Origin of the sequence: Marinobacter vinifirmus (genome assembly GCF_002258215.1) — a bacterium.
Lineage (GTDB): Bacteria > Pseudomonadota > Gammaproteobacteria > Pseudomonadales > Oleiphilaceae > Marinobacter > Marinobacter vinifirmus.
Genome location: NZ_NEFY01000002.1, coordinates 1 through 230,686 on the forward strand (window position 1 = coordinate 1; position 230,686 = coordinate 230,686).

The window sequence follows — 230,686 nt, forward strand, 5'->3', positions numbered from 1 at the left end:
ACCTGAAAGCCACCGTTTACGACTTCGCCCCAAGCCGGGCGGGTGAACACGCCCGTACCTTCCTGGGTGACTGGCAGGGCAAATTGGTCTGTGACGACTACGCCGGCTACAAGGCCGGGTTCGGTAACGGGATCACCGAAATCGGCTGTATGGCCCACGCCCGACGCAAGTTCTACGACCTGCACGAGGCCAACAAGAGCGAACTGGCGGCCAAGGCCCTGGAATACATCGGCGGACTCTACGAGATCGAACGGGAACCCAAAGACCTGCCGCCGGATAAGCGTCGGGACATCCGACAAGCCAGAGCTAAACCACTGGCTGAGGCACTGCATCAATGGATGCTGGAGCATCGCCAGAAAGTGCCGGATGGTTCCGGCACGGCCAAAGCACTGGATTACAGTCTCAAACGTTGGGAAGCGCTGACGCGCTACCTGGACGATGGCGCGGTGCCCATCGACAACAACTGGGTGGAAAACCAGATCCGGCCCTGGGCACTGGGCCGCAGCAACTGGTTGTTCGCGGGATCACTACGCAGTGGCCAACGGGCGGCTGCGGTGATGACCCTGATCCAGTCCGCCAAGCTGAACGGGCATGATCCCTATGCCTATCTGAAGGATGTGCTGACCCGCTTGCCGACGCAGAAGAACAAAGCCATCGACGAGCTGTTGCCCCACAACTGGACGCCGGCTACACCTGACAAGGTGTGATGGGCGGACGCTTACGTTTCAGCAAGTTATGGATACAAAAAACGGCTTATCGGGATTGGTAACCGCCGCTGTGTTCTCGGTGTGCCTGTTTGCGTTTCCTTCAGGTGCAGAGACGCTATGGGATGGACAGCCTGCGGTCGTGGAGTTTTCTGTGCCCGTCGAACGGGTGGAGAAAGCGTCGATCTCGGAAGACGGACTTCTATGGATTGTTCTGGACCAACAGGGCCGAGCTGAGCTCCACGAAATGACCAGGGCAAACCTGGGCCAGCCCGTGCAGATTGTGATGGCCGGCCAGGTTGTTCTGCATTTTACCGTTATCACAGAGTTGGAAAGTGGCCGGCTGCGTGTGCAGAATCCCCACCAAGGCCTGATTGAGGCTTTAGAGGCATTTCTGTGAAATGCGGCGGGGCCTGTGGTTGCCATTCTGACGACATGAAGGGCTTACCTGTTTGAACAGATACCCCCATACCGTACTGCGTATAATGTATATTATGTTAAATACGATATCTGACTGGGAGACTTTGTGATAAGCGCCATACAGGTTTAGAATCGCCAACGACTTTCCCGGCGGCTCATTCAGGGGCAGCTATTCCTTTTCTGCGGTTCAGGATCCTAATATGCCTGTTCTTGATGCTGTTCTGATTGCGGTTGCGGTACTTGCGCTTCTTGGCGTGATTTTCGAAGAAGTCATCCACGTTAATAAGGCAAAGACGACCCTGTTTTTTGGCACCCTGAGTTGGGTGTTGCTGTTTCTTTTCAGTGTCAGCCCGGATGAAACTGCCGCGGTCTCTGCCGGGCTGTCTGAAAGTATTGCCGAGATTGCCGGGCTCTGGTTGTTCCTGGTGGCGGCGATGACCTTCGTGGCTTACCTGAACAAGAAAGGCATGATCGAGAACATGATCTATCTGATCATGCCACGCAAAGTGACGGAACGCCGGTTGCTGTTTCTCACCGGGCTGTTCTGTTTTGTGTTCTCGTCCCTGGCGGACAATATCACCGCTACCCTCGTTTCCTGCTCACTGATCCTGTCCCTGAACCTTGAACTCAAGAAACGCCTGCAATTTATTGTTCTGGTTGTGTTTGCGGTGAACTCCGGTGGTGTCTCGCTGATTACCGGCGACGTAACCACACTGATGATCTTCCTGGCCGACAAGGTGGAAATTCTGACATTGCTGACGCTGGCCATTCCGGCCTCGATCACGGTGTTTATCCTGGCGGTGTTGCTCTCCGGCGGGCTGTCCGGAACGGTGACGCTGCAAGCCAGCTCCAATGAAGTGCGAAAGGTTGATGTGATCATCGCGATTCTGTTCCTGGCGACCATTATCGGCACCATCAGCGGAAATGCCCTGTTTGGCATCCCGCCGGTTCTTACCTTTCTGTTCGGTCTTTCTATCATGTTCCTGGTGTCCCGGTTCATGAGCAGCGACGAAGACCTGGACCCGATCCTGGAATACATCCGGGTGATCGAGTTCGAAACCCTGCTGTTTTTCCTCGGTATTCTGTTGCTGGTGGGTATGCTCAAGGAAATCCACGCGCTGGATTCGCTGGTAGCCATCTATGACGTACTGCCGCCAATCTACGCCAATTATCTGATGGGCATTTTCTCGGCGATTATCGACAACGTTCCGTTGACCGCTGCGTTGCTGAAATCCGGGATTGATATGAGCCCTGCGGAATGGATGGGGCTTACCTACGCCGTGGGCGTGGGCGGTTCTTTGCTGGTGATCGGCTCTGCCGCAGGCATTGTGGCCATGAGCAAGATTCAGGGACTCACCTTTGGCACCTACATGCGCTACGCCCTTCACTTGCTGGCTGCCTATACGCTGGGCTATGGCGGGGTGTTGTTACTCGGATCCTTTATTAACGGCTGAGCATGAAAAAGCCCGCGGGAAGAGGCTTCCGGCGGGCTTTGAGCCGTTGGGCGCGGGGTTAGAAATTGACCTGCATGCCGATGCCCAGGCCGTCCACGGTTACATCGTTATCATCGTAGTAACGCATGTACTCCAGGTTCGCGGACAGGTTCGGGGCGAAGGCGAAGTTTACGCCAGCGCCATAAGAAAAGTCGGAGTCGTCGTCCTTGGCATTACCCGCCTCAGCTTCGATACGGGTGAAACCCAGTACGCCGTAAGGCGTAATCGGGCTCTCATTCACCATGTTGAAGGTAGCGTAGCCGCCGAAGAAGTTGTCCAGTTTAACGTCAACGCCCCGAACGGTATCGTCATCTACACCAAAGCCCGCGCGTGCTTCCAAGCCAAAGTATTCGGTGGCCATTACGCCCACTTTGCCGGACAGTGTGCCCGCGTCGGCATCACCAATTCCGTCAAAATCCGCGTTCATAAACGTGTAATTCGCACCCGCATACAAACCTCCAACGCCAGATTTGTACATATCCTGGGCCGATGCGGCACCAGCCATGGCAATGCCGGCCGTAGCCACAGACGCAATCAGAACATTCTTTTTGATAGTCATAGCGTTTCTCCTTGGTGAAAAACGGAGCTGTGTTGCACTCCTGTTATCAACTTGCACCAACTCAACGGCACTGACCATAGTAAGGTTCCGCATTTACCCGGAATTTACAGTGTTTTAATTTGCCGGTAATCCTGCGCCACGCGGGCTGTTACCTTGCGGATACAGGGCACCGCGGGTATCCTGACGGCCTCTCACTGTCAGCTGGTACGGGCGCACCTTGAGAAATCTAAATCCTGTTATTTTTATTGTCAGCGTGATGTTTGTACTTTTGAGTGCTTTCATGACGTTACCGGTGTTTCTCCTGGCCGGAACTCCCTCCGGCGCGCCTAATGCCATGGCGTTTGCAGAGTCTGCTGCGATCGTCTGTGTGCTGGGTATTCTGGGTATCCTGCTTACCCGCAACAATAATCGGGAGCTCAAGCCCCGATACATGTTTGTTCTGACCGTATCCAGCTGGTTTATTATCGCCCTGCTCTCGTCCCTGCCTTTTTATCTGAGCGATAACGGTATTTCTGCTGCCGATGCGGTGTTTGAAGGCACCTCCGGCATTACCACCACGGGCGCTACCGTGTTCAGCGGGCTGGACAACTTTGACCGGGACCTGCTGCTCTGGCGCTCCATTCTGCAATGGCTCGGTGGCATCGGGATTATCGGTATGTTCGTTGCCGTTCTGCCGTTCCTGCGGGTGGGCGGTATGCGCCTGTTTGCGACCGAATCCTCGGAGTGGACTGACAAGGCCCTGCCCCGGATGAAAACCCTCAGTCGTGGCCTTCTGTTCGTTTATTTGGTGTTCACCGTCATCGCAGTAACGACCTATTGGTTATCCGGTATGAGCCTGTTTGATGCGTTCAACCACGGTTTGACCAGTATCGCTACCGGTGGCTTCTCCACCTCCGACATGTCCATGGGCAAGTTCAACGACTTGATCCTTATGGAAGCAACCTTCTTTATGATGCTCGGCAGCTTGCCGTTCTTCCTGTTTGTGCGGGAAATGCACGGCCAGCACTTTGTGCTGTTCAAGGATCAGCAGGTACGCCTGTTCCTGGCGATTCTGCTGGTAGTGCCACTGTTGCTCACGCTGCACCGGTGGTGGGTATCGCCGGTAGCATTCGACCCCTTCCATAACTATGTTTCCACGCTGTTCAACGTTACCTCGGTGGTGAGTACCTCCGGTTACGCCTCGGAAGACTATTCAGCCTGGGGCCCGCTGGCGTTCGTCGCCTTCTTCTTCCTGATGTTTGTCGGCGGTTGTTCCGGCTCTACGGCCGGCGGTATGAAGATTTTCCGCTTCCAGCTGTCTCTGATCATCCTGCGGGAGCAGCTGATGCGCCTGTTGCACCCCCGCGCGGTGTTTACCCGGAATTACAACGGCCGGGCGGTCAGCGACGAGATTATCTCCTCGATGATCGCCTATACCTTTATTTTCCTGCTGTGCCTGCTGATTATTACGGTACTGCTGGCATCCCTGCAGCTGGACTTTGTCACTTCGCTGTCGGGCGCGCTGACATCGCTCACCAACGTTGGGCCTGGACTGGGCGACATTATCGGCCCGGCCGGTAACTTCGGCCCGCTGCCGGATGCCGCCAAGTGGATTCTTTCGGTGGGTATGCTGATGGGCCGGCTGGAGATTCTCAGCGTGGTGATTGTGTTATCACCGGGATTCTGGCGCGGCTGATTCTATCGGTACCAAAGGATGTGGCTGTCTTCAAGCGGCAGGTTCAGGCGGGCATCCTTTACCCGGATTCTCGGAGTGAAGTGGCCTGCCGGGCGCGGGGGCACGGTTGCCCGATACAGATAGCTGTCTTCTGATCCCTCCAGTGCATGCTCCATAGCCATGGGTTGCACCAGTCTTGGCCCGAACTCCGACGCTTCCGCCACCAGTTCCACCGTCAGTTGTTCATGGCCCAGGCCATCCAGGTAAACGCAGAGTGAAAAGGTCTGGCTGTTGTCACCCGTCTGTTCGGTCAGTTCGCCAAACCTGAGTTTTGGCCAGTGCCGGCAGACGTTCTTTCGGTTGGCGACCAGCTCGGCCGCGATTTCCGGAGTGCGCTCGTTACCCTGGGCCGCCATCGGCAGGTAAAAGTCGGAAACATACTCCCGCACCATGCGGTTTGCCGAATAGCGGGCGGTCAGCTGGTCCATACTGGCACGGATGCGTTGCAGCCAGGTACCGGGCAAGCCCTTGTCATCCAGGTGGTAGAACTCCGGAATCACCTGCTGTTCCAGCAGTTCATAAAGTTCCCGGGCATCCGAGTCGTCATGGCTGCCATCCAGTGCCAGTTCTTCAAAGCTGGCCCCGGGCCGTATCGCCCAGCCAACCTGATCGTTCCAGGCTTCCGCCCACCATCCATCAAACTGGGAAAGGTTGAGTCCGCCGTTCACCAGAACTTTCATGCCACTGGTGCCACAGGCTTCCCACGGGTGGCTCGGGGTGTTCAGCCACACATCAACGCCCTGAATCAGCTGGCCGGCCACGGCAAGGTCGTAGTCTTCAATGAACACTACCTTGCCTTCCACTTCCGGGCGCTGTGAAAAGGCTTTCCAGCGCCGGATCAGTTCCTTGCCAACCTTGTCCTTCGGATGTGCCTTGCCAGCCAGCACAATCTGCAGGGGCTGGTCACGGTTGGTCAGCAACCGGACGAGCCTTTCCGGGTCTTTCAGCAACAGGTCCGGGCGTTTGTAGGCCGTGAACCGCCGTGCGAAACCCAGTGTCAGGGTTTCTGCATCCAGCAACAGGCCGCAGGCGGCGTCCGGGTTGCTGCCGTAGTTGTGTTCGCAATGTTGTGCGTGCAGGCGTTTGCGCAGATAACCCACGAGCCGGCGGCACTGACTGCGGCGCATTTCCCAGATAGACAGGTCATCAACGTCGCACATGGGTTCCGGTTCGAGCATTGGCTGGCGCCAGCGGTCCTTGCCACAGGCACGAGTCCAGAGCTGGTCGGATTCCGGAGAATCCCAGCTCGGGGTGTGGATTCCGTTGGTCACGTAGTCTGCAGGGATATCCGGCGTGGGCCAGCGACCAAACCAGGGCTGGAAGATGGTCTGGGTCACCTTTTGGTGTATTCGGCTGACACCGTTGAAGCGGCCGCTCATACCCAGGGCCAGCCCCGCCATATTCAGGTCTGATGTGCCACCATTGGCGATGCCCAGCAGGTTCTCCAGGCGGTTGCCCTGCCCGGACAGCCAGGGTTCCAGGTACAGGGCCGCCAGTGCACGGGGAAAACGGTCGAACCCGGCGGCCACGGATGTGTGGGTGGTGAACAGGTTAGTGGCCCGGGTGGCAAAGCGGGCGACTTCGAAATCGGTTTGCTGGCTGCGCTGCCACTGGTGGGCCCGCTCTACCAGGGCCAGGGCACTGTGGCCTTCGTTAATGTGGCAAAGTGCCGGTTTCCGGTCCAGAAGCTCCAGCAAACGCCAGCCTCCGATGCCCAGAACCATTTCCTGTTGCAGACGCTTTTCCGGGTCGCCACTGTAAAGTTCGCTGGTGATACCCCGGTCGCCGGGTTCGTTGCGTGGGTCGTTACTGTCCAGCAGCAGGAGCTCGCAACGCCCCACCTGGCCTTTCCAGCCCCGAAGCCGAACCTCCCGGCCCGGAAAAGGTACGGTTACCCTCGCCCATTCGCCGTTGCTGTCCCGTAAGGGCGATACCGGCAACATGGTGGGATCGTTGTAGGGATGAAATTCGATCTGTTCACCTGCCGTGTTCAGGGCTTGCCGGAAGTATCCTTGCTGATACAGCAGGCCCACGGCCATCACCGGAACACCGAGGTCACTGGAAGCTTTGAGGAAATCGCCAGCGAGTACTCCAAGCCCGCCGCTGTACAGAGGCAGGGATTCGGAAACGCCATATTCCATGCAGAACCAGGCGATTCCGCCATCGAGTTTGTTATTGCAGGAATCCGAATACCAGGTCGCAGCTCGGGTAAACTCTTCGTGCCGGCTGACCTGCTCCTGATAGAGCGTCAGGAAATCCGGATCCTGGGATAACGCCTGCAGGTGCTCCACTGCAACCCCGTTGAGCACCAGCCAGGCATTATGGGTGGCTTCCCAGGCTTCTTCGTCCAGGGCCCGCCATAACTGATCGCCGCCGTGATGCCAGGTCCAGCGCAGGTCCAGTGCCAGGGAGATAAGCCCCGACAACTGGTCTGGCAGGGCCCGCATGGAATAGGCGGCAAGTGTCATGGGCTGGTCTCAAGCCGTTAGTGTGCGGTGTAGCCACCGTCGATCACCAGCTCGCTGCCGGTTACAAACTTGGATTCATCCGACGCCAGGTAAACCACACCCCAGGCTATATCGTCAGGCTCGCCCATATGGCCCAGCGGGTGCAGGGCGGCGGTGGCCTTTTTCGCCTCTTCCGGATCCACTCCGGTGGTTTTCATGTGGCCCTCTACCATCGGTGTCCAGATAAAGCCGGGGTGTACAGAGTTCACCCGGATTCGGTCTTTGGCGTAGATCATGGCGTCAGTCTTGGACATCAGCCGCACCGCACCCTTGGAGGCATGGTATGGCGGTGCGTCGGGTGCCCCTACCAGGCCATAAATGGAGGATAGGTTGATGATGCTGCCGCCTCCGGCTTTCAGCATGTGCGGAACCGAGTGCTTGGTGCAGAAAAACACACCCTTTACGTTAATATCCTGAACTTTGTCCCATTCTGCCTCGGTCACTTCGTGGGTCGGCTTGTTGGCACCGGAGATACCGGCATTGCTCACCATAACGTTCAGCTTGCCAAAGCGCTCTGCCACGCCATCCAGCGCTGCTTTCACCTGGCTTTCATCGGCCACGTCACAACGCCAGTAAGCCACCCGGAAACCTTTCTTGGTGAGTTCCTGCACCAGGGCTTCGCCTTCTTTATCAAGCACGTCGAGCACACCTACTGCCGCGCCCTGCTCTACCATCCGTTCCACCATGGCCCGGCCCAGGCCCAATGCTCCGCCGGTTACCGCTGCTACCTTGCCTTCCAGTCTAGCCATTACTGTTTCTTCCTTTCGTTTCGGGTTTTCAGTGAATCTTGCGATGTCTGAGGGCTGCGCGGCCGTCTGCGTCTTTGTGGTCTTCCAGCCAGAGTATCAGCTCGGAAATGACCCTTGCGTCATTCTCTGCGCTGTCAAAATCGACGCCGAGCCCCTGGTCGGCCCTTCGAACCACATGGGCCTTCAGTGTATGGTGTTTCTCGGGTTGCTCGGGAAACCGGAACGACAAGTGCAGGGCCTGGTTCAGCCGCACATCATCAAAGCCGGTGACAATAAAAAGCCCCCGCCTGGACGCATCTTTTATCGCCCCGATAGCTACAGGCATACCTCGCTTGTACACCAGTATAGGCAACTCCCCTTCAATTCGCTGGCTAAGACGGTGTTCCATTCGAGCCCCCTTTCACAAACTTTTGTTTTCTGGCGGATACAGGTTAGACCTGTTCATTCACCAGTTATATCTGTTTGTTTATTGATCAACTTGACTCTGATCAATAAATAACCGGAGCAACATTACCGCCCGTATAGCTGAACCGTTTCCCTGAGCCGGGCAATATCCACAAGCTCCTGATAATGCTCTGGAAGCTGCCATATCCAGTTGTTCTCGATGGTACCGGGGGTGTTGAATCGGGCATCAGAGCCCAGGCCCAGCAAGTCCTGTACGGGCACAACCACCAGCCCGGAGACCGATCCCATGGCGGCCTGGATAATTGGCCAGGGCATCTGCGCTGCCTCTTCGCCGGTAATTCTCAGGTAGTGGTTTACGTGTTGCCGCGTGCGCTCATCAAGGCTGTGGTACCAGCCCAGGGTGGTGTCGTTGTCGTGGGTTCCGGTGTACACCAGGTCTTCCGCCCTGTGGTTATGCAGCAGGTGTGGATTGCCCGGGCTGCCGTCAAAGCCGAACTGCAGAACCGTCATACCGGGCAACCGGAAACGGTGGCGCAACTGCTCCACATCGTCGCCGATAATGCCGAGATTCTCGGCTACCAGGGGAAGGTCCGGCAGTTCCCGGAAACAGGCCGACAGAAAGTCATCCCCCGGGCCGGGCACCCAGTAGCCGTTCACCGGCCGGGGGTCACTGGCAGGAATTTCCCAGAACGCCTGCAGGCCCCGGAAATGGTCTATCCGCAACAGATCAAACTTTTCCCGCTGGCTGGCCAGGCGGCTGAGCCACCACCGGTAACCATCCCGCGCCATGGCCTGCCAGTTATAAAGCGGGTTACCCCAGTGCTGGCCGTCCGGCGAAAAATAATCCGGCGGAACGCCAGCCACTGCCAGCGGCTGACCGTTTGCATCCAGCTTGAACTGCTCCGGATTGGCCCAGACATCGGCGCTGTCATGGGCCACAAAGATGGGAATGTCCCCGAACATCAGCACGCCCCGGTCCCGGGCGTATTGCCTGAGCGCATGCCATTGCCGGTGGAACAGGAACTGTTCGTATTTCACCTGTTCGATGGCTGATTCATTGGCCCGGGAAAACTCTGCCAGTGCACTGGAGTCGCGCCGTCGCAGGGGGTCGGGCCAGTCCGGCCAGGCTGTTCCCGGGTATCTGGCCCGGATGGCCATAAACAGTGCGTAGTCATCCAGCCAGTGGCTGTGGCTGGCCAGAAATTGTGGCCAGGCATCGTCAATCTCCCGGCTTTCCAGCTTGCCGGGCAGTTCCCTGAAGTCGATCAGCTCCGGGTTACCGGCGTGGGCCGACAGCGACTGATAGGGTGAAAGATCCGGATGGGTCGGCCCGATAGGCAGCGTTTGCCACACCGTTACACCGGCCGCTGCAAGCCAGTCCACAAACCTGCGAGCGCTTTCGCCCAGCTTGCCGTGGCTGCCCGGCAAGGCTGTCGGGTGCAGCAGCACACCGGCACGGCGGCGGGAAAACACAGAAACGGGCGGCAGGGCTTGAGTCATGCACCCTCACCCGATTCGTGCCCCGGCCGCATGGCGCCGCCCCGGGCTGGCTCGCCACCGCCCTGGCTCAGGGGCTGGAACAGGCTCGGTGGTGCCGGGTATCCGATGGCATCGTACAGGTTGACCAGGTGGCGCCGGTAAAGGTGTTCGAAATCTTTCACCACCGCAGCCGGGTTGTAATCCCCGAACCACCAGAACCAGTCCGAACCCTCACACAAGCCCAGCTGCCGTGCAGCCGCCGCCTTCTGTTCTGCGTTTAACGAGCCGTTGTCCATCACCTTGTCGTAATGCTGCTTGGCTTCACACAGCAAATCCCAGGCACGGTTTTTGTCGGGGTCGCCAATCCAGGTTGAGAAGGTTCCGTAAATCCAGCTGCCGGCAACAAGGTGAGGCAGGCCCTCGGGCTGGCAGTCAGGAGTATCCAGGTAATCCCGGTAGGTGGTCAGTTTCAGATCCGGATGGTTCTCCAGAACCCGGTACAACTCGTCCAGAAAGTAGTAGCCGTTCTCCGGGTAGTATTCCCAGGCATTCTCTCCGTCCAGAATCACCGAAATCACCGCATTGGCATTGTTATGGTTGTCCTTCGCAATATTCTCCATGTGATGTACCAGGTCACCCACGGCATCCCGGGCGTGCCAGTCGGCATAGGTAAAGCCGATCAGGTCAGACAACCCGTCATCACGGAAAAACACGGTCAGCGGCTGTTCAGCGAACCGGAATGGCCGGTGGATACTGCCGCCGCCATCGTCGGCACCTTTGTTTCGGGCCAGCTTCATGCTGTTATGGATCACGGAATCGCCACTGGCGGTCCAGCGGAATCCATGGTCATTCAGAAGGGGTAACAGTGACTGGCTCAGCGCGCCTTCGGAAGCCCAGCAACCGGTGGGCTGTTTTCCGAAAAACCGCTGGAACACTTTCTTGCCCTCTTCCAGGTGCCATCCCGCCCGCTGATCTCCCCCGGGGTAGTGCCCGTGTTCGGGCAACCGGATATCAGGAATCGCTTCACTGGCGGATTTCAGGTCCAGCAGCAGCGGCATGATGGGGTGCGCCCAGGGGCTCATTGCCAGTTCTACCTGCCCGTTCTGCTCCAGGTGCCGGTATCTCGGGCCGATGCCTGCCAACAGCTCGGCAATGACATCCAGCACGGCCAGCCGGTCTTCCCGGGAATACTGATGGCCTTTTTCCTGCAGGCTGCGGATAACGGGGTGAGACCGGCGAACGGTTTCTCCCATCCAGCCAAGGTGGTACCACACCAGCAGGTCTTCCAGGAACTGGGCGGAGATATAGCGCTGTATATCCGGCCGGGCGCGATAGAAACCGGCCAGCTCAGACAGCCTGCGGTACGGGGGGAAACGCTTTATGATTCGGTCGGCATTGGCCCGAAGACACTTGTCCATCAGATCCAGGAAGCCGGGCGAACCGGGCTCCAGCAGGGACTCGCTCACCAGGGCTGCCAGTACCGGATCACCAATACCGGTGCCTTTATGTCGCCAGCACTCGATCTGCACCAGGTATTCTTCAATCTGTTCCAGCAGCACCGGCGCAAAGTTCACCACGGCCCGGGCATCCGGGTGGGCTTCCAGGTGGGCGGCCATGTCGGCGTAGTCTTTGATGCAGTGCAGGTACACCCAGGGGAACAGGAATTCGCCAGTGCTCTGGTCCTGATAGTCCGGCTGATGCATGTGCCAGCAAAGCACGACCGGTGTGCGGTGGTCAGAGGCCATGGGGGTAGTCCTGCTCCAGCATCTCCGGGGTTACCAGCACAATGCCTTTGGGTGATACGTAGAAACGTTTGGCATCCTGTTCTGCGTCATAGCCGATACGGGTCCCTTCCGGAATGCGACAGCCCCGGTCGATGACGGCCCGGCGGATTTTGCAGTTTCGGGCAATATCCACATCGGGGAAAATAACTGTGTCTTCTACAGTACAAAAGGAATGGACAATCACCTTGGAAAACAGCAGTGAACGCTGCACCTGCGCGCCGGACACAATGCAGCCGCCGGCCACCATGGAATCTACGGCATAGCCCCGCCGGTTATCGTCATCAAACACAAACTTGGCCGGGGGCATCTGTTCCTGGTAGGTCCAGATGGGCCATTCCGAATCGTACAGGTTGAGTTCAGGGCTGACGCCGATCAGCTCCATATTCGCCTGCCAGAGCGAATCGATAGTGCCGACATCCCGCCAGTAGGCCGGTTTATTGTTGACCGGGTCCCGGAACGGAAACGCAGACACCCGAAGGCGTTCGATAATTGACGGGATAATGTCCTTGCCGAAATCGTGGGATGACAGTGTGCTGAGTTCGTGGTCCCGCAACAGCTCATCAAACAGGATTTTGGTACTGAACACATAGATGCCCATGGAAGCCAGGGCTTTATCCGGCTGCCCGGGCATGGGTTTGGGATTGTCCGGCTTTTCAACAAACTCGGTAATCCGGAGCTTGTCGTCCACCGACATCACCCCGAAGGCCCTGGCGTCTTCCAGGGGCACTTCTATACAACCGACCGTAACGTCTGCCTCCTGCTCCACATGGGCGGCCAGCATGGTGCCGTAGTCCATCTTGTAAACGTGGTCACCCGCCAGGATCAGCACATACTCCGGATTGTGGCTGCGGATAATGTCGAGGTTCTGCAATACCGCGTTGGCGGTGCCTTCGTACCAGGAGGTTTCGATGCGCTGCTGGGCTGGCAGCAGCTCCACAAACTCCCCCATTTCGCCCCGCAAAAAGCCCCAGCCCCGCTGGATATGTCGCATCAATGAGTGGGACTTGTACTGGGTAATCACACCCACCTGGCTGATGCCGGAGTTGATACAGTTGGAGAGTGGAAAATCGATAATCCGGAACTTGCCGCCGAAAGGCACTGCTGGCTTCGCCCGCCACTTGGTGAGGTCTTCCAGCCGGCTGCCCCGGCCTCCGGCCAGCACCAGGGCGAGGGTTTGCCGCGTCAGGCGGCTGACGTAACGCTTTGCCATTTGCATAGTTCTGCTTCCCTGAAAACCCGCTTGGTCCTCTGCCCGTCCTGAGCGAACGGTAATAGACACTGCATTGACGATTTATAAGATTCTAGAACACTACCATCCAATTATGACGTAAAATTGTCTCAGGTCATTTTTCGATCAGCGGCAAAAACGTCCAATGGTCTAACCTCCAGCCGTACCATTCTGAACGGGAACCCGAGGACTATGGAAAGCCCCACCCTGAGCGAGTTCGACCTCTACCTGCTGGCCGAAGGCCGGCACTGGCATATCTATAATGTGCTTGGCGCACATCCCATGACCCATGAAGGCATCGAAGGTGTGCGTTTTGCGGTCTGGGCCCCCAATGCCAAGGCTGTCAGTGTCGTCGGTGATTTCAATCACTGGCAGGCCGACGCAGACGCCATGCAGCTGCATGAAGGCTTTGGCGTATGGTCGGCGTTCATACCTAACGTCCAGGTTGACGCCCTGTACAAGTTTTCAATTACAACCCGCGACGGTCACCAGCTCAGCAAAACGGATCCTTACGGCCAGGCCTTCGAACTCAGGCCGTCAACCGCCGCCCGGGTTACCGAGCGCCGGGGCTATTGCTGGGAAGATGGCGACTGGCTGGAAAGCCGCAACCGGTTTGACTGGCAACGCAGCCCCATTTCCATTTACGAGGTGCATCCCGGTTCATGGCGCCACCACGGCTCCGGTCGCTGGCTGAGTTACCGGGAGCTGGCAGAGCAGCTGATTCCCTATGTACTGGAGACCGGCTTCACCCATATTGAATTGCTGCCGGTAACAGAGCATCCCCTGGATGAATCCTGGGGCTACCAGACCACCGGCTACTACGCGCCCACCAGCCGCTATGGCAGCCCGGATGACCTTCGTTACCTGATTGATCAGTGCCACCAGCACAATATCGGGGTAATTCTGGACTGGGTTCCCGGACACTTTCCGGACGACGAACACGCCCTGGCAAAGTTTGACGGCACCGCCCTATACGAACACGAAGACCCGCGCCGGGGCCGGCACCAGGACTGGGGCACCCTGATCTACAACTACAGCCGCCATGAAGTAAAAAACTTCCTGATTGGCAGTGCCCTGTTCTGGCTGGATACCTTCCATGTGGATGGCCTGCGGGTAGATGCCGTTGCCTCCATACTGTACCTGAATTACTCCCGCAATGAAGAAGACTGGTTGCCGAACGAATACGGCGGCAACGAGAACCTGGAGGCTATAGCCTTCCTTCGGGAGCTCAACCAGGTGTGCCAGGGCCGGTTCCCCGGGGTGCTGATGATGGCGGAGGAATCCACCTCCTGGCCCCAGGTTACCCGGCCACCGGAAGTCGGCGGGCTGGGCTTCAACCTGAAGTGGAATATGGGCTGGATGCACGACACCCTGCACTACTTCCAGCAGGACCCTGTTTACCGGCAATTCCACCACGACAAGCTCACCTTCGGGCTGCTGTATGCCTTTTCCGAGAACTTCCTGCTGCCGCTGTCCCACGATGAAGTGGTGCACGGCAAATCCAGCCTGATCCAGAAAATGCCCGGAGACGACTGGCAACAACGGGCATCGCTGCGGCTGCTTTTCAGCTACATGTTCACCTACCCGGGTGCCAAGTTGCTGTTTATGGGCGGTGAGTTCGGCCAACGGCAGGAGTGGAGTGAAAAACGGGAGCTGGACTGGCACCTGCTGCAACACGAAGGGCATCAGGGCATCCACAAACTGGTGCAGGACCTTAACCGCCTGTACCGGGAACAACCTGCCCTGCACCGGCTGGACTACAATGCAGCCGGTTTTGAATGGATTGATTGCCACGACTCCACCCAGTCGGTGGTCAGTTATCTGCGCAAACCGGACCAGCACGGTGGCGAGGCCCTGGTGATCGTGGTCAACTTTACCCCCGTGCCACGGCATCACTACCGGATTGGTGTTCCCCTGGCCGGCAACTGGCAGGAGATCTTCAATTCCGACTCCACCTACTACGGTGGCAGTAATCTGGGCAATCCGTTTACCCTGACTGCCACCGACACCCCCTGGATGGCCAGGCCGGCGTCGGTGGAGGTTACCCTGCCACCCTTGGGGCTGATTATTCTGAAGGCCGATGCATGACCCGAATTCTGTTTGCCACCAGCGAAGTCTTTCCCCTGGTAAAGACCGGGGGCCTGGCCGATGTGTCCGGCAGCCTGCCGGAAGCCCTGTGCCGGCTCGGCTACGATTGCCAGATCCTGCTACCGGGTTATCCCGCTGCACTCAAGGCGGCCCGGGACGCCGGTTCTCAGCGCAAGGCCCGCTTCCGTTTCGGCCAATACGATGTATCACTCTGGCAAACCCAGGTGCCGGAGACCCAGGTACTGCTCTGGCTGGTGGATTGTCCGGCCCTGTTCGACCGGCAAGGTGACAGCCCGTACCAGAACGAAAACGGTGAAGACTGGTGGGACAACGCCCATCGTTTTCACCTGTTTGCCCGTATCGGGGCCATGATGGCGCTGGGGCAACTGGGGTTATCCTGGAAGCCGGATATCGTGCATTGCAACGACTGGCAAACCGGTCTGATCCCCGTGTTTCTGCACAACGACAAGCACGCGCCCGCCACTGTCTTTACCATCCATAACCTGGCGTATCAGGGCCTTTTCTCCCATGAAACGTTCAGGGCGCTGGGGTTCCCAGATCATCTCTGGCGTTTTGACCAGCTGGAATTTCACGGCCAGTTTTCCTTTCTCAAGGGCGGCCTGGTGTTCAGCGATGCCATCACCACTGTGAGCCCGAGCTACGCCCGGGAAATCCGCACGCCGGAGTTTGGCTATGGGCTCGACGGTTTGCTGGAGCACCGGTCCCATGCCTTGACCGGCATATTGAACGGCATCGATAACCGTTACTGGAACCCGAAGTCAGACCAGCACCTGGATTTCCACTACAGCCCGGACGATACCTCCGGAAAAGCCCAGTGCCGGGCAGCCCTGCAGCGCAAACTGGGGCTGGAAGTCAACGGCGCTCCGGTGCTGGGATTTGTCGGGCGTCTGGTAGAACAGAAGGGGCTGGACTGGCTGCTGGAAGCACTGCCGACTTTACTGGAAAAGGGTTGTCAGTTTGCCATTCTCGGTTCCGGAGAGGCCCGTTACCAACAGGCGCTGCAACACCTGGCCCGGGACTGGCCCGAACGGTTGTCACTTACGCTGGGTTATAACGAGGCCCTGGCCCACGAAATAACCGCCGGCGCGGACATCTTCCTGATGCCATCCCGGTTTGAGCCCTGTGGCCTGAACCAGATGTACAGCCTGCGCTACGGCACTATTCCGGTGGTGCACGGCACGGGCGGGCTGAACGATACCGTACTGGACCCCGGCGAGGTGCCGGTACGGGACGCCAACGGATTTGTTTTCCGGGAGCCCAACGCCCACGGGCTGAAGCGCGCCGTGAACCGGGCGCTCGAGGCCCGCAAGCACCGGAAAACCTGGCAACAGCTGCAGCAAAATGGCATGACCGCAGATTACTCGTGGAAGCACCGGGCCGGCGAATACGCCGCCCTCTACAACAAGCTCAGGCATAACCAGTAACCACAGGGAGGTTCTGAACATGCACAAGGCTACGGAATTCCGGCTTGAAGCCCGCCCCCAACTGCCCGAAGCCCTGCATCGGCTGGGGGAGCTGGCAAACGACCTGTTTTACAGCTGGAACCACGGCGTAAGGGGGCTGTTTGCCCGTATTGATCTGCGCCTGTGGCAGAAAGTGGAGCACAACCCAAAGCTGTTTCTGCGGCGGGTATCCCAGCACCGGCTCGAAGAAGCCGCTGCCGACCGTGCCTTTCTCGCCGAATACCGTCGGGTGCTGTCCAGTTACGATGCCTACGTAGAGGCCGGGCCGGGTGCAGAAGTAGTGGAGCTGCTCAACCCCGAAACCAGCCTGGTGGCCTATTTTTGCGCCGAGTTCGGGTTTCACGAAAGCTTTCCGATCTATTCCGGTGGCCTGGGCATCCTGGCCGGTGACCACTGCAAGGCGGCCAGCGATCTCGGCTTGCCCTTTGTGGCCGTCGGGCTACTGTACCAGCAGGGCTATTTCATGCAGACCATTGATGCCCAGGGCCAGCAAGTAGCCCGGTATCAGTGCCACGACAGCGACGAGCTGCCCATCAGCCCGGTAGAACAGGATGGCGAGCAACTCAAGATTTCCGTGCCCTTCCCGGGGCGGGAGCTGTGGGCCCGGGTCTGGCAGGCGCGGGTTGGCCATATCCGCCTGTACCTGCTCGATGCCAATACACCAGAGAACAACGAGCAGGACCGGGAACTGACCCTGCAACTGTACGGCGGCGATTCAGACACCCGCATCAGCCAGGAAATCCTGCTGGGCATCGGGGGCACACGCGCGCTGGCAGCACTGGGCATCAAGCCCACCGCCTGGCACATTAACGAAGGCCACGCCGCCTTCCAGATCCTGGAGCGCTGCCGGATGGCCATGGAACATGGCCTCAGCTTCGAGGCCGCCCTGGAATCCGTTGCCGCCTGCACCCTGTTTACCACCCATACGCCGGTACCCGCCGGCCATGACATTTTCCCCCGGGACCTGGTTGCCCATGCCCTGGGCCCGTATACGGAAACCGCAGGGCTGGATTTTGACCGGGTTTTCGAGCTGGGCGCCAAGAACGGCGATGGCACCTTCAACATGACCAGCCTGGGCTTGCGGGGCTCGCGGTTCCACAACGGTGTCAGCCGTATCCACGGCGGGGTCGCCTCAGAAATGGAAGGCAGCATCTGGCCGCAAATTCCTCCGGAAGAAAACCCCATCGGTTACATTACCAACGGCGTGCATGTTTCTACCTTTCTGGCGCCGGAATGGGCAAGCCTGTTTGAAATGCAGGCGCCCACCTGGAAAAGCGAGCTGAGAAACCCGGATTTCTGGAATTTTGTCGACAGAATTCCGGATTATCACTACTGGAGCGTGCATAAAGCCCTGAAACAACAGATGGCAGAATTCATCGTGCGCCGGTTGAGGCGCCAGCATCAGCGCAACGGTACCGGCCATTCGGTCACCGAGCGCATGACCCGAAAGCTGGTATCCCCCGAAAAAGACGCCATGGTGATCGGCTTTGCCCGGCGCTTTGCCACCTACAAGCGGGCCACCCTGATATTTTCCGACCTGCCGCGGCTGGAACGGTTACTGACAGACCCTGACAACCCCGTAGTCCTGGTCTTCGCCGGCAAGGCCCATCCCAAGGACAACCCGGGGCAGCAACTGATCAAGGTCATCCATGACCTGTCCATGCAGCCTTCCCTGATGGGCCACATTATTCTTCTGGAAGACTACGACCAGGCCATGGCGAGGCGGCTGTTAAGCGGCGTGGATGTCTGGCTGAATACGCCGGAATATCCAAAAGAAGCCAGCGGTACCTCCGGCGAGAAGGCCGCCATGAACGGCGCCCTTAACCTGAGTGTGCTGGATGGCTGGTGGGGCGAAGGTTACGACGGCAATAACGGCTGGGCCATTGCCCCCCGGGATATCCGTCTGGACCAGGAATTCCGCAACCGTGAAGAAGCCCGGGACCTGCTCGACCTGCTGGAAATGGAAATTATCCCGCTGTACTACAAACGGGAAGCCCAGGGTTACTCGAAAGACTGGGTCGCCCGCTCCAAGGCGTCCATGAAAACCATCACGCCCCGGTTCAATTCCCAGCGCATGGTGATGGATTACGTACGGAACTATTACCAGCCGGCCAGCGCCCAGGGCCACCGCCTGGCAGCAAACAAAGGCGAACTGGCCAATGAGCTGGCGCAATGGAAGGCGCGGATACGGGCAGCCTGGCACGGGGTGAACATTCAGATGCACGGTTGTGTCACAGACCGCTGCAACTGGGATGAAGAAGTGGAGCTGAGCGTAGAAGTGGCCCTGAACGGGCTGGCACCAGAGGATATCCGGGTGGAATGCGTGGTGTCACCGGACTGTACCGGTAGCCATGGCGAGCCCGGGCCGGACAGTTTCATCCTGGAACCGGCAGGTGACCAGGATGGCAAAACCCTGTTCTCCGCGCGCATCAAAGCGCCCTACCCGGGCCTGCAAACCCTGCGATTGAGGGCCTATCCCTACCATGACGCCCTCACCCATCCGCTGGAGATGGGCGCCATGCTCTGGGCCTAGGCTATTCTTCGGTTGGCGTCAGCGCCTCGCCGTTGTTATTGGCGGCCAGGGCGTTGACCACCGGATTGGCGTACATATCCAGCAGGTACGGCCGGATAGCCGGATCACAGGCTTCCAGCCTGCGCTCCATTTCCGCCCGGGCCGCTTCCAGGTCCGCCGGCGACCAGGTTTCTGCCGTCACCACGTTTTCGCTGACACTGCCCGGCGTTTCCCGGGCTTCCGGGTGAACGCCCCGCATCTGGTAAGCCACCAGGTTGGATGCATGCAGATGGTAATTGGCGTGCATTTCGTGGTCGATGCGGGCAGCCAGGGCTTTCGGATTGTCCGGTGCATCGGCAATAGGCGCACCGAAGTGCACATGCACATGCCCCTTGTAACCGGTCAGGCCTTTTACAATCTGCTCGGAATCTTCCCCTTCGGTTTTCTGGTAGCTGCCGGTACGGGCCTTCACTTCCAGCTCCCGGGCCTTGTCGGCATCGCAGGGGTCGTACTCGTAGGCAATAGACACCGGCACAATATGCAGCCGGTTCATGGCCTCGCCAAAGTCCAGCCCGGATTTTTTCCGGCTCATGTAGAACATCTTGATGATGGCAGGGTCCGTGGCGTCTATACCGTCCTTCGCGCGGCCTTCACGCTGGGCTATCCAGATGCTGTGGTTGGTGTCGATGCTGTGGTTGATAAACCCGGACAGCGTCAGGTAGGCATCGCGCATTTCCCGGGGGCTGGTCATGTTACGACGCACCACAAAGCTCTTGTTCAGGCGCATCATCTCTGCAAACACCCGGTTCTGCAGCAGATTGTCGCCAATGGCAATGCGGGTGGTCAGGAAACCGTTCTGGAACAGCAGGTAATTCACCACCATTGGGTCAAACACGATGTCCCTGTGGTTGGAGATAAACAAATGGGCGTTGGTCTTGCTCAGGTTCTCCAGGCCGCTGTGGGTTACCCGGGAGGTGGTGCTTTCAACCAGTTCGCCCACGTACTTTGACAGCTCCGCCTGCAGGTCATCCACCCGGTGGTAGTGGCCGAAGTTGCCAACCAGCCAGCGCCGTACAAACATCCGCAAGACCGCCGGCGCCCACTTCGCCGCCAGGGGGGACTTGAAGCGGCCCACCATGTCGAGGAACTCCCGGTCATTAACCAGGCGTTTGATGGCCGGCGCTGTTTCTTCATCCGAATAGGGACGGATTGCGTCAAATTCCTGCATGCAAGCCCTGTTGTTGTTCGAAGCGGTTAATCAAGTGGTTGGAAATTGGCGGTATTCTATCCTGTCTTGGCACTCATTTCCTCCACCGAAATGGCGGGGTTAACCAATCCCGCCGGCGGATCTGTTATCATCCCCGCCCTGAACATTTCCCGCCCACAGGCAAAGACCAGCATGTATCCGGACCAGGATTTTGACCAACTGACCCGCGAACCCCCTTCTGCCACCGGCCGAAGCCCGGAGCAGGTTCTGCACGAGGTATTCGGTTACGAAAGTTTCCGGCCGCTGCAGGGCGATATCGTGCAGGAAGTGGTGGGCGGTGGTGATGCCCTGGTACTGATGCCCACCGGCGGCGGTAAGTCCTTGTGTTATCAGGTGCCGGCCCTGGTTCGACCGGGTACGGCGGTGGTCATCTCGCCGCTGATCGCCCTGATGCAGGACCAGGTGGCCGCCCTGAAACAACTGGGCGTGAGAGCGGCGTTCCTGAACTCCACCATGGATTTCGAGCAGGCCCGGGCCACCGAATATGCCCTGATGACCGGCGAGCTGGACCTGCTTTATTGCGCACCGGAACGGCTGATCCAGCCTCGTACCATTGAACTGCTGCACAACGCGTCGCTGTCGCTGTTTGCCATCGACGAAGCCCACTGTGTCTCCCAGTGGGGCCATGATTTCCGGTCTGACTACCTGCAGCTGAGCATGCTGGCGGAAGAATTTCCCGGCATTCCCCGAATTGCCCTGACCGCAACCGCCGATGAACGTACCCGAAAGGAAATTGCCGAGCGCCTGTCGCTGACCCAGGCCCGGCACTTCATCAGCGGTTTCGACCGCCCTAACATCCAGTATCGAATCACCCCGAAAACCAATGCCAATAAACAGTTACTGGACTTTATTAAAGCCGAACATGAAAGTGACTGCGGCATTGTTTACTGTCTTTCCCGGAACAAGGTAGACGCCACTGCCAAGCTGCTGGCCAGCAAAGGCTACCTGGCACTGCCCTACCACGCCGGCCTGACTGCCGAGGAACGAGCCAGGAACCAGGAACGCTTTCTGCGCGAAGATGGCGTAATCATTGTGGCGACCATCGCCTTTGGCATGGGCATCGACAAACCGGATGTCAGGTTTGTTGCCCACCTGGACCTTCCCAAGAGCCTGGAAGCCTACTACCAGGAAACCGGCCGGGCCGGTCGTGACGGCAAACCCTCGACGGCCTGGATGGTTTACGGCCTGCAGGATGTCATCAAACTGCGGCAGATGCTGGAAGCGTCCCCGGGCAACGACCAGTTTAAACGTGTCGAGCGGCAGAAGCTGGATGCCATGCTGGGCCTGTGTGAAGTCACTCAATGCCGCCGGCAGGTTCTGCTGCGCTACTTCGGTGACACCCTCGAACAGCCCTGCGGCAACTGCGACACCTGCCTGAACCCGCCGGAAACCTGGGATGGCACGGTTGCAGTACAGAAAGCCCTGTCTTGCGTGTACCGCACCGGCCAGCGCTTTGGCGTTAACTATGTCATTGATGTGCTTCGTGGTTCAGAGAACGAACGTATCCTGCAATCCGGCCACCAGGCCATTTCCACCTATGGCATCGGGCAGGATTTATCGGCGACCGAATGGAAGTCGGTATTCCGGCAACTGGTGGCTAACGGATATCTCCGCGCAGATCCGGAAGGCTACGGCGCCCTGCAACTGACCGAACGCTGTCGCCCCTTGCTGAAAGGTGAACAGCCTATCCAGCTGCGTAAAGACCCGGTGCAGAAGAAGGGCTCTGGCAGCAAGTCATCCGGCAGTCGCGCCAGCGGGCAGGATATCCGGGACCAGATCACCGACTATGCTGGCTGGGACGCCTTGCGGGCCTGCCGCAAGGAGCTGGCAGACAAGCAGGGGGTGCCGCCCTATGTGATCTTCCACGACACCACCCTGTTCGAAATGCTCCAGCGCCGCCCTGGCAGTATCGAAGAGCTGGGCGAAATCAGCGGTGTTGGTGCCGCCAAGCTGGAAAAGTACGGCGAAACTTTCCTTCAGGCCATCGCTGAACTGGGCGCTGGCTAACCAAGCGAGGGCAGATTATTCCGCCTTGAAGCCCTTTTTCCGGACCCGGTCCGGCCGAACCTCCTCTATACTGTCGATCAAAGCCATGAATTTGGTGGCCTGGTTCCAGTTACCGCGAATTTGCGTTGCAAAATTGCCCGTAAAGCAACAACAATGCAAATCAGAACAATACAACGACATTTCACGCATCTTCCAGAAGGAAAGCCGACTTGGGTTGTACTCCCCTTTTCCGCGTCGTTTCTTTCGCGGCCTGCCTGCTGGCAAGCCTGGTGCCCGCTACCCATGTAGTTGCCGAAACAACAGACAACCACCGGGAGCTCACCCTCTGGTACCGCAACTACGACAGCCCGGCAATTCGCAACCTGGTGTTGCTGGCCCTGGATAAAACCCCCGAGTACGGCAGCTACGAGTTACTTCGCAGTTTGGAGGTCAGCCAGGGGCGGGCATTGCTGGAGCTGACCAAACGTAACAACCGTATCCTTGATATTGCCAACGTTGCCACCACGGCTGATCGGGAAGACAGCCTGAACCCGATCCCGGTTCCGGTAGATGGCGGCTTGCTGGGTTTTCGGGTTTGCCTGGTAATGCCGGAAAACCTGCCAAAGTTCAAAAATATTTCCAGCCTTGAAGACCTCAAAGCCCGTAAAATCAGTATTGGCCAGGGAACGCACTGGCCAGACACCCCGATTCTCGAGGCCAACGGGCTGAGGGTCATCACCAATCCACGTTTCGAAGTGCTGTTCGGGATGCTGCTGAACCAACGTTTCGACTGCTTTGCCCGGGGCATCAGTGAAGTGCTTTTTGACCTCGAACAGCCTCGCGCCAGTGGCCTGGTGATTGAACCCGATCTCCTGATTGCTTACCCGTTACCTTCTTACCTGTTTGCCGCAAAACACGATCACGACACTGCCCACCGGCTCCAGCTCGGCATTGAGCGCGCCATCAATGATGGCAGTTTTGCGGACTATCTGAACCAATACTTCGGCCGCGCGATGAACGAACTTAATCTGAAGCGTCGCACCATCATCACCCTCAAGAATCCGTACCTCAGTGATGAATCCAATGGTGTTGGCCGGAAAACGCTGGAAGAGCTGAGCCGGCGTATTAAACACCTGGACCAATAGTCCCGGGCGAAGTATTCAGGAACCTCTGTTAAACTGATGCATCTTGAACCGTGCATCCGCTCGTCAAAAACGGAGAATCTCTGAATGGCCCACGAAGAACTGCACCTGAACCTGCGCAACCTCACCCTCGAGGATTACCCACAGCTCCAGGAACTGATGGACGATGTTTATGACGACATCGGCGGTGCATGGCCAAAAGAAACCATCAAGGCGCTGGTGGAACAATTCCCGGATGGCCAGATCTGTATTGAAGACAATGGCCACCTGGTAGCCGTAGCACTAACCGTAAGCGTTAAGTACGAGCGGTTCAGCAACCCCCACGCCTACGACGACCTGATCCTTCGCAACGAAAAGATCTGGCACAACCCCAATGGTGATTCCCTGTATGGGCTGGATGTGTTCATCCACCATGAATATCGCGGCTATCGTCTGGGCCGGCGCTTGTATGAAGCCCGAAAGGAACTGTGTCGCTCCATGAACCTGCGGGCCATCCTGGCCGGCGGCCGCATTCCCAACTACTTCAAGTATTCCGAGCAGTACACACCGGAAGAGTACATCCAGCGGGTAGACCGCAAAGAGATCTACGATCCGATTCTGAGCTTCCAGCTCTCCAATGACTTCCAGGTTACCCGGCTGATGCACAAATACCTGCCGGAAGACGAGAAATCCATGGGCTATGCCACGCTGCTGGAGTGGCGAAACATCCTGTATACCCCGCCCTCCTCAGTACTGGACGTGAAGAAAACCCAGGTGCGTATGGGTGCAGTTCAGTGGCAGATGCGGGAATTCACCTCGGTTGAGGAAGTGCTCAAGCAGGTGGAGTACTTCGTTGATGCCCTGTCGGACTACAAAAGCGATTTCGCCCTGTTCCCCGAGTTCTTCAACGCGCCGTTGATGGGCCTGACCGACCAGATGGACCAGACCCGCGCCATTCGCTTCCTGGCCGGCTTTACCGAACAGTTCCGTAACGAAATGTCGGAAATGGCGGTCAGCTACAACATAAACATCATCACCGGCTCCATGCCGCTGATCGAGAACGACCGGGTATACAACGTCTCATACCTCTGCCACCGGGACGGTCGGGTTGATGAGCAGCGCAAGATTCACATCACACCCCATGAACGCCGTGACTGGGTGATCGAAGGAGGCAACAGCTTCGAGGTGTTCGAAACAGATGCCGGCCGCGTGGCTATCCAGATCTGCTATGACATCGAATTCCCGGAATTGGGTCGTATTGCAGCCAGCCAGAACGTCGATATTATCTGTGTGCCCTTCTGGACAGACACCAAGAACGGCTACCTGCGGGTACGCCACTGCGCTCAGGCGCGAGCCATTGAAAACGAATGCTATGTGGTGATCACCGGCAGCGTGGGCAACTTGCCCAAGGTGGAAAACCTGGACGTTCAGTACGCCCAGTCATCCGTATTCTCGCCTTCGGACTTCGCCTTCCCCCACGATGCCGTGATGGCGGAAACCACGCCCAACACCGAGATGATCATGTTCTCGGATATGGACCTGGAAAAGCTGAAACTGGTGCGTAACGAAGGTTCTGTCACTAATCTTAAAGATCGCCGTGTTGATATGTACGAAATCAAAACCCGTTCACGGTAACGGATCTGGCCCGGAATCACCGGCCAGGCTCTTGAACCATTCCCTGAAAGGGTTACCGTAGACGGCTGACAGCATTGCCATAATTGCTTTCGCCGTCTATTGTTTGATCTATATACACATTCTGATGTACTGAAAAACGCAGAGATACAGGTTAATGAACGACCCACTACCGGATCTGGTTGCCCGCTTCCGTGTTCGCCAGGGACTGTTTCGTAAAGAAACCGTCGAGGCCCGCGTGTACGAGCTGGACAGCTATGGCTGCGTGATGAAAACCGACAAGGTTTTCGAGCCGGGCGATACCCTGGTTCTGGAGCTGGTAATGGATATGCCGTTTGAGGAAATCAGGGCCGAGGGTGTCTCCGGCCTGGTCACCGAAAAGAGAAAGCACTGTAGCAATTTCTTCTATTCGATTGATTTTTCTGACCTTAACACCAAAGACGCATCTCCCCTGTCAGAAAAACTCCGGCGCATTCACGAAGTACTTCTGAAAAAACAAAGCCTCAAATCCCGCCGTGGCCCGGGCCCCGTCGCGAGCATGAGGCAACTGGCCTGATACCCCGTAGTACTTACCAAGCATCCGTCTGCAAGGAGACGTCCCCATGGCAAAGAAAGCCAAACCGAGCGTAGATAAGATCGTCAAGAAGGTGAACAAGGAGTTCGAGAAAACCTCTGCCCAGATCGAGGGGCTGATTAGCGATGCCCTGCAACAGTTCGACCACCTGCAGCACCAGATTCAGGACCCCGTGCGCAAGCTGCTCAAAGACATGGACGAGCTGCGTGACCGGGAAATGAAGCGCTTTAACGAAGAGTTCGAGCGCCGGATGAACGAATTCCACGAATTGCAGGCCACCCTGCTGGAGCGCGTGGGCATTGCCTCCAAGGAAGCCCGCAAAGCGGCGGACGAAACAGCCAGCAAGGCCAAGTCTGCGGCCAAATCCGCTACAGGCAGCAAGCCGGCTGCAAAAAAGGCGCCTGCCAAAAAGCCTGCCGCCAGGAAAGCTGCTACTCCGAAGGCAGCCAAGCCTGCGGACAAGTCTGATCTTACCCGCGTGAAGGGTATCGGACCGGCGACTGCGAAGAAGATGAAAGAAGCAGGCATTACTTCCATCGAGCAGATTGCCAACCCGAGCGCCGAAGACAAGCAGAAGCTGGAAGCCTTCAAGAGCATGAAAGGCTACAGCCAGCTGACCGCCGAGGCGAAAAAAGTACTGTAAAACGTACCTTAGCCTCGAATGTCGAGTACCCGCGCCAGAGCCTCGTCCAGGCTCTGGCGTTCTTTTTCAGGAGTGAAGGTTTCAGCGAGCGCCGACACAGCTGCTCTCAGTTTTGCCAGGTACTCCGGTTCCCGCTCTGCCCGGCTCATCAACTGGGCCAGTGCCTTGTCATCCCCAACCGGGAAATAGCCCGGATAATCCTCACCCAACAGCCCCTTGTTGCCCGGAATATCCGACGCCAGAATTGGCAAGCCTGCCCTGCAGGCTTCAGAGACCACATTCGCGCCACCTTCCATCACCGAGCTGATGACCATCACACTGCTCACGGCCATCAGATTTTCCAGGCCCGGCTTATCTAGCTCCCCTAACCAGTGAAAGCGCGGGTTATCCTTGCTTTCTGACAGAGCTTTCTCGCGCCACTCCTCGGTGTGCGGGCGGCCGGCACAATTAACGACAATGCTTGAATCTTCCGGCAGGTGGCGCGCGGCAAGGGCGGCCCGAAGGCTGTCTTTTTCATCACGCAGGTGGCCGATCACACAGATATTGAACTGCCCTGGTTCCGGCCGGGAGCCGCCACGCACGGCAGGCTGCGCCGCAGACTGGCGAAGGGTAACCAGTTTGTCGCTGAACGATTCCGGAATGTCCCGGGCTACCAGGTCGTGCAGGCCTATCAGCAAATCCGCCGTGTCCATCGAAGCCAGGGTAACCCCGGGATATTCATGCTGGTGATGATAGATATCGGTACCCGTCAGCACGACAATTAATGGCTTGTCCGGATTTTGCTCTCTCCATGCCTCTACCGCATGCGCACTGCGCCATGCGTGAAGGGCGATCATAAGATCAGCCGTTTCTCCTTCATACCCGGTCAATACCTGGACCTGATGGCCGGATTGCTCCAGCAGTACCTGCCAGCGCAGGGCCGTGGCTCGATTACCGGCCTTGGAGTCCGGGCCGGCAGGAGTGATGATCAGAAGATGCATAAAGGGTGTCCGATAAATTTACCGAAATTCTGCACGGGCCAGTGCTCCGGGTAAAGGATTCCTGCGTATACCGGTTCAGACTTATGGCAATTCACGGTATCCTGAGGCTGCCTTCGGCGCTCGCCGGGCCACCCAAAAGCTCCCCGACAAAAAGGAATGAATCATCATGGTCATCAAACATCTACGGAAATGGCTGGTTTCCGGCCTTCTGTCTTTTTCTGCCGTAACTGCCGTACAGGCACAAACCTTCGTGTTTACGGCTATTCCTGATGAGGATGAAACCAAGCTGGTAGAGCGCTTTCGCGGCGTGGCTGATTACCTTTCCGAGCAGCTCGACGTAGACGTTCGTTATATCCCGGTGAAATCCTATGCGGCCGCGGTATCCGCCTTCCGCAACAACCAGGTGCAGCTGGCCTGGTTTGGCGGGCTGTCCGGTGTGCAGGCACGGCGCCTGGTGCCGGGTTCTGAGGCCATCGCCCAGGGCGTGGAAGACGAAGCCTTTGTCACCTATTTCATCGCCAACACCAGCACCGAAATCGAGCCGGCAGGCAGCCTGGCGGACCTTGAGGACAACCTGCGTGGCAAAACCTTTACCTTTGGTTCCAAGGGTTCCACCTCCGGCCGCCTGATGCCCGAGTTCCACCTGCGCGACACCTTTGGTGAGGCACCGGAATCTGTATTTTCCCGTGTTGGTTTCAGCGGTAACCATACCCGTACTCTTCGCCTGGTAGAGGCTGGCACCTATGAAGTGGGCGCGCTCAACTTCCAGGTCTGGGAAAAAGAGCTGGCAGATGGAAACATCGATACCGATGCCGTTCAGGTTATCTGGAAAACCCCGGCGTACCCGGATTACCAGTGGACCATCCGCGGTGACGTGAACGAGCGGTTCGGTGAAGGTTTCAAAGACAAGGTGACCAAGGCCCTGCTGGAACTGGACGATCCGGCACTGCTTGAAAGCTTCCCCCGTTCCGGCTTTATTCCGGCGTCTAACGATGATTACGAGCCCATTCGCAAGACCGCTGAAAACATCGGAATCCTCGATTGATGCCAGGATTTGATTTTCATGGTCTGACAGCCAGCTTTAACGGAGAGCGGGTGATTGGCCCGCTCTCCCTGCACGTAAATGAAGGCGAGCATGTGGCGCTGGTCGGCAAAAGTGGCGCCGGCAAGTCTACGCTGATCCGTTTGCTTTATGACCGGCTTGAGAGTGAGGCATCCCTGATTCCGCAAGGCCTGGGGTTGGTGAACGCGCTGCCGGTATTTCATAACGTGTTTATGGGACAACTGGACCGACATCCCGGCTGGTATAACGCCCTGACCCTGATTCGCCCGTTCCGTCGCGACCGCGACACCGTAAAGGCCTTGCTCAAAGAACTGGAAATTCCCGAGAAACAGTGGATACCGACGGCTGCACTGTCTGGCGGGCAACGCCAGCGGGTGGCCATTGCCCGGGCCATCTACCGGCAGGCCCCTGTGCTGTTAGCGGATGAGCCCATTTCGGCACTGGATGGCCCCATGGCGCACCTGGTCATGAAAACCCTCACCAACCGGTTCTCCACCTCGATTATTGCTTTGCACGATGTGGACATGGCACTGCGTTACTGTAACCGGATCATCGGCATTCAGGACGGCCAGGTAGCGCTGGACGAAGCGGCTTCCTCGCTTGTCGCATCCGACATCATGTCTCTGTATTAACGGGCCAGAACCAGTTTATGTTTTCCTACCCCACCGTCAGAGCCAGTTTCATATTCCTTGCCATTGCGCTCGGCGGTTTGCTGGTGGCCGATATTGCCATCACCACCGCCAACCCCTGGCAGGATCTTGGCCGGTTCTTTCTGGGCGTAGCTACCCCCAACTTTTTCAGCACCGAAGGCCTGATGACCGCCCTGCTGCGCACGGTGGCGTTCGCCTTCGTGGGTGTAACCATCGGCAGCCTGGCAGGATTTCTGCTGGCGCTGGGTTATCGGTTTCTGCCGGTTCGAATCTTCTGTGCCTTCATCCGTTCGATTCATGAGTTGTTCTGGGCGCTGATCTTCTTACAGTTCTTCGGTTTCCACCCACTGACCGGCGTGCTGGCCATTGCCATCCCCTATTCGGGTATCTTCGCCAAGGTGTACTCGGAGATCTTTGAAGAGTCTGATCCGGAGCCCGGCCGCCTGCTGCCTCCCGGCACCGGTTCGGTGTCAGCCTTTCTGTATGCCCGTATTCCGGATTGCTGGGAACAGATCCGCACCTACACCTCTTACCGCCTGGAATGCGGCCTGCGCTCCTCGGCCATTCTCGGTTTCGTGGGTTTACCTACGCTGGGGTTCTACCTGGAATCGTCGTTCTCCCAGGGCATGTATTCCGATGCCGGCGCCATGCTGATTCTGTTCTATATCCTGATTGCCACCCTGCCCCTGTGGGTTCGGCCGAAATTGCTGCCGTTCTACATTCTGGCCGCTCCGTTCTTTCTGGGAGACGGGTTCCCCATTGTCTGGGGCAACGTGGAGCGGTTCTTCACCGAAGACATCATCCCGGCGCCGCTGCGTGATGGCGAGGGGCTTGCCGGCCTGTCTGCCTGGTTCGGGGATGTAATGGTCACCGAGGCACTGCCGGGCATCTGGAACACCATTGTCCTTACCCAGATTGCCCTGGTGGCTACGGGCATTATTTCCCTGCTGGCATTCCCCCTGATTTCCAACCACTTCGGTGGCCCGGTGCGCCGTACCTCCGGCCATGTGTTGCTGGTGATTGCCCGCTCCACGCCGGAATACATCCTGGCCTACATTCTGTTGCAACTCTGGGGGCCGTCTATGCTGCCGGCGGTGGTGGCACTGGCCCTGCACAACGGTGGCATTATCGGCCACCTGATCGGTCGCCAGACCAACACCATTCAGTTGCGCCCGGATTCGCCCACCGGCTTCACCCGGTACAGCTGGGAACTGGTCCCCCGGGTTTACCGCTCGTTCCTGGCTTTTCTGTTCTACCGCTGGGAAATCATCATGCGGGAAACAGCCATCCTGGGCATCCTGGGCATCTACACGCTGGGCTTCTATGTCGACAGCGCCATACAGAACATCCGTTTCGACCGGGCCATGGTGCTGATACTGATCACCGCGTTGCTGAACATCGGCGTTGATGCACTGGGCCGCTACATTCGCCGGAAACTGGCCCTGCAGACCATGCAAACCTGCTGATCAGCTGAGACCAGCATCACAATTCCCGCGCCTGAAATGCCGGTACCGCCAGAATTGGGAAGCCGGTTACCTTGCCGATCGTTACATATCGTTACAATGCCTTATCGTTCTAATTTCAGGAATGCGAGGCAAGATACCCTTCATGGTCAACGGACTGGTCACAGTTACTGAACTCGGCTTGCTGGCACTGGTCGGCATTCTGGCAATCCGGATGGTTGCCCTGTCCCGGGGAGAAGCACTTCAACTGGCAGGTGGTATAGCCGAACCGGAAATACCCGGCCCGGTGGCAAGGCGCACGGCGCGTACCGGCAAGCGGGTGAAAATTGCCTCCGCCCATGGCACCGAACTGCGCACCCAGCTGCACATTCTGGCCGGGCTCCAGGAGCGGGATTGTCGGGACAAGGGGCTTTTGCTGGCCGAGGCGCCAGAGGCAGTGCGGCTGTACGCAGCCGCCTGGTTGTATGGGGCCGGTTGTGCACTGAGCCGCCAACCGGTGCGCCATTCCGATGCCCTGGCAGGCATGGTGGCACGCATTGTCAGCCGTAAAACAGGCATTCGCCAACCGGAAGCATTGCAGGCTATCAGCACCCTCACCTCCAGTTCCGTGTTACTGGCCTGCTACCGGGCCGGCCTTGAAGGCGCTGAACACTGGCAGCAACATCAGTATGTGCCGGCTCACTCCAGCCTTTATGATGCAGCCACCAGCAACGCGTTTATCTGACGGCTTCAACTTCCCAATTACTACCAAGGTTAATCGCTGTGGTGCCGGTTTCATCCTCTGCAGGCACTCCGGCGATCACCGGCCGGGTAAATCCGCCGTCGTCAGTGTGCTGCATGGAGTCGACATCCACAGACCGTACCAGCCATGATTTCCCGCCTGCGTTCACACGCGCCCGGTGGGTGAGCCCGAAGACAAAGCGGCAGTAATCGAGTTTCAGCTGAAGCAAATCCTGTTCTGCCTTGAGAATCTTTCTGAGCAGAACCTTTTGAACACTTTCTCCGTAATCCATCACATTTCCCTGGAGATTGTTGTATTTTCCAGGAATTTAACTACTTCTCCGCACGAAAGACCAGTGTTGACGGCACATTTTCGATTAAATCCTGGCCATCCTGAAAATCGATTCTCCAGATCATTTCACTGCCCGTGGTACAAAACGGCGCGGTAAACCTGGCCCGGTATTCCAGCGACTCTTCCCGTACCAGCGGCACCGGGTACTCGCCCATGTACATGTTTTCGCCCCGCAGCACCGCCAGAAAACGATCAGGCGCCTCGGGCACGGTCACCTGAAGCTGGTACTCCACGCCCTGGTCTCCTTCCGGGCCGGGGGTCAGCATGACCTGCCACTGGCCTTGATCCGTTTGCCAGCTGCAAGGGCCTGCAAGCAGGTCGCACGGTGGTTTCTGCTCCTCGTTGCTGGCTTCGTTCAGGTAGTCGGGAGCAAATGCCAGTATCGCTACAGCAGCAATCAGTAAACCCCCTGTTACGATGGCTCGTATCATATCAGCAGCCTCTCATCCCCTTTTTGAAGGGGGCATTATGGGCATAAATGCCGACATGGCAAAGGTTTCTAAACCGCGGCCAGCATGAGAAAATGCCCGGCTTTCAGGCTTGAATCACCCAAGAAACAGGATACCGCTGTGCAACCGGACATCTCCGTAAAGCACCTGAACAAGATCTACGAAGACGGCTTTCAGGCCCTGAAAGACGTTAACCTGGAAATCTACCCGGGAGAGATCTTCGCCCTGCTTGGCCCCAATGGTGCGGGCAAAACCACGATGATTTCCATCATCTGCGGGATAGTGAACAAGAGCAACGGTGAAGTAACCGCTGCCGGCCACGATATCGTTAAAAACTACCGCAAGGCACGCGAAGCCATCGGCCTGGTACCTCAGGAGTTGAATACCGATTCCTTTGAAACCGTATGGGATGCGGTGTCGTTCAGCCGTGGCCTGTTCGGCAAGGCCCCGAAACCGGCCCACATAGAGAAGGTACTGAAAGACCTCTCCCTGTGGGACAAGCGCAACAACCGCATCATGTCGCTGTCTGGCGGCATGAAACGCCGGGTGATGATTGCCAAGGCCCTGTCCCACGAGCCTCGCATCCTGTTTCTGGACGAGCCCACGGCCGGCGTGGATGTAGAGCTTCGCCGCGACATGTGGGAGATGGTCCGGAAACTCCGCGAGAACGGCACCACCATTATCCTGACCACCCATTACATCGAAGAAGCCGAGGAAATGGCGGACCGCATCGGGGTGATTCGCCAGGGCCAGATTATCCTGGTGGAAGACAAGGACACCCTGATGTCCAAGCTGGGTAAAAAAGAACTGCGTCTGCAGCTGCAGCACAAACTCGACAAGGTGCCAGGCGAACTCACCCTGGAGCCCATCGAGCTTTCGGAAGACGGCTACGAGCTGATCTACACCTTTGACTCCCAGCAACAGCAAGCCGGCGTTGCCCGCTTACTGCGGACCCTGGGGGATCTGGGCATCGAGTACCGGGACCTGCAAACCCGGGAAAGCTCCCTGGAAGAGATTTTTGTGGGCCTGGTGCACGAATAAGCCGCCCGAACGGAGAGTGCAAAATGAATCTTTACGGTGTAAAAGCCATCTACAAGTTCGAAATGGCGCGCATGAAGCGGACCATCATGCAAAGCGTGCTGTCGCCGGTGATCTCAACCTGCCTGTACTTCGTGGTATTCGGTTCTGCCATCGGCTCCCGCATGGGCGATATCGACGGCATCGACTACGGCGCCTACATCATCCCGGGCTTGCTGATGCTGTCCCTGCTGATGCAGAGCATCTCAAACGCCTCTTTCGGCATCTATATGCCAAAGTTTTCCGGCACCATCTATGAAGTGCTGTCTGCGCCTGTGTCCTATGCCGAGATCGTTCTGGGCTACGTCGGCGCTGCGGCCACCAAGGCGGTTATTCTGGGGCTGATTATCCTGGCGACCGCACGGCTGTTTGTCGACTACTCGGTACTGCATCCCGTGTCGATGCTGGCCTTCCTGGTGCTGACGGCAGTGACCTTCAGCCTGTTCGGGTTCATCATCGGCATCTGGGCCGACGGCTTCGAGAAATTGCAGATCGTGCCCATGATGATCGTAACCCCGCTGGTGTTCCTTGGCGGCACCTTCTATTCCATCGATATGCTGCCCCAGGTCTGGCAAACCATCAGCCTGTTCAATCCGGTGGTGTATTTGATCAGCGGCTTCCGCTGGGCTTTCTATGGCGTATCTGATGTGCACGTGGGCATCAGCGTTGCCATGACCCTGATATTCCTGGCCATGTGCATGACCACCGTCTGGTGGATCTTCAAAACCGGATACCGGCTGCGTTCGTGATGTTTCGTGTATTGCTGGCAACCTGCGCCCTGGTGGCGCTGGCCGCCTGCGGCGCGGCAGACGCCCGGGACGAACAACCCTTGCCGGTGATTGAGGCCTGTTTTGTAACCGCTGATCGCTCCTACCCGGTCATGCTTGAAGTAGCCAGTGAACCGGAGCAGCGGCGCCGGGGCCTGATGGGCCGGGAACACCTGCAGGATAACGCCGGCATGCTGTTCGAGTACCAACAGCTGCGACCGGCCGACCACGGATTCTGGATGTACCAGACCCTGATCCCACTCGACATCGCCTATCTAGGTGCACAGGGCGAGATAGTAAGCCTGCGGCAAATGCACCCCTGTGCATCCTCCCGCAGCAGCGACTGCCCGGCTTATCCGGCCGGCAAGCCCTTCCTGAGTGCGGTGGAAATGAATGCCGGCTACTTCCATGAACGCGGCATTGGCACCGGTGACCGGCTGGTATGGCCAGCCAACGGTGCCTGCAAGCCCTGAAACAACTCCGGCTATTTGTGCTGCCAGTTCGGGTCCCGCTTATCCAGGAACGCTGAAATACCTTCCTGTGCATCTTCGGCTGTCATAGTGGTGGCCATCACCCTGGCGGTGTAATCGTAGGCATCGGCCAGGGGCATTTCCAGCTGCCGATAGAACGCCTCTTTACCGATCTTGAGGGTGTGGCCAGATTTACCGGCAATGGTTGCGGCCATGTTGTAGACGGTCTCATCCAGGGCTTCCGGTTCCACTACGCGGTTCACCAGCCCGATATGCTCTGCGGTATCCGCATCAATCATTTCGCCGGTTAACAACATTTCCATAGCATGTTTGCGGGAAACATTGCGCGACAGCGCCACCATCGGCGTGGAGCAGAACAGCCCGATGTTCACACCCGGCGTGGCAAACCGACTGCCCCGCTCCGCTACCGCCAGGTCACAGCTGGCCACCAGCTGGCACCCTGCCGCTGTTGCCACACCGGCTACCCGGGCGATCACCGGCTTCGGCAGGTTCACAACCTGCTGCATCACCTTGCTGCACTGCTGGAACAGGGCCAGCTGAAATTCGTGGCTGTCGAATTTATCCCGCATCTCCCGCAGGTCGTGGCCGGCGCAAAACACATGGCCGGCGGAAGCCAGCACCACTACCCGGCTGCTGTCATCCCGGGCGATTTTCTCAAGGGCTGAAGACAACCCTTCCAGCATGGCCATCGACAGGCTGTTCCGGCGTTCCGGCTGGTTCAGGGTCAGCGTGGTAATACCATTTTCTGTACGGACTCGCACTGGGCGTTCTTGCGCGGCGGACATAATTCAGAACTCCTTGATGGCTATCGTCCCAGTATTGCCAACAGCTGCCAGCCTGTCGAACAGACTTTGGGCGTATACAAATAGTTGCAATTTGCGGCTATTACCGAGTATTCGCAGGCAACCCCGACCGGTACGATGAATGTTTAAAACAAGCAAGCGGGCCAGGAACTCGCGCGCATCGAAAATTCGTTGGAGCAGAACCACAATGCGCTGACAGCCCAAACCCGGGACTGGGCGCACTGGGATGACACTTACCAGTTCATCCAGGATGCAAACAGCGACTACGCCACCAGTAACTTCAGCCAGGAGATGTTCGAAGACCTGCACGATCAGGCCATGATCTTCATCAGTGAAGACCAGCAACCAATGTGGATTGCCGGCATTGATCCGGATACGAACACCTACGACACCTGCACCTCGGCAACGGGCGACTGCAGCTGGGCGGCACCGCTCATCGCTGAGGTTCAGCCGTTTCTGGGCGAGGTAGAAGCAACGGGGCTGTCACTGAGCTTTGCCTCCCCGTGGCCTGCACTCGCTGCGATAGCACCAATATTGCAAACCGACAGGACAGGCCCGTCCCGGGGCTGGCTTATCAAGCTTCGGCTTATTGACGAACGGCTGACGGATTTGCTCGAGGAGCAGACCGGGCTACCGGTACAGATTTCCACACGGCCAGCCCCAGCCGATACGGAACGGAAAATGGCTCTTGAGCGAGGGCCAGAACTGCTGCATGCCGCCAAGCCCCTGTTAACCCATTCCCGTGGGCCCGAGCTGGTGTTGAGTACTGAAATTCCGAGAGACCGCGTAAAAAGGGCGTCGCGAAATTTTCGCTATTCACTCGCCTGGACGGCCGTTTTGCTGGCCGTTTTGCTGGCCGTTGTGATCGGGGTGGTACTGGCACTGCTGTATGGTCTGGTACTGAAGCCACTGGGCCAGTTCACCCGCTTTGTTACCGGGAAACAGGGCGAGAATTCCCTTGCCCAGCGCGAGAACCTGGCAGACGTACCAGGCAGCCTGTCCCAGCACGACCCCCTGACAGGCCTGGCCAATCGCCGACTGTTCGATGCCAGCTTGCAGCAAAGCCTGTCGGATGAACCGGAAAAGCCGACCTCCGTGTTGATGCTGGATATCGACCATTTCAAACTTTATAACGACCGCTATGGCCATCCGGAGGGTGACAGGTGTCTCGCCAGAGTTGCGGAGTGCATGGAGCAAACCGTCAAGCCCCATGGCTTTCTGGTTGCCCGTACCGGGGGTGAGGAATTCAGTGTGCTGATGCCCGAAACAGGTTTGGAACAAGCCAGAACCTGTGCCGAAGAACTCCATAAAGCCATCGCAGGCCTGAAACTGCCCCACGCAGACTCTCCGGTCAGCGATGTCGTTACCGTGAGTGCCGGTGTTGCCAGTAGTGTAAACGTGGACAATGTTTCCGGCTCCACACTCATGCGCAGCGCAGACCTGGCGTTGTACGAAGCGAAGGATCAGGGCCGGAACCGGGTTGCCTGCTTTGGTGAGGATGCGGCAAACATTTTCGGCTGAAGGGCCGGGGAAATCAGGATGGTGCTCCGGGCCGGAATCGAACCGGCACGACCTTACGGTCGAGAGATTTTAAGTCTCTTGTGTCTACCAATTTCACCACCGGAGCATCGGGGGAAAACTGAAGGCCGGAATTGTATAAGGCCCGGATGGCTAACGCAATTCCGCTGTCAGAATCGCTCAGTAATTGAACAGTTTTCGGCCAGGGCTCAGGTTAGTCCGGCTTGGTTGCCCTGCCCTTGTAAATATAGCCGGCAATTTTCGGTGCATTGGGCATATACAGATTCTCCAGCTCCTGGATCTCAAAGCCGGCGTGTTCAATCAATTCCGCAATGTGCCGGTTCAGGTGACAGCCGCCGGCCAGCTTTCGCCAGCTTGGTGTTATCCGGTGCTGCCATTTGCGCGTGGTGTCGTGTGGGGCTTCTCCGTGTTCCAGGAACAGCAGGTCGCCACCGGGCTTGAGTACCCGCTTCATCTGCAGCAAGGCCGTGTGCCAGTCCGGAATGGTGCACAGGGTGAAGGTAAGCAGAACGGTATCAACCGAATTGTCCTGCAGCGGAATCTTCTCACCGGGCAGATCCAGCCATTCAACCCGCACCGGTGACCGGCCCAGGTTCGACAAGGCTTTGCGCCGCATGCCTTCCGATGGCTCCAGCCCGTACACCATTTCCACCTGGTCCTGGTTATAGAATTCCAGGTTAATACCCGAGCCCATTCCCACTTCCAGCACACGGCCGCGAGCCCTTGGCACAAGTTGGCTGCGCAGTTTCATTACCTGGCCCATGGAGCAGGCCTTGTCGATAATGTGGGGAAGAATCCGGTCTTCGTAGAAGCTCATAGGTTCACCGTCATTGTTTTATATCAAGGGTGCGACAAACTGCCCTATTTCTTTCTGCTACAATTCCCGTAGCATCATAATTAACTGCCGGTAATAACAACATAACAAAATCGCCTAAGGCAGCGGCCGGGCGGGTTAGCACCTGTCTGTTGTGATTTGTGAAAGTTACCGGAGGTTCCTGTGGAACTAGATCCCCTCATCCTATCGCGAATCCAGTTCGCGTTTGTCGTGTCATTTCACGCCATTTTCCCGGTATTTACCATCGGGCTTGCATCTTATATAGCCGTTCTGGAAGGCCTTGCCTTCAAAACCCGTAACCCGGTATGGACGAAGCTTTCCGGATTCTGGACAAAGGTCTTCGCCGTTGTCTTCGGGATGGGGGTGGTCTCCGGGATCGTGATGTCGTTCCAGTTCGGTACCAACTGGAGTAACTTCTCCCAGGCTTCTGCCAACTTCCTTGGCCCGATTCTGAGCTATGAGGTTATCACGGCCTTCTTCCTGGAAGCGGCGTTCCTCGGGGTTCTGCTGTTCGGGCGCAACAAGGTTCCTGCGGGCGTTCACCTGTTTGCGGCCATTATGGTTGCCACCGGCACGTTCATTTCCTCGTTCTGGATACTGTCGGCCAACAGCTGGATGCAAACTCCGGCGGGCACTGAGCTGCGTGACGGCGTGTTCCATGTGGTGTCATGGAGCGAAGCCATCTTCAACCCGTCATTCCCCTACCGCTTCATGCACATGGGGCTGGCTTCATTCCTGACCGGCAGCTTTGTGGTAGCCGGTGTGAGTGCCTGGTACCTTCTCAAGGGCCGGGAGGTAGAAGCCAACCGCAAGGCGCTGTCCATGTGCCTGTGGCTGCTGCTGTTTATTGCCCCGGCCCAGTTGGTGGTCGGTGACTTCCATGGCCTGAACACACTGGAACACCAGCCTGCGAAAGTGGCTGCTATGGAGGGCAACTGGGAAACCTCTTCCAATGTGCCGCTGTTGCTGTTCGCCATTCCGGACCAGGAAGCACAAACCAACCATTTTGAAATCGGCATCCCCAGCCTGGCCAGCATGATTCTCACCCACGAGTGGGATGGTGTGGTACCTGGCCTGAAGGATGTTCCCAGAGAAGAGCAGCCTCCGGTGGCGATTGTGTTCTGGTCGTTCCGGGTGATGGTTGGCCTGGGTATGCTGATGATCCTGTTCGCGGTAACCGGGCTGGTGCTTCGGGCCGGCGGCCGCTACTACAAGGCCCGCTGGTTCCTGCAGGGGCTGCGCGCCATGAGCATTGCGCCCTTCTTCGCGGTACTGACCGGCTGGTTCGTAACCGAAGTTGGCCGGGCTCCCTGGCTTGTATACGGCATTATGAACCAGGCTGATTCGGTAACACCCTCGCTGACCGGGGGCATGGCGCTGTTCACCCTCATCGGTTACATCCTGGTGTACGCAGCGGTATTCTCCGCCGGTGTTTACTACCTGATGCGGGTGTTGTTCGTCGGCCTGGAAGGCGATGAAGACGATACCGACCATGAAGCCGATCGCCCTGCCCGCCCGCTCTCGGCGGCCCATGTTCCGTTCGAGATCGAATCCGGCAAGGGTTCGGTTAACCACGCAAAACCCGTTAACGAAGGAGGGCAATCCTGATGGAACTGTTTGATCTGGCCCTCATCTGGGCGTTTATTATCGGCTTCGGCATCATCATGTATGTGCTGATGGACGGCTTCGACCTGGGCGTCGGCATTCTCTTTCCCTTCGCCCCCTCTGAAGAAGACCGCGACACCATGATGAACTCGGTGGCACCGGTTTGGGACGGCAACGAAACCTGGCTGGTACTGGGCGGTGCCGGGCTGCTGGCCGCCTTCCCGATGGTGTACACCATCTTCCTGCCTGCGCTCTACATTGGCGTGTTCCTGCTGCTGGCCGGGCTGATTTTCCGGGGTGTGGCGTTCGAATTCCGGTTCAAGGCGCGCACGTCCCGCTACCTGTGGAACTGGTCGTTTGCCGGCGGTTCCACCGTCGCCGCCTTCGCCCAGGGGGCGGTGGTTGGTGCCTATATCCAGGGTTTCAACACAGTTGATGGCGTGTATGTGGGTGGCGCGCTGGACTGGCTTACCCCGTTCACCGTATTGACCGGCCTCGGCACACTGGCAGGCTATGCCCTGCTCGGCTCCACCTGGCTGATCCTGAAAACCGAAGGCCGCCTGCAGGACTGGGCTTACCGGGTAACAACGCCGCTGCTGTTCGCCGTGCTGGCCATCTTCGCCATTATCAGCGTGTGGACACCGTTTGTGGACGACATGGTGCGTGAACGCTGGTTTGACCACATCGGTATCATCTGGATCCTTCCGGCCCTGACACTGTTGTGCGCCTTCCAGATCTGGCGCTCTGTGCGCAACCGCTTCGAAGGTATGCCCTTCGTAGCCACCATGGGGCTGTTCATCACCACCTATCTGGGGCTTGTGGTCAGCCGCTGGCCCTATATGGTGCCGCCCAACTACACCCTTTGGGATGCAGCGTCTGCCTATGAATCCCAGCTGTTCCTGCTGCTGGGCCTGCTGTTCGTAATTCCCATTGTGCTGGTATACACCGCCTGGACGTACTGGGTATTCCGCGGCAAGGTGCGGGCCGGCGAAGGGTATCACTGAGTGGCAGAACCGGCACAAGCTGATATCAAAGGCTGGCTGGCCGGGCTTGCCCGGACCAGCCAGCGCTGGATAAACGCCACAGTAGTCGCCGGTACCCTGGCCGGGCTGGCCACCATCGTGCAGATGGTGTTACTGGCCTGGCTGGTTTATCAGGGGGTAATTGCCGGTGAGCCGGTCTCTGCCCTCACCCCCTGGTTTCTGGTTTTGGTGGGCATGCTCGTTGTGCGGGCAGTTTGCCAGGGCCTGCAAACACGCTTTGCGGCGCGCTGCAGCGAACAGGTACGCCGGCATGCCCGTCGCCAACTGAATGACCACTGGCAAGCTGCCGGCCCCGTAGCTCTGTCGGAAGCCTCTGCCGCTTCCCTGGCCCGAGAATGGCTGGACCACGTGGAAGCCTTGCACGGTTATTTCGCCAGGTTCCTGCCCCAGATGATCCTGGCCACCGTTATCCCTCTGATGATTCTTGCGCTGGTGTTCTGGCTCGACTGGCTGGCCGGCATCTTTCTGTTGTTATCCGCGCCCCTGATCCCTCTGTTCATGGCCCTTGTCGGTATGGGTGCAGAGAAAGTGAACCAGCAGCATTTCGAAACCATCAGCCGGCTGTCCGGGCAGTTTCTGGACAAGGTTCGAGGCCTGACGACCTTGCAGCTGTTCGGCCAGACCGCCCAGGCCAGCGATACCCTGTATCAACGCTCGGATCAGTACCGGCGTATCACCATGAAAACCCTGAAGGTGGCCTTTCTGTCGTCGGCGGTACTGGAGTTCTTTTCCTCGGTCGCCATTGCCGTCATCGCCATTTACATCGGTTTCGGGTTGCTGGGCTATATCACCTTTGGCCCCAGCGATCAGCTCACCCTGTTCTCCGGCCTGCTGATCCTGCTGCTGGCACCGGAGTTCTTTCAGCCATTACGGACATTATCCCAGCATTATCACGACCGGGCCGCCGCCCTGGGCGCCGGAGCAGAGATTCTTGCCCGGCTTCAGGAGCCCGTTTCCGGCGCCGGAAATGTCCAGGCACAAACCAAACCCACCGCCACGGCGGACACGATCGCCCTGAGCGGCGTATCCCTGCGCTATTCCGATAGCCCTCCAGTGTTTGATCAGTTGAACATGCAGGTAAAGCGCGGTGAAGTGATCGCGCTCACAGGGCCGTCCGGTGGCGGAAAGTCGTCGTTACTGCACCTGTTAGCCGGGTTTATCCGCCCCGATGCCGGAACAATATCGGTGTTCGGACAATCTGCGGGCTCATCCCCTTTCGGCTGGCTGGGCCAGAAAGGCTTCTGGATTCAAGGTTCCTGGGCGGACAATCTAAGGCTGACCAGCCCTGACGCATCCGACATAGCCATTGAGAATGCCCTGCGCAGGGTCGGCCTTGCCGAGTTGCTCGACAGCCGGGAACAGGGCATCAACAGCCGTATTGGCGAAGATGCCCAGGGCTTGTCCGGCGGCCAGGCCCGGCGGCTCAGTCTTGCCCGCATTTTTCTGGCGGATCATGAGCTGGTTCTGCTGGATGAGCCGACCGCCGGCCTGGACGCCACCAGCGAAATCTGTGTTCTGGAAGCTCTGCACAAGCTTTCCGAAGCCGGCAAGACCGTGATTTTCTCTACCCATCACCAGGCGCTGCTGGCACTGGCCAACCGGGTTCTGATCGTCTCCGGCGCAGAGGTGCGCAATGCGTGAACTCAGGCCCTGGTTACAGCTGATTCTTCGCCGCCGGGGTCGGCTGGTGGCGGGCGGTGCCCTGCTGCTGGCAACACTGATATCCGGCATTGCCTTGCTGGCCCTGTCCGGATGGTTCCTGACCGAAACTGCCCTGGTGGGATTGCTGTTTGCGGCGGGCGTTCAGGCGTACATCAATCTTTATGTGCCCGGCAGCGGGATTCGATTCTTTGCGGTGTCCAGAACGGTTTCCCGATACCTGGAGCGGCTTTACAACCACAATACGGTGCTGAGCCTGCTTACCGATATTCGCGTAGCGCTGTTCAACCGGCTGGCGCAGGCGGGTAAACGCCAGCGAGGCGATAAAACCGGAGCCCAGTGGTTGTCACGCCTGACTGCCGATGTAGACGCCCTGGACACCCTGTACCTGCGCCTGATTGCCCCTACCGCACTGGCGGCGCTGGTTACCCTGATGATTGTCGGCCTGGCCTGGCTGCTGTTCAGCGGCACCATTGCGCTGATACTGCTGGGTATTCTGGCAACAGCCTTCGGTCTCGCCACCTGGGGGCTGTATGTTCGCACCCGGGCGCTGTCGGGACAGTTAAACGAACGGCAGGAACAACTTCGCGGCCAGGTGATTGAACACCTCGAAGGCTTTGCAGAACTCACCGCCGCCGGCCGTACGGGCAAACATTCGGGCCGGCTGATGCGCCACGCCTTTGCGCTTTCACAAAGCCAGGCGGAGGTCGATGCCAGGGTGGGCTGGCACCTCTCGGTAACAGTGTTGCTTGTAAACCTGTCAGCGGTGATCGCCCTGTGGGCCGGCTTTGGCTTGTTCCAACAGGATCTCGTATCCGGGCCGGTTCTGGTGCTGCTGCCCATTGCCCTGCTTGGTCTGGGAGAAGTTTACGGCATGCTGCCTGAAGCCTTTGGAAAGTTTGGTGCAACACTGGCAGCCGCCAGGCGTCTCAATGAAGATGTACAACCCGCAGATGAACAGCCTGGCTTCCAGAAGAGGCCGGCCGGACAGGGCGCAAAACAAAGCGCGCTGACCGCGAGCGACCTGGCCGTTGGCCACCCGGGGCAGTCTTCGGTTATCACCCACTTCTCGGTAGCGGTCGAACCCGGAGATCGCCTGGGCGTAGTCGGGGTGTCTGGCAGCGGAAAATCATCCCTGGCAGATACCTTTGCCGGTTTGATTGATCCCGTTGCAGGTTCTCTGGAGTCCCTGCCCTGCACCTACCTGACTCAAACTACGGTTGTGTTCGACGACACCGTCAAAGCCAACCTGTTGCTGGGTAATCCAGAAGCAACGGACGGCGAACTCTGGCATGTACTGGAGCTGGTGGAACTGGCCGAGCGCTTCAGCCGTGAGGTTGCAGGCCTGGATACCTGGCTGGGGAACGGCGGCAGCCGCTTGTCGGGCGGTGAAGCCCGCCGGCTGGTATTGGCCCGGGTATTGTTGAGTAAAGCACCGCTGGTGATTCTGGATGAACCCTTTACCGGCGTGGATGCCGATACCCGGGGCCGCATAGCTCCCCGGATTGATCAGTGGCTGGACGGGCGCGCAGTGATTTCATTGGGCCACGGGCCGGAGGCATTGCTGCCATCCGGCCACATTCTGCATTTGAACTAGCGGCTCAGCGGGTTTCGAGCAGTTCGAAAGTCAGCCCCGCCCTGGTAGTCAGGCGCTCAAGCAACTTACCGTTAAGCGCAGAGGCCGGAGTCCAGAAACCACCAGGCACTTCGTCTTTCACATCAAAGGCCAGGCACATACCGGATTCACCCAGCATCTTGCCGGTAGAGCCGTAGCCCGGATCCCGGTCGCCCGTCACCTTGGTGATCAGGGTCTTGCCATCTTCTGTACGTCCGACAAAGCGGATGTCGTAGAAGCCTTTTTCCTGTGATTCCGGGCTTGGCCCCTCACCCGGCTTGGGCACCAGTTTTTCCACCACCCAGCGGGTTGGCTTGATGGCCGATGCGGTAAAGAAGGCGCCCAGGGCGGCCACAATGCCATAGGCCGTCAGGCGTCCCTTGGTGCCTTTGCCGGTCATGATGGCTTCGTCGTAGGTGAATTCCTTGCCGTAGCGGGCTTGCTGCAGGGCGTTAGAGCGATGAACCACCCGGGTATTGATGGCACCCATCACAAACGGTGCCAGCCAGGCATTGAAGGTTTTATCGAATTCCGCTGTTTTAAGGCTCGGCTGGCGCGTGCTGGAACGATGTTCCGGCGGGCAGATGGAGAACGGGTTAGCAAGCTCTTTCCGGAGCTTCGGGTCTGCCCCGGCCTCTTTGGCTACGTTGATCATGGAGGCTACAGTTCCGCCGGACAGCCCGCCCTTGGCCACTTTCACACGCATACGCACATCGCGACAGGGCTGGCCGAAGGTCTCTTCGGATTTCTGCTGCAGGAACCAGACGCCCATATCGGAAGGAATCGAGTCAAAACCGCAACAATGAACAATCCGGGCTCCGGTCTGCCTGGCCTGGTCTTCATAACGCTCTATCATCCGGCGAATCCACTGCACTTCGCCGGTCAGGTCGCAGTAATCGGTGCCGGTGGACACGCAGGCTTTCACCAGCGGCTCGCCATACAGCGCATAGGGACCAACGGTAGAAATAATCACCCGGGTCTGTCGGCACATGGCGGCAAGGGCGTCGTCGTCAGAGGCATCTGCCAGAATAACCGGCAATGCAGAGGCGTTATCCCCCAGCTCAGCCTTCAGGCTGGCCAGTTTGCTCTCGGAACGGCCGGCAATGGCCCAACGGACTTCACCACCGGTGCCGTAAGTCTCCATCAGATACCGGGAAAGAATCTGGCCCACAAAGCTGGTGGCGCCAAATACGACCAGATCAAACTCTGCCTGTGTGGTGTTGGTCATTATCTATCCTTATTCAAACGGGTGTTGGGTTACGATGGTAACAGGTTTGAACACAGGTTCTACTTTCCTGTTTACGCTGTCCGGGGCGTCCTCCCGGCCAATCGTTTGTCATGCAGACTGGGGCACACTCTGTACATGCACACAAGACACCCGGGAGGTGCCCTTTGAACACGTTGCTTGCACTCACCAGCCTGATTCTTCTGGTGTTCAGCGCCCTGCTGCTCTGGCAATTCCTCGAGCAGAAGAAGATGATCGCCCAGATGCTGGAGAACGAAGGTATCCCAGAGACCAGCCAGGATCCGGAATTGATACTGACCCTTCGGGTGCTGGACCCGATTTCCCTGGCCAAGCGGGAATCCCGGACCGGCCGGCTGCTTGCCGATCGCTTACCGGTAATGACCCGGAAAATGGTCTATCAGGAAGTCATGAAAGAACTCGAAGTGGAACTCGAAGAGCGTGATATCGATGTCGAAATGCACATTGAATACCGCTGAGGAGCCTCGGCCATGATCGCCCAGATTCTTGTTGCCCTGAGCCTTGCCGCCACCGCCGGCTGCCTGTTTGCCGGTTTTCGTGTATCCGGCGATAACCGCCGTGATCTGAGGATTCTTAACACCCACCGCATCAGTGCCCGCAGTGCCGTCCAGAAAAGCCGTATGGAACTGCTGGAAGTCCGTAACCGTGCGAAATTGCTGGAGGATACGGTCTCTGGCGGCGCCATGGCGGTCGAGAAAGTGCACAAGGCCATCGCCAACACCACGTTTGGCCTGATCGACATGTTTTCCAGCGATGAAGAGTTTCGCAACAGTACCAGGAAGGTCCAGCAAACCCATCACGAAAAAACCGAGCAGGTGTACAAGGCGGTCCGTACCACCAACCGGGCCCTGCATATCCTCGCGGATACCCTGATTATCGGTAAAGCCGAAAAACACATTGTTTCAAAAACAAAAAAGGCACCCTGAGGTGCCTTTTTTGCTAAAGAGATCCGAAAGTTACAGAACTTTCTTCAGCTCTTCTTCGAACTGCGGAACTGCTTCAAACAGGTCCGCAACCAGGCCGTAATCAGCAACCTGGAAGATCGGCGCTTCTTCGTCCTTGTTGATCGCAACGATCACCTTGGAGTCAGACATACCCGCCAGGTGCTGGATGGCACCGGAGATACCCACCGCAACGTACAGCTGCGGAGCAACGATCTTACCGGTCTGACCAACCTGCATGTCGTTCGGTACGAAGCCGGCGTCAACTGCGGCACGGGATGCACCAACAGCGGCACCCATCAGATCAGCAACCTGCTCCAGCATCTTGAAGTTGTCGCCGTTCTGCATGCCACGACCACCGGAAATTACGATACCGGCAGAAGCCAGGTCCGGACGGTCAGACTTGGCCAGCTCTTCGCCTACGAAAGAAGACAGGCCGGCGTCTTTTACAACGTCCAGCTGTTCTACCGAAGCAGAACCGCCTTCAGCAGCAACCGGGTCGAACGCGGTCGGACGTACAGTGATAACCTTGATGCTGTCGCTGGCCTTTACGGTCGCGATGGCGTTACCGGCGTAGATCGGGCGAACGAAGGTGTCGTCAGACTCAACGCGGATAATGTCGGATACCTGGGCAACGTCCAGCAGCGCAGCAACGCGCGGCATGAAGTCTTTACCGGTGGTACCGGCAGAAGTCAGGATGTGGCTGTAGCCCTTACCCACTTCAGCAACCAGGTCACCCAGGTTCTCACCCAGGAAATGACCGTACGCGGCGTTGTCTGCAACCAGTACCTTGTTCACGCCTTCTGCCTTGGCAGCGGCTTCAGCGACGGCGCCTACGTTCTCACCGGCAACCAGCACGTCGATGTCGCCACCGATGGCCTTGGCAGCCGCTACAACGTTCAGAGTAGCCTGCTTCAGGCTGCTGTTGTCGTGTTCAGCAATTACCAGGATGCTCATTTAGATCACCTTCGCTTCGTTCTTCAGTTTATCCACCAGCTCAGCTACGTCTGCCACCTTGATACCAGCCTGGCGTGCAGCCGGGGCTTCGACCTTCAGGGTGGTCAGGCGCGGGGCGATTTCAACACCCAGATCGGCGGGGCTCATGGCGTCCAGCGGCTTCTTCTTGGCCTTCATGATGTTCGGCAGAGAAGCGTAACGCGGCTCGTTCAGACGCAGGTCAGTGGTAACAACCGCCGGCAGGTTCAGGGCAACTGTCATCAGACCGCCGTCTACTTCGCGTGTTACGTTAACCTTTTCACCGTCAACAACCACTTCGGAAGCGAAAGTGCCCTGGCCCATGCCAGTCAGAGCGGCCAGCATCTGGCCAGTCTGGTTGTTGTCGGAATCGATGGACTGTTTGCCCAGAATAACCAGCTTGGGCTCTTCTTTCTCGACAACCGCCTTCAGCAGCTTGGCCGCTTCCAGGGACTGTACTTCTTCGTCAGTCTCGATGTGGATACCACGGTCAGCGCCAAGCGCCAGTGCAGTACGAATCTGCTCCTGGGAAGCCTTCGGGCCAATGGATACAACCACGATTTCACTGGCAACGCCCTTTTCCTTCAGACGAACCGCTTCTTCAACTGCGATTTCGCAGAACGGGTTCATTGCCATCTTGACGTTGGCGAGATCAACGCCGGTGTTGTCCGGCTTGACACGCACCTTCACGTTGTAGTCGATAACTCGTTTTACAGCGACCAGAACCTTCATAGATTCCTCGTTCTTCTACGATGGGTTTAATGAGTCTTCACAGTCAAAGGACCGGGTTGACCCGACCTGACAATGAGACGATACTAAAAATCGACTCAAAACACACGATATTTCGGTGTATACGTACAATGCCAAAGGTAAGGGCAGATTTCAAACAAACGTTTGTTTGATTCTTGAAATGCGCTATCCTTCGGGTTAATAACATTCATTAGAAGCTGTTTGAGGAGACCAACGTGGAACGCGAATCGATGGAATTTGATGTTCTGATCGTCGGCGGCGGCCCTGCTGGCCTGTCTGCAGCCTGCCGCGTCATGCAACTGGCGCAGGAAGCTGGCGAAGAACTGACTGTCTGTGTAGTAGAAAAAGGTTCTGAAATTGGGGCGCACATCCTCGCAGGTACCGTATTCGAGCCTACTGCCCTGAATGAACTCTTCCCGGACTGGAAAGAAAAAGGCGCTCCCCTGAATACGCCGGTTACCCGGGACGACATTTTCCTGCTCAAGAACCAGGAAAAAGCTACCAAGGTTCCCAATGCCTTTGTGCCCAAGAACATGCACAACCACGGCAACTACATTATCAGTCTGGGCAACCTGTGCCGCTGGCTGGCCGAACAGGCCGAGCAGCTGGGCGTAGAGGTTTACCCGGGCTTTGCCGCCTCTGAGACCATCATTGAAGATGGCCAGGTTAAAGGTATCATCACCGGCGACATGGGCGTGGCCCGTGACGGCTCCCAGAAAGATGGCTACATGCCGGGTATGGAGCTGCGCGCCAAGTACACCCTGTTCACCGAAGGCTGCCGCGGCCATCTGGGCAAGCGCCTGATCAGCGATTTCAAGCTGGATGAAGGCAAAGACCCTCAGCACTACGGCATCGGCATCAAAGAACTGTGGGACATTGACCCGGCCAAACACGAGCCGGGCCTGGTGGTTCATACCACTGGCTGGCCGCTGAATGAGTCTGGCTCTACCGGCGGTTCTTTCTTGTATCACCTGGAAAACGGCCAGGTTTATGTTGGCCTGATCACCGATCTGTCCTACAGCAACCCGCACCTGAGCCCGTTTGAGGAATTCCAGCGTCTGAAGCACCACCCTGAGGTGAAGAAGTACCTGGAAGGCGGCAAGCGTGTTGCTTACGGCGCCCGCGCCATCGCCAAGGGTGGCTACAACGCCCTGCCGAAAATGAGCTTCCCGGGCGGCTTGCTGCTGGGTTGCGATGCCGGCACCCTGAACAGTTCCAAAATCAAGGGCTCCCACACTGCCATGAAATCTGGCCTGCTGGGCGCCGAAGCGGTGTTCGAAGCTCTGAAAGAAGGCAAGTCTGGCGAAGAGATCACCAGCTTCCAGAAGCGCTTTGAAGACAGCTGGTTGTACAAAGAGCTGTACGCCGAGCGTAACTTCGGCCCGGCCATGCACAAGTTCGGTAACATCGTAGGCGGCGCCATTGCCTTCTTCGAGCAGAACATTCTGCGTGGCAGCCTGCCGATCACGTTCCGCGATACTACCCCGGACTACGCCACCATGAAGCCGGCATCCGAGTGCAAGAAGGTCACCTATCCGAAGCCCGATAACAAGCTGACTTTCGACCGCCTGTCCTCGGTGTTTATCTCCAACACCAACCACGAGGAAGACCAGCCGGTTCACCTGAAGCTGACCGATCCGGACATTCCGCTGAAGGACAACCTGCCCAAGTTCGACGAGCCCGCCCAGCGCTACTGCCCGGCCGGCGTGTACGAAGTGGTTGAAGCGGAAGATGGCAGCGGCAAGAAGTTCCAGATCAACGCCCAGAACTGTGTTCACTGCAAGACCTGCGACATCAAGGACCCTGCCCAGAACATCACCTGGGTAACGCCGGAAGGCGGCGGTGGTCCCAACTACCCGAATATGTAAGCGGGTGTACTGACCAGAAAATGCCGGAGCTCGTCTCCGGCTTTTTTGTGTCTTTTTTCGTGTTTTTTCGTGGATTTCGTGGCAAAAAACCAAAAAAAACGGCCCCCGCAGGAGCCGTTCTTTGATCAACCTTTCGGAAGAGATCAGTGCACGTGGCCGTGCTCTTGCTCTTCGTCGGTTGCTTCGCGAGCTTCTACTACTTCAACGTCGAAGTGCAGAGTCTGGCCAGCCAGCGGGTGGTTGGCGTCGATGGTGACGGTCTCGTCACTGACTTCAACAACGCGAACAACCTGGGGGCCGCCCGGAGTCTGGGCCTGGAACTGCATGCCCGGCTCGATGGTGTCGACGCCTTCGAAGGCAGAACGCGGAACCGGCTGGATCAGTTCTTCGTTAACTTCGCCGTAGCCTTCAGCAGGAGCTACAGAGACTTTAACCTGGTCGCCAGCGCTCTTTTCGTTCAGTGCGTTTTCCAGTCCACCGATAATGTTCTGTGCACCTTCCAGGTAAGACAGCGGCTCACGGCCTTCTACGCGGGAGGAATCGAGTTGCTCTCCCTGGTCGTTAGTGAGCGTGTAATGGATGGTGACAACACGAGGTTGGGCCATGTGATCTCCTTGCGTGTCGCAATGACTGTGTATTTAAGATGTAGGTAATCGAAAGTAATCTTGAACAGCCATACTGCACAGAGGGACTAACGACCACCGGGCCTCGTTAGAGAGCCAGGCTCGATAACAAGTAAGAAAAAACAGTTTAACAAGTGACAGACTGCGTTTTCTACCTCATTCATTGGGGTGGTCAGGGGCTTTTCAACCGCCCTGCCCGATTTTCCAGAATTTTCCGTGGCTAAAAACTCCCAGCACGGTTTCGCCGTTTACCGTTTGCTCTTCAACAAACTCTGCCAACTGGTAAAAGGCATTGGTCACCAACCGTGCTTCCACGCCGTGCCTGACGGCGACAACTGGCCGGGGCTCGTCGCTGTCGGGATAGGCCCCCACCTCAAGCGGATGGTCCGGGCCGATTTCCAGGGTTTCGCCCATATTGGTGGTCACCGAAATCACCTGGCTATCACCCTCTCCCGTGGCCTCTGCCGAGTGGGCCAGCAGCGGCGTGTCTTCTACCGCAATCCGCCACTTCTCAACCGGGGTGACCAGGTAGTAGGCGCCGTCCTGCTCTTTTCTCAAAATCGTGGAAAACAGTCGCACGATCGCTTCCCGGCCGATGGGTTTGCCCTCGAACAGCCAGGAGCCGTCCCGGGTGATCAGCAGGTCCATGTCCCCCAGCAGCCCCGGGTTCCATTGGTCTAGCGGTGGCAAGGCCTTGCCACCGGCATTCTGTTCAACAGCTGAGGCCAGTTCATCAGGCTTTCGGGTCATAGTGATCTACTCCGTTTACAGTCCGCGCATCCACTCGGGGCGCAGCGCCGCCGCACCGGGATTGCTGATGGCCAGGTTGACCTGCTCCAGCATTCGCTGCTTGTCCCGGCCCAGGGTGCCCTTGAGCACCAGGTAGTTGGAGGCATGGTCACTGCGGAAAATGGTTTTCTCCAGTTCCAGGTGCTCGAGGAACAGGCGGATTTCCTCAAATAAACCTTGCTGGCTCAGGGGTACGAAATCATCACCAAAACCCTCCCGGAAACGCTCTTCGCCCTGGGGAAAGCTGACAACCAGTGTCGACAGGTAATCCGGCTGGGTTTCGTTGCACAGGGTGGCGGTGTTGATGGCATGCTGGCGCGACAGGGTTTCACCACCCAGGCCGTTAAGCACCATCACAGAGCTGGTCAGGCCTGCCTCGCGAATCTTGGTCAGGGCGGAACGGGTGGATTCCCAGCTTTCACCTTTATTGATGCGTTTCAATACTTCGTCGTCGCCGGATTCCATGCCCACGTACAGGATGCCAAGCCCGGCTTCGCGCAACTGCACCAGGTCTTCAACAGATTTCTTCGCCAGGTTCCGTGGCAGGCAGTAGCTTGAAACACGCTGGAGTCCCGGAAAGGCGGCTTTCAGGTCGCTCAGGATTTCCAGCAACCGGCGGGTTGGCAGCACCATGGCATCGCCATCGGCCAGAAACACCCGGCGGACGTCACCGAAGGCCTCGGCAGCCTTTGCGATATCGGCCCGGATGTCCTCAGGCTTCCTGGCCCGGAATTTCTTCTGGGGCTGGGTGTACATTTCGCAAAACGTACACTGGTTCCAGGAGCAGCCGTTGGTCACCGGCAGGATCAGGGACTTTGCCTCGCTCGGCGGGCGGAACACGGGTTCGATATACTCGATCGGAAAGCTGTACATGGCGTCTCGAAACTTGAGAAATGGAATGACAGGGTAAAGATCAGGGCAGAAACTGCTCTTTCAAGTCAGCGCAGCCCGGGCCCACCACCGGCATATCCAGCACCACGGCCTGGGCGGTCATAAAGGGAATGCCCTTGCGATGGCCGTCCACCAGCAAGGTAGACAGGCTGCCCACCAGGGGCATGTGGGACACCAGCATCAAACGGGAAATATCGGTTTCCAGTAAAGCGTCAAGGCAAAGCCCAGGATCATCGTCCGGGGTAATGAACGGCTTTTCGTCTACCGGGCAATTCAGCACTTCAGAGACAATCGCTGCGGTTTGCCGGGCCCGGGTGTAGGGGCTGCACCAGATCCGGTCCGGGCGCCAGGAGGATTTGCCGATTGCCGCGGCCACGGCTGCAGCCCCGTGCCGACCCACATCGGTGAGCTCCCGTTCCTGGTCCAGGCTGTGCCAGCCGGCTTCGCCATGGCGCATGATGATCAGTTGCATAAGCGCTCCTCGTTCGCAGAAGCCTTTACTGGGTGATAGTCCGGGGCAGAATAAATTCTACGTCAGAGTTCTGTACCGCCATCATCAGGCTGCTGATGACCGCGTTGATCGAAGCACCGTTGTACAGAATCTCGTAAAGCCCCCGCACCAGCGGCATGTAAATGCCGATGGATTCCGATTTCTCCCGCACCAGTTTCAGGGTGTAGATGCCCTCGGCTACCTGGCCCAGCTCTTTCACCGCTTCGTCCAGTTGCTTGCCCTTGCCCACGGCGTAACCAATCCGGTAGTTCCTGCTTTTGTTCGATGTGCAGGTAGCAATCAGGTCGCCAACGCCCGCCAGCCCCATAAAGGTCATCGGGTTGGCCCCAAGGCTTACGGCAAAGCGGCTCATTTCCGCCAGCCCTCGGGTAATCAGCATGGCCCGGGCGTTTTCACCCATCTCCAGCGCCGAGGCCAGGCCGGCCACAATGGCGTAAATGTTCTTGAGGGCGCCGGCCAGTTCTACGCCATACACGTCTACGTTGGCGTATACCCGGAAATACTCGCACCCCAGTAGATCCTGCACCGTGCGGCGAACTTCCGGATCCTTGGCGGCAATGACCGTGGCGGTCAGCTCACGATTGACGATCTCGGCCGCCAGGTTCGGGCCGCTGAGAACCCCGGAGCGACAGCGTGGAAGCTCCTCCATCAGGATTTCGCTCATCAGCTTGAAGCCGTGTTCTTCAATACCCTTGGTCAGGCTAACTACAATCTGCCCCTCCCGGAATGCGTCGGCATTCTCGCGGATCACAGAGCGGAACGCCTTGGAAGGGATAGCGACCAATACCACTTCGGCCCTGGCAACTGCTTCGGCCAGATCTGTGGTGGGCTGCACGTCGCCTTCAATGGTGACATCCGGCATGTAGCGCTTGTTCACACGGGTACGGCGAACTTCCTCCGCCTGGGCTTCATCGCGCATCCAGAAATGGACGGTGTGGCCGTTTTCGCCAAGAACCTTGGCCATGGCGGTACCAAAGCTACCGCCACCCAGCACTGCAACGTCGTAAGACTTCGCCCCGTCTTTCGGGGGAGTGGTGTTTTCAGGCATATCATTTCCGTTTTATTGCGTACGGGCAGCGCACCCGTGGTGTTCTGAAACCTAGCCGGTTTCTTCACACTCGAGGGCACGCACCAGATTCTTGAATTCTTCCCTGTTCTTGCTGTTCATACCCATCAGGATTTTATGGGCGTCCAGAACCTTGTCTCTCACCTGCTGCTCGCTGGCCTTGAGTACGGGAATTTCTTCGAGTTCTTCTATCCGGGAAGCGGGCTCGCGCACAATGATAAAGATCTTGTCGAAACCCATTGAGGTAATAATGCGGGTAATATCAGGGTTGGTCGAGATCAGAGTCGGCAGGAAGCGGCTCTGCTTTCGGGCAGCCAGGGCAATCTTGGCCAGCAACCCGAGGGTGGTGCTGTCGATAATTTCGGTCTCTGTCAGATCGATAATTACCGTTTTGAACTGCGGGTTACCCGTGATGGTCTCAACCAGATTGTCCAGCGTCGAACACAGGTTCAGCCGGATTTCCCCAATAAACTTCAGGACGTAAATTCCCTGCTTTTCTGCTTGCAGGATCTTATAACCAGCCATTTTTCACACTGCCACTACGTCGACGACGTGTTATCTGGCCCGTCAAGGGCATCAGTTACCGAAACTATCGCGATATCGTCGGGCAACTCGGAGATGGTATCCAATCCCAGAGCCTCACTCAGCGATGCGATAGTGTGACTACCTCCAGACACGAGTTCAAGTAGTGTTCGTTCCTTTTCATCCAGCGATTTCGGAGCAATTACTTCCAGAATGCCGTCTGAAAACATCAACAACCTGAACGGCCGGTCCAGATGAACCTGATACACCTCCCATTCGGGATCTTCGAATAACCCCACCGGCAGGCCATTGCCTTCCAGAAACCGGGTTTCGCCGTCTTCAAACGACAAAATCGGCATCGGGAAATGTGCACCCACCGCATAACTCAGTATACGTTCAGATATGGAAATTATCCCCACAAACACGGTTACGTGTTTACCCAAACCGGTATCGAGCAGTTCCGAGTTGATCCGCTCGAGAAAGCGCTCCGGGTGAAGGATGTCGTCGCTGGACTGCCGTTTGAGGTTGCGCTGCAAACGATTGGTCAGGTTTTTCAGCAAGACGGTGACAAAGGCAGAGCTGGCACCGTGGCCGGAAACATCGGCGATGTATACCAGCACCTTGTCTTCGGAGATGCGGAAATAATCGAGGAAATCGCCGCTCAGGTAGAGCGAGGGTTTGATCTTGTGGTCGACCTGCAGCCCGGAAATCTGCAAATCGTGGTCCGGAAGCATTCGCAGCTGGACTTTGCGCCCGGCGTTCTGGTCTGCCCTCAGCTCCGCAATACCGCTACGCAGCTCCCGGTTGGTTTCTTCCAGCTCCTGTCGGTACAACTGGTTCAATCGGTTAACCCGCACCCGGTCGAACAGTTTGCCGATCACATCATCCAGTGCGCCTTTGTCGTCGTTGCAGGGCTTGAGCACCACATCGGCGGCACCGGCCCGCAGCGCCTGGATAACATCGGTACTGGAGTTACTGGCCGTGCAGGTAACCACCGGAATAAAGCTTTCCGAGTCCGCCAGCCGGGTGGTGAGATCACGGATGGCGTCGGCGGGCAGGTCTGCAAAGATGACGTCCGGGAGTTTATCTTCGAACAAGCCGCGGGCGGACTGGATATCGGGATACCCGGTCACGTAGAAACCCCTCGCTTCAAGGTAGCGTGACAAATCGTTTCGAGCCTGTTCGTCGGCATCGATAATCAGTATGCGCTCGGTGCGCGAGTTCATGTTGATTGCCTTAAACTACCAGCGATAAAAGAGAAATTCGGGTCATATCGCCTATTCTGGCATGCCCCTGTGATATAACAAGGTCGCTGTCATCATTTTGGGAGAATTGTAACCATGCGACGTGCCGTCAACGACCTGCTCGGAGCCTACGACAAGCTGATCATGGATCCGGTTCACGGGGGTATTCCCCTGTACCGCCATGAAATACAGGTTATTGACCACCCGCTGTTCCAGCGTTTACGCAACATTTGCCAGAACGACATTCTCAGCCTGGTGTTCCCCGGTGCCACCCACTCCCGGTTTCTGCACAGCATTGGCGTAATGCATGTGGGCACCCGGATGTTCCGCTCGATGATCGATGCCTACCTGCGGGAGCGGCAACTGAGTGAGCGCATGGACCTGAGCCTGAGCCAGCTTGATGCCATCGACTACCTTGCCAAGACCATCCGGCTGGGGTGCCTGCTGCACGACAGTGGCCATTCCAGCTTTTCCCACCAGTTTACCCAGGCCCGGCGCATCCGGGAGCTGATGTCCCGCCCCGGACGGTTTGCCGACCTCTGGCAGGGCGTGGATTACTCGCGCTATCACCGGGGCGAGCCGGACGAACTGGAGCATGAGCATTATTCTGTGCGGGTGGCGCACGAAGTGCTGACCTCTGTCGACCTGGAAAGCGCCGGCCTGGATGGGGTGGATGTGATCGGCATTATGGAGACCACAGACGTCACCCCCAGTGACACCTTCTGCCGCCACGCACGCACCTTCTGGGATTTCATCGCCGGCGACGATGCCGTTGCCGGGGCGATTCCGGAACGCGACGTACCCGGGCTGGTCACGGGACTGTTGTCGTCTATTGTATCAGGCGAGATTGATGCCGACCGGGCCGACTATATGCTGCGGGACGGCTTCCACAGCTCCGTCACCATCGGTGGCTTTAACCTGGACCACCTGCTCAGCAACCTGCGGTTTGGCTGGGACGTAACCGAACCCTGGATGGGGCTGGCCATTACCCAGAAAGGCCTGGGCGCGCTGGAAGACTTTGTGTACAGCCGTTACCAGATGTACCGCAAGGTCTATGCCCACAAGACCGCCCTGGGCTTTGACTGGCTGCTGCGCGAGGCAATCAACGAAGTCCTGGAAGACCCGGAAAGTTTCGAGTGGATCGATACCTGCCTGAGCGATATGAACTACTTCGCCGAACTGACCGACAGTTTCTTCTGGGAGGCGTTCCGGAAAGTGGCAAGACGGCAGCCGAAGAGCTATTCCTTCAGCATTGTGAACCGGGTGAAGCTCAAGCACCTGGACACCCGGGAGAACATGGCCAAGGCAGAGATTACCCAACACGGCAACTGGCTGGCCGGAGAGCTGGGCCTGAACCCGGTGGATGTGGTCACCTGCTCCATGCGGGCCCGGTTTTCCAACATCCAGGACAATTTCAACGGCATCAAGGTACTGGTGAAGAACCCCGTCAGCCGGGAGCGGTCGCTGCGGAAGATCACCGATGTCAGCGCGTTCTTCTCCAAGTTTGGCGATGGCACCATCACCCACTTCTACCACCGGCCGGAAGTCACCACCCGGGCCCCTTCCGACCTGATGGAATAATCAGCCCAGGGCTTCAACCAGTCGGGTCGCGCTTTCCCAGGCGCCCTCTACCCGGCCGCCATTGAGCCAGTCTCCTGCCAGGCCTACGCCCAGCCCGGGTTCCAGCAGATAACCCGGCTGTTCCTGCTGCACCGAGCGGGCGTAAAGCCACCTGTGCGCTACGGCATCGGTCGCAGCGCCCTGATACCCGGTCAGTTCGTAAAAGGCAGCCAGCAGCTGCTCCGACACTTTTTCGGCGGGCTCCTCTACGTGGGCCTGCGTCCATTCCGGCGTGGCATGCAGCACCCACCACTGGCCCTGATCGTTGCGCTCCGGTTTAGAGGAGTTGTTAGCCACCCAGTAAAGCACGTCGGAATCCGGCCGCATGGCATCAAAATCATCGCTCGGCGCTTCTTCAAAGTGCGCGGCCACCGCCCAGCAGGCCAGAATACTGTCTTCAGAATGGCCAAGACCGCCGGCAAGTTCGTTCAGCCCACTGGCCTCCAGCAGATCCCGGGCCTGGGCCGGAGGCGCTGTGATGATCACCTGGTCGTAGCTGCCGTGGTCGTTGCCTTCGGTGCAGATCAAGCGCCATTGCTCCCCGACCCGCTCCAGTTTCGCAATCCGTACCTGCGCGGTTACCGGAACGTGTTCGGACAACGCCCGGGTAATGGCGGTCATTCGGGGTACGCCTACGTAGCGGGTTTCCTCGGGGAACGCCTGCCACTGTTTATCGTCGCCCTGAAAGCCGAAACGGCCCTGCCAGGGGGCAAAATTGTCGGCTCCGGCATACGCCTTCAAAAACGCCAGAAATTCCGGGTGACGGACCGTGAAATACTGGGCTCCGATGTCCGCCGAGCTTCCGGAAACCCGTTTAGACGACATACGGCCACCGGGGCCACGACTTTTCTCGAAGACCCTGACATGATGGCCCTTTCGGCCAAGCAGAATTCCTGCGGTAAGGCCCGCAAGGCCTGAACCAATAATCGCGATACTTCGTATTGATGGGGTGTCTGACGTTACATTGAGCATGGTTATTTATGACCCGAGTGAATTACTGGCTGACAAATATTCTGAGATGGTTCGATTCCGAAGCGGGATCAGATCACCTAGATACCTCGTCCCGAACCTTTAACTGGGTACGGGTACTCCCGTTTATTGCATTGCACTTGGCTTGTCTCCTGGTATTGGTGACCGGCACAAGCACCTTCGCGATGGTGTTTGCCCTTGGATTTTTCCTGGTTCGGATGTTCGCGATTACCGGCTTCTATCACCGCTACTTTTCCCACAAATCCTTCAAAACCAGCCGGCCCGCGCAATTTGTGTTTGCCGTTCTGGGCGCCAGCGCCGCGCAGCGCGGTCCTCTCTGGTGGGCGGCGCACCACCGGCACCATCACCAGCATTCAGACCGCGAGGAAGACCTTCACTCCCCCCACCAGGGCGGATTCTGGTGGTCCCACGTGGGATGGTTTACCTGCGATGCCGGTTTTGCCATGAACGAGCGCCGGGTAAAGGACTGGCTCAAGTTCCCGGAACTGCGCTTTATCAATCGCTTCGACTCCCTGGTGCCTGCCGCCTTCGCAGTCGCCATTTACCTGCTTGGCGAAGCCCTGGCTGCCTGGGCGCCCGGGCTGGGCACCAACGGCCTGCAACTACTGGTTTGGGGCTTCTTTATCTCCACCGTGGTGCTGTTTCACGCCACCGTCTCTATTAATTCCCTGTCCCACGTGTGGGGCAAGCGCCGCTTTGAAACCAGCGATGACAGCCGCAACAACTTCTGGCTGGCACTGATCACGCTGGGCGAAGGCTGGCACAACAACCACCATCGCTGGCCGACGGCGGTTCGCCAGGGCTTCCGCTGGTATGAAATCGACATTACCTGGTACGGCCTGTGGGTATTGTCGAAACTGGGCATTATCTGGGACCTGAATCCGATCCCCGACCATATCCGTAAGGAAACCCTCGAACTCGACCGCAACCGTACCGGGAGGGCAAGCCAATGAGCCAACACCTTTCCAGCGTAGACACCAGCACACCGGTTGCTGAATTACCGGAAGTGCTTGAGCGCTTCTGCACACTGTACAACCAACTCGACAAAGGCAACCTGAGCCAGCTCAAGGACGTGTACAGCCAGGACATCCACTTCCAGGATCCGTTCGGCCAGGTGTCCGGGTTGAACGAGCTTACCGAATACATGGCCGGGGCTTATGGCAACGTACTCCATTGCCGGTTCCGTTTCAGCTCGCCGGTTATCCAGCAGCAATGGTGCACCATCCCCTGGGTAATGGAGCTGCGCCACAAGCGCATCCGTAACGGAAAGACCGTGTTCGTAGACGGCATCAGTCACCTGGAAATCAGCAACGGCAAGGTGCGCTTCCATCGGGACTATTTCGATGCCGGGCAACTGCTTTACGAAAACCTGCCGGTGGTCGGTGGCGCCATCCGCTGGGTGAAGAGGCAGGCAGGATGAACAAACGACTGCAATCCGCATCGAACATCTGGCTTACCGGCGCTTCTTCCGGAATCGGCGAGGCCCTGGTGAGTGAACTGGCAAACCGCGGCCACAACCTGGTCATTACCGGCCGGCGGGCCGAGGCGCTGGACAAGCTGGCCAGCCAGCACCCGAACCGGATTACATCCGCCGTGGCAGACACCACCAGCCTGGACGATTTGTCTGCCATTCAGGGCGATCTCCAGCATTTTGGCGACTTGGACATGGCCATTCTGAACGCCGGTACCTGCGAGTACCTGGAAGTCGCCAACTACAACAGCCAGGTTATCGAGGCCAATATCACTACCAACGTGCTGGGCACCGCCCGCAGCCTGGATATCGCCCTGCCCGCATTGCGGGCCACCCGGGCAAAGGGCAAGCCAGCAACCCTGGTGATTGTCAGCTCGTCGGCCTGGTGGTTTCCGTTTGGCCGGGCCGAAGGTTATGGCGCATCCAAGGCCGCCCTGACCTACTTTGCCCATGCCCTGCGGGCAGACCTGGCTGCCGAAGGCATTGATGTGGTGGTGGTCTCACCGGGTTTTGTAAAAACGCCGCTGACCGATCGGAACGACTTTCCCATGCCGTTTATGGTGACCGCGGATGATGCCGCACAAAGGATTGCCAACGGGCTGGCCAAAGGCCGCAACGAGATTGCCTTCCCGCGGCGGTTTACCTGGCTGCTGAAAGTGCTGGGCGCCTTGCCTCAGGGCGTGGTGGATCACATGGCAGCATCCATGGCCCGCAAAGCCGACCAGAATTCCTGACCAAACCTATTTTGTGAACAAACCGCTTAAGGAAAACCATCAATGAATCAGGACCGTCAGCGCATTGCAGTTATTGGCGCCGGTGTTTCAGGACTGACCGCCGCCTGGCTGCTCAGTGAACACCACGACGTAGAATTGTTCGAAGCCGCCGACTATGCCGGCGGCCACACCAACACCGAGCTGGTACAGGCCGGGGGTCGTACCTGGCCGGTCAACACGGGCTTTATCGTCTTCAACGACTGGACCTACCCGAACTTCATCAAACTGATGGACCGGCTTGGCGTGGCCTCGGAAGTCAGCGATATGAGCTTCAGCGTGGACTGCCACACCAGCGGCCTGCAATACAACGGCACCAGCCTGAACACCCTGTTCGCCCAGCGAAAAAACGTCCTGAACCTGCATTTCCTGAAAATGATCCGGGAAATCCTGCGCTTCAACAAAGAAACCCGGGCAGACCTGGCCGCCGGTGACATTCCCGAAGGCGAAACCCTGGGCGAGTACCTGAACCGCAACCATTACAGCCGATACTTCCGCAACAACTACATCGTGCCCATGGGGGCGGCCATCTGGTCCGCGCCGGAAATCGTGCTGGAGCAGTTCCCGATCCGGTTTTTCCTGCAGTTCTTCAACAACCACGGCATGTTGTCGGTAGATGACCGGCCCACCTGGCGGGTCATTTCCGGCGGTTCCGCCAGCTATGTCACCCGCATGATGCAGAGACTGGGCGACAAAACCCACCTGAACAGTCCTGTCTCCGCCATCCAGCGGGATGACGACGGCGTAACGCTGGTTGTTAACGGGAAAAACCACCGCTTCGACCAGGTTATCCTGGCCTGCCACAGCAACCAGGCACTGGCCATGCTGAGCGACGCGAGTGAACAGGAGCGGGACATTCTGGGCGCCATCGGCTATCAGAAGAACGACGTGGTGCTGCACACCGATGCCAGCGTGCTGCCCTCCAACCGTCGTGCCTGGGCGGCCTGGAACTACATGATTCCCGAGCACAGCACCCATCCGGTATCTGTCACCTACAATATGAATATCCTGCAGAACTTCGACGACGCTCCGGAGACATTCTGCGTAACCCTGAACCGCAGCCGGGATATCGATCCGGGCAAAGTGATCAAGCGGTTCGAATACGACCACCCGGTGTTCACCCTGGAAGCTGTTGCCGCCCAGCAGCGCTATGACGAAATCGGCAACCATAACCGCACGCACTTCTGCGGTGCGTACTGGTTTAACGGCTTTCACGAAGACGGCGTGCGCAGCGCCCTGCGGGTGACACAGGCCTTTGGTGTGGAGCTTTGAGCATGGCCAGCCAGTGGCTAGAAGGCACTATAAGACATCGCCGTAAGTTGCCGGTACAGCATGATTTTCTGTACAACATTGGCATGCTGGCACTGGACCTTGAGGAGTGGTCTTCTGTCACTTCCATCAGCCGCTTTTTTTCACTGGAACGGTTCAACTGGCTGGGGCTTTGCCGGAAAGATTATCTGGACCCTCACATTCCGGACCTGCAACAGGCAGTGGTGCAGCGGGTTCAGATCGCCACCGGCTGGCAGCCGGACGGTCCGGTTCAACTGATCACCCACCCGCGGTATCTGGGGTATATTTTCAACCCGGTCAGCTTTTACCTGTGCTACGAAAAGGGCCAGGACCCGGCCCTGGGTGACGTGCCCCGGGTGATTCTGGCCCAGATTACCAATACCCCCTGGAAGGAACGCCACGTGTATTGCCTGGAATGCCGAAATCACGGGCCGGGGGATGCAAGCAACTGGCAAACCGAGCGTTTTTCCTTCAGCAAGCGTTTCCACGTGTCGCCGTTTAACGGCATGAACCAGCACTACCAGTGGCTGTTCAGCTTCCGGGGCCCGGAACTGCGGATCCACATGAACGTGGAACAGGAAGATCACAAACATTTTGATGCCACCCTGGTAGTCCAACGGCAGGCACTTGATCGTAAAACCCTGCATCGAGGCCTGAGACGTTTCCCCCTGGAAACCCTCAAAGGCACCGCCGGTATTTACTGGAACGCCCTGAAACTGAAACTCAAGGGCGCCCCGTTTTACACCCACCCGGACAAACTGGAGCCACAGGCACCTGAGTTCCGCCGGGGAGTGGAAGATCAGGGGTTTGATGTCAGTGAACCGGCCATCAACGCGTCAAATGAACAATCTTCAGGAAGGGTAAGCTCATGGAGAACCTGAATACCTCCGTCAACAGCCAGGATTCCGGGGTTGCCAACACCGGCACCATCAGCCGGGTTGCCCGCAAGCTGGTATGCCATCAGTTGTCCATGCTCGGGCACGGCAAACTGGTGGTACGTGAACGCGGTTACGACGACCAGGTATTCGGCGACAACGACCAGCGTTACCCGACCGCAGAACTGGTCATTCACAACCACAGCACCTGGCGGGACCTGGTTACCGGTGGCAGCGTGGGTGCCGCGGAATCCTACGTGGCTGGGGACTGGAGTTCACCGGACCTGACCGCCCTGTTGCGCTTCTTCACCCGTAACCTCGATACCATGAATGCCTTCGAGGACAAGTTCAGCTGGATCAGCAAACCGGCCCTGAAGGCCCTGCACTGGCTGAACCGCAATACCCCGGAAGGGTCCCGCAAGAACATCAGCGCCCACTACGACCTGGGCAACGACCTGTTCCAGCTGTTCCTGGACCCCACCATGATGTATTCCTCCGCCATTTATCCGGGCGAGGAGTCCACACTGGAACAGGCTGCGGTTCACAAGCTGGATGTTATTTGCCGAAAGCTCGACCTGCAACCCGGCGACAAGGTGATGGAGATCGGTACCGGCTGGGGCGGCTTTGCCATCCACGCTGCCAAACATTACGGCTGCCACGTAACCACCACCACCATCTCGAAGGAACAGCTGGAGCTGGCCCGGGAGCGTGTGAAGGCTGAAGGGCTGGAAGATCGCATTACCCTGCTGTTCGATGATTACCGCGACCTCACCGGCCAGTTCGACAAGCTGGTGTCTATTGAAATGATTGAAGCGGTTGGTCCGCAGTTCCTCGACAGCTACCTGTCCCAGATCAGCAATTTGCTGAAGCCGGATGGCCTGGCCCTGGTGCAGGCGATCAATATGCCGGAACAGCGTTATGAGCGTGCCCTGAAGAACGTGGACTTTATCCAGCGTTATATCTTCCCGGGCAGCTTTATTCCTTCGTTTGGGGCGATCCTGCAGTCGATGGGCCGCGGATCAGACCTGGTACTCACCCATAACGAAGACTTCGGCTTCCATTATGCCCGCACGCTTCGGGATTGGTGCGAACGCTTCATGGCCAAGCGCAGCGAGCTGGATGCCCTGGGTTACGACACCGCCTTCCAGCGCCTGTGGCACTTCTATTTCGCCTACTGCGAAGCAGGCTTCAGTGAGCGTGCCATTGGTGTGGCCCATTTGCTGATGGCCAAGCCCGCCAACAAGCGCGCCAACATCATCAGCCTATGATCACCTCGGAAACGGTCCGGAATGTCCTGAACTTCGTACTGTTCCAGGCCGGCTGGTTCGCTTGTGTGCTGTACCCGGGGCTGCCGGTGACAGCCCTGGCATTGGGGCTTTTCATGGTCCATATGCTGCTGGTGAGCCAGAAGCGCTTTTCGGAACTGCAGTTTATCGGGGTAGGTGTTGTACTTGGCGGGCTGCTGGACACGCTCTGGTTCCGGCTTGGCATTCTCGGCATCCCGGGTATCGAAGAAATTGCCGTTGTGCCGCCCTGGCTGGTGGCTATTTGGGCCCTGTTCATGACCACCCTGTGTCACTCACTGGCGTGGATCGGCCAGCACCGATGGCTGCCGTTTGTGCTGGCACCGTTTGCCGGGGCACTGGCTTACTGGTCTGCCGCCAAGCTAGGCGCAGTCACACTGCCGGACACTGCCCTGTCAGTAGCGGCCATCGCGCTGGGCTGGCTGGTGATCTTCCCGCTGCTGCTGTTTATCCGGAAAAGTTTGTACACGGAGCTTGAGCCATGAAAATGACAACAGCGGTTGTTGGCGCCCTGCTCGGTTGCAGCCATGCCGGTGCCGCTGTCTTCGAGTTCCATGGCAGCGCCCGGAGCCTTGATGACGACAGGCCGATCTACCAGGAACACCATGCCGTCAGCGGCACTTGTGAATCCGGCGTATTCGTTCCGGAGCAACACCGGGTCGATTACCTGAGGGCAAGTGACGACACGGGCTTTGCCAGCAAGCAACTGACTTACCGGCAATCTGTCCAGCTGCCGGAGGTGGATTTTCACCAGCCGGAGTTCAACGAGCGCCTGGAGATCAGCTACCCCGAAGCCAACACCCTGGACATCACCTGGCAGAAGCCTTCCAGCGAAACCGCCATGGTCGAGCTGCGCTTTGGCAGCAAACTGGTGGTGGATGCCGGCTTTGACCAGTTCGTACGCGCCAACTGGGCCGCGGTAACCAGCGGTCAGTCTGTGGAATTCGATTTCCTGGCACCCACACGGGGCGATTACTACGGCTTTGTGCTGGAACCCGGCCCGAAAAACCGGGTAGATGCCGACATTGTGGTGCAAATCCGCCCCACCAGCCTGATGCTGAGAGTGCTGGTTGATCCGATTGTGCTCGGCTACAACCGCCAGGGCGCCCTGACCCACTACCTGGGGCTGACCAACATTCGCAAGAACGCAGATGCCAATCACACCGCTGCAATCAACTACCGGGTCATCCGATACCCTGAGTGTGAACTGACAGACTGACTGCGCCCCTTCAGCCACACGGCATACGCCATCCCTTATGGTAAACTTCCGGGCAAACTGATCCGGAGATTCCACGCCATGATGTTTGTGTCGTTTAACGTAAACAGTATCCGCACCCGCCTGCACCAGCTTGAAGCCGTGATTAAAGAGCTGAATCCCGACTTCATCGGCCTGCAGGAAACCAAGGTGACCGATGCGGAATTTCCGGAGGAAGCCATCCGCCAACTGGGCTACCACGTGCATTTCCATGGCCAGAAAACCCACTATGGCGTGGCGTTGCTGTCGCGGATGGAACCGGAGCATGTGGTTAAAGGCTATCCGTCTGATGGCGAGGATTCCCAGCGCCGCCTGATTACCGGTCGCTTTACCGTAAATGGTGAGCCGCTGACGGTCATCAACGGTTACTTCCCCCAGGGCGAAAGCCGCGACCACCCGGTTAAGTTCCCGGCCAAGCAGAAATTCTACGCGGACCTGATGGCCTATCTGGACGACCTGAAACAGCAACCGGGCCATGTGGTGGTGATGGGCGATATGAACATCTCCCCCACCGACAAAGACATCGGCATCGGCCCGGACAACGCCAAGCGCTGGCTACGCACCGGAAAATGCAGCTTCCTGCCGGAAGAACGGGAATGGCTGGGAGAAGTGGAAAAACGTGGCTATACCGACGTCTTCCGCCACCTGCACCCGGATGAAGCCGATACCTTCAGCTGGTTCGACTATCGCAGCAAAGGCTTCGAGCGGGAGCCGAAACGGGGCCTGCGTATCGACCTGATCATGGCCAGCGACAGCCTGCTGCCAAAAGCCAGGGCAGCCGGGGTGTCCTACGACATCCGTGCCATGGAGCGGCCATCCGACCACTGCCCGGTTTGGGCCAGCTTCGAGCTGTAAAGGCGCGCCACTGCCCTTATGAAAAAGGTCAAAACCAGAGACAGGATTCTCGACACCAGCCTGCAACTGTTCAACAGCCTGGGCGAACCCAATGTCACCACGCTGCTGATCTCCGACGAACTGGAGATCAGCCCGGGTAACCTGTATTACCACTTCAAGAGCAAGGGCGACATTGTCGAGGAGCTGTTCGACGGCTTTGAGGCGGAAATGCTCGACCTGCTGGCGGTGCCGGAAGATGTGGAGATTTCACTGGACCAGTTCGGGTTCTTTCTGCACATGCTGTTCGAGGCGGTAGCCCGTTACCGGTTTATGTACCAGGACCTGGTCAATGTGCTGTCGCGCTACAGCCAGTTGCAGGTCCGTTTCCGGCGCATTCTCAAAAAGAAAACGACAGCGTTTCGTACCCTGTGCGAGAGTTTTCGCGGCCAGCAGACCATGGCCATTGAAGAGGCAGAACTGGAATCCCTGTGTGAACAGCTCACGCTGACCGTGTGCTACTGGAGCAGTTTCGACACGCTGTCACACCTGGATAACCGGGAGTCGGTGGATCCGGGCAAAGGGGTGTACCAGATGCTGCACCTGATACTGCCCTACATGGCGGCTGAAGAGCAGGAACAGATCCGTCTCACCAGCCACACGTATCTGTAAGGCTTATTCTTCTTCGTCACGGGCCAGGGGGCTGGAATCGCGAAGGCGGGTCAGTTCAGATTCAAGGGCCGCAATACGATGTTCGAGGGCTTCGATTTCTTCCCGGCGGTGTATACCCAGGCGCCGGAGCGCGCCGGACACCCGCTGGTCAAACATGTGCTCGAGCTTGTCCCAGGTACCGGTTGCCCGCTCGCGAACTTCGCCAACCCGGTCTTCCACGGTACGGATCTGCTTGCCGACCACGCCACGGGTTTTCGATTCCAGTTGTTCGCCCTCCTGAACCAGGCGGTCGAAAAATTTACCGGCGTCTTCCTCGGCCTTGGTGTAGGCGCCCAGCCCGGCCAGCCAGATCTGACGGGCAGAGCCCTTGATTTTGTCTGCCAGCTGCGGATCATTCTCCGGCGAATTTTGGTCTTGGTCGGACATAGCTACCTCTTGAATGCGGGCAAAGGGTGTTCAGCGCCCATTGTATTACAGCCATACCGCGATTTCAGTGTTACCTTGGGCAGCCCTGAAACCCGCATGGGAAAAGGCCGCAGTATAAACACGGGGGCGATATGAAAAAATGTTTTCAAACGAAAGGGCCTCTGGCTTGAACTGCTCAAATTATGGTCAATACTTCTCGATACCGGTATCCGAGTTGATGCCGGTTTGTCTGGAAGTCTTTCATGGATACTACTCGCACGCCTCTGCCCGGCATCCCTTGCCGGGCTTTTTTTGTTATTATCACACCCCATTATATCCTTATTCCAAAACCAACCATTCAATCCGGAGATTCTGAATGATTGATATTGCGTGGAGCCAGTTTACCCCTGGCGCAGCCCTCACGGGCGGTATCCTTATCGGCCTGGCAGCGGCCAGCTTCCTGCTTCTGAACGGGCGTATTGCCGGCATCAGTGGAATTCTGGGCGGGCTACTCACCCCCGTTCGCACCGACATCCTGTGGCGCGTTGCCTTCCTGGGCGGCCTGATCGGCGCGCCAGCGGTCTGGGCCCTGTTCGCCCAGCTTCCGCCGGTTGAAATCAATGCCGGCTATCCGGCGCTCATCGTGGCCGGTTTGCTGGTGGGCATCGGCACCCGCTACGCGTCCGGCTGCACCAGCGGCCATGGCGTATGCGGGCTGTCCCGCTTGTCGCTGCGCTCGCTGGTTGCCACGCTGAGCTTTATGGCCACCGGTTTCATTACCGTCTTTGTTATTCGCCACCTGATCGGAGCCTGATGCCATGAAATACTCTTTCGCTTCGCTGTTCGCCGGCCTGGTCTTCGGTATGGGCCTGATTGTCTCCGGCATGGCCAACCCTGAAAAGGTACTGGGCTTTCTGGACATCGCCGGTCTGTGGGATCCTTCCCTTGCGTTTGTGATGGGGGGCGCCATCATCGTTGGGCTGGTGTCTTTCGCAGTCGCCCGTAAACGCACCCTGTCGTTCCTCGGCTTCAACATGAAGTTGCCGACCAATAACCGAATCGAGAAACGCATGGTTATCGGCAGTATGATGTTCGGCATCGGCTGGGGCATTGCCGGTTTCTGCCCGGGCCCCGGACTTGTGGCACTGGGCGCCGGCGAAATCAAGGGCGCCGTGTTCGTGGCTTCCATGGTGGCCGGCATGGTGCTGTTCGAGTTGTTCGAGCGCAATCGTGCCCGGGGCGACTCTGAAACCGATCGAGAATTCGCCGGCAGCGATGCCGCCTGACAGAACGTTGGAGAATGCTAGTGGAAATCAGAAAGATCGATGACAACCTCTCCGTAGCACCGCAGATTGCGGTGCAGGATGTCGCAGAAATCGCACGCCTGGGGTTTAGAACCCTGGTTGCCAACCGGCCGGACCGCGAAGAGCCGGGCCAGCCGTCCATGGCCGATATTGAAGCCGCTGCCGCCGAGCACGGGCTCAAGTGGGTCTACCTGCCAGTGGAGTCCGGCAACATTACCGATGCGGATGTCGACAACTTTGCCCCGATGATCCGGGATGCCGACAAACCCGTATTCGCTTTCTGTCGATCTGGCACCCGCTGTACCGTACTATGGGCCCTGAGCGCCGCCCGCGAGCTTGACCCACGGGAAATCCTGACCAGGGCCCACCGGGCCGGCTACGACATTACCGGCTTGATTCCGCGGCTTCAGCAGCAGGCAGACCAGCACTAACTACCCAACACCGGAAAGCTTCAATGCCATACAAAGGGACAGAGAACTTCAGCCACAAGCAGTCGGAGCGCCTTGGCGTTCTGGTAACCAACCTGGGCACCCCGGATGCCCCCACTACCCCGGCACTGCGCAGGTATCTCGGGGAATTTCTGTGGGACCCCCGGGTGGTTGAAGTTCCCCGCCCCATCTGGTGGCTGGTCCTGCATGGCATTATTCTGCGCATCCGTCCGAAGAGAAGTGCTGAAGCCTACGCCAGCGTGTGGGACAAAGACGGCTCACCCCTGCTGATCCACACCGCCAACCAGGCGGAGGGCATCCGCAAAGCCCTGCAAGCCCGATATGGCAACGACGTGGTAGTGGGCTTTGCCATGCGTTATGGCAACCCGTCTATTCCCCGCGTACTGGACGAGATGCAGGAACAAGGTGTACGCAAGCTGCTGGTGCTGCCACTTTACCCCCAGTATTCGGCCTCAACCACGGCCTCAACCTTTGATGCCATTGCTGGCGATTTCACCAAGCGGCGATGGTTGCCGGATTTCCGGTTTGTTTCCCATTACCATGACTTCCCTCCCTATATTGAAGCCATGGCGAAGCACATTGAGAGCCACTGGGCCGAGCACGGGCGCAAGCAAAAGCTGATCCTGTCCTACCACGGGGTGCCGCTCAAGTACCTGCAGAGGGGCGACCCGTACCATTGCGAATGCCACAAGACTTCGCGCCTGCTGGCCGAGCGACTGGCACTCAAGCCCGAAGAATACATGACCACTTTCCAGTCCCGCTTCGGGCGTGAAGAGTGGCTGCAGCCCTATACCGACGAAACCCTGAAATCCCTGCCGGGCAAAGGCGTGAAGAGCATTGATGTGTTCTGCCCCGGCTTCTCTTCCGATTGCCTGGAAACCATCGAGGAAATCAACGAAGAGAACCGCGAATACTTCATGGAAGCCGGCGGCGAAGGCTTTGCTTACATCCCCTGCCTGAACGCCACCCAGGGCCATATAGACGCCCTGGTGCAACTGGTAGAAGATAACCTGCAGGGCTGGGCCGCACCTGAAAGCAGACCGGAAGTGCTTGAGCAGAGGGCCGCGCTGGCCAGCGAGCGCAAGCAGGCAACCTGGCCCGGCCGGGACGACCTCTGAGCGAGTCGATAGCATCAAGAGGGGGGTACCATGAAGCTGAACTGTGATCTGGGCGAAAGCTATGGTGCCTGGCAAATGGGCCAGGACGACCTGGTTATGCCGCTGATTGATATGGCCAACGTGGCCTGTGGCTTTCACGCCGCAGACCCGATGGTGATCCGGCACACCCTGGTACTGGCAGCACAACACAAGGTTGAAATCGGTGCCCACCCTTCCTATCACGACCTTCCAGGCTTTGGCCGACGCTCCATCTATCACACCCCGGATGAAATCGAAGCCCTGATGCTCTATCAGTTAGGGGCACTGGAGGGCATGTGCCGCAGCGAAGGCCTGGCCGTGAGCTATGTAAAACCCCACGGCGCCCTCAACAACGACATGATGAAGGATAAGGACACTCTGGCAGCAGTTATGAAAGCGGTACGAACCTTCCGTGAAGGCCTGCCGCTGATGATTCCGGTAACTCTGGGTTATCGGGAGCATCAGGCCCTGGCTGAGAACCTGGGTGTGCCGTTGCTGCTGGAAGCCTTTGCCGACCGCGCCTACGACGATCAGGGCCAACTGGTGTCCCGCCGCCAGGCCGGTGCTGTGCACGAAGATCCGGAGTTGATCGTAAAGCAGGCCTTGTCTTTTGCCCGCCAAGGCGGAGTCACAAGCGCAACCGGGAAATGGCTGGATTTACCCGCCGACAGCCTGTGCGTTCACGGCGACAACGAAGCCGCCCTTGAAGCCGTTCGCGCCATACGGACAGCACTCGGCAAAGCGGCATAAAGCCCGGCGCCAGGAAACCGACGGAAGCCCCTGATTACTCGGCAGGGTGCGAATGACCGGTTACCCGGGTTGATTTGACGTTGGCGTCGTCTTCAAGGTCCGGCACCGCCTGGCAAAAGGCGCACTCTTCGGCATCCACTGCCGCCCCACCCGTTTCCACGTAACGAATGCGATGGCTGGCCTTGCCCCGATTGGCAGACACAGCAAAGCGACGATTCTTGCGCTCGTTTTCGGTTTCAGGAGTTTGATGTTCGTCCATAGCGACACCTGCTGTTTTCGGTAAACGGTTCAGCAGTGAGTGTACGGCAAAATCGGAATTGATTGGTGAAGCGGAGGAAAATGCGTATTCGGGAAGGTGTGTCTGAGAGAAAAATGGCGGTGGGCCAGGGATTCGAACCCCGGGACGGCTATTAACCGTCGGCGGTTTTCAAGACCGCTGCATTCAGCCACTCTGCCAGCCCACCGTCTTGTTGGATCGGCGATGACTCGCCTTTCCTCAGCTGCCTTGCGACAGCGGGTGGAATGATACCGGATTTGCCTGTGCTGTCAACGCCCTGTAGAAAAAACGATGTAAATTCCGGAGCTTCTGAACAATCCATAAACAAGATTACAGCGGTTTAATGGAATCCAGAAGGCGAATTACTGTCGTAAATGATTGAAAGTTGCGGATTCAACATTATGATGGGACACAGTATCCAGTTTCACTAAACGGAGATGACAATGGAAGACAGACGTTTCGGCGTTCAGAACAACCAGGCTGCCTACGACACGACCGGGGAAAGAAGCCAGGTCACTGCGGGTATCAGCGATGATGCCATGAAGGTGCTTCGCAACACTTACATGTTGCTGGGCATGACCCTCGCCTTCTCAGCCCTGACTGCGTTCCTGAACATGAACGGCACTCATCCGGGCTTCCTGATCACCATCGTGGGTTACATTGGCCTGCTGTTCGCTACCTATAAACTGAAGAACAGCCCCTGGGGCATCGTAACCACCTTCGCGCTGACCGGTTTCATGGGTTATACCCTTGGCCCGATCATCGGTGCGTTTGTGGCAGCCGGCGCCTCCCAGATTGTGGCCCAGGCCCTGACACTGACAGCAGTGGCCTTTGTTGGCCTGTCTGCGACAGCGATCATCACCAAGAAAGACTTCAGCTTCATGTCCAGCTTCCTGACCGCTGGCGCATTTGTGCTGATCGGTGCCATGCTGCTGGCGTTCTTCATGGAAAGCTCTGCCCTGCACCTGGCGGTGTCTGCAGGCTTCACCATCTTCGCCTCCATCATGATCCTGTTTGAAACCAGCCAGATCATCAAAGGCGGCGAGCGTAACTACATCATCGCCACTGTTGGCCTGTATGTATCCATCTACAACCTGTTTGTCAGCCTGCTGCACCTGCTGGCGGCATTCAGCGGCGAAGACTGATCTCCGGTCAGTCCCTCGCTTCCAGAAACCCCGGCCTTTGCCGGGGTTTCTGCTTTAGGTACACTGCAAATCCTCAAGATTCACTCCCGGGTGCAGGACGCCATGACGCCACTGAGCTATACCCTCGTAATCACCGGAGCCCCCTGGTCTTCCCAGGCCCCCCAGAGCGCCCTGGCCTTTGCCCGGGAATTGCTTGTTGCGGGCCACCGGATTGACCGGGTATTCCTGTATGGTGAGGGCGTATTGCTGGCCTCGGCGCTGGCGACGCCACCCTCTGACGAGGTGAACTGGCCGAAGCAGTGGGCCGGCTTCCTGGCTGACAACGCCATTCCCGCTACCGTTTGTATTGCCTCGGCGCTGCGCCGCGGAATCATTGATGATACCGAACAGGCCCGCTACGAACTGCCCGGCAACAACCTGCTGGAGCCGTTTGGCATTGCCGGCCTTGGTGAATGGGTGGAAGGTAATGTGAAATCGGACCGGGTTATCTATTTCCACGGGAGTAACTGACGGTGAGCACGCTGATCATAGTAGACCAACCCCCATATGGTACCTGGGCCGGGCGCGAGGCCCTGGACATGGTGTTCTCGCTGGCCGCCTTCGACCAGCCGGCTGCCCTGCTCTTTACCGGCGCCGGGGTCAACTGGCTGCGCAAGCAACAGGCTCCGGACGCCATTGGCCAGAAATCCGTGGAGAAAAACCTCTCGGCAGCGCCCATGTTCGGCGTGGAAGAAATCCTTGCAGACACGGCGTCCTGCGAGCGCTTTGGGCTTGGGCCGGAGCAACTGGTTTCCGGTGTCACCCTCGCCGAAAACCTGCAAGACGTCATGAACGCCCACAGTAACGTGGCCTTTGCAGGCTGAGGCAGGAAGATAATGACAAGCACGCAGCCAGCAAACCCGACACTGCACATTCTGAACAAGCCACCGGGGCACCCCCGGTTTGAAACCTGCCTCCAGGCCATCCAGGACTGCGATCAGCTGGTACTTACCGAAAACGCGGTACTTGCCCTGGCCGATCGCTCCGTTACCCTTCCTGCCGCCTGTAAGGCCATGAAAGCGGATGTCGACGCCCGGGCGCTGAATGAGCAAACCCGGACAGGAACGATCGACTACGCCGAACTGGTACGCCTGACCGCCAAACATTCACGCATCATCAGCTGGTAAACCATGCCGATAACTGACATGCCGCCCCGCAATAACGAAGGTTTCCTGGAAGACGCCAATCAGTGGACACCGGAGGTGGGCCGCCAGATTGCCGCAGATGACCAAATAGAGCTATCAGAAACGCACTGGGAAATCATAGAGTTCCTGAGGGGTTTTTATAAATCACATGAAATGTCGCCGCCATCAAACCGGCTGTTCGTAAAGGCGGTAAAGGAAGCACTGGGCGAAGAAAAAGGCAACAGCATCTACCTGATGCAGCTGTTCCCCGGCACACCGGCCAAAACCGCGTGCCGGATAGCAGGTTTGCCCCGCCCCACCAACTGCCTGTAGGCCTGAACTACAGTAATCAGATCAGCACAAACTGGATAAAGCCCGCAATTGCCCCGAACAAGCCACCGATCAGCATCAGCTGGATTTCCTCTTCCCGAAATGCCGGGCGCAGGATTTCCTGGAATTCTTCGGGTTTGAGGGCTTTCATCTGGCCCGCCAGCACACCGGCGACGACCGGGGCCCGCTCCTTGTTGAATGCCGGGTCAGAGAAGACATCCCGGGTAGCCAGTACCGCCTTGTCGTTCATGGCCCGCTTCAGGTCGGTATAACCGGACATACCCACGGTAACCTGCGCAGCCAGCCGCATGACCATGGAGTTATCCAGCATCGGGCGCAGGTGTTTCTGCAAAATGGAGCGGGTACGGGCGCCGTGGCGACCGTTAATCATGGCATCCGCCACCTTCTCCACGGTAATCAGTTCCTCGGCCACCAGCTGCGCCCAGATGTCGCTGATTTCGTCCTGTCGCTGCAAAAACAGGCCCTGAAACCTCCAGAACAGCATCCGGCGCGGCCTGAGCGGGGCAAAAATCAGGTTGATGGCCAGCCAGTTGGTGATAAAACCGATGGCAAAGCCACCCACCGGCAACACCCACGGCTGCGGGTAGGATATCCAGAACGGCACCAGCAGAGCGCCCAGCAAGGCACCGATCAGCGCACCCCGGTTGATCACGGACTGCAATTCCACGGCACCGGCCTGTTTGAAAATGCGGTTCATCAGGTCCGGATGGTGTTGCAGTTCGCGGCTCAGCAGCGCTTTCAGGTCTACCAGGTCGTCCAGGTCGTCACCAAAGTCTTCCACCAGCTCCTCTATGCGCGATGGCAATTGCTGTCGCGCCCACTGGTAAATGCGCTCTTTCACAAACATCGGCAGGTTGTCCCAAAGCACCGGCTGCACTTCGTACATCACTTCATCGATGTATTCGTCCATGCGCGGCGATACCTGGGTCAGAACCTGCTGGACAATGCGCTGGGGTTCGAGCTTCTGGTACACCGAGTTGAGGTCGCCGAAATGCTGCAGGGTGCGGTCGATGCAGATGTGGGCCATTTTCTCGGCTTTGCGGGGAATCACGCCCTGCCAGCCAACGACGCCGAAACCGATGAACTGAACCGGATAGAACGACATCTGGATAGCCAGCCAGTTAGTAAACCAGCCAACTACGGCAGCCATCACTGGCACGGATAGAAGTGTTAGGTCCGACAAGACTTACCCCGAGTAAATACCAAGTCATTCTGTTGATGGCGGGAATAATGAAACAGAAGGCACTCTCGGGCATTGGCCGTGTAGCCACGGCGGAGGGGTGTCTGTGGCAGACTGTCCAGGCTCGGGAAGTCAGCCTGCCACAGCAGTCGCTTACTGGTAGTAAGCGTTTTCGGTGTTGGTGTGGTCCGTTACGTCACGCACGGCGGTAATTTCCGGCACGCGTTCTTTCAGGGTTTTCTCGACACCCTGCTTGAGAGTCAGACTCACCGCTGAACAACCCTGGCAGCCACCGCCAAAACGCAGCACGGCCACAGACTCTTCAACAATCTCGACCAGCGATACATCGCCACCGTGAGCCGCCAGGTTGGGGTTGATCTCGGAGGCCAGTACGTAGTTCACCCGGTCCGGCAGCGGTGCATCGTCAGATACCTGGGGTACCTTGGCGTTCGGCGCCTTGATGGTCAGCTGGCCGCCCATCTGATCCTTGGAATAATCCACGTAGGCTTCTTCCAGGAAGGGTACCGAGTTGTGATCCAGGTACAGCGTAAACTTCTGCAGGTCTACCGTTTCGTCGGTGGGGACAATTTCGTTCGGCGGACAGTAGGCCAGGCAGGTTTCTGCGTTACGAGTGCCGGGCTGGGTCACAAAGATACGAACCCCCATACCTTCGACATCCTGCTTTTCGATCAGTTGTGCAAGATAGTCCCTTGCAGAATCAGTAACAGTTACCAGAGCCATGCTTCCTACCTGTTTTCAAATGTGACCTCCATTTTAGGAGAGTTCGCAGGAACTTAAAAGACCAAGTAAAATAGTCGGGCATTAATCGGGCTAATGAGTTTCCCTTATGACCCGGCTAACCGCCGCGCACGGCAAGGCACTTGATAATGATCATCCGTACTAAGACGAACTGCTCGCTTTTTGCTATGATCCCGCGCCATTAACCGTATTAGACGTTATTCACGACATCCGGAAGATTTCCCTATGACCGATCGCAACACCCGTCTGGACCAGCTTAAAAAGGCACTCAAGGAACGCATCATTGTTCTTGATGGCGCCATGGGCACCATGATCCAGAACCAGAAACTGGATGAAGCCGCGTTCCGTGGCGACCGGTTCAAAGACTACGATCGGGAAGTCCAGGGCAACAACGACCTGCTGAACCTTACCCAGCCTGCCCTGCTGCGCAATATCCACGCAGAATACCTGGATGCCGGCGCCGATATTATCGAAACCAACACCTTCAACTCCACCCGCCTGTCCCAGGCCGACTACGGCATGGAAGAGCTGGCAAGGGAGCTGAACGTGGCTTCGGCCAGGCTGGCCCGGGAAATCGCTGATGAATACACCGCGAAGAATCCCGACAAGCCCCGCTTTGTGGCCGGTGCCGTGGGCCCCACCTCCCGTACCGCGTCGCTGTCGCCGGATGTGAACAACCCGGGGTACCGCAACGTCGATTTCCAGACTCTGGTGGATAATTATTACGAGGCTGTGTCAGGCCTGGTGGAAGGCGGTTCTGACCTCATCCTGATTGAAACCATTTTCGACACCCTGAACGCCAAGGCAGCCATCTACGCTACCCAGCAGTTCTTCGAAGATTCCGGCATTGAACTGCCGATCATGATCTCCGGCACCATTACCGATGCTTCCGGCCGAACCCTGTCCGGCCAGACTACCGAGGCGTTCTACAATTCCGTGGCCCACGCCAAGCCGATTTCCATTGGCCTGAACTGCGCCCTGGGTGCGGATGCCCTGCGCCCCTATGTGGAAGAACTGTCCAACAAAGCGGAAACCTATGTCTCCGCCCACCCCAACGCCGGCCTGCCCAACGAATTCGGTGAGTACGACCAGACTCCGGAAGAAATGGCCGAAATCATCGAAGGCTTCGCCAGAGACGGCTTCCTGAACATCATCGGCGGTTGCTGTGGTTCCCGCCCGGAACACATTGAAGCCATTGCCAACGCGGTCGCGAAATATCCGCCCCGGCAGATTCCCGATCGCCCGAAGGCCCTGCGCCTGGCCGGCCTGGAGCCATTTACCGGCGACGAAAACACCCTGTTTATCAACGTGGGTGAACGAACCAACGTGACCGGCTCCAAGCGTTTCCTGCGCCTGATCAAGGAAGAGCAGTACGAAGAGGCCCTCAGCGTTGCCCGGGACCAGGTGGAGAATGGCGCCCAGATTATCGATATCAACATGGACGAGGGCATGCTGGATTCGAAGGAGGTAATGGTTACCTTCCTGAACCTGGTTGCCTCCGAGCCGGACATCTCCCGCGTGCCCATCATGATCGACTCTTCCAAGTGGGAAGTGATCGAAGCCGGCCTGCGCTGCATTCAGGGCAAGGCAGTGGTGAACTCCATCAGCCTGAAAGAAGGCGAAGAGGCATTCATCAAGCGGGCAAAAGACTGCATGCGCTACGGCGCCGCCGTGGTGGTTATGGCCTTTGACGAAGACGGCCAGGCCGATACCTACGAGCGCAAGACCGAGATCTGCAAACGTTCCTACGATGTGCTGACCAGCATCGGCTTCAACCCGGGCGACATTATCTTCGACCCGAACATCTTTGCCATCGCTACCGGCATCGAGGAACACAACAACTACGCGGTGGATTTCATCAACGCCACCCGTTGGATCAGAGAGAACCTGCCCCACGCATCCATTTCCGGCGGCGTCAGCAACGTGTCCTTCTCGTTCCGCGGCAACGATGCCGTGCGCGAAGCCATCCACTCGGTGTTCCTGTACCACGCCATCAAGGCCGGTATGAACATGGGTATCGTAAACCCGGGCCAGCTGGTGATTTACGATGAAATCGAGCCGGACCTGAAAGAACTGGTGGAAGACGTGGTGCTGAACCGCCGCGAAGACTCCACCGACCGCCTGCTGGAAGCGGCCGAGAAGTTCAAAGGCAAAGGCGGCCAGGCTAAAGAAGAAGACCTGGCCTGGCGTGAATGGCCGGTTGAGAAGCGGCTTGAGCACGCTCTGGTTAAAGGCATCACCAACTTCATCATCGAAGACACCGAAGCCTGTCGCCAGAATGCCAGCCATCCGATCGAGGTGATCGAAGGCCCGCTGATGGACGGCATGAACGTGGTCGGCGATCTGTTTGGCGATGGCAAGATGTTCCTGCCCCAGGTGGTGAAAAGCGCCCGGGTTATGAAGCAGGCGGTCGCCCACCTGATTCCGTACATCGAGGCGGAAAAAACCGAAGACCAGCAAGCCAAGGGCAAGATCCTGATGGCCACGGTGAAAGGCGATGTGCACGACATCGGCAAGAACATCGTGGGCGTGGTGCTCCAGTGCAACAACTACGAAGTGATCGACATGGGCGTGATGGTGCCCTGCGACAAGATCCTGGAAAAAGCAAAGGAAGAAAACGTCGACATCATCGGCCTGAGCGGCCTGATCACTCCATCGCTGGACGAAATGGTGCACGTTGCCCGTGAAATGCAGCGGCTGGACTTCAAGATTCCGCTGATGATCGGTGGTGCCACCACCTCCAAGGCCCATACTGCGGTCAAGATTGAGCCTCACTACAAGAACGACATTGCCCTGTACGTGTCCGATGCTTCCCGTTGCGTCAACGTGGCGTCACAGCTGCTGAGCAAGACCGCCAAGCCGGCCTTTGTGGAAGCTGCCCGCACCGAATACGACGAAATCCGTGAGCGCCGCAAGAACCGTGGCGACCGCACCAAGCTGGTATCCCTGAAAGAAGCCCGGGCACGGGCGCCGGAGATTGATTTCGAAAACTACCAGCCGCCCAAGCCGGCGTTTACCGGCGTGCGGGTGTTCGAAGACTATGACCTGAACGAACTGGCGGAATACATCGACTGGACGCCGTTCTTTATCTCCTGGGACATTGCCGGCAAGTACCCGGCGATTTTCGACGACCCCAAGCGTGGAGAAGCCGCCCGCAACCTGTTCGACGACGCCCAGAAACTGCTCAAGCAGATGATTGAGGAGAAGCGGATCAGTGCCCGTGGCGTGATCGGCTTCTGGCCGGCCAACCGCCGGGGCGACGACATCGTGGTGTACACCGACGAGACCCGCACCGAGGAACTCACCACCCTGCACCACCTGCGCCAGCAGGATGAGAAGGCCCCGGGCAAGCCGATGATGGCCCTGTCTGATTTCGTGGCCCCGGAGAGTTCGCACCTGGGTGACTATGTGGGCGGCTTTGCGGTCACCACCGGCATTGGCGTGGACGAACTCACCACCGAGTTCAAGAACGCCCACGACGACTACAGCGCCATCATGGTTCAGGCCCTGGCGGACCGCCTGGCCGAAGCCTTTGCCGAGCGCATGCATGAGCGGGTGCGCAAGGAGTTCTGGGGCTATGCTAACGACGAGCAAATGGCCAATGACGACCTGATCAAGGAACGCTATCGCGGTATCCGCCCGGCACCGGGCTACCCCGCCTGCCCGGACCACACGGAAAAAGCCACCCTGTTCAAACTGCTGGATGCCACCGCCAACACCAGCCTCGAGCTAACGGAACATTTCGCCATGTTCCCGACCGCTGCGGTTTCCGGCTGGTATTTCGCGCACCCGGACTCCAAGTACTTTGCCGTGGGTAAAATTGGCGTGGACCAGGTTGAGGACTATGCTGAACGCAAGGGGCTGTCAAAAGCGGAAGCCGAACGCTGGCTGATGCCGAGCCTGGCCTATGATCCCGCAGAATAAATCAGGGCGGTAAACCATGACTGACGTTGCCAACAAAAACAAAAAGGACAACGAAGACCAAAAAACCGGTTCGCCGGGTGTTCTGAAAATCATGCAAAGCATCCTGGCCGGCGCCCTCGGTGTGCAATCAGACCGCCGGCGGCAGGAAGACTTCTCAAGCCACAGCCCCGCCCCCTACATTATCGCGGGGCTGCTGTTTACGGCCGCCTTCGTAGGCGGCCTGATCCTTGTTGTGAACCTGGTACTGGCCGGGCAGTAAGCTATTGGCCGGCTACCCAGAACACGGCAAACGACACCGTTAACATCACCAGCAGAACGGCGGCTACGGCATCGGCCTTGCTGTCTGAACCTGCAGATTTGCTCATGGTTACCCTCACCTCTTGGTTTGTTGTTATTCCCGGTGGTTCCACCTTCAGTTAAGCAGTTAATTGATATTCGTCCAGCCTCGACAAACCTGGCTTATCGCCTGAATCGATAATGTTATGTTGAAATAATCATTTTGAGAATAAAAACACGGTGATATCCTGCCCATCAGGAATAAGGCGCTCCACTTCGCGCCCGAAAATGCAGACACTCAGATGTAGCAGGCAGGACGTTACCCTATGTACGTTTACGATGAACACGACAAGCAAATCGCAGCCGAGCGCGTGGCCCAGTTCCGGGACCAGACCGAACGCGCGCTGGCCGGCGAGCTTTCCGAAGAGGAATTCCTTCCCCTTCGCCTCCAGAACGGTCTCTATGTTCAGCGTCATGCCCCCATGCTCCGAATCTGCGTGCCCTACGGCATGCTGCGCTCTGAACAATTGCGCCGGCTGGCCCGGATTACCCGGGATTACGACCGTGGCTACGCCCACGTAACCACCCGGACCAACATCCAGCTGAACTGGCCGAACCTGGAAGATGTGCCGGATATCCTGGCGGAACTGGCCGAAGTGGAAATGCATGCCAACCAGACCAGCGGCAACTGCATCCGTAACACCACCACAGACCAGTTCTCCGGTGTGCAGGCAGATGAAATTGCCGACCCGCGCCCCTACTGCGAAATCATCCGCCAGTGGTCTACCTTCCATCCGGAGTTCGCGTTTCTGCCCCGCAAGTTCAAGATCGCGGTGAATGCTTCGGAGAAAACCGACAGGGCGGCCATCCAGGTTCACGACATCGGCCTGCAGATTGTCCGCAATGAACAGGGTGAACCCGGGTTCCGGGTACACGCAGGCGGTGGTCTGGGCAGAACCCCGATGGTGGCCCCGGTTATCCGGGACTTCCTGCCAGAGCTGGACCTGCTGACGTACCTGGAAGCGATCATTCGCGTGTACAACCGCTATGGTCGCCGCGACAACAAGTACAAGGCCCGTATCAAGATTCTGGTGAAAGCACTGACCCCAGAGGGTTTCGCACAGAAGGTGGAAGCCGAGTGGGCCGAAATCAAGGATTCCCCTACCCGCCTTAACCGGGAAACCATCGAAAAGTTCCAGGGCTACTTCACCGAGCCGGACTATCAGGCGCTGGATAACGCCAGTGAATTGCTGGGCAAGCAGCGGTTCGAGAGCCGCGAGTTCGACAAGTGGCTGACCCACAACGTCAACGAGCACAAGAAGCCCGGCTATGCCATCGTCACACTGACCCTGAAACAGACCGGCACGCCGCCCGGGGATGTCACCGATACCCAGTTTGAGCAGATTGCCGACCTGGCCGACGAATACAGCTTTGGCGAAGTGCGGGCTACCCACGAACAGAACATTGTCCTTGCAGATGTGCGCCAGGACCGCCTGTTCGAGCTCTGGCAGCGCATCACCCCGATGGGCTTTGCCACCGCCAACCTGCACACCCTGAACGATATCATCTGCTGCCCGGGCGGCGACTTCTGCGCCCTGGCCAACGCCAAGTCCATTCCCATCGCCGAAGCTATCCAGCGCCGGTTTGATGACCTGGACTACCTGTATGACCTCGGTCCGATTGACCTCAACATCTCCGGTTGCATGAACGCCTGCGGCCACCACCATGTGGGCAATATCGGAATACTGGGGGTCGACAAGAAGGGCGAGGAGTTCTACCAGGTGAGCCTGGGTGGTGCCTCACAGCACGACGCCAGCATTGGCAAGATCCTTGGCCCTTCGTTCGCACGGGAAGAAATGCCGGACGTGGTCGCCAAGCTGATTGATGTGTTTGTAGAAAAGCGGACCGAGGAAGAAACCTTCCTGGACACCTATCGCCGGGTCGGTCTTGATCCTTTCAAGGAGCGGGTTTATGCCTGAGGTAATTGCTGCAGACGGCAGCCTTCGTAACGACAACTGGGCAGTAGTTGCCCGCCCTGAAGCCGGGGAATCCCTGAACATTCCCGAAGGCCAGCCAGCCTTAATTCCTGTGGACCTGTGGTTGGCAGGCGCTGACCACTATGCCGGCCGCGACGACATCGGCGTGTGGTTCGACAGCCATGATGAGCCGGAGCAACTGGCCTCGCGGGTGCACGAACCTGCGCTGATTGCGGTGAACTTTCCGCGCTTTGTGGATGGTCGTGGCTACAGCATTGCCCGCCTGCTGCGCGAGCGCTACGGCTACAGCGGCGAGCTGCGGGCGATTGGTGATGTGCTGCTGGACCAGCTGCAATTCATGAAACGCTGTGGCTTTGATGCCTTTGCCTTGCGGCCAGACAAGGACGCCACCAAGGCAGCCCGCTGCCTGAACTTCTTCTCCCAGACCTACCAGGCGGCGGCCGACACCGACGTGCCGCTGTTCCGCCGCCGGGCTTCCTGAGGAAGCCCGTTACTGGATCTTCTGGTTACGGAACGCGCTCAGCACTTTCCACACAGTGTGCTCGAGCGCGGCACTCGTAGCCAGCCCGAGTTTTTCCGGCAGTGTACGCTTGCGCTGGAAAGATACCGACACGACATCCCCCCGATCACAAGCCTCTATCAGGTATTCGTCTGAGGTTTTGATCTCGTCAATCAGTTTGACCTCCAACGCCCGCTTGCCAAACCAGATGTCACCGTTCGCCACCGCCTGGATATCCAGGTCAGGACGGCGCTCACTGACGTATTCCTTGAACAGGCCGTGAGTGTCTTCAAGGTCTTCCAGGAACTTCTGGCGGCCTTTGTCGGTGTTCTCACCAAACACGGTCAGGGTGCGTTTATGCTCGCCGGCTGTCAGCACTTCGAAGTCCACGTCGTTCTTCTTCAGGAACCGGTGGAAGTTGGGAAGCTGTGCCACCACGCCTATGGAGCCAAGCACCGCAAAGGGCGAAGCAATAATCTTGTCGGCAACGCAGGCCATCATATAACCGCCACTGGCAGCCACCTTATCGACACAGGCCGTCAGCGGAACGCCCTTGCTGCGGATGCGGTCCAGCTGCGCAGCAGCCAGGCCGTAGGCGTGTACCAGGCCGCCACCACTTTCAAGGCGCACCACTACTTCATCGGTTTTCGGGTCTGCCACACTGAGCACCGTAGACACTGAACGGCGCAGGGTATCGGTGTCGCTGGCCTTGATGTCGCCATCAAAGTCGATCACATAGATCCGTGGCTTGCCGGGCTGCTCACCCTCACCTTCCTTACTGCTGCTTTTTGCGGCCTTTTTCTCAGCTTTGTCTTCTTTCTTTTTCTTCTTCGTCCAGCTTTTGTATTCCGCATCGGACATCAGGCGGGTCTGGATAGACTCTTTCAACTTGCGGTACTGGTCGTTCAGCTTGCGGATTTTCAGCTCACCTTCACCTTCGTGGTCATCGCGATCACGATGGGCAGCCGAAAAGATAATAGAGGCAAGAATGATGGCCGCCACAACGAAGGTGGCAACCTTGGCAAGGAACAGGCCGTATTCGGTGAGAAATTCCAAAATGCAGTCTCCGGAAGTGTTTCGCAAAGCCAAGAGTGTACCCGCTCGGGCCAAGTGTGATAAGCCCGAAAGAAAATTAAAACAAGCGTTCGATCAAGCTTGACACACACACTCTGTGCCCATAAAGTCGAATTGCGAAGTCACCATGACAAGACAACCACCAAAAAGGGTAAAACAATGTCTGTAGCTCAGGTATTTGAAAAGCTGGAACAGAACTTCAACGCAGACGCGGCACAGGGCCTGGACCTGGTCTTCCAATTCGATATCGAAGACGACAAGACCTACAACCTGGAAATCAATGACGGTACCTGCAAGATGAACGAAGGTGCCCACGATGATCCTTCCGTTACCCTGATCATGAACTCTGAAACCCTTCAGGGCATTGTTTCCGGCGAAACTGACGGCATGCAAGCATTCATGGCGGGTCAGCTGCGCGCCGAAGGCGACATGATGCTGGCTACCAAGCTGGGCGAACTGTTCAACATGGGCTAACTCCCTGTCGAACGTTCCACAAAAAAACCTGCGCAAGTCGCAGGTTTTTTTTGTGGCTGGATAAAAGCCCGAAAAGCGGGCCGGCCATTACAGCCCCACGTCATCCAGTGATGATTCCGCCAGCTTCAGAAGATCGGTATTACGCTCTTCCCGCCGGCCGATGCTCTCAATGTAGTATTCCAGCGAGGTCAGTGCATCCGCCAGGGCTTCCAGTACCTGGGAAACCGGTGCTTCGCGGGCATCCAGCAAACGCTCCTGGATAGAAGCGGCAACGCGCGCGATCACATCTGCGGCCTGCGGATCGTTGACCATCACCAGGCCACCCCAGATACTTCGCAATGTTCCGGGCAGGTTTGCCAGGTGCAGCTTGTCGTAGTCAGATTCAATAAACGCGGTAATTGCCCGCTTGGCCAGGGTCAGTGCACTTCGGGCTTCGTCTGCTACCACCCAGACCGCTTCCTGCAGGTAAATCGACTCTCCTGCTTTACGCTCACTGGTGGCCAGGGCGTCGGTTTCAGAGGTAATACCACGGGACACAATCTGCATCACCGCGTCTTCAACACCCAGCACCGAATCGGCCAGGCGATACAATTCATCTTCCTCAGGCAAGCGATCCTCTTGCTGCCACTGGCGAAGCTTGCCAGCTTCTTCACGGGCAACGCCGGCCAGACGGTTCAGGTCGAGCATCACCAGGGTATTGGCCAGGCGTTCGAGAGACTCGGCAATGGACACCAGTTCAGCGAGGTCCGGCTCGATACCCCGTTCGATAATATCCAGTTTGTCCTTGAGCTGGTTCAGCTCTTCCTGCAGAGCTTCCGACAGGGATTTCAGGACATCGGAACCCGGCCCGTACAGGCGGCGGGAATGGGCTTCCAGCAGGGCATCCGGGAAGTCAGACGGTGCTACCTGCCAGGCTGACAAGACTTCGGCGACTTCCGGGTTGCCGGAACCACTGCGGTACAGCAGGTAGACCAGGTCACGAATCAGGGAGTCAGGGGCGTCTTTTGCGGTAGCAACCTTGCCCACATACACCACTTCTCGGGCGTATTTCTCAATACGCATCAGCAGCCGCTTGCGGGCTTTATTGAACACCATCGCCCGGTCGAGCATGGTGTCCGCCACAGTGGCCAGCAAACACCACATCTGCCCCATGGGTGCGCCCTGGCATAACCTTGCAAAGCCCCGGGCCGAGCGGGCGATCAGTTTTTTGCTGACCACTTCGTTCCTGTCCCGGAGAACACCCAGCAACGCCACCTGGAAGGTCAGGCGCATGCGCCGGGCAAGGATTTCGTATTCCGCTTCGCCACCTTCCAGCGGCTGAATCGCCTTGCCCTTGCAGAAATCCGGACGCTCCCTGACCTCCAGGTCAAAAAAGCAGGATTCGGGATAAGGTTTTTCGCGGCGGGCTTCGCGCAGATCGTTTATCACCGGCAGCAACAGTTCGGGATGGTCTTCCCGCTGCTGGTGGTAATACTCCACATAGCGGCGAAGGATAAACAGCGCACCGCTGAGAGTGGTCAGGAGAATGTTTTTGTCGTCGTTGGCGCCAACAGGTACATCGTTGGCCAGACTGACGGCTTCCTGGCAAAGCAGGGTGCCACCGCGCAGCTCCACCAACAGGAAAATGCCGCGAAGCTGGTTCAGGTAATCGACACAGTTTTGCAGGTCTTCCCCGCTCTCGCGGTTTTCCTGGAAACGTTCAAGGCTGGCCTCGGCCTGCTTGATGGTCTGTTCGATTTCGCTTTTGACCAGATCAAACGACTGCGATTTCGTCGCCAGAGACGATTGAACCATAAACGTTTCCTGCTTCCTTACAAAGAATAATCAGTTACCAAAAAACTGGCGAACTTCCCATTACTTATAACACAGAATTCAAGTACCTCAAGAAAGCCGGAATGTAACATTTGGTACACCCTGACCCAGTTCTCATTCTGTTCCCTGTAACTTGCTCCAAACCGTTCCGCCGGCCTGTTTTTCCATCATCGCCATGAACGCATCATGGGCTTCGGCTTCTTCATCACTGGCGCGTACAACGGCCAGCGGCTGGCGCTCTGAACTGATCCTGCGCAGGCCTCCGGCGCTGCCATCGTCACCGGCGCCGCTGTCCAGTGACAGCGCGGTCTGGCCGCCGGTCATCAGCAGATAGACATCGGCCAGGATCTCGGCATCCAGCAAAGCGCCGTGCAGGTCACGGTTGCTGTTATCTACGCCGTAACGCTTACAGAGTGCGTCCAGGTTGTTCTTCTGGCCCGGATGCTTGGCCCGGGCGATAGCCAGGGTATCGACAACACCGCAGTGGTCCGCCGTTTTGCGGACAGGCTTCAGGCGTGCAAACTCGGAATCCATGAAGCCGACGTCGAACGCCGCGTTATGGATAACCAGCTCGGCGCCCTTGATGAATTCGAAGAACTCGTCGGCAATCTCCGCAAATTTCGGTTTGTCTTTCAGAAATTCGTTGGTAATGCCGTGAACGGTTATGGCTTCGGCCTCTACTTCCCGTTCCGGATTGATGTAAACGTGGTAGTTCCTGCCCGTCAGCTCCCGCTCGACCACTTCAACACAACCAATCTCGATAATCCGGTGGCCGTCGTTGGGATCAATACCCGTGGTTTCGGTATCCAGTACGATCTGTCTCATTGCTTACCTTCAGAAATACCCATCAGACTTTAGAAAATGCCGGTTCAGCTGCCGGACAACTCAGCCACGCCACGATTCGCCAGCTCATCCGCCAGCTCGTTATCCGGGTGGCCGGAATGCCCTTTGACCCAGTGCCAGCTTACCTTGTGCCGGGCGGCTTCAGCATCAAGCTCCTGCCAGAGGTCGGCGTTTTTCACCGGTTTCTTTGCCGAGTTTTTCCAGCCGTTACGCTTCCAGCCGGCCATCCATTCGGTGATGCCTTTACGGACGTATTGGGAATCGGTGTACAGTTCCACCTCACACTCCCGCTTCAACGCCCTCAAGCCCTGAATGGCGGCCATGAGTTCCATACGGTTATTGGTGGTTTGCGCCTCTCCGCCGTGCATGGTTTTGCAGGCGTCGCCATAACGCAACAATACACCCCACCCACCGGGGCCCGGGTTACCTTTACAGGCACCATCGGTATACATCACTACCTTGCAGGCCATTCACACTCCTGAACTGTTCTGCTGTTTCTTTACCGTACCGGTGCTGGCGCAGGTTCCGTGGGAACCCACAGCCCCGGGTAACGACACGACCCGGGTTTTACGCCACGGCACCCGCCGCTGCAACCGAGCATAGACACGTTTGCGGGCAAGGATACAGTAATAGGCCCCGACTGGCAGGAAATGTCCATGACATTCCAGGTCTTTGCTTTGCCGGCTTATATAGTTGCCCTTTCTTTGCAGCGGAAGCGTACAGAAAAACGTGGCACTGCCCTCCAGCTGAAACCCCAGCAACCGAAGCCAGTCTTCCATCCTCGCCCGGAGCAGAAAACGACCGCCCCATGGGCCAAGCTGATGCCGGGAAACAAGCTTGCGCGCGCCCCAGAGACTCAGCGGGTTAAATCCGATCAAAGCCAGGTGCCCTTCTCCCCGCAAAACCCGGGCCGACTCCCGGAGCACCTGGTGTGGATCCGGTGAAAAGTCGGCAGTGTGGTGCAGGATGACGAGGTCCATGGAATCCCCGGGAAACGGCAACTCGTCCGCATCGCAAACCGCTACGCCGTCCGGCATGTGGGGATACCAGGCTGGCGTGGTGATAATTTTCTGGGAGAAGTCGGTACCGCTGGCCAGGGGCAATCGATGGCTCAGCCCCACCTGCAATTGCCGGGCGCCGGTTAATCCATCCAGGTGATGGTCAAGGACACGCCGCTGGCTGGCCAGCAGGGCGCGGCCAAGCGGGGTCTGTATCCAGCGCTCGAAACTTTCGTGGCGTGCGGAATAATCTACAGGCTGCAAACCTTTCACCAGGATTTCTCCAACATCAGCGCCCCTGTTCCGGGCCGGATTCACGGGCGCGCTTCTTGGGATGACAGCACGGTTGCATTATCATAACAGGCACATTCATCGAGCACATGGGGTCACCATGTTCAGTATTCACCCGATTCCGGCGTTTTCAGACAACTATATCTGGTGCCTGGCAGACCAGGACACCGGCAAGGCACTGATTGTAGACCCGGGGCAGGCCCAGCCGGTGAAAGACTACCTGGCCGCCCACAACCTGGTTGCAGACACCATCCTGGTTACCCACCATCACCCGGACCACGTCGGCGGCATCAAAAACCTGCAGCAGGCATGGCCAGACGTGCGCGTGGTCGGGCCGGCGGAATCCCCGTTCAAGGGCAGCAATCACCCGGTTCACCCCGGTGACGAAGTTGTCTGGCAGGGGCTGACCTTTGACGTGCTGGCCGTGCCGGGCCACACCCTCGACCACCTGGCTTATTTCAGCCCCACACAGGTCGATGGCAAGCCGGTACTGTTTTGTGGCGACACCTTGTTTGTTGGCGGTTGTGGTCGCTTGTTCGAAGGCACGGCGGAGCAAATGCACCAGTCCCTGAGCACCCTCCGGGACCTGCCCGGGGATACAGCCGTGTATTGCGCCCATGAATACACCCTGGCCAACCTGCGCTTTGCCCGCAGCTGGTTGCCCGACGACCAGGCCCTGGCGGATTTCGAGCAGCAGTGCCAGGCACGCCGTGACCAGGGCCTGCCCACCGTGCCCTCAACCATAGCCGCCGAGAAATCGCTGAACCTGTTCCTGCGCTGGGACGACCCAGCAGTGGCAGAAGCCGCCCATCGGTACTGCGCCGAGCAGGGTTTGCCCTCCGGCTCGGACAGCGAAATTTTTGCAGCCGTCCGGCACGGAAAGGATCATTTCTGATCCTTTCCGGCGCTGCCGGTTAACAGTTCTTGTCACAGCTGTAACACGGCAATTCTTGACCGCCGTGAAAGGGCTTTCTTAGAATCCCAACCTGCTATCGACCGTAACCAGTCATTTCTGCCGGCCCTTTATACATGACGCTGCCGGCGCTACTCGGAACTCTTTTATGCCGGTCAAACGACTCTCATATGTGTTACTTGCTTCCTCGCTGCTTTCTGCCTGCAGCAGTCCCCAGATCATGGAGAACTGGAACTCCCCATCAGCCTGGTTCGGATCGGACACTGACCAGCAAGGCAACCCGGTGGATTCCGAGAAGATAGTAGTAGCCCGGGGAGACGAAGACCTGAAAGCCTCGGTGGCTGCCGGCAATAGCGATGAAGCCACGGATGCCCCGCTGGATGACGCCATATCCCCGGAACTGCGCGCCAAGGCGAAGGATGCCCGGCAAAAGCTGGATGATCCGAAAACCCGGGCAGATGCCAGTGCCGACAGCCAGGACCTTTGGGACCGGATGCGTTCAGGTTTCGCCATGGACCACGCTGTCGACAACGCCAGGGTCAAATCGCAACTCGACTGGTACGCCCGCCACCCGAGCTACATCAAGCGGGTTGTCGAACGAGGCTCCCGTTACCTGCACCATATTGTGGAAGAAACCGAGGCACGGGGTTTGCCGACAGAAATGGCCCTGCTTCCGATTGTCGAAAGTGCGTTCGACCCGTTTGCCTACTCCCATGGCCGGGCAGCCGGCCTCTGGCAGTTCATTCCTTCTACCGGCAAATACTTCGGCCTGACCCAAAGCTGGTGGCACGATGACCGCCGAGATGTGCTGGAAGCAACCGACGCAGCCCTGACCTACCTGGACCGTCTGGCGAAGCGGTTTGACGGTGACTATACCCTCGCCCTGGCCGCCTATAATGCCGGTGGCGGCACCGTATCCAGCGCCATGCGGCGTAACCGGAATGCTGGAAAGCCGACGGATTTCTGGTCTCTGTCACTGCCCAAGGAAACCAGACACTATGTGCCCAAGCTGATTGCACTGGCAAAGATCTTCGACAACCCCGAAGCCTATGGCATCGAGTTGCCAGCACTGGACGACGAGCCCTACTTCGAAGTGGTGGATACCGGCTCACAGCTGGACCTGGCCCAGGCTGCCGAGCTGGCCGGGGTGGATATTGATGAAATCTACCTGCTGAACCCGTCTTACAATCGCTGGGCCACCAACCCGGAAGGCCCGCACCGTCTCCTGGTTCCGAAACAGAATGCCGGAGAGTTCCGCCAGGCCCTGGCGAATTTCCCGAAAGAACAGCGTGTATCGTGGCAGAACTACAAGGTCCGCAAGGGCGACAACCTGAACAGCATCGCCCGGAAGTTCGGCACGACTACGTCCGTGGTGCGCCAGGTGAACAAGCTGGATTCCGACCTGATCCGCATTGGCCAGAGCTTGCTGATTCCATCCTCAACCCGCGGCGCTGATGCCTATGCCCTGAGCCAGTCCCAGCGCCTGCAGCGCACCCAGTCACGCAAGCGGGATGGCAACAAGGTTGCCTATACCGTGCGTTCCGGCGACACCTTCTGGGACATCGCCCGCGACCACCGGGTGTCGGTGCGTGAAGTGGCCGCTTGGAACGGCATGGCCCCCGGCGACCCACTGATTCCCGGCAAGAAGCTGGTTATCTGGTCCAAGAACGCACAACCCACCGTTGCCTCCAACAACTCCGCCCGCAGCAAGGCGATGGTTCGCAAGGTAGGCTACCGGGTCCGCAGTGGCGACTCACTGTCTGCCATTGCCAGCCGTTTCTCGGTGAATGTGCGGGACATCGCATCATGGAACGATCTTAATACCAAGCGTTATCTGCAACCCGGACAAAGTCTGGTACTCTACGTTGACATAAGAAACAGCCCTTAACGTGCGAGAACCATGATAAAAACACGGAAAGCCGCCTTTTCACTGACCAGTATTTTCACCTCCCTGGCCCTGATGGCCGCCGCAGCAACCAGTGTTGCGGAAACCCCGGCGGCTTCGAATCCCGCTCCCGTGCACGGCATTGCCATGCACGGAGAGCTGAAGTATCCGGAAAATTTCAGCCACTTTGACTACGTAAATCCGGACGCCCCGAAGGGCGGCACCCTGCGTATGTCTGTGGTCGCCAACGGCTTCGACAGTTTCAACCCGTTTGTTATCCGGGGTGTTGCGGCAGCTGGCGTCAGTACCTACGTTTACGACACCCTCCTGGAATCCTCTGCCGACGAACCGTTTTCCGAATACGGACTGATCGCCGAGAGCGTTGAAGTACCGGAAGACCGCAGCTACGTGATCTTCAACCTGAGGGAGCAGGCCCGCTTCCAGGACGGTGAGCCCATTACCGCCGAAGACGTTGAATTCTCGCACCGGATACTCACCACCGAAGGCCACCCTTTTTACCGCAACTACTATGCAGACGTGAGCAAGGTCACCGTCGAAAACAGCCATCGTATCCGCTTTGATTTCGGTGCCACCGAAAACCGTGAGCTGCCCCTGATCCTCGGGCAGATTCCTGTGATGCCGGCCCACTACTGGGCCGACCGCAAGTTCGAAGGTAACGGCCTGGATGTCCCGGTTGGCAGCGGCCCTTACCGCATCGACAGCTACGAGGCCGGGCGCTCGGTAACCTATGAGCGGGTCGATGACTATTGGGCGGAAGACCTTGGCATCCGCAGGGGCCGCTTCAATTTCGATCGCATCAAGTACGAGTACTACAACGACGACACCGTCGCCCTGGAATCCTTCAAGGCCGGCAACTTCGATTTGCGGGTGGAGACCTCCGCCAAGAACTGGGCCACTGCCTACACCGGGCGCGGCTTCGACAACGGCGAAATCACCAAGGAAGCAGTTGAACACCACCGCCCCAGCGGCATGCAGGGCTTTGTCTTCAACACTCGCAAAGCAGTGTTCAAAGACCCGAAGGTACGCAGGGCCCTGGCCTATGCCTTTGACTTTGAATGGGCCAACCGCAACCTGTTCTTCGATCAGTACACCCGCACCGACAGCTATTTCGAGAACAGCGACCTGGCCTCCTCCGGCCTGCCCTCCGGTCGCGAGCTGGAGATTCTCGAGACGTTCCGGGATCAGCTGAACCCGGCTGTTTTCACCGAGATCTACACGCCTCCGACGACCGGTGACGGCACTTCCATGCGGGATAACCTGCGCACGGCCATGCAACTGCTGCAGCAAGCCGGCTACAGCGTCCGCGACGGCAAGATGGTGCACACAGAAACCGGCAAGCCACTGGCCTTTGAGGTGCTGCTGTTCCAGAAAAGCTTCGAGCGCGTTGTCCTGCCCTTCCGGCAGAACCTTGAGCGCCTCGGGATTGATGTATCCGTGCGGCTGGTGGACAGCAACCAGTATGTTCAGCGGGTACGGGATTTCGATTTCGACATGATCACCCAGGTATTGCCCCAGTCCGATTCTCCGGGCAATGAGCAGCGTGAATACTGGCACTCATCCAACGTGGATGTGTCCGGCTCCCGCAATTACATGGGTGTGAGTGACCCGGTGGTGGACCGCCTGGTGGAGATGGTCATCCAGGCACCGGACCGGGACGAACTGGTATACCGCGTCCGCGCCCTGGACAGGGTATTGTTGCACGGCCACTACGTGATCCCCCACTGGCACCTGACCAGGGACCGGGTTGCGTACTGGAACAAACTGCAGCGCCCTGAGGTCACACCGAAAAACGGTATCGACCTGAACAACTGGTGGGTCAAACCCTGATCCGCCGGTTTATTCCACAGCAGTAACGGAAGGACTCCTCCCCTCAATGGGCATTTACATACTCCGCAGGCTGGCCCTGATTATCCCGACCCTGGTCGGGATAATGCTGCTGAATTTTATCATCGTGCAGGCGGCGCCCGGCGGGCCTGTAGAACAGCTGATCGCTGAAATGGAAGGCCACGGCGGCAGTGCCCTTGCCCGGGCCGGTGGCGGGGACACCGGCGGCGAGGTGGCGACCGGCTCTTCTGACAGCCGGGGTTCCCGGGGCCTGCCTCCGGAACTGCTGCAAGAAATCGAGGCAATGTACGGCTTCGACAAGCCCGCCCATGAACGTTTTCTGATGATGTTAAAGGACTACGCCACCTTCGATTTCGGCGAGTCTTTCTTCCGGGATCGTACGGTCATCGAACTGATCATCGACAAAATGCCCGTTTCGATATCCCTGGGGCTCTGGTCTACCCTCATCATTTATCTGATCTCTATTCCCCTGGGTATTCGCAAAGCGGTCTCGGACGGTTCGCGCTTCGACGTCTGGACCAGTTCCGCCATCGTGGTGGGCTACGCCATCCCCGGCTTTCTGTTCGCCATCCTGCTGATCGTACTGTTTGCCGGTGGCAGTTACTTCGACTGGTTCCCGCTGCGGGGGCTGACCTCCGCCGATTTCGAGCAGATGACCTGGTACCAGAAGATTGGTGACTACTTCTGGCACCTGGCCCTGCCGGTAACCGCCAACGTAATTGGCGGCTTTGCCACCCTGACCCTGCTCACCAAGAACTCCTTCCTGGATGAAATCGGCAAGCAGTACGTGGTTACGGCCAGGGCCAAGGGCCTTGAGGAAAAACAGGTGCTTTACGGCCATGTATTCCGTAACGCCATGCTGATTGTGATTGCCAGCCTGCCCGGGGTACTGGTGTCGCTGTTCTTTACCGGTTCCCTGCTGATTGAAGTTATCTTCTCCCTGGACGGGCTGGGCTTGCTGGGTTTCGAGGCCGCCCTCAATCGCGATTACCCGGTCATCTTCGGCACCCTGTACATCTTCACCCTGATGGGCCTGGTCCTGAAGCTGATCAGCGACATCACCTACGTGCTGGTGGACCCCCGTATCGACTTTGAAAGCCGGGAGGGTGCGTAATGCCAACACTCTCTCCCATACAGAAGCGACGGCTTAGTAACTTCAAGGCCAACCGGCGCGGCTACTGGAGCCTGTGGTTGTTCCTGCTGCTATTTGGCCTGTCCCTGGCCGCCGAGCTGATCGCCAACGACAAGCCGTTGATGGTGTCCTATCAGGGCGACTGGTATTTCCCGGTAGTACAGAACGTACCGGAGGAAACCTTTGGCGGCTTCCTACCCACCGAAACGGACTACCGGGATGATTTTATCGCCGGGGAAATCAACGCTAAAGGCTGGATGATCTGGCCACCGATCCGCTTCAGCTACAACACCATCAACTACGACCTGGATGTACCGTCACCAGCGCCCCCCAGTGCGGAGAACTGGCTGGGCACCGATGACCAGGGCCGGGATGTCGCCGCCCGCGTTATCTACGGTTTCCGGATTTCCGTGGTGTTCGGCCTGACCCTCACTATTGCCAGCTGTATTGTGGGCGTGATTGTCGGTGCCATTCAGGGCTATTACGGCGGTAAGGTTGACCTGTTCGGGCAACGGTTCATCGAAATCTGGTCCGGCCTGCCCATGCTCTACCTGCTGATTATCCTGTCGGCTATCGTTCAGCCCAATTTCTGGTGGCTGCTGGGCATCATGCTGCTGTTCAGCTGGATGGGGCTGGTGGATGTGGTGCGCGCCGAATTCCTGCGGGCCCGAAACTTCGAGTACGTGAAGGCTGCCCGTGCCCTGGGCCTGGAGAACCGTCACATCATGTTCCGGCACATACTGCCCAACGCCATGGTCGCCACCCTCACCTTCCTGCCCTTTATCCTGACCGGTGCCATTACCGGCCTGACCTCACTGGATTTCCTGGGTTTCGGCCTGCCATCCGGGTCGCCATCCCTGGGGGAACTGATCGCTCAGGGCAAGTCCAACCTGCACGCACCCTGGCTGGGCATTTCAGCGTTCGTGTCTTTGTCCGTAATGCTGACCCTGCTGGTGTTTACCGGTGAAGCCGTGCGTGATGCCTTTGACCCGAGAAAGAACTGATATGAGCGAACTACTGAACATCTCGGGGCTTTCCATCCGTTTCGACAAGGGCCCGCTGGTGGTGGACGACCTGTCGCTATCCATCAACAAAGGCCAGACCCTGGCGCTGGTGGGTGAAAGCGGTTCCGGCAAGTCGGTTTCCGCCCTGTCGGTACTTCGCCTTCTGGACGAGCGCCACGCCGACTATCCGTCTGGCAGCATCACCTATCAGGGCGAAGACCTTCTGAAGGCCCCGGAAAAACGGTTGCGGCAAATCCGGGGGCGAAAGATCAGCATGATCTTCCAGGAGCCCATGACCTCCCTGAACCCGCTGCACACGGTAGAGAAGCAGATCACCGAAACGCTGGAACTGCACATGGGCCTGCGGGGCGAGCAAGCCCGGGCGCGATGCATGGAACTGCTGGCGCTGGTGGGCATTCCGGAACCGGAACGTCGCCTCAAGAGTTATCCGCACCAGCTTTCTGGTGGGCAGAAGCAACGGGTCATGATTGCCATGGCCCTGGCCAACGAGCCGGAGCTACTGATTGCGGACGAACCCACCACCGCCCTGGATGTCACCGTACAGAAGCAGGTGCTGGAACTGCTGAAATCCCTTCAGCAGAAGCTCGGTATGGCCATGCTGCTGATTACCCATGACCTGAGCCTGGTGCGCCGGTATGCCGATAACGTGGTGGTTATGGAGCGCGGCAAACGGGTCGAAGAAGCACCGGTCGCCACCCTGTTTGAATCGCCATCCCACCCCTACACCCGCAAGCTGATTGATGCGGAGCCACCGGAACACCCGGTTGCGGCAGAAACCGGCGGCCCTGAGCTGATCAAAGTCGATAAGCTGAACGTGCACTTCCCCATCAAAAAGGACCTGTTTGGCCGGGTAAAAGAGAGCTACCACGCCGTTCGGGACGTGGCTTTCACAGTGCGCCCCGGGGAAACCCTGGGCATTGTCGGCGAAAGCGGCAGTGGCAAGACCACCATCGGCCACGCGTTGTTAAAGCTTACCGGCGCAACCGGCAACATCCAGCTGGGTGGCACCGACATCGGCAACCTCACCCAGAAAGCCTTCCGGCCCTGGCGCAAGCGTATCCAGATTGTGTTCCAGGACCCGTTCGGCAGCCTGAGCCCGCGCATGTCCATTGCCGAAATTGTTGGCGAAGGCCTGACGATTCACGACCCGGACAACCAGGACCAGCACGAAGCCCGTGTCATCCGGGCCTTGCAGGATGTCGGCCTGGACCCGGAAGCCAGGCACCGATACCCCCATGAGTTCTCCGGTGGGCAACGCCAGCGCATTGCCATCGCCCGTGCCCTGGTTCTGCAACCTGAGCTGATCATCCTGGACGAGCCGACATCCGCGCTGGACCGAACCGTGCAGAAACAGGTGATCGAACTGTTGCGGGATATACAGCAGCGATATCGGTTAAGCTATATCTTTATCAGCCATGACCTGGCCGTCGTCCGGGCATTGAGCCACAAACTGCTGGTGCTCCATCATGGCAGCATCGTGGAGTACGGCGATGCGGAGAAGATTTTCCGGCAACCGGAACAGCCGTACACCCGGGAATTGCTGAACGCAGCCTTCTTCTACCAGACTACGACCAATTGACCGTTACCCGCGTGTACCCCGGTCGGGGATAATACGCGCAAATCACAGGAACACAGGGAGCAGATACCCATGGGAATTCTCAGTGGCAAGAAAGCACTGATTGTTGGCGTAGCCAGCAAGCATTCCATCGCTTACGGCATTGCCGAGGCGTTCGCCCGTGAAGGCGCCGAACTGGCCTTCACCTTCCAGAACGAAAAGCTGCAGTCCCGCGTTGAGAAGTTCGCGGAACAGTGGGGCAGCACCATCACCCTGCCCTGCGATGTCGCCAGCGACGAGGAAATCGAGAATGTGTTCACCGAGCTGAACAAGCACTGGGACAACATCGACATCATCATCCACGCCGTTGGCTTTGCCCCGGCCCACGAGCTGAACGGCAACTATGTGGATGTCACCACCCGCGAAGGCTTCAAGATTGCCCACGACATCAGCTCCTACAGCTTCGTGGCGCTGGCCAAGGGTGCCCGCAAGATGATGCACGAAGGCAGCAGCCTGCTGACCCTGAGCTACCTGGGTGCCGAGCGTGTCCTGCAGAACTATAACGTGATGGGCCTGGCCAAGGCCTCACTGGAAGCCAACGTCCGTTACATGGCCGCCAGCCTGGGCGAAGAAGGCATCCGGGTGAACGCGATTTCTGCCGGCCCGATCAAGACCCTGGCCGCCTCCGGTATCGCCAGCTTCCGCCGTATGCTGAGCGAGAACGCCAAGCGCGCTCCGTTGCGTCGTAACGTGACCACCATTGAAGTAGGTAACGCCGCTGCGTTTATGTCGTCTGACCTGGCTTCCGGTATCACCGGCGAGATTCTGTACGTAGACGCCGGCGCCAATATCTCCGGCATGGGTTCGCTGGACGACTGAGCACCGCCGTTGAAAAGCACTGCCAAATAACGCAGACTAACCAGCTCACCGGCGGGCGGACAACCGCCTGCCGGCACCATTTGCGTTAATCTTCAGTCACCGGGGAAGCACTACAAGATGTCGGGCAAGAAACTGGAAAACCTGAACGTGGCCAGCCAGGAACCACTGATCACTCCTGAAGCCCTGAAAAGCGAACTGCCGCTTTCAGATACCGCTGCAGAAACCGTGGCCAACGGCCGTCAGGCAATCTACGACATCATGGACGGCAAAGACCACCGTCTGTTCATTGTGGTTGGCCCCTGCTCTATCCACGACGTGGACGCTGCCCGGGACTATGCCAACCGACTGAAGAAACTGGCCGACGAAGTCAGCGATACCTTGCTGCTGGTGATGCGGGTTTACTTTGAAAAGCCGCGGACCACCGTTGGCTGGAAAGGCCTGATCAACGATCCGCACCTGAACGATACCTTCGACATCGAACAGGGCCTGCACATCGGCCGTCGCCTGCTGCTGGACATCAACGAACTGGGCCTGCCAACGGCAACCGAGGCGCTGGATCCGATTTCTCCGCAGTACCTGCAGGACACCATCGCCTGGTCTGCCATCGGAGCCCGTACCACGGAATCCCAGACCCACCGGGAAATGAGCAGTGGCCTGTCTATGGCGATCGGCTTCAAGAACGGCACCGACGGCAGCCTGGATGTTGCTGTTAACGCCATGAAGTCGGTCTCCCATCCTCACAGCTTCCTGGGTATCGACCAGCAGGGTAAAGGCGCCATCATCCGCACCAAGGGCAATAACTACGGTCACGTAGTACTGCGCGGTGGCGGTGGTAAGCCCAACTACGATTCTGTGAACGTTGCCTTGTGTGAGCAGGCGCTGGAGAAAGCCGATCTGCGCAAGTCCATCATGGTGGACTGCAGCCACGCCAACTCCAGCAAAGACCCGGCCATCCAGCCGCTGGTAATGCAGGACGTTACCCACCAGATCCTGGAAGGCAACAAGTCTATCCAGAGCCTGATGGTGGAAAGCAACATCAACTGGGGCAACCAGTCTATTCCGGAAAACCTGGCAGACCTGAAGTACGGCGTGTCGGTAACCGATGCCTGTATCGACTGGGAAACCACCGAGAAAGCGATCCGCACCATGCGGGAAAAGCTCAAGGACGTACTGCCCAAGCGAATCGACTGATTCGATTCGCAAGGCATAAAAAAACCGGGTTCATCCAGCCCGGTTTTTTTGTGCCTGATGTTTGGCCAAACTCAATATGGCTCGGGTTGTACGCCCAGCCAGTCCAGGCGGTTGCGCAGAGTGACCACCTCGCCAATAATCACCAGCGTGGGCGCGGCCACTTCCCGGTTTTCGATGATACCCACGATGGTCTCCAGCGTACCGGTAATGACTTCCTGCTCCGGCGTGGTGCCCTTTGACACCAGTGCAACCGGCATATCCGGCGCCATTCCATGGGCTATCAACTCCCGACTGATAATCGGCAGGCCCACCAGCCCCATGTAGAACACCAGGGTCTGGCTGGTCTGTACGAAATCAGCCCAGGGCAGATCACAACTGTCGTTCTTCAGGTGGCCGGTAATAAACCGGACCGACTGGGCATAGTCCCGATGGGTCAACGGAATTCCCGCGTAGGCCGAACAACCAGAGGCGGCGGTAATACCCGGCACTACCTGAAACCGCACCCCGGCCTGGGCCAGGGTTTCGATTTCCTCGCCACCACGGCCGAAGATAAACGGATCGCCGCCCTTCAGGCGCACTACCTTATGCCCTTCACGGGCCAGGTCCACCAGGCGCTGGTTAATCTGATCCTGCGGCAGGGTATGGTTAGCACGCTGCTTGCCGACGTGGATCTTCTCGGCACTTTCCGGAATCAGCGCCATGATTTCCGGTGACACCAGGCGGTCGTACAACACCACCTCCGCGTTGGTAATCAGCCGCCAGGCCTTCAGGGTCAGCAACTCGGGGTCGCCGGGCCCGGCGCCCACCAGGGCAACCTCTCCGGCAGAGTTGTTCGGGTTTTCGGTAATCGGATTCACCCGATACCTTGGTGCGGCAGAGGCCACACCAATCGCTCCTGGCGGTGGCGTACCTTCTTTATTCTGGCTCATTGGATTCTGTCCAGGCCTCTCATATACGGCTTCAGCACTTCCGGAACGAGGATGCTGCCGTCCGCCTGCTGGTAGTTTTCCATCACCGCAATCATGGCACGGCCCACCGCCAGGCCGGAGCCATTAAGGGTGTGTACCGGCTCCGGCTTGCCGGTTTCCGGGTTGCGCCAGCGGGCCTGCATACGGCGGGCCTGGAAATCGCGGGTATTGGAACAGGAAGAAATTTCACGGTACTTGCCCTGCCCCGGCAGCCACACTTCCAGGTCGAAGGTCTTGGCTGCAGAGAAGCCCATATCGCCGCCACACAGGGTCATCACCCGGTACGGCAGTTCCAGCAGTTGCAGCACTTTCTCGGCGTGGCCGGTGAGCTGCTCCAGCGCCTTGGCCGAGTCTTCCGGGCGCACCACCTGAACCAGCTCTACCTTGTCGAACTGGTGCTGGCGAATCATGCCCCGCACGTCGCGGCCGTAGGAGCCGGCTTCGCTGCGGAAACAGGGTGTGTGGCAAACCAGGCGCAGCGGCAACTCCGCATCATCCAGAATGGTGTCAGACACCAGGTTGGTGGCCGGCACTTCCGCCGTCGGAATCAGGTACAGCGGGTTGTCACCGGCGGTACGGAACAGGTCTTCCTCGAACTTCGGCAACTGACCGGTACCAAACAGGGTATTGGCATTCACCAGGTACGGCACATAGGCCTCGGTGTAACCATGCTCTTCGGTGTGCAGGTCGAGCATGAACTGCGCCAGGGCCCGGTGCAGGCGGGCCAGCTGGCCCCGCATAACGGCAAACCGGGAATGGGCCAGCTGGCTGGCTTTCTCGAAATCCAGGCCTTTCAGGTCTTCACCCAGTGCCACGTGGTCTTTCGGCTCAAAGTCGAATTCCCGGGGGGTGCCCCACAGGCGGGTTTCAACGTTGTCATCTTCATTCTTGCCCGCCGGAACGTCTTCGTCCGGCAGGTTGGGAATGCCGGCGAAGAAGGCATTCAGGGATTCCTGGACGGAACGCAATTCATCTTCCGCTTCGGCCTTCTGGCGCTTCAGGTTGTCCACTTCCTCCAGCAAAGGTTTGATATCTTCCCCAGATGCCTTGGCCTTGCCGATGGACTTGGAACGCTTGTTCTGCTCGCTCTGCAGTGTTTCCGTACGAACCTGGATGGCTCGGCGGCTTTCCTCTAACCGTTCGAAGGTAGCCACATCAAACTCGAAGTTCTTAATGGCCAGCCGGCGGGCGATTTCTTCAGTCTGGGTACGGACACGTTTCGGATCGAGCATGATCTTCCTGAATTTTCCGGTTAACGAATGAATTAGAATATAGCGGCATTATACCTGCCGGAGTGCTGCTGGCCACCTTCTGCCCTGCGCCCGGCACAAATTCAGTAAACCGGGGGTATCAATAGCGCTTTTTCGGGCTCTGGGCATCCAGGGTGTCGAGTCGTTGGCGTTTCTCGGCCAGCCTGATTTCCAGCCCGCGCATCACCGGTTCGTAATAACGGCGCTGGTGGATGGCTTCCGGCAGGTAGGATTCGCCGGCGGCGAAGGCATCCGGCTCATCATGGGCGTAACGGTATTCCTCGCCATGGCCCATGCTTTTGAGGAGCTTGGTCGGGGCATTTCGCAGGTGCACCGGCACTTCATAATCCGGGTCTTTGCGAATGTCGGCCATGCACTGGTTGTAGGCCTTGTAGACCGCATTGCTCTTGGGCGCCATGGCCAGGTAGGTAACCGCCTGGGCCAGGGCCAGTTCCCCTTCCGGAGAGCCGAGCCTTTCCTGTGCATCCCATGCCTGCATGGTGATCTGCAGCGCCCGGGGGTCCGCGTTGCCGATATCCTCGCTGGCAATCCGCACCAGCCGCCGCGCCACGTAAAGCGGATCGCAACCGCCGTCGAGCATCCGGCACAGCCAGTACAGGGAGCCGTCCGGGTTGGAGCCACGTACGGATTTGTGCAGGGCGGAGATCTGGTCGTAGAACACGTCGCCACCCTTATCAAAGCGGCGCAGACTGGTTTGCAGCACCTGTTCCAGGGTGGCGGCGGTAATGCGGCTGGATTCGGGGCCTTTCGGGTCTGCCAGGTCGGCCGCGACTTCCAGGATATTCAGGGCGCGGCGGGCATCGCCACCGGCGGATTCGGCCAGGGTGTCCAGTACGTCTTCGTCAATCAGCAGCCTGCCGCCAAAACCGGCGTCACTGGTGAGCGCCCGGTTCAGGAGTTGCAGGATGTCATCCCGCTCAAGGTTTTTGAGCACGTAAACCCGGGTGCGGGATAACAGGGCGCTGTTCAGCTCGAAGGAAGGGTTTTCCGTAGTGGCGCCCACAAAGATAAAGGTGCCGTTTTCGATATGGGGAAGAAAAGCATCCTGCTGGCTTTTGTTGAAGCGGTGTACTTCATCCACAAACAGCAGGGTTTCGCGCCCCTGGGACTGTTTTCGGTTACGGGCCCGCTCCACCACTTCGCGGATTTCTTTCACCCCGCTAAGCACCGCAGACAGGGTTTCATAGGAAAGCTCGCCAACATTGGCCAGCAACCGGGCAAAGGTGGTTTTGCCCACCCCGGGCGGCCCCCACAGGATCATGGAGTGCAGCAGGCCCTGCTCTACCGCCCGGCGCAGGGGCTTGCCGGGGCCAACGAGGTGCTTCTGGCCTACGTAGTCATCAAGGGTTGCCGGCCGCATGCGGGCGGCCAGCGGCTGGAAACCGGCTTCAGTCTGAAACAGGCTGTCCTGCATCAGACGCCGTCCCGGATAACATCAACCTCCTCCGGGTATTCCAGCCGGAAGGCGCTGCGTTCAATGTCTTCGTTCAGGCGGATCTCGTCAAAGCTGAGAATGCTCATCTGGGACAGGGAATCCTCCATGCGCATTTCCTGCAGCTCACCATCGTAGAAGCTCAGGCGCAAAGAGGTGAACAGCGAATCGGCGCTGCGGGGCTCCAGGGTAAACTCCCGGGTATCTTCTCCGATACTGCGACCGGACACCCTGTAGCTTTCATTCAGGTTACCCACCTCGCCACTGAGCAACAGCGCCGGAGTAGTCTGGATACGGTCATCCAGGGTATGGATGGTCACCTGCTCCAGGTCCGGATCGTAAACCTCTACTTTTTCACCATCACTGACAATGAACTGGGACAGCGGCGCACCGGTTTCCCAGTAGAACAGGCCCGGGCGCTTGGCCTTCAGGTTGCCCCGGGTTTCCTGCACGCGGCCGCCGCTGGAGTCCACCACAATCTGGATAAACCGGGCCTGGTAGGTTTCGTAGCTGCGCAGCATGGCGGACAGCTGCTCTGCTGCTTTCAGGGATTCCTGCTCGCTGTCAGCCAGGGCCGGTGCTGCCGAGCCAAGGGCCGTCACCAACGCGAACCCGGCCAGCAGTGATCTGATCATAGTACCCTTCAAAGCACCTAGCATAGTTGATCTCCTAGTCTCTTGGCGGCGGGGGCGCCAGCACTTCACGCGCGCCATTGTGTCCCGCCGGACTGACCACACCGGAAGCTTCCATGGCATCCACCAGATTAGCGGCCCGGTTGTAGCCGATTTTGAATTTACGCTGCACCGACGAGATCGACACCCGCCGGTTTTCTGTGACAAAGGCCACCGCCTCGTCAAACAGGGCATCCCCTTCGTCTCCACCGCCCCCTTCCGAGAGGGTTGGAACGCCCGGCAGATTCTCGCCCTCGGCGCCATTAAGAACGTCGTCCACGTATTCCGGCTCGCCACGGGCTTTCCAGGCGCTGACGACCCGATGCACTTCGTCATCGTCCACAAAGGCACCGTGAACCCGAACCGGCAGGCCGGAGCCTGGCGGCAGGTACAGCATGTCTCCGTGGCCCAGCAGCTGCTCTGCCCCGCCCTGGTCCAGTACTGTGCGCGAGTCGATCTTGGACGACACCTGGAACGAAATCCGGGTCGGGATGTTGGCCTTGATCAGGCCGGTAATCACGTCCACCGACGGCCGCTGGGTGGCCAGGATCAGGTGGATACCGGCCGCCCGGGCTTTCTGGGCGATACGGGCAATCAGCTCTTCCACCTTTTTGCCGACAATCATCATCATGTCTGCGAATTCGTCGATCACCACCACGATAAACGGCAGGGTGTCGAGTTCCGGGCGTTCCTGCTCGTCATTGGCCAGGTATTCGTCCGGTTTCCAGAGCGGATCCAGCAGGGGTTCGCCTTCGGCGCGGGCGTCCTTCACCTTCTTGTTGTAACCGGCAATGTTACGCACGCCCAGATTCGCCATCAGGCGGTAGCGGCGCTCCATCTCGGCCACACACCAGCGCAATGCGTTGGCGGCTTCTTTCATGTCGGTTACGACCGGCGCCAGCAGGTGGGGAATGCCGTCATAGATGCTCAATTCCAGCATCTTCGGGTCCACCATGATGAAGCGAACTTCTTCCGGAGTAGCCTTCAGCAGCATACTCAACAGCATGGCATTCACACCCACAGACTTACCGGAACCGGTGGTACCGGCCACCAGCAGGTGAGGCATCTTGGCCAGGTTGGCCACCATGGGGTTGCCACCGATGTCGTTACCCAATGCCAGGGTCAGCGCAGACGACGATTCGGTGAATACCCGGGCTCCCAGCACCTCGCTCAGGCGCACCATCTCACGCGCTTCGTTCGGAATTTCGATACCCACCACGGATTTGCCGGGAATCACTTCCACGACCCGAACGGCGAGTACCGCCAGAGAGCGGGCAAGGTCTTTGGCCAGGTTGGAGATCTTGCTGACCTTCACCCCGGCCGCGGGTTTGATCTCGAACCGGGTAATGACCGGCCCGGGGTTCACTTCTACAACCTCGACGGACACCCCGAAATCGGCCAGCTTTTCTTCCAGCAGACGGGACATGTGTTCCAGGGATTCCTCGGAGTAGCCTTTTTCTTTGTGCTCTTCAGCCGGATCAAGCAGGGAAATAGGCGGAATCGGGCTCTCGATGTCCTCGAGGAGAGATGCCTGCTTGTTGGAAGCTTTCTTATCCGCCGGTTTCTGCTCGTCTTTCTTGAACGGAGAAATCTTCAGGGACCGGCTGGCTTGCGGAGCCGGTTTGTCAGAGCTGAGAGCCGGCTCGGGCCGGGGTTCGTCGACTTCACGGGAGCTGAAGCTTTCCAGCCGCACCGGTTCAGAGTCTACATCGGCAAGGCCTTCCAGCCCGGGTTCTTTACGGACTTTCGGCACAGGCGCCTTCTGCTCTTTGTCGGCGGCCTTGGCGCGGCGGCGGAACAGACGGTTCCACCAACGCTCGGATTTTGGCTTGGTGCTGCCCGGACCTTCATCAGCCACCTTGTCCCGAATAACCGGCGGTTCGGGTTCCGGCTTTGCGGGCCGTTCGGGTTTCTCGGCTTTGTTACCCGCGCGGGTAAACAGCGCCTTCACGGCCAGTCCGGCTTTCAGGGTTAAGGCCCCCACCTGGTCCATCAGCCGGAACCAGGACAAACCAATGGTTACCGTCAGGGCAAACAGGAAGATAGCAATTAGCAGCAGTGTGGTGGCCGGAAGGTTAAAGAAGCGCACCATGGCTTCCGACACCGCCATACCCATGACACCACCGGAGGATTCCCCCAGCCCGAACACCGAATACAGTGACAACAGACTGGTGGCAGAGAGCAGGATCAGCAGGAAGCCACCGAAGCGCACCATGAACAACGGCCAGTGCAGATCCAGTGACTGGTTACGCAGGCGGATAAGCATGACCGCATAACCGGCAATCATGGCGGGAAACAGCCAGGAAACATGGCCGAAGAAATCCATCAGCAGGCTGGCCAGCCAGGCCCCGGTACGCCCTGCGTAGTTCTGTACGCTGGTGTCGTGGCCGATACTGGCCCAGCCGGGATCAGACGGGCTGAAGGTAAACAGGGCCATGGCCAGATAGATGCAAAGCACTATCAGGCCGATGACAGCCCCTTCACGGGCGCCCTGTGCCATCAGGCGGCGAAAGCGTTTCTGTTTTTCCGTCAGCTCGGCTGATACTGTTTTTTTCGCTTTAGCGGATTCCGCCATGAATGCCCAAACCGTCAGTGAGTTTAATCTTTCAGTGCCTGAAAACCTCGATCCAGATCGGTTTTCAGGTCATCTATGGCTTCTATGCCAACAGACAACCGAATCAGGTTTTCGGTGATGCCTGCCTTGGCCTTGTCTTCCGGCGCCAGCCGCCCGTGGGTGGTGGTTGCCGGATGGGTGATGGTGGTTTTCACATCGCCCAGGTTTGCGGTGATGGAAATCATCCGGGTGGCATCGATAAACCGCCACGCCTGCTCCCGCCCGCCTTTCACCTGGAACGACACCACACCGCCAAAGCCGTCTTGCTGGCGTTTGGCCAGCTCGTGCTGGGGATGGCTTTCCAGGCCGGCATAGAACACCTTTTCAACCTCCGGCTGCTGTTCCAGCCAACGAGCCAACTCTAACGCATTGGCACAGTGAGCTCGCATACGAATCGGTAAGGTTTCCAGGCCCTTCTGGAACACCCAGGCGTTGAACGGGCTCATGGTGGGGCCGGCAGAACGGATGAAACCGTAAATTTCGTCCAGGTACTTTGCCGGACCAACAACCACGCCGCCTACACAACGGCCCTGACCGTCCAGGTACTTGGTGGCCGAATGCACTACCAGGTCTGCGCCATGTTCCAGCGGGCGCTGCAGCACCGGGGTGCAGAAACAGTTATCCACCACAAACAGGGCATCGTTGGCGTGGGCCAGTGCCGACAGCGCAGCAAGGTCGGCCACATCGCACAAAGGATTCGAAGGGGTTTCGATAAACAGCATGCGGGTTTCCGGCCGCACCGCGGCCTGCCACTGTTCCATATCCGTCAGCGACACAAAGGTGGTTTCCACCCCGAATTTTGCCATGTACTTCTGGAACAGCACGTTGGTGGTGCCGAACACGCCCCGGGAGCAAATTACATGGTCACCGGCTTTCAGCAGCGCCATACAGGTGCTGAGAATGGCCGCCATGCCAGATGCGGTGGCCACGGCTTTCTCGCCGCCTTCCATCGCCGCAATCCGGCCTTCGAAGGCCTGCACCGTGGGGTTGGTAAAGCGGGAATAGATGTTACCCGGCTCCTCGCCTCCAAAGCGCGCCGCCGCCTGGGCGGCACTACCGTAGACAAAGCTGGATGTCGGGAAAATCGCATCACTGTGTTCCAGCTGCCCGGTACGAATCTGCCCTGCCCTGACCGCCAGGGTTTCCACAGACATACCGTCCAGATCCGATTCCGGAATCCAGAGCTGTTCTTCGCGGCCGTAAGTCATCGGGTTCTCCTGGTGCTGGCGTCAGTCTTCATCATTGTGCAGGTCGATAATACCGTTATCTTCGTCCATCACCTGGCCACCGGAACGCTTGGTGTCGTTGCGCTGGTCTTCCAGGCGCGCCAGGTAGGCGGCATCGACATCACCGGTCACGTATTCGCCAGTGAATACCGAACATTCCCAGCCATCGATATCATCGTTAACGTCGTCCACACAGGCCACCAGGTCTTCAAGGTCCTGGTATACCAGCCAGTCAGCGCCAATCAGGCCGCGAACTTCCTCAACCGTGCGGTCGTGGGCAATCAGTTCATTGGCAGACGGCATGTCGATGCCGTACACGTTCGGGTAGCGAACAGGGGGCGCGGCCGAGGCAAAGTAAACGTTGCGGGCGCCGGCGTCCCGGGCCATTTGTACGATTTCCTTACAGGTGGTGCCGCGAACAATGGAGTCGTCCACCAGCATCACGTTCTTGCCGCGGAATTCCAGGTCAATCGGGTTCAGCTTCTGGCGCACGGACTTCTTGCGCATCTTCTGGCCCGGCATGATGAAGGTACGGCCGATGTAACGGTTTTTAATGAAGCCTTCGCGGTACTTCACGCCCAGCTGGTAAGCCATCTGCATGGCGGAGGTACGGCTGGTGTCGGGAATCGGAATGACCACGTCGATGTCGTGTTCCGGGCGTTCGCGCAGCACTTTGTCAGCCAGCACTTCACCCATACGCAGGCGGGCCTTGTACACAGACACGCGGTCCATGATGGAATCCGGGCGGGCAAAGTAAACGTGCTCGAAAATACAGGGGTACAGCTTGGGCGCCTCGGCGCACTGTTCGCTGTAGAGGGTGCCGTCGGTTTCAATATACACCGCCTCGCCCGGTGCAATGTCGCGCACCATGGTGAAGCCGGCGGCGTTCAGGGCCACGCTTTCAGAAGCGATCATGTATTCCTTCTGGCCGCTTTCGTTCTCGCGCACACCGTAGCAGGCCGGGCGGATACCGTTGGGATCACGGAATCCGACAATACCGTAGCCGGTAATCATGGCGATAACGGCGTAGGCACCGCGACAGCGCTTGTGCACGGCCCGCACCGCCGAGAAGATCTCATCCTTGGTGGGGTTCAGCTTGCCCTGCTTCTGCAGTTCGTGGGCGAACACGTTCAGCAGGACTTCGGAGTCTGAATTGGTGTTGATATGGCGCAGGTCGGTGCGGAACAGGTCCTCGGCAAGGTCGTCGGCGTTGGTGAGGTTGCCGTTATGGGCCAGGGTAATGCCGTAGGGGCTGTTCACATAGAACGGCTGGGCTTCTGCCGAGCTTGAGCTGCCGGCAGTCGGATAACGGACATGGCCGATGCCCACGTTACCCGCCAGGCGGCGCATGTGCCGGGTGTGGAATACATCCCGAACCAGCCCGTTGTCCTTGCGCAGGTAAAACCGGTTGTCCTGGAAGGTCACAATTCCCGCCGCATCCTGGCCACGGTGCTGAAGAACGGTCAGCGCATCGTAAAGCAGCTGATTAACGTTGGAAGTACTGACAATACCGACAATGCCACACATGGCTGGGCAACTCTCCGAGTGTTAGAACTGAATGTTATCGGGATGCAGACGCGGGTTGCACGTCTTCGATTTCGTTAGCAGGCACGGGTTGTTCCTGCGCTTTGTCTGCCGGCCCGAGAAAACGGGCAAATTCATCCCCCAGTGTCCGGCGTGACCAGTCTTCGACTACTGCGAGCCGGTCAATCATCACTGAGGTTTTCCACCAGGTATCCTGTGCCAGCGGCGTGTATCGGGTAAATGCGATAGCGACGATAACCACCACCACGCCCCTCAGCAGGCCAAACCCCATGCCCAGCACCCGGTCTGTCGCGGACAAACCGGTGGCCCGGACCAGGTGGCCGATCATGTTATTGATGATCGCACCGATAATCAGGGTGCCGAAAAAAAGAATCGCGAACGCGGCGATCAGCCGCACTAACGGTGTTTCAACCGAAGATTCCAGCAGCGATTGCATCTGGGGGTGAAAGGTTCGGGCGATGATAAACGCGCCAATCCAGGTTACCAGCGAAAGGGCTTCTTTGACGAAGCCACGTTTAAGACTGATAACCGTGGAAACTGTAATGAGGGCAATGATGACCCAGTCAATCCAGATCAGCGTTTCCATGAACATCCCGGTGTAGAAAAGGAAACGCGAATTCTATCAGGAAACCGCACCGCACCAAACTGCAGAGTGCCCAAAACAGCGGTTGATTTCCGGCGCCGGCAGATTATTTACCGCCAGTGGTCACCAGGCTGTTCAGATTGAATTCCTTGTCGAGTACGGCCTTTGCCTTCCTGGCCTCAGCTTCGCTCACAAAGGGGCCGCTGAACACGCGGGTCAATTCGGTGTCACCACGGGTTACTTGCTGCAGGTGCGCTCCGTACTTCATCTCGATCACCTTGTCCCGCAGGCGACGGGCATTATCGGCGTTGCCGAAGCTGCCAAGCTGAACAATCCAGGCTCCCTCAAGGGTTTTGGAGAACTCCTTGGGTTGCTCGGGCTCACTGGCACTGGCCACCGGTTCGGTTGCCTGCTGCGGCTCTGGCGCTTGCTGTGGTTCTGCCTGCGGAGCTGTTTGCGCAGGAGCTGCTTCCGCAGTTGTTTGAGAAGCTGGTTCTTCAACTGTTTCCGCCACCGCGGCATCGGCCTCTGCAGGCTCTTCAACCATTCGGTAACCGACGCTCGAACCGCCTGCTTCAGGCTCTTCAACCATTCGGTAACCGACGCTCGAACCGCCTGCTTCAGGCTCTTCGAAATTCCGGGGATCCGGCTGGGCCGGCATATCCACTTCCGGGAACGGCGGCTCTTCGGGGATGGTGATCGGTGTGGACTGACGTTCCGAGTGCGGCTCATCAAAAATCATCGGGACAAAAATAACCGCCAGTGAAATCAGTACCAGCGCGCCGATTATCCGTTGCTTCAATCCATCCACCGTTGACGGCTCCCGTTCATTATCCGTTCACCACGATACTAACCGCCACCTGCGCCAAGTCCAAGCCCACCGCACGGGAATGGACAAAGTTTAAGAACCGGCACCCGCCAACTTCGCCCGGGCCTCGGCAACGGTATAGAAAGAACCGAACACCACGATACAGTCATCCGGACGGGCATTGGCGATAGCCGCATCCAACGCATGACTGACCGAGCCATAGCCCTCACCATCGGTGATGCCACAGGCGCGCGCATGGGAAACCAGCTGATCAACGGCAAGGCCGCGGGGAACATCCAGCCCGGCGAAATACCACTGATCGGCCACAGACTTCATGGCCGTCATCACGCCTTCTACGTCTTTATCTGCCAGTGCCGCATAGACCGCATGCACCTTTGAGCCTGTACGGCAACCGGCCGAGACCTGCCCGGAAAGCCAGCGCGCCGCATGGGGATTATGGCCAACGTCTGCCCGCACAAACGGACTTCTAGCGAGCAGCTCGAATCTCCCGGGAACACTGACCGTTCGGGCAATATCACCCAGCGATGACGGCGCCACATCTGGCAGCAACTTACGCGCCAGCACAACCGCTGCGGCAACACTTTGTACCGGCAGGGGGCCGGCCGGAAGCTTGATTTGGTCACCCGCCACGGCCAGTTCAACGGTATTGGCATCACCATTGGCCTGTGCCAGCTGGTAATCTCTTCCGGTTACCTGAAGGTCCACTTTCTGCGCGGCCGCTTGCTGCAAAACCGAAGCCGGCGGCTCCGGGTCGGCACACACGGCAAAAATTCCGGGCCGCAAAATGCCAGCCTTCTCAAAACCGATCACTTCCCGGTTATCACCCAGAAAGCCGATATGGTCGATATCAATGGAGGTAATGACTGCGAATTCAGCATCGAGCACGTTCACGGCATCAAGCCTGCCGCCCAGGCCAACCTCGACTATCCAGTCTTCCACGCCGGCATAGGCAAATGCGACAAACGCAGCCAGGGTGCCGAACTCGAAATACGTCAGGGATACCTTGCCCCGGGCCTCTTCCACTTTCTCGAAAGCGCTCACCAAGACCGGGTCTGAAATATCTGTGCCATTCAGGCGAACCCGTTCGTTGTAGTCCTGGAGATGCGGAGAGGTGTAAGCGCCGGTGGTGCGGCCCGCTGCCAGCAACAGCTTTTCCAGGGTGGCAACTGTGGTGCCCTTGCCATTGGTACCCGCCACGGTAATGATCCGGGCATTAGGCTTGCGCGGGAACAGGCGGCGAAGAACCACCAGAACGCGGTCCAGGCCAAGGTCGATTTCGGCAGGATGGATGGCTTCGAGCCAGTTCAGCCAGTCCTGAACGGAAGCCCCGGCGCCGGGGCTGGATGCCGGCGCCGGAGAGGGATCAGTGCCCGGAGGGTTCATCTGTATCGGGTTTCTCGGTAATTTCGAATTCAATCGGAGCCTCGGTCCCCGGCTTCTCACCGCCGGTGAACTTGGCCAGCAGGTGGGCAATACGCTCACGCATGTTATGACGGTGCAGGATCATGTCGATGGCACCGTGCTCCAGCAGGAATTCGCTGCGCTGGAAGCCTTCCGGCAGTTTCTCACGCACGGTCTGCTCGATAACCCGCGGGCCGGCAAAACCGATCAGCGCATAGGGCTCGGCAATGTTCAGGTCGCCCAGCATGGCCAGGCTGGCAGACACGCCACCGAATACCGGGTCTGTGAGCACGGAAATGTAGGGAATCCCCTCTTCCTTCATGCGCTCGAGGACCGCAGCGGTTTTCGCCATCTGCATCAGCGACAGGATCGCCTCCTGCATACGGGCACCACCACTGGCAGAGAAGCACACCAGGGGAATACGGTGCTCCAGGGCCACGTTGGCAGCCTGGACGAACTTCTCACCCACTACCTGGCCCATGGAGCCGCCCAGGAAATTGAATTCAAAGGCGCAGGCAACCAGCGGAACACCCATGGTCGTGCCTTTGAAGGCCACCAGTGCGTCTTTCTCGCCCGTGGCTTTCTGGGCTGCCGACAGGCGATCCTTGTAACGCTTGGTGTCTTTGAACTTCAGGCGATCGGAAGGCTCGAGATCCGCAGCGATTTCCTCACGGCCGTCTTTGTCCAGGAAGATATCCAGCCGACGACGGGCGTTTACCCGCATGTGGTGGTTACACTTCGGGCAAACGTCGAGATTCTTCTCGAGCTCCGGCTTGTACAGGAAGGCGCCACACTTGGGGCATTTTTTCCACAAACCTTCCGGCACGCCGGTACGCTGCCGTGATTCCGAGCGAATCTTGCTCGGCATGATCTTTTCCAGCCAGTTACTCATGCTTTCATCCTGTCCTTTGATGCCTGGACGCCGTTAACTCAGGAGAGACTGTCCAGAGCCTCGCGCATCGGGTGCAACAGATCGGTCAGGGCCTTACGAAGACCGTCCGGATCTGTCTGGTGTCGGGCTATTGTATCCACCAGCACGCTGCCAACAATTACACCATCGGATACTCTGCCTACTGCGGCGGCAGTTTCCGCATCGCGGATACCAAAGCCGACACCCACCGGCAGAGCGGTCAGTTCGTGCACATGTGCTACTTTCCGGGCCACTTCGTCGACGTCAATGGTGGCAGAGCCGGTCACACCCTTGATAGAAACATAGTACACATAGCCGGAAGAGTGCTCACTGATTGCCCTGATTCGCTCATCCGTGGTGGTCGGCGCCAGCAGGAAGATCGGATCCAGCTTGCGCTCGGCGAACAGCGGGGCCACCTGATCTGCCTCTTCCGGCGGCAGGTCTACCGTCAGCACGCCATCAAGGCCCGCATCGGCAGCTGCATCGGCGAACGCCTCATAACCCATGGCTTCCATGGGGTTGAGGTAGCCCATCAACACGACCGGCGTGTCACTATCGGTTTTCCTGAACTCTTTCACCATACCCAGCACATCGCGCAGCGACGTGTTGAACTTCAGCGCCCGTTCACAGGCCAGCTGGATAACCGGGCCGTCTGCCATCGGGTCAGAGAACGGCACGCCCAGCTCGATGATATCGGCACCGGCCGCCACCAGTGTGTGCATCAGGCCCACGGTCTGATCCGGGTGCGGATCACCGGCCGTGATATAGGGGATCAGGGCCTTCCGGCCCTGCTCTTTCAGTGATTTCAGTACACCTTCAATTCGGCTCATGCCTGCTCCTGATACCTTCAGATCTCGATGCCATCCAATTGGGCAATGGTGTGAATATCTTTGTCGCCACGACCGGAGACATTGATGACCAGCATTTGGTCTTTGTCCATAGTAGCAGCCAGCTTGAGGGCGTAGGCCACCGCATGGGCAGACTCCAGTGCCGGCATGATACCTTCAATACGGGTCAGTTTACGGAAACCGTCCAGCGCTTCTTCGTCGGTTACCGAAACGTAGTTGGCCCGGCCAATATCCTTCAACCAGGAATGCTCGGGGCCTACACCCGGATAATCCAGGCCAGCACTGACCGAATGGGTGCCGGCAATCTGGCCATTTTCGTCTTCCATCAGGTAAGTACGGTTACCGTGCAGTACGCCCGGGCGACCGGCACACAGGGGTGCGGCATGCTGGCCGGTTTCAATGCCCAGGCCACCGGCTTCCACTCCGTAAAGCTCAACAGATTCGTCGGTCAGGAAGGGGTAGAACATTCCGATTGCGTTGGAACCACCACCCACGCAGGCTACCAGGGCATCCGGCAGTTTGCCGGTTTTCTCCAGCGACTGGCGACGGGTTTCACGGCCGATCACAGACTGGAAGTCGCGCACCAGCAACGGGTACGGATGCGGGCCAGCCACGGTGCCGATGATGTAGAACGTCTCATCCACGTTCGCTACCCAGTCACGCATGGCATCGTTCATGGCGTCTTTCAGGGTTTTGGTACCACTCTCAACGGCATGCACCGTGGCACCCAGCAGTTTCATCCGGTACACGTTAAGGGACTGGCGCTTGACGTCTTCAGAGCCCATAAACACGTGGCACTCGAGACCAAGACGGGCACAAACGGTAGCCGTGGCCACACCGTGCTGGCCGGCGCCGGTTTCCGCAATAATGCGTTTCTTGCCCAGGAAGCTGGCCAGCAACGCCTGGCCGATGGTGTTGTTTACCTTGTGGGCACCGGTGTGGTTCAGGTCTTCCCGTTTCAGCCAGATCTGGGCACCACCGGTTTCACGGGTCAGGCGCTCGGCAAAGTAAAGAGGGCTTGGGCGGCCAACATAGTCCGCGAGATCCTTGTCGAACGTTGCCTGAAACTCAGGGTCGTCTTTCAGGCGCAGATACTCCCGCTCGAGCGTCATCAGGGAGTCCATCAGGGTTTCCGATACAAACCGGCCACCAAAGGCACCGAAGTGGCCTTTCGCATCAGGAAGCGCCTTGAGCATTTCTTCAGTCAGTTTTACAGACACGGTGAACCTCTTTAATGAATTCGGATAGTTTGGTGGCGTCTTTCCTGCCTTTACTCTGCTCTACCCCACCACTCACATCGACAGCCCAGGGCCGTACCTGCTCGATAGCGCTGGCTACGTTAGCAGATGACAAACCACCGGCCAATATCAGGGGCAGCGGCCGTTGCTCCGGAATCAGCTGCCAGTTGAAGGAATGACCTGTACCGCCGTAACGGTCCGGATCCCAGGCATCCACCAGCAGACCACAGGCATTCTGGTAATCCACGAAGGCCTGTTCGATCTGGCCGGCTTCCTGAACCCGGATCGCTTTAATCCAGCGCCGCCCGAAAGACGCGCAGAATTCCGGCGTTTCGTCGCCGTGAAACTGCAGCAAGTCCAGCGGCACCTGTTCCAGCACCTGTTTGACGAACGCTGGCTCCGGATTAACGAATAGTCCGGTCAGCGTGACAAAGGCCGGAATCCTGGCCGCAAGTTGTTTTGCCTGCTCTGCAGAGACAGCCCGGGGGCTCTTGTCGAAAAACACCAGGCCAATGGCATCTGCACCGGCGCGAATGGCCGCTTCCACATCCTCTGGCCGGGTCAGGCCGCAGATCTTAACGCGGGTTGTCATGATTCCGTTACCGGCTGTTTCGGGTGAATATGGCTTGGCGGAATGGGCTGGTTCGCCTCGGCTGAAAACCAGGGACTGGCAAAACCGGGCCCGCACAGGGCTTTCGGAATACCATACCCGTCAGGATACCCCACATCCACCAGATAAAGCCCGTGTGGCGGTGCGGTGACCCCGGCAAGCTTGCGATCCCTTGCCTCAAGCACGTCGCCAACCCAGTCCACCGATTCCTTTCCTGTGCCCACATCCATCAGGGCACCGGCTATATTCCGAACCATATGGTGCAAAAACGCATTGGCCTGCACATCAATTACGACATAACTGCCGCTTCGGGTTACCGAAATCCGCTCCATGTAACGAACCGGCGTACGGGACTGGCAGCCGGCTGCCCGGAATGAGGTGAAATCGTGCTCGCCAATAAGCGCCTGGGCGGCCTGTTGCATTCTGTGCTCGTCCAGCGGGCGAAAGTTCCAGCTCACCTGCCCTCGCTGGATTCCCGGCCTGACCGCGTGGTTGTAGATGATATACCGATAGCGGCGGTAAACCGCAGAAAAACGGGCATGAAAGTCATCGACCCCATTGCCGGCCCAGTGCACGGCAATGTCATCGGGCAAGGCTGTGTTCATACCCATCACCCAGGACCGGAGGTTTCGTACCGAGGGAGTATCAAAATGGGCAATCTGAAAACTGGCATGCACCCCGGCATCGGTCCGGCCGGCACACACCAGGTCCACCGGATGATCAGCCACCTTTGCCACAGCTTTTTCCAGTTCGGCCTGCACTGATCGCACGCCGCTTTTCTGGAACTGCCAGCCATGGAAGTGCCGGCCGTCGTACTCAAAGGCAATGGCAACACGGCCGTTACCGATGGCGTTGTCTGTGGTCAGGGGTTGTGGAGTAAGAAACAAGGGTCAGCCCGGAATGATGTCTTCTGAAAAACAAAGCGCCGGCACAAAGGCCGGCGCTGTTGCCACGATGGAACTGATTATAACGGATCAGGAAAGATTTTTAAGGAGCTCCTGCGCCTCGGCTTTCTGATCATCGTTACCTTCCAGCGCAACTTCCTCCAGGATGTCACGGGCACCGTCGCTGTCACCCATCTCGATGTAGGCACGGGCCAGGTCGAGCTTGGTGGCAGCCTCATCGGTGCCGGCCAGGAAATCGAAGTCGTCGTCTTCAAGATCGCTTTCGTCGATATCCAGTCCGGTAGCGGGAGTAATCGCCTCGTCTGACGCGCCCTCTTCCGGCATTTCCGGAACTTCAGCGCCAGTGTCGGACGCCTCAGCCTCAGGTTCAGGATCAACATCCGGCAAGTCGCCAAGAGGTTCTTCTTCGGTCTCCAGTTCCTGCAGGGCGTCTTCAAGGCCCAGTTCTTCGTCGACCTCCGGGCTCTCGCTGTCTTCAGAGAATTCTTCCATCAGGGCCAGGTCTTCGTCGGAAACGTCCAGTTCCAGCTCTTCAAGGGAAGAATCTTCAAGGTCCAGCTCTTCCAGGGAGTCATCCTCGCTGGATACTTTCTCCAGCTCGGCATCCAGCTCTTCCAGGAAGGATTCGTCCAGCGACTCGCCCTCGAGGCCAAGGTCAATCTCTTCTTCAGCAGGCTCCTCGGAATCCAGCTGATCCAGGCCGGCCTCTTCAGCGTCCAGTTCGAAATCGGAGAGATCGAATTCAACGGAATTGTCGTCTGCATCGGTTTCGAGTGAGCTGTCGGATTCCAGCTCGCCGAACTCGTTTTCTTTCACTTCATCGGCAGCGGCTTCAAATTCATCCGCCTTGAGCTCATCAGACAGGGACCAGTCTTCTTCCGGCTCCTGCTCCGGTGTCTCGAAGGAAAGTGCCTGCTCCGGTTCGTTATCCGTCAGACTGAAGGAATCGGAACGCAGCTGGGACTCCAGGTCATCAATGCTGGGCATGGACTCCGCTTCGTCCAGACGGCTGCGAATGGCTTCCGCTTCCTGCAGGGCGGACTCGTCTTCCAGCGCCGCTACTTCACCGTACTGCTTCTCGAACGCATCGCGGTCCTGGTTATCTGCATAGACAGACAACAGCTTCAGTCGCAGGTCTGCACGGCTGGGCTCGCGGGAAATTGCGGTTTCCAGGACTTCGATGGCCTGATCGTTACGACCATAGGCAATGTAGGTCTCGGCTTCTGTCAGCGCATCGGCAGTTTCTTCCTGGTCGCTGCCGGCAACAGCCGCTGCAGGGCCAAGGTCTACCGAATCATCTGCCGACTCGTCTTCACCACGATTGAACTCATCGTAGAAATCCTGCTCGCGCTTGGCGTTTTTGCGAGCCACCAGAAGCAGAAGCAGGAGCAACAGAATCAGGCCACCACCCAGCGCAATCTGGTACATCGGGTTGCCCAGAACCGTGTCCATGAACTGACCGAAGAAGCCCTTCTCTTTGGCAGGCGCAGTCTGAGAGGGCTTGGGCTGGGCCCTGGATTCTTCCTGAGCCGGAGCTGCAGCCGCTGCAGGGGCGTCGTCGGCTTCAGCAGCTTCTGTCGCTTCTGCAGACTCGGCGGTTTCACTATCACCTTCGCCTTCAGCAGCACTGGCTTCCGCTTGCTCGCCGTCACCAGACATTGCGGCAGTCGTGTCCGCGCTGCCTTCAGCCATGCCAGCCTCAGTTTCAGCACTTTCACCTTCCTGGGCCTCAGCACTTTCACCTTCCCGGGCCTCAGCGCTTTCGCCGGCCTGAGCCGCCGGTTCTTCTACGTCGGCAGACTCCGTGGCCGCGGCGGTTTCACCATCAGCATTGGCGTCCGCACCTGCGGCACCGGCCTGGGTACTGTCACCCTCAGCCGCAAGCGCTGCCAAAGCTTCTTCCTGGGTCATACCCTGAAGTTCTGCCAACTGGCTGTTCTTCAGCTCGAGCAGGCGCTGCAGGGTCTGAACCTGTTCCTGCATATCCTGCAGGCGACTGGATAGCTCTTCGTTTTCACGACGAGTCGCATCTAGCTCTTCCATGGCAACGGCATTACCGGCGTCTGCACCGCCAGCCTGTTCGCCATCACCACCGGCTGAACCGCCTTCGTCATCAGTACGGGGAGAGGTTTCTTCCTCGGCTACCAGCAGTTTCAGTTCGTCGGTGCCGTTGGCACCGGCTGTGCCAGCTGCCTGTGCCGGAGCGGATTCCGCCTGGGCGGTACGGGTTGCATCAACAGGGCGTGGAGACTGGAATTCCTCGTTCTGTCGGGCAACAACACGATTGGCCTCGGCCTTGGTGCGGCGCTGAATCTGATCAAGGGTCGGCGCACGAAGTACCTGCCCGCGCTTCAACTTGTTGATATTGCCGTCGATGAAGGCATCCGGATTGAGATCCTGGATGGCCAGCATCATTTGCTGCATGGACACAGAACTATCCGGCCTCATGCGCTGGGCAATCATCCAAAGCGTGTCAGACGGTCCGGTCGGACCAAAGGTGTCAGGCTGGTAGCCCCGGGCCGGCGCACGCTGTACAGCCGCCTCGCGACGAATCGATTCCGGACTGCGAGTGGTGGTTTGACGTGCCGGCGCAGATGCCGCCGACGATACAGGCGCGCTCACCTGCTCCCGCACACCGGATTCCTCGGCATAAACCGGGGGATCAACCAGAACCGCGTATTCCCGCATCAGGCGACCGTTGGGCCAGGTCAGCTCCAGCAGGAAGTTCAAATATGGTTCACGCACCGGCTCACGGGACGACACGTTGATGGCAAGGTTACCATCGGAGCCCGTTACCACCTCGAACTTCAGTTTGCTCAGAAACTGGTTCCGCTCCAGACCTACCCGTTGATAAGCAGCCTCCGGTGCCACATTGACGAATACATCACCCGGATCCACACCCGCACTCTGTCTGAGTGAGATTTCTGCGTCCAGGGGCTCATTCAGCCAGGACTGCAGTTCGATTTCACCGAGTCCCAGGGCCTGTGCCATACCGGAGCCAAGCCCTCCCGCCAGCGCCAGGGCAACCGCAAGCTTGCGTACCTTCATGCTTTTTCCTTTCCAGTCTCCGTTATTCGTTACTGCTGACTTTCAACAGAATCGGACGAGGTTGGATGACGTTTCGTCTTGTTATTTCTCGTTTTTATATCGTAAGTCTAACCAGGGTGGGGAAAGTATTGATGATAAGTCCCCTTTTATCAATCAATCAGCTGCAATGCTTGCACTGATTCCTGACCTGTCAGGCGGAACTCCTTACTGCCCTTGAAAATAACAGGGGCGGACGCTGAAATCAGCCTCCGCCCCTGACCGGTTTGCTGAAAACCGGACACAGTTGGCATTAATTGCCCCTGCGTAACATTTCTTAACGCTCTTGCAGAATCCGCAGCATGCGGCGCAGCGGTTCAGCGGCGCCCCAGAGCAGCTGGTCACCCACAGTGAACGCTGAAATGTATTCCGGCCCCATGGCCAGTTTCCGGATGCGCCCGATGGGAATACTCAGGGTACCGGTCACCTTGGTCGGAGTCAGTTCCTGCATGGTGGCGTCACGATCGTTCGGGATCACCTTTACCCAGTCGTTGCCCTTGGCCAGGATGCTTTCGATTTCAGAAACCGAAAGGTCCTTCTTGAGCTTGATGGTCAGCGCCTGGCTGTGAGAACGCATGGCGCCAATGCGCACGCAGATACCATCAATGGGGATCGGGTTGCCGGAGCGGCCCAGAATCTTGTTGGTCTCCACTCCCGCTTTCCACTCTTCCTTGCTCATGCCGTTATCGAGCTGCTTGTCGATAAACGGAATCAGGCTGCCGGCCAGTGGCACACCGAAATGCTCGGTGGGGAAATCGCCGGAACGCATGGTGTCGGTCACCTTGCGGTCGATTTCCAGGATGGCGGATGAGGGATCGGCCAGTTCAGATTTCACGCTCTCGTTCAGGGCGCCCATCTGGTTCAGCAGTTCACGCATGTTCTGGGCACCAGAGCCGGAAGCCGCCTGGTACGTCATCGGAGAAACCCACTCGATCAGGTCCTGCTCCAGCAGGCCACCCAGGGCCAGCATCATCAGGCTGACGGTGCAGTTACCACCAACGTAGTCCTTCACGCCTTTATCAAGGGCGGAGTCGATCACGTTACGGTTAACCGGGTCCAGCACGATCACGGAATGATCCACCATCCGCAGGGTGGATGCGGCATCAATCCAGTAGCCTTCCCAGCCCGCATCACGCAGCTTCTGGTAAACCTCGGTGGTGTAATCGCCGCCCTGGCAGGTCACGATCACATCCATGCCTTTCAGGGTATCGATATCAAAGGCGTCCTGCAGAGGAGGAACACCTTCCTTGCCTACGTCCGGGGCCGGCTTCCCTGTTTGGGAAGTGGTGAAAAACACCGGATCGATATCGGCAAAATCGTTTTCTTCACGCATGCGCTGCATGAGGACTGAGCCTACCATGCCACGCCAACCTACAAGTCCAACTCGCTTCATGTGCGACCTTTGAACCTCACATTATGCCCGCCCATTACCGTTATCGCTGGCAGGGACAGGATGGATGATCCCGCAGCGGCAGCATCGCGCCGCTGTCGGGTCTCGGTTTGCCGGATCAAGCCTGGCTTAAAGTGCGTTCAGTACCGCCTCACCCATTTCGCGGGTGGAGACCTTCTGGCCGCCGTCAGACATGATGTCTGCGGTACGCATGCCCTGATCCAGCACCTTGCTGACCGCCGCTTCAATCGCTGCTGCGGCTTCTTCCTCATTCAGGCTGTAACGCAGCATCATGGCTGCACTGATGATGGTGGCCAGCGGATTGGCAATGCCCTTACCGGCGATATCCGGTGCCGAACCGTGGCAAGGCTCGTACATGCCCTGCTTTTCAGAGTTCAGCGACGCAGACGGCAACATGCCGATAGAGCCGGTGAGCATAGCCGCTTCATCAGAAAGAATATCACCAAACATGTTACCAGTCACAATCACATCGAACTGCTTGGGCGCACGAACCAGCTGCATGGCGGCGTTGTCCACGTACATGTGGGACAGCTCCACATCGGGATATTCCCGCTTCAGGTCTTCCATGATTTCCCGCCACAGCACGGTCACTTCCAGCACGTTGGCTTTGTCTACGGAACACAGCTTCTTGCCCCGTTGCTGGGCCGCCTCAAAAGCAACCCGGCCAATCCGGCGAATCTCGGATTCGGTATATTGATAGGTGTTGTAACCCTGGCGCTCACCGTTCTCCAGCTCACGCACACCGCGGGGCTGGCCGAAATAGATACCGCCAGTCAGCTCGCGCACGATCAGGATATCCAGCCCGGAAACCACTTCCGGCTTCAGGGAAGACGCAGACGCCAGCTGCGGGTACAGAATGGCCGGGCGCAGGTTGGCAAACAGCTGCAGGTTAGAACGCAAACCCAGCAACCCCTTCTCCGGGCGCTTGGCCATCGGCAGGCTGTCCCACTGGGGGCCACCTACGGCGCCCAGCAGAATGGCGTCGGCCTTGCGGGCCTTCTCCAGGGTCTCGTCCGGCAGAGGAGTATCATTAGCATCGATGGCCGCACCACCGACCAACGCGCTGTCAAAACTCAGGCCAAGACCAAACTGTTCATCGACCTTGTGCAGAACCTTTTCTGCCTCGGCAACAATTTCCGGACCAATGCCGTCACCCGGCAGAAGCAATACATTACGGGACATATCCAAATCCTTGTTAATCAGTTTCCAGCGTTAAACAGCCAGGGAGCCGTCTTGCGGCGAGCCTCTTCGTAGGCGCGAATGGTATCGGCATCTTCCAGCGTTACACCAATGTCGTCCAGGCCATTCAGCAGACAGTGGCGACGGAAGTCATCCACATCAAAACCGAACGACTCGCCAGACGGCGTGGTCACAGTCTTGGCTTCCAGGTCAACGGTCAGCTGATAGCCTTCGTTCGCTTCGGCTTCCTTGAACAGCTTGTCGACAACTTCTTCATTCAAAACAATGGGTAACAGGCCGTTCTTAAAGCAGTTGTTGTAGAAGATATCGGCAAAGCTCGGGGCAATGATCACCCGGAAACCGAAATCATCCAGCGCCCAAGGCGCGTGCTCACGGCTGGAACCGCAACCGAAGTTGGCCCGGGCCAGCAGTACACTGGCGTTTTTGTAACGGTCCTGGTTCAGCACAAAATCCGGATTCAGCGGACGGCCAGCACAATCCTGATCCGGCTTGCCTTCATCCAGGTAGCGCAGCTCATCAAACAGGTTCGGGCCAAAGCCCGTGCGCTTGATGGACTTCAGAAACTGCTTGGGAATGATCATGTCCGTGTCCACATTGGAACGGTCCATGGGGGCTACGATGCCCTGGTGTTGCGTAAATGCGCGCATGGTCTCTCTCCTGTGGCTCAGTGCATCAATTCACGGACATCAACGAAGTGGCCGGTTACCGCAGCGGCGGCGGCCATGGCCGGGCTCACCAGGTGAGTCCGCCCACCAAAGCCCTGACGACCTTCGAAGTTCCGGTTAGAGGTAGACGCACAATGCTCGCCCTGCCCTAGCTTGTCGGCGTTCATGGCCAGACACATGGAGCAACCCGGATCACGCCATTCCAGGCCCGCCTCGATAAAGATCTTGTCCAGACCCTCCTGCTCCGCCTGCGCTTTCACCAGTCCAGAACCCGGAACCACCATGGCCTGCTTCAGGCTGGAAGCCACCTTGCGGCCTTTCACCACCGCAGCCGCTTCGCGCAAATCCTCAATCCGACTGTTGGTACAGGAACCGATAAACACCCGATCCAGCCGGATATCGGTGATCTTCTGGTTCGGCTGCAGACCCATGTACTTGAGCGCGCGCACAATGCCCTCGCGCTTGATGGGATCTTCTTCCTTCGCCGGGTCCGGCACATTGCCGTCGACTCCGGTTACCATCTCCGGAGATGTACCCCAGCTCACCTGCGGCTGGATAGTCGTGCCGTCCAGCTCAACCACCTTGTCGAAAACGGCATCGTCGTCGCTGTGCAGGGTGCGCCAGTATTCAACGGCCTTGTCCCAGGTCTCGCCTTTCGGAGAGAACGGACGGCCTTTCACATACTCGATGGTGGTGTCATCCACCGCCACCATACCCACACGGGCACCGCCCTCGATGGCCATATTGCAGATAGTCATCCGGCCTTCCATGCTCAAACCGCGGATCGCCTCACCACCAAACTCGATGGCGTAACCGGTACCGCCTGCGGTACCAATCTTACCGATGATAGCCAGAACCACATCCTTGCCGGTCACACCCGCGCCAAGTTTGCCGTTCACCTTCACCAGCATGTTCTTCATTTTCTTCTGAACCAGGCACTGGGTGGCTAGGACATGCTCAACTTCAGAGGTACCGATACCGTGGGCCAGGCAACCAAAGGCGCCGTGAGTAGAAGTATGGGAATCACCACACACAATGCTCATACCCGGCAAAGTCGCGCCCTGCTCCGGCCCAATCACGTGAACGATGCCCTGACGCTGGTCCTTGATCTTGAATTCCAGGATCCCGAACTCGTCGCAGTTCTTGTCCAGGGTTTCCACCTGGGTGCGGGATACCGGATCCACGATGCCGTCGATGCCCCGATCACGATCGGTGGTCGGCACGTTATGGTCCGGTGTCGCGATGTTGGCATCAATCCGCCAGGGCTTGCGACCCGCAATGCGAAGGCCTTCGAATGCTTGCGGTGAGGTTACTTCGTGCAGCAACTGACGGTCGATGTAAATCAACGCGGAGCCGTCGTCCCGCTGTTTGACCAAATGGTCGTCCCACAATTTGTCGTATAAAGTCTTGCCCGCCATGGTTCTCTCTCACTCTCTGGGGGTTTCTGTTTCTGCTTTGATGCCTCTATCTTACTCTTCCGCCTGACATAACCTCAATTCATCTTTTTCATCCATCGCATTCCCTTTGGTTATGCTCTATATTACGGGTAACCCGGAGTTTGGCGTTAACTTCGATCCAACTCCGTGCCGGGCGCACGTTGGTGGGGGCCGCTTCCCAAACAAGTTCGGTGCCAGGCACAACTGGGTGGAAAGGCTTTTCAAAACACGCCCACGAGTACGTCCCTGTAGGCTCGTTTCGGGCCGTCCATGGCCCTCAACGGTTTTGAAAAGCCTTTCCACCCAGTCGCGCCTCATACAATGGTCGGGGTTTCCAGCAACCAATGATTCGATCTGCTGTAACCCAAAGTTCGAGTTCCGGCTTGTGGGGCACCTTTCCAAAAATGTCGTAGGCCATGGATGGCCGGAGAGAAGCGCAAAGGGGTGAGGCAAGCGTTTATGAAGCTAAGCTTCATGCGTAGCCGAACGACAGCAATCTATGATTGCTGGCTGGACCCGCTTGCGGGTGCTTGTAGCGGTTTTTGGAAAGGTGCCCCACAAGCCGGGACCTGCACAAAGGCACCGGAACACTCCGGAACGAGACGAGCACCGAAAATGGACGCAAATTCCTTAAAAGCATTCCTGGGCATAGTCGACCAGGGTTCCTTCTCCGAAGCCGCAGAAGCCCTGCACCTGACGCAGCCGGCTATCAGCAAACGCCTTGCTGCACTGGAAAACCAGCTGGGCACCAAGCTGATAGAACGGGGACACCGTGAAATTCGTGTCACCGAGGCCGGCGCCAGGCTGCTGCCCCACGCCAGACGCATCCTAGACGAAATTCATAACGCGCGTATGGCGCTGTCCGCCGACGACGGCATCATCAGCGGCGAACTCGAAATCATTGCCAGCCACCACATTGGCCTGCACCACCTCCCGAACTGGCTGCGAGGGTTCGTCAGTGACTATCCGGAAGTAACGGTCAACCTGCAGTTTATGGAATCCGATGCCGCTTACAGTCAGATGCTCAAACGTAACGCAGAGCTGGCGTTTGTCACACTCAGTGACAGCATGGGAAGCGAGTTCGTGGTATACGAACAGTGGTCTGATCCTATGGCCTTTGTAGTAGGCGCCAGCCATGAGCTTGCAGTGGGTAAAAACGCCAGTCTTGAAGATCTGGCCAAGTATCCTGCGCTGCTGCCAGACACCACCACAGCAACGTACCGGGCGGTCAGCCGTTTGTTTCTGGAAGCCAACCTTCCGCTCAAACAGCAGATCCCCACCAACTACCTGGAGACCATCAAGATGATGGCCAGTGTAGGCCTTGGCTGGAGCGTGTTGCCGGTGAGTATGGTGGATGAAAGCCTGCACCAGCTGGATACCGGGTTTCCGGTCAGCCGGGTGCTGGGGGCGGTGGGCTTGTCAGGCCGGCATCTGAGCCCGGCGGCGACCGCCCTGCTCGGTATTGTTCACGACGAAGAAGCAAACCAAACAACCTGATCCGGATAAACAACGGGAGACAAGATGGGCTTTGACGATTACCTGAAAATCCTGGCCAAGCACGATGGCTCAGACCTTTACCTGAGCACCGGTGCTCCGCCCTGCGCCAAGTTCCACGGTACCCTGAAGCCCATCGACCGAATGCCGATGCCCTGGGGCTGCCGCCGATCCTGAAAGACGTGGTGATGGCCAAGCGGGGGCTGGTGCTGTTTGTGGGGGCGACCGGGAAACCATGGAACACGCCCTGGCATTTGCCGAAACCGGACACCTGTGTATTTCCACCCTGCACGCCAACAATGCCAACCAGGCCCTGGACCGGATCATCAACTTCTTCCCGGAAGAGCGCCGGCCGCAGTTGCTGATGGATCTGTCGATGAACCTTCGGGCGTTTGTGTCACAGCGCCTCATTCCTACTGTGGACAAGAAACGTACCGCTGCCATCGAAATCCTGCTGGGCACGCCCACTATCAGCGAACTGATCCTGCGGGGCGAGATCGACGGCATCAAGGACATCATGGAGAAGTCTGCCAACCTGGGCATGCAAACCTTCGACCTGGCCCTGTTCAAGCTCTGGCAGGAAGGCAAGATCAGTGAAGAAGAAGCCCTGAAGAACGCAGATTCGGCCAACAACCTGCGCCTGCGCATCAAGCTGTACGGCCAGGATGGCTCGTCCGCGAAAGACAGCACCAGTTCCGGCGGCCCCAGCGGCAGCGGGCTGTCCCTGCAACTGGAAGACGATGAGGAAGACCCGGATCAATAAACGCCCGGTCAGGCCTCTTTCGGCGGGGGTTGCAGCCCCCGCCAGGTAACCACGATGGCAAGGGCCATGGCTACGGCACCACCCCAGAAGGCGACCGAGGTGCTGTAGCCATCCACCAAGAACCCCGACATCCAGGCCCCGAGCGCGCCACCGGCGCCGAAGGTCAAACCGCTGTACAGCGCCTGCCCCTGCCCGTGGTGATGTTTGCCGAAGAAGCCCTGAATGTACTGCACCGAAACCGCATGCAAGGCACCGTAAGACGCCGCGTGCATCAGCTGGGCAAAGATCAGCACCGGCACAAGCCCGGTGAGCTCGGCAATCAGCCCCCAGCGGATCATGGTCAACACCAGCGAGCCAAGCACAATCTGGCGCACGGTAAACCGGGTCGACAACCGGTGCATGATCAGGAACAGCCCGATTTCCGCAATCACCCCCAGTGACCACAACAGGCCGATCGACAGCTTGCCGTAGCCGTGCTGCTCCAGGTGAATACTGAAAAACGTGTAGTAGGCGCCGTGGGACACCTGCAGCAGGAAGTTCATCAGGAAGAAGGCCACTACGGCCGGATGAGTAACGATGGCTTTCAGGCTGCCTTTGGGCGCAGACTCTTTGCGTTCACCCCGTTCGGACGGCACCAGGAAGGCCGACACGGCAATGCCGGCGAATACCGGCAGTAACAGCCAGGGCAAATAGCGAATCGGCACCAGTTCCAGCAAGCCGCCGACCAGCGCCACCGCACCGATAAAGCCCACCGAGCCCCACAGCCGAACCTTGCCGTAACGTTCTTTTTTTGAACCCAGCACCCGCAGGGTGATCACTTCATACAGCGGAAGAATCGCGTTCCAGAAAAAGGTAAACGCGAACATAACCAACAGCAGGCCGTAAAAGCCGGGCTCCAGAAACACTCCGGCAAAAAACAGGGAACCGGTGATAGCTCCGAAGCGTACCAGCCTTACCCGCTGGCCTGTGCGGTCGCCCAGCCAGCCCCACACGCTGGGGGCCATTACCTTGGTCAGCTGAATGGTCGCCATCAGGGTGGCGATTTGCAGATAGGAAAAGCCCTGCCCCTCCAGGTAGAGGGACCAATAAGGCAAAAGCCCTCCAAGGAGGGCGAAGAACCAGAAGTAAAGGTTAGACAGCCGCCAGTAGATGGTAGCGCCTCCCGGTTATCAGAGCTGGCCGAGTACCGGCGTATCGACGCTTACATCACCATTCTGGCCACGATGGCGCAGGTAATGATCCATCAGCACAATGGCCATCATGGCTTCGGCAATCGGCGTGGCCCGGATACCCACACAGGGGTCGTGCCGGCCAGTGGTGATCACCTCCACCGGGTTGCCATTCACATCAATACTGCGACCCGGCAGGCGCAGGCTGGATGTAGGCTTCAGGGCAATGCTCGCGACAATGGGCTGGCCGGAGGAAATGCCACCCAGCACGCCACCGGCGTGGTTAGACAGGAAACCTTCGGGCGTCATCTCGTCCCGGTGCTCGGTGCCCTTCTGCTCCACGCAGCCAAAACCGGCGCCGATTTCCACACCCTTGACGGCGTTAATGCTCATCAGGGCATGGGCCAGGTCGGCATCCAGCCGGTCAAATATTGGCTCGCCCAGTCCCGGCGGAACACCGTCGGCCACCACGTTGATGCGGGCACCAATGGAGTCGCCCTCTTTACGCAGCGCGTCCATGTAGGCTTCCATTTCCGGCACCTTGTCGGCATCCGGGCAGAAGAAGGGGTTCTGGTGTACCTGGTCCCAATCCAGCTTCTCGATCCTGATGGGGCCCAGCTGTGACAAGTAACCCCGAATACGAATACCCAGGCGCTGCTCCAGGTACTTGCGGGCAACGGCGCCAGCAGCCACCCGCATGGCGGTTTCCCGGGCCGAGGAGCGACCGCCGCCACGGTAATCACGCACACCGTACTTGTGGGTGTAGGTGTAATCGGCGTGGGCCGGGCGGAACTGTTCGGAAATCTTGGAATAGTCCTTGGAGCGCTGATCGGTATTTTCGATGATCAGGCCAATGGGCGTGCCGGTGGTTTTACCTTCGAACACGCCGGACAGAATCCGCACCTCATCCGGTTCCCGGCGCTGGGTGGTATGGCGGGATGTGCCCGGCTTGCGCAGGTCCAGGTCCTTCTGCATATCCGCTTCAGACAGATCCAGCCCGGGAGGGCAACCGTCAATAATGCAGCCCAGAGCCGCCCCGTGGCTTTCACCGAAGGTGGTTACGGTAAACAGTTTTCCAAAAGTATTTCCGGACATAATTCAGCACTTTATCAAGGTTTTATAATAAATTACTTCAGCTGTTTCTGGCCTGCCATTCACGCAGGTCCCGGGCCGTAACCAGGAACACACCGTCGCCGCCATTCTCGAATTCCAGCCAGGTCAGCGGCAGGTCCGGATAGGCATCGTCCATCGCACCCCAGGAGTTACCCACTTCCACAATCAGCAGGCCGTCTTCGGTCAGGTGATCGGCGGCACCGGCAATGATGCGGTGGGCAATATCCAGGCCGTCGTCGCCTGCGGCAAGGCCCAGTGCCGGCTCATGCTGGTATTCTTCCGGCATGTCCGCCAGGTCTTCCGCATCCACATACGGCGGATTGCTGAGGATGACATCATAGCGGCCCTCGATGTTGTCGAACACATCCGAGCGAACCGTTTGTACCCGCCCTTCCAGGCCGTGCATCTCGATGTTGGATTCGGCAACCGCCAGCGCATCTTCAGAGATATCCGACAGGTCTACTTCTGCCTCGTCGAACACCGTCGCGGCGCCAATTCCGATACAACCGCTGCCCGTGCACAGGTCCAGAATTCGCTGAACGTGCGTGCCGCCAAGCCAGGGCTGCAAGCCGTTTTCCAGCAACTCACCCAGCGGTGACCGGGGCACCAGTACCCGCTCATCTACGTTAAAGGGCATGCCCATGAACCAGCCTTCGCCCAGCAAATAGACAATGGGCACACGCTCGTTAATGCGCCGCTCAATACGCTCGATAATCAGCTCCCGCTCGCTGCGGGTCAGCCGCGCATCCAGGAACAGGTTGTTGTTTTCCAGCGGCAGGTGGACGCTGCGCAGCACCAGTTGTACGGCTTCGTCCCACACGTTATCGGTGCCATGGCCAAAGTACAGGGGCGAGGCAGCAAACCGTGAGGCGGCATAGCGCAACAGGTCGCGAATGGTCTGCAGGTCATCTACGGGGCTGGTCACAAAGTCGGTTTCCTGGTCGGTAAGTTTCAGCGCGGCATTATACGCTGATTAGGCCGATGGCTGCAGCTTTCCGCCCGCCTGCCATCACAGCGCCAGCGGGCCGGAACTGCTGCGGCTGGCCTCAAAACGGTCCAGGGCCGCGGTCATACGCTCACGCCCCAGCTGGATCAGCTCCGGCGCCTTATGGAAGTCGTAGCTGCGGGACGCGTTCTTGGGAATGTTGATCAGCAAGTCCGGCGGATAACCGGCAATCTTGTACTGCACCAGGGCGCTCTGCATGGTTTCGATGGTCAGGTTCATCACATCAAACTTGCCAATGCCCAGCTTGTCCCAGTCGATGGTGTCGTGCTCTTCCCGCTTTTCCGCATCCGGGTGGTCGGCAGGCACCGGAGCCTTGGCCTTGGCCTCAATCGCTTTTTCCTGCGACTTTTTGGCAATCTCCCGGCTGATCTTCTGTTCCGGTGTTTCGTCCTCACTGCCCTTGCGGTTAGTGAGCGCTTTCAGGGCATCCCAGTCGAACCAGCGGGAAGCTTTGTCCCGGAGCGCATCCATCCACTCTTCCATGTCGCCGCCGGTATCCTCTGCGGGCGTCAGTGCTGCGTCCGGAATTCGCTGGAGTTGCTCTTCCTCGCCCGCCAGGTTGACCGCCATAATCAGGTCTGCGTGGGCAGAGATGGTGGGAATAATCGGTAAGGGATTCAGCACCGCACCGTCCACCAGCACCCGGCCGTCCAGCACCAGCGGCGTCACTACACTGGGAATCGCAATTGAGGCACGGATAGCCTTGTCCAGGGGCCCTTCCTGGAACCAGATTTCCTTATGTGCCAGCAGGTCAGTCGCTACGGCGGTAAAGGGAATCGGCAGGTCTTCAATGCGGGTATCACCCAGAATTTCCCGCACGATGGAAAACACCTTCTCGCCCCGGATGGCACCGATGGAGCTGAAGGTAAGGTCCAGCAGCTTGATCACATCAAACTGCCCTAACCCGGTTACCCAGTCTTTGTACTCTTTCAGCTTGCCGGCGGCATACATACCGCCAATCAGGGCGCCCATGGAGCAGCCGGAAATCGCAGCAATCTTGTAACCACGCTCTACCAGCACCTCGATTGCGCCAATGTGGGCATAGCCCCGGGCGCCACCGCTACCCAGGGTCAAGGCAACGGTCTTGCCCTTTCCGGTCTTGCGAACATTGCTGCTGGCAGGCGCACTTGCAGGAGAAACATCAGAGCTTTTTATGACCGCGCTGGCGCCGTTATCAACCGGTTTATCCTTCTGTGCCATGGCTTACCTCTTGATCACCAATACTTCTACACGATCACCACGACGATCCGGGTCTTCCACCTGCACCACGGGCCCTACCGTGACAATACGAATCTGGCTGCGGGAGATTCCGGTTTTGCCCAGAACTTCGGCCAGGGCGTCACCTGCCTGTCGGGCGCGCTCCAGGGCCGCCTCCAGACGCTCGCCATCCTGCAGGGAGGAGAACGCGGCCAACACCACCTCGGCGCCCTCATCAGCCGCCCAGTCGGTCAGCCTGCGCCGGTCATCGGCACTGAAATCAAACCGATAGGTAACGCCACCGCTCCAGGGCACCACCACCGGCCCCTTCATTCGCCCGTTTGACGCTTCAAAGCCCGGAATGGACGCACCTGCGCCTACCTCCAGCTGCTCCACCCAGACATACTCCCGCAGGTTACCGCGAGTGACGGTATACACCAGCGTGAGCCACTGGGTGCCGTTCTCGTCTTCCACTGCAGCGGCCACGTAATCCTGGCTGCCGTCACGGCCCAACAGGCGGGATTGCTGGAAAATCTGGTTGGCCCAGACGTTGTTGCGACCGCACTGGATACCGGAACACTGGTACAGAACGCTGGCGCCCCTGGCCCGGAGTTCCGTCAGGTAATGGTCCAGCGCCGCTTCGCGACTGGCGTCCCGGTTGATCTCGAACAGCTGCCCCTGGCCAGACACCGGCAGGCGCGCCATTACATCGGAACGGATTTCGTTGCGAATCTCCCGCACCGGGCTGAACAGCACCAGGTGGCCGCTGGATTCAATCGCTGCGGTATTCTGCAGCGACGATTGCGAGAACTGAACAGGGGCCTGTGCCAGAGCGTTCGCCTGGACAGCACCGGCAGACGCAAACAGAACTACGGCCGCCAAACATCTCAAAAAGCCACTGCTGGGTCGGTTAAACATCAAAAAGAAACCTTTTTATGGCATCACTGACTGGCGTGGTATCGCCATCCAGGTGACAGTGGTGGCCGCCGGGAACATCCACCGTGGTCAGCTCCGGAATCAGCGCCGCGCGCTGATCCAGCCCCTTCCGGTAAGTCAGCAGGCCTTCCTCGGCACGCACAAACAGCGCCGGGGTTTTAATGGCCGCCAAAGAGGCTTCCACCTGTTGCTCTGTCATCATCAAAGCCGTGGGATGCCGCAACCTTGCATCGGTCTGCCAGACATACCCCACCCCGTAACTGCGCATGTTCCGGGGCACCAGCAAGCTGGCCGCCTCGGCACTCAGGGGGCTGAGGCCTCCCTCGCGAATTCGTGCTGCGGTTTCCACATCCGGATAGATCGCCGGCGGTGCCGAACCGTTACGCTTTTTCTGCAATGCCCGGCGCAGCTGGGGAATGGTTTCTTCCGCCGGGCGGCTAAGCGCCCCCAGGCTGTCGATCATCACCAGCCGCCGAACCCGCTCCGGAAAGGCCGCTGCGTACAAAGCACATACGATGCCGCCCAGAGAATGGCCGACCAGGTCTATCGGTTCTTTTTCGCTGTGCGGAAAATGGCTGTCGATCAGTTCGGAAAGGTCGCCCACATAGTCCATCAGCCAGTAGCTGTACCCCGGCGGCCGGTGGCCGGACTGGCCGTGGCCTGCCATGTCGATGGCGTGGACCGGCGCATGGGCGGCAATTTCCGGCGCAAGGCGGGCAAAGCTCATGGCGTTATCCAGCCAGCCGTGCACCATCAGCACCGGTTGCCGGGTGGTTGCTTCGCGGGGCGGATGCCAGCTCAGGCCGGCAAGGGTGATGTTTTCGAGTGGCCAGTGCGCCTCCCGGCAGTCGGCCGGAACTTCGTGCCCACTGTCGGGTAACACTGTGTCATTCATGCAAGGCAGGTCCTACATGGTGTGGGTGGGGCGATCAGAGCTCAGGGAGCCAGCCAGGTATGATTCGATCTTGGTGCGGGCGGTTTCATCATCACCGTTGAACTGCACACCAATACCGGCAGCCCGGTTGCCCTGGGCGCCTTTCGGGGTTATCCATACAACCTTGCCGGCCACCGGGATTTTCTCCGGCTCGTCCATCAAGGTCAGCAGCAGGAAAACCTCGTCGCCAAGCTGGTACTGCTTGTGGGTCGGAATGAACAGGCCACCCTGCTTTATGTACGGCATATAGGCTGCGTACAGCGCGGCTTTGTCGTTGATAGTCTGGGTCAGAATACCACTGCGTGCTCCGAATCCGGGCCCCATATCAAACACCTTCTTTTTTCTGATATTTCGCAATCATAGCAGCTGTTAACCGCTAAAGCTCAACCTGCGGCGCGCTTTCTGGGCATCAAATCACGCCAGGCAATCAACAGCTGGCTGGCTTCCAGTTCCGGGCTGGCATTATACACGGCGGCCTCCCGGCTCTGCCGGACCCGATCCAGCAATTCATGGGCCCGCCAGGGCGGATTGCTGCGGGCCAGGAACATCAGCATGTCTGCCGCTTCGGTATCATTGGGCTGACCGCCGGCGCTGCACCGGGCCAAGTCGGCGGCCCAGCTTTCGAACAGCCAGAGAGTATCCTCCAGGCCGATGGTCTTGAAGCACTTCGCCGCATCACCCACGGTGATCTGCCCTTTCATAAACTGCTTGAACGCCTCGAAGGCCTTGTCCCGTAACCCCGGAAACTCGCCGGTGGCATATTCCAGCGCCAACCTCGGCGCATTACCCGCCAGCATCAGGCTCTTGGCCAGCACCCCGGCTCCGGGGCGCTGATCCTCCTCCAGCCCGGACACCTGCGCCGCCAGCCAGTTCTGGGCCTGTTCTTCCGCCGGCACCGGAATGGTCAACGCCTGGCACCGGGAGCGAATGGTGGGCAGCACTGGCCGGCCACTTTCCTGCAACAGCAGAAGAGTGACATCCGGCAGCGGTTCTTCCAGGGTTTTCAGCAGGGCGTTGGCGGCATTGATGTTCAAAAGGTCTGCCCGGTCGACAATGGCCACCTTGTGATGGGCCACCTGGGGCGAACCCACGGCAAAGGTCGACAGTGCCCTCACCTGGTCCACCTTTACCATGCGGGATTTCTCCGGCGCGTAGATTCGCAAATCCGGATGACTGCCCGCACGCAGCAACTCGCACTGCTTGCAGTGGCCACAAGCCACCAGGTTGCCATTACCCAGGTCTTCCCGGCGATCGCACAGCAATAACCCGGCAACGGCCTCGGCCCAGGCACGCTTGCCCACACCCCGTTCGCCGGCCACCAGCAAGGCGTGAGGCAGCCGGTCTTCCGCAAGCCGGTGCTGAACCGCGTGCCAGGCCTTGGTCAGCCAGGGCATGTCTTGGGCGATATCACTCATTGGGTGGAGTCCGTATTTCGGGTACTGGTTCCGGGCCATTGCGCCGTTGCCGCTTCATGGTGCGCAGCAACCGCTTCAAACGGCGGGTATCGTCGGCAGAGGCCGGCGCAGATGAAGCACTATAGTAATGATTGTTCACGGCCCGGGCAAAGACCCGCGCCGATTCAGACACAGCGGGAACCGCCCGGGACAGCCTTTGCGCCAGCGCCTCCGGAGTTTCACCAGCCCGCACCGGAACACCCGCCTGCTCACAGAACCGGTGCCAGCTGCTGACCACCCGGCGGAACGCATCCTGCCGTGCGCCCCGCTTCATGCCCAGGGCAGACACCAGGCCGGCCACCAGCAACGCCAGGCCCACAATACCTGCAGTCAGGTAGCCCAGTTCCTTCATACCCACGCCACCGAGCAACCGGGACATCAGATCCATCTGGCTCTGGCCCTGATAACCCACCACCCAGCGCTGCCATTGGTAGTTGATGCGATCCAGCTGCAGTGAGGCCCACTGCAACACCTGCAGATCGCTGTAACGCTGAGGCGAGATCAGTTCGTTCTCGAGGAATGAACCTTCGTCTGCCATGGCGTCCCGCAGCCCGGATTCAATCCGGCTAGGGGCGATGGCGGCAGTAGGATCAACCCTCACCCAACCGCGCCCTTCAAGCCACACTTCCACCCAGGCGTGGGCATCGTACTGGCGAACAATGTAATACTCGTTGTTGGCACCGGCGTCGCCACCCTGGTAACCCACAACCACCCTTGCCGGAATACCTGCTGCCCGGAACACAAAAGTAGCTGCACCGGCATAGTGGGCACAGAACCCCCGCTTTTCATCGAACAACAGGGCATCAATGCCATCTTCCGGCATGGCCGGTGGCCGCAGCGTGTAGAAATACTCCTGCTCCCGGAACCGGCGCATCAACTCCATCACCGTTTGTTCCGGGCTTAACTGCGAACCCAGCTGCTGCGCCAGTTCCCGTGCCCGGGGATTCCCCTGGGCCGGCAGCTGCAGGTATCGGCGTTGTTCCAGCGGTGACAACCCCTGCACTGCGCTGCTCGCCGCCACATTGCCAAGAGCCATCCGATAGCGCACAGAGCTGTCTGCCGGGCGCCGGAAACGGAACAGGTTTTGCTCTGCCTCTACCACGTTATCCGAGACAGCTTCGGAGCCGTCCAGGGCGAACGCCCAGCGCTGGTCGGTAGGTTCCAGCAGCACATCGTACTGGTTCGGCTCCAGATCCCCCACGCCGCCATCGATGGCTACCCGGCCCGGCCGGAAGAAACGCTCGGAATCGCCCTGGCGCCAGGTTTCGCCGTCCAGCCGATCCAGGATCAGCCCGCGCCAGTATCGGTCACGGTAATCCGGGGCATCACCACCGAAGGTCACTCGAAAGGCCCGTTCGCTGCTCTGGGCCAGGTTGGAGATATCGCCCGGGCGCATGGTGTCCGAAATCCCGCTCCGGGCCTGGCCAGACACCATGGGCACACTCCACAGCGGCGCCATGCGGGGGAAGAACACAAACAGCAGGATCACCACCGGCAGGGTTTTCAGCATCAGAAGGCCAAGGCGCTTCCAGCCCCGGCCGATGGCATTGGGCAGGTCCGGCGCGTTTATGGTTTGCAGCCCCACCAGCAACAGTGCAATGGCGGCAAAGTTCACCAGCGCCCAGAGAATGTCCTGCCGGAACAGGAAATTCACCGTGGCCAGGTACACCAGGATAAAAAACAGCACATAGAAGTCCCGGGCACTGCGGGTTTCCAGCCATTTCAGGCCCACCGCCAGCACAAAAAACGATGCCGCCGTATCTACCGTAAAACGTCCCTGAACCGTGGCAATGTACACCGCCATCAGGATCAGCATGATACCGGTGCGCAACCAGCGCCCGGGCAAACCCACCCGCCCAATCTGCGCCAGCCAGCGCCAGCCGGCCAGCACCACACAGGCCGCAATCAGCCACACCGGCAGGCGATCCCACTGGGGCACAAGCAATACCGCAAAGGCCGCAATCAGCCACAGCAGCGCCTTACCGGGAATGGTTTCTTTCGGCGGTTCTTCCCGGCCACTGAACAGGCCAAAAGGCAGGGAAAGCTTCATACCGCACTGCCTCCCCCTGCTGCCCGATCCAGTTTCCTGCGGGTACCAAAGGCCCTTGCATCATCATCCCGGGGCTTTTCTTCGCCCCAGATAGCCAGCGCCCGCAGGCAACGCTCCGCATGCACCTTGCCGGAATCAGGTTCAATCAACTCACCGGGCAGGTTCAAGCCAAAACGGGCGCCCTTGGCTGCCCTGTCCTGCACCAGCCAGGCCAGGTAACTCAGCCGCAATTCGTTATCCACACCCGGAAAAGCGGCAAAATCCAGCCAGTGGGGGCTGCCCTGCTTCGCCTCCCAGTCTGCCACCACCATCTGGCCGGAGCGGGCAAAGCGCTTCCACATCACCCGGGGGCTTAAGTCTCCTTCCCGCCAGGGCCGCAAGTCCGCTTCGTCCTGCCCGGCTGTTTTCGCGGCCGCCGCGTTCTCCGGGCCATCCTCCAGGGTACTGAGTGCTTCCGGCGCCGCTAATAGCCGCGGAAACACCAACCCGGCCGAAGACGGCCGCACCCAGGACCAGGCCTTCAGTAAACCAAACGGAAACCGGGTTTCAATACGCACCCTGTCGGGGCGCAGATAGCCGCGCCAGGCCGAAGGGACAGGCAGGGTGACGTCTTTCGACTCCCCGGCTGGCACATGAATGCCCGCAACCCGGGAGTCCTCCACCGACAGGCTGATCGCCAGTGAATCGTCTTTGCCACTGCTGACCCGAAACCGGAAAGGAATGTCTTCACCAGCCACACCCTCCCCAGGCTGAACCAGAGAAAGCGACAAGCCGGACAGATTGCGATGGGTCTGATGCATCGCCCCCACAAACAGGGCGCCCAGCATGAAGGTAAGCAGGTAAATCAGGCTGTTCTGATAATTGATGCCGGTAATCAGCATGATCAGCAGCAGAATGCCGAACACCACACCGGCGCCGGTGGGCAGAATGAAGATGTTTTTCTGGCTGAACAGAACGCTGTCTGCACGGGGAATACGGCGGTTGATCCAGCGGCTGAAACGACGGCCAACAGATTGTTTTATCATGCCCATCAGGCCGGAAGACTCCTGAAAAGTTCAATGCAGTTTACGGACTATGAAACCATATCCACAGTGTTTTTATAACTGTACTCCGTAGGGGAAGATTCTGATCACAATACCGGCACTTTCCGGTTGAAATAGTGTCAGACAAACCGAATACTGAAAAAATGAAGCGCATAGCCTGAATGCCCTTGTTTGAGCAGTCTCAGCAGTCTCAGCAGCGCCTCTGCACACACCGGTTACCCAAGAGGCAACTCATGATACGTCGCAAACTGCTTGCCGCTGCCATAACGGCCGCCATCGCTGCTCCCGCAACTGCGGGCGTACAAACCATGACGTCTGACGAAATGGTGGAAACCTACGTAGAAGACTCTGCCGTTATCGTGGTACCCAAAGACCAGCAGAAGTCCGAGGCAGATCGCCAGCGCATCATCCAGGCCCTGACCATTTCCCCGGGCGAGCCGGTTGTCACCGAAGCAGAAGAAGAAGCCTACCGGGAAGCCCTGCAACGCTACCTGGAAGATGACCGCAAAGATTCCTTAACCGACGCCGAGGAAGAATTCCTGCGCCGCGCCCTGCTGCTACCAGTCGACGAACTGGCAAGGGTCCAGCCACCAGCCGAATTCCGCCCGGACATCCCCCAGCTGATCTTCGGCCAGCAACCGGAAATTCCGGACGAACCCTTTACCCAAACCTTCCTGAACGACCAGCTGGGTATCGGCTTTGACGGCCAGAACCTGAATTTCAGCATTGGCAACCCGCCGGGGATTGACCGGATCAATATTCCGCAGGGGATTAATGAAGGGCCAATTAATCTGACGCCGCGACCTGGGGGTGGGTTTGATCTTTCTATTCAGGTGCCGGACCAGTAAGGCCTGATAGCAACTCTTACGACTAATGAAAAACGGCAGCCGATGAGCTGCCGTTTTTTGTGCCTGCGTGTTCTGCAGAACCAAAAACGCCCCGCCGAGGCGGGGCGTTGCACCAGTTTTGGTGTCAGGTCGGATTAGCGACCGTAGACTGCCAGACGGGTGTCGGAGACGTGCAGGTTATCAATGCCGATGGTACCGATATTGGCGCCGCCGATATGGGTTTCAGCGATGTTGATATCCATCAAGACATCATCAATATCTACACGCAGGACATCCTGCTTGGTGCCGTCGAGATTGTCGCCTTTGTAAACATCTACGCGAGCAATCGCGAACGACTTACCAAGAGCACCGGATGCAAGTCCAACCAAACGAGTCTCAAGCGCCGCGTCTTCGCCAGCCGGGTCACCCAGCAGGCCAGTAAGCTGAGCCTGATCAAGAGTCTGACCTCCATCATTCACACCACGGATACTCATACCCTTGATACCAACGCCCATGAACTCAACGTCAAAGTCCATTTGCTCAACAGTGAAAGCAACGTCCAAGTTCAGCGTTCCGGTACCGGCTACGCCATTAACGTCGTCGGTGTCCACACGGATATCCAAGGCACCCAACAGACCCCATGCATCCATATTGGAAATCAGAGTGGTTTGCTCACCCGCGTTGCCACGAAGTTCCATGGAGTCTGCGGTCATACCCCAGTCAATTGGCATGTAAGCTGGTGAACCATCAGGGTTTTCCACCTGCTCTCCCGTGTCGGGATCAAGTTTTGGCTGAAGTGACCCAACGTGAATAACAGCGTCACCGTCATCCGCAACATCAATATCAATCTTCAGGTTATCCAACAGGCCACCGGCACCCGTCGCAGCGGCATACTGGGTAGCGCTTTCAGAAGCACTAACGGTTGCACCACCAAGATCGATACCACTAACAGCGAAAGTACCTCCAGCAGTTCCATCATCCCCGGAGCCAGCATGACCATCAGTATCTGTGTACGTAAACTCACCAATGCTCACCCGGGTTTCAAGTTCAATGGTCACACCAGCCTGGCCGGTGACATTTCCCATCGTGGAGTCATCCAGGGCTTTCAGATCAGCATTTGCAGCAAACGGAGCTGCGGCGATCGCGGTAACCAATGCAATTTTTTTCAGGCCTTTCATTCTTATCTCCTTATAAACTCATTTTGTTGTTATCTGAGTTTTTGTTTAAGTGCGAGCTCAACTGCTCACGACTCCATTTAAGATTGTTTTACAGTCTTATTCCGTGACTACTCTCACACTTCCAAACACCGCCAGACTTGTTCACTTTCCATCATAGAAAAATTCGAAACTCTTATCCTGCGATACCGCAGCTCTGAACTCTGCGGTACCAGAGTTCAGAGTTACCGGCACTAATTTTATTCCGGATACACCCAAACGGTGCTCGTGTTCAATCGCAACAACTCGGCGCTTCATACCGTTCTTTTCTATAGTTCCAGGGTAAGCAACTAAGCCAGCATCGATCCGCCCGTGGCGAGCTACTGACTTCAGACTTGCGCGATACATTAGTACCTTGATTTCTGGAGGAGCTCCCTTCGCATCTTCTCCTAGCTGAATTTTCTTCAGCTCACCGTTCTTCATCAACATCCAAGCGTTTGGTTCAAAAACACCAGAGGATTCAAGTTCGTCTTTCACCTGGGCAATCGAAGCCTCCGTCATCGCCTTCAAATCTCCTTGCGCCTGTCGCACAACTAACGACAGCTCTTCGGCCGTAAGCTTCCCATCAGCTAGCACATGGTCTTCGTATTCCTTTTCTTGAGCACAGCTCAATGGAGCCCACATACCGGCCAGTGTTAGTGTAAGTATGAGATTCAGCGAGAGAAATTTATGCATTTTCTTAACCCAACATTTGTTTTTTTAGAGCACGAACAAAGCGGATCTCCGTTAGAATGATCCGCTGGCGGCACGATCATTAGATCAGCGCCTGTCCCGATCGGACAACGCCCGTTTTGTGCAGCGTGTAGCATTCTTCCAATTTTTAACGGAGGTAACTTGGCCTTTCCTGTCTGCCAGTCCATTTCCCGCCAGCAATTTGATCAGCTTTGCAGCCATTCGGCAGCAGAGCCGGACTTTGTATTTCTGGGCGGCCAGGCAATTGCGGGTGGGCGCGGAGCTGCGCGGGGGTTCTCCTGCCATGCGGTGGAACGGGTCTCGTTGCCAGCCAATGCAGGCATGGGCGTGGACACTCAGGCTTTGGCCCGGAAGATGGAACGGCTGGCGGCGCCTTACCAGCACGCCCTCAGTTCGCTAAAGGAAGCACCCTGCCCGCTGATCGGCGGCTGGGTCGGCAGCCTGGCCTATGAGTTCGGATACGCCCGGGAGGCGAAGCTGCAAGGGCTGGTGCCGGAGCTGCCATTGCCGCTGATGTTTGCCGGGCTGTACCTGTGGTTTGCCAGTGAAGACCTGGAATCAGGGAACTGTTATCTGTGGGTACACCCGGACTTGCCGCAGGCTCAGCAGAAACAACTGGAGAACTGGCTGGCTACCCCCGCTGAGCCACAGCCAAGGCACTGGCCTTTGCAACAGCCGTTCAAGCCGACTCAAGCCCCGGCCGATTTCCGCAATCGCGTGCAACAGGTACAGGATTACATCCAAGCCGGCGATTGCTATCAGGCCAACTTGTCCCAGTCTTTCGAAGGACACTACAGCGGCGATCCCTGGTTGGCATTCACCGAACTGAGCCATGCCAACCCCACACCCTACGCGGCGTTTCTGCGCCATGAAGGCAGCACGGTGGTGTCGGTGTCACCGGAGCGGTTCCTGGCAATCCGCGACGGGGTGATCGAAACCAGTCCAATCAAAGGCACCCGGCGGCGCGGCGCCACGCCGGAGCAGGACAAGGCCCTTGCCGATGAGCTGCTGGCTTCGGAAAAAGACCGTGCCGAAAACCTGATGATTGTGGATTTGCTGCGCAACGACCTGAGCGTGAACGCCCTGCCCGGCTCGGTGACGGTGGACGAGCTGTTTGCGCTGGAAAGCTACCAGAATGTGCACCATCTGGTGAGCCACATCCGCGCCCAATTGAAACCGGATGTAAGCCCGCTACAAGCCCTGTTTGACGCTTTCCCGGGAGGGTCCATTACCGGCGCCCCGAAAATCCGGGCCATGGAGATTATCCACGAGCTGGAACCCCACTGGCGCGGGCCCTATTGCGGGTCGGTGTTCTATTACGGGCTGGATGGGCGGCTGGACAGCAACATTGCCATTCGCACCCTGCTCTGCGAAGCAAACGGCAGAATTCAATGCTGGGGTGGAGGCGGAATTGTGGCGGATTCCGACCCGGAAGCGGAGTATCAGGAAACCCTGACCAAGGTGAAGCCGCTGATGGACTTTCTGGAACAACTAAAGCGGTAAGCGCGAACGATCTGTGCCGCCAGGTTTCCCTCAGCGGCACAGACCGGAATACCGGAAAATCAGGCGCTGTGAATGGCGCTGGCTTTCAGGAATTCCTGCCTCAGGTCGTCAAAATTGTGTACCGCCGGGAACTGCGGGAATTCGTCGATCACATTCTGAGGCGCGTGGAACAGAATACCGGCTTCGGCCTGGCCCAGCATGGTGGTGTCGTTGTAGGAATCACCGGCGGCAATCACCCGGTAGTTCAGCAACTGGAAAGCCCGCACAGACTGGCGCTTGGGGTCGCGCTGGCGCAGCAGGTAGTTGGTGATCTGGCCGTTGTCAGCCACTTCCAGCTTGTGGCACAACAGCGCCGGGTAGCCCAGTTTCTTCATCAGCGGCATGGCGAATTCGTAGAAGGTGTCCGACAGGATCACCACCTGGAAACGCTCGCGCAACCAGTCCAGAAACTCCCGGGCGCCGGGCAGCGGGTCCAGGGTGCCGATCACTTCCTGGATTTCCGGCAGGCCGTAGCCGTGCTCGTCCAGAATGCGCAGGCGCTGTTTCATCAGTACGTCGTAGTCAGGAATATCCCGGGTGGTTGCCTTGAGTTCTTCAATACCGGTTTTTTCTGCAAAGGCGATCCAGATTTCCGGGATCAGTACGCCCTCAAGGTCAAGACATGCGAGTTCCACAACGGTCTCCTGAATAAATGATAAGGTGGCAGGCACAACAGGCGCCCGACTTGCTGCCGCGTATGATATGAAAAACGAGGCGGGAATGCATCGGGAATCCCGGCCTTTAACCTGCCGGCGAGCTATAAATATATAGTTTGTCATTCCTTCAGGTTATGAGCGGTTTGATGATAGCCTTGCGGCAACACGATAACGATTGCTGGAACAACATGACTGACATCGATTCTCTGCGCACCGAACTGGACGGCCAGAGCCCACGGGCCATCCTGAAAGCCGCCATCGCCCGCTACGACAACATCGCCATTTCCTTCAGTGGTGCGGAAGATGTGGTGCTGATCGAAATGGCCCACAAGCTGACGGACAACCTGCAGGTGTTCACCCTGGACACCGGCCGGCTGCACCCGGAAACCTACGAGTTTATCGAGAAAGTGCGCCAGCATTACGGCATCGAGATCGAAGTCCTGTTTCCGGACTCCGGGGAAGTTCAGGCCCTGGTGGGCAAGAAGGGCTTGTTCAGTTTCTATGAAGACGGCCATTCGGAATGCTGCGGCATCCGCAAGGTGAACCCGCTGCGCAAGAAACTGGCCACGGTGGATGCCTGGATTACCGGCCAGCGTCGGGACCAGAGCCCGGGCACTCGGAACGATGTTCCAGTCGTGCAGATAGACAGCGCCTTCTCCACCGAAGACAAACCGCTGGTGAAGTTCAACCCGCTGGCGAACTGGACCTCTAAAGAAGTCTGGGACTACATCCGCATGGCAGAAGCCCCCTACAACAGCCTGCACGAAAAGGGTTTTGTCAGCATCGGCTGCCAGCCCTGCACCCGCCCGGTACTGCCAGGCCAGCACGAGCGCGAAGGCCGCTGGTGGTGGGAAGAAGCCACCCACAAGGAATGCGGCTTGCATGCCGGCAACCTGATTGGCAAATCCGGCTAACCTCCCTCCAGAATCAAGAAAAGCCCGCCTGTCATCGCTGACGGCGGGCTTTTTAGGTTCAGGGCACTCAGTAAACCGGCAGTTCGACGTCCTTGAACAGTTCCTGGATCTCGGTACGGCTGCCCTGATGGGCCACCACGCGATCCACCATTTCCTTGGTCAGGTGCGGTGCAAAGCGTTGCATGAAGTCGTACATATAGCCCCGCAGGAACGTACCCTTGCGGAAGCCGATCCGGGTAACCGACGGGCGGAACAACTTGCTGGCATCCAGTGCCACCAGGTCGCTGTCGGTTTTCGGGTCGAACGCCATGCTGGCGATAATGCCCACCCCCAGACCCAGGCGCACATAGGTTTTGATAACGTCGGCATCCGCCGCCGTGAACACCACTTTCGGGGTCAGACCCTTGGACTGGAAGGCTTCATCCAGCTTGGAGCGGCCGGTAAAGCCGAATACGTAGGTCACCAGCTGGTATTCCGCCAGCTCTTCCAGTGTCAGCTCCTGCCCCCTGGCCAGCGGATGGTCTTTCGGCACCACCACACAGCGGTTCCAGCGATAGCACGGCATCATCAGCAGGTCGTTGAACAGGTCCATGCCCTCGGTGGCGATGGCAAAGTCCACGGCACCGTTGGCCGCCATCTCGGAGATCTGCATGGGCGTACCCTGATGCATATGCAGCGACACATCCGGATACTCTTCAATAAACCCGCTGATCACCGGCGGCAAGGCATAGCGTGCCTGGGTGTGGGTGGTGGCAATACTGAGGTCGCCCTTGCGCTGGTTGCTGAACTCCTGGGCAATTTTCTTGATGCCTTCTACCCGGCGCAGGATTTCTCCGGCCTCGCGGATGATAATCTCGCCGCCCGGAGTGATGCGGGTCAGGTGCTTGCCGCTGCGGGCAAATACTTCCAGCCCCAGCTCGTCTTCCAGCAAGCGGATCTGCTTGGAAATCCCCGGCTGTGAGGTAAACAGGCTCTGGGCGGTGGCGGACACATTCAAATCGTGGTGCGCAACTTCCCAGATATACCGCAGTTGTTGTAATTTCATTGAATCTGTCGCTCCCTGGATGAGTCTACCGCCCGATAATACGCATAAGAACGGTTATTTTCATTCTTTTTTGATATACAAAAGGTAACTGTATTCAGTGTAGACCAATTCCGTGCTTTCGCAGCCCCGCCAAAGCCTTGCGTCACCGCAGCCCTTGACTTGCCGGCAGCAAAGCACACAATCCATTACCTACATTTCGGTTAACCGGACAACCATGCTGCTGAACACCAAGTTTCTGAGGCCAACACCAGACCCGCGAGCCGTGCGCCGGCAACGGCTCGATTCGCTGCTGGAGCCGGAAACCGGCAAGCGGCTTAATATGGTGGTTGCGCCGGCAGGCTTCGGTAAAACCACCCTGGTAAGCCAGTGGTGTGCCCTGAACAGCCACCGCACCGCCTGGTTGTCGCTGGACGAACACGACAACCAGCCACGCCAGTTCTGGCAGTACGTGGTGGGTGCCTTTGAACACGCAGGTCTGATGGGGCTGGAAGACATCCGCAAACAGCTCGCCCGCAGTGACGGCGAGGACCAGACCGCCGCCATCACCGGTTTGATCAACACCCTGAGCCAGGACGACACGGCCTGGTTCCTGGTGCTGGACGACTACCACGAGATCACCAGCGACACCATTCACCGCCAGCTGGGCTGGTTTATCGACTACCTGCCCCCGGGCATGCTGGTGACCCTTGCTTCACGCACCGAACCACCCTTACCCCTTGCCCGCTGGCGGGTACGGCGGCAGGTGCAGGATATTCATCCGGGGTTGCTGGCGTTCTCTGAAGACGAATGCCGGGCATTCTTCCGGGACACCATGGCCATGGAGTTATCGGAGCAGGAAATCCGCTCGGTGTGCCAGCGTACCGAAGGCTGGGTGGCCGCCATGCAATTGTCGGCGCTGTCGGCCAAGTCCGGCCAGCTCAACCTCGACCAGACTTCCGCACCCCCAAGCCTGAACCCGGACGGCCGGCTGATCAGCGATTACGTGCTCACCGAGGTGCTGCGCCAGTTGCCCCGGGAACTGATGGACTTCCTGCTGGATACCGCCTGCTGCCCTCGCCTGTCCGGCGCCCTGTGCGACGCCATCCGGGAACGCAGCGACAGCCAGGATGCGTTGACCCGGCTACTGGCCCAGAACCTGTTCCTGATTCCGCTGGACACCCGTAACGAGTGGTTCCGCTACCATGACCTGTTCCGGGAAGCCCTGTTGCAACGCATTCAAAGCAAAGACCCCGCCCGGGCAGAGCTGATGCAATCCCGCACCATCGACTGGCTGCTCAGCCATGGCCAGGTGCAGGAAGCCATCGGCCAGATTGTCCGGCGCAAAGACACCGAGCGGCTGGCGCGGGTGCTCTCGGAGCACGGCAACAACCTGATCCACGGCGGTTTCCATTTGCCGGTACTGGAATGGCTGGAGAAAATCCCTGCGGATGTCATCAACGACAGCCCGCAGCTGCAGATGCTCAAGGTCTGGGGCCTGTTCTTCGCCAACCGGGTAGAAGGGTTGGAGCCCTTGCTGACCCGGGTGGAAGACCTGCTGGACCGCCGGGTGGCAGACTCGCACCCGGATGCCGAAGGCGCCCTGGCCATTCACAGCGAAGTATCGCTGGTACGCTCGTACCTGGCCCGCAGCCGTAATGACGAGAAAAACGCCTCGGACCTGACCCGGCAGGTGCTCAAGGACATCGACAAAATCAGCATTCCCCTGAAATCCGTCACCTACTACGGCCTGGGTATGGATTATTTCGGCAAGGGCGAGCTGAACGAGGCCGAAGAAGCCCTGGAAAGCGCCGTGTACTACGGCCAGGTGGAGCGAAAACCCAGTACCGTGCTGTCTTCCGGCGGGTTGCTGGCGTGGATCCAGTACAACCGGGGCGACACCGACCTTGCCCTGGAAACCACCAGCCGGGTACGGCAATGGGTAGACGAACACTACGCCGACCCCAGCCAGCCGCGGCTGATCTCCTGTTGGCAGAACAGCGCCCTGATTGAGATCTACCGGGAACAGAACCAACCCCAGACCGCAGCCGGCTACCTGTCGCCATTGCTCGAACACGTCGAAAAAGGCACCGAGCCCGGCCAGCATGTGGTCATCCAGTTTGTTCGGGGCCACCTTGCGTTCAGTGAAGGCAAGCTGGATGCCGCCATCGATGCCCTGAAAGATGCCGTTGCCGTTGGCCGAAAACGCCGAGATCACATCCTGTTTGATCCGCCTGCTGCTGCTGCCCTGCTGGCGCGCTGTTACCTGGCCACAGGCCAGGCTGACAAGGCCATGGACTGCCTGCAGCCGGCCCTTGAAGAACCAGCCACCAACCCCCTGAACCGGGAGCAGAACCAGATCGCCCTGGCCCGGGTATTGATTGCCCGAAGTGACAGCCAGAAAGCGCAGGAGATACTGTCTGCGCTGATTCCCGCTGCCGAGCGCAACGCCCATACCCGTCACCTGGTAGAGATTCTGCTGGTGTACGCACAGGCATTGTTCCAACAGGGCCACGAGGAAGAAGCCAACCGGATGCTGGAAAGGGCCATGGACAGGGCTGAACATGCCGGCTTCCTGCGCCTGTTTGCTGAAGAAAGCCCGGCACTGCGAGAGAAGATGCTGGAGCTGCCGCGACTGAGAACACCGGGGCGATGGAACCGGGAATTGCTGACCATGCTGAAGGACCAACTGACCGAACCGGTAGTATCTGCCGGTTCAGAGCCGGCAGCGCCGGAAACCGCTCCGGTTACGCCAACACCGCGGCCAGCAGCCAGCGAACTGGCCGAACCTTTAAGCCAACGGGAACAGGAAGTGCTGGAGCTGATCAACCAGGGCCTGGCCAACAAGGACATCGCCGGCAAGATGTCGGTGGCACCGGCGACGGTGAAAGCCCACATCCGTAACCTCTACGGCAAGCTGGGCGTGGGCCGGCGCACCGAGGCTCTGGCCCGGGCCCGGGAGCTTGGGCTGTTGGGGGACACGACCAAAACGTGACGCAGTTCACACTTTGCCCGAATTAAGCCCCCTCACTACGCCCTTTGGACGATCCGTTTACGCCCCCTTACGCCCTATCATTTAACCATGGTGAGGTTAGCGCCTTACCGCGAATTCTGAAATTCAGGCCTTCAGATTTCTTGTTCCGCGTTATTTCGACGCCCGGGTTCGTCAGAACCCCTTGATAAGAGCCACCCGATTGGGATGGCTCTTTTTTTATGGGCAAAGGGAAAGGTTCAGTATTCGATTACGCGCCGGAACGGCGGCAGGGCATCCAGCAGCAGCTGGCCATAGCGGCGGGCGACAATGCGCCGGTCCAGGATGGTCACCCGGCCGGTATCCTGTTCGGTACGCAACAAACGGCCCACGGCCTGAACCAGCTTCACCGAGGCATCCGGCACGGTAATTTCCATAAACGGGTTACCCCCACGCTGGGTAACCCACTCAGCCAGGCTGGCGTCGATGGGATCATCCGGCACGGAGAACGGCAGGCGCGTAATCACTACGTGGTGCAGGTACTTGCCCGGCAAATCGATACCTTCGGCAAAGCTGGCAACGCCGAACAGCACGCTGGGCTTACCTTCATCAATGCGGGCGCAATGCTGCTTGAGCACCTCATTCTTGGCCATGTCGTCCTGGGTACGGATCAGTTCCGGGTATTCCGGAGCCAGGGCATCCCTCACCTGCTGCATCTGTCGGCGGGAGGTGAACAACACCAGTGTGGCCTTTTCGCCGGCCCAGAGTTCCGGCAGGCGCTTGATCAGGGCATCGCCAAAACCGTCATCGGTGGGCATGGCATTCATGGCCGGAACTTCGACCGTGGCCATTTCGCCATAACGGAACGAGCTGGGCACCACCAGATAACGGCTGGCTTCCGGCAGGCCGGCCCGGGACCGCAGGCGATCGAACTTGCCCAGCGCCGTCAGGGTGGCACTCGTCAGCACCGCGCCATAAGCCCGGGACCAAAGCCGTGAATACAACAGGTTGTCGGCCAGCACCGGCGAGCTGTACAGGGTAATGTCTTCAGCGTGGTCCCAGCGCTGGCGCACCGCCCACCGGGCCGCGGGCGGGCCTTTGCGGATAACCGGGGCCGCGTCTGTACTTTCAGTTTGAGTGGTGGCATCGGAACCGGTCGCCCCTTCACACCAGGCCGCCCACAGGCGCAACTGCTCTTCTGCCCGGCTGTGGAAGGCACCGATCATCGGATACCAGGAATCGGCGGTGTCCCGGTCCAGTTCCGGATCTTTGCGTTCGTCGAAGGCATTCTGCAGTTCTTCAACCAGGGTGCCCAACTGCCGGCACAGGCCAGCGGTCACAATGCGCGTTTCGGCCGCCAGTTCCGCCAGGGTATCCGGCAGCTCGCCATCCGGATAGCGCCACTGGGCGCTGCGGCGCTCGTCGTTGAATTCCCAGGCGGTATTAAGCTCCACCTCGTCGTACACCTTGGCAAGGGCGAGGTCGAGATCCCGACCAGACAGGCTGATCTTGTCCACGGCCTTGGCTGCCTGCGAACCACCGGGCAACCAGGGCTGCATTTTCACCAGGGCCTGGGAAAGCTGCTTCAGCCACTGGCGGGTGGAGTTCAGGGGAACCGAGGCAGCAAAGTGGTTCAGGGCCTTGTCTGGCAGGTGGTGGGCTTCGTCGAAGATAAACAGGGCATTTTCGGGCTCCGGCAGGATCGCACCGCCGCCCAGGGCCAGGTCTGCCAATACGAGGTCATGGTTGGCCACCACCACATCGGCATCGTCCAGGTCTTTGCGGGCATCGAAAAAGGCGCAGCTGTCGAAATAGGCGCAGTGGCGATTGGTGCACTGGCGGTGGTCGGTCGTCACCTGGCGCCAGATTTCATCGGGGATCTGTTCCGGCCAATGGTCCCGGTCGCCGTCCCATTCCCGGGAGCCGTAGCTGGCCAGCATTTTTTCAAAGGTAATCCGGCTGGCCGCTTCATCGTCGGCCGGCTGGTCCAGCAGGAACAGCGGCATGGTGTCGCTGTCGCCATGGCCTTCGTCGTGCAGCCGGGATTCCAGGCGGGACATACACAGGTAACGGCCACGGCCCTTGGCCAGGGTCCAGCTGAAATCCAGCTTGCTGTGCTTGCGCAGGTCCGGCAGGTCTTTCAGGACGATCTGGTCCTGCAGGGCAACGGTGGCGGTGGAAATCACCAGGGTTTTGCCCAGCGCCTTGGCCACAGGGATGGCCGCAATCAGGTACGCCAGGGTTTTACCGGTACCGGTACCGGCCTCCACCACGCAGGTGGCCGGCGGCGAGGTGCGCTGGCCATCGTTGTCGGTGATATCGCCCATATAGCGGGCGATCTCGGCAATCATCAGGCGCTGACCATAACGGGCACGGATGTCCTTGCCGGCCAGCAAGTCACGGTAGGCCTGCTGGATTTGCTGCTTTACGTCTTCTGTCAGGGCCATTATCTCGGACTCACCCAGTCCCTCACGGTACCAACACGGAAGTACTGGCCGTTCTTGCTGAGCACTACGCCGTCTTCGGTAATGCGCTCAATGGTGAGCTGCTCGAACCGGTCGCCGGTGCGCAGGTAACGATTATTGATCATCACGCGGCTGGCGGACGGGTCCGAGGAATAGATATGGCTGTTGAAGGTCAAGTCGGGCACGCTCTTCTGAAAGGACAGGGGCAATTCTACCAGATGCGGCACCCTGCCCTCTGGCTGGGGCTGGGTCAAGCCCGGATTGGATTTTGACTGGCTGGGCACGATCACCACCGGTTCTGCCCAGAGCTCTTCGGTGCCGGAATGGGCTTCCGGTACATCCGGAATCTGTGCCGCCGGCTCTGGCTCCAGTTGTACAGTTGCAACCGGCTCCGGTTCGGGCTTCGCTTTCGGGGCGTCTGCAACAGGCTGTTCGGTGGGTACCGGTTGTGCCGGGGCTGGTTCGGACTGAATGACGGTGGCAACCGGGCCGGTGTCCGGCCAGAACACATAGGCCATCACCCCGGCATTTACCAGCAAGGCCAGCACCACAATCCACACCACCGCGGGTATCCGCTTTTTCTTCGGCCGGTACACCATCTGTACCTGGTGGCCGAGATCCGGAGCCTTGCCTTGCCGGCGCTCTGCTTCGGACTTTCTGAGGGCATCAAGAATGTACGACATAACCTACCGGGTGCCTCCCGCCGGGGCTGTTACCAGGCGCGGCACCCGCACTTTAAGGTCGTTGTTCATCTGAATGATGGTCATGGCGCCGGGAATACCGTCTACCGTCAAACCTTTCTGCTCCTGGTACCAGCGCACCTGCTGCTCCATGGCCAGGCGTTTGACCCGGGTACTTTCAGGCCCGGAACCGGCCAACCGGTCTGCGATTTCCATCATGCGGGCACCAATCCAAAGCTCCTGGCCGGATTCATCGCCGTAGAAGCCGTCACCGGTCATGAATTCCGGCACCCGCCAGAGTACCTGGAAATCACCAAACCAATAGCGCTCCAGTTCCCGGAACGGAACCGTTTCGGTGCCCCCCGGAACGGCCAGTGTGGCTGTTTCGCCATCCAGTGAACGCAGTACCGCATAGCGGGCCTCGCCATTTTCCGGCTTGAGCACTAACAGGGCCGGGCGATCAATAAACTCCAGGCTGCGGCGGCTGCCCTGGCGCTCCAGGCAACGCAAGCCTGAATTCCGGGCGTGGTCACAGGCGTTGGGGAAAGCGGTAGGGTTGTAGTCCTTGCCCCAGATATCAAACAGTTCCACAAAGGCCTGGGCGCGGGGCATGGCGTGGCTGTCGAGAACAAACGAAGCCGGCTGGCTGGCAGCGGGTTCTGCCGGCTCGGGGCTTTGTTCGGCAGGAACGGGATCTGTAGTCTCGTCCCGCTCGATGGTGCCTCCGGCCTGAACTTCCGGGTTGCTATCGGCCAGGGCCGTGTTCACCGAATCCGGGCTGTCCAGCAGCCACAGGGTGGCAATAATGGCCAGCAGAATACTCGCCGCCACCAGGGCCAGCTGGCTTTTTGCCGGCCCGCCGGAGCCGGTCCGCAGGCTGCGATTACGGATACCACCGGTCACTTCTTTCGCGGCCCGCTTGATATGGGCGCGGGTTATCTGGTGTTCGCCCTCGGCGTAGGCGCCCAGCAGTGCACGGTCGCTGATAAGGTTGATCAACCGGGGCACACCCTCGCTGGCGCGATACAGGTTTTTGACCGCACCGGCGGAAAAGAGGTCACCGCGCAGGCCTGCCACGCTCAGCCGGTATTGCAGGTAGGCCGGCAGTTCCGCCTGGTCAATGGCATCCAGGTGGTAACGGGCGGTTACCCTCTGGTTCAGCTGGCGCAGTTCCGGCAGGGCCAGGATGTCCTGCAGTTCCGGCTGGCCCAGCAGCACTATCTGCAACAGCTTTTTCTCGGCAGTTTCCAGGTTGGTCAGCAGGCGCAGCTGCTCCAGCACTTCTGCGGAGAGGTTCTGGGCCTCATCGATAATCAGAACCTTGTGCCGGCCGGCGGCGTGGGCCTTGAGCAGGTCCTGGTTGATGGCATCCACCAGGATCTTGATGGTCGCGTTGGCGGCGTGGGCAATGCCCAGCTCGTCGCAGATAGCCGACAGCAGCTCCCGGGCCGAGAGCCGGGGGTTGAGAATCAGCGCAATGTCGACGTGTTCCGGTGCGTTCTCGATAAAACAGCGGCAGACCGTGGTTTTACCGGTTCCTACCTCACCGGTAATCACGATAAAACCGCCCTGCCCCTGAACGCCATACATCAGGTGCGCCAGGGCTTCCTTGTGGCGGTCACTCAGGTACAGGTAGCGGGGGTCCGGCGCTATGGAGAAAGGCGGTTCCCGAAAGCCAAAAAAATCGTAGTACATGTTTCCTCAGGACCTGGCCGGCGCAGTACCGCTGACCAGTTTCAATTCTACCGCCCGCCGGTTCTGCTGCTTAAGGCGGCGCACACAACGTTCGAGGGTCTTGGAAATCCGGGCATGGGTCCGGATCATCGAAATCTTCGGCCAGGTGGCCCGTTCACCAGCCAGGATCATCTCGCGAACATACTCCGGGCTCGGGTTCGACAACATGCCGCGATAGTGCCGCAAGGAATACTCCGGGGCAATGGTTACGTCGCCGGAGTAACGCTGGGCCATGATGGTATACAGCTGTCCGGAGGCCTGCCTGAGCTGTTCAGGGCGCACCCGCTTGCGCAGGTAGTCGAACACGCCACGGCCATGGAACTGCACTTCCGACTTCAGAAAATGCATCGGCAGGCGCGGCAGCGAGAGCTTTTCGTCTGTCTGTTCCGCCAGGAACGGCACCACATGGGGGTTGGTCTGGCTGACGATGCTGAAATTGGCATCGTACAAATGCATCAGGCGCTCGATGGGCAGGTCACTGACCACGGAACCGTCCACAAACTGGATTCTGGGCATATACGGCAGCGCATTGCCGTAAAGGTCTTTCTTCATCAGGGTGACCGGCGGGAACACCCCGGGCACCGCAGCACTGGCCAGGGCGGCACTCCACACCATCAGGTACGGCGAGGTGTAACCGCACAACAACCGGGCTTTCTGATTGGACTGCACCGGCGACACGCTGATGTTAATGCTGCGGCCAGTGCGCTGATAGGCTTCTTCGAAGGTGTATTCGCCGATATTCGCGCGCAGGCATTGCTGCAGGGTTTGCTGGTCCATCAGGCCTTCGCCGCGCATGGCGCTGATCAGCCCGCGCCATTTCCAGGCCTTGAGGTTGTGGTTCTCCGGCACCAGCATTTCCGGTATCTCGGCATCGGTGTGCACCCCGAGAATACCCGCGATAATGGCGCCGATACTGGAGCCGGCGATCACCTGGGGCAGCAGCCCCTTTTCCCACAGTGCCTTGATGACTCCGAAATGGAACATGCCCAGCGATGCGCCACCACTGAGCAACAGCGTGGGCCGGCCAAAGCTGGTCAGGGTATCGCGGAAGAACTGCAGCTTGTCGTAAACCGGAAAGCCCGGCACCGGGTGATCGCACAGGTAATCCAGGGCTTCACACACCTGGCTGATGTATTCTTCGATCAGGTGCTTGGTGCCCACCCGGGAGCGGGTGTAAAGGGCCGGGTTCCCCATATTACCCAGATCGTGGTGCAGGCCTTCACGCAACGCCCGCTTGAGGCGCTCGAAGTCGTTCTGCTGGCGATACTGTTTGAGGTTGCTCAGGCGATCGTAGATCAGCTCGTAGTGGTAAAGGTCAGAAACGAACTCTTCCTTCCACTCGGCATTACCTTCCAGAAAATCCAGCTCGAGCCCGGCTTCCATCCACTGCTCATAGGTCGTGGCGCCGGCCAGGGCTTTACGAAAACGGGAAATTCTGGGGTCCTTGATCACCTGTTGCCTCCCGGCTTTACTGCTCAGAAATCCTCGAGCATGAAATCGTCGTCGTCCGCGAAGGGATCTTCCGTGATCTTACCATCGTTAATCAGGAATTCACGACGCTGCAGGAAGGCATTGCGCACAAACGTGTACTGGTCCCCGGAAATAAAGCTTTCTGCTGGAATCAGGTCTGCCCGCTTATCAACAATCTGCAGGGTGCGCAGGTAATACCATTCCGGGCTGTCGACCGCATCCCAGGCTGACGGCAGCATAAAACTGTCCGAGGCCAGGCCGCTAAAATGCCGTGGCGTGGACGGGCCCAGCAGCGGAAGCATCAGGTAAGGGCCGGAACCTACCCCCCAGTGGCCGAGGGTCTGGCCGAAATCTTCCGGCCGCTCGGGCAGATCCCACGCCGTGGCTACATCAAAGATACCGCCCAGGCCGAACACGGTATTGAAGGTAAAACGGCCAAATGCCACCACTGCCGATTCCCCTTTCAGCTGAAACAGGCTGTTGGTGAAGTTGCGGATTTCGGTGAGGTTGTTGAAGAAATTGGTTACCCCGCGGTCTACGATGTCCGGGGTCACGGTCCGGTAACCACTGGCTACCGGGCGCAGGAACCAGCGGTCGATGGCATCGTTGAAGGCGTATACCTTGCGGTTCCAGTTCTCGTAGGGGTCGTCGGTATTGGCAGGCATCGCCTCGCCTTCCATGGGCGGCTCTTGCAGATTCTGGGCCTGCACGGCTGTTGCACCAAGGGCCAGTGCCATAAACAACAGCATGCCGGGCGCCCAACGCCGGATATCAAACTCTCTCATTTTGCACTCTCGGGTTGTTTAACCTGTTTCAGTTCGTCGACAATACCGGCGCTTTATTATTCTTGTGTCACTGTTCCGGAGGAAACTCAGATGTCTGTACCGGGTAATCCCGTCAGTTCCCTGTCCATGGCCCTGCGCTGGGGCGATATGGATGCATACGGCCACGCCAATAATACAGTTTACTTCCGTTTTTACGAGGAAGCCCGCATTGTCTGGCTGGCGGAACTGGGTCTGGGTAAAGCAGAAGACCCGACCGGACCGGTTATTATAAAGACCAGCGCCACCTTTCTGAAGGAACTGACGCACCCTGCCAGTGTGGTTGTTGAAACTTATGCAGACAAAGCGGGAACGACCAGCCTCGACACCTACCATCTGCTGAAAGATGCCGACACCGGCGATGTTTACGCGGAAGGCTATGCAAAGATCGTGTGGGTAGACCGGACAACCCGCAAATCCACCCCGCTGCCAGACACCCTGAAGGCCCTGGCAGCGAGGTAAACCGGATTAGCGGTGGCGAACCACCACGCTGCCGATGGAATAGCCGGCACCGAAGGAGCAGATCACTCCCAGGTCGCCGGCTTTCAGGTCATCCTTGTGCTTGTGGAAGGCAATGATGGAGCCGGCTGAACTGGTGTTGGCGTATTCGTCCAGAATCACCGGTGCTTCCTGCTCGGTGGCATCCCGGCCAAGAACCTTGCGGGCAATCAGCTGGTTCATGTTCAGGTTGGCCTGGTGCAGCCACATGCGATCCAGGTTGTCCGGTTCCAGATTCAGGGAAGCCAGATGATCCTGGATAGTGGAAGCCACCAGCGGTGACACTTCCTTGAATACTTTCCGGCCCTGCTGGATAAACAGCTTGTCCGCTTTGCCCACGCCACTGTCATCCGCCCGGTTCAGGAAACCGAAGTTGTTACGGATGTTGTTGGAAAACTGGGTCTTGAGCTTGGTGCCCAGAATCTCGAAGCCCTGCCCCGGCTGGGTGTTCTCTTCACGCTCCACCAGAATGGCGGTGCAGGCGTCACCAAAGATAAAGTGACTGTCGCGATCACGGAAGTTCAGGTGGCCGGAGCAGATTTCCGGGCTGACCACCAGCACGGCGCGGGCAGCGCCGTTTTCCACCGAGTTCACCGCTGCCTGCAAGCCGAAGGTGGCAGAACTGCAGGCCACGTTCATGTCGTAGGCGAAGCCGTTAATACCCAGGGCTTCCTGCACCTCAATAGCCACGGCGGGATAGGCGCGCTGCATGTTGGAGCATGCCACAATCACCGCGTCTACATCGGCGGCGGTTTTACCTGCCTGCTCAAGGGCTTCTTTACAGGCTGCAACTGCCATGTCGCACTGCACCGATGGTTCGTCGTTGCTGCGCTCGGGAATGTACGGTTTCATCCGCTTCGGGTCCAGGATTCCTTCCCGGTCGATCACGTGCCGGCGCTTGATGCCAGACGCCTTTTCGATAAAAGCAGATGACGAGGGTTGCAGGGCTGTCAGCTCGCCGCGGGCTATCTCTTCCGCGTGTTCGTTGTTGTACAGCTCTACATACTGGTTGAAGGCTTCGACCAGTTCGTCGTTCTCGATGATGGCGGGCGGCGTAAACAGGCCGGTTCCGCTGATGACGGCTTTAATCACAATAACCCCACGTCATGGTTATAAAACAGTTTTGGACAATTAACTGTCAGAAATACTAACACAGTCCGCCGGATTTGCCCGCTGGACTCTCATCCACGGGCGCCAGGCTGGTGCAATTTATATCCGGGTGTTTTCCCACTGCTTATCCAGCCGCTTGACCGACACCGTCATGGCGGTGCCCAGTTGCTGGGCGAAGAAGGAGACCCGGTACTCTTCGAGCATCCACCGGTACAATTCCAGTTCCGGGTCACGAACGCCCTGGCGTTTCTGCTGTTCCTGCCTGGTGGCATAACGGGCCCAGAGCGGCTCGATGGTGTGCAGAAACTCCCGCTCCCGACCCATTTCCCGGGGCATTTTCTCCAGCCGTATCAAAGCCGCCTCGAAATACACCCCGAACCGATCCAGCCACGTTGCCGGCGTAGCCACCAGGAAACCGGGATACACCAGGTGCTGCAACTGGAATTTCAGGTCTGCCATGCTGTTGGCGAGGGCCAGGTTAATCTTGCCTTTGAGTTGCTTTGCCACCTTCTGGTAGCCGCTCATGGCCTGGAACAGTCGCTCATCAGCCGCTTCCAGGGCTGGAATGAAATCGCCCCGGTGCTGCTCGTAAACCCGGTTAAAGGCGTCTTCATCCCTGGGCAGGTCGCCGGCCAGAAAGTGCTGCATCACCGCAGACAACAGCAGGTCATCCAGCAGTGCCTTCGCCTGCCCGACCGGGGCAAACATCAGTGCCGACTGCTTGAACCGGGGCAGCTTGCGCTCCAGGTCTAACAGGGTGTTTCCGAAACGATTGATGATCAGGCGGGCGATACCACGGCGGGTAGTGTCACCGGCGGTCAGCCGGTCCAGGCAGCGGATTTCCCGAACCTGTTTGCCCAGGTCTTCCAGGGCCGGGTACACGGTTACCTGCATGCCGCCCTTTTCGGTGTGGACCTGCTCCGGCAGGCTACCAAACTGCCAGTCCGGGTATTCCTTTACCTTATGTTCGCCAGTGCTTTCGCTGGTAGCCGACGCCAGCGCTTTGGTTGCCCTGCCCTCCAGCTTCGCCTGCAGCTCGTCGGTGTCCCGGCTTTCGGCAATGGTTTTATCCTTGTTGCCGGTTACCCGAAGGTTCATCCGCAGGTGTCTGGGTAATTCGTCTTCCGGCCAGGCCTGGGGGTCAATCTGCACACCGGTCATCCGGCGCAGCTGCTCGCCCAGCTTCAGGGCCAGCGGCTCGTTACCCGGCTGCATGTTGGCGAGCGCGGCATCGACAAAATCAGGCACCGGCACAAAGTTCCGGCGCAGGGATTTGGGCAAGCCTTTAACCAGTGCGATGCATTTCTCTCGCAAAAGCCCTGGCACCAGCCACTCCAGCCGGCGGGAAGGAATCTGCTTCAGGGCCATCAGGGGCACTTTCAGGGTCACCCCGTCACGCTCGCTGGTGGGTTCGAATTCATAGCTCAGGGGGTATTTCACCCCTTCCCACTCCAGGTAGTCGGGATACTGCTCCGCCGCGCCCTGGTCCAGCGGGCGTTGCAGCACATCGGCTTCGGTCAGTTCCAGCTTTTTCAGTTCTTCTGCCGACAGGCCTTTCCACCAGCTTTCAAAATGCCGGCCACTGACGATTTCCGCGGGCAGGCGCTCGTCGTAGAAGGCCACCAGCACTTCGTCGTCTACCAGCAGGTCCCGGCGGCGGGTTTTCTTTTCCAGGTTCTCGACGGTGTCGAGCATTTCCCGGTTGCGGGCAATGAAGGGGGCTTTGGACTGATAATCGCCCTCCACCAGCGCCCGGCGGATAAACAGGTTACGGCACTCTTCCGGGTCGACCTTGGCGTAGGGTATACGGCGCTTGGGCACCACATCCAGGCCGTAGAGGGTGACCTTTTCATACCCCATGACCTGGGCTCGCTTCTGTTCCCAGTGGGGCTCGAAATAGTGGTGCTTCACAATATGACCAGCCAGCGGTTCTACCCACTCCGGCTGTATGCCCGCCACCATGCGGGCGAACACCTTGCTGGTTTCGACAATTTCTGCCGCCACGATCCACTTGGGGCCGGACTTGGCCACTTTCGAACCGGGGAAGATCATCACCTTGCGGTTACGGGTGGCCAGGTATTCACGCTTTTCGACTTTCACTGCAATCTGGCCCAGCAACCCGGCCAGGATAGCCTTGTGGATCCGGTCGTAGTTGGCGGGGTCCCGGTTCATGCTGAGCTTTTGCTCGCGGCAAATCAGGGTCAGCTGGCGATGGATATCGCGCCACTCCCGCATGCGCATCCAGCTCAGGAAGGTCTTCTGGCACAGCTTTTTGAGCTGGTTCTGGGACAATTCCTGGCGCTGTTCCTCGAACCAGTTCCAGATATTCAGCAAGGTGGCAAAGTCGGATTCTTTGTCGTTGAACGGAGCGTGGGCCTGGTCTGCCGCCTGTTGCTTGTCCTGGGGTCGCTCCCTCGGGTCCTGGATGCTGAGGCCGGCAATCACAATCAGCACTTCGGCCAGGCTGCCGTGGTCTGCCGCGGTGACCAGCATCCGGGCCAGGCGCGGGTCCAGCGGCAGGCGCGCCATGGTACGGCCGAGTTTGGTAACACGGCGCTTGTCGTCAACCGCGCTCAGCTCTTCCAGCAGTTTGTAGCCATCGTTCACCTGCCGGCGATCGGGTGCTTCCAGAAACGGGAAATGGCGAATCTCGCCCAGCCCGGAGGTGGCCATCTGCAGAATAACGGACGCCAGGTTGGTACGCAGAATCTCCGGATCGGTGAACTCCGGGCGATTCAGAAAATCGGTTTCATCGTACAGGCGAAAACAGATACCCGGTGCCACCCGGCCGCAGCGCCCTGCCCGCTGGTTGGCACTGGCCTGGGAGATGGGTTCGATGGGCAGGCGCTGGATCTTTGAACGCACGCTGTAACGGCTGATGCGGGCAACGCCGGTGTCGATCACATAGCGGATGCCAGGCACCGTCAGGGAGGTTTCCGCCACGTTGGTAGAGAGCACAATGCGCCGGCCCTTGTGGGCCTGGAAAACGCGGTTCTGTTCCTGGTTACTGAGCCGGGAATACAGCGGCAGCACTTCGGTGTGCCGCAGCTCGGCATGGCGCAGCACCTTGCTCAGGGCCCGGATTTCCCGCTCGCCGGGCAGGAACACCAGCACATCCCCCGGAGGCTGTTTTTCCGTGCGCTCGTGCTGTTCGATTTCTTCGAGGGCCGAGAGCACCCCATCGGTCCAGCCCTGATCCCGGTCGTCTTCATCGCCCGCCAGCGGGCGGTAGCGAACATCCACCGGATAGGTACGGCCGCTGACTTCAATCACCGGAGCCTTGTCAAAGAACTCGCTGAAGCGCTCTACCTCAATGGTGGCGGAGGTGATGATGATTTTCAGGTCCGGACGCTTGGGCAGCAACTGGCGCAGGTAGCCCAGCAGGAAGTCGATATTCAGGCTGCGCTCGTGGGCTTCATCGATAATCAGGGTGTCGTACTTGTCGAGAAAGCGGTCGTGCTGGATTTCTGCCAGCAGGATACCGTCTGTCATCACCTTGATCCGGGACGACTCGGAGGTGTTATCGGTGAAACGCACCTGGTAACCCACCTGCTGCCCGACCTGCTCGCCCAGCTCCTCCGCAATCCGGGCCGACACACTGCGTGCGGCAATCCGCCGGGGCTGGGTATGGCCCACCAGCCCGCGGATGCCCCGGCCCAGGTTCAGGCAGATTTTCGGAATCTGGGTGGTTTTACCGGAGCCGGTTTCGCCGGCGATGATGACCACCTGGTTTTGCTCGATGGCCCGGCTGATGTCCTCTACCCGGGCACTGACCGGCAGGCTGTCCGGAAAACTGGCTGGCTTGTGCAGGGCTTGTCGCTTCCGCACCTTGTCCAGCCCCTGATCCAGCCAGCGTGCCATTTTCTCCAGATCCTTCTGCCCGGGCTTGCCCTTGCTCCGGCTGACCTGACGAATAATGCGCGCCGCCTCCTGCTGGTTACAGGCGTCCAGCTGGCTCATAAAGGCCTTCACAGCTGCTTGCGGGTCAGCAGTGATGGTATCGGGTGCGTTACTACGGGTCGGTTCTGTCATTGCTCGGTTTACGGGCTCTTGCTGGGGGCTGGATCTGTTCAGGCGCCACAGTCTAACGGGAAATCGCCCCAGCAGAAACACAAAGACCCCGCCGAAGCAGGGTCTCTGGGCTCTCCCGGGAGAGCAGGCAACACCAGGAATCAGGCGTTGGCTTCATCCCGCAGTTCGCGGCGCAGGATCTTGCCCACGTTACTCTTGGGCAGTTCGTCGCGGAATTCAAAGTGCTTGGGCACCTTGTACGCGGTCAGGCGCTCGCGGCAGAATTCCTTGATCTCGTTGGCGGTAACGCCTTCCTTGGTGGGCACCACGTAAACCTTCACGGCTTCGCCGCTCTTGGCATCCGGGATACCAACCGCAGCACACTCCACCACTTTCGGATGGCTGGTTACCACGTCTTCGATTTCGTTCGGGAACACGTTGAAGCCAGACACGATAATCATGTCTTTTTTACGGTCGACGATACGGATGTAGCCGTCTTCCTGGATCAGCGCGATGTCGCCGGTTTTCAGGTAACCGTCTTCAGTGAAGGACTTCTGGGTGTCGTCCGGGCGCTGCCAGTAACCACGCATTACCTGCGGGCCTTTCACGCACAGCTCACCAGGTTCGCCAACCGGGGTTTCATTGCCGTCGTCATCAATGGTCTTGATCACGGTAGACGGAATCGGCAGGCCGATGGTGCCAATCTGGATGGCGCTGCGGGGGTTGAAGGTAACCACCGGGGAGGTTTCGGTCATGCCGTAACCTTCGCTGATTTCACAACCGGTCACCCGCTCCCACATCTTGGCCGTGTCGCTGGTCAGGGCCATACCACCGGAGGCGGTCAGCTTCAGGCCGGAGAAGTCCAGGTCCTGGAATTCTTCGTTGTTGCACAGGGCGACAAACAGGGTGTTCAGGCCGATAAAGGCAGAGAACTTCTGCTTCTGAAGCTCCTTCACAAAGCCTGGGATATCACGGGGGTTCGGGATCAGGATGTTGTGGGCACCGGCTTCCATCATGATGCCGCAGTTCAGGGTGAAGGAATAAATGTGGTACAGGGGCAGCGGTGCGATCACCACTTCCTTGCCTTCTTCAATCTGGTCTTCCAGCATCGGGCGAACCTGGGTCAGGTTAGCCACCAGGTTGGCGTGGGTCAGCATGGCACCCTTGGCTACGCCGGTTGTACCGCCGGTATACTGCAGTGCAGCCAGGTCATCCAGCTTGATGTCGACCGGGGTGAACTTCTCGCGAGCACCGGCGCTGAGTACGGCTGGCAGCTTGTGGGCACCGGGGATGTTGAACGGCGGTACCATTTTCTTCAGGTACTTAACCGCAGCGTTCATCAGGGTGCGCTTGAGCGGTGAATGCATGTCGGCCACTTCGGTAATGATGACATGCTCGATACCGGTATGAGGCAGCACCTTCTCCGCGTTCTCGGCCATGTTGGCCAGTACCACCAGGGCCTTGGCGCCGGAGTCGTTGAACTGGTGCTCCATTTCACGAGTGGTATACAGCGGGTTGGTGTTCACCACGATCATGCCCGCACGCATGGCACCGAAAACCACAACCGGGTACTGGGAAACGTTGGGCATCTGTACCGCGATGCGGTCGCCGGGTTTCAGGTCGGTTTTGTTCTGAAGCCACGCAGCAAAGTTGCGGCTCTGGGTATCAAGATCCTTGTAGGTCAGCGTGGCGCCGACTGCGGAGAATGCCGGGCGGTCACCGTATTTCTTAACGGCCTGCTCGAAGACATCCACCATGTTCTTGTATTTCTTAAGGTCTACCTCCCGGGGAATGCCGGCGGGGTATTTGTCTTGATAGAACTGCTCGAAATCCATCACCATCTCCTGTCTGAACGGCGCGAATTGATTAAAAAATCAACCCTACAAAAGTATCAGCCTCAAAAAGTGGTGGAGAGAATAGCAGTTTTGTTAACGATGAGGTAGGTTTCAGGACAACGAAAGCACTCCCCTTGCTGGAAACACCAATCACCGGAGCCTGTGATGAGCGACACCCTCGATACCCTGGAAAATATCACCTACAGCGAGCTGAATGAAGGCGATTCTGCCACCTTCACCCGGACCCTGACCGAAGACGAACTGGTGCTGTTTGCGGCCGTGTCCGGAGACGTTAACCCGGTGCACCTGGACTCGGAATTTGCCGCCGAATCCATGTTCAAGGAACGCATTGCCCATGGCATGTGGAGTGGCTCGCTGATTTCTGCCGCACTGGCGACCGTGATGCCGGGCCCGGGCACGATCTACCTGGAACAAAGCCTGGCATTCAAGCGGCCGGTGAAGCTGGACGATACCCTGACCGTCACCCTCACGGTGCTGGCCAAGGAACCGAAGAACCGGGTGGTGTTCGGTTGCGATGTGCGCAACCAGAACGACCAGCAAGTGGTAAGCGGCGAAGCCAAGGTGATCGCCCCTACCGAGAAAATCTCCCTGCAGAAACCCCGCCTTCCGAAGATTACCATCGAAGGCTGAACCGGCGCTGATCAGCCCGGAAGGAATTCAATCGGGAATTGAACCTTCCGGGTTTCCACCTGCGCCGATCCGAAGTTGAACATCCGCACCCGCATGGCGATACGCTGCTCAAGGCCGGGGTTACCAAGTTCTGAGCCCACCACCTGACAGGCCGAGACACTGCCGTCCGGCTCGATAACCAGTTCCAGGGTAACCTTGCCTTCCAGGGTCGGATCCTGCCGCAGCTCCCGCTGGTACAGCGAATACAGCACACTCTTCTGGGCATCGAATACCTGCCGGATATTGCTCATGGCGCGCTGGCCAACCGAAGGCCTGGCAGCAGGTTTCGCCCGGGCCACCTGCACCTCTTCTTTCGGTGCCTTCACCTGACTCACCTGGTGTTCGGCAACCGCTACCTCCCTGACTGGCGCGTCACTGTCCTGCACGCCACCACTGCCGGCTAACGCTTGCTCCCGGGTCACCTCGGGTTCCGCCACATCAGATTCATCACCGGTGATATTGGCCTGCCGTGCCACCGGTACCGGCGTTTGTTCTGCCCGGGTTAAGGCGGCCAGCCGGTCTTTCATGGCAAAAAGGCCCGAGCGTGCGGCGGTTTCCCTCGCTTGCTCGGTAGTCTGGGCAGGCTTATCCGCGACGGTTGCAGCCGGTTTCGCAGGTTCCGGCTGAGGCTCCGGAGCCGGTTCCGGCGGCGTCACTTCTTCGACGTTTGCGACCGGTTCTGGCTCCGGCTCTGGCTCAGGTTCGGGTTCGGGTTCAGGTTCCGGTTTGACTGGCTCAGGCGGTTCTACCGGCGCCGGGGTTTCGACCAGCCGGGCCAGTCTGGGCGGCACCTTTTCGGCCTCGGAACGCTCCGGCTCGGGCACGGTCAGACCCGGGATGATCACCGCAGGCACCAAGAATGCCGCCAGCATAACGATCACAATTACGCCAAAGCGAATGCTTTCTGCCCGGTCACGGCTCCAGGGTAAACGGGTGCTTCCGACCTGCTGACGCTCAGCCATTGCGAACCTCCGCTTCCACGGCCAGCCGCACCTGGCGGAACTGCTCGTCTACACAGGTTTTCATGATCTTTCGTAACAGGCGATAGTCGGTCTCCCGGCCTGCCATAATGGTGACTTCCAGCCCCTGTTCCGGTACCTCCGCCCAGCGATTTCGGCGATAGGCCAGCTCTTCCGACAAGCCGGCCACGTGCAGGTCATCGGCACCAATAGTATCCACCCGGGCGACTTCCCGGCCCTGCACCAGAATGGACTGGCCGCTGACCTGAATGGTCAGGTTCTCAACGGCATCCTTCTCCGAGGTGGAAACCGGTAAAGGCACATCAGCGGTGTTCTGCATCACTTTTACATCAGAGGAATTCACCATCAGGAAGAACACCAGGATGGTGAAGATATCCATCAACGACACCAGGTTCAGGCCTCCGGCCCGGTGCATCCTTCGGTAATGACGCTGGCGCAGCCTTGCTCTGCGGGAGGTTTTCATGCGCCCTCCCCATTTGCCGCATCTGCCCGTGCGGCCAGTGTCCGGCCCTCTTCAGCATCCATCAGGGAAACGTCCGGAAACAGCTCCGCTTCCACCACGCTGGCGGCCACCACCGCCGAATAGGAACGCACCGTATCCATGACGGTCACCAGGGTCTGGTAATCCACCTCCGGCCCCACTTCCAAGATCACATCGGTTTTATCCGGCACCCGGGACTTGATCTGCTGCAGCACCGTGCGCAAGCCCTCGTAGTCCTGATTCTGCTCTTTCGCCGGCAGCACCTCGATCAGCCCGCGATCGCTGTCGGCTACTTCCAGCCCATCAGGAATCACGGTAACCACCAGCCGGAACTGGTCTGTCGGTGGAGCCTCTCCCGCTTCCATGCCCGGGAAGTTGAGCTCGATCATGCGGATCTGGGTGAACACCATGCCCAGCAGCAATACCGGAACCAGGACGATCATCAGGTTCAGAAACGCGGTAATGTCCAGGTCCGCCGAGGCCTCAAGCCTGCGATGTCGACGTCTCATATCGCCATACTCCTGTTTGTCCTGGCTTTATGATGCGGGCTCACGCAGCGACCGGTGCATCCGGGTCGGACACGATATTCAGCAGTTTCACGCCGGCCATTTCGAAGCTGTCGACAATTTCATTGGTGCGGGTTTGCAGCAAGGCGTGGAACAGCAGCAGCGGAATGGCAGAGATCAGGCCAAAGGCGGTGGTGTTCATGGCTACGGAAATACTTTCCGACAGCAAAGTGGCTTTCTGGGCCGGATCCGCCGCGGCAACGGCCGTAAAGGCAGCGATCAGGCCGATGATGGTGCCAAGCAGGCCAAGCAGCGTGGCGACATTGGCCAGGGTTGCCAGGTACTGGGTACGCTTTTCCAAGCGAGGTAAGACTTCCATCAAGCCTTCTTCCATGGCGTATTCGATGTCTTCACGGCGGCTGTTGGACAGCAGGCGGGAAATCCCGGCCCCCATAACGGCCGCAATGGTGCTGTCGGAGGTAGACGCAGCTTTCATGGCCCGCTTGAAATCCCGCTTTTGCAGGGCCGGCAGAATGGCCCGCTCAAACGCGAGCCGGTTTCTGCGCCGCACCGCTCCCAGGTAGATGAAGCGTTCCAGTGTTATGGCCAGGCCAAGCGCCAGAACCAGCGCGATGGGGTACATGAATGGGCCGCCTTCCTGAAAGAATCGGATGATGGTGTCGAGCATGGTGCGTTTCTCCGTTTACTGCTGTGTCACGGTTGGGTCTGGCCGGGTGCTGCGGTTAAGGGCTGCAGCACCAGCGGGTTCAGGGTCTGCCGGAACTGGCGATGGCTTTCCAGAGTCCGGGTTGAAAGTGGTTGATCCAGTTCCGGGGCTTCCCGGTTCAGTTCAGCGCGAGGCCGGCGCGGCAGGCTGGGTGCCTGCCAGGGCAAAATGTAGAGCACCCGGGGGTCATCTTCGCCGCCACTGGCGGAAATTCCGGCCACCTCAAAGCCAGGCTGCTCCGGCGATTCGGCCTCGGTTGTGTCGGCACTTTGCGCCAACGCGGCATGGGCAAAAACCAGCATCAGGGCGGTTGCGACAGCACGAACTACTGCGCTCATTGCAATCTCCTCTGAAGGTCGGCCATCCAGCCGGTGACAGCCTTGTCTTCCTCCGCGGCCAACTCGGTATAGCGCTGGTAATGGATAAGCGCAGCGGAAAGATCGAGCAGGTAAATTTCTGAAATAACGGCCAGGTTGTAATGGAGATCAGCCACATCCGGGCTAGCCTGGATGGCGGTTTTGAGCACGCCGGCGGCTTCTTCAAACCGGTTTTGCTGCTTCAGCAGCAGGGCCAGGTTGTTGGCCGCCGCAGCGTCGGTCGGGTCCAGCGCCACGGCTTTTTGTAATGCTTCAATGGCCACCGACGTCTGGCCTTGCTCGTGCGCGAGCATGCCCTGCCGGGCCAGTTCCCGGGCCTGCTCCGGCGAACGTACAGGCTCCGGTTCCGCTTGTTTGGAGACAGGCCCGGTAGAAGCACACCCCGCCAGCATAACCAGTCCGATCAGTGCACCGACCGTACGGCAGCGAAGACTGAACTCAGGCATCGTCGTTACCCTCCATGTTCCAGCTCATCCATCGCAGTTCCCTCTGGTAACGGCCCGGATGCATACCTGCCAGCGCTTCCAGGCTGCGGGCGATCCACTGGTCATAGCCCTGCCCGGTAATGCGCTGATGGTTACGGGCATGCAGTGCCATGGCCCGTTCTTCCAGCGGGAAGGCTTCTTCCTCCAGCAGCATCTGGTATTGCATGGTTTCCATATCGTTCAGTTCGGCCGGCACCTCTGATGCCATCAGGTCACTGGCCAGGGTTCGGTAGAGCTCTGCCCGCCGGTACAAGACTTCGGACTGCACGTCCTCACCGGCAAAGGACTCCGCTTGCAGCAGGTAGGTTTGCGCCTGCTCCATGGCTTGCTGCTTTCTGGCGAGGGTGGTTTCGAGGGGCGCAGTCAACGCAATGGCTGCGAAACGTTCAGCAGCACCGGAGCCCAGCGCCAACGCAGCATCTGCGGCCCATTGCAGGGTCTCTTCCGAGTGCCACTCACTGGCGTCTTCCCGGGCCAGCAGGATGTTCTGCTGATTGGAAACATCGACGCCAGACTCAATCAGGCGCTGACGCATGGTCTGCTGCTGCAGGTGATCCTTCGCATCGGCGGGCTCAGGCGCAACGGCCAGCCACTGCTGGTAAAGATCGTTACGTTCCGGCTCAGCACCCGCCTCGTGGTACAGCGCTGCGGCACGCAATTTTATGGGCCAGGGCTCTGGCGCAGAACCGGCTGCGGCCATGAGTTCGCCCGCGGCTTTCACCGGCTGGCCGGATTGTTGATAGGCGTAGACCAGCTTTTCGCTGGTTTCAGCCGTAAGGGCATCTTCCGGGAAATCGAGGCGGAACCGGCGCAATTCATTAATGGCGGTTTGCCAGTCTGCAGCCTTCAGCAGGGTGTTGGCAGCGTCGAAGCGGGCCTTGATGGCGATTTCCGAGCCCGGGAGGATGGTTTCCACTCGCTGGAAATTGGCAACGGCCAGTGCCGTCTTGCCAGCGCCCGCTGCGGTTTCTGCTTGCCGGTATATTGCGGTGGCCAACTGGTTCTGGATTTTTTGCTCATCATCCCGGGACTCGGCCACCTCCGGAGTTGCCTGCACCAGTTGCAGCGCCTGGCGCCAGGCTGCCTCCGCCTGCGGATAGTCGCCATCACCCTGCCGTACCCGGGCCGTAACCAGCCAGGCGGCGTACTGTTCCCGAGGGCTGGCTTGTGGCCAGTCCAGCGTGGCGCGCGCATACAGAAGCGCCTGCTGGCCGTCGCCGGCTTCAAGCCAGCGGTTGGCGAGATCCGCGCGCAAAGCGGACAACCTGGCATCCGGCCCGAAGGCATTGGTGTAGCGTTGTTCGGCGGAGCTCAGGCTGGCCAGTGCCTCGGTAACAGGTTCGGAGCGGTTGCCCAGCCTGTCCCGCAGAATGCTGATCGCCGCCCAGGCAGATTCCACAGAGCGGTCATGGGAATACGTGTAGGCCGCTTTCTCGAAATTGGCCAGGGCCTGGTCGAGGCGCCCCATCTGCAATCTTGCATCGCCCGCCAGGTGCAGGATTTCGCCGGTGTTATCTGCTCGCAACGCCAAGGATTCGTAATAATCAGCCGACTGGCTCCAGCGCTTGCCGGCGTAGTGATAGTCGGCCAGGAACCGGCTGTAATCCCGCCAATTTGCCTTCTGGTTGCCGTTCAGGGCGGTATAACGCGCATCCGAAGCGAAGCGTGCAACATAATCGGAACGTGCGACTCTGGCGGCCTCGACATCTCCGGCCATCTGCCAGAACTCAACGCTCTGAGCCAGCATATCCGATGCTGCGGCGTTGTCCGGATAGGCTGCCGCAAAGGCTTCATTCACCGCCACTGCCTGCTGGTAGCCGCCCTCATGGGCGTGCAGATCCGCCAGCCGGTCATAGAGAATGGGAACCCAGGGCGCGGGGTTGCGCCCGGCAAGCCAGCGGTCCAGTGATCGGGCGTTATCGGAGCGGGCCGCCATCACGGCCAGGATACGGAAGCTGTCTTCGATCATGTCCCGGCTCTCGGCCGGCGGTGACTTCAGCCGTTCGGGCTCCGGCAGGTGCTGATCCAGCAACGCCATGAACGATTCCACCGAACGATCCCAGGCGCCTGCCCCCTGCTTGAACTGGCTCCAGCCCATCATGTAGCGGGCTTTTGAGGCGATATCCTGTTTACCATCGCCATCCAGCAGTTGGCGATACCCCGCTTCGGCCTCCCGGTAACGACCGGCGGAAAAGTCGGCTTCAGCAACCCGGAACCGGGCTTCCGGCACCAGCGGAGATTTCGGATACAGGCCGATCAGCTGCTCAAGCCGGTCGATGGACTGCTGGTGCTGGCCGGTCAGCGCGTGGGCTTTCGCCATCTGGTACAGGAGTTCATCCAGCCGGCCGGAGAAAGACCCCCTGGCCAGGATGTCTTCATAGCTCTCCAGCACTTCCTCGTAGATACCCGCCTCCTGTTCGGCGGAAAAACCCACCTCCTGGCCGGAGCGGTCACGGATGTTGTTCAGGCGGTTGAGGGCATCGATGCGCACTTCCGGTTCGTCAGAACTCTCGAACAGCTTCTGGTAGCGGCGAGCAACTTCGGCAGGCGAAATGGCCGGTAATGGCCGGCTTTCGAATTTCAGGAACACCGGGCGCATATCGCCCAAGGTTTCCCCGTCGCGACCAAGCTCCACCCGGAAGGATTCCTGGCCCAGTGCCGGTGCCGATACCAGCGCTGCCATCAGCAAGCAGGTGCGTAACTTCAGCCGGGCGGTGCTTTTCATTGGGGCCATCGGGGTCATTGGGCGCCCTCCCCGCTGGCTTCATAAGCCAGTTTTTCCAGTGCCAGGTATTCGTACAGGTGCGCCACTTGTTGTTCGGTTCTGTCTATGGCGTGTTCCATGCGCCGGTCTTCGTTGGCCACAAAGGCCAGGGCCAGTTCGTCCAGTTGGCCGGACGCCTGCTGCCGGGTTTGCAAAACCTGCTGGCCAAGCGCCCGGCCAGTGGTAGCCAGTTCCCGGGCTGCTACCAACAGATCGCTCATGCCACCGTGGTGTTCGATTACCCGCGCAAATACTTCAAGGTTGTGCCGGTTCTCTTCAAGTATTGCCGACATCTCGTCCAGCCCGGCTACCCGGCGTACCGCGATCTGGGTGTCGGCTTTTTCCAGGAAACGAAGCAAATAGGCCATGCGTGGCTGGGTCAGGGTTCGGCTGTCCGAAAGGAACCACTCGGTCTGCGGGCCGCGGGCATCGGTTACCAGGGTTTTATAGGCGCCATCGCTTTTGATGCCATCTGCCAGCCTGGAAAGGGTTGTCCGCTCGCCTTCAAAGGCCACGTTGGCGGCCAGCCAGGACTCCCCGGCCTGGCCGGGATATCCCGCAATGTCGTAGCCCCGCCCCATACCAATCCAGGCTTCCGCCACACCGGGAAACGCCAGGGGGAATTTCTTGGCCCGGTGCCAGCTCTGCATGGCGCCCCGGTGGTTTTCCTTGCCGGAAAGAGCGAGGCCATGCAGGTAAAGCGCCCTTGGTGCGTGGTAACTGTCGAGCGAGACCTTTTCCAGAAACCCTAACGCCTTGTCGTATTCCTCGTTATTCAGGGCCAGGTAACCGGCCCGCAGATGCAGCTGGTCGAGTAGATCACGGCTGCGTGCCGACTCGGAATCATGGGCGGCCATCGACATAGCCACCCGCAGGGCAACCAGCGCCCGGGACGGATCAAGGTCGGTCTCGGCAAAGTCAGCCGCCAGGTTCATGTAACCCACCGCGGCCAGGTAACCTTCCTTCATCCCGGCCAAGATCTGACCGGCCTTATCGAGCCTGCCCTGCTGCCGGGCCTGCTCGGCATCCTGCAGTAATTCCTTTTGCCGGTTGGGCCGGCCAATTGCAGCATTTCCGGCTTGAGAGGGCGTTGCCCCGGCCCACGGCTGTTTGCCCAGGCTAACCCGCGGCTCGTAGTCCGGCCCGGTCGCGTCAATGCTCATCTGCAGCTGCATCGCACCCGACACTTTGCGGAACGGGTTCACCACCTCACGACGGACAAACCGCTTGTTCACTGCCCTGGCGTTGATAACGGCGGTCAGCTGATGGTTGCCATCCGCCATATGGCCAGTAAACAGGGGGTAGCTGCGGCCGGCTTCAAGGGAATCCCTATCGGAAAGGGTAAAGAGGTGATTACCGACCGGCCGGCCATTCAGGAAAAGTTCGACAGAATCCAGGTCCAGTGCTTCCGGATTGGCGAGGGAGAGGTAAACCGCAACGCGGGTATCGATGGTCTTGCGCAGCTTTTGCTCAAGGGTGTGCACGCTGGCAGCATGGCGTGAGACCTCAGCCTCCAGGCCACTGATGGCGTTGTCGATGGCCGCAGCACTGGCCTGGGCCATGGCTGCAATCACCAACATAACAGGAAGACCGGATATCCAAAGCCCCCTGCTCCGTGGGGGTATCCGGCACTGTTGTGATTTTTGTCTGCCGAACATGCTGATCCTGCTGTGTAACAATTCGAAAGGAAGAGTAACACCGGCTACAAACCAAGAACGGTATCCAATTCACCAAATGGCATTTTGGGTCAGACAACAAAAGTGTCGGTTTATTTGACAGATAGCGGGAGCAGAGGGACTAACCAGACAGCGATGTTCCGGTTAACTTATTGATCTTGCTTCAGAAGGGAAAGGGTTGGCCCCTGAATTGCTTTAACGGAAGGGGCGGGAGCGCTGAATGGGCAACCCCCGCTTGAATATGCCGAGCTTTTGCCGATGCGTTAACCGCGCATCGGCTTTTTTTATTTGCTCAGCTGCTTCATGGCCGATTCCAGGCCTTCAATGGTAAGCGGATACATGTGGTCTTCCACCAGCTGCCGGGTAATCCCCAGCGACCCTCCGGTACCCCAATAGCTCTCCGGCAACGGATTCAGCCAGACCACCTTGTTGAAGTGCTCGGTAATCCGCTGCATCCAGGTGGCACCGGCTTCTTCGTTCCAGTGCTCGATGGAGCCGCCCGGGTGGGTAATCTCATAGGGTGCCATGGTGGCATCACCCACAAAGATCACTTTGTAGTCCGGCGTGTACTTGTGAAGGATGTCCCAGGTGCTACTGGTTTCATTCATGCGGCGAATATTGTTCTTCCACACACTCTCGTACACGAAGTTGTGAAAGTAAAAATACTCCATGTGCTTGAATTCCAGCCGCGCCGCCGAGAACAGCTCCTCGCAGACCCGGATGTGCGGGTCCATGGAACCACCCACATCGAAGAAAATCAGCACTTTAACGGCATTATGCCGCTCCGGAACCATCTTAAGGTCGAGGTAACCGGCGTTACGGGCGGTGGAGCGGATGGTGTCATCCATATCCAGTTGATCGGCCGCCCCCTGTCGAGCAAATTTACGCAACCGGCGCAGGGCCACCTTGATGTTACGAATGCCCAGGGTAATGCTGTCGTCCAGGTCTTTGAATTCGCGTTTTTCCCAGACCTTAACCGCCCTGCCCTGACGACCATCTTTCTGGCCGATGCGGAAACCTTCCGGGTTGTAGCCGTTGGCGCCGAATGGTGAGGTGCCGCCCGTACCAATCCACTTGTTGCCCCCGGCATGGCGCTCTTTCTGCTCTTCCATGCGTTTCTTGAAGGTTTCGATCAGCTCTTCCAGCCCGCCCAGGGATTCGATCTTCGCCTTTTCTTCCTCGGACAAATGCTTCTCGAACTCGGCCCGCAGCCAGTCGTCCGGAATCAGTGCCTCGAGCAGATCATCCAGGTTTTCGATGCCTTCGAAATACGCCTTGAACGCCCGGTCGAACTTGTCGAAATGGCGCTCGTCTTTCACCAGGCACACTCGCGCCAGGTAGTAGAACTCTTCCATATCGGCAAAGGCCAGGCGCTGCTGGAGGGCTTCCAGCAGGTCCAGGAATTCCCGCAGGCTGGCCGGAACCTTCGCCCGGCGCACTTCGAGAAAAAAGTCGATCAACATAAAGCGAAACTCTTGCCAGAGATCAGTTGCGGCGGCGCGCCATGAACGCCAGCTTCTGCAGCAGGTGCACGTCTTGCTCGTTCTTAACCAGTGCACCATAAAGCGGCGGCAGTGCCGAGCTGCTATCTTTTTCCTGCAGCGCCTTGGCAGACAGTTCATCGGCCATCAGCAGCTTCAGCCAGTCGATCAGCTCGGAGGTAGACGGTTTTTTCTTCAGGCCGGGCACCTTGCGCACGTCAAAGAACACTTCCAGCGCGTCCCGCACCACTTGCTGCTGCAGCCCTGGGAAATGCACGTCCACGATTTCCTGCATGGTGTCGTGGTCCGGGAAGCTGATGTAGTGGAAGAAGCAACGGCGCAGGAAAGCGTCTGGCAGTTCTTTTTCGTTGTTACTGGTGATGACCACGATGGGGCGTTTCTTCGCTTTGACGAACTCCTGGGTTTCGTAAACGAAGAACTCCATGCGGTCGAGTTCCAGCAGCAGGTCGTTCGGGAATTCGATGTCGGCCTTGTCGATTTCGTCGATCAGCAGCACCACCTGGTCGTCGGCCTCAAAGGCTTCCCACAGCTTGCCTTTGACGATGTAGTTACGAATGTCTTTGACCTTCTCATCGCCCAGCTGGGAATCCCGCAGGCGGGAGACCGCGTCGTACTCGTACAGGCCCTGCTGAGCCTTGGTGGTGGACTTGATGTGCCAGGGAATCAGGCGCATGCCCAGGGCCGCCGCCATTTCTTCCGCCAGCAGTGTTTTGCCGGTGCCGGGCTCGCCTTTGATCAGCAACGGGCGCTGAAGCGCGATCGCTGCGTTAACAGCCATCTGCAGGTCATCGGTGGCTACGTATTTTTCGGTACCGGTAAACTTCATGGGTCTGTGTCCTGTTTGGTTTCTTTGAAAATTATTTGCGTACCAGGCGGTAGCGAACGAGATCCAGTATCCACACCAGCAGCATCACCAGCGATGCCACGGTGAAGTTGAATATGGCGGAACCGGCCGCGCTGATGTCGCCAAGGATCAGCTCGTAGCCGGCAAACAACCAGGCCGGGATATACCAGCCTGCCACTTCCGGTGATTCCACGGGGGTCAGCAACAACACAACCAGTGCTGCCAGCAGCAAGGTGCGCAGCCCGTAAAGTGGCAGAAGGCGGAACAGCGCTTTCATCATGTAGAAAAACACGACAAACGCAACGGCGTAGGCCGCCCAGAAAATCCCGTATGCCAGTGAGGCGTCAGTATCCATCATTACAAAATCCAGTGAATGATATGTTCTTCCCAGTCTTGTTCGGCAACGTCGTCTTCAGAGACCACCTTGCCCCGTACTGAAACACCGGCCCTGTGCACGGAATCCGGATCGCCGCTTCGCAGAGGGTGCCAGTCCGCCAGCGGCCTGCCTTCTGCCAGGGTGCGATAAGCGCAGGTTTGCGGCATCCAGTGGTACTCGTTCACCGTGTCCGGCGTCAGCACCGTGCACGCCGGTACCTTTTTCAGGCGCTCGCTGTAAACCGTGCAGCGGCAGGTTTCCAGGTCCATATACCGGCACGCGAGGTCGGTATGGTACACCTCGCCGGTGTCTTCATCTTCCAGCTTCTGCAGGCAGCACAGGCCGCAGCCATCGCACAGGGATTCCCATTCGGCCGGCGTCATCTCATCCAGGCGCTTGCGCTGCCAGAAGGGAATCTCGGCAATCATTTTTGACGCTGCTCGATCTTGCGCTTGAAATCGACGATATAGGTTTCCTGCTCTTCCGGCATCTGGAGGAAGAAGGATTTATCGTGGATAGCTTCAAGGACTTCTTTCCCGGTCGTACGGGCCAGTTTCTTGTCCGGTGTCAGCAGCAGGTCCATCGAATGGACCGGCTTGCCGAAAATGCTCCGCAATGCTTCCGGCAGATCGTCCCAAACCTGGCCGCGGCGTACGTAGATATAGGTGTCCATCTTCTTGCTGCTGCGAAACACCGAAACGAATTCACGGTCTGTCATGGTCTGAGAAGTTCCTCGATGTCGGTTTCTACCGGCTTCAGCAATTCGCCTCGCCAGCCTTGAAAAAATTCGTTTCCGGCCAGGGTGCCGTCTTGCAACACCTTCTCGATACGCTTCCTGGGAGCCAGAAGTTCTATCGGAATATCATGATCTTCCGCCACTTTGTTAAAGCAACGCTTTACCTTTTTATAAACCGCTTGCTGGTCCCGGCTCAGGGGCCGGGGGATTGGCTCGAGGTTGGCATTATCGGCTTCCCGACCTTCGCGGACAAGTTCCAGCAGGTGCTCGCCATAGCGTTTTACGATACCGCCGGGAACGCCCTGGATGTCGTTCAGCGTTCTCAGTGAACCCGGCAGGCGTTCGGCGATGGCAATCAGCAGGCCATCGTTCAGCACCCGGTTTCGGGGGCGGTCGACCTTCTGGCATTCCCGCTCTCGCCAGGCCACCAGCAACCGCAAAACGGCCTGTTGCTCCCGGGTGAGAGTCCAGCCACCGCGCAGTTTCAGGTAGTGCTGCTCCGGGTCTTCCTGGCCTGCGGCTTCATCGGCAAAGCGCTGGGATTCCTCGGCCAGGGCCTGCTCCAGGTTCCGCTTCTGCAGCTTTTCAATCACCCAGTTATACAGGGGCTCCAGGAAACGGATGTCGTCTATAGCGTACCGCTGTTGCTCGGGTGACAGCGGGCGGGACACCCAGTCTGAGCGGGTAACGGATTTATCGAGGGCTTCTCCGAACAGGGTTTCCACCAGCTTCGCGTAACCGAGCGAGAACCCGGCACCGGCCATGGCGGCGCCAATCTGCAGGTCCAGCAGCCCGGCCGGTGCCACGTTCAGCCAGTGGCGGAACAGTTCCAGGTCTTCGCTCATGGCGTACAGCAGCTTCGGGCGAGCCGGATCTGCGAGCATATTACGGAACCCTGCCGAGCCTTCGGCTACGTCCGGGTCAATCAGCCAGTACTCGCCTTGCCCGCCCAATTGCACCAGGCCTGGGATGGGGTAAAAGGTGGAGACCCGTTCAAATTCAGTATCCAGCGCCACCGGCGCGCCGGGCGCCAGCTGCTCCAGCCACTGATCAAGCTCCGCCGGGCTGCTTAGCCAGCGGACAGTCTCGGGGGCCGGGGGAACCGGTGCGGCCAATGGGCTATCTGTCATAGGAAAACCTGGAGTTATTCGGAAAGGGGTTTACGGCCCCGGAAGGCGTGTGTGAGGGTAAAACCGTCAACGTAACCCAGCTCGCCACCCACCGGAATACCGTGGGCCAGCCGGGTAATGAGGATATTCTGGCCATCCAGTCGGTCGGCAATATAGTGGGCCGTGGCTTCGCCTTCCACCGTGGGGTTGGTGGCCAGGATCAGCTCGGTAACGCCTTCTTCGCGCACCCGCCTGAGCAAACGTTCAATGCCGATTTCTTCCGGGCCAACGCCATCGATGGGCGACAAGTGTCCCATCAACACAAAGTAGCTGCCACGGTAGTCACCGGCCTGCTCGATAGCCAGTAGATCTGACGGGCTCTCCACCACACACAGGGTACCGGTGCGGCGTTCGGGCTTTTCGCAGATCTGGCAGATGTCGGTATCGGAAAAGTTCTGGCAACTGTCGCAGCGGCGCACACCGTCCATGGCCTGGCTCAGAGCGCCGGCCAGCCGGGTGCCGCCGGAACGACCCCGTTCCAGCAGGTGAAAGGCCATGCGCTGGGCGGTTTTCTGGCCTACTCCGGGTAAACACCGGAGTGATTCCACCAATTCATCAACCAGGGGACTGAATGCCATGAATACTCCTCAATTCCGATGGCAGGCTGGCGTCAGAACGGCATCTTGAAGCCGGGCGGCATGCCCATGCCAGACATCATGCCGGACATTTTATCCTTCTGGTTCGCCTCTACCCGGCGAACGGCATCATTCACCGCGGCTGCCAGCAGGTCCTCCAGGATTTCCTTGTCTTCGGACAGCAAGGAAGGATCGATCTCTACCTTTTTGACGTCGTGTCGACCGTTCATGGTGACTTTCACCAGCCCGGCGCCGGATTCTCCGGTCACTTCCGCCTTGGCGATTTCTTCCTGGGCCTTCTGCATCTGCTCCTGCATCTGCTGGGCCTTTTTCATCAGGTCGCCCATATTGTTCATCATCTGCTTATCTCCTGCCTGTCTCTGCGGGGCGGATGGATTCTTCTACCACCCGTCCTTCAAATCGTTCAACAATGCTCTGCACCACCGGATCTTGCCGGATGGCAGCTTCTGCGGCTTTCTGCCGGGCGACCCGCTGGCGCTCTTCAAACGCCGCCGGAGTATGGGGCCCGGGAATGCCCTGCTCTATCTTTAACTGTGTGGCGTCGCCAAAGTAGGATCTCAAGGCCGCCACAATTTTTTCTTCATGTCGGGCGTTCAGCAGCCGGGCATGGCCTTCATCCAGGGTAAGCACAACGGTTTGCCCGTCCATGGCCATGGCGCTGTAGCTGGCCAGGTTGCCGGGCATGCCGGTGATTTCCAGCTGCCGGTAGTCACGTTCCCAGACAAAGCCGTCCCGGTTAACCGGTTCGGCCGGCGCCACGGCTTCGGGCTCTGGATCCGGCTCGATCACAGCCTCCGGTGTTTCGACCGGCTGCGGGCTACGGGGTTCCGGTTCGCTGACCGGCTCCTGCGCTACCATTGGCTCCGGCGCCACCTCATCATAATACGGGGGTTCCGGCTCATCCTCCCAGGGCGGGGTATCCATAACCGGTGGTTCCGGCATCGATTCTGCCGCAGGCTCCGGTGCGGGCGCAGGCACCGGATCCGGAGATAGCGCTACGGGCTGCGGCTCAGGTTGCGGATGTTCCGCTACCGGGGGCGAGACGGGGCCAGGGTCGGGCTCCGGTTCAGCGCGGCCGGAGTTTTCCGTGTTACCGGAAGTCACTGCCGGCGGCTCTCGACGGTCAGCCCCTGGCCGGAACGCAAGCATGCGCAGCATGGTCATTTCAAAACCCATGCGGGCGTCTGGCGTTACCGCGAGGTCTTTGCGGCCGATCAGGGCGGTCTGGTAGAACAGCTGGGCATCTTCGGCACTCAGCTGCCTGGCCAGGGCCTGCACCTGGGCGGCATCACCCAGCGAGTTATCGGCACTGCCCGGCACCACCTGTTCCATAGTCACGCGATGGAACAGGGAAAGCAGGTCGGCCAGGATGACCCCGTAATCCGGCGCAAATTCCGAAATCCGACTGATTTCCGCCAGCAACCCGGGGCCGTCCCGCTCTACCAGGGTACTGACTATCCGTTCAATGTCCCGCTGGTCGATGGTGCCCAGCATATTACTGACATCGCTGGCGCTGAGGTTCTCATTGCCAAAGGCGATGGCCTGGTCGGTCAGGCTCAGGGCATCCCGCATACTGCCGTCGGCTGCCCGGGCCAGCAGCCACAGGGCCGGCTCTTCAAAAGGAATGGTTTCTTCTGTCAGCACGTGTTTCAGGTGGCCGACAATGTGTTCCGGCGTCATCCGTTTGAGGTTGAACTGCAAACAGCGGGACAGCACGGTAACCGGCAGTTTCTGGGGGTCGGTGGTGGCCAGCAGGAACTTCACGTGCTCCGGCGGCTCTTCCAGGGTTTTCAGAAACGCGTTGAAGGACTGGTTAGTGAGCATGTGCACCTCGTCAATGAGGTACACCTTGAAGCGGCCACGACTGGGGGCGTACTGAACGTTATCGGTCAGTTCGCGCATGTCATCCACGCCGGTGCGGGATGCGGCGTCGATTTCGATAAGATCGACAAACCGGCCTTCCAGGATCTCCTTACAGCTGTCACATTCGCCGCAGGGGTTCGGGGTAATGCCGGTTTCACAGTTAAGGCACCGGGCCAGCAGGCGGCCAATGGTGGTTTTACCCACACCCCGGGTACCGGTGAACAGATACGCATGGTGCAGGCGCTGGTGTTCCAGTGCGTGAACAAGTGCCTGCAGCACGTGCTCCTGCCCAACCATGTCTTCAAACGTACGGGGGCGCCATTTCCGGGCTAAAACCTGATAGCTCATGTTCCGTCAACTGCTGTGAAAAATGCGCTTAACTCTAGCATGGACCCGGTTTCAGAAGAAGGATGACGTGGCTATGAATCCATGCCGGCCGTGCGCTCTAGGGCGCGAATTCGCCGACGTTCATGCTCTTCGGTGAAGATCCGTTCCCGCAGGGCTTCCACCGCCGCCTGCCGGTCGGCCGGAGCCAGGCCTTCGTTATTATCGATCAGGGCCTTTTGCTGCCGGTATTCACCCAGCCGGTTCTGCCACTGATTCCGCTGTTGGTCGAGCTTTGCCAGGCGTTCGGTAGCTTCCGCACCATAGGCCTGCAAACGCAACTCCCGCACTTCGGCTTCCGAAGCACCCTGCTCCCGCAGTTGCTGAACCTGCATGGCTGTTTCGACCACGGTTCGGGACCTGCGCCGGAGTTCAACGGAATACTCTGGCAACAGCTGATCCAGCTGCGCCAGGGCGCGGTCACGCTCGGAATCAGTCAGGCTTTCGTCGTTGAGAATCTTCTGGCGGTCGAGCATCACCTGCAACCGGCGCTCTTCTTCGCCAAAAAAGCCTTCCGCCACATCCGGGCCGAGATGCTCCCGGCGCAGGTCATGAATCTGACCCAGGGCCTGGCGAACGTCGTCAACGCTGTGGTGCTCGTTACTGGCCATCGCTTCGGCAGCTTTCCGGTAAGACAGGTAGTCGTCGAGAATGGCAAGAACCTGTCGCTGAATCTCCGGAGGTAAATCCTGTGCCTTGAGTTCAGACGCCAGGCGGGCCTTCAGGGTTTCGTAATAGGAGGCGCCCCCCGTCAGCCCGATAAAGAAATCCAGGTAACGGCGCAGCTGGCGGTCCAGCACCAGGTTGCCATTCATATCAAGGCGTACCTGTCCGCCCACTTCGATGTCAGAAACGCGTTCATCACGGGGCAAGGCAGGATGATTCACATTATCCGGCACCAGCGCGGAACCCGATGAGCCAGAAGTAACTGCCGGTTGCTGATGTCCCTGCTCCACCACCGATGAGACTGGCTCCGGACCCGTCTTGACGGGACCCGGCATAAGCCACCAGCCGACTGCTCCGAATATAAGCGGCAGGCCAGCCAATACAGCAAATCGTTTCTGGTTCATAAAATCGATCCGTGGCGGGCCGCAGGGGCCCGCCTTCGGTTATCGGCTGTGTCAGAGGCCAAGATTCTTGAGACGGTTTGCCTGTTGCCGGTACAGCTGAACCGGATCCGTCACAAACGGCCCTACCAGCCCCAGCACCTGGTTCACTTCATCCAGATGGTTGTGGCGGTAATCCACACCCAGCACCTTGCCAAGCTTCATGCTGCAGGATGGCACCATGCCATCGGAGGGTTCGTCAAAGATGGGAGTCAGGGCACCCAGCAGCAGATCGCTCGGGTCCAGAACATTGGTGACCGCTTTATTGCCACCCCAGGAGTAGTAGCGGATGCCATTGGCCACTTGTGCGCCATCGTTACCGCAATAAGAAGAAGGAAGGCCTGCCGGGAAGTCTGCGTTGAAGGCAATGCTGCCTTCCGTACTCAGTGACTGGATGGCCGCTGCGGTGTCTTGCGGCAGGCCGCCACCACCGGAGAAGGTATCGATCAAGCCGAAGAACCAGTCTCCCAGGCCGTCCAGACTGCCGTTATTCAGGGTATCCGCCAGCGGGGTGCCCCAGTTAACGCCACCAACACTGGATACCGAAGCCACCAGGTCTGGCCGCACGCCCGCCACATAGCGGATGGTCGGGCCGCCATGACTGTGACCAATCAGGTGCACCTTCTCGGCCCCGGTTACTGCCATGTATTCTTCAATCTGGGCCAGCAACTGCTCACCACGGATCTCGGTAGAGTTGGCAGCAGACACCTGGGGAACAAAGACTTCCGCCCCGCTTTCCGCCAGTTCATCCGGCACTCCGTTGAAATAGGAAACCAGGCCGAACAGCTTATTGAAGCCTGACAGCCCGTGCACCAGGACAATCGGATGCTCGGTCTGGGTATAGGTATCCTGTTTGCTGAACCACCATGCGGAAGCCGGCTGGGCAGTCAGTGCTGCCGCCAGTACACCCGCTGTTACAACTGCTTTTGTTTTGGCACTTTTCATGTGTTTCCCTTTTTGTCTTTGTTGTGTTCGGGCAACGGCACAATACCCAATGGGCAGCATGCCAAAAACACTATAGACAGGGATAAGTGCCAACAGGGCCACATAACGCTCAATTGTGAAACGCATCACAAAGCGATACAGGAAAATAGAGAAAAACCGGAAGAAAAAACAAAGAGGTAAAAATCTGGGGGTGACCCCACCAGCAATCCCCCGGCACACACATCCACCGCTTCGGCTGCTCCCTTCCGGGCCTGACCGGGTTCACGGTTTCATGTTGCGGAGGCACCAATGGGGCCACCATAACGGCGTTTCGGGACATTTCCCCGAAAGCGGCGCGAATAGTATCAGAAGGGTTTCAGGACTACAACGGCCTATAGCGGTAATGGCACTTCATCCTGCCGGAACCAGCAGGCAATGCTGTAACGGGTGCGCCTTGCCGGCAGAACCTCATGGGGTACCTGCTCGCTCAGGAACAGCACCGCCCTGCCTGCTTCCGGACGCACCTGCCCGACCACCTGCCCGGAATCGGCCGCTGCGAACACCCGCAGTTCTCCGCCATCTTCCAGCCCCCAATCCTCGTTCAGGTACAACACCAGGCTGACCACCCGGGAGGCACGGCCACGAAAGCTGTCCAGGTGGCGCTTATAAAAATCGCCGGGGTGATAGGTGGCGTAATGGGCCTCAAACCGCTTAAGCCCCAGATACAGGCGCCGGTTCAGGCCCTCCCTTATCTGTTCGAAGCACTCGAACAACAAACGCTGAGGCTCACTGTAACCATCCAGCCAGGCAATCTTGTCGCGGCGCACACTGCGGTCTTTCACCAGGTCCGTGCCCCGGCCGATGCCGGCGCGGCTCATGGCCTCGGTTTTATCCAGGATGGCTACTTCGTTGCGCAACGCCGCCAGCAAACCAGCCGGCAACCGGGGGGTAAGGTCCAGCTCCATCCAGGCCGATTCACTCAAACCATCCGCCAGCTCATCCAGCCAGAAGCCATCAATCGCTGGCTGAACATCTGCCCCGGTAACGGTGCTTATCAGTTCGTCACCGGCAACCTGTTCGAGCTGGTCGGAAGCACGTTCCAGCACAGGGTCCGGAAACGGAATGATAATGGCCAAGTCGGTGTCTGAATGCATGGTGGGGCCTCGCAGAATTTTCCGGCTATTGTAGGGTCAAACTCGCCGGCAAGCCGTATTTAATTTAATCTGCGGATAAGAAGATACACTTAAGGAAAAACCACCCGCCATGCCTGAAAGCAGCCACACTCCGCCGGCATCCGTCACCCCGGGCCAATGGTCGTTCACCCGCTGGAAGACCATTGGCCAGCTGGAAGCCCTGGAGGTTCATCATCCGGTGTTCAGCGCTACGGTGTTTCTGCAGGGCGCGCACCTCACCCACTTTGCCTTAAACGACGACACCAACTGGCTGTGGCTGAGTGATACCGCCCGATTTGAACCAGGCCGTGCCATCCGCGGAGGCATTCCTGTGTGCTGGCCCTGGTTTGGCGACCCGGCCCGCAACCCGCCGGAGATCCGCAAACGGGTGCATACCCCCTCAGCCCACGGCTTCGCCCGCACTGCCCTTTGGCGGCTGGAGGATGTCCGGGAAAGTGCCCACGAAGTGGAAATCAGCCTGTCCCTGAATGCCAATGAAGACTTTGAAGGCCAGTGGGATGGCCATGCGCTGGCGCTGATCACCTTCAGCTTTTCAGTCCGCGGCTGCCAGATTGCCCTGACCACCACCAATCTATCCAAAGACCCGCTGGCCCTGAGCCAGGCCTTGCACACCTATCTGCCAACCTCGGACATCAGCCGCACACGGTTACTGGGGCTGGGCCACAGCCAATATATGGATACCCTGAAAGACTGGGACTACTTTGAACAGGAAGGCCCGGTTTATTTCGACGGTGAAACTGACCGCATCTACGAATCGGCAGAGCCACTGACCCTGGTCACTCCCGCGGGAAAACGCAAACTGACATCTGTTGGCAGTGATTCCACGGTAGTGTGGAACCCCGGCCCCGAGAAAGCCTTAAGACTTTCTGACTTTCCCGGCACTGGCTGGCAAAAAATGGTGTGTGTCGAAACGGCCAATGCAGCTACCGACTACCGGGTATTAAATGAGGGCCAGAGCCACACACTCGGCGTTGTAATTGGTCGCGGCTGACGGCCTGAAGTAATCGTCAACACAGGGAGCGGGCATGGGCCTGGCATCTTATCTGAAATCCCGACTGGTTCCGGCGGAGCTGGAAGCGCAGTTGAACCGAATTCGCAAACCCATCGGCAGCCTTGGCTACGACCCCTGGGGATTCAACAACGATGCCGTTAAGTACGGCTTCACCCTCACCCGTCAAATCTACGAGAAATACTTTCGGGTAGAGGCCTCCGGCGTGGAGAAGGTTCCAGCGGAAGGCCCGGTATTGCTGATCGCCAACCATTCCGGCCAGCTGCCCCTGGACGGCCTGCTGATCGGCTATGCGCTGGCTTCCCGCCCGGACCAGCCTCGCATCCCCAGAGCCATGATCGAGCGCTTCTTCCCGACCGTCCCATGGCTGGGCAACCTGCTCAACGATGTGGGCGCTGTACTGGGCGACCCCATCAACTGCGCCAAGATGCTGGAGAACGATGAAGCCGTCATCGTTTTCCCTGAAGGGGTTCGGGGCTCCGGCAAACTCTACCGGGACCGCTACCAGCTCAAACGCTTTGGCAACGGATTCATGCACCTGGCGATGAAATACAACACCCCGATTGTGCCGGTGGGTGTTGTCGGCTGCGAAGAAACCATTCCGGCCATTGCCAACATCAAACCCCTGGCCAAGGCGCTGGGCGTGCCCTACGTACCGGTGGCGCTACCGGTAATCTTCCCGGTGAAAGTGCGCCTGAACTTTGGCGAACCCATGTACTTCGACAACAGCGAGATTCCGGAAGAACAGGTGACCGAGCGCGTTGAAGCGGTCAAGACAGAAATCCGCAAACTGATCGACAAAGGCCTGAGCGAGCGGGAGGGGCTGTTCTGATGTCTGAACAACGCAAGCCCAGAATCCTGGTGACCGGTGCAGCCGGCGCCCTCACCCAGCAAGTCATTAACCGCCTGCGCGATAACTGCGACATTGTCGCGGTGGACTTCCGGCAGCAGGTGTACCTGGGCGATGACATTCCCAGCTACTGCATCGACCTGAACAAGCGGGGCTTTGAAGACCTGTTCCGGCAATACCGGTTTGACGGCGTTATCCACCTGGGCCGGCTGATGACCAGCGAACTGACCCGGATGCGCCGCTACAACGCCAACGTACTGGGCACCCAGAGGCTACTGGACCTCTCCCACAAATACGGCATCAAACGGGTGATTATCCTCTCCACCTTCCACGTGTATGGCGCCATGGCCTACAACCCGGCGCTGATTGACGAGGCAGCACCCCTGAAAAGTGCCGGGCTGAGCGCAGACCTGGTGGATTCCGTGGAACTGGAAAACCTGGCCAACATCTACCTGTGGCGGTATCCGGAGCTGAACATCACCATTCTGCGGCCCTGCAACATCGTCGGCCCGGGTGTGCGCAACACCATGAGCGCCCTGCTCTCCAGTGAACGGGCGCCGGTGCTGGCAGGTTTTTCGCCGATGATGCAGTTCATCCATATTGACGACATGGCCGATGCCATCGTGCTGGCCTGGCAAAAGCCGGTTAAAGGCGTATTCAACGTGGCGCCCCACGATTGGGTAGCCTACCAGCAAGCCCTGAAGATGTGCGGCTGCAAGCGTATTCCGATTCTGTCTGTGCCACCCATTGTGCCGAAAGCCATTGCCCGGCTATTGAACCTGAAAAGCTTCCCACACTACCTGCTGGCTTTCTTCAAGTACCCGGTGGTGATTGACGGGCGAGCCTTTGCCAGGGAGTTCGGCTTCAAGCCCAAGCGCCCCCTGAAAGAAATCTTCCGCTACTATCGCAACAACAAGCGCCCGGTGTAACCTTGACGGTGAACGGGCGCCGATTTTCCGGAATTTGATAGACGGAAAGCGGCGAACAGGGATACTCTGTACAAAATAAGTACAGAACTACGGTTCAAGGAATGACCGGATGCTCAGGGATTTCAGCCTGATCAGCTATGGCTCTGCCGCGGCAGTATTCGCGGTATTGTCTGTATTTGTTGCCACCCGCTACCTGCGCCGGGATATCGACCGCGGGCTGTTTCTGGCTGCCTTTGTGACCACCCTCTGGGCCGGCACACTGGTGGCGCAGGACATCTGGGGCCAGCCGGGGTTCCTGATCCGCTATCTGCTGGAATTACTGCGCGACACCGCCTGGATCCTCTTGCTGTTTGCCATGCTTCGAACCGCCTTCCGGCAGGGCCGGCTGGCAGGCCAGATGAAGAAGGTGCTTGGTGCGGCGACCTTTGTGCTTATCGTCACACTGATAACCCTCGGCTCCATCGAATTTGTCTTCAATGTTGATATCGTCAACGGCAAAACCATGCTGCTGGGCCAGATTGCCCTGTCTTTGCTCGGGCTTTCATTGGTTGAACAGATCTGGAGAAACTCCCCCGCTTTTGGCCGCTCCAGCCTTAAATACCTTTGTATTGGCATAGCGACCCTGTTCGCTTTCGACTTTTTCATGTACGCCGATGCCCTTCTGTTCGGCAAGGTATCCGAGGCATTCTGGAATGCCCGGGGCTTTGTGAATGCAGCGTTGATGCCCCTGTTCGCCATCAACGTGATCAACACTCGCAAACAACCGGTCGACTTCCAGCTATCCCGTTCCGCCGTTTTCCATGCCGGCACCCTGATTCTGGCGGCCGGCTACCTGCTCCTGCTGGCCGTAGGCGGTTACTATGTGCGGGCCTTTGGGGGCCAGTGGGGCGAAGCCCTGCAGGTGCTGTTAATTACCGTGTCCATAGCTTTCCTGGTCACCCTGCTAATGTCCCGCCGGGTGCGCGCCCGCCTGATGGTGTTTATCAGCCAGAACTTCTTCGACTACAAATACGATTATCGTGAAGAGTGGCTGAAAATGACCCGGGAACTGGCCAATCTCAGTGACGACCCACCCTTGCCGGAACGGGTGATTCGAATTCTGGCCGGGCTGGTGGAAAGCAACTCCGGGGCTATCTGGCTGAAAGATGACCAGGCCGGTTATGCAATGAAGGCCAGCGCCAACCTGGCCACTCCCCGATACACTATTATTGACGACGATTCCGACCTGGTGCGCTTTTTCCGGGAGCAGGAATGGATAATCGACCTTCAGGAGTATCAGGAAGACCCTATCCGGTATGACCTGATGGAGCTGCCGGACATAATCCGGAACACCCCGGATGCCTGGCTGGTGATACCGCTTTACCTTGGTAACGAACTGTACGGGATCGCCCTGGTTGGCAAGCCCTATGCTCACGTGGAGCTGAACTGGGAAAACTTTGACCTGATCAAAGTGGTGGCCCGGCAAACCTGTAACCTGCTGGCCCAGACTGATGCCCAGAACCGGTTGTCCCGCGCTATGCAGTTCGAGGCTTTAAACAGAGCCTCCGCGTTTATGGTGCATGACCTGAAAACCCTGATCGCCCAGCTCTCCCTGCTGGTGAAGAACGCGCCGAAACACCGGGACAATCCAGCGTTCATTGACGACATGATTGCAACCACAGACCACGCGGTTCGCAAAATGTCGAACCTGGTAGACCACATCCGGAAGCCACATACCACTCCGGACCAGGCCACCGATACCAGCCTGGACCTGACCGGGCTGCTTGAGGAATTAATCGAGCACAACAGTCGACGCAGCCCCGCCCCCCGCCTGAAGGGCAATCCGGCCCCCATCATGGTTCGGGCCGACAAGGAGCAGCTTCGCAACGTGCTGGGCCACCTGATCCAGAACGCGCAGGATGCCACCCCACCCGATGGCGAGATCACCATCAACCTCAAGCCTGCCAGGGGCAACGTTGTGATGTTTATCCAGGACACCGGCTGCGGCATGACCGAAGAGTTTATCAGCACCCAGCTCTTCAAACCCTTTGCCAGCACCAAGGGGCTGACCGGCATGGGAATTGGCGCCTACCAGGCCCGGGAATACATCCGGGAACTCGGGGGCAGTATTGATGTAACCAGTGAGCCGGGCGTGGGCTCCTGCTTCTCTGTGCGCCTGCCTGTTGCGGCTTCTACCCAGCAGAACGCCAAGTATTTGCCGGCCACTACGAACCCCAGACCCAAACAAGGCGTCAACTAATTGACGTTTTGCAGACTTTTACAAATTCAAACATTGCAAACCGTCAACATTAAGTTAAGAATCGTAACAAGAGACAAACAAAGGATTGATTGTTGTTGTGAAGCGACTGCTGATAGTAGAGGACGACCCCGGACTGCAAAGCCAGATGCGCTGGTGCTTCAGTGACCAAATCGAGGTTTCGGTTGCGGCTGACCGGGATTCCGCACTGGCTGCGCTGCGCCGCATGGAACCGCAGGTAATCACACTGGACCTTGGCCTGCCCCCCGATGCCGGTGGCGCTTCCGAGGGCTTTGCCCTTCTGGAAGAGATCCTCCGGCTGGCCCCGATGACCAAGGTGATCGTGGTGACAGGCCGGGAAGACAAGGAAAACGCCGTAAAGGCGATCGGCATGGGCGCCTCGGACTTTTACCAGAAACCCCTGGACGCCGACATACTTACCTTTGTGGTTAACCGGGCCTTCCGGCTGGCAGAGCTGGAACAGGAAAACCGCGAACTCATCGGCCAGACCAACGGCGCCAGCATAAAAGGGATCGTCGCCGCCAGTCCTGAAATGATGGAGATCTGCCGAACCATCGAGAAAGTCGCCCCCACCGACGTAACCACCCTGATTACCGGCGAGACCGGTACCGGCAAGGAACTGCTGGCCCGGGCCCTGCATGACCTGAGCCACCGGACAGACCAGCCCTTTGCCGCCATCAATTGCGCGGCTATCCCAGAAAACCTGCTGGAAAGCGAGCTGTTCGGCTTTGAAAAAGGCTCCTTTACCGGCGCCACCCAGGCCAAGAAAGGAAAAATTGAAAGCGCCAACGGCGGCACCCTGTTCCTGGACGAAATAGGCGATATGCCCATGGCCCTGCAGGCGAAGCTACTCCGCTTCCTGCAAGAGCGCGTTGTTGACCGGGTAGGCTCGGTAAAACCGGTTCCGGTGGACGTACGTGTCGTGTGCGCCACCCACAGGAACGTTCAGGAACTGATTACGCAGGGAGAATTCCGGGAGGATCTCTATTACCGAATCAGCGAGATAACGCTGGATGTACCCGCGCTGCGCGAGCGGGACGGAGACGCCCTGGTAATCGCCCAGTCGTTACTGAAAAGCCTGGGCAAGCAACTGGACCGGCAAAACCTGAGCTTTTCCGAAGACGCCGTGCAGGCCATCACCAGCTATGCCTGGCCGGGCAATGTGCGGGAAATGATCAACAAGGTGAAGCGCGCCATAATCATGGCCGATGGCAAACGGGTAAGCGCCGGCGACCTGCAGTTAAGCACTGGCGAGGGTGAACCGGTCAACCAGCTGAACCTGAGGCAGGTGCGGGAACAAGCCGAGAAACAAGCCATTCGCCAGGCTCTTCATTGCACCTCGTTCAATATGTCCCAGGCGTCCCGGTTACTGGGGGTCACGCGCCCCACCCTGTACAACCTCACCGACAAATACAGGATAGAAACCTCGGCGGAGTCGCCCGCCTCCTGACCCATTTACCCGCTATTTTGCCTATCGTTATCAAGGAGCAGATACCGTGCACACAACAACAAATAACCGAACAAAACTTCGGCTCACAACACTGCTACTTGCCGGCGCCCTGCTACTGCCGTTACCGGTTCTGACTGGCTGCAACAATCAGAGCACGTCCAACGAAGCAACGTCCCATATTACAAGGGCTGAAACCTACGCAGACCAGGGCCAGTACCGGTCCGCCTTGCTGGAAGTAAGAAACGCGGTACAGGCAGAACCGGATAACGTTGGCCATATCGTCCACCTGGCTGAACTGTATCTGCAGATAGGCGCGTCCCGGCAGGCCTCCGAACTGCTGGAACCCTGGCTGAAAGACCATGCCTCACAGGTAGCCATTCCACTGGCCGAAGCCTACGTAAACCAGGGCAAACATCTTTCAGCCACCGAGACCCTGGCCCTTCACAACGCTTCCAACCCCCAGGAACAGTTACGGGCGTCGCTTGTTCGCGCTGAAACCCTGCGCCTGTCCGGAGACAAGGCTGAAGCGCTGTCCCTGTATCGCAGCCTGATGGACAACAACCCGTCGAACCTGGATGCAGTGACCGGCACCCTGAAAACCCAGATGGACCTGAACCAGACCTCACAAACCATCCGCAGCGCCGATGACTGGATGGCGAGAAACCAGCCCGAGCCAGAGGTGCAATACTGGAAAGGCATGGCCCAGTACCGGGAGAACGACCTGGAAAACGCCGCAGCCACACTGACAGACGCCGCTGGCAGCATGCCGACGTCTGATGTTTTCCTGCCGGTGCGCCGGCAAGTACTGACGGCACTGTCCCGGGTGCTGACCGAGCAGGGCAAGATTACCGAAGCCCAGGTTTACAACAAAATCCTGGCCGACAACCAGAATTCCGGTGCCCGGGAGCAAGGCGAAGCTGCGGTAGCGGCGCTACGTGAAGGCAACATCGACCAGGCCAAAACCATTCTCCGGGACATGCTGAAGCTGGACCCGGAAAACCAGCAGGCGGCCCTGATGCTAGGGGCTCTTGAAACCGGCACCGGCGAGCTGGATGAAGGCGCCCGGTTGCTGACAGAGAACCTTGACCCTGAAACCACACCCACCCCCTTCCTGCGCGCCGCTGCCATGGCACAAATCGACCAGGGCGACCGGGAAGAAGCACTGAAAACTCTGGAACGGGCCATGCAGGCCCGGCCGGACGACAACGAAATCATTGCCATGCACGGCATTCTGGCCCTGAGCCTGCCCGGCAAGGAAAGTGACGGCGTGGCCAGCCTGAGCAAAGCCATCAGCAACGAACCCGAACGCACTCGTTTGCGGTTGGCCCTGGCCCAGCACTACCTGCGCAACAACCAGCCGGAGCAGGCACTGGGCCAACTGCGAATGGCTTTCGCCGCCCAGCCGGAAGACTGGCACACCACCGGCACTTACATGAATGTGTTGCTGGCCCGCGGTGAAGAAACCGAGGCTAAGGAACTGAGGGACTCACTGGTTAATGGCTATGGCGATATGCCCCAGGCGGTGCTGCTGGCCAGCCTGGCGGACAGCCGCCTTGGGGATACTGACGCCGCTACGGCACGGATAGAAAAGCTGGCACAGCAACACCCGGAAATGGCACAACCCAGACTGGCACTGGCCGCCATCCTGGCCCGCACCGGAAACCGCGAGCGGGCCATCGAAGAACTGGTGCAAGTGCGCACCCTGCTGGGAGAAGAGCAAACCTCCGAGACCATTGCCGTAAACCGCCTGCTCGGCCAGCTACTGGTTGCAGAAACCCGCGCAGCCGTTCAGGCAGAAGACTACCCGACCGCCCGGGCCAAAGCGGCAGAAGCCGTTGCCCTGGCACCGGATAACCAGGGCCTGGCCCTGCTGGCCGTGGGTGTTTCGCAGGCTGAGGGCAATCATCAGCAAGCGCTGGAAGAACTACAGGCGGTGGAAGACAATCTCGGCGTTACTACGGCAACCGTGCTGGCGAGGACATCCATACTGGAATCCCAAAACGGACCCGAAGCAGCCTGGACGTACCTGAAGGAACAATGGCAGGAACGCAAGGAAACCGCCCTTCTGCCCACCCTGCTCCGCCTGGCAGCCAGCCAGGGCCCGGAAGCCCGAGGCGAAATCACCAGCCAATGGCTGGACCATGAACCACAAAGCATTGCCGCCAACCTGGCCCGTGCCGACTGGCTGATGAACAACAACCAGGACGAACTGGCCGCCACCCACTATGACTATGTTCTGGAGCAGCAGCCCAACAACATCGCTGCCCTGAACAACCTGGCCTGGCTGCTGAGGGAAAACGATACCGAACGGGCTCTGGAATTCGCGCGCAGGGCCAGTGAACAGGCTCCGCAAAACTCAGCCGTGCTGGACACCTATGGCTGGGTGCTGCACCTGGCCGGCAACCACCAGCAAGCTGTCACCACCCTGGAAAAAGCGCTGGCACTGGCGCCGGGTAACGAAGACATCACCAGCCACCTGGAAAGCGCCAGAAAAGCCTTGTAAGAAATCCTGACAAAACGTCTCTGCCACACGAACCAGAAGGGCCGGATCGCTATAAGAACCGGCCCTGTTTTTTGGGTTGTCGAAAACTTTTACATACGTCTCTGGCTGCCGAAGAAATTCAACGGAAATTCAGTCAGTTAGCTGGTTGGCACGATAATCGCTTAATACAAGGAGAAGATCGGGTTTTATCCCGCTCAGGAGCCAAACCACCCGCGAGGATGGGACGGAAAGCCAAGGATCTCTGGTCAGTATCCGAAGAGACAGCCTGGTTGCAAAGCGAACTACAGGGATTTAGAGCTTCACAACCGGAGAAGACCCATGAATATAAAAATGCTAGTTACCAGTATCGCATTGGCCGGCGTGGCGTTTAGCGCTCAGGCCGTGCCAGTAAACGTGTCCGAAGCCAACGGAGAACGGTCTCTGCAGACGATCATTGCAGAGGATGTTATCGCGCCGGGTTACACCACATCACTCGACGTGAACACAGACCAGGCCTCACCCTCTGACCTGTGGAAGAACTCCGACTCAGGACTCTCACCAACCCGGTACATCGCCTCTATCGCAGGGCTGTCCGGATCCACAACCTTTGGTATCTACGATCCGAACGACCTGACCAAGACCTACACCATCTTCGATGGCTCGGTAGATGGTGTTGGCGCCGGTGATACCTTCGGTCTGGATGCCAACGGTGATGTCTACTCAGATTTCAACACCTTTACCGGTGTGACATTCAGCAGCACCACCTTCGGCTTTTTCATCGATGTAGCCGGCCAGATGATCTATTCCCAGAATTCCCTGAACGCTACCAGCACACTGACGGACCAGCAGCATATGGTGGCCTATCAGGGTCAGGGCGACACCATCAACCTTCCAGGATTTGGAGGTGACACCACCTGGACCCAAGGTGGATGGTTGCTGGCATGGGAAGATACCCTTGGCCAAGGCTCAGACTATGATTTCAACGACCTTGTTGTGTTCATTGAGTCAGCTATTCCGGTACCGGAGCCTGGCACCCTTGCCCTGCTCGGCCTCGGACTGGCCGGCCTTGGTGCCGCCCGTCGTCGCCAAAAAGCCTGATCGTCCTGGGCTTTCAGAAAAGCCAGCTTCGGCTGGCTTTTTTGTGCGCACATTTGTTTTATGTCGTCACAAACAACGGTATTCTGAAGCTGTAGCAATGCCGGTGGACAGAAGATGTTAAGGAAGACATTAGACAACCTGCCCTATGCCCTGCCGTACCTGATCGTAACTGCAGTCAGCGTAGTTTTGTTCTATCCAACCTGGATAAGGCTGACATCAGAATGGCTGGAGTTTGAGCAGGTACTGGCCCATGGATTGGCCACCGCGGTTATCTACGTAGCGCTTCTCTTGATCCACCCTCCGTTGCCGACCAATACGCAAGCCCCTTCAGCATCCAGGTTTCAGGTAACCGGCATCCTGATTCTGTTAGTCACCACGCTTGTCTGGGCCTTACTTGAGCTGGTCAGGATAGACACCCTGACCTATCTGATGCTGCCTGCCGGCCTGCTTGCCACCAGCTGGGCGTTACTGGGTTTTTACAGAGCGCTGCGCTTACTTCCCTACGTTATCCTGCTCGCCCTTTCCCTACCGATCTGGGCAGATTTCATCCCCACCCTAGTCGCCATTGCCAGCGCCGTGGTGAGCAACTGGGTTCGATTGTTCGGGATGACCGCATTGATTGAAGGCAACAGCATCACCCTGCCCTACGGCCGCCTGGTTATTGCCGATGGCTGCTCCGGCATTCGCTACTTCGCTATTTCCATTTTGCTCGCCGCCATGATGTCTATCCTTAACGACTACCGCTGGCGAGGATGGCTGTGCTTCCTGACCGCAGCCATGGTTCTCGGGTTGATTGCCAACTGGGTAAGAATCTTCATTCTGGTCGTTGTCGGTTACCAGACAGAAATGCAAAGCGACATGCTGACCGACCATGAACTGATGGGCTGGGTAGTCTACGGCGTGTTTATTCTGCCAGCGCTCTACTTCGCGCCGGTTAACCGCCGGAAAACAGCCGATGCACCCGAGGCCAAGCGGTTCTCACGCAAAGGTGTCGTCGCGGTTCTGGCTGCGCTGGTGGTAGGGCCACTAGCCCTCAGCGTCCTTCAACTCTCCGGCAATGAAACCAGCCCCTGGGCGCCACAGAATGCGGCTATGATTCCCGGCCAGCCCTCCGAATTGCCCCTTCAGCTGCGGCTCCCGGATAACCTAGACCACAAAGTTTGGGCAACGCCGGGTGGTGCCTGGCTATCAGTGGCTCAAAGTGAGCGCTCTGCCGCCACCGATCATAAGCTGGTGCCCTACCTTCGGCCCCCCATTGATACGGAAGAGTGGCTGCTTCAGGAAACCCAGGGGCAGGTGAAAATCTACCAGAACCGCGTTGGCAGGCAGCGGGTAGCTGTTTTGCAGTGGTATCAGGTTGGGGATTACGCAACCGAAAGCTACCGGGATGCGAAGTTATGGCAGATTCCGGCGACATTAAGTGGAGCAAACCGGTTTGCGCTGGTTTCAGTGATGGTGGAGTGTGAGCCCAGGCAATGTAACCGGGCTATCGAAAACGTGGGAGCAGCCCAGAACACCATTAGCCTGAGCCCGTTACCACCAGAGAACAAGGCAAGCTCGCAATGAACCAAAGTAATGCTGGCACTGCCAAGATCAACCCGAGAAGCACCGGGTTCATCAATAATGAGGTTTACCGCAAGCATACCAGTGAGCGGAGCCTGGCCGACGAAGCCGGAGAGCTGCAAAGGTGCATGCAACTAGAGGTTGCCACAGAAAACGTCAGCCCCATACGCCTAGTGGATTTTGATACGGCCACCAACACCCTCACCACCGAGCGCGTTCACGGCGATGAACTGTTCCACACACTTTGGAATGCAACCTACTTACTGGGTCGTCTCAGAGGCCACTGCCTCAATGATCCGCAGACGATCTTTTCAAGGATTAGAGAACTTGGCGAATGGCTGGCCCTCTACCACAAAACATCAGCCAACCAAGGCGTCGATAACTCCAAAGCAGCGTGGCTTTTGCAGGACACCGTACGCAAGATCCGGGACATCCGGCAGGAAAAGCTTCTGCCCGAGCGGTTACTGAACAAAATCGAGGCCAGGTTTCTACCAGTTCTGGAGAAACTGAATACCCAGACCTTTCTGGCTGAAAACGGTGCTTTCGTTTGCAGGGCTCACGGGGACTTCATTGTCTATAACGTTCTTATTGATCAGAACCGCCAGCTTCACGTAGTAGATTTTGGTGATACACGGGTGTCTGGCAACTATGAAGATGTGGCCCGCATGTACAGCAGCCTCTATGCGATTGCTGACACCAACCGGACCCGCAGGCGACGCCTTGGCCACTTGCCATCGGTATTCCTTAATGGCTACGGGTTATCAATGCAGGCTACGGAAACCCCATACTTCAAGTGCAACATGGCCTATAATTACCTCACGCATCTTGAAGGTCAGCACTATATGAGAGACCTGTTGTCCTGGAACTCGAACATCGAGATGAGCCAGATAACCAGGGCCGGAATGCGATGGATTAAGCGCCAGCTTTAGCGTGTTGTATAAAAGGAATTAGGTGTGAAATGGCAACATCGGTTGATATTGTCCTCAAGGAAGAATCCGGAATTCACAGAGTAAGCGAGCCGCTCTCTGTAGGGATTCCTTTTGCCAAAGGCCAGCACCCGGCAGGGACAACGTTCCAGCTTAAAGATGCTCATGGCAACAGCGTGCCAGCAGTTTTCAAACTGCTATGCCAATGGCCAGACGGCAGTATTTTCTGGGCGCTCGCCGAGTTTCTTTACAGCCTATCCCCTCACCAGGTAGAGACCCTGACAGTCTCTGAACAGCCCTCACCCGAAGCATCCGTCACGGGCATTACTCAAACACCACGTGGATGGACCATTTCAACTGAGATTGGAGATTTCCTGCTTCATAAGGGCCGGCCTCACTGGGAGTTTTCGGGGGTAACCTCTCCCATAACAACTGAAGCAAAACTCACTTCTAAAGGCGGGCTACCCTGCCACCCTGTCACGAATGGCGACTGGGAAATACAGCACCAGAACCCCGTCTATGTTGAAGCCTCGCTTAGCGGCCATTGGATTCAAGCAAACGAAGCTCGCCTTGCAGATTTCAGTTGCCGACTGCGCATCTATCTCCAGACTGGACTCACGAACATTGAAATGCAGATCCATAACCCGAAGCGGGCCAGGCACCCCGGTGGCCTATGGGATCTAGGTGACGAGGGTTCCATGTATTTCGGCAGCCTGGAGCTAATTACCGAAACCGGCTGTCCACAAGAGGTGAGTATTCAGCCCGATTCCCTGAACGCTCCGAAGGCGGCATTTACGCTGCGAGATTTTGAGCTGTATCAGGAGTCATCTGGCGGAGAAAACTGGAACAGCCTCAACCACATTGACAAAAATGGCGACCTCACAACCCTGTACCGCGGATACCGACTGACCTCGGAGAACGCCCTGGAATACACAGGAGATCGGGCAAACCCGCTGTTATCACTGACGGGTGACGGACAGCCATTCCAGCTGGCCATGCCGACCTTCTGGCAAAACTTCCCCAGCAACATTGGGTACCAAAAAGGGAAAATTATCGTCGGACTTTTCCCTGCGCGGCCAGATAACCAAAGCTACGAGCTCCAGGGTGGCGAACGAAAAACTCTTCGCCACCTGATGGCCTATGCAAATACCAGCAACCTGACATGGGCTTACGCCCCACTCTGCCCACGCCTGGCTCCTGAGGTTTACGAATCAACAGACGCATTTCCCTGGTTCAAAGCCAATGCAGAAAAGGATGCGCTCGATACCCTGATCCAGGAAGGCCTGGATGGCCCCTCAAACTTCTTCCAAAAACGGGAAGTAATCGATGAGTACGGCTGGCGCAACTTCGGTGACATTTTCGCGGATCATGAAACCCTGTACCAGGCGCCTGGCGAAGCGCCACTGATCTCCCACTACAACAACCAGTACGATGCCATCTATGGCTTCGCCCGCCAGTTCGCACTCACCGGCGATCGTCGCTGGTTCGAGTTGATGGATGACCTGGCCCGCCACGTCACTGATATCGACATTTACCATACAGAGGAAGACCGGGCCGAATATAACAACGGGCTGTTCTGGCATACAGACCATTACCTGCCGGCCCATACGGCGACACATCGAACATTTTCTCGGCATAACGACACCAGCAGTACTCCGGGCCAAACAGGCGGTGGCCCCGGAGCTGAGCATTGTTATACCTCCGGGTTGCTTTACCACTATTTGCTAACTGGAAATATGAACTCCCGAGAGTCGGTTCTTGAGCTCGCTCGTTGGATGGTTAACTTGCATGAAGGTGGTCGGGGGCTATTAGCCCAACTGATGGCAATGAAGCGCTATGAAGTCCCAAAAGTTAAAGCATTGATAATGGGCCAGAAACCAAGCAGACACCGCTATCCCTTTACAAGGGCTACCGGAAATTACATCAACACTCTTTTAGATGCAGCGATATTGGAACCGAACAGAAACTGGCTAACCAAAGCAGAGCTGGTAATTTTAGAAACACTTCACCCCAACGACGCCATCGAAGGTCGTAACCTCCTTGAAGTCGAAATAAGTTGGTCGTACATCATATTACTAACAGCTATAGCTAGATATCTGCACCTAAAAAAGCAATGGGGCCTCTCTGACCCCAATTATCGCTACGCTCTCCAATCTTTCGTGCATTACGCCGAGTGGATGAGAGATCATGAGCGCCCCTTCTTGAGCGAACCCGACCAACTGGAATACCCAAACGACACTTGGACCGCACAGGACATCCGAAAGGCAACGCTAATGTTCATCGCGGCGGATCTAGCTTCCCCGAAGGCATCCAGACTATACAAAAAAGCCGCCGATAGATTTTTGGCAGAAAGCTGCAACAAACTTGCCGTTAGCCCCGAAAAGCACAACGCGCGAATACAGATAGTGCTCAACCAGAACTATGGACCCCAGCACACACGTGTCACCGACGAACCAGTCATGGCGGCAAGGAAACCAAGCGACGAAATCAATTTTTTTGAACCAAAACTGACTTGGAAAGCACTCATTACAAGGATCATGCAGAGAGTAGCCCTAGGGGTATCTGAATTCAGACCTTCCCGCGAAAAACAGTGGTTAGTAACGAGGCTGCACCGATGAAACCGGCCCGGTACCTAATAAAACGTAGTATTAAAAATCTCGTTCTTCTACTCATGCTGCCAGCGTTTGTTCTATATTGGATACTGAGCGGCGGAGGGAGAAGTGACAGTGTCTTCCAGTCATTTTCCCAGTTCCTCAGCCTGTTTCCAGGGAAAACAGGAGCTTACCTTAGGGCTGCATTTTATCGTCTGGCATGCCCCAACACCTCTGACGAAATATCTATAGGGTTTCTAACAATTCTCTCCCACAGAAACACAACAATCCACCAAGGTGTTTACATCGGGCCACAGTGCAATATTGGGATGTGTACGATTGGCAAAGATACCCTTATCGGAAGCGGGGTTCATATACTTAGTGGAAATGAGCAACACCAATTTTCTGACCCAAAAGTGCCGATACAAGAGCAGGGTGGAAGATTCAAAAAGATTGTTGTGGGAACCGACTGCTGGATAGGAAACTCATGTGTAGTATTGAGCAGCATATCAAATCATTGCATTGCCGCTGCAGCTGCTGTTGTGGTGAGCGAATTTGAAGAGGGCAGCATTTTAGCCGGACTGCCCGCGAAAAAAATATCATCCAGGTCCTCATGAAATTTCGCTATTTAAAGTTATTTTAAGTAACAAAACGTTAGAAAATATTTCTCAGCCAGCCACTCGACAGGCGCTTGCTCAGCTACACTAAGGAATGCCAAAAGGAAACGGAGAATATTCCATGAAACGGCTCATTTACAGCTATCTTTTAACTATTTTCTTCCTATTCAATCTGAACTCCATCGCTCTAGCACAGGAGGCTCCCCTAATTGCATTCTCCGATATCATAAGCGGACCAAGTACTGGACTGGGTGACGGACTCGGAGAAGGTGCGATTGTGACCCTCTGGGGGTATCGGTTCGGTGATCGCCAAGGAGAGGTGTTTATCACCGACAGTTCAGGATCTAGAAAGCCTGCGGCACATATTTATTACTGGAAAAAAGCGAACGGAAAGAGCCCAAGTGGACCTTCAGACTTATACACTTCTCACCAGTTATATGAAATTGCTTTTTCTATTCCAGAATCGCAGGAAGGTAGCGCCAAAATCGAGGTTATCTCCGAAAACATGAAATCACCACCCTATCCCTTCACTATTCGATCAGGAAAAATCTACCACGTAAAAGTTAGTGGAGACAATGAAAGTGGTGACGGGTCATTCTCAAATCCCTGGGCATTCGTAAATGGATGGCCAAGTAATTCTTCTGCGGCCGGAAACAAAAACCTAACGGCCGGTGATTTAGTTTACACACACAATGTTAGAGAGCCAGTTTATAAAGACAGTACGAGAGAAGTTGGAATGTACCTGAGAGCGCTAGAAGGCACTATAGATAGTCAAATAGCGATAATTAGCTATCCAGGCTTGCCATCCGAAGTTGTATCAGCGAAATGGGGCATAAGCCCTTATCTTTCCACTGGGATAGTAATTTCTAAATACAAAGTACTCGGTGGAATGCTAGATGACCCTTTAGACGACAGCGAAACGTTTGGCGCAGGGAATACATCAGACTCAACGATACAAATAAGAACGTCGTCTAATGGACGAATTATCGGCAACTTCATATCAGACATCCCAGGAAAATGCTCCAATGGCTGGGCTGGCTCAATATATAGTACGCGGCTCGATGGCTCAAATGTAAAAGTATATGGAAACTTTATTTACGATATAGGTTGCAATCAGACATCGCACTTTCATCACACAACATACATGTCAAAACGAACCTCATCAAACGAACCTGAATCAATCGCATGGGAATTTGGATGGAATAGACTGGAAAATAACAAATCCGTATTTGGCATACACTTTTATGATCAGTCGCCCTTCAGCTCTATCAATTGTGATCCGGTAACAGGAACTTTCAATGTTCACAATAACTTTATCAAGAACCAAAGAGGGTCAGCAATAAACATATATACTTCAGATTATGACGATATCGGCTACTGCTGGAATGCTGACAGCAAAATATATAACAATATAATTATAAATTCTGGACTCGGCCCAGTTGCGGAGATCAATAATGGAACGCAGCCCTACGCAATTAGCATTGGAGGCGATATAAAAGGGCATTACATGATATTTAACAACCTTATTTTTGGTGTATCAGACGAGAGTTCCAGAAAATATGAGACTCCGGCGGCTTTTCGATTAAGAAATGAGTCAAAAGATAACGATGTATATATTGAAAACAACATAGTTAATACAGATCACCCAATTAAGATGGTCAAAAATGAATCCGTTACAAACCCCATTTACAACAATAACATTTGGTTTACCGGGATGGAGGAGTCAGCTTCTACATCAGTCTATTTTGAGGGCGTAGATAACTCTCTAGTTTTTGATCCGTTAATAATTATGGAGGATCATCTCTATCTAGATCCTGCTTCACCTGCCCTTTCCACAGCTGGTGGATCACATAAACATCAAAGCAATTTTTACGGCGAGCAAGTACAAGATCCGGGGAATATTGGTCCTGTAGGGCCTAAAAATTCTGACGAGAACCTACCTTCCCCACCTTCAGCACCTGAAGATTTGGGCATTCTATTATGATACCAGAAGAAAACAACTTAACTAAAAATATTGTTAAAGAAAAACCAAAGGTTAGCTTTGTAATTCCCGCTCTCAATGAAGAGCGAGAAATATCTGACACGATCTCTACAATAAGTAAATTAAACTTTATCGATTGTGATATAATTGTTGTTGACAATGGATCAACAGATAAAACCAGATCATTATCAATGCGGTCTGGCGCAAAAGTAATTTTGGCTCCAGATGTGTCTATTGCCGAGCTGAGAAACATAGGCGCAAGAAATTCTCTATACTCTGTAATCGTATTTCTTGATGCAGACGTTTGCATAAGCGAATCGTGGGAGGCCGCCTTCCTTAATACTTATAAAAAACTCACCGAAAACCCATGTATTATAACCGGAAACAGATGTCTTCCCGAGAACGACACAAAACCATTAAACAAATATTGGTTTTCCAGGCTTTCACAAAACATACACAAGTCATTCTATATAAACTCAGGGCACATGATAACCACAAAGTTAGCCTTGGAAGCTCTCGGAGGCTTCAATTCCTCACTTTCTACCTCTGAAGACTACGACCTTTGCGCAAGGGCTAAGTCATCTGGAATCGAGGTATTCAATGACGAGAGACTTATTGCAATACATAAAGGATACCCAAAGAATATTTTAGAATTTATAATTAGAGAACTTTGGCACGGCTCTGAAGACTTCAAAAGCTTAACAAAAATAAATAACTCAAGAGTAGCAAAAGTTGCTATCTTAAACGGCCTTACTCTAATGACTTCTTTAATTCTGTCCACTCTAAACAGAACATTATATTATTTAGAATTTTACATGATCTTCGCCATGGCACTATCACTAGCAATATCGACAGTCAAATTCGGAGCAACTCCAATAAGAAAAAATATAGCAAGTTCATTTTTTGCATACATATACATCTCAAGTAGAACTCTCTCACCCTTATTAAAGATAGGAAGACACCGAAATTAACATTTAGAAAAACTTAGAATCAACCTAGAATCAAGAGAAATCAATGTCGACCGAACCCCCCCTTATATCAGTAATAATACCAACGTTCAATTGCTACAGCACTCTACGCTCAGCTATAGAAAGTGCACTATCTCAAACTTACAAAAACATTGAAGTAATAGTCATAGATGATGGATCTTCCGATGAAACGCCATCGATAATTTCCTCTTATATAAATTCAATTATTTACATAAAACAAGAGAACAGAGGTGTAGCTGAAGCTAGAAATGTTGGCGTTAGATCTTCTAATGGAGAGTGGATAGCATTTCTAGACGCAGACGATATATGGGATGAAAATAAGTTGGAGCGTCAATTTTCTAAAATGAATGATGAGGGAAATTCTTGGTCATATACCGACACCCGCTTCGTCGGTGGAGTAAATTCAGGAAGGCTTGATAGCGAGTTCACCAAAAAACATACTGGAAGTGTTTTCAATGAATTACTTACTAACAACTTTATCAGCACGTCAACTGTCCTTTTAAAAAAATCTAAATTCCACAACGCAGGTGGTTTTGATACCACACTACCTGCCATTGAAGACTGGGAATTATGGGTTAGAATTTCATCAAAAAACGCAGTTTCCTATGTCGATCAACCATTAACAACATATAGGGTTCATAAAAAATCGACCTCAAGAAATACAAGGAAAGTACTACCGTATCACTTAAAGGCAATAAGCGTTATTTTTTCTAAAAACCAACTAAACAAAAAACAAAGAAAATTTATAAAAAAAGCAAAATCAAACTCTTACACTATATGCTCTTATATCTCTGAAGAGGAAAATGATCACGCCTTCTCTCTTTATTGTGCGATCAAATCATTTATTAACTGCCCACGCTCTTTAAAATGCATACTGAGAATTATAAGAACATCTTCAAATCTCATAACAAAATCCAAATAAACTTAAAACAGTTGATGAAAAAAGTTATTTAACCTCTCGCATAACAACATTAGATTTCGGGCTCCAAAGACCTCTAGTGTCCCTTGCCCTCACAGCAAAATACCAAAGGCCTAATTCAAGCCCATTGAATGTAAATGCTGTAGGGGAAGAGCTCACCTCTATCCGCTCGAGTAATTCATCCTCACTACGACCATACATAATTTCATACGCTTCAATCTCGGAAAGTGAAATTGAAGATCCGTCAAGTCGTGTTCCAGGAGCAGTCCAGCTCAGCGTAACCGAAGATGATGATTCAGGTAAGGGCGGCTGATCGGCCGTCGGCTCGTCAGGCACTGGGCTACTTCCAACAGCCCATTCTTCATCTGGCGCCAGTGTTCTAGGATCAAGCTTGTCGTTATAGGCCTGTAAGACAGATACACCACTGCTATTTAGAATCTTGGATGCGTTCGCTTCATAGGGGTTGAGACCAAACCTTAAAGCCCATGCATCTGGAACTCCGTCGACGCTGGTATCGGTGAATACCGCTGAATCCATTGGTGTTGCTGATAGGATTGTGTTCTCAGAGAGACGGGTTTTCGTCTCATCATCATGAATTTCAATGTACAGTCGCGCAGCTCCGTAGCTCTCGTAGTATTCTATGACAAGAGGCAAAAGCTCCCCTGCACTAACTGCTTTAGACGTAAAGTAATAGTTCGATGTGCTTCCACCGCCCCAGCGGTCCATAATCCGCTCTCCACCCAGATAGATTCTGACACCGTCATCCCGACGCGCCCGGAACGTATAGCTTTGCGCCCCCTCATTGTGAGGCGGCTGGAAATAACCTACCCAGCGAACGCTAAAGACATCGTTAGGGATTCCCTCGCCTGGCGACCCACTACCCCAGTCGAACTCAACCTTGTCATCTAGGCGAGCGAAGAAGAACTGATCAAGGTCTCGTCCCGAAAAATACTGACCGACCATACCCGGAACCAGTTCCGCCTCCTGCACAGGCACATCCTGGGCATCGGTAAAATCGGTTCCAGCGTTATATTCATCCAGATTGGAAACGCCATCTCCATCCAGGTCGCCACGGGCATCTCCGGGGTTAAGCGGGTCCAAACCGTAGGCAAACTCCACACCATCAGGTATGCCATCGCCGTCTGTGTCCGGACTTCCAGGGTTCGCACCAAAGCGGAACTCATCTGTTGCTGTCAGGAAATCATTGTCCCGGTCAGATGTGGCGTCTGCAGCATCAGAGGCGCTCAGGCCATGAAACTCTTCCCAATTGTCATAGAGGCCGTCCTGATCATCATCAAGTGGCGGATAGGAGGGATTGAAAGCCAGCCCCTGCCCACCATCGAAGTAACCTATCCGGTAGCCCAGCGAAAACCCTTCTTTCGATAGCTCATCACCGGGATAGATGGCACTGCTTTCTCCGTAGGAATACAGGTAATCACCTGCAACTATCGATTGCGTGATCCCCGGGCCTTCCCAGGCAACCGAGAAGTGATCCCCGCCATAGCCCTCACGGTGAATCACTTCAAAGTAGTAGCGCTTACCAGCTTCCAGGTTGAATATTGGAGAGGCTTGGGAGCTGTATTTGTCGAACTGATTGCGAGAACTGTAGCGCGGCACGCTGGCAACGACCTGGGCATCGGCTGAACTGGCGGTGGTACTGAAAACAAACTGCGCTTCGTCATCCGCACTGATAAAGAAACGGTAAGTGCCGCTACTTGGCGGAACAATAAACCCACGAACAAATCCCCCATACTGATCCGCACGGCTATCGAGCATTTCCAGGCGGGCCAGCTCTGAAACCTCGTCCGGGTTATCAGGGAACCGACCCAAGGCCGTAAGCTCATCTATCGACGAAGCCGTAACGTTATCAAAATAACGTAACTCCACCTTTCCCTGCTCGCTTGTCGGCGGTAGGGAGGCAGTGGGTGGCAGTGAATCGATGTCACGTACTGACCAGGACTGACACCCTCCCAACAGGCCAAAGGCCAGAAAGGCCGACAGCTTCATTCCATTTGCCATAGCAGACTCCATAGGTTTCAGTGCGTAACATTACGTGAAGTATTGTATCTACACTCAAAAGCTGCCACTCAGGCCATGTACCGATTGGTGATAACACGCTGATCACACGTGCAAGATTCGTATAACACGAACCAGCTCTGCTCGCAGGGGATGTTTCAAAACAAAAATCAGTCCGAGCCAGACAGGCGGCAATACGCTCGCAACGACCAACAGACCTGCTACCATGCCGAAACCTTGTGCAAGCATGGCCTCATAACAGCCCCAGGCAGCCAGCCCGCACAAAACCATGATGAGGGCATTCTGCCTCCAGGCCCGCACCATAAGCGCCGGGTTCAGGCCCAGATACCGCCAAAGCACCCAACTGGTCACTACAAGGTCGATAGCTCCCGCTCCGGCGAAACCCGCCGCTACGGCCTTAAGGCCAAGCGGGAATAAAAGCAGGATCGCCAGAAAATGTGCGAAGAACACAACCGCCTCTTTGATCACCATGACCTTTTCAAAGCCCCGGGCCATCAGCAAATCACTGGAGAACCAATGCACCATGCGGAAGATTGCCCACCAGGCAATCAGGGACGCATAAGGTGCAGCCTCAAGCCACTGATCACCGAAAAACAGATAAATCGCTGGCAGGCTGACCACACTTGCCACTGCCAGAACCGGCCAGATCAACCCGCCGAGCATCACGCTGGCCTGCAGATAGGCCTGATTTATATCGCCCCCGCTACGCTTTACGTCTGACAGATAAGGCAGCACCACAGGCTTGACGCCCATGATCAGGGTCTGAGAGACAAATTCGATGAATCCGAGCCCCCGGGAGAATAGGCCGACCTGAAGCGGTGTGCCCAGCTTACCAATGATCATATCCGGCACAGTCACCACACCTTTCCGTAAAAAACCCGCTAACGAGGTGTAGATCCCGAAGCGGGCAATAGTCCCCACACGCTGGAAAGAGGGCCCCCAGGGCATACCCGCCGGCCTGTAATAAATCAAAACCAGCAGTTCGACCAAAACAGCAAGTGTGTACCCCCAAGCCAGGGCGTAATAGCTGAACCCGGCCAGAATCAGGCTGATGGTAATCAGCACATTAGCCAGTGTGGTGTAGAGCTTGACTACAAACAGCTCCTTAAACCGGAAGGACCTCATCAACACGGACGTTGGTATGCTGATGAATGGAGCAACAAAGAAGCTCACCGAGAGTATCCGGAAAATAATCGATAAGGGCTCCAGCTCATAGAACCCTGCCACCCACGGCGCCGCCAGCCAGATCACCAGACCCAGTCCCCAGGAAATCAGTACCGTGAGCCCAGTGGCTGAACGGATTTTTTCTTCTGTCAACTCCTGCTCCCGAACCAGGTACGCGCCTGCTCCGAGCAAACGAAATTCGCTCATCACCATTACGATGGCACTGGCGATCGCGAAAGTTCCGATTTCCTCTGGAGTAAGCAAGCGGGCGATAATCATGGTTGAGAAAAGGCCCATGAACCGCATGCTGTAGCGAGTTACAGATGAGAACAGAACGGCCCGCCGGATACTGCTGGACATAAACCTATTCCTTCAGGATAACAGCTGGTAATAGATGCGCAGATAGCTCTTAACCATAGCCTCAGCCGAAAACCGGCTTTGAAATCGGTCTCTGGCAGCTTCTGAAATTTTCTCTCGCAATGTGGTTTGCTGCTGGAGCCTTACCATCTCTTTCGCAAACGCCGCCGTGTCGCTATCCGGTGCAATTAATCCGGATAGCTCATGCTCCACAACTTCGACATTTCCACCGACGGCAGTCACAACAGCAGGCAGCCCCAAGCTCATGGCCTCCAGAAGTGTCATCGAAGTGCCTTCCGTATGAGAGGACAGTAAAAATGCATCCATCAGCGCGAGGTGTTGGGCCGGCTCATTAATGAAGCCGGTGAAGCAAACCTTTTCTGAAAGACCAAGACTCGCGGCCAGAGCCTCAAGTGCCTGCCTTTCCGGGCCATCGCCAACCATAAGCAGATAGCTTTCCGGGTAATCTTTCAGGCAGCGGGCGAAGCTTTGCAGCATCATTGTCTGGTTCTTGACTGGGTCAAGCCGGGAAACGGTCCCATAAACAAAGCTGTCTTCCGGAATCCCCAACTCACTTCTGAGCTCACTAATACGAGCAGGATTAGCCTTCAACGGCTGAATGCCGTTGTATATCACCTGGATTTTGCTTTTGGGCATGAACTCATATTTTGCCAGGGCGTCCCGGGTCGCACCGGAGATGGCCACAATGGCCGGCGTCAGAAGTGCCAGAAGAGGGTTGATCAGAGCGGCCTTACACCGGTAACGGTCCGGGTAGAAACGCCCGTGTTCCGTGAACACCACTTTTGCGCCGGTTCGCAGTGCAGCCAGCCGACCGTAAAGGAACGGAGTGTATTGATGGCAATGAACAATGCTCACATCCTGTGCCCGGATAAGGTTGCGCAGGCCCCGTATTAGTTTCCAGTCGAATCCGGGGGCGCGGGAGATCCGGTGCACGGGAATACCGTCCTCCCGCATCTGCTCCCCGATTGCGCCAACCTGCCCATCGATACAGACTATTTCGTGTTCGACCTCCTGCCCCCGGCTACCCAGAACCAGTTGCCTTATAACCTGCTCAGTGCCCCCTATTCCCATGTTAAACGTAACGTGAAGGACTTTCGGTTGTGGGGAGGTGTTTTTGGGGGAGCCCATCAAAGCAGCCCTCCTACTGCGTGGCCCTTCTGGTAACTCTGCCACCAGAGTTCAAAGGCCAGTAAAGACCAAAGCTCCTGGGTTACGTGGTCCTTGCCGGACTGATGTAGCTCCCACAGGCGGCGGATTCCAGCGGGATCAAACAAATTCGACAGCCCACTGTCCGGTGCCAGAAGCAGCGATTCAGCCATTTCTCGTAGCTCGCACCGTAACCACTGGGCCAGGGGCACAGAAAATCCCATTTTCTTTCTGTACAGCACATCCTGAGGCAGCATGCCTGAGAACGCTTTTTTCAGAATGTGCTTCTTGTCTTTGCCATGAAGCTTCAATCGCGAAGGGATATTGGCTGCGAATTCGACCACGCGGTAATCCAGTAACGGCGCTCTGGTTTCCAGAGAGTTTGCCATGCTCATCCGGTCGACCTTCACCAGAATGTCGCCCGGCAGGTAGGTTTTGATGTCGGTGTACAGGATTCGCGATAGGTGGTCGTCGGCCTTAGCCTGCCGGTAATGGTGCCGGGTTATCTCACCGGGGTCGTAGTCTTGGGTTTCTCTGGCCAGCTCTCCCGTTACCAGTGAGTTCCAGATTTCCGGCCGAAAGAAACAGTTCGAGGTATAGAACGCCTGGTCTGGCTCTGTCGCCAGGGTTCCCAGCAAGGAGTTCGCTTTTTTAGCCGGTGTGTTATCCATCTGGCCAAGCATTTTTGCCAACAACGGAAACAGCGATCGCCGTATCCCCCCGGGCACCAAATTGCGTATCTGATTTTCGATCTGGTCGGTGCGGTATTTGCTGTAGCCGGCAAAATTCTCATCACCGCCATCCCCCGCCAGGGCCACGGTCACTTTCTGCCGTGCCAGTTGAGACACAAAATACGTAGGTACAAACGAAGGATCTGCAAAGGGTTCGTCAAAGTATCTGGAAATCTTGCCCAGTGATCCGGCAACGTTTTCCTTAACGGTAAATTCGTGATGATCCGTCCCAAACTGGTTCGCAACTTTCTGCGCCCACACCACCTCATCGAAGTGCCTGGAGTCAAACCCGATGGAACACGTAGTCACCGGCATTTGGCTGTGCCCGGCCATCAAGCCAACAACCGCACTGGAATCAACCCCGCCACTGAGAAATGCACCAAGCGGAACATCGCTGACCATCCGCAACCGGACCGCATCGTCAATCAAGGCATACAGTTCTTCCGCCAGCGAATCCGCGCTTCGAGATGACGGGTTATCGAACGCCAGATCCCAGTACTGGGCCTGCTGGACTTTTACACCATCGGTTTCCAGCCAATGGCCCGGGGGCAGCTTATAAATATTCCGATAGATGGTTTTAGGGTCTGGAACATACTGGTAGGCAAAGAAATCCTTGATCGCATCGTGCCGCAGTTCCGTGTTCAAGAAGGGCAGGGGCAGCAAGGCTTTGATCTCGGAGGCGAAGGCGAAATGGCCACCGTTGTGATAGAAGTAAAGCGGCTTTTTACCCAGGCGATCCCTTGCAAGAAACAGGCTGCTGGCAGTCTTGTCCCAGACTGCGATCGCAAACATCCCGTTCAGCAGACCCAGACATTCCGGCCCCATAGTTTCATAAAGTGTCAGCAAGACTTCGGTGTCGGTTCCTGTGCGAAAAACATGGCCTTCGCGACACAGGTGTTCCCTCAATTCCTGGAAGTTGTAAATCTCGCCGTTAAATACAATCACATACCGGCCAGAGGCAGACACCATAGGCTGGTTTCCTGCCTCAGACAGATCAATGATGCTGAGCCGGCGGTGGACCATCCCGACTCCATCATCAGTCCAGATAGCCCCGGCATCTGGCCCGCGGTGCCTGATGCTTTCGCCCATGCGCGCAAGCCAGTCTTTATGGGCAGCTCTGTCGGGTGTAGAAGGCGTTCTTAGAAAACCGGCCAAACCACACATTCTCAGCCTGCCCTCCTGACCGATACTGGCTCTCCGACAGTCCCGTTCAGCAGATTGGAAAACAAAGTTTCATACTCCTGAGCCATGCGAGCGGCGGAGTAACGCTCTTTAACCATCTCACGGGCATTCCGGGTAAGTGATTCGGCTAATTCCTTGTCGTTCAACACTCGGCTGCAACACTCGACCAGTGACTCACGATCTCCCAGGGGAGCGAGTAACCCGGTTTTTTCATGCTCAACCAGCTGATCAACCCCGGGAATATCATAGGCAATCACGGGAATTCCCATAGCCATGGCTTCCATCATGCAGCGGGGAATGCCCTCCAGGGAGGAGGTCATCACGAAAAGGTCGAAACGGGAAAGCAGGTTCAGGCGATCACTGCGAAAGCCTAGAAATTCAACGGCGCTCTCACTCGCCATCTTACTGGCCTGAGCCTCCAGCTCTGCCCTTTGGGCGCCATCGCCCAGCAACTGAAGGCGCAGGCGATTATCTGTCTGGTACAGAGCATCAAACACCGCAAGCAGATCAGGAATTCCCTTGCGGGGAATCATCTGGCCGATAAAGCCAATGGTCCGGTGCGCAGACTCATTGGCTCCCGGACGCCCTGCCTCACCGGCTCTGAACGCATCAATCTCGGTTAGATCAACACCATTCCGAATAAAACGGGTTCTGGCGGCAGGCATACCAAACCGTGCCATATCCTGAACCAGCTCTTCCGAAAGCGGCACCACCTGGTCAAAATACCGCAGCATAAAAGTTCCAACCTTTATAAAAGCACTCAGCTTGAACCCCACCTTCCCGGAAAACCCGTGCGGTGTGCTGACGCACTGTATTCCGGTGCGGCGGGCGGCAATCAGGCCGAGGATGTCCGATTTATAACCATGGGTGTGGATGATGTGGATGTTCCTTTCGCGAATCACCCGGCATAGCTCTTTAATTACCCTCGCATCGAACCGGCCGTTCATATCCAGGTAGTGAACCTTCTGTCCCTCACTCGTCGGGTACTGCTCGGCCACTGTGAGATCCTGGTCTGCGCTCTCACGGGTGACGGCCAGGTCGCAGTTCACGGCAGTTGTATCAATATTATTGGCCAGTGCCAGTACCCAGCGCTCTGCCCCGTAGAAGCCGGCAGGCGTGATAAACTGCAACACATTTATCTTATTCATTCTCATAGCCATCCCTGCTTATTCTCGTGCTCCCTAGCCCCCTGCCCACATCTCTATCTTCATGCCGTTTCTGAAGGTAGAAAACATTGATTGCGACCGCTAGAAAAAGAATCATCCAATACAGAATCTCGGCACGAAATCTGTCAATAAAGCTTCCGGCCACTAAATACCCAAACAGAGCGCACTCCAGAGCCAAGATCTTGAAATAGGCATTATTGTTACGTTGTTCAACAACAAACCTCTTTGCTTTACTTGAGAGCCTGTAAATCGACACAAGCATAGCCACGAACAACGCCAAACCTATCCAGCCAACCTCAGACAATCCCTGAAACCACAGCGAATGTACGGCTCGATGCTCCAACCCTCCACGAGTTTCTTCATCCATGTATAGGGGCGAGAGTGCTTGATATCCAAAGGCACCAACACCAAATGGGTGATCGTCCATCATCTCAAAAGTGACCATCCAAAATGCTGTCCGACTCGCCCCACTTTCAGATCTATCTTCAGACTGGAGGGTGCTCATCCTTTCCCAGAACAAATCATCAGCCACATAGAGACCACCGGACAAAGCAAGTAAGATCATGAAAATTGCGGCAGACCGTTGTCCTGGGCGTTGAAAACGCGAAAAAACCATGAAAAACAAAAAAACTGTTAAGCTGGCGACTATCCCTAGAAAGGAACCGCGACTGTTTATTAGTACAATTCCATTTGCAATCAACGCGCCACACACTAGAACAAGAATTTTAATTTTCTTGCTGGACACCCATGCGAAATACATCAGAATTGCTGCAGCCGGAACCAAAGCGGCGGCCGTATCGTTAGCGTCCGGAGCATCTGCGAGTCCTATCCCTTCTACCCTGCCTTGATAATTCCTACCAGTAATATGTGCAAGGTAACCGATGTAAGTACAACCAACCACGTAGGCCGAAAGGCAGGCATCGAGAGCCTTTTCAGTTGTAACCAGCTTGTAAGCCACCAAAACGATGATGATGAGTTTGGTGAAATCAAAAGTGAATTTGTCATGCAACGCTGGGTTAACGGCAACTAAATGAACCGCGTAATACATCAGAGCAAGCAAAACCATCCATTTGAATGCTGGCATTTTCAGCCATGGGCTCAGAGCTGAGTATTCACGGTATTTAAGCGTTAGTGCGAACATCATCAATAACGCACTAATCAGGGAGTATCTCAAGCCCGGAATCGACGCCGACCACCACCGATCATCCGGATTCAGAAAATAGACCAGCTGATACAACACAAACGCTGCCGTGCCGCTATACATCAACGCAGCCACAATCCCGCCAAAGAACACCAACAAAAACAGCAGCGCAAACTTGGACATCAGCTCTGCTCCCGGCCGTTAACCGGCCTGGCACTGTTCCAGGTAACCTGGGTTTCTCCCCGCAAGGCTTTCACAATCCCTCGGACCGCATAGAGATTGACCATCACGAAGTAATAGGGTGTGGAGAGCCAGGCCGGCATTGCGTTTTTGTCTTTGCTCAGGTGGCCGGCACAGGCCAGAATCAGCAGCACAGCAGCGCCCAGGGTGATGAGCTGAAAGAGCCGGAAACCCACCAGCGCCAGTAGTACGCTACCGACTGTTCCGGTTAGCAAGAACAGCGGTATCAGCCAGCGCAGCAGCTTGTGGGAGATAACCTCCCAGGCAAACACCCCTGCCCTGAACGGATTCATGGTGGACGTCACCCGCATCAGGCCGCGAATGCTGCGGTTAACAATGCGCTCTTTACGTGCGATTTCCTTGTCGAATTCACCGGCGGTCTCTTCAAAGCACCGGGCTTCAGCATCAAACACGCCGCGGTAACCCTTGGCTATTATCTGCAACGGGTTCACAAAGTCGTTGATGTCTTTTGGTTGCAGTGGCTCCCACAGGCGGGTGCGAATGACATAGATGGCACCATCTCCGCCGACCACCGAGTGCAGGCGAGACTCCATCTGCTTAATCGCCATTTCATAGCGCCAGTACAAATTCTCATTTCTGGCGCTGGCTCCTGCGTCGCCGTCGGTGTAGAGCGCCGCTCCTACGGCGTAACCCACATCCAGGTCGGCAAAGTTGCGTGCCAGTTTGGTGATGGCATCGGCGGCGTACATGGCATTGGCGTCGCTGAATACCACCAGGTCGGTGTCCACGCTTTCCATGGCCAGGTTCAGGCCCATGGTTTTACCAAGCCGGCCCTCCTGGCGGATCAGCCGCACGCCCTGCCCCTGATACTCGCGAACGATGTCATCGGTGCCGTCATCAGAGCCATCAGACACCACCAGAATCATCAGCTTATCGCGCGGGTAATCCAGCGCCAGCGTGTTATCGAGCTTGGCGCGGATAACCGGCGCTTCGTTGTAACACGAGATAATCAGGCTCACGGTCGGTGTGATGTCACCAATCCGGTGGGTCCGCGCCGGGTAGCCCCGGGTGAAAAACCAGAGCATGGCCGGGTATCCGGCATATACATAGACCGGCACCAGCAGGCTCACAACGGTGATCACTAACAATGTCGACATCATAAGCTGATATGTTTCCTTAACTTCGGCCCCAGCCGGTTGGCCAGCTGCAGTGGCATCATCCGCCAGCAGGTTTCAATCCAGCTTCGAAGTTTCTTTGCCAGCAGCCCCGGTTCAGTAGCCGGGGACTGAAGCACCGAACCATCCGGTTGCCATTTTTGCCAGTCCAGCGCCACCGGCTCTGCACCCCACTGTTTTTTGAAGCGATAGGTGCCTTCGCCGAAAGAGGACCGGCCGAAATCGAACTGTCTGCACCCGGAATCAGTCAGGTAACTCAGTAGCGTCCAGTACAACAGCATGTTCGGCGCCAGGTGGTTGTATTCCGCCAGGGTGGACGCCCAGGGGATGCAGGCGGTCTTGCCCTGCACCAGCACGATGCCGGCACCCACTACCTCATTTTCAAGACGAACAATGCCCACCAGCAGGCGGTCGTCGTAGGCAGTTTTCAGGGCATCAAACCACTCCCTGCCGTGAACCGGAGAGCCGAGGCGCCGCATGTTGGCGGCGAACACCGGGTAGAAGGCGTCGATTCCGGAGGCACCGGTAATCACTTCGGCTGTCAGGCCATTTTTTTCCGCTTTACGAATCTGACTGCGCAGTTTGGGTTTATAACTGGCAAATAGCCGTTCGGAAGACTCCGGTAAAAAAGCAACCATGCTGACTTTGCGGTTGCTTTTCAGCTGCTCCAGTTCGGCGATATCCTGTTCGCAGAGTGCCGGCCCTCTGCGCCGCACTTCCAGGGTGCTTGCACCCAACTCGGAGAGCAGGGTTCGAACGCCGGCTTTCAGGGCCGATTCGCCTTCGGCGGTCTCATACAGGGGGCCCGCCAGGTCGCAGAACGGCAAAGACACCAGGGAGCCACCGCCAATGCGGCGCAACTGGCAAACCGGTAGTACCGCAACCAGACGGTGCCCGCGCCATGCGGTGACTACCCAGCATGGGTGGCCGTATGCCTGCTCCACCGCGTCCAGCCAGGCAATATTGTGATAAGCCGTCGCGTGTGGATGGGAAGCCACAAAATTCTGGTAGGCGCTTCGCTCCACATCCCCGCAACGCTCCACTTTCACATCAGCGGGTAGCGTCTGTTTATGCCCGGTGACATCAGCCATCGCCATCACCGTCATTTCAGCCTCCCTCCAGCCTCGGGAAGGAGCCGGTTACGGGCTTTACGCATCACATCTTCCAGCTTCAGCTTGAAGCGGTCCCGCTGCAGCGACACCTGCACCAGCTGTTTATGAAGGGCTCCCAACTGGGTTTTATAGCGCTCGTCGCCTCCCATAAAGTCGTAATAATGGAATCCGTGGTGGCGGTAATCTTCAATGCACAGGCTGTGGCCCAACAAACCGGGCTTGTAGCGGTTGTCGGGCTCGGTCTTCATCCCGCCCAGATAGAAATACACCTTCTGGTCGTAGAGCAGGTTGTAGAAGGAGGCGATCATGTCGTCTCCGGCCTTAACCGAAACCAGATCGACACCGCCGCTGGCCCATTGGTCCTGAATCAGGCTGCGGTGGAAACGTACAAAATCCGGGTTTGCGTAGCCGCTCTGGTCCGGGCCTGCACCCCAGCGGTTCAGGTGTAACGGCCCGATGCTGTCAAAGATGGCCACGGCTTCTTCGGCGGAATCCGGCCGCACCAGCTCCACAGCGCCCCACGCTTCATAAAGCCGGTGAGATCGATTGATCTGGTAACGAGTGTTTCGCGTCAGGGTATCCAGGTAATGCTGACCGCTGCGGCGCAAGGCATCCAGGTCTACCCCGTAACAGGGCGCTTCCCATCGCAGATGGGCGAAGAGGCCGGTAAGCTCGGCGTAGTGGCGGGCCTCTTCGGCATCTATAGCGCCGACAATGAATTCATCCCACTGGGGCATATCGTTACAGAGGTGCTGCAGGCACGCGGCCGCAACTGACGCTTCCATGCCCTGCTCTGCAAGGAACCCGTTATACTCAATCCAGATCTGGTCTTGTTGCCGGTGCCCGGTCTGGTGCAGTCGCAGGCAGTTGGAACGGAGCACACCATGGCGCCGCTCTTCCGTCTGCACCACAATGCCAAGGCCCACTACCCGATCGCCTTGGGTTACTTCGAGAACCTGCGCCTGAGGTTCATAAACCGCCAGCCAATGCCCCAGCCATTGCCAGGACAAAAACACGGTTGGCGAAGCCCGGCCTTCCAGGTCGCGCCAAAGCGCTTCCAGCCGCTCAAGGTCAGCAACCGGGTAGCGAACAACCTGCAACCGTTCAGAGTTCATATAACGCATCCTGCTCCATGGCGCGTTCAGTGCTTCGGGCTCGGATGTTTCACCAGGTACGGCCCCATCACCAGATAATCCAGCGCCCCCTGCAAGAAGGCCCTGACGGCATCTTCCGGGCTACTGACAATCGGCTCTTCGTGCATGTTAAAGCTGGTGTTAATCAGGCTCGGAATGCCACTTAGCTTCTCGTACTCTTTCAGGATTTCGTAGTAACCCGGGTTAACTTCACGACTGATCAGTTGCGGCCTGGCCGTGCCGTCTACATGCACTGCTGCCGGACAGTTTTCCCGCATAAACTCGGTGCAGTCGAAGGTGATGGTCATGAATTCAGCCGCGTGTTCTGCACCTTTGATGTTGTGATAACAGCGCTCCCTGGCCTCGTACAAGGTCACCGGCGCAAAGGGCATAAACTCGGTGCGGCCCAGGCGTTTGTTCAGCCACTGGTTCACTTCCGGCTCCCGGGCGTGATACATGATGGAGCGATTGCCCAGCGCCCTCGGGCCATATTCCATGCGGCCATCAAAGCGGGCCACCACCTGTCCGCTGTGGATCAGCGCAGCCACTTCTGCCGCCAGGTGTTCTGGCCGGGAGAAACTCAGGCCCTCGGCCTGCAATGCCTTTTCAAGCTGCGCCTCCGGGAAGTCCGGGCCAAAATAGGCGCTGGAAATTGACGGCTTAATACCGCCTGGCCAGCTGTGATAAAGCGCAGCACCGGTGCCGCAGCCGCCATCACCCATATTCGGGTACACGAAGATGTGATTGACCCCTTCAATCTCAAACAACCGCTGGTTCAGCTTGACGTTTGCAGTCACACCACCAGACAACACCAACGTGTCGATACCGGTTTTCTGAACCCAGTGGCGAACGTAGTTGCAAGCCACTTGCTCCAGCACATACTGATAGGCCGCCGCCACGTCGATCTTCGGGAACCGGCTCGCCAGGTAACGGGAGAAATACACGTTATTGGCTTCGTAGATTCGGAAGTCCCCGGGCGTTTGCTCAATCCGGCCCAGAAGGATGTCCCCCAGAATGGACGGATCACCGTATGAAGCCAGCCCCACGATCTTCCCTTCATGGCGGCTGGGCTTGAAGCCGAGGCTTGAGGTGACATGCTCGTACAGTGTGCCGAGGGAATTCGGAAACGGCAGGCCATGGAGGCGTTTGATCTTGCCGTTACTGGCCTCGCTGACGGAACCGGCCAATCCTGAGCCGTAGCCATCCAGGGTCACACACAGAGCACGGTCAAACCCGCTGCATAGAAAACTGTTGGCGGCATGGGAAAGGTGGTGATCCATGCGTTTGACTGGTTTGGTCCAGCCATTTTCGGCCAGTCCGTTATTAAGATCCTGCTCCCAGCGTTTGAAGCTCTCGGTTGCAGCCTCACCCCACTGGCGCGATGCCTTGAACGCGGCGTTGTTGGAAGCCAGTTTCTGGGCCCCCGCCATGCTGTAAAACGAGCTGTGTAAAAAGCTCTTTTCCATGATGGCATTGGGATGTTCCAGGCCATGAATGGGCTGATTGCGATCCGGCACCTTCTCCAGCGCTTCCTTTACCTGCCTGCTCAGGTCCGCGGGCTGAAAGCCTTTGATAAAGGTTTTCTCGTCTTCCAGGTTCTTGTGGAAGAGCTTCTGTTCGTTTTCCCAGGTGAGAAATGGATAGCACACCAGGTCAAAATCCTGCATTTGCAGGCCGGTGTAATCCAGTGCCGCCTCCAGCGCCAGCTGGGGAAAGCCGTCCTGCTGCTTGGTGCGGGAAAAACGTTCTTCCCCTGCGGCGAACAGAATTTCACCATCTTCAACAATGGCAACGGTTGAATCCTTGTCCAGGGGGGAAATCCCGAGAACTTTCATACCATGCTCTCCATAAGGGTACGCAGACGAGTTGGCGTGGTCGCCTTGCCGCCCAGATCATTAAAGAAAAAATCGAAATACTGCCGGAAGCTCGCCAGGAACTGCTCCAGCTGCTGTTCATCCTGAACGTAGGTGGTGTTGCCGGGCACGACACTCGGGCTGTGAAAACTCCAGGTGAAGGTTCGCACCCCTTGGCGGTAAAGGGCTTTGGTCAGTTTCACGTGTTCATCCGGCGTAAAGCCTTCAGGTGACAGCATCAGGCGGTCGACCGCACCGGCCCGGGAAAGAATGCCCGGCGCCTTGAAGCGGATCATTCGGGTTGCCAGCTCATACAGCGGCACGGCGGCGGGTCTGGCCCAGCCGATAAACCCACCGGTACAGGGAATTTCCAGCAGCGGTTGTCCTGCCGGCCCGAACCAGAACGGCCGCGCATCGAAGCGGCGATAGTCCGGGCCGCCATCTGCGCGGGAATCCAGCGGCGGGCATACGGAAAGATCGATACTGAATCCCAGATCCCGAAGAATCTGCCCGGTGTTGGGGCCGAAACCGTATCGCCCCGCCTTGTAGGCTACGGGCGCTACGCCCAGGTTCTGGCGAATGGTTTCCTTCAGAACCGTCAGCTTTTCCCGTTCCAGGGGTTCCGGCAGGTTACCCGGGTAGGTATTCGGCCGCGTAAGTTCCTCTGTCTGGGGCGGGTTCACCCAGGGGTGCAGATGGGCGCCAATCTCACACAGGCCCTGCTCCGCATAGTCCCGCAGTTTCCGATAACCCTGAACTTTGCTGGCGATGGGATAATCGATCACGTAGCAGGGCTGAATGCCGTAGTCGTTGAAAATATCCTGCACCCGGTCGATACAGTCCATGGCAGTGACCCGGTCTTCAAATGCATCCGGCTCGGCCTTCCAGTCGAACTCTTCCTCGGTATCGATCACCACCAGCAATTGCGGCGGCGTTTCCTTTGCAAGTTCGATGTAGCGTTTGTTGTCGAACATGATTCCCTTCTGTCCGTGGTGGTTCAACGTGTTGACGTCAGGCTGAAATCTTTGGCGATAAACAGTCGGACGGCATACTGTTCCTGGTCAGCATTTTCCGCTTTGCGCCGGACCCAGCTTTGTCGCAGCTGCAACCCCATTCGCACGTCTTCCGCCAGCCGGCGGCTAACGCCAAGAATCAACTGATGCCTCTGCTCGTCAATACGCCCGGTTTCAATTCCGGAATCCGCCTGCCAGCTGTAGGAGGCCGTCAGCTGGTGCAGGTTTGTGATATCCACGCCTAGATTCAGGGCCGCGCCGTAGTTGTAAGTGGTTGCGCCCGAAAGCTCGGATTCCAGCCGCTCGACCTGAGCGGTGGCCCCCAAGCTGCACACATCACAGAGTTTGCTAGTGTTATGGGAAACCAAAACCGCATCACTCACCACCAGTTCCCGGAGCTCTATGGTGTCTGGCAGAAAGGCAAACTGAGGCGGAAGGTTCAAGGACAGATCCGTTGTACTGTCTGATAACCGCCGGTTGTACTCCACGGAGGTGGTGGATTCCGGGCCTGCCCAGGTTCGGGTCAGGAAACCAGTCATGGCGTCACTTTCCTGGGTTGACTGCCCCGGGTAGTCGGCTTCAGACCAGCTCTTACCCGCGCCGATGCTGAAAAAACCGTTCTCAAGGTACAGGCTGTAATTCAGCTCTGCGTTGTCGATGGTGGTATCAACACCCGCATCATCAGCCCAACTACGACGGGCACTCAGGCCCGCCGTAGATCGCTCGGTCAACCGGCGCGAGAAATCGGCGCTGACCGTCTGGGACTCGGAATCATTGAGGTCGCCACTGCCGTAGCTTTTTCCCGCTTGGCCAGCCAGTCTCAGGGAAGACACTTCGCCGGGCTGGAAAGTAAGCCCGGCCCCGCCGGTCAGGGTATTCCGGGTATCGTAGTCGCCGGCGTTCAACAGGAAACCGGTGTTGTTACGGACAGACTGGATGCTGTGGCCAAGATTGAAATCCAGGGGGTTGGCAGACGTTGCGTAGTCGTAGCGGGCCGCACCGTTTACCGAGCTGGAATCGGTCTGGTCTCCGGACGGCAGATCTCTGCTGGTAGACAGGCTGCCACCGTAATTCAACGATAAATGATTGGCACCACTTCTCAGAGCGCCCCCCACCTGGCCGGACACACCCGCCCCGGGCTTGGTGTTGTTGCGTCGGCCATCGGCGGTATCCATTCGGGTATGCACGGCTTCGCCATAGGCCGAGGCCGAACCGGACACACTCTCTATCGTGTCCGACAATGACTGGGCCACCACCGGGGCACTTAGAACCACCGCTGCGCATGACAGCGGGGCAACTAACAATCTGAACCTTTCTTCCCTGAGCTTCATGGCTTCACTCCTGGAAAACCAGACCGGCGAATTTCTGCGGATCAACCGCATCCACGCATTCCGCAGCTGTTTCTGCTGTCACATCGCCAAAAGGCACGCCAAACACGATCTGGTCGGCAAACCGCTCCAGAATGCGGGCCTCGGTACTGCGCCGGATAGGCGGCGTGTTAAGGACAATGCAGCGGTCCGGGTAACGGTGCTTGAGCTCTTGCATCAGGTCACGCATACGCGCCGCTGCGAACAGCTCCACTGCATGGGACACCCGGGTACCTGCCGGTACTACCGTTAACCGGTCTACACCGCTGGGGTACAGAATGGACTTGATATCCACCTTTGCATCCGCCACGTAATCCGTCACACCACTGCCCATTTTCGATGAGACCAATGCCGGCAGTGCATTGTCGTGAGGATCGCAGTCCACCAACAGAGCAGAGGTGTGGGCGTCCATGGCAAACGCTGACGCCAGGTTGTAGGCGGTCAGCACCGAGCCGGAATCATTGCCAAGGCTGCTGTACATCACAGTAAAGCCCTTGTCGCCAGCCCGGTTTCTGAGCTGGATACGCAGCTCCCGGTAGGCATCCATCACCCGCTTGTCGGGCATGCCCGGATAGATGATTTTCTTTTCCCGGAGCTGCTGCTGGGTCCAGGGTTTGGGATTGGCAATCATCCCCAGTGACAAGGCAGGGTCGTAAACCGTTGGGCGGTGGTCTGCTGCGTCTGTAACAATGGGGCCCAGGTCCGGAATCCGGCGCTGGGTGCCGGCAAACGGCCTCTCCTTCCGGAATTGCTCTTCGGAACGGGCCTCCCCGGGTTGAGCCTTATGCTGGCGCCGCTCTTCCTGGCTTTTCAACAGCGCTTTGTAGAGTTTGTTGTCGTCCATCAAGCGCCCCCACTGCCAAGCAGCTCGCTGACTTTACGCACCAGCTGTTCCGGCGTTACGCCCATTACACTGAATAGCAAAAACGCAAGGTAGCCGGCCATAAAGATCCCCAGAATAAACAGCAGACCAATCACATCTTTGCGAAGCAAACGGTCTTTCCATGAACTGCTGTAGTGTGGAATGGTAGCCAGCACCGGTATCGCAGGCGGCAGCGCCAACTGGAGTGTCCGGGGCGAGCGTACCCGCTGATCGAACATCACCAGCATCACCAGCAAGCCAAGTACCGTTGCACTGCCCAGGAATGGCCCGGCAATCCCAACCTGATAGAGTTGCAGGCCATCCCAGGACACTGGATAGGATGCGGGCTCCTGGATCTTGTAGCTGACCCCCTCTCCCTGTACGTCCAGGGTCATGGTCAACCTTGCCTTCTCACGGCGCTGCAACATATCTTCATAGACTTCCCGGGTAACGTCGTAATCCCGGGTCAGTTCACTCAGTTCGGCCTGGTTCGCCGCAACCCTTTCACCACGCTGGAAGGCTTCATCCAGCAGGGCCTGCAAAGATGTCAGCCGGTTTTTCTGCCCCGCCAGCCGTGTAGTGCTTTCAGCCAGCTGCAACTTCAGGCTTTCGTATACCGGGTTTTCCATTACTTCGGTCAGGGCACCTTCCCGCTCCTGGGCGGGCTGGGTGGCTATCTGGCGCTGAAGGTCTTCAATCTGCCCAAGGACCGAGACTACATCCGGGTGCTTCTCGTGATATTGCAGCAGCAGGCTGTCCCGCTCCTGCCGCAACGCTGCCAGCCGTCGCTCTGCTGAGGATTGACCGGCATTGAGCGTAATGCGTCGTACCGGCTGCTCTTCGGCCAGCTGGGCACGAGTCAGTTCCACCTGGGATTCGGTCTGTTCAATCTCCAGTTTCAGGGTTTCGATATCACCGCGCAGGCGCTCGATCCGAGCCGTGACATTGCCCTCGGTTCCATCCTGGTTACGAACCCGGAACTCCTTCAGCCGCTGCTCGGCTTCTTCGAGCTGGCGCTGGTAGGCCTTCACCTGTGAATCAATAAACTCGAACGCGCCCTGGCTTTCTGAACGCTTCTTGCGCGCCGTGCGTTCAAGGAAACGGTTCAGTACTGCACTCAGCACCTGGAACGACTGGTCCGGCTCCCCGCTGCTGTAGGTCAGCTCCAGAAAACTCCGGTTGGTTACCCTGAGATTCACCTGCTTGCGCAACGTTGCAATCGCGGCATTGCGCTGCTGGTCCGGCTCCATGCCGGTGATCAGGCCGGTGTCTGCCGCCACCTGTTCCAGGAAAGTCCGGCTCTGGATCAGCTCCCGGGCCTCGTTGATACGGTCCAGTTGCGATACTTCCGCCTGGCCCCGCAAAAGCGGCTGCAGCACACTGCTCTGGTCGGCATAGAGCACGGCATGGGAGGTATAGGTTTTAGGTGTCACAAAGGCCACGGCCAACACGCCGGCCGTCACCAGCATAAAGATCACCGCCGCCATAACCCGCTTGCGGTACAGCTCCAGCTTTACCGCACGCAGCGTATCAAGAAGGAGCTGGAGATCCATCAGAGTTCACCGCGGAACAGCTGCTTTCTGGGAACGCTGATCACATCCCCTGGCTGCAGGGCGTGATTGGCACTCATATCGCCATCTTTCAGCATGGCGCCCAGGTCCAGGCTGTAGCTCTGGTACTGGCCGTCAATCATGCGGGTCAGCGTTGCCCGGCCATCGGCGGCGAAGTCTGTCAGCCCACCCGCCAGCAGAACCAGGTCAAGCACGGTCATGCCCGGCTGGAACGCCACCGACTGGGGCGACATCACTTGCCCGGTAATACGAATGCGGTTGCGGAATTCCTTGCTCACCGGATTGGTCACCATCACGGTCACTTCCGGTGTGCGGATGTAGTCTGCCAGGCCCAGGGTAATTTCTGAGGCCAGCTCTTCCGGCCGCTTACCCTCGGCCTTTACGTCTCCCATGAGAGGCAACGAGATATAGCCATCGGGGCGCACCGTAATGGACTGCCCGAGCTCAGGGTTACGCCACACATGCACGGTTACGGTATCGCCAACGCCGATTTCGTAGGCTTCCGGCTCCAGCTCCGAAGCTGGTGGCATGGTTTCCGAGGGTGGCAAAGCCGAGCAGGCGGCCAGCATCACCGCAAACAGGGCCAGTACTCCGTTTCTGATTACAACCAAGGCATTCATGTAGAACCTCCCGTTCCCTTTTTTATTGCGGCTGTGTCAGCGCACACCTTTTCCAAGCAGTACTACTTCTGCCGTCTGGATCATAATCAGGAAATCCATCAGCAGGCTGCGGTTTTTCGAGTAATACAGGTCGTATTCCAGCTTCCCCCTGGCATCCTCTACCGAGGCCCCATAAGGATATTTAAGTTGAGCCCACCCCATCAGGCCAGGCCGAACATAGTGACGGGTGTCGTAATACGGGATCTTTTCCCGCAACTCCGAGACAAACTCGGGGCGCTCGGGCCGCGGGCCGACAATGCTCATATCGCCGCGAATCACGTTGTAAATCTGTGGCAGTTCATCAAGCCGGGTGTTGCGGATGAATGCGCCAACCCGGGTAACCCGGCTGTCGTTGGCGGAAGCCCACTGGGCCTTACCATCTTTTTCGGCGTCCTGGCGCATACTGCGGAACTTGAAAATGCGGAACTCCCGGCCCAGCAGGCCGACCCGGGTCTGGCTGTAGATAATGGGGCGACCGGTTTCCAGCAGGATCGCGATGGCGGTAAATACCATGAACGGCAGGGTGATAATCAGCAGGAATAATCCAAGGGTGAGATCCACAATCCGCTTGGTCCATTGCTGGCGCCGTGACGCCTGAAAACCCTCGGAGAAAACAATCCAGGACGGGTGCACCAGGTCCAGCTTGACCTTTTTCAGCTCCCGCTCGTAAAAATCGATCCCGTTGGTGACCGCAACACCCCGCAATTTGCATTCCATCAGCTCCGGAACCGGTAACCAGCCGCCTTCAGCTTTCCGACGCTCTTGCTGCAGCACGACAATTTCCGAGATACGGTTTTGCCGGCAATACTGGTAGAAATCTGCGGGCGCGGTAATCAAGCGGTCAGCCGAAACCACGGGAGAGGCGGAATCCGAGACGCACCCAAGGATACGAACGCCCAGCGCCCGCATGTTGCGGTCGTATTCCGCCAGCATCCAGGCTGCGTAGTCTCCGGAACCAAAGATAACAACACGGCGCACGAGCTTTTCAGAATCCACCAGCGCCGAGAAGCTGCGGCGAAGCATGATCACGGCAAAGGAACACAAGAGGATGGCCCAGAACAGATTGGTGCTGCCCGGGTCGAGGTCCGGAAGGAAGGCATAGACAAGCATCAGGCCGATGCCGCCCAGGAAACAGTAGGCAACGAGGGTGCGGAAATACAGCTGGGCGACGGTTTCCTGGACAATACCGGTGTAGCCACCCATGGCCAGGGTGCCCAGGCTCAGAATGCCGGCAAACAGTACTGACGAGTACACATCCTCAGGCGCAGCCTGACCTCCCGCGAACGGGTAGGCTACCGCCAGCACCACGAATATGCCAAGCAGAACTGCAAATTCAAGCACCGCCAATACCAGGTACGGTATTTGGAGGTAATGTTTTCGGAAACGTATATAGGACACGTTAAACTTCCTTGTCGGCTGCCGGAAACTGCCAACGACAACGCAACCTGTTTACAGCATCGCCATCGCGAAACTGTTCCCTTTTTGTACAATTTTCATTCTGCGCCTGGCTCCTGCCAAGCTCAAGCCGATTGTATCTTTTTGTAACATCTTTTTACATTGTTTTAACTTTTGTCTTTAATATTTATCAGGGATTGATTGTTTTCAAGCCAGCTGTAGGTGAAAATCGGTGCAAGCCATACAGGGAAGGAACTCCTATGCCAGACCGGATGCCGTCTGACCAGCCGCTACACGCCATGAGCATAGATGTGGAAGATTATTTCCACGTGGCAGCGCTATCCGGTGTAATAAAACCGGAACAGTGGCCAACCTTGCCTTCCCGTGTGGAACAGAACACCCGCAAGCTTCTTGATCTGTTTGAACGGCACCAAGTCAAGGCAACGTTCTTTGTGCTGGGCTGGGTGGCGGAACACTACCCGGAACTGGTTCGGGAGATTGATCGCGCAGGCCATGAGATTGCTTCCCACGGCTACAGTCACCAGCTGATTTACCGGCAATCTCCGGAAACCTTCCTGCAGGAAACCCGGCGTTCCAAAGCCCTTCTTGAAGACCTTACCGGCAAAGCGGTGCAAGGCTACCGGGCCGCCAGCTATTCCATCACCAAGGATTCGCTGTGGGCCCTCGACATCCTTGCTGAATGCGGTTTTCGCTGGGACTCCAGCATCTTTCCGGTCAGGCATGATAACTACGGTATCCCCGGCTCACCCCGAGCGCCCTACACCATTCGCACGGAAAACGGGGCTTTGTTACAGGAATTTCCGCTAACCACGGCTCGGGTACTCGGCTTACCGGTTCCGGCAGCGGGTGGCGGCTATTTCCGCCAGTTCCCATACCCGCTGTTCCGCTATCTGTTCAACAACGCCTCCGGCAACGGCCATCGCCCCCAGATGTTCTATCTCCATCCCTGGGAGGTCGACCCGGAGCAACCCAGGTTTAATAACGCCAGCTGGTTTTCCCGGTTCCGCCACTACACCAATCTGGACAAGTGCGAGCAGCGGCTGGAGCAACTGCTGAAGGATTTCCGCTTCAGCACCGTCAGCGAGAGCTTCCGCGCCTACAGCCCGGAGCGGCAAACCCTCAGCACCCGGCAGATTCTCGGCATAGCCTGAGTATTCCACAGGAATTGACTATGTACCTGGACTTCTTCGGACTACATCGACACCCCTTCCGCATCACCCCGGAAGACGATTTCATCTACATGAGCCAGCAGCATTCGCGGGCCTACGTGTACATGTCTTCCGCCATCTGGAGTTCGGAAGGTTTTGTGGTGATCAGTGGCGAGATTGGTTCGGGCAAGACCACTCTGCTGAAGAAAACCATCCGGAACCTGGAAGGCAACCTCAAGCTGCTGAACATTTCCTACACCAACCTGGAATCCCGGGACCTGTTTGCCCTGATCCTGCGCAAGGCCGGGCTGGAAGTGAAAGACGACACCAAGGTGGCCATGCTGTTCCAGATTACCGAGTATCTGGAGAGCATGGCGCGGGAAGGCACCCCGGTGGTGCTGACCATCGATGAAGCCCAGAACCTGACCCGTGAGAACCTGGAAGATATCCGCATGCTCACCGGCATGGAGAGTATGGGCGGGCCGTCCATGCGGGTGATCCTGCTCGGCCAGCCGGAACTGCGACAGGCCATAACATCGATTCCGCAACTGGCCCAGCGGGTGAAACTGTTTTTCCACCTAGAGGGCCTCACTCCGGCAGAAACCGCCGAGTATATTGATTACCGGCTACTGGTTTCCGGCCATGGCGGCAACAAGCTGTTCGATGAAGAAACCGTACGGGAGATTCACAAGATCAGCGGCGGCATTCCCAGGCTGATCAACAAACTGTGCGACGGCATGCTGATGTGCGCCTACTCCGAAGACCGGCCGTTTATTGACCCGCACGACCTGAACTCTATTCGTACCGAGATACTGGGCGAAGAGCCGGTGCGCAAGAAGCCCCGCTCCGGGTACCGTCCACAAACAACCCCCGCCTACCCCACCCCGCCACCTTCGACCACCGGCCCTGAGGCTGCACCATCAAACTCTGAGCGTAGCCTGGACCGCATCGCCAGTGCGCTGGAAAAAATCGAGGCCCAATTGACCAGGTTATTCCCTGACGGGCACACAGACGACAGCTTCAAAAAATCCCTGGACAACCTGACCAGCCTGATCCGGAAGAAATAGCCCCCCTGAGGCGCTCGCTCCCTTGCCAGTCCCGCCCGCAACTGTCCGCTTTCTTTACAACCTACAAGCAATATTAGCGGGTATACGAGGCTATCGCTGCCTCAGGAGCCTGATTAAATTCGGAAAGTTCCCCCTTGGTACGGGCAGTGCTGGGGTGTGTGGGCGTCCAGTTATTCGTGGACCAAGGAGTAGAAACAAGGCTTTTGCCAGTGAGGGAACATTATGAACAGGAAAATTTTGATGGCAGGCATGGCTGCCGCAGCATTAACAACAGGGGCCGCATCAGCAGCTACGATTGACATCAACAACGTGGTCGGCACCTGGACAGCAACCAACCCAGGGTCACCTCCTATTGATATCGTTGGATCGGGCGAAGAAATTCGTTGGGGGTCAGGTTCTAGTGGTCCGAGCGGTTATCGCTTTGACTCTGTCACCCCTCCCCCTGTCTTGGGCATTGCTGAGGAGGTGGCTTTTGACCTGGGGACGTTTACCCATTTCAACAACCCGATTTCTGCAAATTCCGCATCGCTGCTTTCAGCAACACTTAAGGTGGTGACGGACTTGGAGATAGACAGCAACCCGTATTCGATAACCTCTTACTTCGATTTTCTGCATGATGAAACACCGAACGGGGCGACCCCTTGTGCTGACGGCGGGGGTCAGGGTTCGGGAGTAAACTCAAACGGCTGCGCAGACCAGGTCACCTTTAGCCTGAATGTGGGAGCCTCCGACAGCATTTCGATCGGAGGGGTCGATTACTACATCGACATTCTTGGCTTCTTCTACAATGGAGAACTGGCCGATGACTTCTGGACCGTGGAAGACGCAACCAACGTGGCAACCCTCAGGGGCGTGTTCACCTCCGACGTTGCGGACGTCCCGGAACCCGGCACTCTGGCTTTGCTGGGTCTGGGCCTCACGGGCCTCGGCCTGAGAAGGAAATTCCGCCAGGCCGCCTGACACGTTCTGTGTAGGCAAATCCAGTGCCGCCCCGCGGGGCTCCGGGGCGGCACTGCGTTGCTCAGAAGGTATCGCCAGGCACCCTCACCCAGCCTTCCATGATAACCCGCGCACTGCGGCTCATGATGGCCTTGGTGGCGGCCCATTCGCCGTTCACTTCTTTCGCTTCAGCTCCCACACCCAGAGTTCCGGAGGGGTGGCCGAACGTCACTTCGGTACGGTCACCGCCGCCGGCAGCCAGGTTCACCAGTGTTCCGGGAATCGCGGAAGCCGTTGCGATAGCGACGGCTGCGGTACCCATCATGGCGTGGTGAAGCTTGCCCATAGACAAGGCGCGAACCAGCACGTCGATATCCGCCGCATTGATCTGCTTGCCGCTGGAAGACACGTAATCCGCCGGCCTGGCCACAAACGCCACCTTCGGCGTGTGTTGACGGTTAGCCGCCTCGGCAACATCCTTGATCAAGCCCATTTTAACTGCGCCATGGGCACGGATGGTCTCGAACATGGCCAGCGCTTTCGGGTCGCTGTTGATGTCGTTCTGCAGCTCCGTGCCTTTGTAACCGATGTCTTCCGCGTTCAGGAAGATGGTCGGTATTCCGGCGTTGATCATGGTCGCTTTCAGGGTTCCGATACCCGGCACGTCCAGGTCATCCACCAGGTTGCCGGTGGGGAACATGGAACCTTCACCATCGGCCGGGTCCATGAATTCGATCTTCACTTCGGCGGCCGGGAAGGTCACGCCATCCAGCTCGAAATCACCGGTCTCCTGCACTTCACCATTGGTGATGGGTACATGGGCCACGATGGTTTTCTGGATGTTGGCCTGCCAGATTCGCACGGTGCAGATACCGTTGTCCGGAATACGTTCTTTGGCGACAAAGCCGCCGTTGATGGCGAAGGCGCCTACGGCAGCGGTGAGGTTGCCGCAGTTACCGCTCCAGTCCACAAACGGCTTGTCGATCGCCACCTGACCGAACAGGTAGTCCACATCGTGGTCCGGCTGCGTCGGTGCGGCCAGAATCACCGTTTTACTGGTACTGGAGGTGGCGTTACCCAGGCCGTCGATCTGCTTCTCGTAGGGATCGGGACTGCCGATCACCCGAAGCAGCAGCTTGTCGCGGGCCTCACCGGGCACCTGGCACGCTTCCGGCAGGTCTTGTAGCCGGAAAAACGCGCCTTTACTGGTACCGCCACGCATGTAAGTGGCTGGAACCTTGATCTGTGGGGGGAAGCTCATGCCGCCCCCTCAGACGCCAGGAAGTTCTGGGCGAAGCGCTGCAGTACGCCGCCGGCGGTGTACACGGTGACTTCTTCCGCGGTATCCAGTCGGCAGATTACCGGTACCCGGTCTTCTTCACCGGTCTTGCGGTGGATGACCAGTTCCAGCTTCGCACCCGGGGCTGCGGCACCTTCTACGTCGTAGGTTTCCGTGCCGTCCAGCTGCAGGGTCTGGCGTGTGGTGCCTTCCTCGAACTGCAGGGGCATTACACCCATGCCGATCAGGTTGGTACGGTGAATGCGCTCGAAGCCTTCAGCAACGATGGCTTCCACACCCGCCAGGGCAACACCCTTGGCGGCCCAGTCACGGGAAGAACCCTGCCCATAGTCGGCGCCAGCGATGATGATCAGCGGCTGCTTGCGTTCCATGTAGGTTTCGATGGCTTCCCACATGCGCATGGTCTTGCCTTCCGGCTCCACACGGGCCAGGGAACCCTGCACCACTTCGCCGTTTTCGTCCCGCACCATTTCGTTGAACAGTTTCGGGTTGGCCAGGGTGGCACGCTGAGCGGTCAGGTGGTCACCACGGTGGGTTGCGTAGGAGTTAAAGTCTTCCTCCGGCAGGCCCATCTTGTGCAGGTATTCACCAGCGGCGGAGTCCATCATGATGGCGTTGGACGGCGACAGGTGATCCGTAGTGATGTTGTCCGGCAGGATCGCCAGCGGGCGCATGCCCTTGAGCTGACGCTCGGCGGCCATGGTGCCTTCCCAGTACGGCGGGCGGCGAATGTAGGTGGACTGCGGGCGCCACTCGTACAGCGGGCTCTTGGCCTGCTCGGCTTCATCCAGGTTGAACATCGGGATGTACACCTGCTTGAACTGCTCCGGCTTAACGAACTCGCCCACAATGCGGTCGATTTCTTCATCAGACGGCCACAGGTCTTTCAGGGTGACCGGCTTGCCGTCCTTGTCGTAGCCCAGGGCGTCCTGTTCGATATCGAAACGCACAGTACCGGCGATGGCGTAGGCCACAACCAGTGGCGGAGACGCCAGGAACGCCTGCTTGGCGTAGGGGTGAATCCGGCCGTCGAAGTTGCGGTTACCAGACAACACCGCAGTGGAGTACAGGTCGCGGTCGATGATTTCTTTTTGGATTTTCGGATCCAGCGCACCAGACATACCGTTACAGGTGGTGCAGGCGTAGGCCACGATACCGAAGCCCAGTTTTTCCATTTCCGGCAGCAGGCCGGCTTCTTCCAGGTACAGGCGGGCAACCTTGGAGCCCGGTGCGAAGGAAGATTTCACCCAGGGCTTGCGCACCAGCCCCAGCTCGTTGGCTTTCTTCGCCAGCAGGCCGGCAGCCACAACGTTGCGGGGGTTGGAGGTGTTGGTGCAGGAAGTGATCGCCGCGATGATCACCGCGCCATCGGGCATCAGGCCCTTCTTCTCTTCTTCCAGGGCCTTGTCCAGGTTCACGGCAATGCCGCGATCGTGCAGGTCGGAAGTCGCCACACGGCGGTGCGGGTTGGACGGGCCAGCCACGTTACGCACAACGGTGGACAGATCAAATTCCAGCACACGCTCGTACTGGGCTTCGGTCATTTCAGTCGCCCACAGGCCGGTTTCTTTAGCGAACTTCTCTACCAGGTCTACCTGCTCGGGCTCACGGCCGGTCAGCTTCAGGTAGTCAATGGTCTGCTCGTCGATGTAGAACATCGCGGCGGTGGCACCGTATTCCGGAGTCATGTTGGAAATGGTGGCACGGTCGCCGATGGTCAGGCTGGAAGCGCCTTCGCCGAAGAATTCCAGGTAGGCACCAACCACCCGCTCCTTACGCAGGAACTCGGTAATGGCCAGGACGATATCGGTGGCAGTGATGCCCGGCTGGCGCTTGCCAGTCAGCTTCACACCCACGATATCCGGAAGGCGCATCATGGAAGGCTGGCCCAGCATAACGGTTTCTGCTTCCAGGCCACCCACGCCCACAGCAATGACACCCAGGGCATCAATGTGCGGGGTGTGGCTGTCGGTACCTACGCAGGTGTCCGGGAAGGCGATCGGATGGCCGTCTTCGTCCGGGCGGTTCTGGATCACCGGAGACATTTTCTCCAGGTTGATCTGGTGCATGATGCCGTTACCGGCCGGAATCACATCCACGTTACGGAACGCAGTGCGGGTCCAGTTGATGAAGTGGAAACGGTCTTCGTTACGGCGGTCTTCGATGGCACGGTTCTTTTCGAACGCGTCCGGATCAAAGCCCGGTGCTTCCACCGCCAGGGAGTGATCCACGATCAGCTGGGTGGGCACCACCGGGTTAACTTTAGACGGATCACCGCCCTTCTCCGCAATGGCATCACGCAGGCCGGCCAAGTCTACCAGGGCAGTCTGGCCCAGAATGTCGTGGCACACCACACGGGCCGGGTACCAGGGAAAGTCCAGGTCACGCTTGCGCTCGATCAGCTGCTTCAGGGAATCGGTCAGGGATTCCTTGTCACAACGACGCACCAGCTGCTCGGCCAGGATCTTGGAGGTGTACGGCAGCTTGGCATAGGAGCCCGGCTGAATGGCTTCCACCGCCTGGCGGGTGTCGTAGTATTCCAGGTCGGTACCTGGAAGGGCTTTTCTGAATTCGGTATTCATGGTTTAAAACCTCTTAAGAACGCTCACCAATCGGCAGCCAATCCTGGTGCTCTGGGCCGGTATATTCGGCACTCGGGCGGATGATTCGGTTGTTGGCGCGTTGCTCTTTTACGTGGGCGGTCCAGCCGGAAACCCGGGACATTACGAAGATCGGGGTGAACAGCTCGGTCGGGATGCCCATGAAGTGATAGGCAGACGCGTGGAAGAAGTCGGCGTTACAGAACAGCTTCTTCTCGCGCCACATAACCTCTTCGCAGCGAACAGATACCGGGTACAGCACGGTGTCGCCCACTTCCTTGGCCAGCTTCTCGGACCACTTCTTGATAATGGCGTTGCGCGGGTCGGATTCGCTGTAGATAGCGTGCCCGAAGCCCATGATCTTCTCTTTGCGCTCCAGCATGCCCATCAAGCCGGCTTCGGCTTCTTCCGGAGTCTGGAACTTCTGGATCAGCTCCATGGCCGCTTCGTTGGCACCGCCGTGCAGCGGGCCGCGCAGGGAACCGATGGCGCCGGTTACGCAGCTGTGGATGTCAGACAGCGTGGAGGCACAAACGCGAGCGGTGAAGGTCGACGCGTTGAATTCGTGCTCGGCGTACAGAATCAGGGAAACGTTCATCACCTGCTCGTGCAGCTCGCTCGGCTTCTTGCCGTGCAACAGCTCCAGGAACACACCGCCGATGGAATCGCTCTCAGTGTTGGCGGTATCGATACGCACGCCTTCGTGGGCGAAGCGGTACCAGTAGGTGATGATGGCCGGGAACACCGCCAGCATACGGTCGATCTTGTCGTCCTGCTCGCTGAAGTCCTGCTCGGTTTCCAGGTTACCCAGCATGGAGCAACCGGTACGCATCACGTCCATCGGGTGGGCGTCTTTGGGGATCTGCTCCAGCACCAGTTTCAGGGCATCCGGCAGGGTGCGCAGGCTCTTGAGCTTGCCTTTGTAGGCATCCAGCTCGGCCTGGTTCGGCAGCTTGCCACGCAGCAGCAGGTAGGCCACTTCTTCGAACTGGGCGTTGTCAGCCAGGTCGGTAACGTCATAGCCGCGGTAGGTCAGGCCGGTACCGGTTTTGCCAACGGTACACAGGGCAGTTTCGCCAGCTACCTGGCCGCGCAGGCCTGCTCCACCTAGTTTCTTTGCTTCAGCCATGTTGGTCTCCCGTAGTTTCTGTTTTGTTCGTTTTAATTAAATCAAGCGATGTCAGGAGTTCGACAGAAGTCTGGCAGGGGGGTCTGACCCCGAGTTCGACAGGGGTCTGACCCCGAACGGGGTCAGACCCCCTTACTCCACTTACTCCCAGTCCCCTTACTCCAACATTTCCCTAGTTATCAGTCTTTCTTCTGGGCAAACAGCTGGTCCAGCTTCTGCTCGAAATCGTGGTAGTTCAGGAAATCGTACAGCTCCATACGGGTCTGCATCAGGTCTACCACGTCTTTCTGGTCGCCCTTCTCGAGGATGTTCTGGTACACCGTCAGCGCGGCCTTGTTCATGGCGCGGAAGGCGCTCAGCGGGTACAAAACCATAGCTGCACCGGCTTCGGCCAGTTCAGACTTGTTGTACAGCGGCGTGGCCCCGAATTCCGTAATGTTGGCCAGAATCGGCGCATCGATCGCCTCGGCAAAGGCTTTGTAGTCGCTCAGCTCGTGTACTGCTTCGGCGAAGATACCGTCTGCACCGGCTTCAATGCACGCCTTGGCGCGGTCAATCGCAGCTTCCAGACCTTCTTTCTGGAAGGCATCGGTACGGGCCATGATGAAGAAGTCTTTGTCTTCCCGGGCATCGGCCGCAGCCTTGATGCGGTCAACCATTTCCTCTTTGGAAACGATTTCCTTGTTCGGGCGGTGGCCACAACGTTTTTGGGCAACCTGGTCTTCGATATGAACCGCAGCAGCACCGGCGCGTTCCATTTCACGGATGGTACGACCGATGTTGAAGGCTCCGCCCCAACCGGTGTCGATATCCACCAGCAGCGGTACGTCTGTGGCGGCCGTAATGCGGCGCACATCTTCTACCACATCGTTCATGGTGGTCATGCCCAGGTCCGGCAGGCCGTAGGAGGCGTTAGCCACACCACCACCGGAAAGGTAAATGGCCTGGTGCCCTACCCGCTCTGCCATCATGGCGGCGTAGGCATTGATAGTACCAACAATTTGCAGCGGCTGGTTTTCTTTCAGGGCCTTGCGGAAACGGGCACCGGGGGAGAGTTTGTTAGCCATGTCATTTACCTCTTTGTTCAGATAGTTAGAACGCCTTCTTGAATCTTTTTCTCAATATTCTTGCGGGCGGCGTTGATGTGTCTTTTCATCAGGAATTCGGCGAGTTCTCCATCGCGCTGGGCAATGGCTTCGACGATACGGCGGTGTTCACCCAGCGCCATGTGCGGGCGCCCGGCGGAGGTGCTTAACCGGTAACGGTACATGCGCACCATGTAATAAAGGTCGCCCAAGAGCATCTGGGCCAGCTTGGCATTGCGGCTGCCGGTGGCAATCCGGTGGTGGAAATCGTAGTCACCCTCGGCCTGGTAGTAGGCCTGGCCCTGAGCTTCCTCAATCATTTTTTCGTGACTATCGAGCGTGGCCAGGAGATCACGGATTTCTTCATCGGGCATGCGTTCAGCCGCCTGCCGGGCTGCCAGCCCCTCCATGACTTCACGAATTCGGTACAACTCAAGAAGTTCTGCGGCACTAACGGACACCACCTTCACACCAGCGTGAGGGCGCCTGACCAGCAATCCACGAGATTCAAGGCGGCCCAACGCTTCACGCAGCGGGCCTCGGGTAAGGTTTAAGCGGGAACAGAGCTCGACTTCGCCGATTTTTTCGCCCGGCGCCAGATCGCCCTTCACAATAGCCGTTTGCAGACAATCAAAGGCCTCATCGGCGCGGGTTTGGGTTTGCAACTGTGCCTGAATCATGCTTTGTTAACAATCCAGAGGTTATTTAGCGTGAAGCTACGCCTACCTCTCACGATTGTCAACAATTCGACCTACACCTTAAGTATGATTGTTTACAGGCCGGACTGACCTTGCCAGCGCAACACCAGTTTGTGAACACGTCGCCCCCAGAATGAATCCGGCGCCGCGCTCCAGGCGCGCCGATGCAGGATTGCCAAAGCCTCTGCGTCTTCCAGCATCAGCGACAGCCTGCCCTGGTCCATGCCCTGATAGCCTCGAGCGATACACGCCTCAAGCTCGTCGGCAATGACGCTTCTCTTCAACCCCCTGGCGTGCTTCCGGGCCAGATGACAGTGGAGCTTGTTGACAACAGGCGAAAGCACCGCTTGCTCAATCGGCGCAAGCGGCG

General features: G+C 57.8%; 201 protein-coding genes, 2 tRNA genes, 1 other RNA gene, 2 pseudogenes and 1 riboswitch (1 of these 207 cut by a window edge). Of the genes and pseudogenes, 86 read left to right on the forward strand and 120 right to left on the reverse strand.

Annotated features, from left to right (window positions below; genetic code table 11):
- The 3 genes from tnpC to nhaD all read left to right on the forward strand — a co-directional run.
- Window positions 1-707 (forward strand): IS66 family transposase (gene tnpC / locus B9Q17_RS02450; protein ID WP_154707608.1); only part of this gene is annotated, 707 nt, incomplete at its 5' end.
- A gap of 28 nt (window positions 708-735) precedes the next feature.
- Complete coding sequence (locus B9Q17_RS02455; RefSeq protein ID WP_094623978.1) at window positions 736-1,104, forward strand: hypothetical protein; 369 nt, start codon at window positions 736-738, stop codon at window positions 1,102-1,104.
- A 220-nt stretch (window positions 1,105-1,324) separates the two neighbouring features.
- On the forward strand, window positions 1,325-2,578 hold the full coding sequence (nhaD, locus tag B9Q17_RS02460) for a sodium:proton antiporter NhaD (protein WP_094623979.1): 1,254 nt from the start codon (window positions 1,325-1,327) through the stop codon (window positions 2,576-2,578).
- Between the two features lie 58 nt (window positions 2,579-2,636).
- Here nhaD and B9Q17_RS02465 read toward each other — a convergent pair whose 3' ends face one another.
- Entirely contained in the window at window positions 2,637-3,176 is a 540-nt protein-coding gene (locus tag B9Q17_RS02465) for a porin family protein (protein ID WP_094623980.1), read from the reverse strand.
- 256 nt (window positions 3,177-3,432) lie between these two features.
- Here B9Q17_RS02465 and B9Q17_RS02470 point away from each other — a divergent pair, with 256 nt between their 5' ends.
- Window positions 3,433-4,851, forward strand: coding sequence for a TrkH family potassium uptake protein (locus B9Q17_RS02470; protein WP_094623981.1), 1,419 nt, complete (start codon window positions 3,433-3,435; stop codon window positions 4,849-4,851).
- A gap of 2 nt (window positions 4,852-4,853) precedes the next feature.
- Here B9Q17_RS02470 and glgP (B9Q17_RS02475) read toward each other — a convergent pair whose 3' ends face one another.
- From glgP (B9Q17_RS02475) to glgC, 6 genes are all read right to left on the reverse strand, one after another.
- Entirely contained in the window at window positions 4,854-7,358 is a 2,505-nt protein-coding gene (glgP, locus tag B9Q17_RS02475) for an alpha-glucan family phosphorylase (protein WP_094623982.1), read from the reverse strand.
- A gap of 17 nt (window positions 7,359-7,375) precedes the next feature.
- Window positions 7,376-8,146 (reverse strand): SDR family NAD(P)-dependent oxidoreductase, encoded by a 771-nt coding sequence (locus B9Q17_RS02480; protein WP_094623983.1) that lies wholly within the window; start codon window positions 8,144-8,146, stop codon window positions 7,376-7,378.
- A 28-nt stretch (window positions 8,147-8,174) separates the two neighbouring features.
- A complete protein-coding gene (locus B9Q17_RS02485; RefSeq protein WP_094623984.1) occupies window positions 8,175-8,534 on the reverse strand; it encodes a PilZ domain-containing protein in 360 nt (119 codons plus the stop codon).
- A gap of 122 nt (window positions 8,535-8,656) precedes the next feature.
- Window positions 8,657-10,051, reverse strand: coding sequence for a 4-alpha-glucanotransferase (gene malQ, locus B9Q17_RS02490; protein WP_094623985.1), 1,395 nt, complete (start codon window positions 10,049-10,051; stop codon window positions 8,657-8,659).
- Window positions 10,048-11,775, reverse strand: coding sequence for a glycoside hydrolase family 57 protein (locus B9Q17_RS02495; protein WP_094623986.1), 1,728 nt, complete (start codon window positions 11,773-11,775; stop codon window positions 10,048-10,050). Before B9Q17_RS02495 ends, malQ begins: the two co-directional genes overlap by 4 nt.
- Window positions 11,765-13,024: a glucose-1-phosphate adenylyltransferase gene (gene glgC / locus B9Q17_RS02500; protein ID WP_227508263.1), complete on the reverse strand. Its 1,260-nt coding sequence runs from the start codon at window positions 13,022-13,024 to the stop codon at window positions 11,765-11,767. The genes B9Q17_RS02495 and glgC overlap by 11 nt, the downstream gene beginning before the upstream one ends.
- A gap of 210 nt (window positions 13,025-13,234) precedes the next feature.
- Between glgC and glgB the strand changes: the two genes are divergently transcribed.
- Genes glgB through glgP (B9Q17_RS02515) form a run of 3 tightly spaced genes read left to right on the forward strand, consistent with a single transcriptional unit; the run spans window position 13,235 to window position 19,147 of the window.
- Window positions 13,235-15,130, forward strand: coding sequence for a 1,4-alpha-glucan branching protein GlgB (glgB, locus tag B9Q17_RS02505; protein WP_094623987.1), 1,896 nt, complete (start codon window positions 13,235-13,237; stop codon window positions 15,128-15,130).
- Window positions 15,127-16,575 (forward strand): glycogen synthase GlgA, encoded by a 1,449-nt coding sequence (glgA, locus tag B9Q17_RS02510; RefSeq protein WP_094623988.1) that lies wholly within the window; start codon window positions 15,127-15,129, stop codon window positions 16,573-16,575. Before glgB ends, glgA begins: the two co-directional genes overlap by 4 nt.
- Window positions 16,576-16,594: 19 nt before the next feature.
- The gene (gene glgP, locus B9Q17_RS02515) at window positions 16,595-19,147 is read left to right on the forward strand and encodes an alpha-glucan family phosphorylase (protein ID WP_094623989.1); all 2,553 of its coding nucleotides are present in this window, start codon (window positions 16,595-16,597) and stop codon (window positions 19,145-19,147) included.
- Window position 19,148: 1 nt separating this feature from the next.
- Here glgP (B9Q17_RS02515) and B9Q17_RS02520 read toward each other — a convergent pair whose 3' ends face one another.
- Window positions 19,149-20,354, reverse strand: coding sequence for a 1-acyl-sn-glycerol-3-phosphate acyltransferase (locus B9Q17_RS02520; protein ID WP_094623990.1), 1,206 nt, complete (start codon window positions 20,352-20,354; stop codon window positions 19,149-19,151).
- A gap of 171 nt (window positions 20,355-20,525) precedes the next feature.
- Between B9Q17_RS02520 and recQ the strand changes: the two genes are divergently transcribed.
- The 5 genes from recQ (at window position 20,526) to B9Q17_RS02545 (ending at window position 26,349) form a co-directional block, all read left to right on the forward strand.
- Window positions 20,526-22,400, forward strand: a complete 1,875-nt coding sequence (recQ, locus tag B9Q17_RS02525; protein ID WP_094623991.1) for a DNA helicase RecQ — start codon at window positions 20,526-20,528, stop codon at window positions 22,398-22,400.
- Window positions 22,401-22,609: 209 nt separating this feature from the next.
- Window positions 22,610-23,524, forward strand: a complete 915-nt coding sequence (locus tag B9Q17_RS02530) for a transporter substrate-binding domain-containing protein (RefSeq protein WP_094623992.1) — start codon at window positions 22,610-22,612, stop codon at window positions 23,522-23,524.
- Window positions 23,525-23,608: 84 nt separating this feature from the next.
- Window positions 23,609-25,135, forward strand: a complete 1,527-nt coding sequence (locus tag B9Q17_RS02535; protein ID WP_094623993.1) for a carbon-nitrogen hydrolase family protein — start codon at window positions 23,609-23,611, stop codon at window positions 25,133-25,135.
- A 154-nt stretch (window positions 25,136-25,289) separates the two neighbouring features.
- A complete protein-coding gene (locus tag B9Q17_RS02540; protein WP_058340929.1) occupies window positions 25,290-25,688 on the forward strand; it encodes a hypothetical protein in 399 nt (132 codons plus the stop codon).
- A gap of 46 nt (window positions 25,689-25,734) precedes the next feature.
- The gene (locus B9Q17_RS02545) at window positions 25,735-26,349 is read left to right on the forward strand and encodes a helix-hairpin-helix domain-containing protein (protein WP_094623994.1); all 615 of its coding nucleotides are present in this window, start codon (window positions 25,735-25,737) and stop codon (window positions 26,347-26,349) included.
- Window positions 26,350-26,357: 8 nt separating this feature from the next.
- Here the strand turns inward: B9Q17_RS02545 and senB are convergent, their stop codons facing one another.
- Window positions 26,358-27,329 carry a selenoneine biosynthesis selenosugar synthase SenB gene (gene senB, locus B9Q17_RS02550; RefSeq protein ID WP_094623995.1) on the reverse strand — a complete coding sequence of 324 codons (972 nt, stop codon included), beginning with the start codon at window positions 27,327-27,329 and terminating at the stop codon, window positions 26,358-26,360.
- 166 nt (window positions 27,330-27,495) lie between these two features.
- Here senB and B9Q17_RS02555 point away from each other — a divergent pair, with 166 nt between their 5' ends.
- The 4 genes from B9Q17_RS02555 to B9Q17_RS02570 all read left to right on the forward strand — a co-directional run bounded on the left by B9Q17_RS02555 (window position 27,496) and on the right by B9Q17_RS02570 (window position 31,229).
- The gene (locus tag B9Q17_RS02555; protein WP_094623996.1) at window positions 27,496-28,374 is read left to right on the forward strand and encodes a putative selenate ABC transporter substrate-binding protein; all 879 of its coding nucleotides are present in this window, start codon (window positions 27,496-27,498) and stop codon (window positions 28,372-28,374) included.
- On the forward strand, window positions 28,374-29,024 hold the full coding sequence (locus B9Q17_RS02560) for an ATP-binding cassette domain-containing protein (protein ID WP_094623997.1): 651 nt from the start codon (window positions 28,374-28,376) through the stop codon (window positions 29,022-29,024). The genes B9Q17_RS02555 and B9Q17_RS02560 overlap by 1 nt, the downstream gene beginning before the upstream one ends.
- A gap of 17 nt (window positions 29,025-29,041) precedes the next feature.
- Window positions 29,042-30,508 (forward strand): PhnE/PtxC family ABC transporter permease, encoded by a 1,467-nt coding sequence (locus B9Q17_RS02565; protein ID WP_094623998.1) that lies wholly within the window; start codon window positions 29,042-29,044, stop codon window positions 30,506-30,508.
- Window positions 30,509-30,650: 142 nt separating this feature from the next.
- On the forward strand, window positions 30,651-31,229 hold the full coding sequence (locus B9Q17_RS02570) for a hypothetical protein (RefSeq protein WP_094623999.1): 579 nt from the start codon (window positions 30,651-30,653) through the stop codon (window positions 31,227-31,229).
- Here the strand turns inward: B9Q17_RS02570 and B9Q17_RS02575 are convergent.
- Window positions 31,222-31,518 (reverse strand): hypothetical protein, encoded by a 297-nt coding sequence (locus tag B9Q17_RS02575; RefSeq protein ID WP_058340923.1) that lies wholly within the window; start codon window positions 31,516-31,518, stop codon window positions 31,222-31,224. The two genes, B9Q17_RS02570 and B9Q17_RS02575, sit on opposite strands and share 8 nt — an antisense overlap.
- A 40-nt stretch (window positions 31,519-31,558) precedes the next feature.
- Complete coding sequence (locus B9Q17_RS02580) at window positions 31,559-32,008, reverse strand: hypothetical protein (RefSeq protein ID WP_094624000.1); 450 nt, start codon at window positions 32,006-32,008, stop codon at window positions 31,559-31,561.
- A 138-nt stretch (window positions 32,009-32,146) separates the two neighbouring features.
- Between B9Q17_RS02580 and B9Q17_RS02585 the strand changes: the two genes are divergently transcribed.
- Genes B9Q17_RS02585 through B9Q17_RS02595 form a run of 3 tightly spaced genes read left to right on the forward strand, consistent with a single transcriptional unit; the run spans window position 32,147 to window position 34,343 of the window.
- Window positions 32,147-33,067 carry an ABC transporter ATP-binding protein gene (locus tag B9Q17_RS02585; RefSeq protein WP_094624001.1) on the forward strand — a complete coding sequence of 307 codons (921 nt, stop codon included), beginning with the start codon at window positions 32,147-32,149 and terminating at the stop codon, window positions 33,065-33,067.
- Window positions 33,068-33,090: 23 nt separating this feature from the next.
- Window positions 33,091-33,852: an ABC transporter permease gene (locus B9Q17_RS02590; RefSeq protein WP_094624002.1), complete on the forward strand. Its 762-nt coding sequence runs from the start codon at window positions 33,091-33,093 to the stop codon at window positions 33,850-33,852.
- Complete coding sequence (locus B9Q17_RS02595) at window positions 33,852-34,343, forward strand: DUF192 domain-containing protein (RefSeq protein ID WP_022988233.1); 492 nt, start codon at window positions 33,852-33,854, stop codon at window positions 34,341-34,343. The genes B9Q17_RS02590 and B9Q17_RS02595 overlap by 1 nt, the downstream gene beginning before the upstream one ends.
- Window positions 34,344-34,354: 11 nt before the next feature.
- On the opposite strand, the gene B9Q17_RS02600 is transcribed toward B9Q17_RS02595, so the two are convergent.
- Window positions 34,355-35,146 carry an enoyl-CoA hydratase gene (locus B9Q17_RS02600; RefSeq protein ID WP_094624003.1) on the reverse strand — a complete coding sequence of 264 codons (792 nt, stop codon included), beginning with the start codon at window positions 35,144-35,146 and terminating at the stop codon, window positions 34,355-34,357.
- Between the two features lie 189 nt (window positions 35,147-35,335).
- On the opposite strand from B9Q17_RS02600, the gene B9Q17_RS02605 reads away from it, so the two are divergent.
- Window positions 35,336-36,685, forward strand: coding sequence for a diguanylate cyclase domain-containing protein (locus tag B9Q17_RS02605; RefSeq protein WP_094624004.1), 1,350 nt, complete (start codon window positions 35,336-35,338; stop codon window positions 36,683-36,685).
- Window positions 36,686-36,704: 19 nt separating this feature from the next.
- Here B9Q17_RS02605 and B9Q17_RS02610 read toward each other — a convergent pair.
- Window positions 36,705-36,791: transfer RNA gene (locus B9Q17_RS02610), tRNA-Leu, on the reverse strand.
- Window positions 36,792-36,896: 105 nt separating this feature from the next.
- Entirely contained in the window at window positions 36,897-37,520 is a 624-nt protein-coding gene (locus B9Q17_RS02615) for a class I SAM-dependent methyltransferase (RefSeq protein ID WP_094624005.1), read from the reverse strand.
- A 180-nt stretch (window positions 37,521-37,700) separates the two neighbouring features.
- Here B9Q17_RS02615 and B9Q17_RS02620 point away from each other — a divergent pair, with 180 nt between their 5' ends.
- Genes B9Q17_RS02620 through cydC form a run of 4 tightly spaced genes read left to right on the forward strand, consistent with a single transcriptional unit; the run spans window position 37,701 to window position 43,442 of the window.
- Window positions 37,701-39,146 (forward strand): cytochrome ubiquinol oxidase subunit I, encoded by a 1,446-nt coding sequence (locus B9Q17_RS02620; protein ID WP_058340909.1) that lies wholly within the window; start codon window positions 37,701-37,703, stop codon window positions 39,144-39,146.
- Window positions 39,146-40,147 (forward strand): cytochrome d ubiquinol oxidase subunit II, encoded by a 1,002-nt coding sequence (gene cydB / locus B9Q17_RS02625; protein WP_094624006.1) that lies wholly within the window; start codon window positions 39,146-39,148, stop codon window positions 40,145-40,147. Before B9Q17_RS02620 ends, cydB begins: the two co-directional genes overlap by 1 nt.
- Window positions 40,148-41,827, forward strand: coding sequence for a thiol reductant ABC exporter subunit CydD (gene cydD, locus B9Q17_RS02630; protein WP_094624007.1), 1,680 nt, complete (start codon window positions 40,148-40,150; stop codon window positions 41,825-41,827).
- A complete protein-coding gene (gene cydC, locus B9Q17_RS02635) occupies window positions 41,820-43,442 on the forward strand; it encodes a thiol reductant ABC exporter subunit CydC (protein ID WP_094624008.1) in 1,623 nt (540 codons plus the stop codon). The genes cydD and cydC overlap by 8 nt, the downstream gene beginning before the upstream one ends.
- A gap of 4 nt (window positions 43,443-43,446) precedes the next feature.
- Here the strand turns inward: cydC and B9Q17_RS02640 are convergent, their stop codons facing one another.
- Window positions 43,447-44,688 carry a saccharopine dehydrogenase family protein gene (locus B9Q17_RS02640; protein WP_094624009.1) on the reverse strand — a complete coding sequence of 414 codons (1,242 nt, stop codon included), beginning with the start codon at window positions 44,686-44,688 and terminating at the stop codon, window positions 43,447-43,449.
- 164 nt (window positions 44,689-44,852) lie between these two features.
- On the opposite strand from B9Q17_RS02640, the gene B9Q17_RS02645 reads away from it, so the two are divergent.
- Together B9Q17_RS02645 and B9Q17_RS02650 are read left to right on the forward strand one after the other, a co-directional pair.
- A complete protein-coding gene (locus B9Q17_RS02645) occupies window positions 44,853-45,182 on the forward strand; it encodes a hypothetical protein (protein WP_022988224.1) in 330 nt (109 codons plus the stop codon).
- A 12-nt stretch (window positions 45,183-45,194) separates the two neighbouring features.
- A complete protein-coding gene (locus tag B9Q17_RS02650) occupies window positions 45,195-45,650 on the forward strand; it encodes a hypothetical protein (protein ID WP_094624010.1) in 456 nt (151 codons plus the stop codon).
- Between the two features lie 30 nt (window positions 45,651-45,680).
- Here B9Q17_RS02650 and B9Q17_RS02655 read toward each other — a convergent pair whose 3' ends face one another.
- Together B9Q17_RS02655 and B9Q17_RS02660 are read right to left on the reverse strand one after the other, a co-directional pair.
- A complete protein-coding gene (locus B9Q17_RS02655; protein WP_058340905.1) occupies window positions 45,681-46,622 on the reverse strand; it encodes an electron transfer flavoprotein subunit alpha/FixB family protein in 942 nt (313 codons plus the stop codon).
- Window positions 46,623-47,372, reverse strand: coding sequence for an electron transfer flavoprotein subunit beta/FixA family protein (locus B9Q17_RS02660; RefSeq protein ID WP_022988221.1), 750 nt, complete (start codon window positions 47,370-47,372; stop codon window positions 46,623-46,625).
- A 233-nt stretch (window positions 47,373-47,605) separates the two neighbouring features.
- Between B9Q17_RS02660 and B9Q17_RS02665 the strand changes: the two genes are divergently transcribed.
- Complete coding sequence (locus tag B9Q17_RS02665) at window positions 47,606-49,258, forward strand: electron transfer flavoprotein-ubiquinone oxidoreductase (protein WP_094624011.1); 1,653 nt, start codon at window positions 47,606-47,608, stop codon at window positions 49,256-49,258.
- Window positions 49,259-49,401: 143 nt separating this feature from the next.
- Here B9Q17_RS02665 and B9Q17_RS02670 read toward each other — a convergent pair whose 3' ends face one another.
- The 7 genes from B9Q17_RS02670 to B9Q17_RS02700 all read right to left on the reverse strand — a co-directional run bounded on the left by B9Q17_RS02670 (window position 49,402) and on the right by B9Q17_RS02700 (window position 54,886).
- Window positions 49,402-49,863 carry an FKBP-type peptidyl-prolyl cis-trans isomerase gene (locus tag B9Q17_RS02670; RefSeq protein WP_058340902.1) on the reverse strand — a complete coding sequence of 154 codons (462 nt, stop codon included), beginning with the start codon at window positions 49,861-49,863 and terminating at the stop codon, window positions 49,402-49,404.
- Window positions 49,864-50,064: 201 nt separating this feature from the next.
- Window positions 50,065-50,631 (reverse strand): DUF1285 domain-containing protein, encoded by a 567-nt coding sequence (locus tag B9Q17_RS02675; protein WP_022988218.1) that lies wholly within the window; start codon window positions 50,629-50,631, stop codon window positions 50,065-50,067.
- 15 nt (window positions 50,632-50,646) lie between these two features.
- Window positions 50,647-51,543 (reverse strand): radical SAM protein, encoded by an 897-nt coding sequence (locus B9Q17_RS02680; protein WP_094624012.1) that lies wholly within the window; start codon window positions 51,541-51,543, stop codon window positions 50,647-50,649.
- 40 nt (window positions 51,544-51,583) lie between these two features.
- On the reverse strand, window positions 51,584-52,033 hold the full coding sequence (gene sixA / locus B9Q17_RS02685) for a phosphohistidine phosphatase SixA (protein WP_022988216.1): 450 nt from the start codon (window positions 52,031-52,033) through the stop codon (window positions 51,584-51,586).
- A 25-nt stretch (window positions 52,034-52,058) separates the two neighbouring features.
- Complete coding sequence (locus B9Q17_RS02690; RefSeq protein ID WP_058340899.1) at window positions 52,059-53,120, reverse strand: NAD(P)H-dependent glycerol-3-phosphate dehydrogenase; 1,062 nt, start codon at window positions 53,118-53,120, stop codon at window positions 52,059-52,061.
- Window positions 53,121-53,171: 51 nt separating this feature from the next.
- Entirely contained in the window at window positions 53,172-53,663 is a 492-nt protein-coding gene (locus tag B9Q17_RS02695) for an STAS domain-containing protein (RefSeq protein ID WP_022988214.1), read from the reverse strand.
- Between the two features lie 14 nt (window positions 53,664-53,677).
- Complete coding sequence (locus B9Q17_RS02700; protein ID WP_058340898.1) at window positions 53,678-54,886, reverse strand: PP2C family protein-serine/threonine phosphatase; 1,209 nt, start codon at window positions 54,884-54,886, stop codon at window positions 53,678-53,680.
- Between the two features lie 114 nt (window positions 54,887-55,000).
- Between B9Q17_RS02700 and B9Q17_RS02705 the strand changes: the two genes are divergently transcribed.
- Window positions 55,001-56,485 carry an HD domain-containing protein gene (locus B9Q17_RS02705; protein ID WP_094624013.1) on the forward strand — a complete coding sequence of 495 codons (1,485 nt, stop codon included), beginning with the start codon at window positions 55,001-55,003 and terminating at the stop codon, window positions 56,483-56,485.
- Here the strand turns inward: B9Q17_RS02705 and B9Q17_RS02710 are convergent, their stop codons facing one another.
- Window positions 56,486-57,496, reverse strand: a complete 1,011-nt coding sequence (locus B9Q17_RS02710) for an NAD(P)/FAD-dependent oxidoreductase (RefSeq protein WP_094624014.1) — start codon at window positions 57,494-57,496, stop codon at window positions 56,486-56,488.
- Window positions 57,497-57,504: 8 nt separating this feature from the next.
- Between B9Q17_RS02710 and B9Q17_RS02715 the strand changes: the two genes are divergently transcribed.
- The 10 genes from B9Q17_RS02715 (at window position 57,505) to B9Q17_RS02760 (ending at window position 65,982) form a co-directional block, all read left to right on the forward strand.
- A complete protein-coding gene (locus B9Q17_RS02715; protein WP_094624015.1) occupies window positions 57,505-58,467 on the forward strand; it encodes an acyl-CoA desaturase in 963 nt (320 codons plus the stop codon).
- Complete coding sequence (locus B9Q17_RS02720) at window positions 58,464-58,934, forward strand: nuclear transport factor 2 family protein (RefSeq protein WP_094624016.1); 471 nt, start codon at window positions 58,464-58,466, stop codon at window positions 58,932-58,934. The genes B9Q17_RS02715 and B9Q17_RS02720 overlap by 4 nt, the downstream gene beginning before the upstream one ends.
- Window positions 58,931-59,719 (forward strand): SDR family NAD(P)-dependent oxidoreductase, encoded by a 789-nt coding sequence (locus B9Q17_RS02725; protein ID WP_094624017.1) that lies wholly within the window; start codon window positions 58,931-58,933, stop codon window positions 59,717-59,719. Before B9Q17_RS02720 ends, B9Q17_RS02725 begins: the two co-directional genes overlap by 4 nt.
- Before the next feature lie 42 nt (window positions 59,720-59,761).
- Complete coding sequence (locus tag B9Q17_RS02730; RefSeq protein WP_094624018.1) at window positions 59,762-61,027, forward strand: NAD(P)/FAD-dependent oxidoreductase; 1,266 nt, start codon at window positions 59,762-59,764, stop codon at window positions 61,025-61,027.
- Between the two features lie 2 nt (window positions 61,028-61,029).
- The gene (locus tag B9Q17_RS02735; RefSeq protein WP_094624019.1) at window positions 61,030-61,926 is read left to right on the forward strand and encodes a DUF1365 domain-containing protein; all 897 of its coding nucleotides are present in this window, start codon (window positions 61,030-61,032) and stop codon (window positions 61,924-61,926) included.
- Window positions 61,914-63,188, forward strand: coding sequence for an SAM-dependent methyltransferase (locus B9Q17_RS02740; RefSeq protein WP_094624020.1), 1,275 nt, complete (start codon window positions 61,914-61,916; stop codon window positions 63,186-63,188). Before B9Q17_RS02735 ends, B9Q17_RS02740 begins: the two co-directional genes overlap by 13 nt.
- The gene (locus B9Q17_RS02745; protein WP_022988204.1) at window positions 63,185-63,709 is read left to right on the forward strand and encodes a DUF2878 domain-containing protein; all 525 of its coding nucleotides are present in this window, start codon (window positions 63,185-63,187) and stop codon (window positions 63,707-63,709) included. The genes B9Q17_RS02740 and B9Q17_RS02745 overlap by 4 nt, the downstream gene beginning before the upstream one ends.
- The gene (locus B9Q17_RS02750) at window positions 63,706-64,443 is read left to right on the forward strand and encodes a hypothetical protein (RefSeq protein ID WP_094624021.1); all 738 of its coding nucleotides are present in this window, start codon (window positions 63,706-63,708) and stop codon (window positions 64,441-64,443) included. The genes B9Q17_RS02745 and B9Q17_RS02750 overlap by 4 nt, the downstream gene beginning before the upstream one ends.
- A gap of 78 nt (window positions 64,444-64,521) precedes the next feature.
- On the forward strand, window positions 64,522-65,334 hold the full coding sequence (gene xthA, locus B9Q17_RS02755) for an exodeoxyribonuclease III (RefSeq protein ID WP_058340888.1): 813 nt from the start codon (window positions 64,522-64,524) through the stop codon (window positions 65,332-65,334).
- An 18-nt stretch (window positions 65,335-65,352) separates the two neighbouring features.
- Window positions 65,353-65,982: a TetR/AcrR family transcriptional regulator gene (locus tag B9Q17_RS02760; RefSeq protein ID WP_022988201.1), complete on the forward strand. Its 630-nt coding sequence runs from the start codon at window positions 65,353-65,355 to the stop codon at window positions 65,980-65,982.
- 3 nt (window positions 65,983-65,985) lie between these two features.
- Here the strand turns inward: B9Q17_RS02760 and B9Q17_RS02765 are convergent, their stop codons facing one another.
- Complete coding sequence (locus tag B9Q17_RS02765) at window positions 65,986-66,408, reverse strand: phasin family protein (protein WP_022988200.1); 423 nt, start codon at window positions 66,406-66,408, stop codon at window positions 65,986-65,988.
- A gap of 355 nt (window positions 66,409-66,763) precedes the next feature.
- On the opposite strand from B9Q17_RS02765, the gene B9Q17_RS02770 reads away from it, so the two are divergent.
- The 5 genes from B9Q17_RS02770 to B9Q17_RS02790 are packed head-to-tail and all read left to right on the forward strand — an operon-like array spanning window position 66,764 to window position 70,026.
- Window positions 66,764-67,201, forward strand: coding sequence for a YeeE/YedE family protein (locus tag B9Q17_RS02770; protein ID WP_058340886.1), 438 nt, complete (start codon window positions 66,764-66,766; stop codon window positions 67,199-67,201).
- Between the two features lie 4 nt (window positions 67,202-67,205).
- Window positions 67,206-67,673 carry a YeeE/YedE family protein gene (locus B9Q17_RS02775; protein WP_058340885.1) on the forward strand — a complete coding sequence of 156 codons (468 nt, stop codon included), beginning with the start codon at window positions 67,206-67,208 and terminating at the stop codon, window positions 67,671-67,673.
- Window positions 67,674-67,693: 20 nt separating this feature from the next.
- Window positions 67,694-68,122 (forward strand): protein tyrosine phosphatase family protein, encoded by a 429-nt coding sequence (locus B9Q17_RS02780; RefSeq protein ID WP_094624265.1) that lies wholly within the window; start codon window positions 67,694-67,696, stop codon window positions 68,120-68,122.
- A gap of 23 nt (window positions 68,123-68,145) precedes the next feature.
- Window positions 68,146-69,258, forward strand: coding sequence for a ferrochelatase (hemH, locus tag B9Q17_RS02785; RefSeq protein WP_094624022.1), 1,113 nt, complete (start codon window positions 68,146-68,148; stop codon window positions 69,256-69,258).
- Between the two features lie 30 nt (window positions 69,259-69,288).
- Window positions 69,289-70,026, forward strand: coding sequence for a 5-oxoprolinase subunit PxpA (locus tag B9Q17_RS02790; protein ID WP_094624023.1), 738 nt, complete (start codon window positions 69,289-69,291; stop codon window positions 70,024-70,026).
- A 34-nt stretch (window positions 70,027-70,060) separates the two neighbouring features.
- On the opposite strand, the gene B9Q17_RS02795 is transcribed toward B9Q17_RS02790, so the two are convergent.
- Both B9Q17_RS02795 and B9Q17_RS02800 read right to left on the reverse strand, forming a co-directional pair.
- Window positions 70,061-70,285: a hypothetical protein gene (locus tag B9Q17_RS02795; RefSeq protein ID WP_094624024.1), complete on the reverse strand. Its 225-nt coding sequence runs from the start codon at window positions 70,283-70,285 to the stop codon at window positions 70,061-70,063.
- A 114-nt stretch (window positions 70,286-70,399) separates the two neighbouring features.
- A tRNA-Ser gene (locus tag B9Q17_RS02800) sits at window positions 70,400-70,490 on the reverse strand.
- A gap of 256 nt (window positions 70,491-70,746) precedes the next feature.
- Between B9Q17_RS02800 and B9Q17_RS02805 the strand changes: the two genes are divergently transcribed.
- The 5 genes from B9Q17_RS02805 to B9Q17_RS02825 all read left to right on the forward strand — a co-directional run bounded on the left by B9Q17_RS02805 (window position 70,747) and on the right by B9Q17_RS02825 (window position 72,944).
- Complete coding sequence (locus B9Q17_RS02805; protein ID WP_058340882.1) at window positions 70,747-71,448, forward strand: Bax inhibitor-1/YccA family protein; 702 nt, start codon at window positions 70,747-70,749, stop codon at window positions 71,446-71,448.
- Window positions 71,449-71,550: 102 nt separating this feature from the next.
- Window positions 71,551-71,958 (forward strand): sulfurtransferase complex subunit TusD, encoded by a 408-nt coding sequence (tusD, locus tag B9Q17_RS02810; RefSeq protein ID WP_058340881.1) that lies wholly within the window; start codon window positions 71,551-71,553, stop codon window positions 71,956-71,958.
- Between the two features lie 2 nt (window positions 71,959-71,960).
- Window positions 71,961-72,311, forward strand: coding sequence for a DsrE family protein (locus B9Q17_RS02815; protein ID WP_094624025.1), 351 nt, complete (start codon window positions 71,961-71,963; stop codon window positions 72,309-72,311).
- 12 nt (window positions 72,312-72,323) lie between these two features.
- Window positions 72,324-72,614 carry a sulfurtransferase complex subunit TusB gene (gene tusB, locus B9Q17_RS02820; RefSeq protein WP_094624026.1) on the forward strand — a complete coding sequence of 97 codons (291 nt, stop codon included), beginning with the start codon at window positions 72,324-72,326 and terminating at the stop codon, window positions 72,612-72,614.
- Window positions 72,615-72,617: 3 nt separating this feature from the next.
- Window positions 72,618-72,944 (forward strand): TusE/DsrC/DsvC family sulfur relay protein, encoded by a 327-nt coding sequence (locus B9Q17_RS02825; RefSeq protein WP_094624027.1) that lies wholly within the window; start codon window positions 72,618-72,620, stop codon window positions 72,942-72,944.
- Between the two features lie 16 nt (window positions 72,945-72,960).
- Here B9Q17_RS02825 and B9Q17_RS02830 read toward each other — a convergent pair whose 3' ends face one another.
- Together B9Q17_RS02830 and nfuA are read right to left on the reverse strand one after the other, a co-directional pair.
- Window positions 72,961-74,112, reverse strand: a complete 1,152-nt coding sequence (locus B9Q17_RS02830; protein ID WP_094624028.1) for a DUF445 domain-containing protein — start codon at window positions 74,110-74,112, stop codon at window positions 72,961-72,963.
- Window positions 74,113-74,295: 183 nt separating this feature from the next.
- Window positions 74,296-74,883 carry a Fe-S biogenesis protein NfuA gene (gene nfuA / locus B9Q17_RS02835; protein WP_058340876.1) on the reverse strand — a complete coding sequence of 196 codons (588 nt, stop codon included), beginning with the start codon at window positions 74,881-74,883 and terminating at the stop codon, window positions 74,296-74,298.
- Between the two features lie 243 nt (window positions 74,884-75,126).
- On the opposite strand from nfuA, the gene metH reads away from it, so the two are divergent.
- The 4 genes from metH (at window position 75,127) to B9Q17_RS02855 (ending at window position 81,579) form a co-directional block, all read left to right on the forward strand.
- Window positions 75,127-78,825, forward strand: coding sequence for a methionine synthase (gene metH, locus B9Q17_RS02840; protein WP_094624029.1), 3,699 nt, complete (start codon window positions 75,127-75,129; stop codon window positions 78,823-78,825).
- A 16-nt stretch (window positions 78,826-78,841) separates the two neighbouring features.
- Window positions 78,842-79,084: a DUF2970 domain-containing protein gene (locus B9Q17_RS02845; protein ID WP_058340874.1), complete on the forward strand. Its 243-nt coding sequence runs from the start codon at window positions 78,842-78,844 to the stop codon at window positions 79,082-79,084.
- Between the two features lie 343 nt (window positions 79,085-79,427).
- The gene (locus B9Q17_RS02850; protein ID WP_094624030.1) at window positions 79,428-81,080 is read left to right on the forward strand and encodes a nitrite/sulfite reductase; all 1,653 of its coding nucleotides are present in this window, start codon (window positions 79,428-79,430) and stop codon (window positions 81,078-81,080) included.
- Complete coding sequence (locus B9Q17_RS02855) at window positions 81,073-81,579, forward strand: DUF934 domain-containing protein (RefSeq protein WP_094624031.1); 507 nt, start codon at window positions 81,073-81,075, stop codon at window positions 81,577-81,579. The genes B9Q17_RS02850 and B9Q17_RS02855 overlap by 8 nt, the downstream gene beginning before the upstream one ends.
- Window positions 81,580-81,588: 9 nt before the next feature.
- On the opposite strand, the gene sohB is transcribed toward B9Q17_RS02855, so the two are convergent.
- On the reverse strand, window positions 81,589-82,653 hold the full coding sequence (gene sohB / locus B9Q17_RS02860; RefSeq protein WP_094624032.1) for a protease SohB: 1,065 nt from the start codon (window positions 82,651-82,653) through the stop codon (window positions 81,589-81,591).
- Window positions 82,654-82,830: 177 nt separating this feature from the next.
- On the opposite strand from sohB, the gene B9Q17_RS02865 reads away from it, so the two are divergent.
- A complete protein-coding gene (locus B9Q17_RS02865; protein WP_058340870.1) occupies window positions 82,831-83,145 on the forward strand; it encodes an SCP2 sterol-binding domain-containing protein in 315 nt (104 codons plus the stop codon).
- Window positions 83,146-83,232: 87 nt separating this feature from the next.
- Here the strand turns inward: B9Q17_RS02865 and B9Q17_RS02870 are convergent, their stop codons facing one another.
- The 4 genes from B9Q17_RS02870 to B9Q17_RS02885 all read right to left on the reverse strand — a co-directional run bounded on the left by B9Q17_RS02870 (window position 83,233) and on the right by B9Q17_RS02885 (window position 87,071).
- Entirely contained in the window at window positions 83,233-84,939 is a 1,707-nt protein-coding gene (locus B9Q17_RS02870) for a FimL-related protein (protein ID WP_094624033.1), read from the reverse strand.
- 132 nt (window positions 84,940-85,071) lie between these two features.
- Complete coding sequence (dnaQ, locus tag B9Q17_RS02875) at window positions 85,072-85,782, reverse strand: DNA polymerase III subunit epsilon (RefSeq protein WP_094624034.1); 711 nt, start codon at window positions 85,780-85,782, stop codon at window positions 85,072-85,074.
- Between the two features lie 44 nt (window positions 85,783-85,826).
- The gene (gene rnhA / locus B9Q17_RS02880; protein WP_094624035.1) at window positions 85,827-86,270 is read right to left on the reverse strand and encodes a ribonuclease HI; all 444 of its coding nucleotides are present in this window, start codon (window positions 86,268-86,270) and stop codon (window positions 85,827-85,829) included.
- Complete coding sequence (locus B9Q17_RS02885) at window positions 86,271-87,071, reverse strand: class I SAM-dependent methyltransferase (protein WP_094624267.1); 801 nt, start codon at window positions 87,069-87,071, stop codon at window positions 86,271-86,273.
- A 118-nt stretch (window positions 87,072-87,189) separates the two neighbouring features.
- Between B9Q17_RS02885 and gloB the strand changes: the two genes are divergently transcribed.
- The 8 genes from gloB (at window position 87,190) to B9Q17_RS02925 (ending at window position 97,535) form a co-directional block, all read left to right on the forward strand.
- A complete protein-coding gene (gloB, locus tag B9Q17_RS02890; protein ID WP_094624036.1) occupies window positions 87,190-87,984 on the forward strand; it encodes a hydroxyacylglutathione hydrolase in 795 nt (264 codons plus the stop codon).
- 166 nt (window positions 87,985-88,150) lie between these two features.
- Window positions 88,151-89,890: a LysM peptidoglycan-binding domain-containing protein gene (locus B9Q17_RS02895; protein WP_094624037.1), complete on the forward strand. Its 1,740-nt coding sequence runs from the start codon at window positions 88,151-88,153 to the stop codon at window positions 89,888-89,890.
- 12 nt (window positions 89,891-89,902) lie between these two features.
- Window positions 89,903-91,735, forward strand: a complete 1,833-nt coding sequence (locus B9Q17_RS02900; RefSeq protein WP_094624038.1) for an extracellular solute-binding protein — start codon at window positions 89,903-89,905, stop codon at window positions 91,733-91,735.
- A 46-nt stretch (window positions 91,736-91,781) separates the two neighbouring features.
- Window positions 91,782-92,867: a microcin C ABC transporter permease YejB gene (locus tag B9Q17_RS02905; protein WP_094624039.1), complete on the forward strand. Its 1,086-nt coding sequence runs from the start codon at window positions 91,782-91,784 to the stop codon at window positions 92,865-92,867.
- A complete protein-coding gene (locus B9Q17_RS02910; RefSeq protein ID WP_094624040.1) occupies window positions 92,867-93,889 on the forward strand; it encodes an ABC transporter permease in 1,023 nt (340 codons plus the stop codon). The genes B9Q17_RS02905 and B9Q17_RS02910 overlap by 1 nt, the downstream gene beginning before the upstream one ends.
- Window position 93,890: 1 nt before the next feature.
- Window positions 93,891-95,489: an ABC transporter ATP-binding protein gene (locus B9Q17_RS02915; RefSeq protein ID WP_094624041.1), complete on the forward strand. Its 1,599-nt coding sequence runs from the start codon at window positions 93,891-93,893 to the stop codon at window positions 95,487-95,489.
- Window positions 95,490-95,558: 69 nt separating this feature from the next.
- Window positions 95,559-96,344: an enoyl-ACP reductase FabI gene (locus B9Q17_RS02920; RefSeq protein WP_094624042.1), complete on the forward strand. Its 786-nt coding sequence runs from the start codon at window positions 95,559-95,561 to the stop codon at window positions 96,342-96,344.
- A 117-nt stretch (window positions 96,345-96,461) separates the two neighbouring features.
- The gene (locus tag B9Q17_RS02925) at window positions 96,462-97,535 is read left to right on the forward strand and encodes a 3-deoxy-7-phosphoheptulonate synthase (protein WP_058340860.1); all 1,074 of its coding nucleotides are present in this window, start codon (window positions 96,462-96,464) and stop codon (window positions 97,533-97,535) included.
- Window positions 97,536-97,606: 71 nt separating this feature from the next.
- Here the strand turns inward: B9Q17_RS02925 and cobA are convergent.
- The 20 genes and pseudogenes from cobA to leuC form a co-directional block, all read right to left on the reverse strand.
- Window positions 97,607-98,422 (reverse strand): annotated as a pseudogene (cobA, locus tag B9Q17_RS02930) (uroporphyrinogen-III C-methyltransferase); the annotation flags it as partial.
- A 38-nt stretch (window positions 98,423-98,460) separates the two neighbouring features.
- Window positions 98,461-99,735 carry a serine--tRNA ligase gene (gene serS, locus B9Q17_RS02935; protein WP_094624044.1) on the reverse strand — a complete coding sequence of 425 codons (1,275 nt, stop codon included), beginning with the start codon at window positions 99,733-99,735 and terminating at the stop codon, window positions 98,461-98,463.
- Between the two features lie 118 nt (window positions 99,736-99,853).
- A complete protein-coding gene (locus tag B9Q17_RS02940) occupies window positions 99,854-101,188 on the reverse strand; it encodes a replication-associated recombination protein A (RefSeq protein ID WP_094624045.1) in 1,335 nt (444 codons plus the stop codon).
- The gene (lolA, locus tag B9Q17_RS02945) at window positions 101,188-101,841 is read right to left on the reverse strand and encodes an outer membrane lipoprotein periplasmic chaperone LolA (RefSeq protein ID WP_058340856.1); all 654 of its coding nucleotides are present in this window, start codon (window positions 101,839-101,841) and stop codon (window positions 101,188-101,190) included. Before lolA ends, B9Q17_RS02940 begins: the two co-directional genes overlap by 1 nt.
- Window positions 101,842-101,875: 34 nt before the next feature.
- The gene (locus B9Q17_RS02950; protein ID WP_094624046.1) at window positions 101,876-104,452 is read right to left on the reverse strand and encodes a DNA translocase FtsK; all 2,577 of its coding nucleotides are present in this window, start codon (window positions 104,450-104,452) and stop codon (window positions 101,876-101,878) included.
- Between the two features lie 23 nt (window positions 104,453-104,475).
- A complete protein-coding gene (locus tag B9Q17_RS02955; protein ID WP_094624047.1) occupies window positions 104,476-105,699 on the reverse strand; it encodes an O-succinylhomoserine sulfhydrylase in 1,224 nt (407 codons plus the stop codon).
- Window positions 105,700-105,720: 21 nt separating this feature from the next.
- A complete protein-coding gene (gene purF, locus B9Q17_RS02960; RefSeq protein WP_094624048.1) occupies window positions 105,721-107,244 on the reverse strand; it encodes an amidophosphoribosyltransferase in 1,524 nt (507 codons plus the stop codon).
- A 34-nt stretch (window positions 107,245-107,278) separates the two neighbouring features.
- On the reverse strand, window positions 107,279-107,848 hold the full coding sequence (locus B9Q17_RS02965) for a CvpA family protein (RefSeq protein WP_058340852.1): 570 nt from the start codon (window positions 107,846-107,848) through the stop codon (window positions 107,279-107,281).
- Between the two features lie 103 nt (window positions 107,849-107,951).
- The gene (locus B9Q17_RS02970; protein WP_094624049.1) at window positions 107,952-108,656 is read right to left on the reverse strand and encodes an SPOR domain-containing protein; all 705 of its coding nucleotides are present in this window, start codon (window positions 108,654-108,656) and stop codon (window positions 107,952-107,954) included.
- A 90-nt stretch (window positions 108,657-108,746) separates the two neighbouring features.
- Window positions 108,747-110,057 carry a bifunctional tetrahydrofolate synthase/dihydrofolate synthase gene (folC, locus tag B9Q17_RS02975; protein WP_094624050.1) on the reverse strand — a complete coding sequence of 437 codons (1,311 nt, stop codon included), beginning with the start codon at window positions 110,055-110,057 and terminating at the stop codon, window positions 108,747-108,749.
- Window positions 110,038-110,967, reverse strand: a complete 930-nt coding sequence (accD, locus tag B9Q17_RS02980; RefSeq protein ID WP_094624051.1) for an acetyl-CoA carboxylase, carboxyltransferase subunit beta — start codon at window positions 110,965-110,967, stop codon at window positions 110,038-110,040. The genes folC and accD overlap by 20 nt, the downstream gene beginning before the upstream one ends.
- Window positions 110,968-111,005: 38 nt before the next feature.
- Window positions 111,006-111,815, reverse strand: coding sequence for a tryptophan synthase subunit alpha (trpA, locus tag B9Q17_RS02985; RefSeq protein ID WP_094624052.1), 810 nt, complete (start codon window positions 111,813-111,815; stop codon window positions 111,006-111,008).
- A 17-nt stretch (window positions 111,816-111,832) separates the two neighbouring features.
- The gene (trpB, locus tag B9Q17_RS02990; RefSeq protein WP_244177307.1) at window positions 111,833-113,029 is read right to left on the reverse strand and encodes a tryptophan synthase subunit beta; all 1,197 of its coding nucleotides are present in this window, start codon (window positions 113,027-113,029) and stop codon (window positions 111,833-111,835) included.
- A 4-nt stretch (window positions 113,030-113,033) separates the two neighbouring features.
- Entirely contained in the window at window positions 113,034-113,663 is a 630-nt protein-coding gene (locus B9Q17_RS02995) for a phosphoribosylanthranilate isomerase (protein ID WP_094624054.1), read from the reverse strand.
- Window positions 113,660-114,568, reverse strand: a complete 909-nt coding sequence (gene truA, locus B9Q17_RS03000; RefSeq protein WP_094624055.1) for a tRNA pseudouridine(38-40) synthase TruA — start codon at window positions 114,566-114,568, stop codon at window positions 113,660-113,662. The genes B9Q17_RS02995 and truA overlap by 4 nt, the downstream gene beginning before the upstream one ends.
- Window positions 114,569-114,655: 87 nt before the next feature.
- Entirely contained in the window at window positions 114,656-117,634 is a 2,979-nt protein-coding gene (locus B9Q17_RS03005) for a FimV/HubP family polar landmark protein (RefSeq protein WP_094624056.1), read from the reverse strand.
- Window positions 117,635-117,947: 313 nt separating this feature from the next.
- Window positions 117,948-119,063: an aspartate-semialdehyde dehydrogenase gene (gene asd / locus B9Q17_RS03010; RefSeq protein WP_094624057.1), complete on the reverse strand. Its 1,116-nt coding sequence runs from the start codon at window positions 119,061-119,063 to the stop codon at window positions 117,948-117,950.
- Window positions 119,064-119,189: 126 nt separating this feature from the next.
- Window positions 119,190-120,263, reverse strand: coding sequence for a 3-isopropylmalate dehydrogenase (gene leuB / locus B9Q17_RS03015; RefSeq protein WP_094624058.1), 1,074 nt, complete (start codon window positions 120,261-120,263; stop codon window positions 119,190-119,192).
- Between the two features lie 17 nt (window positions 120,264-120,280).
- Complete coding sequence (leuD, locus tag B9Q17_RS03020) at window positions 120,281-120,928, reverse strand: 3-isopropylmalate dehydratase small subunit (protein WP_094624059.1); 648 nt, start codon at window positions 120,926-120,928, stop codon at window positions 120,281-120,283.
- A gap of 17 nt (window positions 120,929-120,945) precedes the next feature.
- Window positions 120,946-122,364, reverse strand: coding sequence for a 3-isopropylmalate dehydratase large subunit (gene leuC / locus B9Q17_RS03025; RefSeq protein ID WP_094624060.1), 1,419 nt, complete (start codon window positions 122,362-122,364; stop codon window positions 120,946-120,948).
- Between the two features lie 633 nt (window positions 122,365-122,997).
- Between leuC and B9Q17_RS03030 the strand changes: the two genes are divergently transcribed.
- The gene (locus tag B9Q17_RS03030) at window positions 122,998-123,879 is read left to right on the forward strand and encodes a LysR family transcriptional regulator (protein WP_094624061.1); all 882 of its coding nucleotides are present in this window, start codon (window positions 122,998-123,000) and stop codon (window positions 123,877-123,879) included.
- A gap of 24 nt (window positions 123,880-123,903) precedes the next feature.
- Window positions 123,904-124,639 (forward strand): annotated as a pseudogene (locus B9Q17_RS03035) (ATPase, T2SS/T4P/T4SS family).
- Window positions 124,640-124,647: 8 nt separating this feature from the next.
- Here the strand turns inward: B9Q17_RS03035 and B9Q17_RS03040 are convergent.
- The 10 genes from B9Q17_RS03040 to B9Q17_RS03085 all read right to left on the reverse strand — a co-directional run bounded on the left by B9Q17_RS03040 (window position 124,648) and on the right by B9Q17_RS03085 (window position 135,523).
- Window positions 124,648-125,790 carry an MFS transporter gene (locus tag B9Q17_RS03040; RefSeq protein ID WP_094624062.1) on the reverse strand — a complete coding sequence of 381 codons (1,143 nt, stop codon included), beginning with the start codon at window positions 125,788-125,790 and terminating at the stop codon, window positions 124,648-124,650.
- 18 nt (window positions 125,791-125,808) lie between these two features.
- Window positions 125,809-126,903, reverse strand: a complete 1,095-nt coding sequence (aroC, locus tag B9Q17_RS03045) for a chorismate synthase (protein ID WP_094624063.1) — start codon at window positions 126,901-126,903, stop codon at window positions 125,809-125,811.
- A gap of 37 nt (window positions 126,904-126,940) precedes the next feature.
- Window positions 126,941-127,846, reverse strand: coding sequence for a 50S ribosomal protein L3 N(5)-glutamine methyltransferase (gene prmB, locus B9Q17_RS03050; RefSeq protein ID WP_094624064.1), 906 nt, complete (start codon window positions 127,844-127,846; stop codon window positions 126,941-126,943).
- An 84-nt stretch (window positions 127,847-127,930) separates the two neighbouring features.
- Complete coding sequence (locus tag B9Q17_RS03055) at window positions 127,931-129,127, reverse strand: patatin-like phospholipase family protein (RefSeq protein WP_094624065.1); 1,197 nt, start codon at window positions 129,125-129,127, stop codon at window positions 127,931-127,933.
- Between the two features lie 3 nt (window positions 129,128-129,130).
- Window positions 129,131-130,015 (reverse strand): DUF4892 domain-containing protein, encoded by an 885-nt coding sequence (locus tag B9Q17_RS03060; protein ID WP_244177294.1) that lies wholly within the window; start codon window positions 130,013-130,015, stop codon window positions 129,131-129,133.
- A gap of 19 nt (window positions 130,016-130,034) precedes the next feature.
- Window positions 130,035-130,955: an alpha/beta fold hydrolase gene (locus B9Q17_RS03065; protein WP_094624067.1), complete on the reverse strand. Its 921-nt coding sequence runs from the start codon at window positions 130,953-130,955 to the stop codon at window positions 130,035-130,037.
- 12 nt (window positions 130,956-130,967) lie between these two features.
- Window positions 130,968-131,318, reverse strand: coding sequence for a PilZ domain-containing protein (locus tag B9Q17_RS03070; RefSeq protein WP_022990106.1), 351 nt, complete (start codon window positions 131,316-131,318; stop codon window positions 130,968-130,970).
- Window positions 131,319-131,377: 59 nt separating this feature from the next.
- Window positions 131,378-132,409 (reverse strand): DNA polymerase III subunit delta', encoded by a 1,032-nt coding sequence (holB, locus tag B9Q17_RS03075; RefSeq protein ID WP_094624068.1) that lies wholly within the window; start codon window positions 132,407-132,409, stop codon window positions 131,378-131,380.
- The gene (locus B9Q17_RS03080) at window positions 132,402-134,498 is read right to left on the reverse strand and encodes a transglutaminase TgpA family protein (RefSeq protein WP_094624069.1); all 2,097 of its coding nucleotides are present in this window, start codon (window positions 134,496-134,498) and stop codon (window positions 132,402-132,404) included. Before B9Q17_RS03080 ends, holB begins: the two co-directional genes overlap by 8 nt.
- Window positions 134,495-135,523: a DUF58 domain-containing protein gene (locus B9Q17_RS03085; RefSeq protein ID WP_094624268.1), complete on the reverse strand. Its 1,029-nt coding sequence runs from the start codon at window positions 135,521-135,523 to the stop codon at window positions 134,495-134,497. Before B9Q17_RS03085 ends, B9Q17_RS03080 begins: the two co-directional genes overlap by 4 nt.
- A gap of 251 nt (window positions 135,524-135,774) precedes the next feature.
- Between B9Q17_RS03085 and B9Q17_RS03090 the strand changes: the two genes are divergently transcribed.
- On the forward strand, window positions 135,775-136,389 hold the full coding sequence (locus B9Q17_RS03090; protein WP_022990102.1) for a hypothetical protein: 615 nt from the start codon (window positions 135,775-135,777) through the stop codon (window positions 136,387-136,389).
- Window positions 136,390-136,523: 134 nt separating this feature from the next.
- On the opposite strand, the gene B9Q17_RS03095 is transcribed toward B9Q17_RS03090, so the two are convergent.
- Together B9Q17_RS03095 and B9Q17_RS03100 are read right to left on the reverse strand one after the other, a co-directional pair.
- On the reverse strand, window positions 136,524-137,546 hold the full coding sequence (locus B9Q17_RS03095) for a DUF6160 family protein (RefSeq protein WP_094624070.1): 1,023 nt from the start codon (window positions 137,544-137,546) through the stop codon (window positions 136,524-136,526).
- Window positions 137,547-137,687: 141 nt separating this feature from the next.
- Window positions 137,688-138,257 (reverse strand): hypothetical protein, encoded by a 570-nt coding sequence (locus B9Q17_RS03100; RefSeq protein ID WP_094624071.1) that lies wholly within the window; start codon window positions 138,255-138,257, stop codon window positions 137,688-137,690.
- Between the two features lie 159 nt (window positions 138,258-138,416).
- On the opposite strand from B9Q17_RS03100, the gene pabB reads away from it, so the two are divergent.
- The gene (gene pabB, locus B9Q17_RS03105; protein ID WP_167373003.1) at window positions 138,417-139,778 is read left to right on the forward strand and encodes an aminodeoxychorismate synthase component I; all 1,362 of its coding nucleotides are present in this window, start codon (window positions 138,417-138,419) and stop codon (window positions 139,776-139,778) included.
- A gap of 59 nt (window positions 139,779-139,837) precedes the next feature.
- Here pabB and thrH read toward each other — a convergent pair whose 3' ends face one another.
- Window positions 139,838-140,452 carry a bifunctional phosphoserine phosphatase/homoserine phosphotransferase ThrH gene (thrH, locus tag B9Q17_RS03110; RefSeq protein WP_094624072.1) on the reverse strand — a complete coding sequence of 205 codons (615 nt, stop codon included), beginning with the start codon at window positions 140,450-140,452 and terminating at the stop codon, window positions 139,838-139,840.
- 209 nt (window positions 140,453-140,661) lie between these two features.
- Here thrH and B9Q17_RS03115 point away from each other — a divergent pair, with 209 nt between their 5' ends.
- Window positions 140,662-141,387 carry a phosphoadenylyl-sulfate reductase gene (locus B9Q17_RS03115; RefSeq protein WP_094624073.1) on the forward strand — a complete coding sequence of 242 codons (726 nt, stop codon included), beginning with the start codon at window positions 140,662-140,664 and terminating at the stop codon, window positions 141,385-141,387.
- 67 nt (window positions 141,388-141,454) lie between these two features.
- On the opposite strand, the gene cysB is transcribed toward B9Q17_RS03115, so the two are convergent.
- Window positions 141,455-142,432, reverse strand: a complete 978-nt coding sequence (gene cysB, locus B9Q17_RS03120) for an HTH-type transcriptional regulator CysB (protein ID WP_022989017.1) — start codon at window positions 142,430-142,432, stop codon at window positions 141,455-141,457.
- Between the two features lie 214 nt (window positions 142,433-142,646).
- Between cysB and B9Q17_RS03125 the strand changes: the two genes are divergently transcribed.
- Complete coding sequence (locus B9Q17_RS03125; protein ID WP_094624074.1) at window positions 142,647-145,403, forward strand: winged helix-turn-helix domain-containing protein; 2,757 nt, start codon at window positions 142,647-142,649, stop codon at window positions 145,401-145,403.
- Between the two features lie 236 nt (window positions 145,404-145,639).
- Here B9Q17_RS03125 and dinG read toward each other — a convergent pair whose 3' ends face one another.
- The 5 genes from dinG to B9Q17_RS03150 are packed head-to-tail and all read right to left on the reverse strand — an operon-like array spanning window position 145,640 to window position 152,513.
- Window positions 145,640-147,826, reverse strand: coding sequence for an ATP-dependent DNA helicase DinG (gene dinG / locus B9Q17_RS03130; protein ID WP_094624075.1), 2,187 nt, complete (start codon window positions 147,824-147,826; stop codon window positions 145,640-145,642).
- The gene (locus tag B9Q17_RS03135) at window positions 147,826-148,527 is read right to left on the reverse strand and encodes a general secretion pathway protein GspB (RefSeq protein ID WP_094624076.1); all 702 of its coding nucleotides are present in this window, start codon (window positions 148,525-148,527) and stop codon (window positions 147,826-147,828) included. The genes dinG and B9Q17_RS03135 overlap by 1 nt, the downstream gene beginning before the upstream one ends.
- A 3-nt stretch (window positions 148,528-148,530) precedes the next feature.
- Window positions 148,531-150,219: an ExeA family protein gene (locus B9Q17_RS03140; protein WP_094624077.1), complete on the reverse strand. Its 1,689-nt coding sequence runs from the start codon at window positions 150,217-150,219 to the stop codon at window positions 148,531-148,533.
- Between the two features lie 6 nt (window positions 150,220-150,225).
- On the reverse strand, window positions 150,226-151,710 hold the full coding sequence (locus tag B9Q17_RS03145; protein WP_094624078.1) for a DUF3336 domain-containing protein: 1,485 nt from the start codon (window positions 151,708-151,710) through the stop codon (window positions 150,226-150,228).
- 23 nt (window positions 151,711-151,733) lie between these two features.
- Complete coding sequence (locus B9Q17_RS03150; protein ID WP_094624079.1) at window positions 151,734-152,513, reverse strand: MlaA family lipoprotein; 780 nt, start codon at window positions 152,511-152,513, stop codon at window positions 151,734-151,736.
- Between the two features lie 90 nt (window positions 152,514-152,603).
- On the opposite strand from B9Q17_RS03150, the gene B9Q17_RS03155 reads away from it, so the two are divergent.
- The gene (locus B9Q17_RS03155; protein ID WP_094624080.1) at window positions 152,604-153,011 is read left to right on the forward strand and encodes an acyl-CoA thioesterase; all 408 of its coding nucleotides are present in this window, start codon (window positions 152,604-152,606) and stop codon (window positions 153,009-153,011) included.
- A 6-nt stretch (window positions 153,012-153,017) separates the two neighbouring features.
- Here the strand turns inward: B9Q17_RS03155 and B9Q17_RS03160 are convergent, their stop codons facing one another.
- From B9Q17_RS03160 to B9Q17_RS03170, 3 genes are all read right to left on the reverse strand, one after another.
- Window positions 153,018-154,139: a beta-ketoacyl-ACP synthase III gene (locus B9Q17_RS03160; protein WP_094624081.1), complete on the reverse strand. Its 1,122-nt coding sequence runs from the start codon at window positions 154,137-154,139 to the stop codon at window positions 153,018-153,020.
- Window positions 154,140-154,256: 117 nt separating this feature from the next.
- Entirely contained in the window at window positions 154,257-158,189 is a 3,933-nt protein-coding gene (gene hrpA, locus B9Q17_RS03165; protein WP_094624082.1) for an ATP-dependent RNA helicase HrpA, read from the reverse strand.
- A 140-nt stretch (window positions 158,190-158,329) separates the two neighbouring features.
- Complete coding sequence (locus B9Q17_RS03170) at window positions 158,330-160,003, reverse strand: long-chain fatty acid--CoA ligase (RefSeq protein ID WP_058340815.1); 1,674 nt, start codon at window positions 160,001-160,003, stop codon at window positions 158,330-158,332.
- Window positions 160,004-160,168: 165 nt separating this feature from the next.
- On the opposite strand from B9Q17_RS03170, the gene B9Q17_RS03175 reads away from it, so the two are divergent.
- Window positions 160,169-160,654: a MaoC/PaaZ C-terminal domain-containing protein gene (locus tag B9Q17_RS03175; protein WP_058340814.1), complete on the forward strand. Its 486-nt coding sequence runs from the start codon at window positions 160,169-160,171 to the stop codon at window positions 160,652-160,654.
- 11 nt (window positions 160,655-160,665) lie between these two features.
- Here the strand turns inward: B9Q17_RS03175 and B9Q17_RS03180 are convergent, their stop codons facing one another.
- The 21 genes from B9Q17_RS03180 to B9Q17_RS03280 all read right to left on the reverse strand — a co-directional run bounded on the left by B9Q17_RS03180 (window position 160,666) and on the right by B9Q17_RS03280 (window position 179,343).
- Window positions 160,666-161,655, reverse strand: a complete 990-nt coding sequence (locus B9Q17_RS03180) for an AgmX/PglI C-terminal domain-containing protein (RefSeq protein WP_094624083.1) — start codon at window positions 161,653-161,655, stop codon at window positions 160,666-160,668.
- A complete protein-coding gene (locus B9Q17_RS03185) occupies window positions 161,648-162,136 on the reverse strand; it encodes an ExbD/TolR family protein (RefSeq protein WP_094624084.1) in 489 nt (162 codons plus the stop codon). The genes B9Q17_RS03180 and B9Q17_RS03185 overlap by 8 nt, the downstream gene beginning before the upstream one ends.
- The gene (locus B9Q17_RS03190; protein ID WP_094624085.1) at window positions 162,133-162,663 is read right to left on the reverse strand and encodes an ExbD/TolR family protein; all 531 of its coding nucleotides are present in this window, start codon (window positions 162,661-162,663) and stop codon (window positions 162,133-162,135) included. Before B9Q17_RS03190 ends, B9Q17_RS03185 begins: the two co-directional genes overlap by 4 nt.
- Before the next feature lie 40 nt (window positions 162,664-162,703).
- On the reverse strand, window positions 162,704-163,348 hold the full coding sequence (locus tag B9Q17_RS03195; protein WP_094624086.1) for a MotA/TolQ/ExbB proton channel family protein: 645 nt from the start codon (window positions 163,346-163,348) through the stop codon (window positions 162,704-162,706).
- Between the two features lie 26 nt (window positions 163,349-163,374).
- Window positions 163,375-163,725, reverse strand: coding sequence for a hypothetical protein (locus tag B9Q17_RS03200; protein WP_058340810.1), 351 nt, complete (start codon window positions 163,723-163,725; stop codon window positions 163,375-163,377).
- Complete coding sequence (locus B9Q17_RS03205; RefSeq protein WP_094624087.1) at window positions 163,722-164,210, reverse strand: tetratricopeptide repeat protein; 489 nt, start codon at window positions 164,208-164,210, stop codon at window positions 163,722-163,724. Before B9Q17_RS03205 ends, B9Q17_RS03200 begins: the two co-directional genes overlap by 4 nt.
- Window positions 164,203-166,992 (reverse strand): tetratricopeptide repeat protein, encoded by a 2,790-nt coding sequence (locus B9Q17_RS03210; protein ID WP_244177295.1) that lies wholly within the window; start codon window positions 166,990-166,992, stop codon window positions 164,203-164,205. The genes B9Q17_RS03205 and B9Q17_RS03210 overlap by 8 nt, the downstream gene beginning before the upstream one ends.
- Window positions 166,989-168,593: a hypothetical protein gene (locus B9Q17_RS18260; protein ID WP_208618751.1), complete on the reverse strand. Its 1,605-nt coding sequence runs from the start codon at window positions 168,591-168,593 to the stop codon at window positions 166,989-166,991. Before B9Q17_RS18260 ends, B9Q17_RS03210 begins: the two co-directional genes overlap by 4 nt.
- Window positions 168,594-168,973: 380 nt before the next feature.
- Entirely contained in the window at window positions 168,974-170,152 is a 1,179-nt protein-coding gene (locus B9Q17_RS03220; RefSeq protein WP_058340808.1) for a vWA domain-containing protein, read from the reverse strand.
- A gap of 22 nt (window positions 170,153-170,174) precedes the next feature.
- Entirely contained in the window at window positions 170,175-171,017 is an 843-nt protein-coding gene (locus B9Q17_RS03225; protein WP_058340807.1) for an AAA family ATPase, read from the reverse strand.
- A gap of 31 nt (window positions 171,018-171,048) precedes the next feature.
- On the reverse strand, window positions 171,049-171,393 hold the full coding sequence (locus B9Q17_RS03230) for a hypothetical protein (RefSeq protein WP_094624088.1): 345 nt from the start codon (window positions 171,391-171,393) through the stop codon (window positions 171,049-171,051).
- On the reverse strand, window positions 171,393-171,839 hold the full coding sequence (locus tag B9Q17_RS03235) for a YcgN family cysteine cluster protein (protein ID WP_094624089.1): 447 nt from the start codon (window positions 171,837-171,839) through the stop codon (window positions 171,393-171,395). The genes B9Q17_RS03230 and B9Q17_RS03235 overlap by 1 nt, the downstream gene beginning before the upstream one ends.
- Complete coding sequence (locus tag B9Q17_RS03240; RefSeq protein WP_094624090.1) at window positions 171,836-172,129, reverse strand: YcgL domain-containing protein; 294 nt, start codon at window positions 172,127-172,129, stop codon at window positions 171,836-171,838. Before B9Q17_RS03240 ends, B9Q17_RS03235 begins: the two co-directional genes overlap by 4 nt.
- On the reverse strand, window positions 172,126-173,277 hold the full coding sequence (locus tag B9Q17_RS03245) for a ribonuclease D (RefSeq protein ID WP_094624091.1): 1,152 nt from the start codon (window positions 173,275-173,277) through the stop codon (window positions 172,126-172,128). The genes B9Q17_RS03240 and B9Q17_RS03245 overlap by 4 nt, the downstream gene beginning before the upstream one ends.
- A 14-nt stretch (window positions 173,278-173,291) precedes the next feature.
- Window positions 173,292-173,894 (reverse strand): recombination mediator RecR, encoded by a 603-nt coding sequence (gene recR, locus B9Q17_RS03250; RefSeq protein ID WP_022989043.1) that lies wholly within the window; start codon window positions 173,892-173,894, stop codon window positions 173,292-173,294.
- 32 nt (window positions 173,895-173,926) lie between these two features.
- Window positions 173,927-174,250 (reverse strand): YbaB/EbfC family nucleoid-associated protein, encoded by a 324-nt coding sequence (locus B9Q17_RS03255; protein WP_022989044.1) that lies wholly within the window; start codon window positions 174,248-174,250, stop codon window positions 173,927-173,929.
- 4 nt (window positions 174,251-174,254) lie between these two features.
- Window positions 174,255-176,123 (reverse strand): DNA polymerase III subunit gamma/tau, encoded by a 1,869-nt coding sequence (dnaX, locus tag B9Q17_RS03260; RefSeq protein WP_094624092.1) that lies wholly within the window; start codon window positions 176,121-176,123, stop codon window positions 174,255-174,257.
- A gap of 71 nt (window positions 176,124-176,194) precedes the next feature.
- A complete protein-coding gene (locus B9Q17_RS03265; RefSeq protein WP_167373004.1) occupies window positions 176,195-177,046 on the reverse strand; it encodes a lipase secretion chaperone in 852 nt (283 codons plus the stop codon).
- Window positions 177,047-177,280: 234 nt separating this feature from the next.
- Window positions 177,281-178,210, reverse strand: coding sequence for an esterase/lipase family protein (locus B9Q17_RS03270; RefSeq protein WP_094624094.1), 930 nt, complete (start codon window positions 178,208-178,210; stop codon window positions 177,281-177,283).
- A gap of 194 nt (window positions 178,211-178,404) precedes the next feature.
- Window positions 178,405-178,501, reverse strand: an RNA gene (gene ffs, locus B9Q17_RS03275) — signal recognition particle sRNA small type.
- An 80-nt stretch (window positions 178,502-178,581) separates the two neighbouring features.
- The gene (locus B9Q17_RS03280; protein ID WP_094624095.1) at window positions 178,582-179,343 is read right to left on the reverse strand and encodes a 2OG-Fe(II) oxygenase; all 762 of its coding nucleotides are present in this window, start codon (window positions 179,341-179,343) and stop codon (window positions 178,582-178,584) included.
- 109 nt (window positions 179,344-179,452) lie between these two features.
- Between B9Q17_RS03280 and B9Q17_RS03285 the strand changes: the two genes are divergently transcribed.
- The 14 genes from B9Q17_RS03285 (at window position 179,453) to B9Q17_RS03345 (ending at window position 199,046) form a co-directional block, all read left to right on the forward strand.
- On the forward strand, window positions 179,453-180,373 hold the full coding sequence (locus B9Q17_RS03285; protein ID WP_094624096.1) for a D-hexose-6-phosphate mutarotase: 921 nt from the start codon (window positions 179,453-179,455) through the stop codon (window positions 180,371-180,373).
- A gap of 34 nt (window positions 180,374-180,407) precedes the next feature.
- Window positions 180,408-181,223 carry a lysophospholipid acyltransferase family protein gene (locus tag B9Q17_RS03290; protein WP_094624097.1) on the forward strand — a complete coding sequence of 272 codons (816 nt, stop codon included), beginning with the start codon at window positions 180,408-180,410 and terminating at the stop codon, window positions 181,221-181,223.
- On the forward strand, window positions 181,223-182,170 hold the full coding sequence (locus B9Q17_RS03295) for an SDR family oxidoreductase (protein WP_094624098.1): 948 nt from the start codon (window positions 181,223-181,225) through the stop codon (window positions 182,168-182,170). The genes B9Q17_RS03290 and B9Q17_RS03295 overlap by 1 nt, the downstream gene beginning before the upstream one ends.
- 109 nt (window positions 182,171-182,279) lie before the next feature.
- A complete protein-coding gene (gene prsK / locus B9Q17_RS03300) occupies window positions 182,280-184,409 on the forward strand; it encodes an XrtA/PEP-CTERM system histidine kinase PrsK (protein ID WP_094624099.1) in 2,130 nt (709 codons plus the stop codon).
- A gap of 97 nt (window positions 184,410-184,506) precedes the next feature.
- Window positions 184,507-185,877, forward strand: a complete 1,371-nt coding sequence (gene prsR, locus B9Q17_RS03305; RefSeq protein ID WP_094624100.1) for a PEP-CTERM-box response regulator transcription factor — start codon at window positions 184,507-184,509, stop codon at window positions 185,875-185,877.
- A 46-nt stretch (window positions 185,878-185,923) separates the two neighbouring features.
- Window positions 185,924-188,380 carry a tetratricopeptide repeat protein gene (locus tag B9Q17_RS03310; RefSeq protein ID WP_094624101.1) on the forward strand — a complete coding sequence of 819 codons (2,457 nt, stop codon included), beginning with the start codon at window positions 185,924-185,926 and terminating at the stop codon, window positions 188,378-188,380.
- 190 nt (window positions 188,381-188,570) lie between these two features.
- A riboswitch (cyclic di-GMP riboswitch) is annotated at window positions 188,571-188,657 on the forward strand.
- Window positions 188,658-188,698: 41 nt separating this feature from the next.
- Window positions 188,699-189,457, forward strand: a complete 759-nt coding sequence (locus B9Q17_RS03315; RefSeq protein ID WP_094624102.1) for a PEP-CTERM sorting domain-containing protein — start codon at window positions 188,699-188,701, stop codon at window positions 189,455-189,457.
- A gap of 114 nt (window positions 189,458-189,571) precedes the next feature.
- The gene (locus B9Q17_RS03320) at window positions 189,572-191,023 is read left to right on the forward strand and encodes an exosortase/archaeosortase family protein (protein WP_094624103.1); all 1,452 of its coding nucleotides are present in this window, start codon (window positions 189,572-189,574) and stop codon (window positions 191,021-191,023) included.
- Entirely contained in the window at window positions 191,020-191,949 is a 930-nt protein-coding gene (locus B9Q17_RS03325; RefSeq protein WP_094624104.1) for a phosphotransferase, read from the forward strand. The genes B9Q17_RS03320 and B9Q17_RS03325 overlap by 4 nt, the downstream gene beginning before the upstream one ends.
- A 29-nt stretch (window positions 191,950-191,978) precedes the next feature.
- Window positions 191,979-194,564 carry an RIFT barrel domain-containing protein gene (locus B9Q17_RS03330; protein WP_094624105.1) on the forward strand — a complete coding sequence of 862 codons (2,586 nt, stop codon included), beginning with the start codon at window positions 191,979-191,981 and terminating at the stop codon, window positions 194,562-194,564.
- A complete protein-coding gene (locus B9Q17_RS03335) occupies window positions 194,561-195,154 on the forward strand; it encodes an LbetaH domain-containing protein (protein WP_094624106.1) in 594 nt (197 codons plus the stop codon). The genes B9Q17_RS03330 and B9Q17_RS03335 overlap by 4 nt, the downstream gene beginning before the upstream one ends.
- A 121-nt stretch (window positions 195,155-195,275) precedes the next feature.
- Window positions 195,276-197,138 carry a hypothetical protein gene (locus tag B9Q17_RS17990; RefSeq protein ID WP_154707610.1) on the forward strand — a complete coding sequence of 621 codons (1,863 nt, stop codon included), beginning with the start codon at window positions 195,276-195,278 and terminating at the stop codon, window positions 197,136-197,138.
- Window positions 197,135-198,106: a glycosyltransferase family 2 protein gene (locus B9Q17_RS03340; RefSeq protein WP_094624107.1), complete on the forward strand. Its 972-nt coding sequence runs from the start codon at window positions 197,135-197,137 to the stop codon at window positions 198,104-198,106. Before B9Q17_RS17990 ends, B9Q17_RS03340 begins: the two co-directional genes overlap by 4 nt.
- Window positions 198,107-198,149: 43 nt before the next feature.
- Window positions 198,150-199,046 carry a glycosyltransferase family 2 protein gene (locus tag B9Q17_RS03345; RefSeq protein ID WP_094624108.1) on the forward strand — a complete coding sequence of 299 codons (897 nt, stop codon included), beginning with the start codon at window positions 198,150-198,152 and terminating at the stop codon, window positions 199,044-199,046.
- Window positions 199,047-199,070: 24 nt separating this feature from the next.
- Here B9Q17_RS03345 and B9Q17_RS03350 read toward each other — a convergent pair whose 3' ends face one another.
- The 16 genes from B9Q17_RS03350 to B9Q17_RS03425 form a co-directional block, all read right to left on the reverse strand.
- On the reverse strand, window positions 199,071-201,062 hold the full coding sequence (locus B9Q17_RS03350; protein WP_167373005.1) for a PA14 domain-containing protein: 1,992 nt from the start codon (window positions 201,060-201,062) through the stop codon (window positions 199,071-199,073).
- A 102-nt stretch (window positions 201,063-201,164) separates the two neighbouring features.
- Window positions 201,165-202,604, reverse strand: a complete 1,440-nt coding sequence (locus B9Q17_RS03355; protein ID WP_094624110.1) for an oligosaccharide flippase family protein — start codon at window positions 202,602-202,604, stop codon at window positions 201,165-201,167.
- 12 nt (window positions 202,605-202,616) lie between these two features.
- Window positions 202,617-203,750 (reverse strand): glycosyltransferase, encoded by a 1,134-nt coding sequence (locus B9Q17_RS03360; RefSeq protein WP_094624111.1) that lies wholly within the window; start codon window positions 203,748-203,750, stop codon window positions 202,617-202,619.
- Window positions 203,750-205,663, reverse strand: coding sequence for an asparagine synthase (glutamine-hydrolyzing) (gene asnB / locus B9Q17_RS03365; protein WP_094624112.1), 1,914 nt, complete (start codon window positions 205,661-205,663; stop codon window positions 203,750-203,752). Before asnB ends, B9Q17_RS03360 begins: the two co-directional genes overlap by 1 nt.
- Before the next feature lie 2 nt (window positions 205,664-205,665).
- On the reverse strand, window positions 205,666-206,829 hold the full coding sequence (locus B9Q17_RS03370) for a glycosyltransferase family 4 protein (RefSeq protein ID WP_094624113.1): 1,164 nt from the start codon (window positions 206,827-206,829) through the stop codon (window positions 205,666-205,668).
- Window positions 206,822-208,171 (reverse strand): O-antigen ligase family protein, encoded by a 1,350-nt coding sequence (locus tag B9Q17_RS03375; RefSeq protein ID WP_094624114.1) that lies wholly within the window; start codon window positions 208,169-208,171, stop codon window positions 206,822-206,824. The genes B9Q17_RS03370 and B9Q17_RS03375 overlap by 8 nt, the downstream gene beginning before the upstream one ends.
- Window positions 208,171-209,349 (reverse strand): glycosyltransferase family 2 protein, encoded by a 1,179-nt coding sequence (locus B9Q17_RS03380; RefSeq protein ID WP_244177296.1) that lies wholly within the window; start codon window positions 209,347-209,349, stop codon window positions 208,171-208,173. The genes B9Q17_RS03375 and B9Q17_RS03380 overlap by 1 nt, the downstream gene beginning before the upstream one ends.
- Window positions 209,346-210,470: a FemAB family XrtA/PEP-CTERM system-associated protein gene (locus tag B9Q17_RS03385; protein WP_244177297.1), complete on the reverse strand. Its 1,125-nt coding sequence runs from the start codon at window positions 210,468-210,470 to the stop codon at window positions 209,346-209,348. The genes B9Q17_RS03380 and B9Q17_RS03385 overlap by 4 nt, the downstream gene beginning before the upstream one ends.
- Window positions 210,467-211,591 (reverse strand): GNAT family N-acetyltransferase, encoded by a 1,125-nt coding sequence (locus B9Q17_RS03390; protein ID WP_167373006.1) that lies wholly within the window; start codon window positions 211,589-211,591, stop codon window positions 210,467-210,469. The genes B9Q17_RS03385 and B9Q17_RS03390 overlap by 4 nt, the downstream gene beginning before the upstream one ends.
- Window positions 211,592-211,617: 26 nt before the next feature.
- The gene (locus B9Q17_RS03395; protein WP_094624115.1) at window positions 211,618-213,444 is read right to left on the reverse strand and encodes a carbamoyltransferase family protein; all 1,827 of its coding nucleotides are present in this window, start codon (window positions 213,442-213,444) and stop codon (window positions 211,618-211,620) included.
- A complete protein-coding gene (locus B9Q17_RS03400) occupies window positions 213,441-214,436 on the reverse strand; it encodes a polysaccharide deacetylase family protein (protein WP_094624116.1) in 996 nt (331 codons plus the stop codon). The genes B9Q17_RS03395 and B9Q17_RS03400 overlap by 4 nt, the downstream gene beginning before the upstream one ends.
- A 23-nt stretch (window positions 214,437-214,459) precedes the next feature.
- Entirely contained in the window at window positions 214,460-215,806 is a 1,347-nt protein-coding gene (locus B9Q17_RS03405; protein ID WP_094624117.1) for a hypothetical protein, read from the reverse strand.
- Window positions 215,807-215,810: 4 nt separating this feature from the next.
- The gene (locus tag B9Q17_RS03410) at window positions 215,811-216,686 is read right to left on the reverse strand and encodes a P-loop NTPase family protein (RefSeq protein WP_094624118.1); all 876 of its coding nucleotides are present in this window, start codon (window positions 216,684-216,686) and stop codon (window positions 215,811-215,813) included.
- Window positions 216,686-218,257, reverse strand: coding sequence for an XrtA system polysaccharide chain length determinant (locus B9Q17_RS03415; protein WP_058340771.1), 1,572 nt, complete (start codon window positions 218,255-218,257; stop codon window positions 216,686-216,688). Before B9Q17_RS03415 ends, B9Q17_RS03410 begins: the two co-directional genes overlap by 1 nt.
- A complete protein-coding gene (locus B9Q17_RS03420; RefSeq protein ID WP_244177298.1) occupies window positions 218,257-218,895 on the reverse strand; it encodes an XrtA/PEP-CTERM system exopolysaccharide export protein in 639 nt (212 codons plus the stop codon). Before B9Q17_RS03420 ends, B9Q17_RS03415 begins: the two co-directional genes overlap by 1 nt.
- Before the next feature lie 36 nt (window positions 218,896-218,931).
- Window positions 218,932-220,332 carry a TIGR03013 family XrtA/PEP-CTERM system glycosyltransferase gene (locus tag B9Q17_RS03425; protein ID WP_094624119.1) on the reverse strand — a complete coding sequence of 467 codons (1,401 nt, stop codon included), beginning with the start codon at window positions 220,330-220,332 and terminating at the stop codon, window positions 218,932-218,934.
- Between the two features lie 257 nt (window positions 220,333-220,589).
- On the opposite strand from B9Q17_RS03425, the gene B9Q17_RS03430 reads away from it, so the two are divergent.
- From B9Q17_RS03430 to B9Q17_RS03440, 3 genes are all read left to right on the forward strand, one after another.
- Complete coding sequence (locus B9Q17_RS03430; RefSeq protein WP_244177299.1) at window positions 220,590-221,501, forward strand: XrtA system polysaccharide deacetylase; 912 nt, start codon at window positions 220,590-220,592, stop codon at window positions 221,499-221,501.
- A 20-nt stretch (window positions 221,502-221,521) separates the two neighbouring features.
- Window positions 221,522-222,565, forward strand: coding sequence for an ExeA family protein (locus B9Q17_RS03435; protein ID WP_058340767.1), 1,044 nt, complete (start codon window positions 221,522-221,524; stop codon window positions 222,563-222,565).
- A gap of 222 nt (window positions 222,566-222,787) precedes the next feature.
- Entirely contained in the window at window positions 222,788-223,525 is a 738-nt protein-coding gene (locus B9Q17_RS03440) for a THxN family PEP-CTERM protein (protein ID WP_094624120.1), read from the forward strand.
- A 61-nt stretch (window positions 223,526-223,586) separates the two neighbouring features.
- Here B9Q17_RS03440 and prpF read toward each other — a convergent pair whose 3' ends face one another.
- From prpF to mdoH, 6 genes are all read right to left on the reverse strand, one after another.
- Entirely contained in the window at window positions 223,587-224,765 is a 1,179-nt protein-coding gene (gene prpF / locus B9Q17_RS03445; protein WP_094624121.1) for a 2-methylaconitate cis-trans isomerase PrpF, read from the reverse strand.
- Window positions 224,762-227,386 (reverse strand): Fe/S-dependent 2-methylisocitrate dehydratase AcnD, encoded by a 2,625-nt coding sequence (gene acnD / locus B9Q17_RS03450; RefSeq protein WP_094624122.1) that lies wholly within the window; start codon window positions 227,384-227,386, stop codon window positions 224,762-224,764. The genes prpF and acnD overlap by 4 nt, the downstream gene beginning before the upstream one ends.
- 13 nt (window positions 227,387-227,399) lie before the next feature.
- Complete coding sequence (gene prpC / locus B9Q17_RS03455) at window positions 227,400-228,533, reverse strand: bifunctional 2-methylcitrate synthase/citrate synthase (RefSeq protein ID WP_094624123.1); 1,134 nt, start codon at window positions 228,531-228,533, stop codon at window positions 227,400-227,402.
- A 179-nt stretch (window positions 228,534-228,712) separates the two neighbouring features.
- Window positions 228,713-229,600, reverse strand: a complete 888-nt coding sequence (gene prpB, locus B9Q17_RS03460; RefSeq protein ID WP_058340762.1) for a methylisocitrate lyase — start codon at window positions 229,598-229,600, stop codon at window positions 228,713-228,715.
- Between the two features lie 17 nt (window positions 229,601-229,617).
- Entirely contained in the window at window positions 229,618-230,298 is a 681-nt protein-coding gene (locus B9Q17_RS03465) for a GntR family transcriptional regulator (protein WP_094624124.1), read from the reverse strand.
- A 92-nt stretch (window positions 230,299-230,390) separates the two neighbouring features.
- A protein-coding gene (gene mdoH / locus B9Q17_RS03470; protein ID WP_094624125.1) for a glucans biosynthesis glucosyltransferase MdoH crosses the window boundary here: on the reverse strand, window positions 230,391-230,686 show its 3' portion. It continues 1,810 nt past the right edge of the window; 296 of the gene's 2,106 nt are visible here — the last part of the coding sequence; the start codon falls outside the window, past its right edge; it ends in the stop codon at window positions 230,391-230,393.

What these genes read in the sequence shown, in the direction of transcription:
- B9Q17_RS03380 (WP_244177296.1), bottom strand. Translation starts at nt 209,349, where the DNA reads ATGATGTCGACATTGTTAGTGATCACCGTTGTGAGCCTGCTGGTGCCG.
- B9Q17_RS03385 (WP_244177297.1), bottom strand. Translation starts at nt 210,470, where the DNA reads ATGACGGTGATGGCGATGGCTGATGTCACCGGGCATAAACAGACGCTA.
- B9Q17_RS02830 (WP_094624028.1), bottom strand. Translation starts at nt 74,112, where the DNA reads ATGGCTGCCGTAGTTGGCTGGTTTACTAACTGGCTGGCTATCCAGATG.
- B9Q17_RS02950 (WP_094624046.1), bottom strand. Translation starts at nt 104,452, where the DNA reads ATGGCGGAATCCGCTAAAGCGAAAAAAACAGTATCAGCCGAGCTGACG.
- B9Q17_RS02715 (WP_094624015.1), top strand. Translation starts at nt 57,505, where the DNA reads ATGACCCGAGTGAATTACTGGCTGACAAATATTCTGAGATGGTTCGAT.
- B9Q17_RS02700 (WP_058340898.1), bottom strand. Translation starts at nt 54,886, where the DNA reads ATGAACTCGCGCACCGAGCGCATACTGATTATCGATGCCGACGAACAG.
- gloB (WP_094624036.1), top strand. Translation starts at nt 87,190, where the DNA reads ATGTTCAGTATTCACCCGATTCCGGCGTTTTCAGACAACTATATCTGG.
- B9Q17_RS03295 (WP_094624098.1), top strand. Translation starts at nt 181,223, where the DNA reads ATGTCTGAACAACGCAAGCCCAGAATCCTGGTGACCGGTGCAGCCGGC.
- B9Q17_RS02850 (WP_094624030.1), top strand. Translation starts at nt 79,428, where the DNA reads ATGTACGTTTACGATGAACACGACAAGCAAATCGCAGCCGAGCGCGTG.
- cydB (WP_094624006.1), top strand. Translation starts at nt 39,146, where the DNA reads ATGGAACTGTTTGATCTGGCCCTCATCTGGGCGTTTATTATCGGCTTC.
- B9Q17_RS02795 (WP_094624024.1), bottom strand. Translation starts at nt 70,285, where the DNA reads ATGGACGAACATCAAACTCCTGAAACCGAAAACGAGCGCAAGAATCGT.
- B9Q17_RS02760 (WP_022988201.1), top strand. Translation starts at nt 65,353, where the DNA reads ATGAAAAAGGTCAAAACCAGAGACAGGATTCTCGACACCAGCCTGCAA.
- B9Q17_RS03245 (WP_094624091.1), bottom strand. Translation starts at nt 173,277, where the DNA reads ATGACAGATAGCCCATTGGCCGCACCGGTTCCCCCGGCCCCCGAGACT.
- B9Q17_RS02855 (WP_094624031.1), top strand. Translation starts at nt 81,073, where the DNA reads ATGCCTGAGGTAATTGCTGCAGACGGCAGCCTTCGTAACGACAACTGG.
- B9Q17_RS02925 (WP_058340860.1), top strand. Translation starts at nt 96,462, where the DNA reads ATGTCGGGCAAGAAACTGGAAAACCTGAACGTGGCCAGCCAGGAACCA.
- B9Q17_RS02545 (WP_094623994.1), top strand. Translation starts at nt 25,735, where the DNA reads ATGGCAAAGAAAGCCAAACCGAGCGTAGATAAGATCGTCAAGAAGGTG.
- asd (WP_094624057.1), bottom strand. Translation starts at nt 119,063, where the DNA reads ATGAAGCGAGTTGGACTTGTAGGTTGGCGTGGCATGGTAGGCTCAGTC.
- B9Q17_RS03435 (WP_058340767.1), top strand. Translation starts at nt 221,522, where the DNA reads ATGTACCTGGACTTCTTCGGACTACATCGACACCCCTTCCGCATCACC.
- dnaX (WP_094624092.1), bottom strand. Translation starts at nt 176,123, where the DNA reads ATGAGCTATCAGGTTTTAGCCCGGAAATGGCGCCCCCGTACGTTTGAA.
- glgA (WP_094623988.1), top strand. Translation starts at nt 15,127, where the DNA reads ATGACCCGAATTCTGTTTGCCACCAGCGAAGTCTTTCCCCTGGTAAAG.
- B9Q17_RS02560 (WP_094623997.1), top strand. Translation starts at nt 28,374, where the DNA reads ATGCCAGGATTTGATTTTCATGGTCTGACAGCCAGCTTTAACGGAGAG.
- B9Q17_RS02790 (WP_094624023.1), top strand. Translation starts at nt 69,289, where the DNA reads ATGAAGCTGAACTGTGATCTGGGCGAAAGCTATGGTGCCTGGCAAATG.
- B9Q17_RS03320 (WP_094624103.1), top strand. Translation starts at nt 189,572, where the DNA reads ATGTTAAGGAAGACATTAGACAACCTGCCCTATGCCCTGCCGTACCTG.
- B9Q17_RS03315 (WP_094624102.1), top strand. Translation starts at nt 188,699, where the DNA reads ATGAATATAAAAATGCTAGTTACCAGTATCGCATTGGCCGGCGTGGCG.
- prpB (WP_058340762.1), bottom strand. Translation starts at nt 229,600, where the DNA reads ATGGCTAACAAACTCTCCCCCGGTGCCCGTTTCCGCAAGGCCCTGAAA.
- glgB (WP_094623987.1), top strand. Translation starts at nt 13,235, where the DNA reads ATGGAAAGCCCCACCCTGAGCGAGTTCGACCTCTACCTGCTGGCCGAA.
- holB (WP_094624068.1), bottom strand. Translation starts at nt 132,409, where the DNA reads ATGAGTGATATCGCCCAAGACATGCCCTGGCTGACCAAGGCCTGGCAC.
- B9Q17_RS03090 (WP_022990102.1), top strand. Translation starts at nt 135,775, where the DNA reads ATGATACGTCGCAAACTGCTTGCCGCTGCCATAACGGCCGCCATCGCT.
- tusD (WP_058340881.1), top strand. Translation starts at nt 71,551, where the DNA reads ATGACGCCACTGAGCTATACCCTCGTAATCACCGGAGCCCCCTGGTCT.
- B9Q17_RS02670 (WP_058340902.1), bottom strand. Translation starts at nt 49,863, where the DNA reads ATGGCCCAACCTCGTGTTGTCACCATCCATTACACGCTCACTAACGAC.
- B9Q17_RS02600 (WP_094624003.1), bottom strand. Translation starts at nt 35,146, where the DNA reads ATGTCCGCCGCGCAAGAACGCCCAGTGCGAGTCCGTACAGAAAATGGT.
- B9Q17_RS03200 (WP_058340810.1), bottom strand. Translation starts at nt 163,725, where the DNA reads ATGAGCGCAGTAGTTCGTGCTGTCGCAACCGCCCTGATGCTGGTTTTT.
- B9Q17_RS02765 (WP_022988200.1), bottom strand. Translation starts at nt 66,408, where the DNA reads ATGTCCGACCAAGACCAAAATTCGCCGGAGAATGATCCGCAGCTGGCA.
- leuB (WP_094624058.1), bottom strand. Translation starts at nt 120,263, where the DNA reads ATGTCCCGTAATGTATTGCTTCTGCCGGGTGACGGCATTGGTCCGGAA.
- B9Q17_RS03325 (WP_094624104.1), top strand. Translation starts at nt 191,020, where the DNA reads ATGAACCAAAGTAATGCTGGCACTGCCAAGATCAACCCGAGAAGCACC.
- B9Q17_RS02535 (WP_094623993.1), top strand. Translation starts at nt 23,609, where the DNA reads ATGGCCCACGAAGAACTGCACCTGAACCTGCGCAACCTCACCCTCGAG.
- B9Q17_RS02910 (WP_094624040.1), top strand. Translation starts at nt 92,867, where the DNA reads ATGCCAACACTCTCTCCCATACAGAAGCGACGGCTTAGTAACTTCAAG.
- dinG (WP_094624075.1), bottom strand. Translation starts at nt 147,826, where the DNA reads ATGGCCCTGACAGAAGACGTAAAGCAGCAAATCCAGCAGGCCTACCGT.
- B9Q17_RS03290 (WP_094624097.1), top strand. Translation starts at nt 180,408, where the DNA reads ATGGGCCTGGCATCTTATCTGAAATCCCGACTGGTTCCGGCGGAGCTG.
- B9Q17_RS02690 (WP_058340899.1), bottom strand. Translation starts at nt 53,120, where the DNA reads ATGCCTGAAAACACCACTCCCCCGAAAGACGGGGCGAAGTCTTACGAC.
- sixA (WP_022988216.1), bottom strand. Translation starts at nt 52,033, where the DNA reads ATGCAACTGATCATCATGCGCCATGGCGAAGCCGGCTGGCACAGCCTG.
- B9Q17_RS03335 (WP_094624106.1), top strand. Translation starts at nt 194,561, where the DNA reads ATGAAACCGGCCCGGTACCTAATAAAACGTAGTATTAAAAATCTCGTT.
- B9Q17_RS03225 (WP_058340807.1), bottom strand. Translation starts at nt 171,017, where the DNA reads ATGAAGTTTACCGGTACCGAAAAATACGTAGCCACCGATGACCTGCAG.
- B9Q17_RS02730 (WP_094624018.1), top strand. Translation starts at nt 59,762, where the DNA reads ATGAATCAGGACCGTCAGCGCATTGCAGTTATTGGCGCCGGTGTTTCA.
- B9Q17_RS02705 (WP_094624013.1), top strand. Translation starts at nt 55,001, where the DNA reads ATGCGACGTGCCGTCAACGACCTGCTCGGAGCCTACGACAAGCTGATC.
- B9Q17_RS03135 (WP_094624076.1), bottom strand. Translation starts at nt 148,527, where the DNA reads ATGTCGTACATTCTTGATGCCCTCAGAAAGTCCGAAGCAGAGCGCCGG.
- B9Q17_RS02965 (WP_058340852.1), bottom strand. Translation starts at nt 107,848, where the DNA reads ATGGAAACGCTGATCTGGATTGACTGGGTCATCATTGCCCTCATTACA.
- B9Q17_RS02920 (WP_094624042.1), top strand. Translation starts at nt 95,559, where the DNA reads ATGGGAATTCTCAGTGGCAAGAAAGCACTGATTGTTGGCGTAGCCAGC.
- B9Q17_RS02735 (WP_094624019.1), top strand. Translation starts at nt 61,030, where the DNA reads ATGGCCAGCCAGTGGCTAGAAGGCACTATAAGACATCGCCGTAAGTTG.
- B9Q17_RS03465 (WP_094624124.1), bottom strand. Translation starts at nt 230,298, where the DNA reads ATGATTCAGGCACAGTTGCAAACCCAAACCCGCGCCGATGAGGCCTTT.
- B9Q17_RS02660 (WP_022988221.1), bottom strand. Translation starts at nt 47,372, where the DNA reads ATGAAGGTTCTGGTCGCTGTAAAACGAGTTATCGACTACAACGTGAAG.
- B9Q17_RS02455 (WP_094623978.1), top strand. Translation starts at nt 736, where the DNA reads ATGGATACAAAAAACGGCTTATCGGGATTGGTAACCGCCGCTGTGTTC.
- B9Q17_RS03205 (WP_094624087.1), bottom strand. Translation starts at nt 164,210, where the DNA reads ATGCCTGAGTTCAGTCTTCGCTGCCGTACGGTCGGTGCACTGATCGGA.
- B9Q17_RS03085 (WP_094624268.1), bottom strand. Translation starts at nt 135,523, where the DNA reads ATGATAAAACAATCTGTTGGCCGTCGTTTCAGCCGCTGGATCAACCGC.
- prpF (WP_094624121.1), bottom strand. Translation starts at nt 224,765, where the DNA reads ATGAGCTTCCCCCCACAGATCAAGGTTCCAGCCACTTACATGCGTGGC.
- B9Q17_RS02565 (WP_094623998.1), top strand. Translation starts at nt 29,042, where the DNA reads ATGTTTTCCTACCCCACCGTCAGAGCCAGTTTCATATTCCTTGCCATT.
- lolA (WP_058340856.1), bottom strand. Translation starts at nt 101,841, where the DNA reads ATGATCAGATCACTGCTGGCCGGGTTCGCGTTGGTGACGGCCCTTGGC.
- B9Q17_RS02750 (WP_094624021.1), top strand. Translation starts at nt 63,706, where the DNA reads ATGAAAATGACAACAGCGGTTGTTGGCGCCCTGCTCGGTTGCAGCCAT.
- recQ (WP_094623991.1), top strand. Translation starts at nt 20,526, where the DNA reads ATGTATCCGGACCAGGATTTTGACCAACTGACCCGCGAACCCCCTTCT.
- B9Q17_RS02480 (WP_094623983.1), bottom strand. Translation starts at nt 8,146, where the DNA reads ATGGCTAGACTGGAAGGCAAGGTAGCAGCGGTAACCGGCGGAGCATTG.
- B9Q17_RS03345 (WP_094624108.1), top strand. Translation starts at nt 198,150, where the DNA reads ATGTCGACCGAACCCCCCCTTATATCAGTAATAATACCAACGTTCAAT.
- senB (WP_094623995.1), bottom strand. Translation starts at nt 27,329, where the DNA reads ATGCATCTTCTGATCATCACTCCTGCCGGCCCGGACTCCAAGGCCGGT.
- B9Q17_RS17990 (WP_154707610.1), top strand. Translation starts at nt 195,276, where the DNA reads ATGAAACGGCTCATTTACAGCTATCTTTTAACTATTTTCTTCCTATTC.
- B9Q17_RS03355 (WP_094624110.1), bottom strand. Translation starts at nt 202,604, where the DNA reads ATGTCCAGCAGTATCCGGCGGGCCGTTCTGTTCTCATCTGTAACTCGC.
- leuD (WP_094624059.1), bottom strand. Translation starts at nt 120,928, where the DNA reads ATGCGCGCATTTACGCAACACCAGGGCATCGTAGCCCCCATGGACCGT.
- B9Q17_RS02590 (WP_094624002.1), top strand. Translation starts at nt 33,091, where the DNA reads ATGAATCTTTACGGTGTAAAAGCCATCTACAAGTTCGAAATGGCGCGC.
- B9Q17_RS03400 (WP_094624116.1), bottom strand. Translation starts at nt 214,436, where the DNA reads ATGTTCGACAACAAACGCTACATCGAACTTGCAAAGGAAACGCCGCCG.
- B9Q17_RS03420 (WP_244177298.1), bottom strand. Translation starts at nt 218,895, where the DNA reads ATGAATGCCTTGGTTGTAATCAGAAACGGAGTACTGGCCCTGTTTGCG.
- B9Q17_RS03210 (WP_244177295.1), bottom strand. Translation starts at nt 166,992, where the DNA reads ATGACCCCGATGGCCCCAATGAAAAGCACCGCCCGGCTGAAGTTACGC.
- B9Q17_RS03255 (WP_022989044.1), bottom strand. Translation starts at nt 174,250, where the DNA reads ATGATGAACAATATGGGCGACCTGATGAAAAAGGCCCAGCAGATGCAG.
- B9Q17_RS03430 (WP_244177299.1), top strand. Translation starts at nt 220,590, where the DNA reads ATGCCAGACCGGATGCCGTCTGACCAGCCGCTACACGCCATGAGCATA.
- B9Q17_RS03405 (WP_094624117.1), bottom strand. Translation starts at nt 215,806, where the DNA reads ATGAAGCTCAGGGAAGAAAGGTTCAGATTGTTAGTTGCCCCGCTGTCA.
- B9Q17_RS03005 (WP_094624056.1), bottom strand. Translation starts at nt 117,634, where the DNA reads ATGAAGGTACGCAAGCTTGCGGTTGCCCTGGCGCTGGCGGGAGGGCTT.
- prpC (WP_094624123.1), bottom strand. Translation starts at nt 228,533, where the DNA reads ATGGCTGAAGCAAAGAAACTAGGTGGAGCAGGCCTGCGCGGCCAGGTA.
- B9Q17_RS03030 (WP_094624061.1), top strand. Translation starts at nt 122,998, where the DNA reads ATGGACGCAAATTCCTTAAAAGCATTCCTGGGCATAGTCGACCAGGGT.
- B9Q17_RS02915 (WP_094624041.1), top strand. Translation starts at nt 93,891, where the DNA reads ATGAGCGAACTACTGAACATCTCGGGGCTTTCCATCCGTTTCGACAAG.
- B9Q17_RS02570 (WP_094623999.1), top strand. Translation starts at nt 30,651, where the DNA reads ATGGTCAACGGACTGGTCACAGTTACTGAACTCGGCTTGCTGGCACTG.
- cydC (WP_094624008.1), top strand. Translation starts at nt 41,820, where the DNA reads ATGCGTGAACTCAGGCCCTGGTTACAGCTGATTCTTCGCCGCCGGGGT.
- metH (WP_094624029.1), top strand. Translation starts at nt 75,127, where the DNA reads ATGACCGATCGCAACACCCGTCTGGACCAGCTTAAAAAGGCACTCAAG.
- B9Q17_RS02470 (WP_094623981.1), top strand. Translation starts at nt 3,433, where the DNA reads ATGTTTGTACTTTTGAGTGCTTTCATGACGTTACCGGTGTTTCTCCTG.
- B9Q17_RS03340 (WP_094624107.1), top strand. Translation starts at nt 197,135, where the DNA reads ATGATACCAGAAGAAAACAACTTAACTAAAAATATTGTTAAAGAAAAA.
- B9Q17_RS02640 (WP_094624009.1), bottom strand. Translation starts at nt 44,688, where the DNA reads ATGACCAACACCACACAGGCAGAGTTTGATCTGGTCGTATTTGGCGCC.
- B9Q17_RS02615 (WP_094624005.1), bottom strand. Translation starts at nt 37,520, where the DNA reads ATGAGCTTCTACGAAGACCGGATTCTTCCCCACATTATCGACAAGGCC.
- B9Q17_RS02770 (WP_058340886.1), top strand. Translation starts at nt 66,764, where the DNA reads ATGATTGATATTGCGTGGAGCCAGTTTACCCCTGGCGCAGCCCTCACG.
- B9Q17_RS03080 (WP_094624069.1), bottom strand. Translation starts at nt 134,498, where the DNA reads ATGAAGCTTTCCCTGCCTTTTGGCCTGTTCAGTGGCCGGGAAGAACCG.
- B9Q17_RS03235 (WP_094624089.1), bottom strand. Translation starts at nt 171,839, where the DNA reads ATGATTGCCGAGATTCCCTTCTGGCAGCGCAAGCGCCTGGATGAGATG.
- B9Q17_RS03055 (WP_094624065.1), bottom strand. Translation starts at nt 129,127, where the DNA reads ATGGCACAGAAGGATAAACCGGTTGATAACGGCGCCAGCGCGGTCATA.
- B9Q17_RS03280 (WP_094624095.1), bottom strand. Translation starts at nt 179,343, where the DNA reads ATGCATTCAGACACCGACTTGGCCATTATCATTCCGTTTCCGGACCCT.
- B9Q17_RS02895 (WP_094624037.1), top strand. Translation starts at nt 88,151, where the DNA reads ATGCCGGTCAAACGACTCTCATATGTGTTACTTGCTTCCTCGCTGCTT.
- B9Q17_RS03095 (WP_094624070.1), bottom strand. Translation starts at nt 137,546, where the DNA reads ATGAAAGGCCTGAAAAAAATTGCATTGGTTACCGCGATCGCCGCAGCT.
- B9Q17_RS02575 (WP_058340923.1), bottom strand. Translation starts at nt 31,518, where the DNA reads ATGGATTACGGAGAAAGTGTTCAAAAGGTTCTGCTCAGAAAGATTCTC.
- B9Q17_RS03190 (WP_094624085.1), bottom strand. Translation starts at nt 162,663, where the DNA reads ATGAGACGTCGACATCGCAGGCTTGAGGCCTCGGCGGACCTGGACATT.
- B9Q17_RS18260 (WP_208618751.1), bottom strand. Translation starts at nt 168,593, where the DNA reads ATGTTGGTGATTGCAGCCATGGCCCAGGCCAGTGCTGCGGCCATCGAC.
- B9Q17_RS03350 (WP_167373005.1), bottom strand. Translation starts at nt 201,062, where the DNA reads ATGGCAAATGGAATGAAGCTGTCGGCCTTTCTGGCCTTTGGCCTGTTG.
- trpB (WP_244177307.1), bottom strand. Translation starts at nt 113,029, where the DNA reads ATGCTCAAGGCGCTTCCTGATGCGAAAGGCCACTTCGGTGCCTTTGGT.
- B9Q17_RS03370 (WP_094624113.1), bottom strand. Translation starts at nt 206,829, where the DNA reads ATGAATAAGATAAATGTGTTGCAGTTTATCACGCCTGCCGGCTTCTAC.
- B9Q17_RS03100 (WP_094624071.1), bottom strand. Translation starts at nt 138,257, where the DNA reads ATGCATAAATTTCTCTCGCTGAATCTCATACTTACACTAACACTGGCC.
- hemH (WP_094624022.1), top strand. Translation starts at nt 68,146, where the DNA reads ATGCCATACAAAGGGACAGAGAACTTCAGCCACAAGCAGTCGGAGCGC.
- B9Q17_RS02955 (WP_094624047.1), bottom strand. Translation starts at nt 105,699, where the DNA reads ATGACTTACGGCCGCGAAGAACAGCTCTGGATTCCGGAATCGGATCTG.
- purF (WP_094624048.1), bottom strand. Translation starts at nt 107,244, where the DNA reads ATGTGTGGCATTGTCGGTATTGTCAGTACTTCCAACGTTAATCAGCTG.
- recR (WP_022989043.1), bottom strand. Translation starts at nt 173,894, where the DNA reads ATGGCATTCAGTCCCCTGGTTGATGAATTGGTGGAATCACTCCGGTGT.
- B9Q17_RS02655 (WP_058340905.1), bottom strand. Translation starts at nt 46,622, where the DNA reads ATGAGCATCCTGGTAATTGCTGAACACGACAACAGCAGCCTGAAGCAG.
- xthA (WP_058340888.1), top strand. Translation starts at nt 64,522, where the DNA reads ATGATGTTTGTGTCGTTTAACGTAAACAGTATCCGCACCCGCCTGCAC.
- B9Q17_RS03395 (WP_094624115.1), bottom strand. Translation starts at nt 213,444, where the DNA reads ATGAAAGTTCTCGGGATTTCCCCCCTGGACAAGGATTCAACCGTTGCC.
- B9Q17_RS02675 (WP_022988218.1), bottom strand. Translation starts at nt 50,631, where the DNA reads ATGACCCGAAAGCCTGATGAACTGGCCTCAGCTGTTGAACAGAATGCC.
- asnB (WP_094624112.1), bottom strand. Translation starts at nt 205,663, where the DNA reads ATGTGTGGTTTGGCCGGTTTTCTAAGAACGCCTTCTACACCCGACAGA.
- folC (WP_094624050.1), bottom strand. Translation starts at nt 110,057, where the DNA reads ATGAACCCTCCGGGCACTGATCCCTCTCCGGCGCCGGCATCCAGCCCC.
- acnD (WP_094624122.1), bottom strand. Translation starts at nt 227,386, where the DNA reads ATGAATACCGAATTCAGAAAAGCCCTTCCAGGTACCGACCTGGAATAC.
- B9Q17_RS02580 (WP_094624000.1), bottom strand. Translation starts at nt 32,008, where the DNA reads ATGATACGAGCCATCGTAACAGGGGGTTTACTGATTGCTGCTGTAGCG.
- B9Q17_RS02900 (WP_094624038.1), top strand. Translation starts at nt 89,903, where the DNA reads ATGATAAAAACACGGAAAGCCGCCTTTTCACTGACCAGTATTTTCACC.
- B9Q17_RS02870 (WP_094624033.1), bottom strand. Translation starts at nt 84,939, where the DNA reads ATGGTTCAATCGTCTCTGGCGACGAAATCGCAGTCGTTTGATCTGGTC.
- B9Q17_RS03115 (WP_094624073.1), top strand. Translation starts at nt 140,662, where the DNA reads ATGACTGACATCGATTCTCTGCGCACCGAACTGGACGGCCAGAGCCCA.
- rnhA (WP_094624035.1), bottom strand. Translation starts at nt 86,270, where the DNA reads ATGGCCTGCAAGGTAGTGATGTATACCGATGGTGCCTGTAAAGGTAAC.
- B9Q17_RS02805 (WP_058340882.1), top strand. Translation starts at nt 70,747, where the DNA reads ATGGAAGACAGACGTTTCGGCGTTCAGAACAACCAGGCTGCCTACGAC.
- accD (WP_094624051.1), bottom strand. Translation starts at nt 110,967, where the DNA reads ATGAGTAACTGGCTGGAAAAGATCATGCCGAGCAAGATTCGCTCGGAA.
- B9Q17_RS02485 (WP_094623984.1), bottom strand. Translation starts at nt 8,534, where the DNA reads ATGGAACACCGTCTTAGCCAGCGAATTGAAGGGGAGTTGCCTATACTG.
- B9Q17_RS03410 (WP_094624118.1), bottom strand. Translation starts at nt 216,686, where the DNA reads ATGGACGACAACAAACTCTACAAAGCGCTGTTGAAAAGCCAGGAAGAG.
- B9Q17_RS03330 (WP_094624105.1), top strand. Translation starts at nt 191,979, where the DNA reads ATGGCAACATCGGTTGATATTGTCCTCAAGGAAGAATCCGGAATTCAC.
- B9Q17_RS03270 (WP_094624094.1), bottom strand. Translation starts at nt 178,210, where the DNA reads ATGAAAAGTGCCAAAACAAAAGCAGTTGTAACAGCGGGTGTACTGGCG.
- hrpA (WP_094624082.1), bottom strand. Translation starts at nt 158,189, where the DNA reads ATGACAGAACCGACCCGTAGTAACGCACCCGATACCATCACTGCTGAC.
- B9Q17_RS03155 (WP_094624080.1), top strand. Translation starts at nt 152,604, where the DNA reads ATGTCTGTACCGGGTAATCCCGTCAGTTCCCTGTCCATGGCCCTGCGC.
- nhaD (WP_094623979.1), top strand. Translation starts at nt 1,325, where the DNA reads ATGCCTGTTCTTGATGCTGTTCTGATTGCGGTTGCGGTACTTGCGCTT.
- B9Q17_RS02865 (WP_058340870.1), top strand. Translation starts at nt 82,831, where the DNA reads ATGTCTGTAGCTCAGGTATTTGAAAAGCTGGAACAGAACTTCAACGCA.
- B9Q17_RS02495 (WP_094623986.1), bottom strand. Translation starts at nt 11,775, where the DNA reads ATGGCCTCTGACCACCGCACACCGGTCGTGCTTTGCTGGCACATGCAT.
- B9Q17_RS03360 (WP_094624111.1), bottom strand. Translation starts at nt 203,750, where the DNA reads ATGGGCTCCCCCAAAAACACCTCCCCACAACCGAAAGTCCTTCACGTT.
- B9Q17_RS02940 (WP_094624045.1), bottom strand. Translation starts at nt 101,188, where the DNA reads ATGCAGGACAGCCTGTTTCAGACTGAAGCCGGTTTCCAGCCGCTGGCC.
- glgP (WP_094623989.1), top strand. Translation starts at nt 16,595, where the DNA reads ATGCACAAGGCTACGGAATTCCGGCTTGAAGCCCGCCCCCAACTGCCC.
- leuC (WP_094624060.1), bottom strand. Translation starts at nt 122,364, where the DNA reads ATGGCGGGCAAGACTTTATACGACAAATTGTGGGACGACCATTTGGTC.
- B9Q17_RS02520 (WP_094623990.1), bottom strand. Translation starts at nt 20,354, where the DNA reads ATGCAGGAATTTGACGCAATCCGTCCCTATTCGGATGAAGAAACAGCG.
- B9Q17_RS02905 (WP_094624039.1), top strand. Translation starts at nt 91,782, where the DNA reads ATGGGCATTTACATACTCCGCAGGCTGGCCCTGATTATCCCGACCCTG.
- B9Q17_RS03150 (WP_094624079.1), bottom strand. Translation starts at nt 152,513, where the DNA reads ATGAGAGAGTTTGATATCCGGCGTTGGGCGCCCGGCATGCTGTTGTTT.
- B9Q17_RS02595 (WP_022988233.1), top strand. Translation starts at nt 33,852, where the DNA reads ATGTTTCGTGTATTGCTGGCAACCTGCGCCCTGGTGGCGCTGGCCGCC.
- B9Q17_RS02725 (WP_094624017.1), top strand. Translation starts at nt 58,931, where the DNA reads ATGAACAAACGACTGCAATCCGCATCGAACATCTGGCTTACCGGCGCT.
- aroC (WP_094624063.1), bottom strand. Translation starts at nt 126,903, where the DNA reads ATGTCCGGAAATACTTTTGGAAAACTGTTTACCGTAACCACCTTCGGT.
- B9Q17_RS03415 (WP_058340771.1), bottom strand. Translation starts at nt 218,257, where the DNA reads ATGGATCTCCAGCTCCTTCTTGATACGCTGCGTGCGGTAAAGCTGGAG.
- nfuA (WP_058340876.1), bottom strand. Translation starts at nt 74,883, where the DNA reads ATGGCTCTGGTAACTGTTACTGATTCTGCAAGGGACTATCTTGCACAA.
- cysB (WP_022989017.1), bottom strand. Translation starts at nt 142,432, where the DNA reads ATGAAATTACAACAACTGCGGTATATCTGGGAAGTTGCGCACCACGAT.
- B9Q17_RS02740 (WP_094624020.1), top strand. Translation starts at nt 61,914, where the DNA reads ATGGAGAACCTGAATACCTCCGTCAACAGCCAGGATTCCGGGGTTGCC.
- prsK (WP_094624099.1), top strand. Translation starts at nt 182,280, where the DNA reads ATGCTCAGGGATTTCAGCCTGATCAGCTATGGCTCTGCCGCGGCAGTA.
- dnaQ (WP_094624034.1), bottom strand. Translation starts at nt 85,782, where the DNA reads ATGAGACAGATCGTACTGGATACCGAAACCACGGGTATTGATCCCAAC.
- B9Q17_RS02825 (WP_094624027.1), top strand. Translation starts at nt 72,618, where the DNA reads ATGCCGATAACTGACATGCCGCCCCGCAATAACGAAGGTTTCCTGGAA.
- B9Q17_RS03220 (WP_058340808.1), bottom strand. Translation starts at nt 170,152, where the DNA reads ATGTTGATCGACTTTTTTCTCGAAGTGCGCCGGGCGAAGGTTCCGGCC.
- B9Q17_RS03185 (WP_094624084.1), bottom strand. Translation starts at nt 162,136, where the DNA reads ATGAAAACCTCCCGCAGAGCAAGGCTGCGCCAGCGTCATTACCGAAGG.
- B9Q17_RS03170 (WP_058340815.1), bottom strand. Translation starts at nt 160,003, where the DNA reads ATGGATTTCGAGCAGTTCTATCAAGACAAATACCCCGCCGGCATTCCC.
- serS (WP_094624044.1), bottom strand. Translation starts at nt 99,735, where the DNA reads ATGCTCGATCCGAAACGTGTCCGTACCCAGACTGAAGAAATCGCCCGC.
- B9Q17_RS02710 (WP_094624014.1), bottom strand. Translation starts at nt 57,496, where the DNA reads ATGCTCAATGTAACGTCAGACACCCCATCAATACGAAGTATCGCGATT.
- B9Q17_RS03070 (WP_022990106.1), bottom strand. Translation starts at nt 131,318, where the DNA reads ATGGGGCCCGGATTCGGAGCACGCAGTGGTATTCTGACCCAGACTATC.
- B9Q17_RS02720 (WP_094624016.1), top strand. Translation starts at nt 58,464, where the DNA reads ATGAGCCAACACCTTTCCAGCGTAGACACCAGCACACCGGTTGCTGAA.
- B9Q17_RS02745 (WP_022988204.1), top strand. Translation starts at nt 63,185, where the DNA reads ATGATCACCTCGGAAACGGTCCGGAATGTCCTGAACTTCGTACTGTTC.
- B9Q17_RS02650 (WP_094624010.1), top strand. Translation starts at nt 45,195, where the DNA reads ATGATCGCCCAGATTCTTGTTGCCCTGAGCCTTGCCGCCACCGCCGGC.
- B9Q17_RS03390 (WP_167373006.1), bottom strand. Translation starts at nt 211,591, where the DNA reads ATGAACTCTGAACGGTTGCAGGTTGTTCGCTACCCGGTTGCTGACCTT.
- B9Q17_RS03240 (WP_094624090.1), bottom strand. Translation starts at nt 172,129, where the DNA reads ATGACAGACCGTGAATTCGTTTCGGTGTTTCGCAGCAGCAAGAAGATG.
- B9Q17_RS03140 (WP_094624077.1), bottom strand. Translation starts at nt 150,219, where the DNA reads ATGTACTACGATTTTTTTGGCTTTCGGGAACCGCCTTTCTCCATAGCG.
- B9Q17_RS03065 (WP_094624067.1), bottom strand. Translation starts at nt 130,955, where the DNA reads ATGAATGACACAGTGTTACCCGACAGTGGGCACGAAGTTCCGGCCGAC.
- B9Q17_RS03195 (WP_094624086.1), bottom strand. Translation starts at nt 163,348, where the DNA reads ATGCTCGACACCATCATCCGATTCTTTCAGGAAGGCGGCCCATTCATG.
- glgP (WP_094623982.1), bottom strand. Translation starts at nt 7,358, where the DNA reads ATGACACTTGCCGCCTATTCCATGCGGGCCCTGCCAGACCAGTTGTCG.
- tusB (WP_094624026.1), top strand. Translation starts at nt 72,324, where the DNA reads ATGACAAGCACGCAGCCAGCAAACCCGACACTGCACATTCTGAACAAG.
- B9Q17_RS02845 (WP_058340874.1), top strand. Translation starts at nt 78,842, where the DNA reads ATGACTGACGTTGCCAACAAAAACAAAAAGGACAACGAAGACCAAAAA.
- B9Q17_RS03375 (WP_094624114.1), bottom strand. Translation starts at nt 208,171, where the DNA reads ATGTCCAAGTTTGCGCTGCTGTTTTTGTTGGTGTTCTTTGGCGGGATT.
- B9Q17_RS03180 (WP_094624083.1), bottom strand. Translation starts at nt 161,655, where the DNA reads ATGGCTGAGCGTCAGCAGGTCGGAAGCACCCGTTTACCCTGGAGCCGT.
- B9Q17_RS03125 (WP_094624074.1), top strand. Translation starts at nt 142,647, where the DNA reads ATGCTGCTGAACACCAAGTTTCTGAGGCCAACACCAGACCCGCGAGCC.
- B9Q17_RS02995 (WP_094624054.1), bottom strand. Translation starts at nt 113,663, where the DNA reads ATGACAACCCGCGTTAAGATCTGCGGCCTGACCCGGCCAGAGGATGTG.
- B9Q17_RS02540 (WP_058340929.1), top strand. Translation starts at nt 25,290, where the DNA reads ATGAACGACCCACTACCGGATCTGGTTGCCCGCTTCCGTGTTCGCCAG.
- B9Q17_RS02465 (WP_094623980.1), bottom strand. Translation starts at nt 3,176, where the DNA reads ATGACTATCAAAAAGAATGTTCTGATTGCGTCTGTGGCTACGGCCGGC.
- B9Q17_RS03230 (WP_094624088.1), bottom strand. Translation starts at nt 171,393, where the DNA reads ATGATGGATACTGACGCCTCACTGGCATACGGGATTTTCTGGGCGGCC.
- B9Q17_RS02555 (WP_094623996.1), top strand. Translation starts at nt 27,496, where the DNA reads ATGGTCATCAAACATCTACGGAAATGGCTGGTTTCCGGCCTTCTGTCT.
- B9Q17_RS02695 (WP_022988214.1), bottom strand. Translation starts at nt 53,663, where the DNA reads ATGGCTGGTTATAAGATCCTGCAAGCAGAAAAGCAGGGAATTTACGTC.
- B9Q17_RS02775 (WP_058340885.1), top strand. Translation starts at nt 67,206, where the DNA reads ATGAAATACTCTTTCGCTTCGCTGTTCGCCGGCCTGGTCTTCGGTATG.
- B9Q17_RS03175 (WP_058340814.1), top strand. Translation starts at nt 160,169, where the DNA reads ATGAGCGACACCCTCGATACCCTGGAAAATATCACCTACAGCGAGCTG.
- glgC (WP_227508263.1), bottom strand. Translation starts at nt 13,024, where the DNA reads ATGGCAAAGCGTTACGTCAGCCGCCTGACGCGGCAAACCCTCGCCCTG.
- B9Q17_RS03440 (WP_094624120.1), top strand. Translation starts at nt 222,788, where the DNA reads ATGAACAGGAAAATTTTGATGGCAGGCATGGCTGCCGCAGCATTAACA.
- B9Q17_RS02680 (WP_094624012.1), bottom strand. Translation starts at nt 51,543, where the DNA reads ATGTACAGCTTTCCGATCGAGTATATCGAACCCGTGTTCCGCCCGCCG.
- trpA (WP_094624052.1), bottom strand. Translation starts at nt 111,815, where the DNA reads ATGAGCCGAATTGAAGGTGTACTGAAATCACTGAAAGAGCAGGGCCGG.
- malQ (WP_094623985.1), bottom strand. Translation starts at nt 10,051, where the DNA reads ATGACTCAAGCCCTGCCGCCCGTTTCTGTGTTTTCCCGCCGCCGTGCC.
- B9Q17_RS03285 (WP_094624096.1), top strand. Translation starts at nt 179,453, where the DNA reads ATGCCTGAAAGCAGCCACACTCCGCCGGCATCCGTCACCCCGGGCCAA.